Genomic DNA, 170,578 nt, shown 5'->3' with positions numbered 1-170,578 from the left:
GAATCGATTCCTAAATCCAAGATTTTGACTTATTTTTACTTGGAGATATGACGAAAATTCCACCAAACTGCATGAAACAACTCGGGGTGCCTTTAGCGTCGAAATTTGAGGTTGGTGTGCGGCGCAACATGACGGACCAGCGGGCAAATTTCGCGATCTTCGATTAGTTGGATTAATTTCTCGTAATGGTTGTTTTTGCAATGCAAAATCACCTTGACACTTATTGTGCAGTGCATTACGACGAGTTCCCGTAGGTAACGCGATGCGCGCGCCGGCAGCCTTATTGGGCCGAAGATGCAGGCTCTAGGACCCGGTCCGCCGGATAAGGGCAGTGAAATGATGAACAACTTTGAAGATCTCCAGAAGCTGAGCAAAGACAACATGGACATGGCCATGGAATCGTTCGGCTCCATGAGCAAGGGCTTCCAGGCGATTGCCGCTGAAGTCGCTGACTATCAGAAGAAGTCCTTCGAAGAAGGCACGGCAGCTGTAGAGAAGCTGGTCGCTTCCAAGTCTCTCGACAAAGCTTTCGAAGCACAGGCTGACTACGTCAAAAACACTTACGAAGGTTTCGTTGGCGAAATGACCAAGCTCGGTGAAATGGTCACCGACATGTCCAAAGACGCCTACAAGCCTTACGAAGGCGTTCTTGGCAAAATGGCTAAGTAACCCGAAACAATCCCGCAGTTTGCCTGCGATTGTTCAAAACCCGGCTCCATTGAGCCGGGTTTTTTCGTATATACACAGAAATGCTCGGAAATTGGCCGTGTGGAAGGGATCACTTCGTTCGCACACGGAATTGCGTTCCGTCCGCATCTTTTAATCATAATTCAGGCACCTACATTCCCGTGTAACGGTCACGCTTGTGTCACAAGCAGGACGTTCACCTGAAACTTGATGAAATCGACCATTGCGCGAGCGCGGCTTGCGCGGCAGGATTACCAGTGAAGATGAGAAACCCGCAGGGGTCGATCCTGCGGTTCCAATAAGCGGAATGGCCGGCATGTGCTGGCCGCTCCGGAAAATGAAGACCGGCGTGAGCCGGAGTGTTAGAGGCGATAGTTACGGCAATGTCGGCGGGCTCAGATTATGACAATGACGGTGGTGACGCCGGAACGGTTGTCGCTACCCGGACAAAAACGGTCACCAAACGGCCGAATCTTTACCGCGTGCTGCTGTTGAACGATGACTACACGCCGATGGAGTTTGTCATTCACGTCGTCGAAAACTTCTTCCAGAAGAATCGGGAAGAGGCGACGCGCATCATGCTCCATGTTCATCATCACGGTGTCGGGGAATGCGGAGTGTATTCCTACGAAGTCGCGGAAACAAAAGTCACTCAAGTTATGGACTTTGCGCGCAAGCACCAGCATCCTCTGCAATGCGTCATGGAAAAAAAGTGAGGACCAACGCACGTGCCTTCCTTCTCACGCAGTCTAGAAAAAGCCCTTCACCAGGCACTGGCATTCGCAAATGAGCGCCAGCAGGAATACGCCACGCTAGAACATCTCTTGCTGGCGCTGCTGGACGATCAGGATGCCGCCGCCGTCATGAGGGCCTGCAACGTGGACCTGGATACGATCCGGCGCAATCTGCTCGAGTATATCGAGACTGAGCTGGACAACCTTGTCACGGACAGTGATGACGATTCAAAACCAACGGCAGGATTCCAGCGGGTCATCCAGCGCGCGGTAATCCATGTTCAATCCTCCGGGCGGGAAGAGGTGACCGGGGCCAACGTGCTCGTGGCGATCTTTGCCGAGCGCGAAAGCCATGCCGCCTATTTCCTGCAAGATCAGGACATGACGCGCTACGACGCGGTCAACTACATTTCCCACGGCATTGCGAAGCGGCCCGGCATGTCCGAGGCGCGGCCGGTCGAGGGAGCAGACGAAGAGGACATTCTTCCAGGCTCGGAAGGAGACAAGAAGTCCAACCAGAAAACAGACGCGCTTGAAGCTTATTGTGTCAACCTCAACGAAAAGGCTGAGGGGGGCAAGATCGACCCGCTTATCGGGCGCGACAGCGAGATCCAGCGCACAATCCAGATCCTGTGCCGCCGGTCCAAGAACAACCCGCTCTTCGTTGGCGATCCGGGTGTCGGCAAAACCGCAATTGCGGAAGGTCTTGCCCATCGCATCGTCAACGGCGATGTGCCGGATGTCCTGAAAGACGCAACAATCTTCTCCCTCGACATGGGATCGCTTCTTGCCGGTACGCGCTACCGGGGCGATTTCGAAGAACGGCTGAAGCAAGTGGTCAAGGAAATCGAGGACTATCCCGGAGCGGTGATGTTCATCGATGAGATCCACACCGTGATTGGCGCCGGAGCGACTTCCGGCGGGGCGATGGATGCGTCAAACCTTCTCAAGCCGGCTCTTGCGTCGGGTGCAATCCGGTGCATCGGGTCGACAACTTACAAGGAATACCGGCAGTTCTTCGAAAAGGACCGGGCGCTCGTCCGCCGTTTCCAGAAGATCGACGTCAACGAGCCGACGATCCCGGATGCGATCGATATCCTGAAGGGTCTGAAGCCCTATTTCGAAGACTTCCATAAGGTCCGCTATACCAATGACGCCATCAAGACGGCTGTGGAGCTGTCGGCGAAATACATTTCCGACCGGAAGCTTCCGGACAAGGCTATCGACGTTCTGGACGAAACCGGCGCATCGCAGATGCTGGTGCCGGAAGCGCGTCGCCGGAAAACGATCGGTGTGAAAGAAATCGAGAACACCATCGCGACCATGGCGCGGATTCCGCCGAAGTCTGTGTCCAAGGATGACGCTGAGGTTCTGGAAAATCTTGGTAAGGACCTGAAGCGGGTCGTCTACGGTCAGGACTCGGCCATCGAAACCCTGGCATCAGCGATCAAGCTTGCGAGAGCCGGTCTGCGCGAGCCGGACAAGCCGATCGGCAGCTATTTGTTCTCAGGACCGACGGGCGTCGGTAAAACCGAGGTTGCGCGCCAGCTGGCATCGTCGCTCGGTGTTGAGCTGATCCGGTTCGACATGTCTGAATATATGGAGCGGCACACTGTGTCCCGCCTGATCGGCGCGCCTCCAGGTTATGTCGGCTTTGACCAGGGCGGCTTGTTGACGGACGGCGTCGACCAGCACCCCCATTGCGTACTGTTGCTTGATGAAATTGAAAAGGCCCATCCGGATCTCTTCAATATTCTGCTGCAGGTGATGGACCACGGCAAGCTGACCGACCACAACGGCAAGCAGGTCGACTTCCGCAATGTCATCCTGATCATGACGACCAATGCGGGTGCGTCCGATATGGCCAAGATGCCGGTCGGCTTTAACCGCGTGAAGCGGGAAGGGGACGACACCGAGGCGATCAACAAGCTGTTCACGCCGGAGTTCCGCAACCGCCTCGATGCCATCATTCCGTTCGGCAACCTGCCGATGGAAGTGGTCTACAAGGTGGTCGAGAAGTTCGTCATGCAGCTTGAGGTTCAGCTGGCGGACCGGAACGTCACTTTTGAGCTGACCGATGATGCGGTGAAGTGGCTGGCGACCAAGGGTTACGACAGCCGAATGGGTGCCCGGCCGCTTGGCCGGATCATTCAGGAACATATCAAACGGCCGCTTGCGGACGAAGTTCTGTTCGGCAAGCTCAAAAAAGGTGGAATGGTCAAGGTGTCGGTCTCAGAGGACGGCAATGGCCTGTTGCTCGAAAGTGTCGAGGAGCGGGCAACGCCACCCAAACCCAAGGCGAAGACCGAAGCCAAACCCAAGCCGAAGCGCCGCCGCAAGCCCGCTGCCAAGGCAGCGGCAAAGCCGACAAAGTCGTCCGGTGGCAACAAGGGTGGATCTTCCAAGAAGAGTCTTGTTCCGAAGGTGCCGCTGGCGGATTGATCCGACCCACCCGGCAAACAAAAGAACCCCGGACCACGGTCCGGGGTTTTTTGTTGCCGTGTATTGCCCCAAGCATTCAAGCCATTCATCAAATCCATTCGACAAATTTGTTTGTTACGCGGTTCGCGTGTTCCTAATTTCAGAGCAACACAGAAGGAGCCAAAAAATGTCGGAACAGAAAGTCGCAATGATCACCGCAGGCGGATCCGGAATGGGCGCGGATGCTGCCCGTCGTCTTGCCGCCGATGGCATGAAGGTCGCGATCCTGTCTTCCTCCGGCAAAGGAGAGGTGTTGGCAGAAGAGCTCGGCGGTTTCGGGTTCACCGGGTCGAACCTGGAACCATCTGACTTGAAGTCATTTGTTGATAAAACCATGCAGGCCTATGGTAGAATTGATGTTCTGGTGAACTCTGCGGGCCACGGACCCAAGGGTGACATTCTGGAAATATCGGACGAAGACTGGCATCGCGGCATGGACTTTTATCTGATGAACGTCATCCGTCCGAGCCGCCTCGTCGCGCCGGTGATGGCCGATCAGGGTGGTGGCACGATCATCAATTTATCCACCTTCGCCACGTTCGAGCCGGACCCCATGTTTCCAACCTCTGGGGTTTTCCGCGCCGGACTGGCCAGTTTCACGAAGCTTTTTTCAGACAAATTTGCGGCAGCCAACGTGCGCATGAACAACGTCTTGCCGGGGTTCATTGACAGCCTTCCGGAAAAGGAAGACCGGCGCGAACGCATCCCCATGGGACGCTATGGTCGCTCCGATGAAGTCTCCGGTCTGATCTCCTATCTGGCAAGCGGCGCAGCCGCCTATGTTACAGGACAGAACATCCGGATAGATGGCGGGCTGACGCGATCGGTTTGACACTTGAGCGTACTGGACAGAAACTCCGGAAAAATGTAAGGCTGCCTTATTATCTGACGTCTTGAGTCCAGTTCAAATGACCGTTCCCAAAGGGACCGCGCAAACGAATGCGCCTGAAGATCCGCCAAAGAGTGACCGCGAGTGGTTCCTACTGGGAGCGCGCGCGGCCATCTCAATCCCGGCGTTGATCCTGACGGCCGCCTTTGTCGGTTTCGCCGGACTGGCGCGGGAAACGGGCCTGACGCTTGCGGAAACGCTATTGATGACCGGCTTCATCTGGGCGTTGCCGTCTATTGTTGTTCTGACCGGTGCATTGTCGTCCGGCATGGGACTGATCCCGGCCGCCATTGCCGTTGCGCTCGCTTCCGTTCGCCTGATGCCGATGACAATGGCGCTGATGCCCATGGTCAAGATTCCCGGGAGAACAAAGAACTGGCATCTGCTGGTCGCCTCCCATTTTGTGGCCGTGACCGCGTGGGTGTTTGCCATGCGCAATCTGCCCGATCTGCCGCGAGAAGCCCGTCTTCCCTTCTTCACAGGCTTTGGTGCCTCGGTGACGACGTTCGTGTTCTGCATGACGGGGATTGCCTACCTGATCGTAGAGCGAATGCCGGATGTGGTTGCAGGGGCTTTGGTACTTCTGACCCCGGTCTACTTTCTGTGCTCACTTTGGGGGGCTGCGCGCCTTAACGTCGACAAGGCTGCCATGGTGGTCGGACTGGCGCTTGGGCCTGTCTTCTTTTTGTATCTGCCCGGACTTGATCTGTTGTGGACTGGCCTGATTGGCGGCACCGTTGCTTACCTGGGTATGCGCGTGCTGCGCGGAGGCCTGTCATGACGGATGGCCTTCTGTACGAAACCTGGTGGTGGCCCTATGTCATGATCCTCGTCGCCGGTTGGCTTGCCACCGATGTGTGGCGCTGGATCGGGGTATTTGCTAGCGGCAGGTTGCGGGAAGACAGTGAGTTGCTGATATGGGTGCGCTGCGTTGCAACTGCGCTCGTTGCCGGACTCATATCCAAGCTGATCCTGTTTCCTCAAGGGATCCTCGGCGACACACCGATGTGGCTGCGGATCGCTGCAACATGTGCCGGTTTTGCCGCATTCTTCCTGTCTCGCCAGAAAGTCATTGTTGGCGTGCTGGCTGCCGAAGCTTTTCTGATCGGCGGCTGGATGTTGCTTGACGTGCTCTGAAGGTCTGCTCGGCGTTCCGCGTGCGAACCGGTCTCAGCGCAAAGCTTCTAGCCAGATGTTCTGCCAAGTCCTGTGACCTACCAGGCCCATTTAACGCTTGAACAATACTCTTTTGCGAGGATCCCGGGAAGTTTTGCAGTTTTTGTCACCTTCACGGGAAGGCGAATATCCATAATGTTCCCGCCGCGATCTGTCAGCTCCGACGACGAACTCCTTGCCGGTTCACAAACCACACGGACTTCGGCCTATGACGGTACGTTTGAGAAAAGCCTCGTCTACGTCCTGATTGCAGCAATTGCGGTGACGCTCGGGCTGCAGTTCCTGTTTGTTTTCAGGACCGACATGAACTGGGACGAGTTTTATTATCTTTCTCAGGTTTACGAGTACAAGGCAGGCAACCTGAGCAGATCCTTTCAAACCTTCCACGTGCACCTGTTTGGTTGGCTTACATCATTGGATGCGCTGGAGCCGACGCAGATATTGCTGGGGCGGCTGGTCACCTATCTGCTGCATTGCTTCAATCTGTATTTCATTTTTGCCATAAGCAGGAAGTACACGCACACCATACCCGCGCTTGCTGCTGTTGCCTGCTACTGTGCCTTCAGCTTTGTAATGGATCATTCCGCGAGCTTTCGCTCCGATCCATTCGCAACCTTCACGCTGATGGCCGCGCTTTACATCGCGATTTGCTTTCAATGGCGCATGGCGTGGTTTCTTTTGGCCGGCGTCCTGATTGGCGTTGCGGGGCTGATCACAATCAAGTCGATTTTTCTGGCGCTGATGATCGGGGCGGTCATGCTTGTCGAAAGCATCCGATCCGATCAGCGGGGCAGGTCGCTTATCGCAATTGCGGTCGCGGTCGCAGGTGCCCTGGCAACGTTCGGAGCCCTCTATTTGTGGCACAAGTCGCTTCTTGCGCCTGGCACGAGCGTGAATGGTGGGGCGATGTTAAAGCAGAGTTTCCAGAAAACGATTCTGGACTCGGAGTTTTTTCCAAGATCGTTCTCGTTTTTGCGAGCCGTTCTGGAGAACATTGTGATTGTGATGGCGGTCGCTTTCGGCCTGGCTCTGGCTCTTCGAAACACCTTTGCCGGGCCTGCTGGCGAGCGAAAAAAATGGCTGGCGTTGGTCCTGTTCGCCAGTCCTCTTCTGACCTTGCTCTTCTATAGGAACGCCTTTCCTTACTACTACGCCTTTATGCTGGCGCCTGTCGCGGTATTGGCCTCCGTTTCGGTTAGTTTCGTCCTTTCAAGTGCTTTTGACAGAGATCGCTTCGGGCGTATTATCACGATCCTTCTTGTCTTTTTTTCCGTGCAAGTCGCACAAAACGTCTGGCGAAATTGGGACCGCACGCCAGCAACGCAGATTGCGACCATTGAAACCATTCACAAGATGTTCGACGAACCGGTTGGTTATTTAGACCGGAACTCGATGATCGCTTCTTTTCCGAAGCACGGGTTCTTCATGAGCAGTTGGGGATTTGAAAATTATCACGCCAAAGGTGTTCCGGTCATGGGTGACATTATCCGGAACGAACAACCCAAGTTCCTGATCGCGAACACGACCGCCTTGGACCTTGAGGGGAAACGCAGCGCATTTGACAGCTCGTCAAACTCAAGTTTGTTGCCGCAGGATATCGAGGCCCTGAAATCCAATTATGTCCATCACTGGGGCAACATCTACGTGGCGGGGAAACAGCTCCTGTTCCCCGGCGGCGAGCCGGTTATCAAATTGGATTTGCTGATTGAAGGCACGTATACGCTGGAAGCAAATGGTCCTGTCACGATCGACGGCGTCCTCTTGCGGCCCGGCAATCAAATTTTTCTTAACCGGGGCGAGCATATAGTCCGTAGCACCGATCAGACGAATGAAGCGGTTCTGCGCTGGGGCAAGCACCTTTACATGCCTGACTATCCGGCTCCGACAACACCAATCTTCTTCGGGTTTTGAACGGATTGACGCCAGGCGAATGCAAAGGCAGCTCTATGAAGCTCATCATACAGATCCCGTGTTTCAACGAAGAAGAAAACCTGGCAGCCACGATCCGGGACATCCCTCGGGAATTCGACGGCATTGATGACGTTGAGATAATGATCATCGACGATGGGTCCTCAGACCGTACTGTCGAACTGGCACGAGAGCTGGGTGTCGACCACATCGTGACCCACACCGGCAACAAGGGCTTGGCGCGTACCTTTAGGACTGGCATGGAAGCCTCGCTGAAGCGTGGGGCGGACATCATCGTCAACACTGACGGCGACAATCAGTATTTCGGTGGTGACATTGCAAAGCTGATCCGTCCGATTATCGATGGCGAAGCGGAAATTGTTGTCGGAGACCGCGGAGGTATGACCAATCCGCATTTTTCGATATTCAAGCGTCGGCTTCAGGTGTTGGGCAGTTTCCTGATCCGCAAGATAACCGGACTTGATATAACCGATGCCGTGAGCGGTTTTCGTGCCATTTCGAGGCATGCTGCAATCCAGATCAATATCGTGACCGATTTCAGCTACACGATCGAGATGCTGGTGCAGGCAAGCTCCAAGCGTTTGAAGGTTGTTTCGGCACCAATTCGTACAAACGCCAAGACGCGCGAATCCCGATTGTTCAAGAGCATTCCGCAATTTCTGAGAATGTCGGGAGCAACGCTCGTGCGCTCCTATACGATGTACAAGCCTTTGCGCGTCTTCTCGGTGATAGGCTTGCTCTTGCTGGTTGCCGGCGCCGTTCCGATCGGGCGCTTTCTCTATTTCTATCTGTCAGGGGACGGTGCGGGCCATATTCAGTCGATTGTCCTGGGCGCAAGTCTGGTGATCATGGGCGGCGCGACCATCCTTATCGGCATGGTTGCCGATCTGATCAACTTCAACAGAAAGCTCATTGAGATCCTGTTGGTCAAGGTTACCCATATTGAAGGTGAGCTCGACAAGATGTCCCACAAGGAGCAGAAGGTCGATCGGCAGAAGATCTTGAACGAGCTGAATGAAATCAATGCAAATGTCGGTCGAAAACTGCCAATGGCCTGAAGTGCCGGCAAATTAAGGTTTCGCGGGCATGGATGGACGGCCGTTCGGATGGAGCAGGGCGCTAACGATGAATTCGCTGCTTGAAAGCTCTTTGGCGTCAATTCGAGCCTATGCGCCCTCGCGAAAATGGCGCCTGCCTTTGCTGGCATTCGGTGCCATTTTGTTCGTGGGCGGAGGGATCTATTCCCTCAGCCGGCTGGATATCGGTTTTGCGGACATCGAGTTCGGTCCTTTTGCAGCGCTGCTTTTCCTCATGGGTCCTTTGAGCCTTGTCTACGGCGCCGTCAGCATGATGCTGACTGCGCGTGCAGCAGGTGTGCCGATGCCTTTTGGGAAGAGCTTTCGTGTGTCGTGTATTGCACAGACAGCCGAAATCCTCCCACTTCCGGGCGGTGCAATGGTCCGAGGCGCTGCGTTGGTCAATGAAGGCGCGACAGTTGCCCGTTCCACCGGAATTGTCCTTGCCAATGCCCTGTTGTGGATTTCCTGCGCCGCATTTGCAGCCGGGCTCAGCATTCCAAGCAATGGTCCGATCGGATGGTTGTTCGCCGCCGGCGGTTTCGTCATGGCAACGCTGTCGGTCAGCTGGCTGACCTATGTATCGGGCCCAAGAATTGCGTTCCTAAGCCTGGCGCTCAGGTTTGCAGGATTGGGACTGATGGCTGTCCGGATGTTTTTTGCCTTTGCAGTCCTGTCGCTGCCGGTCGCCTTTGTGGAAAGCTTTGTATTTTCATTCGCAATTATTGCCGGATCAGCATCTTCGATTGCGCCAGGTGGTCTCGGCATTAGTGAGAGCATCGCAGCCCTCATGGCCACGACGACACAGACCTTGCCCGCTGCGGCTTTTGTTGCGGTAGCGCTAAACCGGATTGTCGCTCTGTTTCTCAACGCGTCGGTGACTTATGCGCTGCTCTTTTCGTTTCAAGGCAGAGACGCTCAGAATGTCTAGCGTCAGGGCATTGTCGCGTCCGGTGGTCGAACCGGAACCAAAACTGGGCGCAGAATGAGAATACTGTTTCTGACATCAACTTTGCCGCGTTTTTCAGGTGACCAGCAGGCGCCTTTTGTTCTGGAACAAGCCAGTGCCTGGAAAAAGGCCCGACCATCGGACGATGTCTTTGTCCTTGCGCCGCACGATAAGCAGGCTGCCAAGGAGGAGAAAACTGATGACATCAACATCTTTCGTTTTAAGTACATGTGGCCTGAGGGCTATCAGACACTTGCTTATCCGGCCATTTTGCCAAACCTGCGCGAGAAGCCTACGAGGGCTCTGCAAATCCCTTCTTTTGTTGCTGCGCAGTACTTTGCCGCAAAACGCCTGATCAAAATGCACGACATTGATCTGGTCTACGCGCACTGGATCATGCCGCAGGGTCTGGTGGCGTACCGATTGCACCAGTCCATGAATGTGCCTTACATCCTTCAGAACCATTCATCGGACCTTGCCGTCTTTGAGAAATTCGGCGGGATGGGCCATCGCCTGGCCCGTACCGTGTTGCGCAAGGCAACGGCATTCTTTTGCGTCAACAGCAATCAGCAGGCGTACGCCCAGTCAATTTTGCCTGACATCGACAGCCATGTCTTGCCGATGGGGCTGGCATTGGACCCGGACGAGGCCAAGTCGTCTTACTCCGTCGAAGAGTGCGCCTATGCCTTCGGGACGATTTCGCGCTTGTCGCGTAAGAAGGGGCTGCATCACCTGATTGCCGCGGCTGAGAGGCTGGCCGAGGAAGGCAAGACCTTCCCGATTGCGATTGCCGGTGACGGTGAAGAGGCCGAAACACTCGCCCGGATCCCGGATCGGGCGAACATTCAATTTCCAGGGTTTTTGTCCGGACGTCAGAAGCAGGAGTTTTTCGCCAAATGCTTCGCCATGGCCTTTCCCTCAGTCTCTGACAAAGGGGACAGCGAGGGGCTTCCCGTCGCATTGCTTGAGGCATTGGCAAGCGGCAAGCCGGTGATTGCCTCACCAGACACGAATATCACTTTGCTGCCCGAATGGACTGCAATCCGCGAATGTGTGACGTTCCTGGAAGAGCCGGCAGATGTGAACGCGTTTGCCGACGCCCTGAAATCGACCCTGGCGCTTACGCCCGAAGACGTAGCAACCCGCGCCAAGCTTTTGCGGGAGACGATCGGACGTTACCGATGGGACAGGTTGATTGAAGAATACCTCGAAATCATCGAAAGCCGGCTCACTCGGGGACCAGCAGTGAACGCATCTCGGTGACCATCTCCTGATACTGCTCCTTCGAGGAAGGCGCCGCGGACCGTATGCGCTCCCAGAACTCTGCCGGATCGGCCTGCAATGCTTTGACCTGCTGCAAGACCCTATCAACGTCGAAAGATCTTGCATCGTGGACGTATTCTGCAATCCCAAGATCTTCGTAGGCTCCCCAACCCTTGCGCTCATAGGACAGATGAATGGCCGGGCGACCAGCAAGCAGGGCTGCAATCGCTCCATGCAATCGAACGGACACAACAACCCCCGGCACACCTGCCTCAAGCAGCGTGCCAAACGGCTCTGCATCTTTGTAGCCGCGCCGTTCGTAGAACGCCTTGTCGCTGCGGGGGCCACGCGTGTCGGCTTGCACTGCCCATCTTGGCGCTTCGAGTCTTTCGGCAAGCTGGTCAAGATTTTCGAGATACATGTCGGGGTTTGGCAGATCCCGCCCAACGAGAATGGTTTGATCCTGCGGATCGACGGGAGAAATTTCTTCAATTTGTCTGGCCAGCTTCAACACCGCCAAGTCGCCGATACGTCTGGTGTTCGGCAGGTTTAGCTCCGCCATGGTTTTGTCGTCGCGCACGAACACGCGGTCCATGCCTGCGAGATGGTTGCGTGCCATTCTTCCGGCAATGCCGTCCAGCGGGCCGATGCTTTGCGGAAGATAAACCGTTGGAACATCCGAACGAGACGCCGAAGATAGTTGTGTCATGTGATTAAGCAAAACGCCGGCTTGCCGGACCAGGCTGTCGGCAACCAGATACCCACCACCCACGGCAATCAGGCCTTTGGATCTGCGCACCAGGGCAGGGACGGAACCGACCGTTCCTCCGCTCACCAAATCGACGCCCAAATTCAGTCCGGCCTGGAAGAGCTTCCAAGATACTCTGGCTGAGGGTTCTCCCGGTGCCCGGAAGACGGTTCCAAAGTCCGGAAAACTCTCCGGGTCGAGCGCCAACAAGGCACATTCCGACCGCGCGACGCCCGCAGCTTCCAGTGCCTCCAGTGTCAGATCCACAAGCAACCCGTCTCCCGCGTTCCGGCGACTGAAAGCGTGAAGGATCAGGTACATCTAGGTTGGTTCCCGGTTCATAACGATCATCTAGACTGGATGTTCGTAAAACAAAAGAGTCTCATGGCAGAACACGCTCAAATTCCCAATTAGATGACTCGCTCCATGTCGTAAACCGGCGCTGAAACTCGCGTCTTCCAGCTATCGTCTGGTATCGCCAAAATCGATGATCAACGAGAGATCGCGTCAGACACCGATCACCACTGCGAGTACCCGCAAATTCCGTCATCAGCGACAAACAACGCAAGGTCTGCCATGCAGCGTTTGCGCAGAAGAGTGGTGCGCGAAGCGTGCTTCCGTCTCGACCGGTGAATTCGATAATGTTAGCGTTTGTTTTGCGGCGCGCTCTGGAATTGTTGACTGGCGTTTTGAAAGGCCCGATTCAGCAAGCTCAACCGCATTATTCCGGATCTCCCAAACACCCGATGCATCCTTTGCACACTTTTGGACCCAATTGGATTGGACACGACCATGGCAGAGCAGGTGGAACTCTTTTACGCCCCTCAGTCCCGCGCAACAGGTGTGCGCGTTCTTCTTGAGGAACTTGGCGCGCCCTATACCCTGAACGTCCTCAACGTGAAACTCGGAGAAAACCGGCAACCGAGTTTTCTGGCGATAAATCCGGCTGGCAAGGTGCCGACTGTTCGATGTGGCAATGCCGTCATTACCGAGCAGGTCGCAATCTACATTTTTCTCGCTGATCTCTTTCCGGAAAAGGGATTGACGCCGGCTCTCGATGACCCGCGCCGTGGACCCTATCTGCGCTGGTTTGTGTATATGGCATCGTGTTTCGAACCGGCGCTGGTCGACAGGGCTCTGAAACGAGAAGAGGCGCCCCAGATAATGTCGCCCTACGGGAGCTACGACACCGTCATGGAAAACATGCGCACACAGCTAGCGTCGGGCCCCTTTGTTCTGGGCGAGCAGATGACGGCTTTGGACATCTTGTGGGCGATGGGCTTGCGCTGGGGCATGGTCTTTGGGCTCGTTCCCGAGTTTGAAGAGTTCAAAGCCTACACCCAGCGTTTTTTCGAGCGCCCGGCGGCTGTCAAAGTCCTTCAGGAAGACCAGAATCTTGCCAAAGAGCAGGAAGACGCTGCCAATCAGGCCGGTGTGAATTAGCCCAATACCGCCCGTATTTTTTCCGCGTGGCCGGCAAGCACTTCGTTGTCTGCCATTTGGCCGGTATGCGGCTTCAGAGAAACGCCGTCAAAGCGCGGAATGACGTGAACATGGGTGTGAAACACCACCTGTCCACCGGCGGGCTCTGAAAACTGCTGAATGGTTGTTCCGTCCGCGCCGAAGGCCTTGATCACCGTCCGGGCCATTTTCTGAACCGTTGCCATTACCGCATTCAGATCGTCCGTTTCGATATCAAGGATGTTCCGGGACGGTGCCTTGGGAATCACCAGGATGTGTCCGTCGCCGCGTGGCATGATGTCCATGATCACAAGGGTCTTGTCGTCCTCGTAAATCTTGTGGCTCGGCAGTTCACCGCGCAGGATTTTTGCAAAAACGTTCTGATCGTCATAGGCGGGCGCGGTCATGCGAAGCTCTTCCTGTTATCGGGCAATCCATGGCGTGCAACAGCACGGTTGCCGGAGACTATTCGCACATCGCCACGTGGAGCAAGAGGGAAGTGGCCCGGTTAGACCGGGCCACTCGGTCGTTCAGATTTATGCCGCGTTTTGAAACCCGGCCGCATCAGACACCATCTTCGTAACCCCCGCGAAGTCGATTTTGCCAGAGCCGAGGACCGGAACACTTTCCACGACCCGCACTTCTGCCGGGATCATGAGATCCTGGGCGCCGCGTGCCTTGGCAGCTTCGATGAAGTCCGATCTGGTGGCTTCGGCACATTCCGTGATCAGGATCAGTTTCTCGCCTTTCTTGGGATCCTTGACGGCCGTGACCGCCGAAAGATGTTCCGGCCAGATCTCACCGGCAATTGCCTCGACCGCAGCCAGCGACACCATCTCGCCGCCGATCTTGGCAAAACGCTTAGCCCGTCCCTTGATCGTGATGAAGCCATCTTCATCGATCTCGACGATATCACCCGTGTCGTGCCAGCCGTCGACAAGAGGCTCGACCACACCTGGATTGTCCGATTTCAGGTACCCGACCATGATGTTGGGGCCTGAGACATAAAGGCGACCACCGTTTTCCACGCCGGGGACAGGTTCCAGCTCCGCAGACATGCCTGGCATAAGCTGGCCAACCGTACCCGGTTTGTTGAACATCGGGGTGTTGATGGCAATGACCGGCGCGGCTTCCGTGACACCGTAACCCTCCAGAACGCGCAGACCGAATTTTTCCATGTAAGTCTCGCGGGTAGACGGTTTGACCGGTTCCGCGCCTGCAAAGCAATAACGCAGCGAGCGGAAATCATATGCATGGGCTACGCGCGCATAACCATTCAGGAACGTATCCGTGCCGAACAGGATCGTTGCATTGGACCCGTAGATCAGCTCCGGAATGATCCGGTAGTGGAGCGGTGAGGGATACAGGAAGGTCGGGACACCCGAAATCAGCGGCAGGATCGTTCCCGCCGTCAGGCCGAAGGAATGGAACATCGGCAGGACGTTGAACACCTTGTCGGACGGTGAGAAGTCGATCCTTGCGGCCGCTTGGGTCGCATTTGCCAGGATGTTCTTGTGCGTCAGCACAACGCCTTTCGGTGTGCCTTCAGACCCGGAGGTGAACAGGACGACCGCTGTGTCGTTGCCGGTGCGCCGGACAAGAGGCCGCTTGCGCCTTGCCATCCCTTTGATCTTATCGAGCAAGGTGATTTCCTTGCGCAATTCGTCCAACCAGACGAATTTGACGTGTGGTTCCATTCCCTCGACAAGCGCTTCCAGCTTGGCCTGGCGAATGAACGCGCGCGAAGACAAAACCGTATCCACTTTCGCGGTCCGGCAAGCCGAGAGGACATTTTCCAAGCCGGCTGTGAAGTTCAGCATCGCTGGAACCTTGCCTGCCGACATTGCTGCCAGAAAGGTGACCGCCGAGCCGGTTGCGTTCGGCAACATGATGCCGATCGTTTTGCTATCTGTGGCGAGGGTCATGATCTTGTGACCGAGGACGGAGACGCCTGTGAGCAGCTTGCCGTAGTTCAGTTTGCCGGACACCGGATCTTCCAGTGCCAGTTCTGAATATCCACGCTCTTTCGCGGTCTCTATCACCTGCTCAAGAATGGTCTTGTCGGCCAGGCTCGATTCAAACATCAGGTCGGACATGATCTGGTATAGCTCGCTTCCCGCAGCAGCGCGACGCTTTTGGCCTTTCAGGTTTTCCGGCAATTCCAGGCGTTTCGGTTCCATGATCGTAACTCTCACTTTCGGAAACAGACGTTTGCGGATCTGGTTCGGGTTCAAAAAGGAAAACGGCGTTTTTTCAAGGCCCTCGATGCGGATCGGCACGATTTTGGCCTTGGTTTTGTCGGCAACCATTGCAGCGCCATCATAAACCTTCATCAGCGATCCTGTGACTGTGAGGCGGCCTTCCGGGAAGATCACCATCGGTTCTCCCGACTTCACGACATTGATCAGCGATCGTGTTGCCATTGGTTTGGCCGGGTTGATGGGCAGGGCATTGGCCAACGTCAAAAAGGGACGCACCCACCAGCGCTTTGCAATGTTGAAATCAATTGCAAATGTCGGATCGCGGTCCAGCAGGGTGAGGGCGAGGCTCGCGTCCAGGTAGGACACGTGGTTCAACGCCAGGATCGGGGCTTCACCTGCCTTTTCAAGGTTCTCCAACCCCTTGATTTCCACCCGGAAGATCGCGCGATAGAGGATCGAAACCACATCCCGCATCGGATTGGTTGGCAGGTACTTCAACATGAAGCCGGCGGCCCCGAGATTGAGGGCGGCAAGTGTGGCCATGACCGCCGGCACAGAAGCGCCGGCTTTTTGCGCAGCCGCTAGAACGAGACCACCGAGTGTCATCAAGGCAGCACCGAGCGCATTGGTGCCCGCGATGCGCCGTGCGCGCTCTTTCGGGGCGGACCAGAGCTGAAGCGCAGTAAAGGTCGGGACCACCAGGAGCGCACCTGAAATCGCCAGTCCGGCCATATCGATCGTCAACCGCATGACGCCGTCACCCTGCAAGAAGCTGGCGAGGTCCGGCGCCGGTGTTACCGGTGGCAGGTTGGCAAGTGTTAAAGCAGCATCGAGAGAGAAAAACGCCAAAAGAAGTGTTCCAACAGGCGCGGGGAGGAGGATAACGCGTCCTGCAGACAACCAGGCGGCCAGCGCTGACCCGATGCCGATTGAAACCGCAAAGACAGTCAGGAAATAGGTCACAGCTGTTTCATCGCCGCCAAGGGTGTCCTTGACTATGAGCGGCAAGAGCGCAAGCACCATGGCGCCGATCAGCCAAAACCACGCATTCATCAGGGCGACGCGGAACAAACGCTTGTCTTTCTTCAGATCGGACAAGATGCGCCAGGTGGAGGTCAGGACGTTCCAATCGACCTTCAAGTCCGGCGACGCCGGCTTTGATTTCGGGATTTGCCGGCTCATTGCGTAGCAGGCAAGGGCAAGACCGATCATGACCGGCGCAAAGACGGTGACCGGTGCTGCGGAAGAAAAAACCAGCCCGGCTGAAATCGTACCGCCCAATATGGCAAGGAAAGTACCCGCCTCGACCCATGCATTTGCGCGCGGCAAGTGGGAAGGAGACAGATGTTCCGGCAGCAGTCCGTATTTCACGGGGCTGAAGGTTGCCGACATGGCGCCGAACAAGAAGAGCGCAGCAAAGAGAATGTGCAGGGAAGAGAGCACCATTCCGACCGCCGCCAGGAGTGCTCCTGCAACCTCAATACCCTTGGTCATCCGGGCCATTCTTGACTTGTCGAACTTATCTGCAAGCTCACCACCAAGGGCTGACAGAAACAGATAGGGTGCTACGAACACGGCGCCTGCCAGCGCAATCAATCCGCCTGCCTCGCCAATGTCGGCACCAGAATTGGTGATCTGGAACAACACCAGAAAGACGAGGGTGTTTTTCAGGAAATTGTCGTTGAATGCCGACAGAAACTGGGTCCAGAACAGCGGCGCGAACCGCTTTGATGTCATCAGCGTTTTGCTCAATTCCATCTCCCTTCGAGTGGCCTCAGACCCCGGATGCTGCATGGTGTGCAGTTCAAGGGCGAAGGCGGGCACAAAACCTTTGAACAACGGCACTTTTCAAAAAGTGAACAATGTTCATTTATTGACAAAGCCACACGAAATAAGGTATGTCAAGAAAAAAATGAACTAAGTTCACTTTTAAGTGTGAGAGCTGGTGATGGCTGGAATTCAAAAGGCAAAAAGCGAAGAAACCCAACGCCGGGTTCTGGAGGCTGCCGTCAGGGCGGTCGAACAGGGCGGCATGGAAGCGGTTCAGATCCGCAAGATTGCAAGCGAGGCCGGCTATTCAGTCGGTTCGGTCTACAAACACTACGAAGATCAGGATGCGCTTTTAGTTGCTGTAAACACCGTAACGCTTGAGCGTATCAGGTCCGCCGTCTCTGATGCCGTCGTCGGTAAAAGCGATCCTCTGGATCTGTTGAAGACCCTGGCACGCACATACCGTGATTTTGCCCAAGACAACACGAATCTCTGGACGACGTTGTTCTCCCACCATCTGCCGGAAGGAACGCCTGCACCTGAAAGCCACATTCAGGGCAATATTGCGTTGCTCGCCTTCATCGCAGCGCCGCTTCGCCAACTTGCGCCAGAGCTGTCAGACGAGGATCTGGCGGCCCGCACACGAACGTGCTTTGCCGCTGTTCATGGGCTTGTCGCCATAAGCCTTGAGGATCGCTTCATCGGGCTTTCAGACGAAGTGATGGATCGCGAGTTGATGTTTCTGGTGGAACGGCTGGCAGGATCCTGAATTGACCCCGCCAGCCTGACATCAGGTCCCGCAGAACGTCCGGTAAGGCCCGAACTCACTTGGCGCGGGTGTCGCGTAGTCTTCCAGCCCGGGCCGTTCCTCATAGGGTGATGCAAGAACATCCAGAAGTTTTTTGACGGGCTCATGATCTCCGGATTCAGCAGCCTCCAGGACTTCTTCCACCTTGTGGTTGCGCGGGATGTAGACGGGGTTCGTCCTGTCCATACGCGTGCTGACAACTTGCAGGTCCGCACCTTCCTGATTGAGCCTGTCTCGCCATCGCGCAGCCCAGTCATCGAATGCCGGCCCTTCGGCAAACAGCTCACGGGCCTCGTCCGGCGACCCGGTTGCAGCGTTCGAGAGTGTGCGAAACAGCATCGTGTAATCGACGCGCTGTTCCTGCATCAGCGCCAAAAGATCTTCGGCAAGCTGAAGATCGCCTTCGTCTTTGTGTTCCAGGCCGAGTTTTGCACGCATGCCATCCAGCCAGGCGGACTTGTAAAGATCCGGAAAACGGCCGAGTTCTGCGCTGACGACTTCAACTGCCTTGTCGAGATCGTCGGGGTTGATAAGTGCCAGCAGGGCCTCGGCAAGACGCGCCAGGTTCCACTGCGCGATGACGGGCTGTCGCCCGAACGCGTAACGTCCACCATGGTCGATAGAGCTGAAGACGGCTGCTGTGTCGTAGGTGTCGAGAAAGGCACACGGTCCGTAGTCGATTGTTTCGCCAGAGATCGTGGTGTTGTCGGTGTTCATGACCCCATGTACGAACCCGACAAGAACCCATTGCGCGATCAGGTTTGCCTGCCGTTCCATGACCCGGCCGAACAGTTTCAGATAGCGATCATCGGCGTCTTTCAGGTCTGGATCGTGTCGCGAGATCGCGTAGTCGGCGAGCTGACGCACCTTGTCTGTCTCCCCGCGCGCGGCAAAAAACTGGAACGTCCCGACGCGCAGGTGGCTGCTGGCAACGCGGGTCAGGACAGCACCGGGTTTCGGGCCTTCGCGGTAGATAACTTCGCCCGTTGTTACCGCTGCCAACGCCCGGGTCGTGGGAATGCTAAGAGCGTTCATGGCCTCGCCGATAATGTATTCCCGCAGGACCGGCCCGATGACCGCCTTGCCGTCGCCGCCGCGCGAAAAAGGTGTCGGGCCGGAGCCCTTGAGCTGAATGTCGCGCCGTTTGCCTGTCTGGTCGATGACCTCTCCAAGCAAGAGCGCGCGCCCGTCTCCGAGCTGCGGCGAAAATCCGCCGAACTGGTGTCCGGCATAGACCTGTGCAAGCGGGGACGCACCGTCGGGGCGCTTCACACCGGCAAAGATTGCGGCACCGTCCGGCGTTTCCAGAGCGACTGCGTCCAGGCCAAGTTCCCCGGCAAGCTTCCGGTTGAAAAGCACAAGTTCAGGTGAGGGAACCTTGGCGCCCTCCCAGTCTACGTAAAATCCGGGCAGTTCCCGGGCGTAGGAATTGTCGAATTGGAACAGCGGAGGATTTGCAGTCATGGGTCGGTTCCGGCAAGAGCTAGGCGAATGCGCTTGATGCTGGAACCATATATAGGCAAGCCGCTCCCGGTTTCCGAGAGCGGCTTTTCACTGAATGTGCGTTTTGACGAGCAAGCGGTTTACTGCACCAGGCTTGCCACATTCTCCCGTAATTTTGCGAGCATGTCCGGGTTCGAAGCGTAATGCTCCTGCGCCCGGGCGTAGGCGGCATCAGCCTTCGCTTTTTCCCCGAGATGGCTGTAGGAACGAACGAGCATCACCCAGCCGTCCGGATTGTCCGGGTTTTCCTCCAGTTTGGCCGCAAGACCGGCAACCATGCCCTGGATCATCTCGGCCTGTTCATCTGCCGACAGGCTTTGGGCGGCTGCAATTTCTTCCTCTGTTGGATCTCTCGGTGCGGTTGAAGCAACCAGATCGAGCCCGAGATCGGCAGCCGTTGCATCGAGTTTTGACAGGATGAACGGCGCCGCCGAGAATTGCTTGCGGGCAGACTCGATTGCAAACTTGGCCTTTTCCGCATCGCCGAGTGCGGCCCGTATCTGCGCGAGTTCCTGCCAACCCTTGTAGTCCGCCGGATCGTTTTCAAGCTTTTCGTCCAACGCGCTTGCTCTGCGCAGAAGGGCGAACTGATCCTCGTCTGTCTGTTTGCCGGCAGACTTGTTCAGTTCTGCGCGGCTCGCGTCCGGCAAATACTGCGATACATCGCTTTCCGTAAAGCGCGCCATGTTGACGATGTCGCGTCGTACGAGCGGCATCCAGGGCGCGTTCGGCTCCGAGTCGGCGGCAAGCGCCGCCCAATCGTCAAGAGCGCCCTTGAAGTCCTGCGATTGTGCTTTCGCCAGCGCCAGATAATAGCGTGCACGCGGATCTCCGGTCTCGGCACGGATTTGTTGGAAGAGGATCTTTGCCGCTTGCGGGACCTTGTTGCCATTGGCAAGCGTCATGGCCTCAGCATAGGCGGACAGAACACCGGGATCGTTGTCGGACAGTTCCGCTGCCCGGCGGTAGGCATCCGCTGCAGAGGCGTTATCGCCCGTCGCCGCGTAGCTTCTGGCCAGCAACCACCAGTCCTCGAATGAGTCCGGGTTTTTCTCGACGGTCTCCACCAGAAGCTGGATCCGGCTGCCAATGTCACCGGCCTGTGCTTTTTGAACGAGCGCTTCTGTTTTGCGTGCAGCAAGCGGTTGGTCTTCTGCACCTGCGGTGCCGAGCCACGCGTATCCGGCAACCGAACCGGCGGCGAGGGCACCTGCAACGACCATTGCTGCAACAGGCGATTTGCGCGAGATCGACATGCCGCCAGCCGAATGCCGGGCCGCTTTCAAGGCACGAGCCTCGATTTCCCTTTGAGCTGCTTCGGATTCGGACTTTGAAATGAGGCCGGATTTAAGGTCGCGGCGCACTTCATCGGCCTGATCCCTGTAGATCGAAAGGGCTGCGTCGGTTTCATCGCGTTCGATTTCCGTCCGCCGCAGAAAGGGATAGGCGAGCCAGAGAGCGCAGAGCGCAAGGGCGGGAATTGAGAGGAACCAGAACATTGTCATGACCGTCCTTCCTGAAGCAGTTTGCGTGCGGCTTCCCGCTCGTCTTCAGTCAGTGTAATTTCCGTGCGCTGTGGTCCGCGTGAGCGCAGATAGAGCAGCATCATTGCCAGTCCGAGAAGAAGCGCGACAATTGGCGCTGCCCACAAAACGGCGTTCTTGGCGGAAAGGCGCGGTTGAAGCAGTACATAGTCACCATAGCGATCGGCGATGTAGGACAGGATTTCGCTGTCCGTGTCGCCCTCATCCATCCGCGTCCTGACGAGCACGCGCAGGTCCTTGGCAAGACCGGAGTTTGAATCGAAGATCGACTGGTTCTGGCAGACAAGGCATCTGAGCTGGCGGCCAACATCACGGGCCCGCGCTTCCCTTGCCGGATCTGCAAACATCTCGTCGCCATCGACTGCGGCTGCCGGGCCGCTGAGCATCATCAGCGTCGCGAGCGTAAGCAACAGTCCGGAGAGGAGATGACCGAAGGATTTACGCATCATGTCCTCCTATTCTGCAGGTTGAGGGAGTGGCGCTGCGGCGCGCGACGGGGTTGGGACACCGACGCGCAAGCGTCTGTCGGCGAGCGAAACAAGGCCGGATATCGAGATCAGGAAGGCGCCCAGCCACATCCATGGAACCCCCGGATTGTAATAGAAACGGGTAACGAACTGGCCGTTTGAGGCTGGATCGCCGAGGACAGCGTAGAAGTCACCGTGCCATCGTGTTTCGATACCGGCTTCCGTCGTCGGTTTCTGCTCGACCGGGTACCAGCGCCGTTCTGGGTGCAGCGTTGTGACTTCATTGCCGTCTCTGCTGACAGAAACCGTTGCAACGGACGTGCGGTAGTTCGGTCCCATGCCGTTTTTCACGTCGACCAGCGTGTACTCGTAGGGGCCGACGCTCACAGGATTTCCGGGCGTGACGGTCTGGATCTCTTCGACGGTCCAAAGGGACGCTGCAACAACGCCGGCCGAAGCGACCGCAAGTCCGAAATGACCGAGGCACAGACCCCAGGCCGAAAGAGGCAGTCCGGCGAGGCGGCGCGGGATGCTGCTCCAATTTGTCGTCCCGATGCCTGCGCGGCGTGCAAGGTCCAAAATCGTGGCAACGCCCAGGAAGATGGCAATACCAACACCAAAAATACTGACCGAATCAGGCCGACCGAATAGCACAAGCAGTCCGATGCCGATAAGCGCTGTGATCATGCATGTGATCAGCACGTCCTTGCGCAGGCGGCGGACATTTGCCCTTTTCCAGGAGAGGAATGGACCGATGGCGGCCAGCACGACAACGCCGGCAAATATCGGCAGGAATGTCCGGTTGAAGTAAGGCGCGCCGACAGTGATCTTTTCGCCGGACGCTATGTCGAGAAACAGCGGGAAAAGGGTGCCGACGAAAACAGTCGCCGTGCAAGCGCTCAAGAGCACGTTGTTCATCAACAGACCCGTTTCGCGCGAAACGGTTGCGAATGTGCCGCCTTCACGGATTTCCGATGCTCTGGCCGCAAAGAGCGTCAGAGCGCCGCCGATTGCCAGCACGAGCAGGAACAGGATGAAGACACCGCGTTCCGGATCGTTGGCAAAAGCATGGACCGAGGAAAGAATGCCAGAGCGGACCAGGAACGTCCCGATCAGGCTGAGGGCGAATGTCAGGATCGCCAGCAGTATCGTCCAGTTCAAAAGAGCTGCGCGCTTTTCGACGACAATCGCCGAATGCAGGAGAGCTGTGCCCAGGAGCCACGGCATGAAGGAAGCATTTTCAACCGGATCCCAGAACCAGAAACCGCCCCAGCCGAGCTCGTAGTAAGCCCACCAGCTGCCAAGTGCGATACCCGCGGTCAATCCCGACCATGCAAGCAGGATCCACGGCCGCATCCACCGCGCCCAACTTGGATCGACCTGACCGCGCACCAATGCAGCGATGGCAAAGGAGAAGGCCGTCGAAAAACCGACATAGCCGAGATAGAGCAGGGGCGGGTGAAATGCGACACCTGGATCCTGCAGCAACGGGTTCATGCCCTGGCCGTCCAGCGGCGGGACGGGGATCCGTTCGAACGGATTGGACGTGAGCAGGATGAATGCCAGGAAGCCGACGCCAATCATGGCCTGGACGGCCAGAACGACGGCGCGCATGCTGACCGGAATGGCCTTGCCGAAAAACGCAATCAGCACGCTGAACAGCGTCAGGATCAGGACCCAGAGAAGCATGGATCCTTCATGATTTGCCCAGACGCCGGTCACCTTATAGAGCATCGGCTTGGCGGAGTGGCTGTTCAGCGCAACGTTGAGGACTGAAAAGTCAGAAACGACGTAGGCATAGGTCAGGACACCAAAAGCGGTTGCTGTTGCCAGAAACTGGATTTCGGCGGCGTGGTCGCCAAAGCGCATGGCAGCTGCATTGTCCGTTCGCACACCCCACAGCGGGACAACGGATTGCAGGACAGCCACGACCAGGGCGAGAATCAGACAAAAGTGGCCGAATTCAATGATCATGAGTGTGCTCCATCGCGCACGAGAGAGGGTGCGTTAACAGCTGTCAGAAAATTGCTGACGTGGCTTGTTGAGGAAAAATCCGGAATGCCGATTGGCAACCTGCGTGCCAATGCGTCCGGATCCGGAATGGCAAAGGCGTTGCGGGACGGAAACTGAACCAGTCTGCTTTTCTTCAGCCGTGAGAAGACGCGGCTGATTGTTTCGGTGTTGAGACCCAGGTAGTCCGCAATGTCTTCGCGGGTCATCGGCACTTCGACGTAAAGCGATTCTCCAACGGACCGCCCGAGTCGATAAGCCATATCGGCCAGAAACAGGGTCACGCGTTCGGTGCTGTCGAGCCGGCCTAGGGTGACGAGATGTGCGGAGCAGGCTTCGAGCCGCTGGTGAATGACGGTGAAGAGTTCGGTGACCAACCTTTGACCGTTGGTTTGGGCCCCGTTGAAAGCCACCGGTGCTTCCAGCGAAGACAGGTCGATCTCACACAGGACAGTTTCAGAAAGAGCTTCAATCCAGGACCCGGTCTGGCGGCTGTTGTTCATGCCACACATGATGTGACCGCTTGTCTCAAGGCCGAGAATCTGGCGACGCCCATCCGAGAGACCCACGCAGATGGCCGCCATTCCATAGATGATGATCCAGACTTTCCGGCAAGCACCGCCAGCAAGATCCAGCCGGTCGCCGCGTTGCAGGACTTTGTGTCTCTTCTGAAGACGGCCGCCTATGACGAGCTGGCAAAGCCTTGTTTTGCACATGGCTTCGCTGCACTCCAATTTGCCGCCCAGGGGAATATCGTAGTTGTCCATCCGCGCCCCATTTGTGAATTAGGCGCGGTCTCTCCTACCGGCCTGTCACCCAGCTTGCCGAAGGGTAAGAAGACGTAGAACTGGGGGCCATGACCTAGATCATTTCTAAGAACTGAATATTCAAAAGTGATGTTCGGGACCGGCTAATCGAACTTTCCTGCGAATTGTCAGAGAACCGAATCCGGGACCCGTCCTAGGGTTTCAGGGCTACGACTATGCTTTAAAGGAGTCGGGTCCGTGAGATCACTATTGCTAGCCATAGGAATTCTGCTGTGCGGAACGGCCTATGCTCAAGAGGTCCCTGAAACGGTCGATCAGGCCGTTGCGGATGAGAAGGGCTGTTTGTCCTGTCACGAAGGGATCGAGAAATTCACCTCCGGCGTGATGATGGAGACAATTGAAGCTATGGGGCCCGATCTGGGCGACCCAGCGGGCTGCGTTGTCTGTCACGGCGGTAACCCCCAAGGCCTGACGGCCGAGGAAGCACACAAGGGGACACCTGCTGATCTTGCTGATGCAGGCGGCCCGCACACGTTCTATCCCGACCCAGGCGCCTTGTGGATCGCAGACAAGTCCTGCGGCCAGTGCCACGAGGGATATGCGGAGCGCTTGACCAAATCGCTCATGAACACGGAAGCCGGCAAGCTGCAGGGCAATCTGTGGTCCTGGGGTGTCATCGACACGCATCGCTCGGTCTACGGCAACTACGATCTGGTCGATGAAGACGGCAATGTCCCGACTGTCGGCACCGATGCCTACAAGGACTATATGGTCGCTTTCATCGAAGCTCATCCGGATCAGATGCCAAGTTCAATGGAACAGGTGCCTGAAGTCGATGTGGATGCGATTTCCGAACATCCGAACATGGCCGGTATCACCTACTCACGCCAGCAGTGTCAGCGCTGCCACGTCGGTGTGACGGGCCGTGAAAAACGCGGTGACTTCCGCGGCGCCGGCTGTTCGTCCTGCCATGTTCCTTATTCGAACGACGGCTTCTACGAGGGCGGAGATCCGACCATCGCCAAGGACCAGCCTGGCAAACTGCTTACCCACCAGATGCAGGGGTCGCGCAAGTCCAAGGTCACGGTCGGTGAGGTTGAATATTCCGGTATTCCTTCCGAGACCTGTAACTCGTGCCACAACCGCGGCAAGCGTATCGGCGTGAGCTACCAGGGCATCATGGAATTCCCGTACGGTTCGCCTTACGACGAAAAAGGCGGAAAACAGCCGAAACTTCACACCAAGAACTATGTCTATGTGAAGGACGATCTTCACCATTCCATCGAATCGCGTGACGGCAACCCGGCCGGCGGCATGCTCTGCCAGGATTGCCATACCTCGATCGACATGCATGGCGATGGCAACCTGCCCGGGACGACCCTGGCTCAGGTGGAAATCGAGTGCGAAGACTGTCACGGCACGGTTTCCAAATTCCCGTGGGAGCTGCCGCTCGGCTATGGTGAAGAACATGATGCCGATATCGGTGATACCGCACGCGGTCTGGCCGACGACGTCACTGCAGAGCAATATTTCGCTGAAGTCTATGACGCGGAAGACGGCTATCTGCTGAGCGCGCGCGGCAACCCGCTGGGGAACGTGATCCGCCGTGGTGACAAGGTCATCCTGCACTCTGCTTCGGGTCTTGATTTCGAAGTCCCGGTCCTGCGTCAGCTGGCGCTTGACGGCAACTGGAAATCGCCGAACGCGGAAGTCGCCATGATGAGTGTCGGCAAACACATGGAAAGCATGGAATGCTATGCCTGCCATGCGGACTGGGCACCTCAGTGCTACGGCTGTCACATCACCGTCGATTACTCTGAAGGCAAGACTGACGTCGACTGGATCAACAACGCCAACTCGCGTGGCGAAGATGGTCTGACGGCTGACAACGCCATGGGTACCAACGGTCTGACCAGCCCGGGTAAAGTTGCCGAGACGCGCTCCTACCTGCGCTGGGAAGAGCCGACCCTTGGTATCAACGGTGAAGGCCGCGTCAGCCCGCTGATGCCTGGTTGTCAGGTGATCACGACGGTCATCGACAAGGATGGCAATACGGTTGCGCACAATGAAACCTGGATGACGCCGGATGCCGGTGGAACGAAGGGTCTCGACCATGCTGCCGTTCAGCCGCACACCGCCGGTCGTGAAGCCCGCACTTGCGAGAGCTGCCACAACAACCCGAAAGCCTTGGGTTACGGCATCTCAGGTGGCCGCTTCATGCAAGGGTACGACAAGGGCTTCGTGGTCGATCTGGAAACGGCAACGGGTGAAATCATCCCGAACCAGACCCAGATGCAGTCGCAGGCTGTTCCAAGCCTCGATCATGACCTTAGCCGGATCGTGACCGAAGACGGCAAGCAGTTGGTAACCGTCGGGTCACACTGGCCGCTGACCGGTCCTCTGCCGCAGGACATGCGCGAAAAAATGGAGCGCACCGGCCTGTGCATGGGTTGCCACCAGAACATGACGGACGAAGACTTGTGGGACAAAGTCAACAGCCCGGCATTCCTCAGCAACGAGGAACACCAGGACGTCATGGACCAGGCAGTCCACGCCCTTGCTGAAAAGAAAAGCGCGCAATAATGCGCAAAGGTCCCCCGCGCCCAAGCGCGGGGGACATCCTGGTTTACCCTTGGAGCAAACCAATGCGTTTCAGCCTAATTTCCCTGATTGCGGCGTCCCTGATCGCCGCACCGGCAGCGGCAGCCCCCGGGTCTGTGCTGCTGATTCATTCAAATTACACAGCCGAAGAACTCCTGTCTCCGTGTCAGGAAGCCGACAATGATGCCCGTTGGGGCCAGGCGGCAGAGATTGAGTGTGAGCAGTACATCATCGGATTTGTGGATGCGCTTGAAGTGACGGGCGCAGTCGGCGAAGGCAAGGACATCTGCCTTCCGGAGCAGAACATTCCGGACGAAGTCCGTTGGGCTTTCATGCGCTGGGTTCACGCCGACTTCACCGATCGCAAAGCCATGATGGCCGGCGAGGCCCTGATGGAGACGATGAAGCAGGATTTTCCCTGTAAGCAGTAAGTTCCAGTGCTTTGAATGAAGGCGCGGCTCGAAATTCACATCGGGCCGCGCTTTCTTTTTTTTTGTCAGGTCGGCCGTTTGCGCAAATGCTCGATGAAGAGCCTCAGCGGGACCATATTTCGGTATTCGCACGGGTAATAAAGAAAGAACCCGGGCATGTCGGGCATAAAGTCTTCCAGGACAGGGACCAGATTGCCTGCTGCAACCTCGTCCGCGGCAAATGCCTCCAGGACAAAAATAAGACCTTCCCCCCGGCGAGCGGAGTCAACGACTACAGGCAGCGTGTTGACGATCAGATTGCCGTTGACCTGCACTTCCGTCTCGCCGCCGTCCTCCAAGCATATCCACGGCGCCAATTTGCCGGAACTGTGGAAGCGGTACCTTATGCATTCATGATCCAGAAGATCCTGAGGCCGCTCGGGAGTTCCGAATGTCTCAAGGTAGGATGGTGCTCCCAAGACTGACAGGCGCAACGGCGGGGTCAGGCGAATCGCGATCATATCTTGCGCGATGTAATCGCCTAGTCGAATTCCGGCGTGAAGTCCGGCACCAAGAATGTCTTCAAATGCGTCGGTCAGCGAAAGCTCCATCTCAATATCCGGGTACGACGCGCGGAACCCGGGGAGGCCTTCTGCCACGACAAGACGATAGGCGAGTTCCGGCATGGCAAGTTTCAAGACGCCTCTTGCCGCATGTCCTGTGGTGCGTGCGCTTTCCAAAGCATCCGCGATTTGCCGGAACGCCGGAGACGTTCCGCGCAGCAACGCACGGCCTGCTTCTGTCAGGCTCAAGGATCGTGTGGTCCGGATGAAAAGTGCTGTACCGATGCGGTCCTCGAGATTCTTCAGTTGATGGCTGACAGTCGAGGGCTTGATTCCGAGCGCATTCGCTGCGGCACGAAAGCTGCCGTGCTCGGCGATAGCGGTGAATATTTCAAGTGTTGCAAGCGGTAATCGCATTTCAAGTCCGATGATACCCTTATTGTTCGATCTTATACATGAAAGAATTGAAAAGTTAGCGAATTATCTTTTCTTGTGCACCTATCTACATTGCCGGTGTCGCCCGACAGCGCATTCAGACAGAAGAATCCAGAGCGAAGGCGACGTGGAGGCGAGCGCACCGTGTCCAAAGAGCGACTTGCGATCTGAAGATCGTGTCGAGCATGGGCGGTCGGGCTTGCGATAGAGAGGAGTTTACCGATGAAGACCTTTGTTAAAGCGGCAGTTATGGCCGCTTCAATCCTGACAGGAGCGAACGCTATGGCCGCGTCCCCCGAAGAAAATATCAAGGTGGTTCAGGACTTCTTTGCAGCCTATGGCGCCGGCGATCTGGACGGCATAGCAGCAGTTATGGATGCCGACGTGAAATGGCACATTCCCGGTCGTCACCCGTTGTCCGGAACCAAGAATGGTCGTGATGAAGTCCTGGCCTTTTTCGAACAGTTGGGCGTTGCCGGTTTCAAGGCGGAGCCAATCTATTTCGGGGCCGATGAAACGCACGTTGTCGATATTCATCGCGGCTGGTCCAATGCGGACGGCAAACCAAATGTGGATACCACTTGGGCGCTTGTTTATCGGATCGAAGACGGCAAGATTGTAGAAGCAACCAATCTGAGCGCTGATCAGGACGCGGCCAATACCTTCTTTTGGTCTCAGTATGAATTGGCGCCGGTCCCGGAGCGATTGGCACGATGAACAAGAAACGCGCACTGGTCACCGGAGGCAACCGTGGCATTGGTCTCGCGATCGCACATAGCCTCGTCGACAAGGGGTGTGATGTTGTGCTGGGCGTGCGCGATTTAAACTCAGGAAAGAGTATCGCACACGATATCAAGGCAACGGCAGTTGAACTTGACGTTTCAAGCCGCGACAGCATTCGTCGCGCTGTCGGCGAGCTCGGGCCTGTCGACATACTTGTCAACAACGCTGGCGTTCTCGGCTCTGGCCGGCTGCTCGACGATCCTCAGGACTTTGAAACGTCGATGTCCGTGATGGTGCATGGGCCATACCTGCTGATGCACCTGCTCACGCCATCAATGGTGCGCAACAGTTACGGCAGAATTGTCAATGTGTCGTCTGGCTGGGGCGCCTTTTCGGACGGTGTCGCAGGCCCGGCGGCTTATGGGGTCGCCAAGGCAGCTTTGAATGCCTTGACCGTCGCGTCGGTCAGAACGTTGCCGCGCAATGTCAAAGTGAACGCAATGTGTCCTGGCTGGGTGCGCACACGCATGGGCGGGTCGGCCGCTTCGAGATCTCCCGAAGAAGGTGCGGACACAGCCATTTGGCTTGCGACACTTGAAGAGAACGGACCGACGGGCGGGTTCTTTCGCGATCGCAAGCAGATCGATTGGTGAGGTCGGGTTCCTTCCGGCGGGCCCGCCAAAAGCTGCGTTGCCGACGGTTTGAAAAGCCTTTCAAGGAACGAAACTCCGAAGCGGTTCCAAGCAAGCTTCAATTTGTCCTGCACAAAGTCTCCACGCCCCTTCGTGTTTCACGGCATGGCGACAGCGGATGTCCAGAAGATCGCCGAGATCATTCCAGCGATATTGCAGTCCATGCAAAATCAGGAGTAGGACCCCAGGATGCGTCAGGCGGGGCTCCTGATAAGGATTGGCGCAGACCCCCGGAAAGCGGCGGCGGTCAGATGACGCAGCGTACGCGCGCGAGTACGAAAATATCGGTCTATTGGATTGGAAATAATAAAAATCGACTTTTTCCAAACTTGTAAGATCTGTACCAGTCAATGCGGCGTAGTGTCCCTGTAATCATTCGACACTTGGAGTAGATGTCATGAAAAAGAGCCTTTTGGGTCTTGCGGGAGCAGTGTGTCTTTTTGCCGGTCAGGCAAACGCAAATACGATTGTTGATATTGCTGCGGGCGATGAACGCTTCAGCACCCTTGTTGCCGCCGTACAGGCAGCAGGTCTTGCCGATGCTTTGCAGGGCCCTGGCCCGTTCACCGTGTTCGCACCTGTAAATGATGCGTTTGCCGCGCTGCCGGAAGGTACCGTGGAAACCCTGCTGAAACCGGAAAACAAGGACCAGCTCACCAACGTGCTCCTCTATCATGTTGATGACCGTGAGCTGACCTCTAACAAAATCCCGGTCGGTTCCAACTACTTCAAGCCGCTTTTGACCAGCGAACGTACCTGCATCACGCGCTCCAGCGGTGGTGTGGACATTGCTGACGGCACTGGTTCCAGCGCCAACGTGATCATCGCGGACATCAAGGCAGACAACGGTGTGATCCATGTGATCGACAAGGTCCTTCTGCCTGGAGAGCGTCCGGATTGTCACTAACAGGCAGGGGCAACGCCCCTGACCGTTTTAGAAGACGTCTCTGAAAGCATTGACTTTCCGAAGCACTCGCTGGTCTTGCCAGCGGGTGCTTTTTGTTGTTGCGGAACATCCATAACACTGTAGCGGCAGAATAGAGGTTCAGGCCAACAGATCCCGCAACGCACCTTTCAGCGTTTTTGCGATCGCGTCCTTTCTCTTGTCGCTTCCATGAAGGCTCAATGTTGCCTCGGGCAACGTCCCGAGGTCCTGCATGGCTTGTGCTATCCGCAAGCCTTCGCCGAGACACGACTTTCCAAGAACGCTTTTGCCAAGGCCGGAGATTACCCCGCTTCGAACGGATTGGATGCTGCTGCAGGTAAGCACCTCGCGGTGCGATAGTCGCGCATCCGTGAGTGATTGAAGGGCTGCGCTGCGATAGATGCAGGGTGCCTGCATGAGACACAAGGACCGCGTCCCGTCTGGCTCCGATCCATCCTTTTCAGCTGATTCAATCCAGACCAGTGGATCTTGGGCGATTGGCACGGACGTTTTGCTGTTTGGATCGTGCAGGGCCAATGCAAGATCAAGCTCGCCGGCTTTGAGCAAAGCCAGAAGAGTCTGGCTCAAGCCGACCCGGAAGGAAAGATCGGCGTCAGGAAGCTGGCGTTGCACCGAAGACAGCAACTCCGGAATTCTATGGGGCGATATATACTCCAGAATGCCTATTCTGAGACGCCCGGAAACGACCGGCTCTGTCATTTCGGCCAGCAGGCTTTCGCTGTCATTCAGGATCTGTCTGGCTCTTGGGTAAAGAGACTTTCCCTTTTCTGTCAGAACGACGCCCTGATTGTTGCGCAAGAGAAGTTGAGACCCAATCAGCTCTTCCAGCTTTTTGATCCGGACGCTGACGGCGGATTGGCTTCTGCCCAATCGGGAGCCGGCAGTTGTGAAGTTGCGGTCATCCGCCACGGTCACAAAACAGCGCAGCAGGTCGAGATCCAGATCGTGCATGTGAATTAGAATATCGCATCCATTTGATTAATTAAATTCGTTTTTCAGATGAACGAAAGCGTTGCATAGTTCTGCACGAACATAGGAGTTATGCCATGCGCGCCATCACTTACGATCGATTTGGATCTGCGGCCGACGTCTTGCGTCTTGAAGACCTGCCGGTTCCCTCAGCTGAACCCGGCGAGGTGGTCGTCCGGCTGGAAACGTCAGGCGTTAATCCTTCAGACATTCGCGCACGGGCAGGAGGCCGTCCGGGTGTAACCGAACCGCCATTCCCGAAAATCATTCCGCACAGTGATGGTGCCGGCGTGATTGAAGCAGTGGGTGAGGGCGTTGCCGGGAGCCGAGTTGGTGAACGGGTCTGGATCTGGAACGGCCAGTGGCAGCGAGCCTTCGGAACTGCGGCCGGGTACATTGCGCTTCCAGAAGAGCAAGCTGTGGCGCTGCCGGACCACATTAGCTTTGAAGAAGGAGCCGTGCTTGGCATCCCGGGTCTGACCGCCTGCCACGCAGTGTTGGGCGGTGGTTCTGTCGAGGGACAAACCGTATTGGTCAGCGGCGGCGCAGGAACGGTAGGGCGGCTTGCCATCCAAGTCGCCGCTGCCTCCGGAGCCAGAGTTCTCGCCACGGCGCGGGGCGAGCAGGGGATGGGCGCGGCCCTGAGCGCTGGCGCGCAGCATGTGTTTGACTATTCGAGCGATCACCTTGCAGAAGAGATCCTCGAGGCGAACGGCGGTGCGGCTGTGAACCGGATCGTTGAAGTTGAGTTCGGTAAGAACGTTGAAACAAATACAAAAATCATTGCAGAGCGTGGAACCATTGCCGCATTCGGGTCGGCGAAGGAAATGACGCCGGTGCTTCCCTTCTACCCGCTCATGTTCAAGGCCGTGACGATCGATTTGGTGCTTGTCTACTTGCTGTCGCAATCGGAAAGGGCGGCCACAGTCGATAACCTTACCAAGCTTCTGGAACTGGGCGCGCTTGATATCAGGATCTCGAAGACATTGCCTTTGGAAGACTGTGCGACCGCGCATGAAATGATTGCCGCTGGAGATCGTGCTGGTTCAGTGGTGCTGAAGGTGTGATGCGGGCTGCCTGAGACCAAGGTCGGATGACCTTTTGGGCAAATTGCATGTGCTTGCCGTCCGGGGCAATCTGTTGTTGAGAAGGGGCTTGTTGGATGGAAACGACCCGAAAATCACGCAACCGGACCGCGATGCGGAGGGATTGAACCTATGAAAGAGATTGTGATTGCAAGTGCTGCAAGAACGGCCGTTGGCAGCTTCGGCGGTGCGCTCAAGGACACACCGCCCTGTGAGCTGGCAACAACAGTAGCCAAGGCAGCGATCGAGCGGGCCGGGATTCAGGCGGATCAGATCGACCAGGCCTTTTTCGGCAACGTGATCCATACCGAACCACGGGACATGTATATTTCACGCGTGGCATCTCGCCAGGCTGGGGTTCCCGATCATGCTCCGGCTCTGACCATGAACCGTCTGTGCGGCAGTGGCCTTCAGGCCGTCGTCTCGGCAGTCCAGGCAATCTCCATGGGCGACGGCGACACGGCGCTTGTGGGCGGCGCGGAAAACATGAGCCGCGCAGGCTATCAACTTCCGGGCGCGCGTTGGGGCCAAAAGATGGGCGATTCGGGTATCGTCGACATGATGATCGGTGCGCTGCATGACCCGTTCGGGATTGGTCATATGGGCGTTACTGCGGAAAACGTTGCGGAGCGATACGACATTCCGCGTGACCGGCAGGACGCATTTGCCGTTGAAAGCCATCGACGTGCAAGCGAAGCAATCCGGGAGGGGCGCTTCAAGGATCAGATCGTCCCGCTTACCGTTGGACGCCGCGGTAAGGAAAAGGTTTTCGATACCGATGAACATGTCCGCCACGAGGCGAAAATCGAAGACATGTCAGGTCTGCGCCCGGTCTTCAAAAAGGACGGTATGGTCACGGCGGGCAATGCGTCCGGTCTCAATGACGGTGCCGCAGCGGTCATTCTTCTGACTGCTGAAAAGGCCGCTGAGCTGGGCCTCAAACCGCTTGCCCGCATCCGTTCTTATGGTGTTGCGGGGGTGGACCCCGCAGTCATGGGCATTGGTCCTGTACCGGCCATGCAGATTGCCATGAAACGCGCAGGTATCAGCGCGGATGATCTGGATGTGGTTGAATCGAATGAAGCCTTTGCCGCGCAGGCTTGTGCGGTCAATGACCAGCTCGGTTTGCCGTCGGAAAAGGTGAACCCCAACGGTGGTGCGGTCGCTCTCGGCCATCCGATCGGAGCAACAGGTGCAATCCTTATGACCAAGCTCGTTCATGAACTCGGCCGTACAGGAAAAAGCCTCGGAGCTGCAACGATGTGCATCGGTGGTGGCCAGGGTATTGCCGTGATCGTGGAGAACATGGCGAACTGATCGTGTTTGCCTGAATGCTAAAACCGTCCGGGAAATCCGGGCGGTTTTGTTTTGTCTGGTCCTTTCAGCGATGCAACGGGTCTTCTCAGACCACGTTCACGTGCAGATCTCCAACCCCGGCCACATGACCGTGCATGACGTCGCCGCGCTGTACAGGTCCGACGCCGGACGGTGTGCCCGTCAGGATGATGTCGCCTGCGTGGAGCTCGAATAACTCCGAGAGATAGGAAATCATTTCTGGGATCTTCCAGATCAACTGGTTCAGATCGCCTTCCTGGCGAGTTTCGCCATTGATTTTCAGCCAGACAGCTCCTGCGCTCGGATGGCCTATTTCAGATGCCGGGGAGATTGCCGTGCAAGGTGCTGAATGTTCGAAAGCTTTGCCGATTTCCCAGGGACGGCCAAGTTTCTTCATTTGTCCCTGCAGATCGCGGCGTGTCATGTCAAGAGATACTGCATAGCCGAAGATGCAGTCTGTCGCGTCTTCCACGGCGATATTCGTGCCGCCGGATTTCAACGCCACGGCCAGTTCGATTTCGTGATGAACGTCGCCGGTCATCGGCGGATAGGGAAAAGCCTGTCCTTCCAGCAGCAGGTTGTCCGGGTTCTTCTGAAAGAAAAACGGGGGCTCCTTGTCAGGGTCATGGCCCATTTCAATGGCATGGGCCGCGTAGTTGCGCCCCACGCAGTAGACACGGTTCACTGGAAAAAGCGCATCCGACCCCTTGATCGGGAGCGTCACCTGTTGTTGCGGCGGGAAAACGTAACTCATGATCTCATTTCGTCCTGATCGAAATATCTTCGTATTGGTTTCGTTGGAACACTGGGCCTAACTAGCCCTTAGTTCGGGGATGTCCAGTTCCCCGGCGATCTCGCCGAGAACCTTTACAAGATTGGGATGCAGCGGGATGCCGCCGGAACGTCTCTTTTCAAGAATGTCAGGGCGCTCCTGACCTGGAATGCGGACAGGATCAAAACCGGGCAGGGGCTCTGCACCGCGCATTTCGTCGAAGACCCGATCTGCCGCCGCCTTGAAGCTTTCAACATCACCAAATGCTGAGATGGAAATGGCGGCGATGAATTGCCCGGTATTGGTTGGTGTTGCGGTTTCTTTGGTGAAATTCACCACATCCTTGCCAAAGGCCGCGCCGTTCAACGTTCCTGCGAGCAAACCGATTGCCATGGCAAGCCCGTATCCCTTCGCGCCGCCAATCGGAAGCAGAAGGCCTTCAGACTGGCGGGTTGGATCGGTCAGGGGTTTGCCCTGCCGATCCACCATCCAGCCCTCAGGCATAGGTTCCCCCCGTTGGGCGAGCACCTTGATCTTGCCGGCCGCGGCAGTGGTCGTGGCCATATCGAGAACGAATGGCGGTGATTGCGCTGCCGGAACGGCGATCGCCAGCGGGTTCGTGCCAAGCAGCAGATCGAGACCGCCGAAAGGTGCGACGTGGTTTGCGCTCCCAACGGCGGCCATCAAGCCGATCATGTCGGCTTCGGCAACCATGTTGACATAAAGCGATGCCGGCCCGGCATGGTTGCCGTTGCGTATGCCGACCCATCCAATGCCGCTTTGCCTCGCCTTTTCAACGGCAAGGTCCGCCGCCCGGTTCATCGCGAGATGACCCAGGCCATTATCGCCGTCAAGTATGGCTGTCGCGGCATTATCCGAGACGATCTTTATGTCCGGGCGGGGATTGTTGCCGCCGTCACGCAAGCGGTTCACGTATTGCCGCAGGCGAAAAGAACCATGCGTGTCGTAGCCCAACAGGTCCGCCTGGGTCATCAGGCGCGCAACGATGTCGGCGTCTGCCTCCGGCACCTCAAGCGCCTGCAGGGCAGAGGAAAGGAACGCCGCAAGGTCGCGCGCCTGATAAGTGATTTCCGGTCCGGTCACGGGCGCCAGCCTCCCCTGGAAGCGTCAGGTCCGGGTGCCTGCATAGTACTCAACCCTTTTTTCAAGCAAGCCGACCAGAGTGGAAAACAGCAAGGCGAAGACGAATAGGATCAGCGTCAGCGCCCAGAATTCCGTGAACTGGAAATTGTCTGAAAATGTCCGGAACATCCGGCCGAGCGCGACAACAGACAAAAGCAGCTGACCGATGACGATCCCTTTCACCGCGCGGATAAGCCCGAGCCGGATTCCGGCCAGGATTTCCGGCAATGCCGACCAGAACACGATCTTGGAGATCAGCTGCCACTTACTGGCGCCGAAAGAGCGGCCCATTTCTTTCAGAGAATTCTGTGTGTGCAGCACACCGGCATAGGTATCGAGCGTGATGATCCAGATGGAAAACAGCGCGACGATGATGATGACCGTCAGCTGACCCAGACCAAACAGCAGCATCAGCACGGGGACAAGCGACGACAGCGGTGCGCTGGCCAGGATGTTCACCCACATGCCGAGAATGCTGTTGGCGGTCTTGTTGGTTCCCATGACGAAGCCCAGAAACACACCGCCGGTGATCGCGAAGAACATGCCGATGGCAAACGCCTTGAACGTCATCCAGGCTGCTGCGAGAAAGTCGGGCCGTACGATCAGCACCGTCAATTCGCTGATCACAGCGGTGAACGGCGGCAGGATGAAGGCCAGATCCATTCGGCCAACAACTTCCCACAAACCGATCCAGATCAGGAGCGAGAACACGGGAGGGATATTTATACCTTTGATTTCCATGATTTGGCTCTCACTCAAGATATTTGCGGATGTTGCCCCAGATCTCCTCAACCGTATCGAGGTAGATCTTGTCACGGCGAATGTCGTCAGGACTTTCGGAACGGTCCAACTCCGGGCGGATGATGGAGTGAATGCGTCCGGGTCTTGGCGACAACAGGACGATCTGGTCCGAGACGTAGACCGCTTCCTCGATCGAATGGGTGACAAAGAGCACGGTCTTGTTTTCAACGGACAGCAGACGCAGAAGGTCTTCCTGAAACTTGCGCCGGTTCTGTTCATCGACCGCTGAAAACGGCTCGTCCATCAAGAGCACGTCAGCATCAACCGCGAGCGCTCTTGCCAGACCGACACGTTGGCGCATGCCGCCTGAAAGTTCGTGAGGATATTTTTCCTCAAAACCGGCAAGACCGACCTTGTCGATGAAACTGCGGGCAATGTCCTCGCGTTCCTTTTTGGGAGCGCCAGTCAACTCCAGTCCGAACGCGACGTTGCGCGTCACCGTCGCCCAGGGGAGCAGGGCAAAATCCTGGAAGACGAATGCCCGCTCAGGACCAGGTCCTGTAACCGGCTTTCCCTTGACGAAGACTTCACCGCTTGTGGCTTCGAGCAAACCGGCGACGATCTTGAGAAGTGTCGTCTTTCCGCAACCCGACGGTCCGAGCAGGGTCGTCATCTGTCCGGTCGGAAAATCCAGATTGATGTTTTCCAGAGCATGGACGTCCGTGCCGTAGTATTTCGTGATGCCCCGCACGGCCACGATGTTGCTCGTCGGGTCGGCAGGAGTTGCTTCGTCCAGAAGCGGCAGGTGAACAGCCTGGTTCATCAGTTGCCTCGTTTCTTTTCAGGGCGGAAGTACCTGACTTCAGCCTTTTCCAGCAGACCTACCATCACGGCCGAAAAGACGATGATTGACAGAACGGCTGCATACATGTGCGGGTAATTCGCGATCGACCGGTTGTAGGAGATGATGTCACCGATCCCGGTCGGCGTGATCAGAAGTTCGGCCAGAATGACGCCGATGAAGCCGGCTGCCACGCCAAGCCGAAGGCCCGCAAAAATCACCGGTGCAGCGTTCGGAATGATGACTTTCCAGATCTGCTGCAGACGCGTTCCCTGAAAGGAGCAGCACATCTGGATCAGAACCGGGCTGGCATTGCCGACGGCCTTATAGGTGTTCAGAACGATGATCGGCGACGCCAGAATGATCACAGCGATCGTCTTGGCCGTCAGACCGATACCGTAGGCATAGGTGATCAACGGGATCAGCGCTGCGACCGGCGAAGCCTGTAGAACGACGAAGATCGGCTCGAAGAGCCACCGTGACCCCTTGTAAAGCCCCATGGAAACACCGATTGCAACGCCAAAGGTGGCAGAGATGCCGACGCCGAGCGCAAGCGGTTTCAGAGTTTCGATGTAGGCGGCAATCATGGTGCCGTCGAACGTCATCTCGAACATTGAGGCCATGGTCGCCGTAAAGGTCGGGAAGGCCGGACTGATCGGAATGAGGCCGGCTATCTGCCAGGCGGTGAAGAAAACAATGACCGAGATCAGCCTGAGCTGAAAACCGGTCAACCGAACCCGGAAGCCGGAGACTTCCAGGCTGGAGCCGGGGAGCGCGGTGGCCGCACTGTTGGTGGAGTCGGGACTCGCGTTCATGACCGTCGAGAGACCTCGCGTGTGAACTGTGGAAACTGGCGGGCGCCGGAATTTGGCCGGCGCACCGCCTGATGGGCTTTTGCCCTGGCTGCCCTACTGGCTGTCGAGTTTCGCTGTCGCGGCCGTCACCGGGCCGAGATACCAGAAGTCGTCGACTTTCAACTCATCCGGATTGCCATCAAGGGAACCGGACGTTGTGAAGAACACGAAGTCTTCAGCAACAGAGTCGGCGGTGCCGCCATTGTTGGGATAAAGATCGATCGAAACGCCCTGCTCGAATGCAGGCAACATCTCGTCAACCTCGACCTGCTCGATGTCGGGCAGAACATTGTACTGTTCACGCAGGGTGACCACGGCTGACGGGTCGTCATTGATTTCACGCCACGTTTTGATCAGCTCTTCAACAAGGATGGCAACGGCTTCTTCTTCTTGCTCAAGCCAGTTGGTGTTCGCGTAAAGGGCCTCGTCAGTCGCCTTGATTTCGGGCAACGGCAGGAAAACGAATTTGCCGGGCGCTTCGCGTTCGAGAAGACGCTTGCGCTCATAGTCGACGATCGACAAGTCGATGCGGCCCTGAAGGAGTGCACCGGCACGCACACCGGAGCCCGGAACGTAGCTTACGTTGCCATACTCAACGCCGTTTTCCTTGGCCATCCATTGCATGATCGCTTCCGTACCAGATCCACGGCCGTGAACGGCAACGTTGGCACCGTCAAGGTCGGACCATTTCTGGTACTTTTCACCGTTTGCAACTGGATAAAAGCGCAGCATGGAAAGCTGGTAGAACATGCGGATCGGCGCGTTGACGCGCTGGATCAAGCCATAGGGCGTGCCAACGCCGATATCCGCGTCGCCGCTCACAACAGCCTGTGCAGCAAGATCTTCAGATTTAAGGAAGAGAGTTTCGACGTTGACGCCGCGCTCCTTGGCGCGTTCAACAGCGATCATGAAGTTTGTCATTTCACCGCCGGGAACGTCGCCGAATGCAACTTTCATGGAACCCTTGTCCTGAGCCATGGCGCTCACGCTCAAGCCAACCGCCAGTCCGGACAGCAATGCCATCTGTTTGATTAGTCGCAGTTTCATGACTTTTTCCTCCCTAAGTCATTCACTCCAGAGTTAAATGGCTGATATTTCTATGTTTTACGCTGCGGCAGCCTCCGTTGCAGCTTTGCGGACGAAGTTGGTCAGCTTGCCGACGTCTTCGATCTCACACGTTATTTCGTCACCGTCCTTGAGGAACTGAGGCGGGTCCATCGCATAGCCGACACCCGACGGGGTGCCGGTTGCAAGAACATCGCCGGGTTCCAGCGTGAGACCCTCTGACAGGGACTCAAGAAGGCGCGGAATAGGGAAAATCATGTTGCCGGTGTTGCCATCCTGGCGAAGCTCGCCGTTGACACGCAGGGCGATGCGCAGGTTTTCAAAATGTGGCAACTCGTCAATCGTCACGATGCACGGGCCCATGGGGCAGGTGGTGTCCAGTCCCTTGCCTTTCAGGTACTGGCCGCCATGCGCCCGCTGTAAGTCCCGCGCCGTCACGTCATTGATGATCGTGAACCCGAAAATATGATCGACCGCATCGGCAAGCTTTATGTTGCGGCCCGCCTTGCCGATCACGACGCCGAGCTCAACTTCGTAGTCCATTTTTTCAGAGACCGCCGGGTCGAGACGGATTGAAGCATGGGGTCCTACAACCGCGGTTGGCGGCTTTGTGAAGAACACGGGCAGTTTTGGTGCTTCGTCCTTTTTGGCTTGCGCGCGGTTGGCTTCCGTCACATGAGCCCGGTAGTTGCTTCCCACGCAAAAGACATTTTTCAAGGGGCGGGGAATTGGTGCGAGGAGTTCGACGCTCGACAGGTTCAGCACAGCTTGCGCGACAGAAGGATCACCGATCAGCGAGCGGCAGGCGGCCAGAAAGTCAGGGCCTGCAGCGATCAGGTCGACCATTGTCCAAGGAGCGGACATGTCCGCGCTGATCTTGCCTGAACCGCGCGCCAATTCGACCGCTACTGTCAGGTCGAGCAACGTGTTCTGATCGATGATGGCGCCTACGTGGCTGCCCTGGTCGCAGTTGAAACTTGCCAGACGCATACAACACCTCCCATAAGCTGATTATTGGTCCGCAGCGGCGAACCTCTTGTCTTTCCGTTCCGTTTTGTTCAGTTGGTCAAACCATTTTGATATTGGTCTGTTTGGCACTAGAACTACTTGGAACGTTGCTCAATCAGTGCTTATGTGTTGATGAAAACATGAACGTCGGGGCGAAAGAAGCCTGTTTTTCAACCCAATTATCAAAATGGTTCAGAATGGTTCGCAGTGCTCAAGACGCAACGAAAGACGTGGAATTGCTCAGAAATTTCCTGAACGATCGGGAAATGGCGCTTAACGGCAGACTTCCTCCGGAACGCAGTCTCTGCGAGGAGCTTGGAATTTCGCGTGGCAAGTTGCGCAACGCGCTAGCACAGCTCGAGGCGGAGGGGCAAATCTGGCGTCACGTCGGGCGTGGAACCTTTTTCGGGCCTCGGCCAGTCCTTAATTTGAGCGAGGTTGAGTACCTTAGTGAACAGTGCAGGCCGACCGAAGTCATCGAAGCGCGGATGGCCATTGAGCCGCAGATGGCGAAACTGGCCGCGCTTCACGGAACAGCTTCCAACTTTGCCGAGATGCGGCGCTGCGTGCGGCTCTGCAAGTCTGCAAAAGACTGGCGCGTCTACGAGTCCTGGGACAACAACTTCCACCAGGCGATTGCCGCTGCGACCTGCAACAAATTGCTGATCAGCCTGTTTGACACGCTCAACATCGTGCGACGGTCGACGGTCTGGGGGCAAATGCGGGCGACCAGACTTCCCCCGAAGGATCACAAGAGCTTTGCCGAACACGACGCGATTTATGATGCAATTGTCGACCGGGATCCGGAGCGGGCAGCCGAAGCGATGAGAACGCATCTGCGGTCGGTTCGCGACAGGTCCTACAAGCCGTTTGACGACTAGACAGTGGTCACTTGAGCTGGTTCATGGCCGTCTGAACGCCACCTTCGTTGTGCGGGACACCAGCCCGGGCAAGGCTCATTTCCACACCTGCCAGTGTCGCTGACAGCATGAGGTCGTTGAAATCGCCGAGATGACCAATGCGGAAAACGCGATCGGCGACTTTCGACAATCCGTTTCCGAGCGAGATGTCGAACGATTGAAGCGCGGTGTTTCGGAAAGCGTCCGCGCTGTGACCATCCGGCATAACGACCGCAGTCAGGACGCCGCTCTCCTGTCCTTGCCGCGCACAGAGGACATCCAGCCCCCAGGTTTTCACCGCTGAGCGGGTCGCTGCGCCATGACGGGCGTGGCGTGCAAACACGTTGTCGAGCCCTTCTTCCTCAAGCATTTCGATGGCTTCGTTCAGACCGTAGAGAAGATTGGTTGCGGGCGTGTACGGGAAAAAACCTTTGGAATTGGGTCCAAGCATGTCGGACCAGTCCCAATAGGAGCGTTGCAGCGATGCCGATTTGTGGGCAGCCAGAGCCTTTTCGCTGATCGCGTTGAAAGACAGGCCCGGCGGCAGCATCAATCCTTTTTGTGAGCCGGCTATGCAAACGTCTATGCCCCACGCATCGAAGCACAAATCGATCGAGGCAAGGCCTGATATTGTATCGACAAGAAACAGGGCCGGGTGGTTGGCCTCGTCGATGGCCTTTCGAATTTCAGCAATTGGCGAGACCGAACCTGTCGAGGTTTCGTTGTGTACCACGCAAACTGCTCTGATCTCGTGACCTGAGTCCTGTTTGAGCCGCTCGCAAATCAGGTCCGGGTCGGCACCTGCGCGCCAGTCTCCGCCAATGACTTCAGCATCCAGACCGATCTTTTTTGCAAGGCTGCTCCACGTCGCAGCAAAATGACCGGTCTCATACATGAGCACTTTGTCGCCCGGAGAAAGCGTGTTGACGAGAGCAGCTTCCCAGGCACCTGTACCGGAGCTCGGGTAGATGATCACGGACGACTCGGTCTTGAAGATCCGCTTCATGCCCTCAAGCGCAGTGCGCCCGACTTCGGCAAAGTCAGGACCCCGGTGGTCGATTGTCTGTCTGCTGATGGCCTGAAGGATCCTGTCCGGCACGGCGCTCGGTCCTGGAATCTGAAGGAAATGGCGGCCGGCTTTTCTCATGACTGATCCCCTTGAGGACATTTCTGCAAGGACGGTGCTTGCTGATAATGAATTATGAATTCATAATTCAGTCAACCTAATCCTGAACGGGAGACGAGAATGGAGGCTGCCGGAGGTCCATTTGCAGCGCTGGCGCAACATGTTGAGGGTGAAGTCTTCACTGATGCGTTTTCACGCGGCCGGTATGCAACGGACGCTTCGATTTATCAGGTCATGCCGGAAGGTATCCTGATCCCGAAATCCGTCGAGGATGTTCATTCGGCTTTGGAATTTGCGAAGAGCGAAGGCCACTCCATTCTTGCGCGTGGCGGGGGAACCTCCCAATGCGGTCAGACCGTCAACTCCTCCCTGGTCATCGACAACAGCAAGTATCTGAACAAGATACTTAATCTTGATACTGACGGACTGACTTGCACCGTGCAGCCAGGCCTCGTTTTGGACGAACTCAACCGTGTTCTCAAACCACATGGGCTCTGGTTCCCTGTCGACGTTTCGACATCGTCCCGGGCAACGATCGGTGGCATGGCGGCCAACAACTCGTGCGGCGGTCAGTCGCTCAAATACGGCACGATGCGACACAACGTTCTGGCGATCAAAAGCATCTTGTCCGACGGGTCGGAGCTGCACTTTCAGAATGGCGGCATCGAAGGAGACAAGGTTGGCCTCCAGCAGTTTCTGCAAGATCTCGGGGCAAGAGAAGCTGCGGAAATCAAAGACAGGTTTCCGAGTGTTCTAAGGCGTGTGGGCGGCTACAACATTGACGCCCTGGTCCCAGCCGACGACCCCATAAACTATTCGCATTTGCTTGTCGGCTCGGAAGGAACGCTCGCCTATTTTTCAGAAATAGACCTCAAGCTATCGCGCTTGCCGGGTGAGAAGGTGCTTGGGATCTGTCATTTTCCGACTTTTTCCGATGCCATGCGTGCGGCCAAGGATCTCGTCGAACTGAAACCGCAGTCGGTCGAGTTGGTTGACGACACCATGATAGAGCTCGCGCGGGGCATCCCGGTGTTTCGGGAAACGGTAGATGCCTTTGTCAGGGGCGCGCCTGCTGCCCTGTTGCTGGTCGAATTCGCTGAGGGCGACGCCGCGCTCAACCAGAAGCGCTTAAAGGCTCTTGAGGACCTGATGGGTGACCTCGGTTACGCATTCGGAAAGCCAGGGGCCAAGGACGGTGGATGCGTTGCCGTCACCGATGCTATCGCTCAGGCAAAGATTTCCGAGTTCCGCAAGGCAGGCCTCAACATCATGATGTCGATGAAGGAGGCCGGAAAACCGGTTTCCTTCGTTGAAGATTGCGCCGTTGGGCTGGATGACCTTGATGCCTATACATCTGGTCTCACGCAGATTTTCACGCGTCATGGGACGCGTGGAACGTGGTATGCGCACGCCTCGGTCGGGTGCTTGCACGTGCGGCCCGTCCTAAATCTCAAGCTCGACCAGGATGTTCACGCGATGCGATCCATCGCGGAAGAGTGTTTTGAGCTGGTGAAGAAGTACAAGGGATCTCACTCTGGAGAACATGGCGATGGCATCGTCCGTTCCGAATTTCACGAGATGATGTTTGGTCAGCGCATGGTGAAAAGCTTCGAGGAGGTCAAAACCCGATTCGATCCTCAGAACATGTTCAATCCCAACCGGATTGTTTCGCCGCCGAAAATGGATGACCGCAGCTTGTTTCGATACGGGCCCAATTACACCGACGCTGCACCTGAAACTGCCTTCGACTGGTCCGCCTGGCCCGGAAAGGGAGGGCTTCAGGGCGCAGTCGAGATGTGCAACAACAATGGTGCGTGCCGGAAGCTCCAGGCAGGTGTCATGTGCCCCTCGTTCCGCGTGACAAGAGATGAGAAGCATGTTGTCAGAGGCCGTGCCAATTCTCTGCGGCTTGCCCTGTCAGGTCAGCTTGGCGCCGACGCGTTGACCTCAGACGAAATGCTGGAAAGTCTCAAGCTCTGTGTGTCCTGCAAGGCTTGCAAGCGCGAGTGCCCGACAGGCGTCGACATGGCCAGAATGAAAGCTGAGGTCCTGGCAGCGCGGCGAAAGAAGAAGGGCATGAGGATTACCGACAGATTGATTGGTTATTTGCCGCGCTATGCGCCTTACGCGTCAAAGGCCCGTTGGTCAGCGCGATTGCCGCGGACTGTTCCGGGAGGCGGCGCTCTTTTCGAGGCGATGACCGGTTTCAGCCGGGCACGGCCTTTGCCCGACTGGTCGAAGTCACCGTTCAAAACGTCTGAGTACCAGGACGAGAACCCGGACGTTGTTTTGTTCGCCGACGTCTTCAACCGGTATTTTGAACCGGAAAACCTGCGCGCCGCCTGTCGGCTCGTGAGGTCTGCCGGACTGAAGGTCCAGGTGGCTCGTCCGCTTGAGGGCAGGCGCGATCTTGATTGCGGCAGAAGCCTGATCGCCGTGGGTGCCCTCGATGAAGCGAGACTGGAAGCAGAGCGGGTGCTTGCAGCGCTGCTGCCGCATGTTGAAGCCGGGCGGCCGATCATAGGTCTGGAACCGTCGTCGCTCCTGACGCTGCGCGATGAATTTCCGGCGCTCTTGCCTGGGGAAGCAAGTGCGAGGGTTGCCGGTGCGGCGCAGATGTTCGAGGCGTTTTTCTTGTCCAGTCCTGCCATGCTGGAGCTTCGATTTCGTCCAGCACACTCCGCGATTCTCATACACGGGCATTGTCATCAGAAGGCTCACGCCGAAATGCCGGCGGTGCTGGATGTCCTGTCGCGTATCCCCGGCACGGATGTTTCACAAATTGAAACAAGCTGTTGCGGAATGGCAGGCGCGTTTGGCTATCAAAAGGAAACTGCGGAAATGTCCCTGAAGATGGGGGAACTCAGCCTCTTTCCCGCAATCCGAGAAGCGCCTGATTGTATCCTCGTGGCTGATGGATTTTCGTGCCGTCACCAGATTTTTCATGGAACGAAAAGAGATGCCGTCCATGTCGCCCGGCTTCTTGAGACCCTTGGGAGCGACTGAGATGAAATCAAAGACCGGTGTCACTCCAATCGACCGTCCGTCTCTTCATGCGCAACTGGTCGATCGATTGCGCGAGCTCCTTCTGGAAGATGCGTTTCCGCCTGGAAGCAAAATTCCCGAAGCAGACCTTTGCCAAAGTTTTGCAGTCTCACGGACGCCCATGCGTGAGGCCCTCAAGGTTCTGGCATCCGAAGGCGTCGTGCAGCTTGTGCCTAATCGTGGTGCCTGGGTCGCGGATATTGACATTGAAGAATTGGAAGCCGGATTTCCGGTTCTGGCGGCATTGGAAGCGCTCGCTGGCAAACTGGCCTGCGCAAGGATAACCGACACTGAAATTGCAAAGGCTGAAAAACACACCAAGGCGATGGCAGCTTTCTTCAAATCGGGTGACAGGAGAGCCTACTTCCGTGAAAACGAAGCGATCCACAGGCTGATCCTGGAGGCGGCTGCAAATCCGATCCTGTCACAACAGCACGAGGCTCTGGCAGTCCGTCTGCGAACGGGGCGGTTCAAGGCGAATGAAGACCAGGCCCGATGGGCACAAGCGGTTGAAGAACATGAGGCTATCGTCTCTGCGCTTCGAGAACGGAATGCTGACTTGTTGTCGAAATTGCTTGAAACGCATATCGAAAACAAGTTTCAGGCTTTGATCAGGATGGTGCGCCAGGGGTAAGGCAATTTGCTCTGAGCTCAAATCAGTACGAGGTCAGACCTCCGGAGCGCAGAGACAGGATCAGCGCGCGTTCGGGCCAGGTCTCCCGCCCGCCGCGGGCTCGAATTTCGACCAACTGAAGACGGGCGGCATCGAAGTCGCCTTTTTCCGCAAGTCCCATTCCGAAATAGGACCGGGCAAGGAGGTTGTCTGGGTTCGCGGTAAGGGCCGCCTGGTAGTAACGCGCTGCTGACGTCCAGTCTCCTGATTTTCTGGCGAGAAAACCGCGATACGTCAAAACCCGGGACCCCATCTGATCCGCCATCGTATCGAGTGCACGGCCCGCAGCTTGCAGTCTACCGGCATACGCCAGTTCGCGTGCTGCAAGGAACCGGTCTTCATCTCGGAACAGATGAGACTCCAGTTTTACGCAGCGCTCGGTTTCCTTGTCCCATGCCGTCCCATCCGGGCATTCGGTTGACGTTTGTGTCGGCTTGGGCGGCGTTTCGTATTCGTCGGGATCGACTGCACCGGCGGCTGTACTGATCAGGACTGCAATCAGGCCAACAAATAATCGCTTCATGGAAACAGTCTCCTGGCTGTGCAAATCAGGATATGATCGAGGTGCGTCATCGCGGCAATCAAAAAGCTTGGTAGCATTGCTTTGGGGAAATTTTACTAAGACCCACTACCATTGCGTGCGATTGACCATTTCGACTCGAGCTTCGGCACACATTCAAGACATTCAATAGATTGAATCAAGGCCTATGACATTACCGCCAAAAACGCTGCATTTTATCAAGAAGCTCAAGGCAAACACGGATCCGGTTGAAATTGCTGCACGCCTGACACCGCGTGACGGGGTTCCGGCTCCCTTGATGACCTTGCCGAAAACAAGTGCTTCGGTGATTTCCAGGATCTGGTCACGCTTGACGGAGACAGGCGTTCCCGAAACTGCAAAGTCGGAATTGGCCGACGACCGCACAGTGGAGACAGCAGAAGCCTACACAGGCAGCATCGAGAATATGATCGGCACGGTCAAAGTCCCGGTCGGCGCGGTCGGGCCGCTGCGGATCAATGGGGTCTTTGCGCATGGTGATTTTTTCGTGCCACTCGCAACGACGGAAGCCGCGCTGGTGGCGTCCTATGCACGTGGTGCGAAAGCCGTCGGCAGTGCGGGCGGCGTCAGCGTTGCGACACTCGGCGAGGGTGTTTTGCGGACACCAGCTTTCCGGTTTTCCTCGATTGGGGAAGCGGGCCTTTTCGTCGATTGGGCTATGTCGTCGTCAGAGGCACTGACTGCGGCAGCAGAAGCGACCACGCAACATGGCAAGCTGCTTTCCATCGACCCGGTAATTGACGGTGAAATCGTGTTTTTGATGTGCTGGTACGAGACGGGTGACGCCGCTGGCCAGAACATGGTCACCTTCGCGACAGAAGCCCTTTGTGCGCACGCACTGGAAGCGTCGACAGTAAAGCCCCGGTCCTGGTTCCTGGAAGCCAACTTGTCGGGTGACAAGAAGGCGAGTTTTCTCGGCACGATGCTGGGACGCGGGCGCCGTGTGACTGCACAGGTTGATCTTCCCCGTGACATCGTTGAAACGACACTTGGTGCGACAATCGATCAGATCCTTGAATATGGCCGGATCGCAAATCTCGGCGCGCTAATGACGGGCCAGGTCGGCGCACAGGCTCACTTCGCGAACGGGCTTGCTGCCCTTTACCTTGCTACCGGGCAGGACGTTGCCTGCGTCGCGGAATCCGCCGTCGGCTTTACACGGATGGAAGCAAGCGAGAAAGGCCTGCTTGTCACAGTCACGCTTCCTAACCTGATGCTCGGCACGGTGGGCGGCGGCACAAGTTTACCGTCTCAGTCTGCCAGTCTTGATGTCATGGGCCTGAAAGGTGCAGGGAAAGCCTCGGCTCTAGCCGAAGTGGCCGCCGCGCTCTGCCTGTGTGGTGAGTTGTCACTAACCGCAGCCGTCGCAAGCGGTCAATTTGGCAGTGCGCATAAGCGCCTTGCACGGGACAGCAAGACATGAACGAACGGGCAGAGCAGGGTGCTTCGCTCCTGGCAAGGCTGTGGATTTATCAAGCCGAGCGCTTTCCGCTTGTGCAGACCGTTCCTCTTTTGGGCGTGTTTTCAGCAGCCTCCGTGACAGCATCCGCCCGGCTTGCCGAGCGTCCTCTCCCCGGAATTTCCGTTTATCTGGTGGCCTTTCTGATCGCGATGGTTTTCTTCTGGCAGATGCGTGCGCTGGATGAGGTCAAGGATGCGGATATAGATCGGAAATACCGGCCAGAGCGTCCTGTCCCACGCGGCCTGGTCTCACTCAAGTTGATTGTCTGGCTTGCAGCGATTGCGGCTCTGCCGGCGGTTCTGGCGGCGTATGCGCTGTCTCCCGGCCTGGTACTGCTGGTTGGCCTGGTATGGGTTTGGCTTGGTCTGATGACGGCCGAGTTTTTCATTCCTGAGGTGCTGCGCAGCTCGCCCGCTCTCTACCTCCTGTCGCATATGGCGATCATGCCGCTGATCGATCTTGTTTTGACCGGCTGCGAGTGGCTTCCTTACGGTTCGATGCCTGCCGGCATCTGGACGTTTCTCTTGATGAGTCTTTGCAACGGCTGTGTCATGGAGTTCGGACGCAAGATCTGGGCACCTGCGCAGGAGCGCGAAGGCGTTGAAACCTACAGCTCTTCCTGGGGCATACCCACCTCGCTGAAAGCACTTTCGATCTCGGTCTTGGCGGCGTTCTTTGCGCTTGTTGTGTGTGGCGTCTATTTGGAACGACCGATCATCACGGCCGTATGTGGTCTTGCCGTGTTGGTGCCTTTCGGCATGGTTCTCGTCAAATTCGCGCGCAATCCGGACAAGGCGCAGCAGAAGCGTCTTGAAAACATGTCGGGACTTTGGGTTCTGGTCTGTTATCTCGCAGCTGCATTTGCACCGGCACTTGGAGATGTCCTGTGAGCGCGCTTTTTCGCTCCGATAACGCACACGCGGCATCGACCGAAGTCGTGGGCGGAAAAGCTTTTGTTCTTGCTGAACTGATGCAAGCCGGGTTCCAGGTTCCTGCATTCCTTGTGATCGCACCCGAAGGCTTCACCGACGAACGTCTCAGCGCAAACATCCAAGAGGACCTTCAGGCGGCGTTGAGCGGACTATCCGGAACCGGGTACGCGGTCCGCTCATCGGGCCGTGCCGAAGACGGTGCAGCGGACTCTCATGCAGGGCAATATCTGACACTTCTGGATGTTCCCGCTGAAGAGGTTCCGGCTGCTGCGGAACGGGTGTTTGCGTCCGGTCTTGACGATAGCGTTGCCGCCTACCGGGCCGCTCGTGGCCGCGATGGGTCGGACCTGCCGTCCGTGATTGTCCAGCAAATGGTCAAGGCGCGCGCAGCTGGTGTTGCTTTTGCCGCCGAGCCGGTGTCCGGAAGGCGCGACCAGATCGTGATCAGCGCAACAGCCGGTCTTGGCGACAAGCTGGTCTCCGGTGAAGTCAGCGGTGAAACCTGGCGATTTTCGATCCCGGAACTTGAGATCCTCGAGCGGCCATCCAATGATCCGGTCCTGAGCCGGGAGGATGCGACAGCGGTCGCCAATCTGTGCGCAGACGTCAGTAAGACCAAGCAGGCGCCACAGGACATTGAATGGGCTTTGGCATCGGGAACAGACGACCTTTTCCTGTTGCAGGCGAGACCGATCACGTCGCACTTGTTGCCGGAAGGGGCCGCCGAAACGCGGCTTTTGGTTTTCGACAACTCCAATATCGTTGAAAGCTATCCCGGTCTTGTCTCGCCGTTGACCTACAGCTTTGCCGTGACGGCCTACGCGCGGGTCTATCGGACGTTCCTTGGCATAATCGGCATTCCGGAGCGCGTTATCCAATCCCATCAGCCGGATCTTGCCAACATGCTCGCGCGCATCGACGGCCGGATGTACTACAACCTTGGAAACTGGTACCGGCTGTTGTCTTTGTTGCCGTTCTTTTCCAGTAATCGGCAGCACATGGAAACGATGATGGGTGTGTCAGAGCCTCTTCCGGAAGAGGTGATGGCCGGGATTGCACCGTCCAAGAGTTTCTTCTCTGCGATCAAAATGGTCACCAAACTCGGAATTGCTGCGCTGCGCCTGAACACGACCAGGACGGGGTTCATGAACAGGATAGCTGCAACTGTGCCACCACGCGCTGAATGGGAGAGTTTGTCCAAGCGCCCTCTGTCGGAGCTTGCTGCAGAGTATCGCCGCGTCGAAACTGCGCTGCTCGACGACTGGGACGCACCGATTGTGAACGACTTTCTTTGCATGATGGCGTTTGGAGGCTCGCGCTCGATGCTGGAGAACTGGGCGGGCAGAGAAGGACTGACGCTGCACAATGATGTGCTGATCGGGCAGGGCGACATCGTGTCGGCTGAACCGGCAAGATTGATCCAGAAGATGGGAGAGGTCGTGCGCCAGACTCCAGAGGGCGAAAACATTCTGGCATCAGAAGACCGCGAAGCAATCTTCGCCCTGCCAGAACTCGCACCGTTGCTGGATGACTATCTGGAGCGCTTTGGCGACCGGCGCATTGGAGAGCTGAAGCTTGAGGAGCCGACACTCGACGAAGAGCCCGGCGCCTTGTTCCGTGCGGTGCTGGCATCGGCCTCTCGTGCAAGGGCAAAGACCGAGAGGGTGGCGCCAGAGTCGGGTCTACATCGGCTTTTTCATCGCCGGCCTTTCAAACGCCTTCTTGCCGGATGGGCGTTATCCTACGCAAAGGCTCGCGTTCGCGACCGTGAAAACCTTCGTTTTGAGCGGACGCGGATCTTCGGCTATGCCCGCCGGGTGTTTCGCGCGATGGGAACCTCGCTGACGGCAACAGGTCACCTTGAAACGCGAGACGACGTGTTCTTTCTGACGCTAGATGAATTGCTTGCGATTGCCGAAGGCGCGGCTGCGGACAGTAATTTGAAGGCTCTCGTAGCCATTCGGCGGAACGAACAGGAAGAAGCGGCCAGATTGCCCGAACCGCCCGAGAGGATCCTGGTTCGTGGGTCCGTCGTCGATCGGTCGAGACGGCAAGATCGCATGCGCGTGTCGGTAGCGAATGACGATGAGCTCAGAAGAACCGGTACGGCCTGCGGAGGCGGTGTTGTTGAAGGCATTGCACGGGTCATTCGTGACCCGGCAGAAGAACAGGTTCAGGCGGGCGAAATCCTCGTGGCCCGTCATACGGATCCGGGTTGGATTTCGCACTTTGCCAACGCGGCCGCGGTGATCGGCGAGCGTGGCAGCGTTCTATCCCATTCCGCCATTGTCTCGCGTGAACTTGGTATCCCCTGTGTCGTTGCCGTAAAGGATGCGTGCAGCTGGATCGAGACAGGCGACAGGTTGGAGGTCGACGGCTCCAACGGATGGGTCAGGAAACTGCCGTGAGCGCATCAATCGACCAGCGAGCAAGCTTTGAAGCCATCCGCTATGCAAGGGCATGGGAAGATGCCGACATTCTGCTTGCCGGTATGAACCAGTCCGCCGGGCAACGGTTCCTGTCGATCTGTGCCGCAGGTGACAACGTGCTCGCACTGCTTTTGCTGGATCCAGAAGAAGTTGTTGCCGCAGACCTGTCGGAGGCACAAATCGCCTGCCTCCGGTTGCGGATCGCCGCGTTTCAAACGCTTGCGCATGACGAGTTCCTGGAACTTTTCGGCGCCGTACCGTCGTCACGCCGGGAGCATTTGTTTGAACGTGTTCTAAGCGCCTGCGGCGACGGAACGAAGGATTTCTGGAAGAACCTGACACCGATTGTGGTGGAACGAGGTGCTGGAAGCGTCGGTAAATTCGAAAACTATTTTCTTTTGTTTCGGCGCTACGTGCTGCCTTTGATCCACTCCCGAAAAACTGTTGAAGATGTTTTTGTGAAACGCGACTACGACGAACGGGTTCGGTTTTTCGAGCGACGCTGGAACAACAGCCGCTGGAAACTGGCAACCAGCTTCTTTTTTTCCCGCAGACTGATGGGGTGGCTCGGACGTGATCCTGCGTTTTTCGATCACGTGGAAGGAAGTGCCGGCGCTCATGTTCGGCGAAAGGTCCGTTTTGCTGCAGTGGAGCAGGACCCAAGCGAAAACCCGTATATGCGGGAAATCCTGACCGGGCAGACCGGTGCGGCGTTGCCGACGGCCTGGCGTGCTGAGAACTACGCACTGATCGCAGAGCGCCTCGATCGGCTAACCCTTAGGCATGGGGCCATCGATGCCATCTTGGACGGACCGTATGACGGTTTCAATCTGTCCGATATTTTCGAATACATGTCGATGGACGTGACCGCTGAGATCTACGGCAAATTGCTTGCAAAAGCTGCTCCCGGAGCCAGGCTGGTCTACTGGAACATGATGGCGCCAAGACAGGCACCAGCCGCCTTCGGCGATCGGGTAAAACGTCTCTCCGAACTCGAAGCGCGGCTGAAACGGGAAGACAAAGCGTTTTTTTATTCTGACCTCGTCATCGAGGAGGTCGCCGCTTGATCTTGCAGATCCTTGTCGCCGTTGCCTCTGTGATGGCGCTATTTGCGCTTGCTGCCCTTATTCGCAAGCTTTCCGGCCGCTTTGTGATCGGCGCGGAAAGCCAGCGCAAAGCGGTTCACGTCGGCGTCGGGCTGCATGCCATGGTGTTGCCGTTGATCCTCCACAGAGAAGGGTTTCTCGTTTTTGCTGTCCTTGCCGCTGCTGCACTCCTGGTGCTCCGGCTGCCCGGGATCGCCGCCAAGGGTCTTGGTGCATCGCTCCATTCGGTGGAGCGCCAGTCCTGGGGCGACTTTCTGTTTCTGATTGCGATCACGGTGCTTTTTGTGCTCTCGCCCGGCGACCCGGCGCTTTACGTTTTGCCGATCGCGGTGCTGACGTTGTCCGATGCCGCCGCGGCGCTTGTGGGCACAAGTTATGGACGCCTGCGCTTCGGGGAGGGTGACCGCGTCAAGAGCGCCGAGGGCAGCATCGCGTTCTTTGTGGTGACCTGGATGACCGTGGTGATCATTCTCTTGTCCGCGACGGAGATTCCGCGGCAGAACGTGATCTGGCTGGCCACGATGGTCTCCCTGTTTGCCACCTATGTCGAAGCCGACAGTTGGCGGGGCCTCGACAATCTTTTCGTACCCGTTGGAATTCATATCCTTCTTGTCATCTGGGCAGAGTCGCCACCGCTGATCCTGGGCGCGATAACAACCGGCTGGCTTATCGTGCTCCTGGCGGCCCGATATGCTGCACCTCTTGTCGGCATGACGCCCCATGCTGCCCGCGCTGCGTCAGTCGCCCTCATCCTGTCGGTGATCGTGGCAAATCCGATAAACGCCATACTCCCGGTCCTGGCATTTTTCGCCGCTCTCGTTGCGCGGCCTGCAGCGGAGGGCGTGGATGCCGTGCTCGACTATGTCAGCACACTGGTCTTGACCGGCATGATCTGGATCATCACAGGAACGGTCTTCGGCACGAATGCCATTGCCTACTACTCGGCAACCTTCGCTGCCATTGGGGCCGGATACGCCGCATTTGCCATGCGACAGTCCAGGTTCCGAATTCCGGCCGGCGTGGCCGCGGCCATTTTGGCGACCGGTATCTACTGGCTGCTGTTTCCGGCAGTCATCCGCCACATGGGCTGGGTACCTGCCTTGCCTCTAGGTGCTGTGGTCGCGGCGGCCACTCTGTTGACCGTGATGACGGAAACACTTCGTCCCAAAACCTGGGGGGAGCGTGGTCCGGGTCTGCGCTTTGCAGCAACGGCCCTGCTGTTGCTGCTCCCTGCCTATTTCCATGAGGCCCTGTAATGACGACACGTCTTGAGATTTATCGGGAGGCACCGTCCTGGAATGGTCTGCGCACCGCTGCGATCGGCACAGGCTTGTGTGCAGATGCAGAGAGCGGTGCTGCCTTCCTCAATGAAGCCTGCGAAACGCTTCGAAAGAAAGGGATCCAGGCGGTTGTCGGACCGATGGACGGGTCTACGTGGGGAAAATACCGCTTGCCTGTCTGGACGGACGGAAGTCCCGGTTTCCTGATGGAGCCGGACGCCGGACCCGATGATCTCGCAGCTTACGAGAAGGCAGGCTTCGAGATCGCCGAGCTGCATGCCTCTGCAACAGCAAAACCCGGCTCACGCGGATATGCTGAGGCGGTCAAAGGAATTGTGGTGGAAGCCTGGAATGGCGAGGACGCGGAGGCTCTCCTTGCAAGTGCCCACGAACTCGTCATGGACGGGTTTCGAACAACACCTTTCTTCACACCGGTTCCATTAGAGATTTTTCTTCAGCGATACATGCCGCTCCTGGCACATGCCGATCCCAGATTTATCCTTCGCGCGCTCGACAGTGACAGTAAGGCGAGGGGATTGACCCTGGCTTTCCCCGATCCTTTGCGCAAGGGTGCGGTGGTGCTGAAGACTTATGTTGGCGCCGTTCCCGGTGCCGGGCGCGCCATGGCGGACCGCGTGCACGGTCTTGCTGAGGAACACGGTTTCAGTGAAGTCATTCACGCGCTCATGCGAGCAGGCATCGCTTCGGAGGCGCAAAGCCGCAAGTTCGGTGGGACGGTCTTTCGCCGCTATGCCTTGATGGGGCGGCTGCTTTGAACCTGATTGACGACTTCCTGTTAAAGGCCCAACGGCAAGGTGAGCGCACCGCGATCATCGACCGGTCGGGCACAGTGGTGAGTTATGGCGAGCTCGAACGCCGGTCTGCCAGGCTCGCCGCCGCGTTTGCGTCAAAAGGGATCGGAAAGCGTGACCGGGTGCTCGTAGGGGTCTTTCCCGGCATTGATCTTTACGCAGGCCTCGCTGCGCTTTGGCGCTTGGGTGCGGTCGCCGTCTTTCCTGAACCTGCAATGGGTCTTGCCGGGTTTCGGCATGCGGCTTCGGTGACCAGACCTAAGGCTCTCCTGGCATCGCCTGCCATCAGGGCACTGGCTTTTTTCCTGCCGGAGACGCGGTCCATTCCCATTCGGCTTTCTGCTGCGATGGAAGGCAGCGCGATAAATGATCAGTGTGAGAGCCTCGGGCGCGGTGACCCGGCGTTGATTTCCTTTACGAGTGGAAGTACGGGCGAACCGAAGGCAATCGAACGGTCACACGGGCTTATGAAGGCGCAGCATAGCGCCTTGGCGCCACTGATTGCGTCTGATCGCGATGAAACGGATATTGTCGCTTTTCCCGCCTTCGTCCTGACCTGCATCGGCCACGGGTCGACGGCCGTGATGCCGAATTGGAACCTGCGCCGGCATGATCGCACCGGTGCAGACCGCATTCGTCGTCTTGCGCAAAGTGTTGCCGCAACCCGCCTTCTGGTGCCGCCGGTGATTGTTGATCGGCTTGCCGGCGCTCCACTCGGCAGTGGTCTTCAAAGGGTGATGACCGGAGGTGGGCCGCTTTATCCCGACGTCGCGCGCCGGTTTATCGAACACAACCCAACGATAGGATTGACCGTTGTCTATGGATCGACGGAAGCAGAGCCCGTTGCCCATGCGCATCTGGAGAGCTTAAGCGAAGCAGACTGGGATGCGGCCGGCTCCGGACAGGGACTTCCGGTCGGAACGCCCGTCAAAGAAGTCGCGCTAAAGTTTGCCGATGACGAAATCCTGGTCTCCGGGCCACACGTCAATCGCGGTTATCTTGACGCCTCCCGGGATCTTGAAACCAAACTTGTTGAAGGCGAAACCGTCTGGCATCGCACCGGCGATGCGGGTCGGTTGGACGGCGAAGGCCGGCTCTGGCTTCTTGGCCGGCATGCTGCTTCGACGAAAGGTCTTTATGCATTTTCTGTCGAGACAGCGGCGCGCCTTTGGCCTGGGGTGGCGGGAGCTGCCTTTGCGGTCGACAGCGAAGGCCGGCCGGTCTTGTTCGTTTCGGGCGATGCCGGCAGTCTCTCTGATTGGCACGATCGTGCAAGCCGCATCGGAACGTTTGAAATTGAACACGTCGCACAGATCCCCATGGATCGCCGGCACCGGTCCAAGCCGGACGTTCGTGCTCTCTTTGCGAAATCTCGCCGTCATTCGGCCTGAGTTCAAGCAAGCTGGCATCTTGTTTAAAACCTGTTTTTGTCAGTTGTTTGCCACCTGAAGTTCAGCGCAGGCGTTATGACGAGCGGGTTGGTGTTCACCCAACAGACGACCCGAACTGAGCGCCGAAACTGCGACCATCAAGCTGGTTGGTCGATCGTTGCAAGTATTGTTACTGGTTTGAACGGTTTGCCTGCTGTGGTATCCAACCCTCACAAACGACATCGAAAAACAGGTTGAGGACATTCGGGTACATGACTTCGGATGCACAGTTCACTGACGCACTGGTCGAGATCGTCGGTGCTTCTTTTGTACGGACCAGTTCCGCGGGCACGAAGCGCTTCCGGACAGGATTTCGCTCAGGAGAGGGTGAAGCCGAAGTTGTCGTTATTCCCGGCACACTTCTCGAAATGTGGCGCGTGCTGAAAGCCTGTGTTGCCGCTGACCGGATCGTCATCATGCAAGCCGCTAACACCGGATTGACGGAAGGATCGACCCCGAGTGGCGATTATGACCGCGATGTCGTGATCATCAACACGCTGCGTCTCGACAATATCCATGTGCTGAAAGACGGGCATCAGATCATCGGTCTGCCGGGGAGCACGCTCTACAAGCTGGAGAGGTTGCTGAAGCCACTCGGCAGAGAACCTCATTCGATCATTGGATCCTCCAACATCGGCGCATCGATCGTTGGGGGCGTCTGCAACAACTCCGGGGGCGCTCTAACCCAACGCGGACCCGCTTATACGGAGCTTGCTCTCTACGCTCAAATCGGCAGCGACGGTGTGCTGCGCCTGGTAAATCATCTCGGGATTGACCTTGGCGACACGCCGGAGGAGATCCTGGAAAGGCTCGAGCAAGGCCGGTTTACAGAAGTTGACATCAAGGAGGGTGTCGGACGCGCGTCGGATGATGGCTACACTGATAAGGTTCGGGATGTCACCGCTTCAACACCCTCACGCTACAATGCCGATCCGGACAGATTGTTCGAGGCGTCGGGCTCTGCTGGCAAGTTGGCGGTTTTCGCGGTCCGGCTCGATACCTATCCGGCGATCGGCGAAGAGCGCGTCTACTATATCGGCACCAATGATCCGGCGGACTTGAAAGTTCTGCGTCGCCGCATTTTGACCGAGTGTGACGAACTGCCGATCTGTGGCGAGTACGTCCACCGCGAACTCTTTGACGTCGCACGAAAATACGGCAAAGACACACTGATGATGATCCACTGGTTCGGTACGGATCGTCTGCCGATGTTCTTCGCAATCAAGGGCGCCATGGATGCGCGTCTGAACAAAATTCCATTCCTGCCGAGCAATCTGGTCGATCGTGCGATGCAGGTATTCAGTCGCTTGGTTCCAGAACCTCTGCCGAAGCGCATGCTGGACTGGCGCGCTCGCTACGAACATCACCTAATCTTGAAGGTTGGCCCGCAAATAGCAGAGGCGGTTGAAGCAATCCTCACGGAAACGCTTGGAAAGGACGCCTGGTTTGCCTGCAACGAGGCAGAGGCCAAGAAGGCGATGCTGCATCGATTTGCTGCGGCAGGCGCAGGGGTGCGATATCACGCGGTCCACTCGAACGAGGTCGAAGATGTCATCGCACTCGACATCGCCCTGGCGCGCAACGAGGAAGACTGGTTTGAAACGCTCCCGGAAGACATCGAGAAAGACCTGATTTCAAAGCTCTATTATGGCCACTTCTTTTGCCACGTTTTTCACCAGGATTACGTGGTGCGCAAGGGAGCCGACCCCAAGGCGATCAAGCAGAAAATGCTAGCGCTATTGGACAAGCGCGGCGCCGAATACCCGGCCGAGCACAATGTCGGCCACCTCTATACTGCAAAGCCTGCGCTCGCCGCGTTTTATGAAGACCTCGACCCGACCAACAGCTTCAATCCCGGCATTGGAAAAACATCCAAACAAAAGCGACACCCGGCGCACGAACCGGCAAACTGACACGGCTCTGGTCTGCTGTTCTCTTTGATGTTGTGTTTGCGAAGCACTAAGCTCCACCGGCTCTGTTTGGTCACACTTTGCAACCGTTCATCGACACTCCACAGAGCCTTGGTGACGGAATAATCTGATCGTCTCCGCACAAGTGGCCCCCCAAAATTTCAAACTTTGGATCTTTCCGGGCAACCACTTTTGATGCATGGGAACGCGAGTGAACAGGAGAACAAGCTTCATGCCGAGTGACCGGGACAACACCAACCCTCTGATTCTTCCCGATGATCTGCCACAGCCGGTCGATGATGGCGAGGCTGATCATCTGACCGGGATGACGTTCTCCGCTGTGCCGCTTCCTGCCACGACCGGCACGTTGGTTGATCTTTCCAAGGTGCCTGGCCGGGTTATTGTCTATGCCTATCCGATGACGGGTGTCCCGGGTGTCGAGCTGCCACCGGGCTGGAACGATATTCCCGGCGCACGGGGATGCACGCCGCAGACATTGTCGTTTCAAGCCGAAACGGACGTATTCTCGGCTTTGGGGGTCACTGTCTTTGGTTTGAGCACACAGACTGCGGATTATCAGAAGGAACTCTCCGACCGTCTGGGCCTGACTTTTCCAATCCTGAGCGATGCCCGGTTCGAACTGACCGATGCGATGCGCCTTCCGACCATGATTGTGGAGGGGATGCGGTTGATGAAGCGCTTGACCCTCATTCTCAAGGACGGGGTTGTCGAAAAGGTTTTCTATCCCGTGTTTCCGCCGAACAGGGCGGCTGCCGAGGTCATCGCCTGGCTTCAGGACAACACGGTGCAGGCGAACGGTTCCGGTGTGCTGATCTATACCACGCCGGAATGTCCCCATTGCCAGGCTGCCAAGGCTCTCCTCCAGAACAAAGGAACGCCCTTTATCGAGGTGGATGTCGAGCGCGATCCCGAGGCTGCAAATGTCATGGTTGCGCGCAGTGGCGGCCGGCGAACCGTCCCGCAAATCTTCGTTGGATCGACGCATGTCGGCGGCGGCGATGATCTTGCCTCCCTTGAGCAGTCGGGGCGTCTGGATGCGCTGCTTGAAGGAGCACTGAATTAGCAGAGGATCTCTCCAGTTCGGCAGTCGACTCGGGACAGGCGAATTTGAGGCAATCGCGAAAACGGGCGCGGACTTAAAGGTCCAGGCTCTGCATTTGATTGCTGCATTTCATGCTGTGACCGGCTGACGCAGGACGTGTGGCCGCAGGCCGGCGATTTCATATTGAGTAGGTAAATTCCCTGACCCATATGCCAGGCAAGTGACCAACCAACGAGGCATGCTTGCCAGGCAGGACCGATGGAAGAACTCCTTCTCAGCCGCATTCAGTTTGCGGCGAACATCTCATTTCACATTCTTTTTCCGACAATTACGATCGCGCTCGGGTGGGTGCTGCTGTTCTTCAAGATGCGCTTCAACGCCACCGGGGACGACCGCTGGATGGCCGCCTACATGTTCTGGGTGAAGATCTTTGCCCTGTCCTTCGGTCTCGGCGTGGTCAGCGGAATCACCATGAGCTTCCAGTTCGGCACAAACTGGCCGGGCTTCATGGAAACAGTCGGCAACGTGGCCGGACCTCTCCTGGCCTATGAAGTTCTGACGGCCTTCTTTCTGGAAGCGGCCTTCCTCGGCATCATGTTGTTCGGTGCATCGCGGGTTCCCAATTGGCTGCACACGCTGGCAACATTCCTGGTTGCTTTCGGCACCACCATGAGCGCTTTCTGGATCCTTGTTCTAAATTCCTGGATGCACACGCCAACCGGGTTTGAATTGCGCGACGGAATTGTACACGCAACCGATTGGTGGGCGATCGTCTTCAATCCGTCCATGCCGTATCGCCTCGTTCACATGCTGCTTGCGAGCGGACTGACCGTTGCCTTCCTGATTGTCGGCATCTCGGCTTACCGCCGCCTGATTGGCGACCGGTCAAAAGGCGTGCGGCTGACGCTCAAGACAGGTGCGTGGCTGGCCGCGATCCTGATCCCCTTGCAGATCTGGGCAGGCGATATGCACGGCCTCAACACGCTGGAGCACCAGCCGCAGAAAGTGGCGGCAATGGAAGGTAACTGGAACACGTCTACTCACGTTCCGCTGCTCCTGTTCGCCATTCCCAATGAGGAAAAGCGTCAAAACGATTTCGAAATCGGTGTCCCGAACGGCGCATCCCTCATTCTCAAACACGACCCGGCGGGAGTGGTCCCGGGCCTCAATGACTTTTACGCCGATGATGGAACGGCCCTGCATCCGCCGGTGACGCCTGTGTTCTGGTCATTCCGTGTGATGGTCGGGACCGGGGTCCTGATGCTGGCAATGAGTTGGGCGACCGTCCTCATGATGCGCCGAAGCGGCGGGGTCGATGGCTTGAACCCGTGGCTTCTGCGCGGCCTCGTGGCGATGACATTTTCCGGTTGGGTGGCCACGCTTGCCGGCTGGTACACCACGGAAATCGGCCGCCAGCCGTGGCTGGTTCAAGGTGTCCTGACCACCGAAGCGGCGGTTGCCGATGTTCCGGCTCCCATGGTGGCGACAACGCTTGTTGCCTATCTGGCCGTCTATGCCGTGCTGCTCGTGGCCTATATCACGGTCATTTTCCGGTTGGCCCGCAAGGCGAGCGATGCGGAAGAGAACCGGCCACATTCAGGTGCGGCCCAAGTGGCCCTGGTTCCGGCGGAGTAAACCGACATGACCCTTTTTGGAGACCCCACCGTCTGGTTGCCGCTGGCCTTTGCCGCACTCATGGGCATCTCGATCCTCGTCTATGTCGTGCTGGATGGTTTCGATCTCGGTGTCGGCATCCTGCTGCCGCTTGGTGATGAAGATGAAAAGGACCGCATGATTGCTGCGATCGGTCCGTTCTGGGATGCAAACGAAACCTGGCTGGTATTGGCGGTCGGGCTGTTGCTCGTCGCCTTTCCCGTTGCGCACGGCGTCATCCTGACGGCGCTCTACTTGCCCGTCGCGGTCATGCTGATCGGCCTGATCCTACGCGGTGTCGCCTTTGAATTCCGTGCCAAAACGAGCGGCACTCAAAAACGCCGCTGGAACCAGGCCTTTTTCGCAGGCTCGGTGTCCGCATCGCTCGCGCAAGGTTACATGCTCGGGCTTTACATCATGGGCCTTCAACACACACCGGCATCGATCGCATTCGGCGTTCTGACGGCCCTTTGCCTGACGGCCGGATATGGCTTCATCGGCGCGACCTGGCTGATCATCAAGTCCGAAGGGGTGCTGCAACGAAAGGCGATCCGGTGGGCACGCAGGCGGCTTTGGGGCGTGATGCTCGGACTTGGCGCGATTTCGCTCGCAAGCCCGTTGGTGAGCGAACGGATTTTCGAGAAGTGGTTCTCGTTTCCCTCGATGATCCTCCTGGCACCGCTGCCGCTGATGTCGGGCTTGCTGGTGTTCATCATTTACACCGCGTTGAAGCATCTGCCTGCCAGGGATGACAAATGGGCCTGGGTTCCGTTTACCGCAACAGCTTGCCTGTTTTTCCTGGCCTTTGTCGGTCTGGCCTATTCCTTCTACCCTTATGTGGTGCCGGAGAAGCTGACCCTTTATGAAAGTGCCAGCGCACCGGAGAGCCTGTTCATCATTTTGCTCGGCGCACTTTTCGTGCTGCCGGTGATCATCGGCTACACGATCCTCGCCTATACGGTTTTCCGCGGCAAAGCGACCGAACTGCGCTACGACTGACCGAACAAAATGGCGAACGGTGGCTGAATATGTTGCCCGTGGTGACCCGGAACAGATCTTCGAGCCTGATGACAAGCGAAGTGCTCGCATTCGAAACGAAAACCCGCCCGTCAGATCAACGGGCGGGTTTTTGTTGTCTGGGCGCCGGGAGCCGCGCTGTGGCAGGTGGTGAGCCCGCCTTGGCGGACTCCCGACTAAGCCGTGCGCGTCAGGAGCAGCCGCTCGTTGCGCCGCAGGTGTCGCATTTGAGGCAGGTGCCGTTGCGGACCATGGTGAAGTTGCCGCATTCGGAGCAGCTTTCGCCTTCATAGCCCTTCATGCGTGCCTGGGCGATCTGCTGGGCTGCCGACGAGACCTGCGGGGCAGGGACGCTGACTTCGACCGCTGCAGCGGTGCTTTCCGAGCCGCGGGCAAAGGCCGTGGCGACCGCGGAGACCTGCGCAGCTGGGGTGTTTGCCGTCTGCACGGATATCGCCTCGGTGGTTTCACCAGCTGGTTCGCTTGCACCGGCGACCAGCCGGAAACGCTCGGTCTGGCCACGAACGAGGCCGTGCGAAACGATCTGGCCACCCTGACCGCGATCATCGCTGGACGAAGTGCCTTCGCCTGTGTTGCCGAAGACTTCCGGCGGCACATGGGCCAGGTCGTGACGTCCGAGATAGGACACGGCCAACTCGCGGAAGACGTAATCGAGGATCGAGGTTGCGTTCTTGATCGCGTCGTTGCCCTGCACCATGCCGGCCGGCTCAAACTTGGTGAAGGTGAACGCATCGACATATTCTTCGAGCGGCACACCGTATTGCAGACCAAGCGAGACGGAGATGGCGAAGTTGTTGATGAAGGCGCGCAGGGCAGAGCCTTCCTTGTTCATATCAAGGAAGATTTCGCCAAGACGGCCGTCGTGGTACTCGCCGGTCCGCAAGAACACCGTGTGTCCACCGATTTTTGCCTTCTGGGTATAACCCTTGCGGCGGGCCGGCAGTTTTTCCTGCTCGCGAACAACCCGTTCGACAATGCGCTCGACGATCCGTTCCGCCACGACCTCGGCCTTGGCTGCCTGTGGCTTGGCTGCGATCTCCTCGAGTGCATCCTCCTGCTCGTCGTCCTCATCGGCCAGAAGCTGGGCGTTGAGAGGTTGAGACAGCTTGGACCCGTCGCGATAAAGCGCATTTGCCTTCAACGCGAGCTTCCAGGACAGCATATAGGCTTCCTTGCAGTCCTCGACCGTCGCATCGTTCGGCATGTTGATGGTCTTGGAGATCGCACCGGAGATAAACGGCTGGGCTGCCGCCATCATGCGGATGTGGCTTTCCACAGAGAGGAAGCGCTTGCCGATACGGCCGCACGGGTTGGCGCAGTCAAAGACCGGATAGTGCTCTTCCTTGAGGAACGGCGCACCTTCAAGGGTCATCGCGCCACAGACATGCGTGTTGGCTGCTTCGATATCGGCTTTGGAAAAGCCGAGGAACGACAGGAGGTTGAATTCCTGATCCTCGAGCTGTTCGTCCGAGACGCCAAGTGACTTCAGTTGGTCATCTCCGAGTGTCCAGCGATTGAACACGAACTTGATGTCGAAGGCCGACTTCATGCCGTCCTTGAGCTTGCCGAGGCTTTCTTCCGAAAATCCTTTCGCCGCAAGGCTGGCAGGATTGATGGCCGGTGCCTGGTCCAGCGAGCCGTGACCGACTGCGTAGGCTTCGATCTCGCCGATCTCGCTTTCCGCGTAGCCGAGAACACGCAGGGCTTCCGGAACGGCGCGGTTGATGATCTTGAAGTAGCCGCCACCGGCGAGTTTCTTGAACTTCACAAGGGCAAAGTCCGGCTCGATCCCGGTGGTGTCGCAGTCCATGACGAGACCGATCGTGCCGGTCGGAGCAATCACGGTCGACTGCGCATTGCGGAAGCCGTTCTTTTCGCCAAGTTCCAGAGCACGGTCCCAAGCCTTCCTGGCCCGCTCCACGATCACCTGATCCGGGCAGGAGGCGTGATCCAGGGGCACCGGATTGGTGTTGAGGCCTTCATAGCCGTCCTCCTCGCCATAGGCAGCGCGGCGGTGGTTGCGGATGACCTTCAGCATATGCTTGGCGTTTTTCTTGTAGCCCGGGAAAGACCCGAGTTCACCGGCCATTTCTGCAGATGTGGCATAGGCAACACCGGTCATGACCGCAGTCAGGGCACCGCAAAGGGCGCGGCCCTCATCGGAGTCGTAGGAAATGCCGGAGGTCATCAGAAGTCCGCCAATGTTGGCGTATCCGAGGCCAAGCGTGCGGAACTTGTAGGACAGTTCAGCGATTTCCTTGGACGGGAACTGCGCCATCAGCACCGAGACTTCAAGCACGATGGTCCACAGACGCACTGCGTGCTCGTAGCTTTCGATGTCGAAGGACCGGTCGTCCCTGCGGAACTGCATCAGGTTCAGCGACGCCAGGTTACAGGCCGTGTCGTCCAGGAACATGTACTCCGAGCACGGATTGGACGCGCGGATTTCACCATCGGCAAGGCACGTATGCCAGTCGTTGATCGTGGTGTGGTACTGAAGGCCCGGATCGGCGGATGCCCAAGCGGCATAACCGATTTGTTCCCAGAGTTCCTTCGCCTTGACGGATTTCAGCGTTTCACCGGTTCGGCGCGACGTCAGGTCCCACTCGCTGTCGGACATGACGGCGTCGAGAAAGCCGTCAGTGACACGCACGGAGTTGTTCGAGTTCTGTCCGGCTACGGTCAGGTAGGCTTCTGAGTCCCAATCCGTGTTGTAGGTCGGAAATTCGATCTTGGTGAAACCCTGCTTTGCAAACTGGATGACACGCTGGATGTAGTTTTCCGGCACCATCATTTTCTTGGCAGCGCGGATTTCGCGCTTGAGGGCAGGGTTCTTCGCCGGATCGAAACAATCGCCGTGATCCGCCTCGCAGTTGACGCAGGCGCGCATGATGGCCGAGAGGTGCTTCTGGCAGATCTTGGAGCCTGTGACGAGGGCCGCCACCTTCTGCTCTTCCTTGACCTTCCAGTTGACGTATTCCTCAATGTCGGGGTGATCGACGTCCACGACAACCATTTTGGCTGCGCGGCGCGTCGTGCCGCCGGACTTGATGGCGCCCGCGGCCCGGTCGCCAATCTTCAGGAAGCTCATCAGACCGGAAGACTTGCCGCCGCCGGACAGTTTTTCGCCTTCGGAGCGCACATGTGAGAAGTTTGAGCCGGTGCCCGAACCGTATTTGAAGAGCCGGGCTTCACGCACCCAAAGGTCCATGATGCCGCCGTCATTCACAAGATCGTCCTGAACAGACTGAATGAAGCAGGCATGCGGCTGCGGGTGCTCATAGGCCGTTTTTGACTTGGTCAGCTTGCCGGTCTGGAAATCGACATACATGTGACCCTGGCTGGGACCGTCGATCCCGTAAGCCCAGTGCAGACCGGTGTTGAACCATTGCGGTGAGTTCGGAGCAACCTTTTGCGTCGCCAGCATGTAGCGCAGCTCGTCATAAAAGGCCTGGGCATCCGACTCCTGATCGAAATATCCGCCTTTCCAGCCCCAGTACGTCCACGTGCCTGCAAGGCGGTCGAAAACCTGACGTCCGTCGATCTCCGATCCGTAGCGCTCGTCTTCCGGCAGATCGCTCATGGCGTCTTCGTCGGCTTCATGACGCCACAGGAAGGAGGGAACCGTGTTTTCTTCAACAGCCCTCAATTTGGCTGGGACACCTGCCTTGCGGAAATACTTTTGTGCCAGGATGTCAGAGGCGACCTGAGAGAACTGGGCCGGGACCTGGATGTTCTCCAGGCGAAACACAATCGATCCGTCAGGATTGCGGATTTCACTTGTTGCAGTCCGAAATTCGATGCCGGCGTAAGGCGATTTGCCTTCTTCGGTGTAGCGCCGCTCTATCCGCATTCTAAAAGTCCCCTTATGTCCCCAGCCGGTTCGCCCCGAACCGGTCCAATTCCACCATGCGCCCGGCGAGACGATCCCGTCTGCCTCTCCGCCGGATGCTGTTGCACTTCGACAGGTGTAACCCTGTATGTAGCCTGCTCTGTATCTGGGTCTACTATATATAGTAGTCATCAACAGGTTTGTCACGATGTGCGCCCTGAAAAAGGCGCGCAAAAACCCGTCTTCCGATTTTGGTCGAAAGCTCGGAAACGGAACGCTTTTACTTTAGTGTTTCGGATGACCGGAGCGTCCGGAAGGGCGCCCGACTACTCACATCGCAATAATAAGAAACGTAATGTAAATGAATTCTTAAGGTCAAGGCATGACCGACAACAGCTTGTGTCGTCGCTGTGGGCAAACGCAAAATATTGTGTGCCTGTGTGGATTGTGGGGAGCGCGTGAACCAAGGGAATTTGGCACTTGCTTTCCTGGCAAACGAGTGACGCGCATGGAAAGTCAACTTCGCTGTGGATGACTATAGCCCTGCTTTTATGAAAATTTGAAGAAAATGGCGCTCGAGCGTTTCAACCGGGTTTAAGCCGGGTCTGGTTAAGTGCGGGAAATCTAGGGAAAGGGACCCGCATTTAATGAAGCATCACGCAGCCTTTGGCCTTGCGATGGAGGATATCGACGCTGTCGTCGTAGAGGACAGCAAGCCGATGCAAACGATTCTCCGGTCGATTCTCCTGAGCTTCAAGGTGGCGCGGGTGCGAGTCTTTGATTCGGTCGATGACGCTCTGGAAGCAAGTCTCGCAGAACCGCCGAACGTGATTCTGACCGACTGGCGCATGGAGCCAACGTCCGGCTATCAGTTTCTGCGGCTGGTGCGGCATCGGCATATGGAGCCGCTCTGCTATGTTCCGATTCTCTTCGTCACCGCCCATGGAACACGTCCGCTTGTCGACAAGGCATTGAGGGCTGGTGCGCATCATGTCCTGGTCAAGCCGCTGTCGCCTTCAACGCTCTACAAGCGGCTGAGGTGGCTGATGACCGATGACAGGCCGATGATCCTGGAGAATTCCGGCTTCTACAACATCTATGGCATTCAACGATCAATGGACGAGCAGGCGGAAAAAATGCAGTCGCTCGCCGGCGCGCGCCTTCACCACAAGATCGCAGTTCAAAAGCGTGCCGAAGTCGATAGTGTTGTTGAAGAGGAATTTGACAACAGCAAGAAGCAACAACCCGTCTTTGCCGGTGTGAAAAAGGGCGGCGTGAAAAAGAACAGCGATGAGGCGCCTGCGGAAAAGAAGCAGCACTCGGCGGCATCCAAACACATCCGCAATGCCGATTATGTGAAGTCAAAAGACTTGAAGCTTCACTGACGAGAAACGCGATTTCTACCGCGTGCAAAAAAGGCACGTCACTTGTCGCGCGCCTCCTGCGCGATGTCAGTCAAAATCTCATCCCCTGCGGCAGTGCAGCACTGGACAGAAACCGATCTTGGCGCCATAGTCCGCCAAGTTTGGAAAGCTGGTCTTTTAGATCCGGCTCTCGCTCTGTGAAATCTGAGGACCTTTTGAGGGCCATGAAAACTCTGCTGCTTGAAATCTTCACCTGGTGGAACAGCCAGACGATGGGCACCCGCTTCTTCACCTGGCGCAAGGGTGAATTTGTTGGTGAGGACGAGGCCGGCAACAAGTACTACAAAGAGCGCGGCGGCAAGAAGCGCTGGGTCATCTACAATGGCCTCGCCGAAGCCTCCGCGATTCCTCCGGGCTGGCACGGCTGGATGCATCACCGGGTCGATACGCCGCCTTCAGATGAGACCTATCATCCGAAACACTGGCAGAAGCCGCACGAAAAGAACCACACGGGGACCCCGGGAGCGTACCGTCCGCATGGGTCTATCCTGACGCCTGAAAAACGTCCTGAAGTCACCGGCGACTATGAAGCCTGGACACCGGGCAACTGACGACAGCGAGCCATCAGCGACCTGACGATTGAAACCCCGCTCGTGCGGGGTTTTCCATTTCTAAGATCAAGACGTGTCCCGAGGGGCGGCAGCTTTGGGCTTCACGGCCGCTTCACCGGCGCCGAACAAGGTGCTTGCCGACGATATCATCCGGTTCAGGATCAGGATCACCAGCGACGTGCTGTAGCCAAGCACGAAGGGCATGATCAGCAAGAGGGACTGATTGGTGAAGGCAAGCTCGGACTGCGTGGGGACGGTCGCCCTGTTCAGCGCAGCCGTGCTCAGACTTTTCGCAAAACTCAGGAATTCATGAAAACCGAAGGGCAGAGTGAAGAAAAGGGCGAACAGGGCACCAAGAACGATCCGCTGCACGATGAAACGGGAATCGGAGATATCGAAGGTGATGTCGCTGCTGACGGAAATGGCGTTGAACCCGATAAAGGCTGCGGACCCGATCGCTCCCAGCGACATCAGCCAAAGCAGGAAAAAGAACACCATAAAGGCGCCGTTGACGCCGACACCGAAGAGAGGCAACTCGGCCATCACAACCGACATGATCATCGACCCGATCGAAATCGCGACCAGCCAGACGGCGATCTTGGGCAAAAAGTTCGGCATCTGAGAGGCCAGAAAACGCTTGCGATCGGCGTCGGTCAGCTGGGCGAACAAAACTTGCGTTTTCTTCTCAATCGCCTGCCACTCTTCGGCTGTCGGAGATCGTCCCTTGTCTCCGGGGCCTCCTGTTTTCAGTGTGTTCAACATGCCGAGCGAAAAATTTTCCGGCAATGATTTGGCTTCGCGGATCAAGAAGGAGTGCAAACTGCGCAGCGTTTCCAGATCCTTGTTGAACTTGGCATCAACGATCGTGTTTTCCGGATCGCTTTGCCGGACCGATGAGGTGACATAATCAGCGACGGATTTCGTCGCCTTTTTCAAATCTGCTGTCAGACCGGACGAGGCCGCTTGTGATTTCGGCTCTGAACCATGCGGGGCAAGACCTGTTCGCGGTTCCGATGGACCCGTACCACCATGCACGCGGGCGTCTTCCCGGCGCATGGCTGTCGGCGTCTTTCCAAGGCCGTTGTTGTTACCCGCGTCCTTGATTTCCCCTGCCATGTAATGCCCCGACGCTGTACTTTACCTTGCGGAACACTATCAAAAATAGGTTTAGTCAACAACTGCAACCAATGGTTCGCGTTCTGGTTGATTGATTGCGAGGGTGGGACAGAGAGCTGATGGAGACCGTTTCACGCTTCAAAAAGCGCTTATTTGGCATGCAAGCTGTCGAGCACGTTCAGAACGTCTTGTCCTGAGGCCTGGGACGGAAAGGCGTAATAGTCCGTTTCCAATTTCAGCGCTTCGCCGAGCCGCTTGTTGTAGTCGGCCTGGGAAACTTCAAGCGTGCCGAATTTGCTGAGATGATCGGTAACGAACTGGGTATCGAGCAGCGAGTAGCCACCGACAATCAGCCGCGCAACCAGATGCGCAAGGCACACTTTGGAGGCGTCCGTCCTGAAGGTGAACATGCTTTCGCCGAAGAAGGCGCCGTTGAGGCTAACACCATACAAACCACCGACAAGTTCACCCTCCTGCCACGCCTCAACTGTGTGGCAGTAGCCCATATCGAAGAGTTCGCCGTAAAGCCTGCGGATTTCCCGGTTGATCCAGGTTTTCTGGCGACCAGGCATAGGTTCGGCGCAGCCGTCGATAATGCCCTGGAAGTCTGTGCTTACGCGGATTTCGAAGACATCGCTACGAATGGTGCGCCTGAGCCGGCGCGGCAAATGAAAATTGTTGAACGGAAGGATGCCGCGATGTTCAGGCTCCAGCCAGAACAAACCTGGATCGTCCGCCGACTCAGCCATAGGAAAAAGGCCGCAGGCATAGGCTTTGAGCAGCACCTGCGGCGTGATTTCCATTACGATGTCATCTTTGTAACCAGCCATGAGGCCTCGCTTCCCGGCGGCAGGGGGGTCCCTTTGCCGCAGCCCGGTCAGTTCGACTTGTCAGCCAGGTATTTCTCAAGCCAGTGAATGTCGTACTGACCGTTTGCTATTGCCTGATTGTCCACCAAATCGCGGAAAAGCGGAATAGTCGACTTGATTTCGTCAACGACAAATTCGTCAAGACAACGGCGCAAACGCATCATGCACTCCACGCGATTGCGGCCATGGACGATGAGTTTGCCGATCAGACTGTCGTAGTAGGGCGGGATCTTGTACCCCTGATAGACGCCTGAATCGACGCGCACGCCCAGACCGCCCGGCGGATGATAATAGGTGATCGTTCCAGGGGACGGGGCGAAGGTAACCGGGTCCTCGGCGTTGATGCGGCATTCGATGGCGTGGCCGTCGAATTTTATGTCGTCCTGCGTCATGTCCAGATCGCCGCCGGCGGCGATGCGGATCTGCTCATTGACCAGATCGATGCCCGTGATCATTTCCGTGACCGGATGTTCGACCTGAAGTCGGGTGTTCATCTCAATGAAATAGAACTCCCCGTTCTCGTAGAGAAACTCCACTGTCCCGACGCCCCGGTATTTCAGCTTGCGCATGGCGTTGGCAACAATTTCACCGATCGCATCACGCTGTTCGGCGTTGAGGCTCGGCGAGGGGGCTTCTTCAAGTACCTTCTGGTGGCGACGCTGCAACGAACAATCGCGTTCGCCGAGATGAACGGCGTTGCCCTTGCCGTCACCGAGAACCTGGATTTCGATGTGGCGCGGCTTGCCGAGGTACTTTTCCATGTAAAGCGCATCGTCGCCGAACGCGGCCTTGGCTTCAGCGCGTGCCGTTGAGAGCGCGGTGTCGAGATCTGCTTCGGTCTGGGCCACCTTCATACCGCGGCCGCCGCCGCCGGACGCGGCCTTCACCAACACGGGATAGCCGATTTCACGTGCGATGGCGTGGGCGTCATCACTTGTCGTGACTTCGCCGTCAGAACCTGGAACCACGGGTATTCCAAGGTCCTTGGCCGTTTGCTTGGCCTGGATCTTGTCACCCATGACACGAATATGTTCTGCCGTCGGACCGATAAACTCAATGTTGTGCGCTTCCAGTATTTCGGCGAAGCGGGCGTTTTCCGACAGGAACCCGTATCCAGGGTGGACAGCATCAGCTCCGGTGATCTCGCAAGCGGCAAGCAGTTGCGGAATGTTCAAATAGCTGTCGCGTGCTGCAGGCGGTCCGATGCAGACACTTTCATCCGCCAGGCGTACGTGCATCGCGTCGGCATCAGCGGTCGAATGCACGGCGACCGTCGGAATACCGAGCTCTTTACAGGCGCGCAAAATGCGCAGCGCGATTTCGCCTCGGTTGGCGATGAGGATTTTGGAGAACATGGCCGTGGCGGCTCCTTACTCGACGATAATGAGCGGTTCGCCGAATTCCACCGGCTGGGCGTCATCCACGAGGATCTGCTTCACGGTGCCCGATTTTGTGGACGGTATGCTGTTCATGGTTTTCATGGCTTCGATGATCAGGATCGACTGGCCTTCGGTGACCTTGTCACCGACCTGAATGAAAGGTGCCGCTCCAGGCTCCGGAGCAAGATAGGCGGTTCCGACCATCGGAGAGGTCACTGTTGCGCCGGATTGTGTAGGCGTCTCGGCAACCGGAGCTGCCGCAGCCGCAACTGGTTCGGCTGCCGCAGGCGCAACCGCAACAGCAGGTGCTGGCGCGGCAACGTTGACGGGAGCGTTGATCGACATCTGGCGCGCGACGCGAATGCGCGTGTCGCCCTGTTCAAGCTCTATTTCAGAAAGGTTTGTTTCATCCAACAGGACAGCGAGATCCCGGATCAGGGCCGTGTCGAACTTTTTGTTATCGTTACGCATCATCTCGTTTGGCTCTCGTACTCGCTCCACAAACACCCGTGCACCACGTCGGCCGGTTGCGAGGGTTACCTGGGAAGCGGCGCTTTCTCGGAAAACTCCGGAATTTCACCAGCTGTGTCCAGGTATTTACCGGTTCTGTGGTTGCTTCTCGTGCCGCCGAGAATGCGGCGGCTATTGTTCTAAGACCCGCACTCGGTCGAATGCGGGTCAAGCCTCTTATAGGGATTCAATTGTGTCAGGAAAACCCCCGATTTCTCTTTGATATCGGGAGCAACAGGTTTCCAACAATCTTGAGCCGGCGAACCTCAGCAGGTTGTCTGGCCACAGTTTTTCAGGGCATCGAGTTTTGAACTCAACTGATCGTAGCCAACCGCACCCATGACGACTTCGTTGCCAACGACATAGGAAGGTGTCCCGGTAAGTCCCAGTCGATTGGCAAGAGTATAAACTTCTTCAATGGTCTGGCCTGCCTCGTCTGTCGACATTGCGGCCTGCAGTTCCTCCTCGGAGATCCCCAGATCGGTTGCTGCGGCAACTGCGCTTGCAAGGTTTGCCTGACCACGGCTCAGCAGAAGCGCTTCGTGAAAGTCAGGGTATTTTTCCGGCGCGATGGAATTGACCGCAACGGCGACTTGCGCGGCCTCGACAGAGCCCTGGCCGAGAACCGGAAACTCCTTCAGGACAACTTTAAGGTCGGGGTTTTCCTCAATCAGCCTGACCATGTCGCCATAAGCGCGTTTGCAGTAGCCGCAGTTGTAGTCGAAGAACTCAACGAGTGTCACCGAACCTTGCGGATTTCCGAGAACAACCTGGCGTGTCGAGTTGAACAGTATGTCGGCGCTGTCATTGAGCGCCTGGAGACGTGCAGCCTCCTCGGCCTCCTGTTCGCGGCGTTGCAGCTCATTAAACGCCTCGGCGATGATTTCCGGATTTTCCAACAGGTACTCGCGAACGATTTTCTCAACGTCATCGCGGCTGAGGTCCTGTGCAACGGCCGATGCAGCAAACAACGGAACTATCAGCATCGCGGAGAACAGGATGCGCAGATGAGCGGCCGGTCGCATGCGATGCAGGAATGCAAATAGAGCGGGCATTTAGAACTCCTTCGGCGACGGCTTTGGATAGATACGCCGCCTTGCGTGTTTCTCGATCACCGGCGATTCGGCAATTTAGGTGGTTTGTACGACACAATATCGTCGGCTTGAACCCACGCGGGCGATCCACGCTTCAAACTTTTTTGAGCACGCGCCGCATAACGCCTTGCTGCTTCGAATTGGCCGCTGACCATCAGGCCCTTTGCTGTCGCCAAATCCGCTTCCGGGCGTTCGCCCTGGCGGCCATGGGCGATGGCAAGCTGGCTGTAAGCAACCCCGGAATTGGGGTCCCGTTGTATTGCCTGTTTCAACACTCTTTCCGCCTCAGGCAAATAGGCGGGATTGTTGGCTCCAACGAGGGCATAGCCCAGCCAGACCTGAAACTGCGGTTCGTTCGGCTTGAAAGAGAGCGCCTTGCGGAATGGTGCGATCGCGGCCTTCGGATCTCCACCTTCCAGAAGCGCCTGTCCCTTTAACTCATAGTAATAGGGGTTGTTGGGCTGCGAGCGGATCAGCGCGTCGATCTCTTTGACGGCCGCTTTGCCGCGGCTTTTCATGGCGGCAATGGCTCTGGCATATTGTGCCGCGGGGCTTTTGTCGCTGCGCGGATAAGCCCGCAGTGTCGCGGACGGGTGGCTGGTGAAAGCGTAAAGTTTTGCGCGGACCAGATCGTGCCGGTACTGAAGCACATAGTCTTCCGGTTCATTGAAATACTTGGATTTTTGCGCCTCATTCAAAAGCCCATTGTAGCGCTCCTGCGCCATGGGGTGGCTTTGCGCATATGGGTCCGCATACTGCCTTGCAAACAACTGTTGCTCGGACATGCGCTGGAACGTCTTGAGCATTCCCCGGGCGCTTTGGCCGGTCGCATTCAGATATTTGAGCGCAGCGCGGTCAGCCGCCGCTTCTTCGCCCCGCTGATAGGCAAGCAACGTTCTTTGACCGACGGATCCGGCCCCGAGCGCTGCGGCTGCGCCTCCAGAAGCGGCCTGGGTGGAGCCTGCGGCTGCACCTGCTGCCACTGCGCCCGCGCCCAGAAGCGCGCCGATGACCGAGACAATCTGCGCGTTCGAGGCGGCTGCCCGCAATCTTACGAGGTGCCGGCCCGCGATATGTCCGGTCTCGTGGGCGATCACACCGATGACTTCACTTGGTGTCTCTGCCTCCATCAGAACGCCAACGTTGATGAACATGCGTCTAGAGTCGGGCACGAAGGCGTTGAAACTCTTGTCGTTGACCAGAATGATTTGCGGCTCGGAACTGGCGATGCCGGCCACTTTGAAAATCGGCTTGGCGTAGTCCTTCAGGAGCGATTCCGTTTCTGCGTCCCGAACCAGAGGCAACCTTCCGCGCTGAGCGTTTGACGGCGCCGAGACGAGGGGCAGAACGATCGCTGCGCAACAAAAAACGGAAACTGTATTGCGAACCCTGCGAAACAAGGCTCGCTTCGTGGGCAAGGCCACAACAGGTCTAAAGCGCGGCAAGTCTGAACTCCTGTCCGGTACCGGGATAGTATCCACGCGCATGAATGTGTGGCGAAGGTATGGAGGTGTCCGTTTCCGGTCAAGAAAACCAGCATGACAATTCGGTAAGGTTTATCGCCCCAATGGAACAAAGGGCAATGATCCAAACGCAGATACATTGCAACGCGACATAAAATCCGCAATACGAGTTCGAAACAAAGTCAATGCCGAGAGTGCAGCACCGATATGAGCTCTGTCAGTCTAAAGCCGTCCCAGCGCAGCGATGTTGCTCCGTTCATAGCAATGGACGTTCTTGCTGAAGCTGCGAGACTTGAAGCGGAAGGTCGCTCCATCATTCATATGGAGGTCGGCCAACCCTCAGCACCTGCGCCGAAGGCAGCGCTTGATGCGGCAAGAAAAGCTCTTGGTCACGGCCGCCTTGGATATACCGAAGCGCTTGGCATCCTGCCGCTGCGACAAGCGCTGACCAACCACTACAAACGGGAATATGGCGTGGACGCGCCGACAGACCGGATCATGGTGACCACGGGTTCTTCAGCGGGGTTCAATCTGGCTTTCCTGGCCGCGTTCGACCCGGGCGATCGCATCGTTCTCACAGCTCCAGGTTACCCTGCATACCGCAACATATTGAAATCACTTGGTCTTGTGCCCGTGGAAGTAAAGGTGGGGGCCGAAACCCGTTGGAGCCTGACGCCAGCGCATCTGGAGGAGGCTCGCAAGGAAGGTCCCGTGAAAGGCGTTCTGGTTGCAAGCCCGGCCAATCCGACCGGAACCATGATGAGCGCAGAAGCGCTGAGCGAATTGATCGCCTATTGTGAAGCGGAACATATCTGGTTCATCTCGGACGAAATCTATCACGGCCTTGACTATGCAGCCGATCAGAAGACCGCGCTCGAGTATTCCGACAATGCGATCATCATAAACAGTTTTTCCAAATACTATTGCATGACGGGTTGGCGAATAGGGTGGATGGTTCTGCCTCAGCAGCTGGTTCGACCGGCGGAACGCATAGCGCAGAACCTCTATATTTCTGCGCCCGAAATTTCACAGATTGCGGCGACAGCTGCCTTGGGATCCGTGCAGGAACTTGAGGCGGTCAAGGCCGGTTATATTGCAAATCGTGAGTTGCTTCTGGACGGACTGCCCAAGGTGGGACTGGACCAATTGCTTCCCGTTGACGGCGCTTTCTACATCTACGCCGACATCAGCCGCTTTAGTGACGACAGTCTGGGGTTTGCGCGAAAGATGCTGCATGAAGCCGGTGTCGCAGCAACGCCGGGCGTCGATTTCGATCCGGTGCATGGCCACGAGTTCCTGCGCTTTTCCTTTGCAGGTGCTCATGAGCATATGAAAGAAGCGCTTGTCAGAATGGCCGGTTTTTTGTCCTGAGCCACTCGATATTCGGCCAGCCGGCCGGAGAAAATGACTTTCTGCAAACGTAAAAAAGGCGGCCATGGGCCGCCCCTTTCTTAATTCCGGATCTAGCGATCAGAAAAACGACCGCCCGCGTTGCCACCAACCGACGCGCTTTGGTTTGCTTTCCTTGTCCTCGCCGGACGTTTCGCTCGTCACGACCGGTTCAGCAGGCGCAGACGGGACTGCTTCTTCCTCTTCGACGGCCGTTTCATTCGGAACAGGCTGTTCGGAGGTCGGTGTCTCAACCACAATGCCTTGCTGCGGCTCGGCTTCTTCCGGCGCGGCTGAGGCCTCTGGTTCTTCGGCTTGCACCTCGACGGCATCGTCTACTTGATCGTCTGTCGTCTGGGGCTCTGCTACCGGATCGGAAGTTTTAACAACTTCAAGCGCGACCTCGGCTTCTTCAGCGCTGGCGGAAACGCCCTGATCGTCGTCAGAGACGCTGTCCTGCTCGCCTGCGACGGCATCGGTGCTGGCTTCCAACTCCGCCTCGGATTCGCTTTCTGTCTCTTCGCCCGGCTCTGTTTCGCTGCCGGCTTCAGCGGTTTGCGGCGCGTCACCGTCAAGCGCTTCTTCGCCCTGGAAGTCTCCGCCGTCACCGTTACGACGCCCGCGGCGGCCACCTCGACGGCCGCGGCGGCGCTTGCGGCGCGGCTCATCGCTTCCGCGGTCATCTTCGGCGGACTGGGCTTCCTGCGCGAAGCCGTCTTCGCTGTCAGGATCCTCGGCATCTGACGAGGCCTGACGGCTTTCGGCGCCGTCCTGGGCGCTATCTGAGTTGCCCTTGCGGCGTTTCCGGCGCCGTCTGCGGCGGCGGTCGCCACCTTCTTCGTCTTGCGCCTGTTCTTCGATCACAGGCTGCTCCGTCATATCGTCAATGATCTCAACCGTATCCGGCTGAATGATCGGCGCCGGCGCCGGGATGCGATCCCGGTCGATCGGGCTGCCGCGCTCAAGCACATAGAGCTGGCCATTGACCATCTCGTCGGCATTGACTTCGATCTCGACGGCGAAGCGTGCTTCCAGGTCGGACAAGTTCGAGCGCTTCTGATTCAAGATATAGAGCGCAACCTGCGTCGTCGTCCGGATGATCAGATTGTGCGTCGCACCTTTCAAAAGGTTGTCTTCCATCGACCGCAGCACGTGAAGCGCAACCGATTCAACAGAGCGGATCATGCCGGTGCCGCCGCAATGCGGGCAGGGGGTTGTTGAGCTTTCAAGAACGCCTGTGCGGATCCGCTGGCGGGACATTTCCAGCAGACCGAAATGGGAAATCCGGCCGACCTGTATGCGCGCACGGTCGTTTTTCAGGCAATCCTTGAGTTTGCGTTCGACCGCTCGGTTGTTTTTCGACTCCTCCATGTCGATGAAGTCGATGACAACCAGACCGGCGAGATCGCGCAGTCGAAGCTGGCGTGTGACTTCTTCCGCAGCCTCCAGATTGGTCTGCAAGGCCGTGTCTTCGATGTTGTGCTCGCGCGTCGACTTGCCCGAGTTCACGTCGATCGAGACCAGGGCTTCCGTCTGGTTTATGACGATGTAGCCACCCGACTTCAGCGTCACCTGGGGCGAGAACATGGCATCAAGTTGCGGCTCGACACCGTAGCGGATGAACAGCGGGGAGGGGTCCCTGTAAGGCTGTACGTTCTTGGCATGGCTCGGCATGAGCATGCGCATGAAGTCCTTCGCCTCGCGATAACCGTCGTCACCGGAAACAAGGACCTCGTTTATGTCCTTGTTGTAAAGATCACGGATCGATCGCTTGACCAGACTGCCTTCTTCATAGACGAGGCTTGGGGCACTCGATTTGAGGGTCAGCTCGCGGACGTTTTCCCATAGCCGCATCAGGTATTCGAAATCGCGCTTGATTTCGGCCTTCGTCCTGCTTGCTCCCGCGGTCCGTAAAATGACACCCATGCCCTCCGGCACATCAAGCTCAGAGGCGATTTTCTTCAGGCGCTTGCGGTCTGTCGGTTGCGTGATCTTGCGGGAGATGCCTCCGCCGCGCGCCGTGTTCGGCATCAAAACGGAATAACGGCCAGCGAGCGAAAGGTAGGTCGTAAGGGCGGCGCCCTTGTTCCCACGTTCTTCCTTGACGACCTGAACAAGAATGATCTGGCGACGCTTGATGACTTCCTGGATCTTGTACTGTTTGCGCAGAGGCACCACACGCTCGGGCACTTCCTCCATCGCATCCTCGGCGCCGACGGATTCGACCGCGTCTTCATCCGTGTCATCGTCGTCATCGTCGCGGCTTCTGCGACGGCGGCGGCTGCGTGCCTTGACTGGTGCTTCGTCGTCGTCTTCGGCAGCCTCGACAGTGGCGCCATCTGCGTCATCAGCGACGGCTTCAGTTTCTTCGCCGCCATTTTCTGAAGATTCGTCTTCGTCGTCGATTTGCGAGGCAGCATCAACGGAGGAAGCTTCTTCGGTCGGCGACTCCGATGCTTCTGCGGCAACTTGCTCGTCACCGCCAGCATCCGGCTGGTCTGCACCTTCTTGTGCATCTCCCGAGGGCTCTGCGTCCGCTTCTGCTTCTGCGCTCAGCTCCTGGTTTTCTTCTCCCGGCGCGTCAGCCTGGTCGGCATCTGCCCCGTCGTCAGCAGCGGTCGCTTCACCGTCGCCGGACGCATCCGAAGCCTCTTCCGGATCTACCTTTTCGCTGGCAACGGTCTCTGTGGACTCGTTTTTGGCCGCGCGCGAGCGACGCCTGCGCTTCGGTTTTTCCTCCGATTCGGCATCGTCGCCCTGTCTTTCAGCCGCTTCAGCAGCGAGCAGGGCTTCTCTGTCGGCAACGGGGATCTGATAATAGTCCGGATGAATTTCGCTGAATGCCAGGAAACCGTGCCGGTTTCCACCATATTCAACGAAAGCCGCCTGAAGTGAGGGTTCGACCCTTGTTACTTTCGCGAGATAAATATTGCCACGAAGCTGTTTTCTGTTTGCTGCTTCAAAGTCGAATTCTTCAACACGATTGCCACGTACGACGACGACCCGGGTCTCCTCCGGGTGGCCCGCGTCGATCAGCATTTTGTTTGCCATTATTAAACTTCTCCACGGCAGCGGTGCTGGGCGCGTATCGATGACGCGCATCGCCCGAAAGGAGAATCGCTACCGTTTTCATTTTGCTAAGATTGGGAAGGGCGTCTGCGCCCGGCGCGGCTGTCTGATCAATGCAAGCGGCCGCTGAAGCGGTTCCTTGCATTTTGTTGATCGCCATTTGCATCGCGCGGGTCCTTCGGGGCAACGCAGGCCCTTGAGTTAAGTCGTTGTACCTTTCGCCGACGTTGCAGTGAGGGCCAAGCCGCTTCATCTGCTGCCGGTTCCGGAAAAGTTCGTCTTTGTTTTCCGTTGGTTGTCTCGCACGGTAGGCTGCTTCCAGGGCAGGTTACTCGACAGCGAGACAGCGGCGTCCCAAAGAAATGCCAATACCTTATCCGCTAGAATTCCAGGCGCTTCTTGAAACGGCAGAACGGCCTCTGTTCCGTCGCTTGAAGGCCTTGGAGTGAGATGACGTTGTGGATATGTACCCCAGTCCGCCATCCGGGAAGGTATCGGTCTCGAACCGAAATCCGTAAGGTACTTTTACGATCCGCTGACCCGCTTTGCAAGCAATGTGAAGTGCATAAGGCATTTTCCTCTACACGCGGATAGCGTATGACGGGTATACAACGGCTCAGTGCTGACGGTGTGCGAGCAACATGACCGGAGAAATTGTGCAGAAAGTCGGAGCAAAACCTCAGGTGGCTGACGTTTTTGGCGTGCCCGGTCGATCCGCCGTGCGGTTCATGGCGGTGATCATGCTGTTTTTCTTCGCCTTTCCAGGTATCCACATTGTCCGCGCTGCGGAGAGCGCAAAACCGCAAGTCATTGGTGCGCGAGTCGCGGGGGATGCCGACAGAACCCGATTCGTTCTGGATATGGATTCGCAGGTGACACCGTCGATATCGGGTCTGGCAAACCCCTATCGGCTGGTAATTGACCTTCCGGAAGTGGATTTCACACTGTCTCCTGATGCCGGAAAGACCGGCCGCGGGATGGTTGCCGATTGGCGCTTCGGTCTGTTTGCGGCCGGAAAATCTCGCATCGTGATGGATTTGACCGGACCCGCGCAGGTCGACAAAACCTTCTTTCTGCCGGCCGTTGACGATCAGCCGGCGCGATTGGTGGTTGATCTTGTCCGCGCAAGTCCCAAGGAATTCGATGCTTTCGTGCAGGAATCACGGGCGCGCAATCAGGGCAAAGTCAAAAAGACAACGCCAAAAACCAACCGATTGGCTGCATCCAAATCGAGAGACAAGCCGTTGATTGTTCTCGACCCTGGCCATGGGGGGATCGACAACGGCGCAACAGGTGTCGGCGGAACGCTTGAAAAGGCGATCGTCCTCGACTTCGCCAATCTGCTGAAGAAAAAACTCGAGGAATCAGATCTTTATGTTGTCCATCTGACCCGAGACGACGATACCTTCATTTCGTTGTCACGCCGTGTCGAGATCGGTCATGAGCTAGCGGCAGATCTTTTCATTTCGATTCACGCCGATTCTGTTCGCAGAGGTCGGAAACTCGCCCGTGGCGCAACAGTCTACACGCTGTCGGACCGCGCTTCGGACCAGCTGTCGGCGGAGTTGGCCGAAGTGGAAAACATGTCTGATGTCATTGCGGGCGTGGAACTGGAAGAGGAACCCACCGAAGTAACGGACATTCTGTTGGATCTTGCCAAGCGGGAAACGAGATCGTTTTCCAACTATTTCGCAAAAACGCTTGTAACCGAGCTCCAAAGCGCCGTTAGACTCATCAAGAATCCGCATCGTTCAGCCGGTTTTCGTGTCCTCAAGGCCCATGACGTGCCTTCGGTTCTGGTTGAACTCGGGTATCTTTCCAATGAGCATGATGAAAAGCTGCTGATCTCCGAGGAATGGCGAGAGCGCATGGCGAATGCCATGAGCGAGGCGATTCACGGTTTCTTTCGGCCGAGGCTCGCGCGGAAGCAACAGGCTCCTTCTCAATAAATGCAACGAATTATGTCGTGAATTGAACGTCTTGTTCGGCATTTGCCTCAGCATCGCCATATTGGTGCACGAGGAAACAAACAGGTTATTGTGATAATCAGGACCTGATGGTGCTGTATTAAAATATCCGTGCTAGAACTAGACGTGCATCGATGACGGGGAAAGACGAGCCCGCGGTATGAAATTTTTAGTGAAATTCTTCGGCTATCTTTTCGGAATAGGGGCAGCGGTCGCCTTGCTGATCGCAGCCGGCGTCTGGATGTATCTGCAGCATCTCGATGAAGATCTTCCGGACTACACTGCCCTCAAGAACTATGAGCCGCCTGTGATGACGCGAGTGCACGCGTCCGATGGCAGCCTTATGGCCGAATACGCGACAGAGCGGCGTATGTTTCTGCCGATCCAGGCCATTCCTGACAGGGTGAAGCAGGCCTTCATCGCTGCGGAAGACAAGAATTTCTACTCTCACATTGGTGTGGACCCGGAAGGCATCGCCCGTGCGGCGGTCCGGTTTGTCCAGAATTACGGTTCCGGACGACGCCCGGAAGGTGCGTCCACGATCACGCAACAGGTTGCCAAGAACTTCTTGCTGACAAACGACCTTTCGATCGTTCGTAAGATCAAGGAAGCCATCCTGTCTCTTCGAATTGAACAGGCTTACACCAAGGATGAGATACTTGAGCTTTACGTCAACGAAATCTACTTCGGCCTGGGCGCGCACGGGATTGCTGCCGCTGCCCTGATTTATTTCGACAAGTCGGTACATGAGCTGAACCTGGACGAAATGGCCTACTTGGCCGCGCTTCCGAAGGCGCCGAACAACTATCATCCCTTCCGGCATACTGACCGCGCCGTGTCGCGCCGCAATTACGTAATCGATCGCATGATCGAAGACGGTTATGTCAGCGACGAAGAGGGTGCGGAGGCCAAGGCGAAGCCAATTGTCGTCAATCCGCGCGAAAGCGGATCACGCCTTTTCGCAGCAGAATACTTCACCGAGGAAGTCCGGCGGGAGGTTGCCGACATCTTTGGTGACAAGCGGCTCTACGAAGGTGGCCTCTCCGTCAGGTCCACACTTGACCCGGAACTCCAGAAGATGGCGCGCCAGTCGCTCATGGAAGGTCTGATCGATTTCGACCACAAGCGGGGCAGCTGGAACGGGCCCGTCGAAAAAATTGCATTGGGCGCTGACTGGGGCGTCGATCTCGCGAAGATCGAGGCACTCAGCGATATTCCGGAGTGGCAGCTCGCTGTCGTTCTCGACAGTGGTGGAGACCAGGCAACCGTCGGTCTTCAGCCCGAAACACTTGTCAGCGGTAAGCTCTCAGACGAGCGCAAGAGCGGGGCGCTGTTCCTGGAAACCATGAAATGGGCCAGGGTCAACGGCCGCGCCCCGGGCTCCGTGTCGGATGTCCTGACACCGGGCGACGTCGTCTACGTTCAGGAAAGCCCTGTTGCTCCGGGCACGTTTGAATTGCGCCAAATCCCGAAAGTGTCGGGGGCGCTTGTCGCCATGGATCCCTATACCGGCCGCGTCCTGGCACTGGTCGGTGGTTTCAGCTTTGCCCAGAGCGAGTTCAACCGTGCGACTCAGGCTTATCGGCAGCCGGGATCGTCCTTCAAACCGTTCCTTTATGCCGCAGCACTCGACAATGGCTACACGCCGTCTTCGGTGATCATGGATGCGCCTCTTGAAATCAGCCAGGGGCCCGGCCTCGGAACATGGCGCCCACAGAACTACGGCGGCAAATTCTACGGCCCGTCGACCTTGCGCACCGGGATTGAGCGGTCGCGAAACGTGATGACGGTTCGCCTTGCGCAAGACATGGGCATGCCGCTCGTGGCGCAATATGCCAAGCGCTTCGGCATCTATGACAACATGCTTCCGGTTCTGTCGATGTCGCTCGGAGCAGGTGAAACCACCGTTCTTCGCCTGACCACCGCCTATGCAACGATCGCCAACGGCGGGCGGAAAGTTCGCCCGACCCTGATCGACCGAATTCAGGACCGGTACGGGCGCACGATCTACAAGCACGATAGCCGCATCTGTGACGGATGCACCCAGAACATCTGGGAAGGGCAGCAGGAACCGACACTGATCGATGACCGCGAACAGGTGCTTGATCCGATGACCGCCTACCAGATCACGTCCATGATGGAAGGTGTGGTTCAACGCGGCACGGCAACGTCCGTACGCGCGGTGGAAAGACCTGTGGCAGGCAAGACGGGCACCACCAATGATGAAAAGGACGCCTGGTTCATGGGCTTTACGCCGGATCTCGCGGTCGGCGTCTTTGTCGGATACGACAATCCCAAGCCGATGGGCCGGGGTGCGACGGGCGGTCAGGTGGCAGCTCCGATCTTTACCGATTTCGTCAAGAAGGCGCTTGCCAACAAGCCGCCGGTGGAGTTCCGCGTGCCACGCGGTCTGCAGCTCATCGCCATCAACCGCAGTACCGGCGGAAGAGCCTCTCCGGGCGCACCGGGCGCGATCCTTGAGGCGTTCAAGCCGGGAATGGCGCCTAATGACAGCTATGCCGTGATCGACTTCCAGGGGTCCATGGGCGTTCCAACTTCGGTTTCTCCGGAAGCGGCAGGCGCTGTTCTCTCTGGCACCGGCGGTCTCTACTAAGCCTGAACAATATCGGAAGGGCATTGCCGGAAAGCTGCCGAACCGGGATGGTTTACAGCGGCATCCGGCAAGGGTAATCTCCCGCTCCAATTCTCGGCCCGGCGCTCCTTCCTGGAAGCCGGGCCGCTTCACAAAAATCACGAGAGGTATCCGATGCGCGCCGAAATGGAAGCGATCGTCGATGAAATCAAGCAGGCCATAAGCCTGCTGAGGAGGCATCTTTGACTGGGATCAGGCTCTTGTCAGACTGGAAGAACTGAACGCCCTGTCCGAAGATCCGGAACTTTGGAACGAACCCAGCAAGGCTCAGAAACTGATGCGCGAGCGTCAGCAGCTCGATGATGGTATCTCCGGCGTCAAGGGGCTGGAGCAGGACCTTGCCGACAATGTCGAGTTCATCGAACTGGGTGAAATGGAAGACGACGCATCGGTTGTCGAGGAAGCCGAGGAGGCTTTGCGAGGCCTGAAGAAAAAGGTCGATCAGCTTCAGCTCAATTCACTGCTGTCCGGTGAGGCCGACGGCAATGACACTTATATTGAAATCAATTCCGGAGCCGGTGGTACCGAGAGCCAGGACTGGGCTTCCATGTTGCTGCGCATGTACCGCAGATGGGCGGAGAAGCATGGTTTCAAGGTCGAAGTGCTGGAGTATCACGACGGTGAAGAGGCCGGGATCAAGTCGGCGACGCTGTTGATCAAGGGCGAGAATGCTTATGGCTGGCTGAAAACGGAGTCTGGTGTTCACCGTCTTGTGCGCATATCGCCTTATGACAGCAACGCACGTCGCCACACGAGTTTCTCAAGCGCCTGGGTCTATCCGGTCATCGACGATTCGATTGAGATTGACGTCAACGAAAGCGATTGCCGCATCGACACCTACCGGGCCTCCGGCGCTGGTGGCCAGCACGTCAACACCACCGATTCTGCCGTTCGCATCACGCACCAGCCGACTGGTATCGTTGTGCAATGTCAGTCAGAGCGCTCGCAGCATAAGAACAGGGCGACAGCCTGGGGCATGCTGAAGGCACGCCTATACGAGGCGGAGTTGAAAAAGCGCGAGGAAGCCGCAAACGCGGAAGCCGCGTCGAAGACTGATATCGGCTGGGGTCACCAGATTCGATCTTATGTCCTTCAACCCTACCAACTCGTCAAGGACCTTCGAACAGGGGTTGAGAGCACGTCTCCCGGCGATGTGCTGGACGGTGATCTCGACAAGTTCATGGAGGCCGCGTTGGCTCAACGCGTCTTTGGCGGCGAAGTCGAGGTTGAGGATATCGACTGACCTGAAGGCGTGACGATCTGCTTCAGGAGACGGGGCCGTGAGGCCCCGTTTTCGTTGGTTACAACGACAGTTTGGAGAGTTTCTCGCCTGCACTCAAAAACTTGGCTGGATTGTGCGGTTTGTCGTGCCGTCGGACTTCATAGTGAAGATGGGGCCCGGTGGACCTTCCGGTAGAACCGATATTCCCGATTAGATCACCAGCAAGGACATGATCGCCTGCCTTGACGTGCATCCGGCTCAAGTGCGCATAGCGCGTGACAAATCCGTTCGCATGCCGGATCTCCACCATCTTGCCGTAGCCGCCTTTCCACTTCGCGGCCAAGACCGTTCCTGGCGCCGTCGAATAGACCCTGGAACCATATGGGGCCTTGAAATCGATGCCGGTGTGCATCGCGAGCCGCTTCAGGAAAGGGTCGACTCTCGGTCCATAATTGCTGGAAACGGAACCGTTCTTGACGGGTCTCTTGACCGGCAGCCGCAAAGTGGTGAATTTCACTTTTCGCAGTGCCTTCAGAGCTGCATCTGCGCGCTTTATGCGATCTGGAAAGGTATTCTCAGAGATTGGCATGAACGGGCCGCCGATGGCCGTGTCCTTGCGCAGGGCAGTGTTTATCGACGGGGTGATTTGGCGCGTTATGGAGAGAATGTCTTCTATCCGGCTTTCCGTCGCCACCGTAATCGCATCGACGGCGGCCGTGCTCTCAACGTCCATCTCGGTAATATCGGCCTTTACTGCGTCGAGAGTGGCCTGTTTTTCAGAGTTTTTTTTTACCTCGACAGGTTCCGGCTCGGCAGTCGCTGCCGGTTGCTGCAGAATGGCAAGCGGATCGACTGTCCGGGAGGTGCTTTCGCGCAAGCCCAGCGCTTTCACCGGTTCCGCGATCAGTTCACTTTCACCGCCGATCGCAGATTTGTCGTCCGTTCCGATAGATGCGAGGCTGCGCGCGTCAAGTGCCGGTTTTTGTCTCGGTAGCGGCTTGTCGCTGCTGAGGTAAATTCCTGCATTTTCTGCGCGTGCGACGAGATCGGCGACAATGGCATGACGCTGATTGAGGCTCTGCTGACGCCGAAGGACGTCCATAACCTGGATCTCGACCGTTTCCCGATCCACCATCTGACGGCTGGTCAACTTGTGAATTTCCGCTCTGAGCCGGTCGATATGATCCTGGTATTCAAGAACCAGCTCGGTCTTTTCGGCGCTGGCCTCAGCCATCATGTCGCTACGGACAAGGTAATAGCCGACGCTGCCGCTCACTCCGAGCGTTGCCGCCACGCAGGCAAGGGCCCCGAAGATAAGGTGGACCGGCCGAACACTATAGGTGGTCGATTTCGCACCCCGCGCCAATGTCGGATGGTGCTGCGCTTTCCGTTGCGCTTGGTGTGTCTGCGTTGCTTTCTGGCGCTGTTGCATTGATCACTCAGTCACTGGCTGCATTCTGCAAAAGAACTGAGTCTGATTAGAATTTGGTAAGGTTAATAATTCGTCTTCAACATAATTAAAATTAACCAGTGAGTGGAGCGAGAGGCTTGTAAAAACCGGGGGTTAGCCCGGCTTCTGAACGTGCCCGGTCGTTAAAAGGTGGTTTAAGCGCACCGCGAAAATGACGGCGAACGAAATCATGAAAGGCCGGTTCCGGCCTGATTCCCTGTCGGTCGCACAAGAATCGGAACCATTTTGCGCCGAAGGCGACGTGATTCTTTTCATCGCGATAAATGACGTCGAGGCACTTTGCAGTGTCCTCATCACCAATTGTGCGGGCCTTTTCGATCATGGGTGGGGTTATGTCGAGACCGCGCGCTTCCAGGACCAGAGGAATGATCGCAAGTCGTGCGGCGAGGTCATGTCCGGTATCTTGGGCAGCCTGCCAAAGCCCGTCATGAGCGGGTATGTCTCCATAGGCGGCACCCAGTTTCGCAAGCCGGTCTTCGAGCATCGAAAAATGCTTGGCTTCCTCAAGGCCAACCCGAACCCAGTCGTCATAGTAGGATCTTGGCAAACGCACATCGGCAAAACGTCCGACGAGATCCCAGGTCAGATCGACGGCATTCAATTCGATATGTGCGAGGGAATGAATCAGCGCCAGCCGGCCTGCCTGTCCTGTCAGACTTCGTTTGGGCATGTCGCGCGGTGCCAAAAGGATCGGCGCATCGGGCCGGCCGGGCCGGTCCGGCATGGATCCGTCCCGCGAGGGTGTGCCGAGCGCAAGATCCCGTTGAAACCAGGCTTTGGAGACGGCGTAGGCCAGCCGGACCTTCTCCGAAGTGTCCGGGTTAGACACAATGGCCCGTGCGCCGGCCACCAGGGTCGGTGGCAAGGCGCGATCCGTTGACTGGTGCATATTGGTGCCGGCGCTTAAAGGACTGAGAGGAGTTAGAGGGCTTTTGCCGCTTCAAGAACGGCTTCGGCATGTCCAGGGACTTTTACCTTGCGCCAGACTTGAGCGATTTTCCCGTCTGCGTCTACCAGAAACGTGGAGCGTTCCACGCCCATGTACTTTTTTCCGTACATGGATTTTTCCACCCATACACCATAAGCCTCCGCTGTTTTGGTTTCAGTGTCGGCTCCGAGCCTCACAGCGAGATTGTGTTTGGCGATAAAATTGTCGTGTTTCTTGGCAGAGTCGGGCGATAGGCCGACGATCGTCACGCCCAGCTTCTTGAACTCATCCATCAGCTCGGAAAAGGCAATTGCTTCCTTTGTGCACCCTGGTGTGTTGTCTTTTGGGTAGAAATAAACCACCACCGGTTTTCCCTTGAGCCCGCTCAAGGAAACGCGATCACCACCATCGCCGTCCAAATCGAATACCGGGGCCAAATCGCCAGCCGTTAATTCCGTCATTCTGCCATCCTTCTGTCAAAGTTTGTGCGTTTCTGCCGAAACCGATATCCGGCGTAGACGCGGTAGTCGCTTTTGTTACGCGTTTCGAAGTATCATAGGTCACGCGATGACTCGATCAATGCGCGACAAGAGGTTCCATAACCGGCTAACCCCCAACCGCCTGTCATAGTTGTACAGGCAGGAGAACAGACTGAACTTATTTCGAAAAGCCGGCGGTAAAAATGAACCGGCGAAAGCACTGCCCCGGACCACCTCCCGAAAACGCCTGCGGTACGCAGTTGCGGCAGTCTTCGTCTGTCTTGTTGCCGGTCTTGTTTATCTGTTCTCGTCCGGCCCGGTCCGAATTCCGTTTCTGGGCGCTCTCTTGGCCTCACAAGGTACGCGCGGGCCGGTCACGCTTTCCATTGCAGAAGGGCGGATTGATTTCACTGCACCGGATGGAATTGAAATTCTCCTGAGCAGTGCAACAGTCGATATTGCCGGGCCAACCCCGGTTCAGATCAACTTGCCGAAACTGACCGTGCCACTCGACCCGGAGGAACTGATCTCCGGCAAATTGCGTTTTTCCTCCCTTCAGCTCGACAGGCCGCATGTCAAGGTTGAGCTCGCGGGAGGCCCGGCCAAGGTCCCGGAAATCGGACCACTTATGGAAGCGATCGACCGGGTAAGCGATGTTGTCGATGACCAGTTTGCGCGCCGCGGCCTGCGGTTCGTCAAAATAAGAGACGGAACTTTTGAACTTAAGGGAGCGACGCCGCGCCGGTTTGAAGGCATCGGTGCTGATGTCGTGCGCAGCGAAGAACGGGTTATTCGGGCTTTTGCAAGGGTCACCGGCAATGTGTCCACCTGGCATCTGGAACTGGCCCGAAGTGCGCCGGAGGACGGCACCAGGAAGAATATCGGCGTTGTTGTGAACGGTATAACACTTGCGGAACTTCTCGGCCCGGACGCGCCCGACAAACAAGGCAAGGGCCTCGGATTGCCCGCATCAGCCAAAGTCGAGACCCGATTGGACGGCGACGGCAACTTCATTTCAGCAAATGCAGTTGCACGCGTCAGGGACGGTTGGTTCCAACTCGGCAAAACAATTGTCGCCTTCGATGATGCTGCCCTGTCTTTGTTGTTCTCGGCAAACAAAGAAGCGATTGAAGTCACCAGGTCGCACGTGATCAGGGGAAACACCCGGATTTTCTTCAAGGGCCTTGTCGAACCGGGGGCGGAAGGAACGAACGAGTGGAATATCAGCCTTGATGCCGATCATCCCCAGTTCGGGTCATCAGACATACCGGAGCCGCCATTCATGATTGATGGCGTGAAAGTCAGAGCGCGGTTCGATCCGGCGCGTAGGCTTATCTCCGTTGATCAGTTTGTCGCCAAATCTGGCAAGGCTCTCGTACAGGGTGTTGCCAGTATAGAAGTCACGCCGCAGGGGCCGTATCTCGCGCTTGCAGCCGAGGGCGAGAACATCCCGATTGCCGTTGCCAAGCAGGCCTGGCCAATCACACTGATACCGCCCGCACGCAGTTGGGTGATCAAGAATATCAAGGCTGGAACGGTCGACACAATTTCCTATGTCGCGTCGATCAGGCCGCCGGCGTTCAACCATCGCGATCCGGATCCGGGCTGGTCAGGTGACGACATGCGTGCGGAAATGACCTTTTCTGGCGGCGCGGTGACACCATTTGGCGACTTGCCTGAAATAACAGGCATTGAGGGCACCCTCACGGTCGAGAACGAAGTCCTGACCGTTTCGGCGGTCAATGGCGTTGCGACGTCTGCCAATGGCGGCGAGGTAACGCTTCCCGAAGGTACTTTCCAAATCTACGAACTGACGCGCCGCGACGGAAAAACAGCCACGGTAACAGCGACGGTGGAAGGTGAGGCAGAAGACCTGGGTGCTGTCGCGAATGCCGAACCCTTGAGTGTGATTGACCGGGCAGGTCTGAAACAGGGAGGCGCAAGCGGTACAGGAAGCCTGGATGTTATCGCTTCTTTCCCGCTCGCTGATGGCGTCAATCTCGAGGACGTCGACTGGCGTGCAACCGGGGAACTCAACGAATTTACCGACGCCAACCCGATTATGGGTCACACGATTGAGAACGCCGATCTCCAGATCGATGCGGATCCCGAGCAGGTGACCATCACAGGAAACGGCACTCTTGATGGACTGCGGGCCGACATTGACCTTCTTGTGCCTCTCGGCGAGTCAGGTGTCGCCGGCAAGCAGGACGTTGTCGTCTCGGTCACCGCGGAGCAGCTCAAGGAAAAGGGCATCGATCTGACAGCCTTTCTGAGCGGACCTTTGACGCTGGATGTGACCGGGGTCAGCGACGGTCAGAAGTTTTCCGTCGATCTCAGACAAGCAAGGCTCCAGCTACAGGCGCTTGGTTGGGAAAAGGCAAAGGGCGTTCCGGCAAAAGCCACCTTCAAGCTCGTTGAAACGGAGGACCAGCAGCAGATACGCGACTTCCAGCTTGAAACGGAAGGAGCAACGGTTGCCGGATCCATGCGGTTGTCGAAGGCCGGCGAACTCGTCGACGCTGTTTTCAATACTTTCAGGCTCCGGCCGGGGGACGACGCAGACGTTGAAATGCATCGTGCCGCAGATGGTCGGTACGATATCGTGTTTACCGGGGCTTCGTTTGACGGCAGAGGGTTGATTCAAAGCCTCACCAGTCCAGGAGGGAGCCAGGGGGCAGGAGACTTTGCCGAGGGCGCGAGGATTGCAGCCACGATCGATCGGGTGACCGGGTTCAACAACCAGACGCTCCAGGGTTTTTCGGGAAAAATAGAAACCGGACGCGAGGGGCTTCGAACCGCAGACATCAGCGGTTTGATGAACGGACGGTCGGAATTTGAGTTCAAGGTGACAGAGCAGGGCGGAAGCCAGCTCGCGAACGGGCAGTTTGCCGATACCGGTGCGACCTTGAAATTTCTTGATTTCTACGAACGTATGCAAGGCGGGCGGGGTGTTATCAACGTAGCCATGGCTGATGAGGACAGCTGGGCCGGTAACTTCCAGGTCAGATCCCTTCGGATCACCGAAGATCCGGCGATCAAGCGAATCCGCGAGCGTGAGCGGTCAAATCCGGACCCGGACCAACCTATCCTGGCCACCCGTGAGACGGATGGGTCCGCGAACTTTGATACGCTGGACATCAACTTCACCCGCGAAGGCGACACACTGACGATCATCCGAGGGGCGTTGCAGGGGAATGTTCTGGGCGGAACCGTTGCCGGGACTGTCAATCTTGCCGAACAGACTCTCAGCCTCAGCGGTACATTTGTGCCGATTTATGCGCTCAACAACTTCTTCGCCAAAATCCCGATCCTCGGGTTTGCGCTTGGAGGCAACTCCGGCGAAGGCCTTATCGGCGTAACCTATCGCCTGTCCGGGTCGCTTTCCGATCCGGTTCTGACGGTCAATCCCGTCTCCGCAATCGCTCCCGGTATCTTCAGGAAGATGTTTGAGTTCCAACCGAATTAGGGTCCAGCCCTAAAAATCAGGCCGATTTGGCGACAAGCCGTCAGGCAGGCTTCAACAGCACATGTTTTTTCTTGCCCAGCGACAGCTTGATTACGCCGTCTTCGGTAATGTCGCTCGCTGAAAGCACACGTTTGTCGTTCTGTTCGCCCTTGTCGTTGATTTTTACAGCGCCGCCTTTGATGTTCCGCCGGACTTCGCCGTTGGATGCGCAAAGACCTGCGGCTACGAAGGCCGACAAGACACCAAGGCCTGATTCGATATCAGCCTTCGGGATTTCAACCGTCGGAAGGCCTTCCGCGGCCTGGCCTTCTTCAAAGGCCCTGCGTGCGGTTTCGGCGGCCTCGTCTGCCTTGTCGCGGCCATGGATCAAAGCCGTTGCTTCTGTTGCAAGAATCTTCTTGGCCTCGTTGATCTCCGACCCTTCCAGCGCTGCCAGGCGTGCAATTTCATCCATAGGCAGGACGGTAAACAGTTTGAAGAACCTTTCGACGTCGGCGTCCTCAGTGTTGCGCCAGTATTGCCAGTAGTCATAGGCGGACAATTGTTCTTCGTTCAGCCAGACCGCGCCTGCAGCCGTTTTGCCCATTTTCGCGCCGGACGCAGTGGTCAGAAGCGGTGAGGTGAGGGCAAAGGCCTCGGTATCTGTGAGACGGCGCACAAGGTCGGTGCCCGACAGGATGTTGCCCCACTGGTCCGATCCGCCCATCTGAAGCCGGCAGCCCGTTCGCCGATAGAGCTCCAGATAGTCGTACCCCTGCAGCAGCATGTAGTTGAACTCGAGGAAAGACAGATGCTGCTCACGCTCTAGACGGAGACGAACCGAATCCCGCTGGATCATCTGATTGACCGAAAAGTGCCGCCCGATCTCCCTCAGGAAGTCGACATAGTTCAGTTTCAGCAACCAATCCGCATTGTCGACCATGATGGCCTCGGTCGGACCGTCGCCGAAGGTCAGGAGCTTTTCAAAGACCTTACGGATACCTGCCTTGTTCTCCTCGATCACGTCTTCGGTGAGGATCTTGCGGCTTTCGTCCTTTCCGGACGGATCGCCGACGCGCGTCGTTCCGCCGCCCATCAATGCAATGGGCCGGTGTCCGGTCTGCTGGAACCAGTGCAGCATCATGATCGGGACGAGCGAGCCCGCGTGAAGGCTCGGGGCCGTGCAGTCGAAACCGATATAGGCGGTGACTGTTTCGCGCGCACAAAGCTCATCGAGACCTTGAGGGTCGGAAATCTGATGAATGAAACCGCGTTCCGAAAGAACGTTCAGGAAGTCCGATTTAAACTCGCTCATGTTTTCGTCCGTGCCTGTTCTTATTCTGGCTGCCCATTGGCTTTCGTGCGGACGTGCTCTAGCGCGTGAGGGATGAGATGTAAATTGTAGTCAGTGGGAAATCGGGGCGTGTTTCTGCAAGTCGAGGTAAATCGTCCATCCCCGAGCCGTAAGCCAGCCATGCAGTGAAGCAGATGCCTGCCGCGCGATTGTCCGGAGGGTCGGGCTGGTTCGGCCCGTCAGCAGCTGAATGGAAACAGCCAGTGTCGTCCACATTTTGGTTACCCTGATTCAAGGCGCTGCGGGAGACATTAACAACTTGTTTGGCTCGATGATGTGAATGTGACTTTACGTGATAGCGATCACAGAGGCGTGAGACGGTCCATCGTAAGTTTAACCCATCAGCGGGTGAGAGAAACGCTGAGGATCATTTGAGAGGAGCCGTTATGTTTCGTAAATTTGCAATCGCCGCCGTAACCGTTGCGACAGTCGCGACCGCCGCAGTGGCCATCACTCCGACCGAAGCCCATGCCAAGAACCGTGCAGGCGCAGTTGCCGCCGGTGCCATTATCGGGCTCGCAGCAGGTGCCATCATCGCTTCACAGGCTCAGCCGCGTTATTATCAGCCGGTGCGCTGCCACAACGAACCGATCCGTCGCTGGAGCCCTTACTATCGTCAGTATGTCGTCGTCGGCTACCGTCAGGTCTGCTACTGATAAGCAAGACGTTTGGGCGCTTGCCCCAAATTCGTTGCTAACGAAGAGCCTCCTCCGGGAGGCTTTTTCGTGTTGAGTGTGATGGTTACTTCTTTTTCAATATCACACACACGAATCTCCTGACCGGTGTCCCATGTCTTCTCAGCCGTATTCTTCCGCCCGTTCCCACGGTCTTTTATGTGGGGACATGCAACCGGGCCCCAACAACACGATTACGGACGTTGCCGGTTTGACGGTTGGCCACAGGACGGTGATCAACGGAGACCTCAGGACCGGGTTCACAGCGATTGTTCCCCATCAGGGAAACATATTTCTTGAAAAACTCCCTGCTGCCGTCGATGTGATCAATGGCTTTGGAAAAAGCGCCGGAATTGTTCAGGTCGAGGAGCTCGGTACGCTCGAAACACCGATTCTGCTTACCAACACGTTCGGTGTCGGCACCGGGATCGACGCGCTGGTTCGCCGTGAGCTCTCGATAAATCCCTCGATCGATCGCGCCCTGGGGACGGTCAATCCAGTGGTGATGGAATGCAATGACGGCTATCTGAGCGACATCAACGCACTTGCACTGACTGAGGCAGACGCCTTTGCCGCACTTGAGGCTACTTCAACCACATTCGAACAGGGAAGCGTCGGCGCCGGAACGGGGATTAGTGCCTTCGGTTTCAAGGGTGGTATCGGATCGTCTTCTCGCGTGATCCAGCTGGCAGGGAAAACTTTCACGCTTGGAACGTTGGTCCAGGCAAATTTCGGGAGGGCCGGCGATCTGATTTTGCCGGACGGCCGGAAACCTGACCCGAAGGACGCACGACCAACGGAAGAGCGTGGCTCGGTGATCATCGTGATCGCTACGGACGTACCGCTGGAAAGCCGACAGCTCAAGCGGGTCGCACGACGGGCGGCTGCGGGTCTCGGACGACTCGGCGCTTTTTACGGCAATGGCAGCGGCGACATTTCGTTTGCCTTTTCGACAGCTCAGCGACTGCCTCATTACTCAGAAAGTGATTTTGTCGCGCGCGATGTGCTGCAGGAAGACAGGATCGATCTTTTGTTCAAGGCCGCAGCGGAGACAACCCAGGAAGCCGTGCTGAATGCGATGATCGCATCGCCGGCGATGCGCGGCTACAAAGGGCACGCGCGCTCTTCGCTGGCGGATTGGCTGTCGACGCAAGACTGAACGGTTCAAACAAAGAAAAACCCCGGCCTCCCGGCCGGGGTTGTCCTGTCTGATCGAGCGGTGGCTCTTAGACGGAGTAGTACATGTCGAACTCGACCGGGTGCGGCGTCATTTCGAAACGTTCGACTTCTTCCATCTTCAGATCGATGTATGCGTCAAGCTGGTCGTCGTCGAAGACGCCGCCGGCTTTCAGGAAGTCGCGGTCGGCATCGACAGCTTCCAAAGCTTCGCGCAAGGAGCCGCAAACCGTCGGGATCTCGGCCAGTTCTTCAGCCGGCAGATCGTAGAGGTTCTTGTCCATTGCGTCGCCCGGGTGGATCTTGTTCTTGATACCGTCAAGACCAGCCATCAGAAGGGCGGAGAAGCACAGGTACGGGTTGGCTGTCGGATCCGGGAAGCGAACCTCAACACGTTTCGCCTTCGGAGAAGCCGTGAACGGAATACGGCAGGAGGCAGACCGGTTACGCGAGGAGTAAGCCAGCAGAACCGGAGCTTCGTAACCCGGAACCAGACGCTTGTAGGAGTTGGTGGACGGGTTGGTGAAAGCGTTGAGGGCTTTCGCGTGCTTCAAGATGCCGCCGATGAAGTAAAGGCAGGTCTCAGAGAGATCCGCGTACTGGTTGCCGGCAAAGACAGGGTCACCGTCGTTCCAGATAGAGAGGTGGCAGTGCATGCCCGTGCCGTTGTCGCCGAAAACGGGTTTCGGCATGAAGGTGGACGTCTTGCCATAGGCATGTGCGACCTGGTGAACAACATACTTGTAGATCTGCATGTTGTCGGCGCAGCTGGTCAGCTTTTCGAACTTCATGCCGAGTTCGTGCTGTGCAGCGGCCACTTCGTGGTGGTGCTTCTCGGTCGGAACACCCATTTCGTTCATCACGGACAGCATCTCGGAGCGGATGTCCTGTGCGCTATCGACCGGAGGAACCGGGAAGTAACCGCCCTTGGTGCGCGGACGGTGACCCAGGTTGCCGGTTTCGTATTCGGAACCCATGTTGGACGGCAGTTCGGAGCTGTCGAGGATGAAACCTGTGTTGTACGGGTCGGCATTGAAGCGAACATCGTCGAACATGAAGAATTCAGCTTCGGGACCAACGTAAACGGTGTCACCGAATCCACCAGACTTGACGTAGGCTTCTGCCTTCTTGGCCGTCATGCGCGGGTCGCGGTTGTAGCCTTCGCCGGTGATCGGGTCGACGATGTCGCAGAAGATTGCCATGGTGGACTGAGCAAAGAACGGGTCCATGTGAGCGGATTCCGGATCTAGGATCAGCATCATGTCGGACTCGTTGATGGCCTTCCAGCCGGCAATGGACGAGCCGTCGAAAGCAACGCCTTCAGCGAACATGTCTTCGTCAACAAGTGCAGCGTCCATGGTGACGTGCTGCATCTTACCGCGCGGGTCGGTAAAGCGCAGGTCGACGAATTTAACGTCCTTTTCCTGAATTTCCTTCAGGACGTCAGCGGCAGTGGTCATTATGTCCATCCCTTGATTATCTTGTGAACGGTTGGGGTTAGGGTCCGGGCCTTCAGAGGCTTTTGTTTTCTCTGTTTGACAAGGCCAGGGTTTGGATCACCGGCGGGTGCCGGAATTGGGTGGGTCAGATGGCGTCGATACCGGATTCACCGGTCCGGATGCGGACAGCTTCCTCGATATTTGAAACGAAGATCTTGCCGTCGCCAATGCGGCCTGTTTGCGCAGCTGAGCGGATCGCGTCAACTGCTTTTTCGACCATGTCGTCGCCGAGAACGATTTCGACTTTCACCTTCGGCAGAAAATCGACAACGTATTCAGCGCCGCGATAAAGTTCGGTATGGCCCTTCTGGCGGCCGAAGCCCTTTGCTTCTGTCACGGTGATGCCCTGAAGGCCGACTTCCTGCAAAGCCTCTTTGACCTCATCCAGTTTGAAGGGCTTGATGATCGCTTCGATCTTTTTCATCACCTGATTCTCTCTCCACGTAAAAGGCCGGATAAGTCGGCGGGCTCACTCCTGGCCGGCAAGGTCGGGGCGAGCGTTCCCGATCACCGGCGGAAACCGATAAACTCCCGTTAGCACGATACGTGCCAATCTCCGGCGCTCGCGTGCAAAAGTCTCCAAAACAGAGAAATCCGCCAAGAAAAGCGGCACATACACCGGCCCAAGCTTGATCGAGACAGCCACCTCGCCAAAGGTTTGCGCAAAAACTATGCAAAATGCATAAAAAATAGGCGAAAAAGGTGATCGGGTTGTCACCATTGGCATCACGGCAAATAAATCGCATTACTGGAGGATGCGTTGTTTGGAGCGCAGGAGTGCAAGTTGTGACCGTAAACGACACTGGAAATTCGATTGCTGCGCTTTTGACCCCTGAAGAAATGGGGCAGGCCGACAGGCTGACAATCGAAGGGGGCGTGCCCGGCATCGTGCTGATGGAGCGGGCAGGGCAGGCCGTTGCGCGCAAGGCCCGGGAACTGTGCATGTCTGGCGGTCACGTCCTGGTTCTGTGCGGTCCGGGGAACAATGGTGGCGATGGCTTTATTGCCGCCAGATGCCTTGAAGCCGAAGGACATGTGGTCAGCATGTTCCTCATCAAGGATCCCGCCGGATTGACGGGAGACGCACGCGAAGCCTTTGAGCGTCTTGCGCCAGGCTTGCGCAGCCGATGCGCCTTCGCGATTGAGGGAAACAGAATTGCCGTGGAGTTTCTTGACGCTTTGTCCGCGGCGGATCTTGTTATTGATGCGCTGTTTGGCGCCGGACTGGACCGACCCTTGGCAGCGCCTGTGTCGCACGTTGTCGGCGCGATCAACCGTTCGAGTGCACCCGTTCTTGCTGTCGATCTGCCTTCCGGTCTCAATGGAGCCAGCGGACAGATCCAGGGGGATGCGATCAAAGCGCGTGCGACGGTCACTTTCTTTCGGAAAAAGCCCGGACACCTGCTATTCCCCGGACGGGGGCTGTGTGGCGACACGCACGTTGCCGATATAGGCATCTTGCCCGAAACACTCAATCGGATCGCACCGGCGACGCACGAGAACCGGCCAGAGCTCTGGAAGGAGGCCTGGCCAATACCAGCTCAAGACGGCCACAAATACGCCAAAGGCCATGCTGTCGCCTTTGGGGGACCCATGTCGTCGACCGGAGCTTCTCGCCTATCGGCCGAAGCCGCGCTGCGTGCTGGTGCAGGCCTTGTGACCCTGGCCTCGCCGCCTGATGCGATGATGGTGAATGCCTGTCATCTGACAGCTGTGATGCTCAAGAAAGTAACTGACACCGATTCGATTTCGGATCTTCTTGGCGATGAGCGTTTCAACGCCTTGTTGATCGGGCCTGGCTATGGCGTCGGTGACAGAACCCGGGACGCGGTGTTGGCCATTCTAGACGCGGAGCGGGCGACCGTTCTGGACGCGGATGCTTTGACAAGTTTCGCAGATACTCCAGAAGCTTTGTTCGATCGTATCTCGCACTCTTCCAGTCCCGTGGTTATGACGCCGCACGAAGGGGAGTTCATGCGGCTCTTTCCGGATCTTGACGGTGACAAACTGCAACGCGCCCGGGCGGCTGCCGACCGCTCCGGGGCGATCGTCATCCTGAAAGGCGCCGATACGGTGATTGCCGCTCCGGACGGGCGGGCAGCCATCAACCGGAATGCCCCGCCCTGGCTCGCGACCGCCGGGTCGGGAGATGTTCTTGCCGGGATTGCAACCGGTCTATTTGCGCAGGGTGTTCCGGGCTTTGAAGCTGCCTGCCAGGCGGTCTGGCTGCATGGCGAGGCGGGCAGGGAAGCCGGACCCGGGCTCACGGCAGAAGATCTTGCTCCCGCGCTGAAACCAGTGATCTGTGCCCTTGTGGACAATTGAAAGTGGCACGCGGGGCTTTACAGCTTTTTCCTTTGACGGGAAAATCTGTGGTGTTATAGAAGCCCCGCTTTGAACGCGGGGTGTTTCGGCCCGACGCGACGCGGATGTGGTGAAATTGGCAGACACGCCAGATTTAGGTTCTGGTGCCGCAAGGCGTGGGGGTTCAAGTCCCTCCATCCGCACCATCTTCAAGACACTTGGTTTTTGTTGCTTCCGATGAATAGGCGAATGCCTTCTTCAAGGAGTGCAAGCACCGTCAGCAATACCGCTCCGGCCCGATCCATTGCTGCGCCGAGTACCGGTCGCCGTGAGCCCAGCCGACCGGGAGCACGGCTTCAATACGCTCAAGGTCTGTTTCTGTCAGGCTCAGACTTGCTCCGGAAATGCACTCACGAAGGTGCTGGACAGACCGCGTGCCGGGGATCGGAATAACATGCGGCCCGCGCGACAACAGCCAGGCATTCGCAAGCCCTGCCGATGTCGTTCCCATCTCGGAGGCGAGCTTGCGGAAACTTTCCATGATGCGGATGTTTTCCGAATAATTGGGCTCCATAAAACGCGGGTTGCCGGCAAGGAAGGGGATATCGCTGATCCGTTCCACCGGTATTGGGTGGTCGGTCAGCAGAGAGCGCCCAACCGGAGAGAATGCCACCATTGCAACGCCAAGCTCGGCACAGGTTTGAACAAGTCCAAGTTCGGGCGCGCGTGTGGACAGTGAATATTCGGATTGAACGGCGGTGATCGGAAATTCCGTCATGGCGCGCCGAAGCGTTGAGGGGGCAATTTCTGAAAGGCCGATCGCGCGTGTTTTGCCCTTTTCGACCAGGCGGCCAAGGTTGGCGGCTGTTTCTTCCGGTGTGAAACGCGTATCGCGGCGATGGGCGTAAAAGAGGTCGACACACTCCAGACCAAGGCGCAGCAGTGACTTGTCGAGTTCGGCTTCCAGGTGCTCAGCGGAGTTGTCGAAGATCCGATTGCCTTCCGGATCTCGGGTAATCGTTGCCTTGGTCGCGATGATGAACTCGTCCCGCGCTTTCGGATTTTCCTTCAGATAGCTGCCGATAGCGTTTTCAGATTTCCCCATGCCGTAGATATTCGCTGTGTCCAGATGCGTAACACCAAGATCGCGGCAGGCGTTGAGGACAGCGTGGCTCTCCGCCTCGTTGGTTGGGCCATAAAGGTCAGAAAAAGACATGGCCCCGTATCCGATCGCGCTAACTTCAGGTCCATTTGCACCCAATCTGCGTGTATCCATTTTTGCCTCTTAGCGCTGGAAAATTTGAAGAATTCTTGATGAGCCGATCGCTCGTTTTTGCGGGATAGAGAAGTTGCGAGCACCATTGGCTGGATCCATCTGAACGAAGAGTGCCGCAGCTAGATGTTCTAAGCGAAAGAACGTGGACTTCAAACCCGGCGTTACAAAGTCCGTTCTTTGAACGTGGTTGAGTTGGTGGACATCCGGAGCCTTTTGCCAGTCTTTTGGGTAGGCTGGAATCGGCAGCGCAGATGGGCAATTTCCATCGTCTGCCCTTGACACTTTAACCCCCAAGCAGTATCGCGCTCCCATCGTGCGCCCCGGAGTCCGTTTCGGGGCGAGGTGCTGCTATTGAACGCTCCCGGAAAAAGGGGAGCGCGAGCAGCGCGGCACACGGGATTTTAAAACAACATCTCCGGGGCGAATTGACGCTCGGGACTGAGGACGACAAAACCCATGCAGGTAACTGAAACCCTCTCCGAGGGCCTCAAGCGAGAGCTCAAAATCGATATTCCGGCCGGCGATCTTGCCAGCAAGCTCGAAAATTACATGGCCGACCTGAAATCCAAGGCCAACATCAAGGGCTTCCGTCCGGGCAAAGTGCCGGTCGCGCACCTGAAGAAGATGTATGGCCGTCAGGCGATGGCGGAGATCCTGTCGAACACGATCCAGGAAACAACGCAGAAAGCTGTTGAGGAGCGCTCGGAGCGCCCGGCTCTCACCCCCGAAATCGATCTGCCGGAAGAAGACGCCGAAAAGATCATGTCGGGCGATGCGGATCTGTCCTTCAAGATGACCTATGACGTTCTGCCCGAGTTCGAGATCGTCGATTTCGCCGGTTTTGAGATCGAGCGTCCGATGGTCGAGATCGCCGACGAGGAAGTCGACACCCAGGTCGCCGACATCGCCAAGAACAACACGCCGTTCGACACCAAAGACGGCGCGGCTGAAGATGGCGATCGCGTGACCATGTCTTATCTCGGCAAGGTTGATGGTGAGCCTTTCGAAGGCGGTGCCGATGAAAACGGCCAACTCGTTCTCGGCTCCGGACAGTTCATTCCCGGCTTTGAAGACCAGCTTATCGGCACCAAGGCAGGCGACGAGAAAGTTGTTGAAGTGTCCTTCCCGGAAGACTATCCGGCTGCCCATCTGGCAGGCAAGGCAGCAACCTTCGATGTTGTGGTCAAGGAAATTGCGTCGCCCGGCGAAGTCACCATCGACGACGAGTTTGCCAAAGGTCTTGGTCTTGAGTCGCTCGACAAGTTGAAGGAAATCGTGCGCGGCCAGATCGAAAGCCAATTCGGTGCAATGACACGTCAGCGCGTCAAGCGCCAGCTTCTCGACAAGCTCGACGAGCACTATTCCTTCGAACTTCCGGAAAAGCTGCTTGAGTCGGAGTTCGAGATCGTCTGGCGCCAGGTCGAAGAAGACATGAAGCGCAACGAAAAGACCTTCGAGGACGAGGACACGACCGAAGAGGAAGCGAAAGCGGAATACCGCAAAATCGCGGAGCGTCGTGTTCGCCTTGGTCTGGTTCTCTCCGAGATTGGCGAGAAGAACGACATCCAGGTGACCGACGAAGAACTGCAGCGCGCGCTTTACGACCGCGTTCGTCAGTTCCCGGGTCAGGAGCAGCAGGTGTTCGAATACTACAAGAACAACCAGCAGGCTCTCGCGTCCCTGCGCGCACCGATCTACGAGGAAAAGGTCGTCGACTTCATGCTCGAGCTCGCCAAGGTGACCGACAAGACGGTGACCAAGGAAGAGCTGGAGAAACTTGTTGCGGAAGACGAAGACGACGCCTGATCGGACCGTCTGTTATCCCCAGATGCGGCCCGGCTTTAACCTTGCCTTCATGCCGCATCTGTCATGAGTTTGCGTTAAGGGCGACATCCCATATATACGGGATGTCGCTTTTTTCGAGTCAGGCCCTTGATCGATGCGCTTTAAGGGTCTGTGTCCTGCCCGGGGTCTTCCGGGCAACATCTCAAGTAAATGGATGAGGTATGAAGGATCCTGTCGATATCTACATGAACACTCTCGTGCCGATGGTTGTCGAGCAGACAAACCGGGGCGAGCGGGCCTTCGATATCTACTCGCGCTTGCTGAAGGAGCGCATCATTTTCCTCACCGGACCGGTTGAGGATCACGTGGCGACCCTGATAAGCGCGCAGCTGCTTTATCTGGAGGCGGAGAACCCGAGCAAGGAAATCGCGATCTACATCAACTCACCGGGTGGTCTCGTTACCTCCGGTCTCGCGATTTACGACACAATGCAGTTTATCCGTCCGGCGGTCTCCACGCTTTGCATCGGCCAGGCCGCGTCCATGGGCTCGCTTCTGCTCGCAGCCGGTCACAAGGACATGCGTTTCATTCTGCCGAACGCGCGAGTCATGGTGCACCAGCCTTCCGGAGGCTTCCGCGGGCAGGCCGCGGACATCATGCTTCATGCACAGGAAATCCTGGCAATGAAGCGCCGGCTCAATGAAATCTACGTGAAGCACACCGGCCAAAGTCTCGATCAGGTCGAAGAGGCACTGGAGCGAGACAACTTCATGACTGCTGAAAAGGCTAAGGAATTCGGGATCGTAGACAATGTGATCACCGATCGAACCAGCCTTGGCGGCGAAAGTGAGGACTAAGAGATTTAGCCGGTCTTAAGGATGGCTTGAAATTCTGTCCTAAAGGCCGGAAATTCCCTGTTTGATGCCGGGTTTTCATCTTCGCCTTAAACCTATATTGATTTTTAGTGGTGAAGCATGATGACATCATAGCTTGAAGCGGCGTCTTAAGGCGTTTCTTCAAAACCGGTTCAGCCTTAATTTAGGCTCCAACCGGAAAGATAAGGGGTGAAGACCCCACAAACGCGAGGTTGACTACATGACCAAGGCCAGCGGCAGCGATTCCAAGAATACGCTCTACTGCTCCTTTTGCGGCAAGAGCCAGCACGAGGTTCGCAAGCTGATCGCCGGCCCGACTGTTTTCATTTGCGATGAATGTGTCGAGCTGTGCATGGATATCATTCGCGAGGAGAACAAGTCCTCGCTGGTGAAGTCGCGGGACGGTATCCCGACCCCTCAGGAAATTCGCGACGTTCTCGATGACTATGTGATCGGGCAGGGCAGTGCGAAGAAAGTTCTGTCGGTCGCCGTTCACAACCATTACAAACGCCTCAACCACGCGTCGAAGAACAACGATGTGGAACTGGCGAAATCCAACATCCTCCTGGTGGGGCCGACCGGTTGCGGCAAGACGCTGCTGGCGCAGACGCTCGCCAGGATCCTGGATGTGCCGTTCACGATGGCCGATGCCACGACCCTGACCGAGGCCGGTTACGTTGGTGAAGATGTTGAGAACATCATCCTGAAGCTGCTTCAGTCGGCTGACTACAACGTCGAACGTGCGCAGCGCGGCATCGTCTATATTGATGAGGTCGACAAGATCAGCCGCAAGGCGGACAATCCGTCGATCACCCGTGATGTCTCGGGTGAGGGCGTTCAGCAGGCGCTTTTGAAGATCATGGAAGGCACTGTTGCCTCGGTTCCGCCGCAAGGCGGCCGCAAGCACCCGCAGCAGGAGTTCCTGCAAGTGGACACGACCAACATCCTGTTCATTTGCGGTGGTGCATTTGCTGGCCTGGACAAGATCATTTCTGATCGCGGCACGCAGACCTCCATCGGTTTCCAGGCCAGGGTCGAGGCGCCTGAAGACCGGCGTGTCGGCGAACTGTTTGCCGAGCTGGAGCCGGAAGATCTTCTGAAATTCGGTCTCATTCCGGAATTCGTCGGCCGTCTGCCGGTTATTGCAACGCTTGAAGACCTTGATGAAGATGCCCTTGTGACGATCCTGACGGAGCCGAAGAACGCTCTGGTCAAGCAGTATCAGCGTCTCTTCGAAATGGAACAGGTTGAACTGTCGTTCCATGACGAAGCGCTCAAGGCCATCGCGCGCAAGGCAATCGAGCGCAAGACCGGTGCCCGTGGTCTGCGGTCCATTCTGGAATCGATCCTGCTCGATACCATGTATGAACTGCCGGGTCTCAAAGGTGTGAAGGAAGTCGTGATTTCGCCAGAAGTTGTCAAAGGCGAGGCACGTCCGCTTTACATCTACGAAGACCGCGAGGAAACGTCTGCAACGAGTGCCTAGAGCGAACGGTTGCACTTTTTGAAATAAGTGAATAAATGCCGCTCAATACGAGCGGCATTTTGTGTTTTGGGTTTGCTTGTCAAGGGGAGCCGGTGTTTTCCACCGGCGTTGTGAGTCGTCAACAGACTAGTCCTATTTGACGTGTCGGCTCGCCTTGACACCGGCATGCCAGGTGTCCACCTAATAGGCCTAAAGGACGGCTTGTGCGAACTGCCAGCACGCCCAGTTGGGGTGCTGCGGTCCGGCCAGTCGGGGATTTAACCCGAAAGCCGTTTTCCAGTGTTCTGGTTGCCTTTTCATCGATGGGGCTGGAACACGCTGAGAAAGGATAAAAAATGAGCGACGCAGAAATCCGCGCCACCGATCCGGACAGTACTGCTGTCTATCCCGTCCTGCCGCTTCGCGACATTGTCGTCTTCCCCCACATGATCGTTCCGCTTTTCGTCGGGCGCGAGAAGTCGATCAAGGCTCTGGAAGAGGTGATGACAACCGACAAGCACATTCTTCTGGCCACCCAGATGAATGCGGCTGACGACGATCCGAATCCCGACCAGATCTACAATGTCGGCACGCTGGCCACGGTGCTTCAGCTGCTCAAGCTGCCGGACAATACCGTCAAGGTGCTGGTCGAGGGGGGCGCACGCGCGCAGATCGGTCATTATTCCGACCGGACAGATTATTTTGAAGCCTCGGCGACAGTGCTCCCGGAACGCGATGGCGAGAACATCGAAGTGGAAGCCCTGGCGCGTTCGGTTGTCTCCGAGTTTGAGAACTACGTGAAACTGAACAAGAAGGTTTCACCTGAGGTCCTCGGTGCGGTCAATCAGATCGATGACTATTCAAAGCTGGCCGACACGATCGCGTCGCATCTTGCGATCAAGATTCCGGAAAAGCAGGAGATTCTGGGCGTCGTTTCGGTCGCCGAGCGCCTTGAGCGCGTTCTCGGCATGATGGAGAGTGAAATCTCCGTCCTGCAGGTTGAAAAGCGCATCCGCTCGCGCGTCAAGCGCCAGATGGAGAAGACGCAGCGCGAGTACTATCTGAATGAGCAGATGAAGGCCATTCAGAAGGAACTCGGCGACAGCGAGGACGGCCGCGACGAGATTGCCGAGCTTGAGGAAAAGATCAAGAAAACCAAGCTGACCAAGGAAGCGCGCGAACGTGCTGCCGCGGAGATCAAGAAGCTCAAGCAGATGAGCCCGATGTCGGCGGAAGCGACCGTTGTCCGCAACTATCTGGATTGGCTGATCGGCATCCCGTGGAACAAGAAGTCCAAGGTCAAGCATGACCTGGCGCTTGCCGAGAAGGTGCTCGACACCGATCACTACGGCCTCGACAAGGTCAAGGAACGTATCGTCGAATATCTGGCAGTTCAGAGCCGGGCAAACAAGTTGCGCGGTCCGATCCTCTGTCTGGTCGGTCCTCCGGGTGTCGGTAAAACGTCGCTCGGCAAGTCGATCGCCAAGGCGACCGGGCGTGAATTCGTTCGGATGTCCCTTGGCGGCGTACGCGACGAAGCGGAAATCCGCGGACACCGCCGTACCTATATCGGCTCGATGCCCGGCAAGGTCATCCAGTCGATGAAGAAGGCCAAAAAGTCCAATCCTCTTTTCTTGCTCGATGAGATCGACAAAATGGGCATGGACTTCAGGGGTGATCCGTCCTCGGCACTTCTTGAAGTGCTCGATCCGGAACAGAACTCCACGTTCATGGATCATTACCTGGAGGTCGAATATGACCTTTCAGACGTAATGTTCGTGACGACGGCTAATACGCTGAACATCCCCGGGCCACTGATGGACCGCATGGAGATCATCCGGATTGCCGGCTACACGGAAGAGGAAAAGGTGGAAATCTGCCGCCGTCACCTCATCCCCAAGGCTGAGAAGGACCACGGTCTGCGCGAAGGCGAATTCAAGATCGAAGACGACGCGCTTCAATTTGTCGTTCGCCGTTATACCCGCGAAGCCGGTGTGCGTAACCTTGAACGTGAAATGGCGACCCTTGCCCGCAAATCGGTCAAGGAGATCCTCATGAGCGACAAGGAAAGCATTACCGTGACGCAGGAAGTTGTTGAGGATTACCTCGGCGTTCCGCGTTATCGCTACGGCGAAGCCGAGCTGGAAGACCAGATCGGTGTTGTGACCGGTCTTGCCTGGACGGAAGTCGGCGGTGAGCTGCTCACGATCGAAGGCGTTATGATGCCGGGCAAAGGCAAGATGACCGTGACCGGCAACCTGAAGGACGTGATGAAGGAGTCGATTTCCGCGGCTGCCTCCTACGTGCGTTCGCGTGCTGTCGACTATGGCATCGAGCCGCCGAAGTTCGACAAGACCGACATTCACGTGCACGTTCCGGAAGGCGCAACGCCGAAGGACGGCCCGTCGGCCGGTATAGCGATGGCAACTGCGGTGATCTCGACCATGACCGGTATACCCGTTCGCCGGGATGTGGCCATGACCGGAGAGATCACGCTGCGTGGCCGGGTGCTACCGATCGGTGGTCTGAAGGAGAAACTGCTGGCAGCGCTCAGAGGCGGTATCAAGCTGGTGATGATACCTGAAGACAACGCCAAGGACCTTGCAGACATTCCGGACTCGGTGAAAAATTCACTCGAGATCATTCCGGTCTCCGGCATGGAAGAGGTCCTCAAGCACGCTCTCGTGCGTCAGCCGGAAGCGATTGAGTGGGACGAAAGTGCCGCTGAAGCCGCCGCAAAAGCAAGTGAGTCGGACAAGGAAAAATCCGGCGTTTTGGCCCACTAAACCGACTTTTGCACTGCACAAAAAGACGAGCCCCGGGGATTCCGGGGCTTTTCTTTTGAATAATCGTTCAAAATGGCGGTTTTCTGCGAAAAAACCACTTGCGTTTCGTTTCAATTCGCCCGAATTTCGCGCAACGGCGCTGACAAGAATCGTTGGCACTCTGCCGTTTCTTAGAAAGGTATCTGCTATGAATAAGAACGATCTGATCGCAAGTGTTGCAGAAAAGACCGGCCTCACCAAAGCGCAGGCAGGCGAAGCAGTTGACGCAACTTTCGATGCAGTCACGGAAACGCTGAAAGGCGGCGACGAAGTCCGCATCATCGGTTTTGGTAACTTCACGGTTTCTGAACGTGCAGCAACCGAAGGCCGGAACCCGCGGACTGGCGAAACGATCCAGATCCCGGCTTCTAAGACGCCGAAGTTCAAGGCCGGCAAAGGCCTGAAAGACGCTGTGAACGCCTAAGCGTTTTCAAACGTCAAATCAAAGCGCCCCGTATCTGAGTTATCGGATACGGGGTTATTTTGTTTGCGGTGCCACGTTGCTCGCGCCCAGGACGATTTGCGTGCTGGGGCAGGGCTGAGGCGTGCTGTGGACCGCTTGTCTGATCGTTCTCAGCCTTCGTCGTCCACAGGGTCTGTGGCGGTGCAGCTTTTTTCCAGTTAGCTCTTGCCAAGGCTAGTAGGACCACCTAAAAGGCGTCTCACCTTGATTGGGGCGATTAGCTCAGTTGGTAGAGCGCTTCGTTTACACCGAAGATGTCGGGAGTTCGAGTCTCTCATCGCCCACCATTCTCCCAAACAAGACCTGAAGCGTGAACAACGCCTGCCAACGGCCTTTTCTGTGTTGTGTGCCTCATTCTCAGTTCTTTGAGGGCGCGCGATAGCCTGCTTTTCTCGTTGTCGCCGCAACCAGTAACCTTCTGAAAAAGAACATCTAACTGCAAAATCAATGATCAAGGCCCGCTGATCCGGAGCGCCCCTTATCTGACAATTATCCACAAGCACCATGACAAACGAGGCATCATAGAACGGCGCATTTGTCTGTGTTTTAAAAAAACGACATGTTAGGTCGGTCTCTGTGCTTGACTTCCCCTCGCAGCCGCCGTACATCAGCGCCACTTCACGGCGACGAAACGTCGTCGGACGAAGCGGGTGTAGCTCAGTTGGTTAGAGTGCCGGCCTGTCACGCCGGAGGTCGCGGGTTCGAGCCCCGTCACTCGCGCCACTCACGGTTTTCTCTTCTGCTTCAAGCAGTTCTTCCCAAGATTTAAAGCGATTGTTTTAAAGCCGGCGATCGGTGCGGCTGATTTGCGCCTGTCTTTGCTTCTCCGCGCGGTGTCGATTTCAGCTTACTGATGCCTGCAGCATATTCAAATTGTTGCTTTTTTACGCTTAGATGCGACTCGGGAAGAATTTCCGCTGTTGCGACGGCGGTTCAACGCAGGTGCGGCAAATTTGCAATCCACTTGTGAAGACATTTTAGGTTGGTGCAAACTGGCTGAAATAGGGGAGTTGGAGAGGCTCGGTTGGAATTTGGTTCGAGTGTGGCAAGAGTTTGACCACACAGGGGTCTTGCGTTGCACCAAGTCGTAAGCTAAGCGTGCGCTCGCATGTTGGTTTCACTGGCCGACGGGCTCTGCACGATCTGCCGAACGGGAGAGGCGACGAGCACCAAGCCCAGGCTCCGGGTCGTCTCCCGATCCACCTCCAAATGCAAGGACGCGAAAGACATGGAAGAACTTTTACGGGAATATGTCCCGATCGTCGTGTTCGTCGGCATTGCGCTGGTGATCGGACTCGCGCTGCTGATCTCTCCATTCGTTCTGGCCTACAAGAACCCGGACCCCGAAAAACTGTCGGCGTATGAGTGTGGTTTCAACGCCTTCGACGACGCGCGCATGAAATTCGATGTGCGGTTTTATCTGGTCGCGATCCTGTTCATCATTTTCGATCTGGAAGTTGCCTTCCTGTTCCCCTGGTCGGCGGTGTTCGGTGAACTCGGCTGGTACGGCTTCTGGTCAATGATGGTATTCCTCGGTGTCCTGACCGTCGGCTTTATCTATGAGTGGAAAAAGGGAGCGCTGGAATGGGATTGACCACGACAGAGCCGCTCGTTGCTCCGCAGTCCAAAGGCATTATCGATCCGAATACCGGCAGACCGGTTGGGGAAGATGACGCCTTTTTCCTGGAAGTGAACAACGAGCTGGCCGACAAGGGTTTTCTCGTCACCTCCACTGACAACATCATCCAATGGGCACGCACCGGGTCGTTGATGTGGATGACTTTCGGGCTGGCATGCTGCGCCGTTGAAATGATGCAGATGTCCATGCCCCGCTATGACGCCGAGCGTTTCGGGTTTGCGCCGCGCGCATCGCCAAGACAATCTGATGTGATGATTGTCGCGGGAACGCTGACCAACAAGATGGCTCCGGCCCTGCGCAAGGTCTATGACCAGATGCCGGAGCCGCGCTACGTCATCTCCATGGGATCGTGCGCCAATGGTGGTGGTTACTACCACTATTCCTATTCTGTCGTGCGCGGATGCGACCGGGTTGTTCCCGTCGACATCTATGTGCCGGGATGCCCACCGACGGCCGAGGCCCTTCTGTATGGTGTCCTGCTGCTGCAGAAGAAAATCCGGCGTACGGGAACGATCGAAAGATAAGCGGTTCGCCGTCAAGTGGCGGCGGGTCTTCAACAATACGGTTCCCCAGGCCAGCGCGTGCAGGCTCCAGGGGGTGAGGTCAGACACGATGGATGAGACGCTAAAGGAACTCGCTGAGCACATCGAGCTCGGCCTCGGTGAGTCTCTTGTTTCGTGGAAGATCGAATATGGCGAGCTGACGCTGACCGTAACTGCCACCGGTATTCTCGACGTCGTGCGGTTTTTGCGCGACAACAGTTCCTGCAAGTTCGTCAATCTGACGGACATATGCGGCGTTGATTATCCTGCCCGTGAGAAGCGGTTTGACGTTGTCTACCACTTCCTGTCACCGGTGCAGAACGAGCGCATCCGCATCAAACTCGAAACGGATGAAACAACGCCTGTGGCGTCGCTCACGCCTTTGTTTCCAGGTGCTGAATGGTTCGAGCGCGAAGCCTACGATATGTATGGCATCCTGTTCACCGGTCATCCGGATCTGCGCCGGATCTTGACTGACTACGGGTTTGACGGTCACCCGCTGCGCAAGGATTTTCCGGTCACGGGCTTCGTTGAAGTTCGTTACGACGATGAGCGGAAACGGGTCGTCTACGAACCTGTGCGCCTGAACCAGGAAATGCGGAACTTCGATTTCCTCTCGCCATGGGAAGGCACGGATTACGTGCTGCCCGGCGATGAAAAAGCAACCACGAACTAGGGCGAGAGCGGGATGGGCGAGCAACTGAAGGGTGGTTGTCTTTGCGGCGCGGTAAGATTTACTGCGGTCCCGGCGAAAATGGAAATGGGTGTTTGTCATTGCTCGATGTGCCGCCGCTGGAGTGGGGGCGCGTTCATGGAAGTGAATTGCGACAGCGTCGAAGTGGAAGACAAAACTGACCTTGCAACGTTCGAATCGTCGGATTGGGGCATCCGCCAGTTCTGCCGGAAGTGCGGTTCGACGCTCTTTTGGATGATGAAGGACGGCAGTCACGCAGGCGTAGCTGTTGGGGCGTTCGATGACCCCGAAGCGTTCAAGTTCACGACCGAAATCTTTGTCGACGAGAAGCCGAGCAATTTCGACTTCGCCAATCCGACCAGAAAACTCACGGGTGCACAGGTCATGGAGCTCTTTGCATCCCAACAGGGGCCTCAACATGGCTGAAGCTCAGGTTAGAAACTTCAATATCAACTTCGGACCGCAGCACCCGGCTGCGCACGGGGTTCTTCGGCTCGTGCTCGAACTGGATGGCGAAGTGGTGACACGCGTCGATCCGCATATCGGCCTGCTTCACCGCGGTACCGAAAAGCTGATTGAGCAGAAAACCTACCTGCAGGCTGTTCCGTATTTTGACCGCCTCGACTACGTGGCTCCGATGAACCAGGAACATGCGTTCGCGCTCGGCGTCGAACGTTTGCTGGGCATCGAAGTGCCCAAGCGTGGTCAGCTTGTTCGGGTGCTTTATTCTGAGATTGGCCGCCTGCTATCGCATCTTTTGAATGTGACCACACAGGCCATGGATGTTGGTGCTCTGACGCCGCCGCTCTGGGGCTTTGAGCCGCGCGAAGAGCTTATGGTGTTTTATGAGCGCGCTTGCGGCGCGCGCATGCATGCCGCTTATGTCCGGCCAGGCGGTGTGCACCAGGACCTGCCGCGCGACCTTCTGGACGACATTTGGGATTTCTGCGACCCATTCCTGCAGACATGCGACGATATTGAAGGTCTGCTGACGGACAACAGGATCTTCAAACAGCGGAACGTGGACATCGGTGTCGTCGATCTGGACGACGCGTGGGCCTGGGGCTTTTCAGGTGTGATGGTCCGCGGTTCGGGAGCAGCCTGGGACCTGCGTAAATCACAACCCTATGAGTGCTATTCGGAACTCGATTTCGATATCCCCATCGGAAAGAACGGCGACTGCTACGACCGTTATCTGATCCGGATGGAGGAAATGCGTCAGTCTGTGCGCATCATGAAGCAGTGCCTTGAAAAACTCACCGTTGAAACCGGGCCGGTTTCATCCGTTGACGGCAAGATCGTGCCGCCGAATCGCGGCGAGATGAAGCGTTCCATGGAAGCGCTGATCCATCACTTCAAACTTTACACCGAGGGCTATCACGTGCCAGCCGGGGAGGTGTATGCAGCCGTTGAAGCGCCGAAAGGCGAGTTCGGCGTCTATCTTGTCTCAGACGGCACGAACAAGCCGTATCGTTGCAAGATCAAGGCACCAGGCTATGCCCACTTGCAGGCAATGGACTTCCTGTGCAACGGCCACATGCTTGCCGACGTTTCGGCGGTGCTGGGGTCAATGGATATCGTTTTCGGTGAGGTCGACCGCTGATGCGGCGGGTTTGCCACCAGTTTACGACCCTGGCAGCCGCCTTTTCGGCTCCGGTCAAAGTGACAGAACGGGGATAACACCATGGCAGTTCGCCGACTTGCCGCGGACCAACCAGAAAGCTTCGCCTTCACCGAGCAAAACCTCGCGTGGGCGAAAAAGCTGATCGATCGTTATCCGGCAGGCCGCCAGGCCTCGGCGGTCATTCCGCTTTTGTGGCGCGCCCAGGAGCAAAATGACGGCTGGGTCAGCGAGCCCTCCATCCGCTACATCGCGGAACTGCTGGACATGCCGAATATCCGTGTTCTGGAGGTAGCGACCTTCTACACCATGTTCCAGCTGCAGCCGGTCGGGAAAAAGGCGCATATTCAGGTCTGCGGCACGACGCCGTGCCAGTTGCGCGGCTCCGAAGACCTGATCAAGATCTGCAAGAGCCGGATCGCGAAGCACATGCACGACATTTCCGAGGACGGCATGTTCTCCTGGGAAGAGGTCGAGTGCCTTGGTGCTTGCGTCAATGCGCCGATGGTGCAGATCTACAAGGACACCTACGAAGACCTCACTCCGGAGAGCTTCGAGAAGCTGCTGGATGACATTGCAGCCGGCAATGAAGTTACGCCTGGGCCCCAGAACGGCCGCAGGTTCGCCATGGCTGAAGGGGGGCTTACCAGTCTCACCGAAATAGACGACAGCTCGCAGGGTACGCTGCCTGTCCCGCATGTGGTGGACGGTGCGGAAAAAGCATCTCACGCCTTTGCAGGTGCCGCAATCAATGCCGGTGGCAATGACTATGACGGCGTTCCCACGTCGGCGGAAGACGCAGTTGCCAAGGTGATTGCCGCGCATGCCGCAAAGGTAGCGGAAAAGGCAGAGGCACCGGCTCCTGCACCTGCACCTGCAGCCAAGAAGGAAGAGACGCCCGCTCCGAAGGCGGAGAAGCCAAAGAAGGCACCAGCTGCGAAAAAGAAGGCTGCCCCGGCAAAGCCTGAGAAAGCTGCCCCGGCTGCTGCACCTGAGCCAGCTTCCGAAGCGGCCACGGCCGTTGAGGAGAAAGCGCCAGAAACGCTCAAAGAAGCTCGCGGTGGCAAACCGGACGATTTGAAAAAGCTCAAAGGTGTCGGACCCAAGCTTGAAGCCACGCTTCATGAGCTGGGGTTCTTCCACTTCGACCAGGTCGCTGCGTGGGGGCCGGAAGAGGTTGCCTGGGTGGACAGCCGGCTGAAATTCAAGGGCCGGATCGAACGGGACGGCTGGATCGAGCAGGCCAAAACCTTGGCTGCCGGTGAAGACACTGAATTTTCCAAGCGCGTGGATGCCGGAGAAGTGGCTTCCTCGAAGAGCGAAGACTAGGGGGAAGAGATGCTGAAGGATCAGGATCGGATCTTCACCAATATCTACGGTCTGCACGACTGGGGCCTCGAAGGCGCAAAAAAGCGCGGCCAGTGGGACAATACCAAGGCGCTGCTCGACAAGGGCCGGGACTGGATTGTCCAGGAAATGAAGGATTCCGGTCTGCGCGGACGAGGCGGAGCAGGTTTCCCGACAGGCCTGAAATGGTCCTTCATGCCGAAGGAATCCGACGGCCGGCCGGCTTATCTCGTCGTCAACGCCGATGAATCCGAGCCGGGTACCTGCAAGGATCGCGAGATCCTGCGCCACGATCCGCACACGCTGGTCGAAGGATGCCTCGTGGCCGGTTTCGCAATGGGTGCAGTTGCCGCTTATATCTACGTTCGCGGCGAGTTTATCCGGGAACGCGAACGCCTGCAGGCGGCAATCGATCAGGCCTACGACGCGGGTCTGATCGGCAAGAACAACAAGAACGGCTACGATTTCGACATTTACATCCACCACGGTGCCGGCGCTTACATTTGCGGCGAAGAAACTGCTCTGCTGGAGAGCCTGGAAGGCAAGAAGGGGCAGCCGCGCCTGAAACCGCCGTTCCCGGCCAATGTCGGCCTCTATGGCTGTCCGACGACGGTGAACAACGTTGAATCGATCGCGGTTGCTCCGACGATCCTGCGCCGCGGAGCCGCATGGTTTTCCGCGCTCGGTCGCCCGAACAACACCGGCACGAAGCTTTTCTGTGTTTCAGGCCACGTCAATCAGCCGGCAACCTTCGAAGAAGAGCTCGGCATTCCGTTTTCTGAGATGATCGACAAGCACTGCGGTGGCATCCGGGGCGGGTGGGACAACCTGCTGGCGGTGATCCCGGGCGGATCTTCGGTTCCGTGCTGCACCTCAGAGCAAATCAAAGACGCACCGATGGATTTCGACACGTTGCGTGGCCTGGGCTCGGGTCTCGGGACGGCCGCGGTCATCGTGATGGACAAGTCCACCGACATCATCAAGGCGATTGCCCGTCTGAGTTACTTCTACAAGCACGAAAGCTGCGGCCAGTGCACGCCGTGCCGTGAAGGTACCGGCTGGATGTGGCGCGTGATGGAACGCATGGTCAAGGGTGAGTCCTCCTATGAGGAGATCGACATGCTGTTCAAGGTGACCAAGCAGGTCGAGGGCCATACGATTTGTGCGCTTGGAGATGCGGCTGCCTGGCCGATCCAGGGACTGATCAAGAATTTCAGACCTGTCATCGAACAACGTATCGACGACTATGTCGCCAAGTCGAAATCGTCTTCGACCATGCTGGCGGCTGAATAAGCGGAACGGGATTTGGAGAGCAACGGATGACGAAGCTCATCATCGACGGCAAGGAAGTGGACGTCCCGGCGGATTATACGCTGCTTCAGGCTTGTGAAGAAGCGGGCGCCGAAGTTCCGCGGTTTTGTTACCACGACCGGCTGTCGATTGCCGGCAACTGCCGCATGTGCCTTGTGGAGGTGAAAGGCGGTCCGCCCAAGCCGACAGCTTCCTGCGCCATGGGTGTGAAAGATCTGCGCCCCGGACCGAACGGGGAACCGCCCGTTGTCGAAACCAAGTCCGAAATGGTCAAGAGCGCGCGCGAAGGGGTGATGGAGTTCCTGCTCATCAATCACCCGCTTGATTGCCCAATCTGTGATCAGGGCGGCGAATGCGACCTTCAGGATCAGGCGATGGCTTATGGCGTCGACGGATCACGGTTCCATGAGAACAAGCGCGCGGTCGACAACAAGGAAATCGGTCCGCTCATCAAGACGATCATGACACGCTGCATTCACTGCACGCGCTGTGTCCGCTTTACGACCGAAGTGTGCGGTGTGACCGACATGGGGCTGGTCGGACGTGGAGAAAATGCGGAAATCACGACCTATCTCGAAGCCGCGCTGTCTTCCGAGATGCAGGGGAACGTGGCGGACCTTTGCCCGGTCGGTGCGTTGACGCATAAACCCTACGAATTTCATGCGCGCCCCTGGGAACTGACGAAGACGGAAAGCGTCGACGTGATGGACGCGGTCGGCTCCTCGATCCGTGTGGATTCCAGAGGCAAGGAAGTCATGCGCGTCATGCCGCGGCTCAACGAAGAGGTCAACGAAGAGTGGATCTCGGACAAGTCGCGCTACATTTGGGACGGTCTGAAAACCCAGCGGCTCGATAGGCCCTACGCCAAGAAAGACGGCAAGCTGCAACCGGTGTCGTGGATCGAAGCGTTCCAGATCATTGCCGACAAAGTGAAGGCATCTTCTTCGGACAAGATCGGAGCACTTGCCGGGCAATTGGCCGGTGTTGAGGATATGTTCGCGCTGAAGAGCCTCATGGACAAACTTGGCGTTGCGAATATCGATAGCCGTTTTCCCGGTTCTCCTCTTCATCCGAAAAACGGGCGTGCAAGTTATCTCTTCAATTCCACGATCCAGGGCATTGAAGACGCCGACGCGATCATGCTGATCGGCACCAATCCGCGCAAGGAAGCCGCTGTGCTGAACGCGCGTATCCGCAAGCGCTGGACCCACGGCGACCTCCATATTGGACTGATTGGCGAAAATGCCGACCTGACTTATCCGGTAACCTATCTCGGTGCCGGTCCGGAGAGCCTGAAACAGTTTGTCGACCATGCGCCTGCAAAGGCGGAGCGCCCAATGTTCATCATCGGGCAGGGAGCTCTGAACCGGCCAGATGGCGCCGCTGTTCTGGCAAATCTGGCGGCTGCTGCAAAGTCGCTCGGTGTCATCAAGGATGGTTGGAACGGCTTTAACATCCTGCATTCCGAAGCTTCGCAAGTCGGTGCGCTCGATATCGGCTTTGTTCCGGGTGAGGGCGGCAAAGACACCGGAGGCATGCTCGAGCCAGGCGCGCTTGACGTTCTGTTCCTGCTCGGCGTCGATGAGATCGAAGTGCCGGAAGGCGCATTTGTGGTTTACCAGGGTACACATGGCGACCGGGGCGCGCATCGCGCCGACGTGATCCTGCCTGGTGCCGCTTACACGGAAAAGTCCGCAATCTACGTCAATACGGAAGGCCGCGTTCAGATGGCCGACCGGGCTGCGTTCCCACCGGGTGACGCACGTGAGGACTGGGCGATCTTGCGGGCCCTTTCGGCGAACCTGGGTCAGACACTTGAGTTTGATTCCCTGTCCGAACTGCGTGCAAAGCTATTCGAAGCGTATCCGCACATGACCGGCATCGACGCAATCGAGCCCGGCGAAGGTGCAGATATCGAGAAGCTTGCCGACGCGTCTGCAAAAATGGACAGTGCCGGGTTTGCAAACGTGATCCATGACTTTTTCCTGACCAACCCGATCGCACGCGCCTCGAAGACGATGGCCGAGTGTTCGGCGCTCGCGCGCTCGCGGGCGGCAGAAGCGGCTGAATAAGGGGTAGGGGTCGAAATGGTTGAGTTCTTTACGACGACCTACTTGGGGCAATTTCTGCTGATTGCGTTGCAGAGCATCGTCTTGATGGTCGTGCTTCTGGTGATCGTCGCGTACATTCTTTACGCAGACCGCAAGATCTGGGCAGCAGTCCAGATCCGCCGGGGCCCGAACGTTGTCGGACCCTGGGGGCTTCTGCAGAGTTTTGCCGATCTCCTGAAATTCGTTCTGAAAGAGCCGGTCATTCCGGATGGATCCAACAAGGTTCTGTTCCTGCTGGCGCCGTTGATTTCCGTGCTCCTGGCTCTTTCGGCCTGGGCCGTCATTCCGGTTGCGGACGGCTGGGTGATCGCAAATATCAACGTCGGTGTTCTCTTCGTGTTTGCCGTCTCCTCGCTTGAGGTCTATGGCGTGATCATCGGCGGTTGGGCATCCAACTCGAAATACCCTTTTCTGTCGGCACTTCGGTCCGCAGCGCAAATGGTGTCTTACGAAGTTTCCATCGGTTTCGTGATTGTCACCGTGCTGCTGTGCGCCGGAACCTTGAACCTCACCGGTATTGTTGAGGCGCAGCAGACCGGTCTTGCGACGCTCCTGGGCGTTCCGTGGCTGTCCTTCCTGAACTGGTACTGGCTGCCGCTCTTCCCGATGTTTGTGGTGTTTTTCGTCTCCGCGCTTGCAGAGACCAACCGGCCTCCGTTCGATCTTGCCGAAGCGGAATCAGAACTGGTTGCCGGTTTCATGGTGGAATATGGATCAACCCCGTACATGATGTTCATGCTCGGCGAGTATGTCGCCATCTGCCTGATGTGCGCGCTGATGACCATTTTCTTCATGGGAGGATGGCTACCGCCGTTCGACTTTGCACCCTTTACCTGGGTTCCGGGCGTCGTCTGGTTCATTTTGAAGTGTCTGCTGTGCTTCTTCATGTTCGCCATGGTCAAGGCGATGGTCCCACGCTACCGCTATGACCAGCTGATGCGCCTTGGCTGGAAAGTGTTCCTGCCGCTGTCACTGGCGATGGTCGTGGTTGTTGCCGCAGTGCTGATGGCAACCGGTTGGGCACCGGGCGCAGCGTGACGGTGTCCCTTGCCGGGGTAATCGGCGGATTGGTCGGACTTTACGTCGGCTGGCTCGATTACAAGATCCTGAAGGGTATGCTTCAGGCGGCAGAGATGAAGAACAGGCAGGCCGGTGGCGACGGGGGCGCCGCGGCAAAGTACAAGGCGCCATTGAGTGCGCTGATTTTTGGAGTTCCGGTGATCGGTTTCCCGATTATCGGGTATTGGGCAGCCAGCCTGCTGGCTGGTTGAGGAAAGAGAGGCAAGACGCGATGGGACTTAATCAAGCCGTCAAATCGCTGTTTCTGCAGGAGTTCGTGTCGGCATTCTTTCTGGCGATGCGTTACTTCTTCAAGCCGAAGCCGACCGTGAACTACCCGTTCGAAAAGGGACCGGTTAGTCCGCGCTTCCGGGGCGAACATGCATTGCGCCGCTATCCGAACGGTGAAGAACGCTGCATCGCCTGCAAATTGTGCGAGGCAATTTGCCCCGCACAGGCAATCACGATTGAAGCGGGACCGCGTCGTAACGATGGTACGCGCCGGACCACCCGCTATGACATCGACATGGTCAAATGCATCTACTGCGGTTTCTGCCAGGAAGCCTGTCCGGTGGATGCGATCGTTGAAGGGCCGAATTTCGAGTTCGCCACGGAAACCCGCGAAGAGCTTTACTACGACAAGGAAAAGCTGCTTGCGAACGGTGACCGGTGGGAACGCGAAATCGCCCGGAACATTGAAATGGATGCTCCTTACCGTTAGGAGCTAACCGAACAGTCAACCTTCAGCCTGGCAATCCGGCCGGGCCCCGCATTTCCGGCCCGCGAGGGCCACACGACAGGCAGGTCTTAATATGATCCTGAAAGCCCTTTTCTTCTACCTTTTCGCCGGTATCACGCTGGCGTCGGGTTTTATGGTGATCGCGGCCCGCAATCCGGTGACATCGGTGCTGTTTCTGATCCTGGCCTTCGTGAACTCGGCTGGTCTGTTCGTTTTGCTTGGCGCTGAATATCTGGCGATGCTTCTCGTGGTGGTCTATGTCGGTGCTGTCGCTGTGCTTTTCCTGTTCGTCGTCATGATGCTGGACGTTGATTTCGTCGAACTTCGTCAGGGCTTCCTGCAGTACCTTCCGATTGGCAGCCTTGTCGGCTTTATTCTGATGATCGAGCTTCTGATGGGCCTGGGGGCGTGGATCCTGGTGCCGGAGTTGATTGGTCAAGGAGCCGAACCAACACCGGATCTGGCGCAGACGAGCAATATCGAAGCCATCGGTTCGGTGCTCTACACGAAATACATCTACTTCTTCCAGGTCGCGGGCCTGGTGCTTCTGGTGGCGATGATCGGCGCCATCGTATTGACGCTTCGCCACAAGCCGAACGTCAAACGGCAAAGCATTCCGGAACAGGTCGGGCGGACAAGAGAAGCCGCCATCGAGGTCCGGAAAGTCGAGTCGGGCAAGGGGATCTGACGCAGCCTGACTGCGTCACATTGAGAAAGTCCGGGAACCAGCACGCTCCTCAGTGCGGTTTCCGGTTGGGGTAAACGAGGGGAGCACGGCGAGGCGCCCATGGAAATCGGTCTGTCGCACTATCTGTCGGTCGCGGCGATCCTGTTCACGATCGGGATTTTCGGGATCTTCCTGAACAGGAAAAACGTGATTGTCATTTTGATGTCGATCGAGCTTCTTCTGCTTTCGGTGAACATCAATTTCGTCGCCTTTTCGTCGTTCCTCGGCGACCTGATGGGGCAGATCTTTACGATGCTGGTACTCACCGTGGCGGCTGCCGAAGCGGCAATCGGCCTGGCAATTCTGGTGGTGTTCCACCGGAACCGCGGCTCCATTGCCGTTGAAGACGTCAACGTGATGAAAGGGTAGGGGCCGATGTATTCAGCAATCCTGTTCCTGCCGCTCATCGGCTTCCTGATCGCAGGCCTGTTCGGCCGCACCATCGGCGACAAAGCCTGTGAATATGTAACCAGTGGCCTCGTCATTGTGGCTGCACTGTTCTCGTGGATCGCGTTTTTCGGTTTCTGGCTCGGCGGATCCGAACTTCAGATTGTCGAACTGTTCCGCTGGATCGACGCCGGTGACCTGAAAGTGTCCTGGTCGATCCGCGTGGATACGCTGACGGCAGTCATGCTGGTGGTCGTGAACACGGTCTCTGCGCTGGTGCATGTCTATTCCATCGGATACATGCACCACGATCCGCACCGGGCCCGTTTCTTCGCCTATCTGTCGCTGTTCACCTTCGCCATGCTGTCGCTCGTCACGGCAGACAACCTGCTTCAGATGTTCTTCGGCTGGGAAGGCGTTGGCCTTGCCTCCTACCTCCTGATCGGCTTCTGGTACAAGAAACCTTCCGCGAACGCTGCGGCGATCAAGGCTTTCGTCGTCAACCGTGTAGGCGATTTCGGCTTTGCGCTCGGTATTTTCGGCGTCTTCTTCGTCTTCCAAAGCATCGACTTCACGACGATCTTCAACGATGCGCCGTCCTTCATCGAAGGGCAGGAAGAGGCGATGACCTTCCTCGGCTATCACCTCGATCCGCAGGCAACCATGACCGTGATCTGCCTCCTGCTCTTCATGGGTGCAATGGGCAAGTCGGCGCAGTTCCTGCTGCATACCTGGTTGCCGGATGCGATGGAGGGCCCGACGCCGGTCTCCGCGCTCATTCATGCGGCGACCATGGTGACGGCCGGTGTGTTCATGGTGGCGCGCCTGTCACCGCTGATGGAGTTGTCGCACACGGCGCTCGCGGTAATCGTGTTCTTCGGCGCAACGACAGCCTTTTTCGCGGCGACGGTCGGTCTGGTTCAAAACGACATCAAACGTGTGATTGCCTATTCGACCTGTTCCCAGCTCGGCTACATGTTCGTGGCGCTCGGGGTCGGAGCCTATTCAATCGGTATCTTCCACCTGTTCACGCATGCCTTCTTCAAGGCGCTCCTGTTCCTGTGTGCCGGTTCGGTGATCCATGCCGTGTCCGACGAACAGGACATGCGCAAGATGGGCGGCCTGAGGAAACACATCCCGATCACCTACTGGACAATGATGATAGGTACGCTGGCTCTTACCGGCGTCGGCATTCCGTTTACGCATATCGGGTTCGCCGGCTTTGTCTCCAAAGACGGTATCATCGAGGCAGCCTTCGCCGGCGCTGGCGGTGATCATGCAAACCCGATGGCTCTTTACGGCTTCTGGCTAACGGTGATCGCGGCGGCGCTGACCTCGTTCTACTCCTGGCGCCTGACCTTCATGACCTTCCACGGCAAGCCGCGCGCTCCAGTAGATGTCATGAAACACGTGCATGAATCGCCGTTGGTTATGACCGTCCCCTTGATCATTCTCTCGGTCGGGGCCGTTTTTGCCGGCATGGTGTTCTACAACTCGTTCTTCTATTCCGAAGAGGCCTACAATGCCTTCTGGAACGGTGCGTTGCCGGCGTTTGGTGACCTGCACGTTCTGCATGCCATGCACGAGGTGCCGGCCTGGGTTAGGGTATCGCCCTTCGTCATGATGGTGCTTGGCTTCCTGGTTGCGTATTGGTTCTACATTCGCTCGCCGGAAATGCCCAAGCAGCTCGCGGAACGGCACCAGGGGCTCTATCAGTTCCTGCTGAACAAGTGGTATTTCGACGAGATCTACGACTTCCTGTTTGTCCGTCCCGCCATGTGGCTCGGACGTTTCCTCTGGAAAAAGGGCGATGGCACCGTCATCGACGGGTTCGGGCCTGACGGTATTTCCGCCCGCGTCCAGAACGTCACGTCCTGGGTCGTGAGGCTGCAGACCGGATACCTTTATCACTATGCATTTGCGATGCTGATCGGTGTGGCCGCACTAATCACCTGGTCAATGTTTACCGGTGGCAGCACCGGCGGGGGTGCACACTAATGATTGCCTGGCCAATTCTGTCAGTCACAACGTTCTTGCCGCTGCTCGGCGTGCTCTTCATCCTGCTGGTGTCGGGAGACGATGAGGGCAGCAAGAAAAACATCCGGATGGTCGCCCTGGTGACCACCGGCGTGACCTTCCTGCTGTCCCTGTTCATCTGGGGTAATTTTGACTACTCGAACCCGGGCTTCCAATTCGTGGAAGAGCGCGCCTGGCTTGGCGGCGGTCTTGCCGAGCGGCTGGGTGTTGAGGACATCAAGTATCGCATGGGTGTCGACGGGATCTCGGTCCTGTTCGTAATCCTGACCACGTTCCTGATGCCGTTCTGCATCCTGGCGTCCTGGGAAAGCATCCAGAACCGCGTGAAAGAATACATGATCGCGTTCCTGGTTCTGGAAACGCTGATGATCGGCGTGTTCTGCGCGCTTGATCTGGTGGTCTTCTACGTGTTCTTCGAGGCCGGCCTCATTCCGATGTTCCTGATCATCGGTGTTTGGGGCGGCAAGCGCCGTGTATACGCCTCCTACAAGTTCTTCCTCTACACGCTGCTCGGATCGGTACTGATGCTGATCGCGATCATGGCGATGTACTGGACTGCGGAGACCTCAAACATCGCGGAGCTGGTGTCCTCCAACGCGTTCCCGGCTCATATGCAGACATGGCTCTGGCTAGCGTTCTTTGCCTCCTTTGCGGTGAAAATGCCGATGTGGCCGGTGCATACCTGGTTGCCTGACGCCCACGTCGAAGCGCCGACTGCCGGGTCGGTGATCCTGGCAGGCATCCTCCTGAAGCTTGGCGGCTACGGTTTCCTGCGTTTCTCACTGCCGATGTTCCCGATCGCATCCGACATGTTCGCACCGCTGGTCTATACGCTGTCGGTGGTGGCGATCATCTACACATCGCTTGTGGCGCTCGCCCAGGAGGACATCAAGAAGCTGATCGCCTATTCGTCCGTTGCTCACATGGGCTACGTGACCATGGGCATCTTCACGATGACCGAGCAGGGCGTGCAGGGCGGTATCTTCCAGATGCTGTCGCACGGGATTGTGTCCGGGGCGCTCTTCTTGTGTGTCGGCGTCATCTATGACCGGATGCACACGCGCGAGATTTCGGCCTATGGCGGTCTTGTCAACCTGATGCCGAAATATGCCGTGGTGTTCCTGATCTTCACGATGGCCAATGTCGGTCTGCCGGGAACGTCCGGTTTTGTCGGCGAGATCCTGACGCTGATGGGGATCTTCCAGGTGAATACCTGGGTCGCGGTCTTTGCGACGACCGGCGTGATCCTTTCGGCAGCCTATGCGCTTTATCTCTATCGACGGGTCATATTCGGCGCGCTCGAAAAAGAAAGCCTGAAGTCGATGCTGGATCTGAACCTTCGCGAAAAGGTGATCCTGTTCCCGATGGTCGTGCTGACGATCTTCTTCGGGTTCTACCCGATGGCGATCCTGGATGTGACGCAGGGATCCGTCGACAATCTCATCAACCATTACACTGCAGCGCTTGAGGCCGCCGGGGTAACCCAGCATGCGGCAGCAGCAGCAGCGGCGCACTAAGGCTTCAAGGACGAGACAGAGCCATGTCAGATGTGACTCAATTGCCAGATCTCATGCCGGTTCTTCCGGAGATCATCCTTGCCGTCGGCGCGATGGTGCTTTTGATGATCGGAGCCTTCGGCGGAAAGGGCGTGAGCTACGCGGTCTTTGGCGGCGCGATGGGACTGCTCGGTGCGACGTTCCTGATCCTGATGCTGGTCCCGAGTTTCGGCGAGACGTTCGGCGGTTCATTCGTGCTCGATGACTTCGCCTATCTGCTCAAACTCCTGGTGCTGGCAGGATCGTTCTTTGCCATTGCCATGTCGTGGGCCTATGCCAAGAGCCAGTCCTTCGACCATTTCGAATATCCAATCCTGATCGTCCTGGCGACGCTCGGCATGATGCTGATGCTGTCGGCGAATGACATGATCGCGCTTTATATGGGTCTGGAGCTTCAGAGCCTGTCGCTCTATGTGGTGGCGGCGATCAACAGGGACAGTGTCAGATCCACGGAAGCGGGCCTCAAGTATTTCGTGCTGGGCGCGCTGTCGTCGGGCATGCTGCTCTACGGCATGTCACTGGTCTACGGTTTCACCGGCCAGATTTCCTTTGCCGGCATTGCAGAAGCCCTGACGCATGATGGTGCTTCGATCGGACTGGTTATCGGCCTGACGTTCATTCTCGCAGGTCTTGCCTTCAAGATTTCGGCCGTGCCGTTCCACATGTGGACGCCCGATGTCTATGAGGGGGCGCCGACACCCGTGACCGCGTTTCTGGCCGCTGCACCGAAAGTGGCGGCAATGGGCATGATGGTGCGGATCGTGATTGAGGCGTTCCAGCCGGTCACAAGCGACTGGCAGCAGATTGTGGTGTTCGTCTCCATAGCCTCGATGGCGCTTGGCGCGTTTGCGGCTATCGGTCAGCGTAACCTAAAGCGGCTGATGGCCTATTCCTCGATTGGACACATGGGATATGCGCTGGTTGGCCTGGCGGCCGGCACCCAGACCGGTGTCGAAGGGGTGATCTTCTACATGATCGCCTATCTCGGCATGACGCTTGGTGTTTTTGCCTGCATTTTGTCCATGCGCCGCAAGGATGGCATGGTTGAAGAGATCGACGATCTGTCAGGTCTTTCACAAACCAACCTGCCGATGGCCATTCTTCTGGGGCTGCTCATGTTCTCGCTTGCAGGTATCCCGCCGTTGGTGGGCTTCTTCGGCAAGTGGTATGTCTTCGTGGCTGCAGTTGAGGCCGGGCTCTATCCACTTGCGATCATCGGCGTGGTTATGTCCGTTGTGGGTGCCTATTACTACCTCCGGATCGTGAAGGTGATGTTCTTCGACGAGCCGGTGGAAGGCTTTGAGGCCATGCCGATGGAGCTCCGGGTCGTTCTCGGACTGTCGAGCGTGTTCGTGGTTCTTTTCTGGCTGGCGCCTGGCCAGGTCGTCAATGCGGCAAGCGCTGCGGCGCAGTCACTTTTCTGACGGGCACATGATACCGAATACTCAGGAAAGTCCGGTGCCTGGCGTGCCGGATTTTCTTTTTGAACACCATGAAAGTGTTGGCTCGACCAACGCCTTGTGTTTCGAGCGGGCTCGTGAGGGGCATTCGGGCAAGCTCTGGATCCGCGCGGGTGAGCAAACGCAGGGGCGGGGCCGGCGGGGCCGGGATTGGTCTTCGCCAACTGGAAACCTGTTCGCAAGCTTGTTGCTGATTGATCCGCAACCTGCCGCCAGGATCGGCGAACTTCCGCTGGTTGCGGCGGTCGCCCTTGCCGACGCTGTTGACAAAGCCGCCGGGACGCTCCATCTGGTGGAGCTGAAATGGCCCAATGACCTTCTGGTCAACGGGGCAAAGCTTTCCGGCATTTTGCTTGAAGCTGAAATTCTGGCCGATGGACGGCAAGCGGTCGTCATCGGCTTTGGGGTCAATTGCATTTCCCACCCGCCACTTTCCCTGTACCAGGCGACCGATCTGCGCAGTCTCGGGTACCAGGTGACGGCCGATCGTTTGTTCGAGACGCTGGCGTCGGCATTTGCCGCGCAGCTCGGCAATTGGACGAAACCTGGCGGTTTTGGCGCAATTCGGAGCAGCTGGCTGAAACGGGCAGCGCATCTGGGCAAGGAAATCACCGTGAAGACGGCCCAGGAAGACATTAGCGGCATTTTTGCCGATCTGGACACACAGGGTCACCTTGTTCTCAAACAGGACGATGGCCGTGTGCGTACCATCTATGCAGGCGACGTTTTCTTTGGCGAAGGCTAGCGAAGGAAACCGGCCTGCAAAGAGGTTCTAAGGAGTAATTCATGGCTTCGGCCAACAACGAAAACAAAAACGATATCGTGTTCTTGCCCTTGGGGGGCGTTGGGGAAATCGGTATGAATCTCGGGCTTTACGGATACGGGCCCGAAGACGACCGCACTTGGCTGATCGTCGATTGTGGCGTCAGTTTTGCCGGGCCTGAGCTGCCCGGCATCGACGTTGTCGTTCCTGATATCAAGTTCCTTGAAGACGAAGTCGACAATATTGCGGGCATGGTCATCACCCACGCTCACGAAGATCACTATGGCGGCATCCTTCACCTTTGGCCCTACCTGAAAGTTCCCGTCTATGCGACTGCATTCACGGCAGGGCTGCTGGCTGCAAAGGCGGAAAGCGAGCCCGGTGCAGAAGAGGTTCCGCTGACAATCGTGAAGCAGGGCGAGCGGCACAAGATCGGACCGTTCGATGTCGAATTCGTTGCCATGGCCCATTCCATCCCGGAGCCGTGCGCCCTGGCGATCCGGACACCCGCGGGCCTGGTTCTGCATACAGGTGACTGGAAGATAGACCCGACGCCGGGCGTCGGTTTGCCGATTGATATGGACCGGTTGGCGGAACTTGGCCGCGAAGGCGTGATGGCACTCGTCTGTGACAGTACCAACGCGGTGAGGGACGGCGTCAGCCCAAGTGAAGCTGATGTTGCTGACGAACTCAAAAAAGTAATCGGCGGGGCAAAGCGCCGGGTCGCGGTGACAACCTTTGCGTCGAATGTCGCCCGCATCCGTGCCGTTGCAGAAGCTGCTGCTTCCTGCGGCCGGGATGTCGTGATTGTCGGTCGTTCGATGCATCGCGTCATCAGCGTTGCCGGTGAGCTCGGATATCTGGATGGGCTGCCGACATTTCATGACGAAGAAGCCTTCGGGTACCTGCCTCGCGAAAAGGCCGTGCTCTTGTGCACAGGCTCTCAAGGCGAGAGTCGGGCGGCGTTGGCACGCATTGCAGCCGGAGATCACCGCAACATAGCGCTGTCCAAGGGGGATATGGTGATCTTCTCGTCCCGCACGATCCCGGGAAACGAGAAAGCCGTTGCAGAGGTGTTGAACAATCTTGCCGACAGCGATGTTGACATCGTGACGGACAAGGACGCGCTGGTTCACGTATCCGGCCATCCGCGCCGTGGTGAGCTGGAACAGCTATACAAAGTGATCAAGCCGAAAGTCGTGCTTCCCGTCCATGGCGAACCGTTGCATCTTGCCGCTCATGCTGCGTTTGCGAAGGAGCAGGGCGTTCCGGAAGTGGTGCGCGGCAAGAACGGGGACATCATTTGCCTGACCGCCGGCAGGGCTCGGATCATCGACGAAGCACCGTCGGGTATTCTGGTCAAGGACGGCGCCATCCTTGATGATCCGGAAGTCACCGGTGTGAAGGAAAGACGGAAGTTGTCCTACGCCGGGGCTGCCGTCGTTGCGCTTGTGGTGAACCGGGCAGGGGAGCTATTGACCGATCCGGATGTCACGCTGCTCGGATTGCCGGACACCGACGATGACGGTGAACCTATGGAAGATATCGTTGTGAAAGCGGTGATTGGCGCCGTGACGAGCATTCCTAAATCTCGGCGCAAGGACAAGGATCTGGTCGGTGAAGCAGCCCGCAAGGCGGCGCGCTCGGAAATCCTTGATGTGTGGGGCAAAAAGACGCTCTGCAAGGTGATGGTGACCCAACTATAGTCCATCCGGTGACCGGCAGCGGTTGCCCACGCGGAGGTAGGGAAATGATTGGAAGGCTTAATCATGTCGCTATTGCAGTCTCGGACATTGAGGCGGCAACGGCTGTTTACCGGGATACGCTCGGTGCGGAAGTCTCCGCCAAGGAAGAGCAACCCGACCACGGCGTAAGCACCGTATTCATCAATCTGCCCAACACGAAAATCGAATTGCTTGAGCCGCTGGGAGACAATTCCCCGATTGCCAAGTTCTTGGAAAAGAACCCGTCGGGCGGCATACATCATGTCTGTTATGAAGTTGATGACATTCTTGTTGCGCGGGACAAGCTTGTTGCCGATGGTGCCCGCGTCCTGGGTGACGGAGAACCCAAGATCGGTGCCCACGGAAAACCGGTCCTGTTTCTGCACCCCAAGGACTTCCTGGGCACGCTTACCGAACTGGAAGAGGCCTGATTGATGTCAGTGGCGTTCGGTCTTGCCATCTTTTTCATGCTCTGGTGGATCATCCTGTTTGCGATCTTGCCCTTTGGCCTTGATCGCACGCAGGAAGAAGCCGGTGACGTTGTGCCTGGCTCCGAACCAAGCGCCCCGCAAAAACCGAGATTTCTGAAAGTGGTCATTTTGACGACGGTTGTGACAACCATTGTGTTCGGAAGCTATCTCGCACTGAGGCAATCTGGCTTCGGACTTGATGATATTCCGTTCCTGCAGCCACCCGTCAGCAGTTCGGGTCAGGTGCTGGACAGTCGCTTCGGTTGAGAATCGACCACTGAAAGATGTTTGCCGGCAAAAGAAAAAGGCAGAGCTGGGCTCTGCCTTCTTTAAGTTCCGCGTCTAAATTTACCCTCACCCCTTACCGGCTGTGAAACAACCTGGTCGGGCGGCTGCGAATCGAAAGATGCGCCAGAGGGTCTTCCTCCCAAGACTCAGACCGCGATGTCCTTGAGCATCTAGGCATTTCTGCCGAGGCATCTTTTTGTTATGGGAAGGGAACCTAGCGGATTGATCTAGGCTTGTCACCTGTTTGTCGTAGTGAGCCTATTTTTTATGCTTGCCTAATAATTCTGCAAACAAATTGGTCGCAGGATGCGATACTTCGGGGGTGACAAATGAGGTGGAAAAGGTGCCGTAAGTGCCTGAGTTTCGACCGTTTGCGCGGCTAATTCGGCAAAACCAGACACGCCGACCTCAAAGGACTTGTTTTTAAGCGCAGCATGCGGTTTGACTGCGCACAAATCAGGCTCTGCCCAAATTGAGAGAACTTTTATGCGTCTTTCCCGATACTTCCTGCCCATCTTGAAAGAGACCCCCAAGGAGGCTGAAATTGTTTCTCACCGGTTGATGCTGCGCGCCGGCATGGTTCGCCAGCAATCGGCCGGTATCTACTCCTGGCTGCCGCTGGGTCACAAGGTGCTGCGCAAGATCGAGCGAATCGTGGAAGAAGAGCAAGCGCGTGCAGGGGCCGTGCAACTGCTGATGCCAACAATTCAATCCGCAGATCTGTGGCGTGAAAGCGGGCGCTATGATGCCTATGGCAAGGAAATGCTGCGCATCACCGACAGGCATGAGCGAGACATGCTTTACGGTCCGACCAACGAGGAGATGATCACCGACATCTTCCGGGGCTATGTCCGCTCCTACAAGGATCTGCCGCTGAACCTTTATCACATCCAGTGGAAATTCCGGGACGAAGTCCGTCCGCGCTTCGGCGTGATGCGCGGGCGTGAGTTCCTGATGAAGGACGCCTATTCCTTCGACATCGACAAGGAAGCAGCCCGTCATGCCTATAACCGGATGTTTGTTGCTTACCTGAGAACCTTCGATCGCATGGGACTCAAGGCGATTCCGATGAAGGCGGATACCGGCCCCATCGGCGGAGACATGAGCCACGAGTTCATCATTCTGGCCGATACGGGAGAGAGCGAGGTCTTTTGCGACAAGTCTCTGCTCGAAATGTCAATTCCGGCCGAAGATACGGATTTCTTCTCGGATCTCACTCCGCTCGTCACGCAATGGACAACGCCTTATGCGGCAACGGACGAGATGCATGACGCAAGCGCGTTCGAAGCCTTGCCTGAAGCGGACCGCGTCTCGGCGCGTGGCATCGAGGTCGGTCATATCTTCTATTTCGGGACCAAATACTCCGACGCAATGGGTGCAAAGGTTGCGACGAGCGAAGGCAAGGAAGTTCCGGTGCACATGGGCTCTTACGGCGTCGGTGTCTCTCGCCTTCTTGGCGCCTTGATCGAAGCAAATCATGACGAAAATGGAATCATCTGGCCAAAGTCGGTTGCGCCGTTCCACGTGGGGCTGGTCAATCTGAAGCCGGGTGACGCGCTGACAGACAGCACCTCAGAGGATCTTTATGCCAAACTGGAAGCAGCCGGCATCGAGGTTCTCTACGATGATACGGACACACGCGCCGGCGCGAAATTCGCCACGATGGATCTGATTGGCCTGCCTTACCAGGTCGTTGCGGGTCCAAGGGGACTGAAAGACGGTCAGCTTGAGGTCAAGAACCGCTCAACTGGGGAAAAGGAAATGCTCACCCCGGATGCGACCTTGAACAAACTGACGGCAGCATTGACGGACTGATCCGGTCCGGTGATGCTCTAAACGGGGATTCGGCCGCTGGATCATGCGGTCGCTTGGGCATTGCTGAAGTGGATTTACGATGACGGCAACAGACACGTTGGATGTCGGAGACAGCCAGAAAAGCGCGGCACCCACACGCCCCTTTTCCGCCTTCGAATGGATGATCGCCGGACGGTATCTGCGGTCGAGACGCCGCGAGACCTTCATTTCGGTCATTGCCGGGTTTTCCTTTGCCGGGATCATGCTGGGTGTCGCAACGCTTATCATCGTCATGGCGGTCATGAACGGGTTTCGGTCCGAGCTTCTCGGCAAGATCCTCGGGATCAACGGACATATGCTCGTTCAGCCGATCGACCTGCCGCTGAATGACTACGACGCGGTGTCGGCGCGTCTTGAAGGTGTGCCGGATGTCGTGGCCGCTTTTCCGTTCACCGAAGGGCAGGCGCTTGTCTCGGGACCTGCCGGCAATCTGGGAGCGCTCGTTCGAGGACTTTACGAAAGCGATTTGCGCCGGGTTCCTCTTGTTGCCGAAAACATCAGAGCGGGATCACTTGACGGGTTCGATGCGGGCGAAGGTGTCGCGATCGGCTCGCGCATGGCGCAGCAACTTGGGCTGACCGTAGGCGACAACATCACCATCATATCTCCGCGCGGTTCAGTAACACCGATGGGCGTGACGCCGCGTCTTAAGGCCTATCCGGTGTCGGCAATCTTTGAAATCGGCATGAGCGAGTACGACGCAACCTTCCTGTTCATGCCCTTGGAAGAAGCGCAGGCCTACTTCAACATGGGCGACCGGGCGACCGGAATTGAGATCTACGTGGTCGATCCGGACGACGTCGGCGTGATGCTCACCGCGATCGAGGACGCGGCTGAACGCCCAGCTTTCGTGACGGACTGGCGACAGCGAAATGTGACCTTCTTTTCAGCTCTCGAGGTTGAACGAAATGTCATGTTCATCATCCTCACGCTGATCGTCCTGGTGGCGGCGCTCAACATCATTTCCGGCATGATCATGCTGGTGAAGGACAAGGGCAGGGACATTGCCATTCTGCGCACCATGGGGGCAACCCGCGGTGCGATCATGCGGGTCTTTCTGATCACGGGCGCGAGCATCGGCTGCGTCGGAACCATTGCCGGGTTCATACTTGGCCTGATTATCTGCCTCAATATTGAGAGCATCCGCCAATTTGTCTCGTGGCTGACGAGTACAGACGTCTTTTCAAAGGAGCTGTACTTCCTTTCGAAGCTCCCGGCGGATATCGACAGCGGCGAAACAATGACCGTTTTGATCATGGCATTAGTGCTGTCCCTGTTGGCGACGGTTTATCCGGCGTGGCGTGCGGCGCGGCTCGACCCCGTCGAAGCTCTCAGGTACGAGTAGGGAGGCGAAGATGGATATGGCCGTTGATCCGCAGCGCGCGCCCGGTGTTTCTCCTGCAGCGCTGGAGCTTTCCGGTATCACCAGAAGTTTCGACGAAGGTGAGCGCAAACTCCATATCCTGAAAGGGGCGGACCTGAAGATCGAAGCAGGTGAAATGGTTGCGCTTGTGGCTCCGTCCGGGACGGGGAAGTCGACGCTCCTGCACATTGCCGGCCTTTTGGAACGCCCCGACGATGGCGACGTTTTTCTCGGGCCTGTCAATTGCGCAGATTTGTCCGATGACGAGAGGACCGCCATTCGCCGGAACGATATCGGCTTCGTCTATCAGTTTCACCATCTGTTGCCTGAATTCACTGCCCAGGAAAACGTCATGATGCCGCAGATGATCCGCGGGCTGCCGCGCAAGGTCGCGGCTGACCGTGCAGATGAGCTGTTGAAATACATGCGCCTTGGCGAACGCGGCAGCCATCGGCCTTCAGAGCTCTCCGGCGGTGAGCAGCAGCGGGTTGCGGTTGCCCGCGCGGTTGCCAATGCACCGCGCATTCTGCTTCTCGACGAACCTACCGGGAACCTCGATCCAAGCACGGCAAATTACGTCTTCGAAGCTCTGTCTGCACTTGTGCGGGCATCTGGAGTGGCGACCTTGTTTGCGACTCACAACATGGAACTTGCCGGCCGCATGGATCGGGCAATCACGCTTGAAGACGGCAAGGTTCAAGACCTGCAAATTTCCGCATAGACTGAAAACCGGATTTCGTCGCTGGATCCGACCCGCGGCGCGGGGTGCGGAACAAACAGAAAACACAGCATTTTAAACGAAGTTGATCTGTCTTAAAGCAAGAGGAACAAAAAGTGCTTGCATAAAGAACAAAAATGGAACATTCTCCGTTTCTAGCAAGTTTCAAATGTTGGAGGGTGACATGTTCCATATCGCTCGTGATTTCGCCGCACTGGCTTCTCTGGTTTTCTTTTGTACGACAATTGCCGTTTGGGGCGATGTACTGTTTGCTGCAAGCTAATCCCGAAATTCCGTTCGAACCGCGTAGATCTTGAGGGATTGTACGTGGCGTAGCACGCGAAAGAGCGTCTGGTATACGCAGCGGGCGGTCGACATCTGAAAGAACAGCGGGCACAACTGGCAGCGAGGGTCGACAGGACTTTTGAGAGGCGCTTCACTTGAGCGCTGATTCTGAAAGTTGCAGTGAGTCCCCTCATGTCCGGTGCCGACACCTTATCTCAATTTTCCAAGGGCGCTCCCGATCCCGGGAGCATCTCTGAAGGCGGACCCGGATTTGTTCATCTCAGGGTTCATTCAGCACTGTCGTTGCTGGAAGGCGCCTTGCCGATCAAAAAACTTCTTGATCTGGCGAAGGAAGACGGTCAGCCCGCACTGGCGATTGCCGACACCAACAATCTGTTTGGTGCACAGGAGTTTTCCGGAAAGGCTTGGGGAGCCGGGATCCAGCCAATCACAGCCTGTCAGCTTTCCGTTCATTTCAATGATGGCCTAGAAAGCGGACGGCGAGGGGAACCTGCGCTTTCCGATGTCGTTCTTATTGCCATGACAGAGAATGGCTATGCCAATCTCATGGAATTGACGTCGAGAGCCTTCCTCGACACGGAAACTGGCCTGAAGCCGCACGTTTCGGCAGAATATCTTCTGTCGAAGTCGGACGATGTGATCGTTCTGACCGGAGGTCCGTTCGGTGCGATCGGTACTGCGCTGCTCTCCGGTCGCAAGGACCTTGCCAAAGACCGGCTGCAATTGCTTGCCGACGGGTTTCAAGGACGGTGCTATGTCGAACTGCAACGGCATGGCATGGAAGCGGAACGCAAGACGGAAGATGCCTTTTTGGATCTTGCCTATGCATTCGGACTACCGATCGTTGCCACAAACGAAGCCTTTTTTCCCAAGCGGGAAGACTATGAAGCCCACGATGCGCTGATCTGCATCTCTGAAGGCAGGGTTTTGATTGAAGACGACCGACGCCGTCTGACACCTGAGCACTACTTCAAGAGCCGTACAGAAATGTGTGAGCTTTTTGCAGATCTGCCTGAAGCGTTGGCATCGACGGTCGAAATCGCGAGAAGGTGCAGTTTCAGGCCGCTCAAGCGTGACCCGATTCTACCCAGGTTCGCCGGAGCGGACGCAAATCCGGAAGAAGCCGAGCGCGCTGAGTCAGAAGAACTGAAGCGCCAGGCGCGCGAGGGCCTTCAGGCACGCCTCGATGCGCACGGACTGGCACCGGGTCTTGAGGAAAAGGACTATTGGGACCGGCTTGACTACGAGACCGGCATCATCGAGAGGATGAAGTTTCCCGGCTACTTTCTGATCGTTGCCGATTTTATCAAGTGGGCCAAGGCAGAGGACATTCCTGTTGGTCCGGGACGCGGCTCCGGTGCTGGGTCTCTTGTTGCCTGGTCGCTCACGATCACCGATCTCGACCCGATGCGGTTTTCACTGCTGTTTGAACGCTTTCTCAATCCGGAACGCGTGTCGATGCCGGATTTCGACATCGATTTCTGCCAGAGCCGCCGTGAAGAGGTCATCCGGTACGTTCAGGAGAAGTATGGCCGCCAGCAGGTGGCACAGATCATCACGTTCGGTTCGTTGCAGGCGCGCGCCGTTTTGCGCGATGTCGGCAGGGTTCTTCAAATGCCTTATGGGCAGGTCGACAGGCTTTGCAAACTGGTGCCCGCCAACCCGGCCAACCCGGTCACGCTGGCACAAGCGATCGAGGACGAACCGCGCCTGAGAGAGGCGGCCAAGGAAGAAGAGATCGTTGAACGTCTTTTGTCCATGGCGCAAAAGCTGGAGGGACTTTACAGACACGCGTCCACCCATGCTGCGGGTGTGGTGATTGGCGACCGCCCCCTGGAACAACTCGTTCCGCTTTACCGCGACCCGCGCTCCGATATGCCGGTTGCGCAGTTCAATATGAAGATGGTCGAGGATGCCGGCCTCGTTAAATTCGACTTCCTTGGCCTGAAGACGCTGACCGTGATCGACACTGCTGTCGACCTGATCGAACGGCGCGGGATCGAAATAGACGTTGCTGGCCTGCCCATTGATGACGAAAAGACGTACGAGCTCCTGGCGCGCGGCGAGACATTCGGCGTGTTCCAGCTGGAAAGCCAGGGCATGCGCCGGGCCATTGCAGGCATGAAACCGGACCGGTTCGAAGACATCATCGCGCTGGTTGCGCTCTACCGTCCTGGGCCGATGGAAAACATCCCGGTCTATAACGCGGTTAAGCACGGCGAACAGGACCCGGATTGCCTGCATCCGCTGCTCGAATCGATCCTGATGGAAACCAACGGCATCATCGTCTACCAGGAGCAGGTGATGCAGATCGCCCAGGTGCTTTCTGGCTATTCGCTCGGTGAAGCAGACCTGTTGCGCCGGGCAATGGGCAAGAAAATCGCCTCCGAGATGGAAGTTCAGCGGGCCCGGTTTGTCGACGGGGCTGTCGAGCGCGGCATCAACAAGACCCAGGCCGGAACAATTTTCGACCTCGTTGCGAAGTTTGCCAATTACGGTTTCAACAAGTCACACGCGGCTGCCTACGCGCTGGTTTCCTATCATACGGCCTGGCTGAAGGCGAACCATCCGGTTGAATTCATGGCGGCGTCGATGACGCTTGATCTTGGCAACACGGACAAGCTCGGTGACTTCCGGCAGGAGGCCCGGCGGATGAAGATCGATATCGTACCGCCCTCGATCAACCGAAGTCAGGTCCATTTTGATGTTTCGGGCGGCAAGATCCTCTATGCCATGGGGGCGATCAAAGGCGTCGGCGAGCAGGCGGTTGAACACATCGTCGCCGTTCGCGGGGAGACGCCGTTTAAAAGTCTGGGTGATTTTGCCCGGCGCATTTCGCCAAAGGCGCTGAACAAGCGCACTCTTGAAAACCTGGTGGCGGCCGGTGCGTTTGACGAGCTTGAACCGAACCGGGCTCGGGTCTTCGAAGGCCTTGACCGCATCATGGGGCTGGCGCAGCGCACTGAAGAAAACAAGGCTCTCGGACAGGATGAGCTCTTCGGCGGCAGTGACAGCGAAGAGCCGCTGCAGCTGGATGAGGTCAACGGGTGGACCAACGAGGAAAAGCTTCAGCGCGAGCATGCTGCAATCGGTTTTTATCTGTCTGCGCATCCTATTGACGAATACGCGCGCGTTCTGGAAAAGATGCGCGCCCAGCCCTGGACGCAGTTTGCCGAGGCGATCAAGCATGGCGCCTCACACGGACGTTTGGCTGGCACTGTGGTTTCCATGCAAGAACGCAAGACCAGAACCGGAACGCGCATGGGTATCGCGCGGCTTTCGGACGCAACGGGCCAGTACGAGGCGCTGCTGTTTCGTGAAAAACTCGAGCAGTACCGGGACTTGCTTCAGACCGGGCGGTCTGTGGTGATCCTCGTCGGCGCTGATATGCGTGATGAAGAACCCTCGTTGCGTATCGAACAGGTCGACCCGATCGACAAGGTTGCTGCGCGGCTTCAAAAGAGCATGCGGGTGTTCGTGCGCGATGAGCGTCCGATCGCAAGCCTGGCCAAACAGCTTCAGGTCAGGGGCGAGGGGGACGTAACTGTCATCGTGCTCCTGGAAAACGGTGCCCGCGAAGTCGAGGTGAAGCTGCCGGGACGGTTCCGGTTGTCGCCGGAGATCGCTGGTGCACTGAAGGCCGTCCCCGGTGTCACCGATGTCCAACTCGCTTGATGTCGCCCGTTTGGCCGGAATTGTGTTGCTAAACAGCCCGCTCAATTGAGTGTCGTTCAGTGTACCTAGCCGGTTCGTGAGCAAGGCTGAAAGAAAAAGCAGAAAAATTGATGTAATTTCTTCTGTCACGTTACACAAGCGGTATGCAATTTCCCTGTATTGTCAAAATGAAAAAGCAAATGTGCTAGGGAAATGCAAATTGTGGACTAATCTCGCTAGGGTTTTTGTGCTGCTCGTGTCCCTCGGAGCAGGGTATCAGGCCTTTCATTTTGTAATGGATTCTGGTGAAACGGAAGCGCCGCCACCGCCGAAGCCCGTGGTTGTCAGCACGAAGGTTTTGGTTGCTGCCAAGGATATTCTCCAGGGCGGAAAGATAACCGAAGAAGACTTTACCTGGGCAGAATGGCCGAAAAACGCCGTGCCGCAAGGCGCCTTGACCAAAAAGGACGGTGAGTTTGCCGCTGACAGCGTGCTTGGCAGCATTGCCCGGGCAGCGATCTATTCCGGCGAACCGATCCGCAACGAACGCCTGATACAAACCGACAAAGGTTACATGGCGACCATCCTTCCGAAAGGAAAGCGCGCTATCGCGGTCCGCGTCGAGCAGGAGACCTCTGCCGGCGGCTTCATCCTGCCGGGCGACAAGGTTGATCTCATTCTCACCAGGCAGATTGACGGCGTTGGTGTGACAAGCGAGACGATACTGGAAAACATCCGCGTCCTGGCCATCGACAGCACCACAGCGGGCGAGCAGGAAGAAAAGAACCTCTCGCCGAAAAGGACGGCAACGCTTGAGCTTACGCTGTTTCAGTCGGAAATTGTCGTGCAAGCACAGCAGGTAGGATCAATCGCGCTGGCGTTGCGCAGTGCCGAGGATTCAGCAGACGGGGCCGAAGTTGCAGAGCGCAATCGCCCGCAGGTGTTTGTGCGCATCCAGCCTCAACACTGGTCCGTCGGTACGAGCCAGAATTCGAGCCCTGTCGACTAAGCTTTGCTTCGAGGTCTTTCCGGTAGCGAACGTACTTTTCAGCCGTTCACACGAAAGCCGGCTCTGGACAGATCTTGGCTCTGGCCACAAAGCCATCGCGCACAGGAATGCCTTACCTGTTTTTTCGGCAACCTGAACCCCAAAACGCTGTAAGAAATCCGTGCATTGGGTCTTGAAATAAAATTCCGCCCCAACTATAAGGCGCCCATTCCACACGCAAGGGGCGGAACCTGAGCTTATCGGGGTCCATCCGGTGGCCGACTGGAGCGATCCAGCGGCACATACTCCTCTTGCGGAGGTTAAACCGGAAAACTCAGGAGATTAAGGGCCATGGCATTGCCCGATTTCACCATGCGTCAGCTGCTCGAAGCCGGCGTTCACTTTGGTCACCAGAAACACCGTTGGAACCCGCGCATGGGTCAGTACATCTTTGGTGTGCGCAATGATGTTCACATCATGGATCTGTCTCAGACCGTTCCGCTGCTTCATCAGGCTCTTAAAGCGGTTTCCGACACCGTTGCCGGTGGCGGCCGCGTTCTGATCGTCGGTACCAAGCGTCAGGCGCAGGAAGCTGTTGCGTCTTCTGCACGCAATTCGGCCCAGTATTTTGTCAATGCACGCTGGCTCGGTGGCATGCTGACCAACTGGAAGACGATTTCCCAGTCGATCCAACGCCTGCGCAAGCTGGAAGAAACCCTTTCTTCCGATGCGGCCAACGCTCTGACGAAAAAAGAGCGCCTGTTCATGGACCGTGAGCGCGAGAAACTCGAGCGCAACCTCGGCGGTATCAAGGATATGGGTGGCATCCCGGACCTGATCTTCGTGATCGATACCAACCGTGAAGCCATTGCCATTCAGGAAGCGCGCCGTCTGGGTATCCCGGTCGCTGCCATCCTCGATTCCAACTCCAATCCGGATGGCATCACCTATCCGGTGCCGGGTAACGACGATGCGGGCCGCGCGATTTCGCTATACTGCGACCTGATCGCCCGTTCTGCCATTGACGGCATTTCCCGTGCTCAGGGTGCTGCCGGCATGGACATTGGCGAATCTGAGGAAGCTCCGGTCGAGGAAGCTTTGGTTGAAGCTGCCGCTGAAGAAGCGCCGGCCGCTGAAGAAGCACCGGTTGCCGAGGAAGCTCCTGCTGAAGAGGCACCTGCTGAAGAGGCTCCGGCTGCTGAAGAAGCTGCAGCCAAAACTGAGCCGGTCGCGGCTGAAGCCTAAAAACAGCTGCCGCGTCTTCTTGCGGCAGTTTTATGTTGAATTCGCACGACGGGCTGCAATTTGTTGCAGTCCCGTCATAAAGGCGCGGATAGCCATCGGCTAAACCGTGTCTCATCTGAAACCCCCATCCACGAGGCAATCGATGAGCATTACCGCTGCGATGGTAAAAGAGCTCCGCGAGAAATCCGGCGCTGGCATGATGGACTGCAAAACCGCCCTGAACGAATCCGGCGGTGATATGGAAGCAGCAGTTGACTGGCTGCGCACCAAAGGTTTGGCGAAAGCCGCCAAGAAGGCTGGCCGCGTTGCGGCTGAAGGCCTGGTTGGTGTGGCATCCGACGGTAGCAAGGCTGCCGTGATCGAGCTGAACTCCGAAACTGATTTTGTCGCCAGAAACGAAGGCTTCCAGGAACTGGTTGCGAAAATCGCCAATGCCGCAATCGGAACCGACGGTTCCGTTGAAGCCGTGGCCGCAGCCGATCTTGGCGGCAAGCCGGTTTCCGACGCCATTACCGACGCGATCGCCACGATCGGTGAGAACATGACGCTGCGCCGTTCCGCGCTTCTGGCTGCGGATAACGGTGTTGTTGCCACCTATGTTCACGGTGCCGTTTCTGATGGTCTTGGCAAAATCGGTGTTCTCGTTGCGCTGGAATCGTCCGGCGACAAGGACAAGCTGAACGCTCTGGGCCGCCAGATTGCGATGCATGTTGCTGCAACCAGCCCGCTTGCGCTGAACGTCGCTGAGCTGGATCAGGCTGTTGTTGAACGCGAAAAGGCTGTGTTCTCCGAGCAGGCGCGTGAATCCGGCAAGCCGGAGAACATCATTGAGAAAATGGTGGAAGGCCGTTTGCGCAAATTCTACGAGGAAGTTACCCTCGAGAAACAAGCCTTCGTGATCAACCCGGACCAGACGGTTGAGCAGGCTGTAGAGGCGCTTGCAAAGGACCTCGGTACCGAAGTCAAGCTTTCCGGTTTCGTCCGCTTCGCACTAGGCGAGGGGGTCGAGAAAGAAGAGCAGGACTTCGCCGCGGAAGTGGCGGCAGCCACGGGCCAGTAAGCTCAAAGAAAGCGCCGGTAAGTCCGGCGCTTTTTTTTTAGAAAGACAATTCTAAAACGGGTGTACACATGACGAATTCTTTGCGTTGGAAACGGATCCTTCTGAAACTGTCCGGCGAGGCCCTGATGGGCTCCCAGGCTTTTGGAATCGACCCGGCCATTGTGCAAAGGATCGCAAAGGAAATCGCTGACGCTGTGGCACTCGGTGCCCAGGTCGGCGTCGTCGTTGGGGGCGGTAACATTTTCCGCGGCGTTGCCGTTGCTGCCAAAGGTGGGAACCGCGTCACCGGCGACCACATGGGCATGCTGGCGACGATCATGAACAGCCTGACGCTTGCCGATGCCTTGCGCCGGCTAAAGGTCAATGCACGTGTCTTGTCGGCCGTCGCCGTACCCTCGATATGCGAAACATTCTCGCAGCGTGTTGCAGACCGCTATATGGAAGACGGCGACGTCATCATTTTCGCCGGTGGTACCGGTAATCCGTTCTTCACGACAGACAGCGGAGCAGCCTTGCGTGCTGCTGAAATGAAGTGTGATGCGTTTCTGAAAGGAACGCAGGTTGATGGCGTTTATTCGGAAGATCCCAAGGTGAACCCCGAAGCGGAGCGCTACCAGATGCTGGGCTATGAGGAAGTCATCACCCGCAATCTGAAAGTCATGGACACGACTGCGATCGCCCTTGCACGGGACAACTCCATTCCCGTTATTGTATTTTCAATTCATACTCCGGGTGCTTTGGTGAGTGTGCTTCAGGAAACAGGAACTTACACAGTCGTGGGTGACTGAAACTTTTAAGTCCGATCTTATTTACAGCCCTTGTGTTTCAGCGTGTTTGTGCCATGTTTGCGCCCGCTGAGACTCTTTTTAGCCAAGCACAAAACAAGAGTGAGGATGAAATGTCGGTAGAAGGTGTCGATCTGGACGATTTAAAGCGCCGAATGCAGGGAGCTCTTTCGGTTCTGAAAACCGACTTTGCCGGTCTGCGGACTGGCCGCGCGTCCGCGTCTATGCTGGACCCGATTTCCGTGGATGCCTATGGACAGGCAATGCCGATCAACCAGGTCGGTACGGTTTCGGTTCCTGAACCGCGCATGGTCGCGGTGCAGGTCTGGGACAAGTCCATGGTTGCCGCTGTTGAAAAAGCAATTCGCGAATCAAACCTGGGCCTCAATCCGGTTGTTGACGGACAGCTTCTGCGCCTTCCCATTCCTGAGTTGAATCAGGAGCGCCGCCAGGAACTGATCAAGGTTGCGCACAAATATGCCGAACAGGCAAAGGTGGCGATCCGTCATGTGCGCAGGGACGGCATGGATGATGCCAAGAAAGCCGAAAAAGACGGCGAGATCTCCCAGGATGACAGCCGCCTGGCCTCCGACGAAGTGCAGAAACTGACCGATCAGATGATTGGTGAAGTTGACAGCATGCTTGAAAAGAAAGAGCAAGAGATTTCACAGGTCTGAACCGGTACCGGACCAGTGCGTTGGGGGAATATATGAGTGTCAGCCCGAACCCGAATCCGCAAACGACTGCCGAGGAAGGTTCCAGCACCAGGTTGCCACGCCACGTTGCCTTGATCATGGACGGCAATGGGCGTTGGGCGACCGCGCGCGGCCTGCCCAGAACAGAAGGGCACCGACAAGGCCTGGAGGCACTTCGCAAGATCATCCGCCATGCCGGCAAGGTCGGCATAGAAGTCATAACGATCTATAGTTTTTCTTCTGAAAACTGGAATCGTCCGGAAACAGAAGTCTCGTTTCTGATGGGGCTCCTCCGGCGTTTTGTACAGCGTGATCTCAGCGAACTTCACGAAGCCAACATTCGTATTCGCATCGTCGGCGGCAGAAGCGATCTTGAGCCGGGTATCTTGAAGCTGCTTGAGGAAGCAGAGGATCTGACCCGGCACAACACCGGGTTGGACCTCGTCGTTGCTTTCAACTATGGCGCCCGCGCGGAAATTGTTCGCGCCGCCCAGCATCTCGCCCAAAGTGTTCTTGAAGGCGACATGCGTCTTGAGGAGATCTCCGAAACGGCCTTTTCGCAGTCGCTTGATACAGGCGGGCTTCCGGATCCGGATCTGATCATCCGCACAAGTGGAGAATTGCGCTTGTCCAATTTTCTGCTGTGGCAGGCCGCCTATTCGGAGTTCTACTTCTGCGATGTGAATTGGCCCGATTTTGATGAAGCTGCCTTCGACAAGGCGCTGCTCGACTACGAAAACAGACAACGGCGATACGGCGGGCTCGATGCCAACGCTCTTTGAGGCCCGATCCTCGTAATGGCAGATACCGGACCGACCAGCAAAAAGACGACCAATCTCGGCCTGAGGCTGATCTCCGCAGTGATCCTCGGACCGATTGTCTTGTTGATCACCTATTTGGGCGGCACAGGTTACGCACTGCTTATGCTGGTGGCGGCGACGCTTTTCCTCTGGGAGTGGCTCACCATTACCGGGACCCGCGAGGCGCTGGTTCCGACTTTGATAAGCTTGGCAACGCTTGTCGTCCTCGCGGTTCTTGAATTTGCCGAGCTGCCGCTTGCCGGTTTGCTTGCCCTTTTTGCAGGTGCATTGGCCACGCTTGTGTTCAGCGGTCTCAGTCGGGCAGGGCGCTGGGGCGCGGAGGGGGTGCTTTACAGCGGACTTGCGCTTTTTGCGCTCCTTGCCGTGCGAGACGGTACAAACGGACTGCTGTTCACTTTCTTTCTTATCTTCGTGGTCTGGGCGACTGATATTTTTGCTTATTTTGTCGGCCGCGCACTGGGTGGACCGAAGCTATGGCAGCGCGTCTCCCCCAAAAAAACCTGGTCAGGTGCCATTGGCGGTCTGGTATGTGCGACGCTGTGTGGCGCAGCGGTCGTTGTCTTGGGCGGCGCAACGGACATCTTTGCCTGGGTCGTTCTGGCCATTGTCCTGTCAATCGTGTCTCAGGCGGGGGACCTGTTGGAATCGGCGATAAAGCGCAGGTTCGATGTAAAGGATTCTAGTCGCCTCATTCCCGGGCACGGAGGCATCATGGACCGTGTGGACGGATTGGTCGCTGCAGCCATTTTTGCTGTTTGTGTTGGCCTGATACTCGGCGGTCCGCTCGAGGACCCGATTGCCGGCTTGGGACTGAACTAAATCTGGAGAGCTACCAATGGCGGCTGCGGCCGATTTTGCAGATGTGCAGACTCCAATCAGGATAACCGTTCTGGGCGCAACCGGATCGATTGGACAAAGCCTGGCCGATTTGATCGAGCGTCATCCGGAGCGTTTCGAAGTCGTTGCCCTGGTGGCCAATCAGAACGCGGACGCGCTGGCGGACATGGCCAGGCGATTGAATGCGTCAACTGCCGTCTTGGCTCAAGAAGACCGGCATCAGGAGCTTAGGGACCGTCTGAGTGGAGCGGACATCGAAGCGGCGTCCGGTCACAATGCGGTGATGGATGCGGTTGAACGGGACTCAGATCTCGTTGTCGGCGCGATTGTTGGTGCTGCCGGCCTGAGACCGACCTTCAATGCTCTCAAGGCGGGCAGACGTCTTGCGCTTGCCAATAAGGAGTGCTTGGTCTGTGCCGGTGATCTCTTCATGGCGAAGGTTGATGAAACAGGAACCGAGCTTCTTCCGGTCGACAGCGAACACAACGCCATCTTTCAGGTGTTCGAAACGTCCCAGGCTGATCAGATTGAGAAAGTCATCCTGACGGCATCCGGCGGCCCCTTCAGAACCATGAGCAAGACGGACATGGCTGAAGTCACTCCAGAGCAGGCTTTGAAGCATCCGAACTGGGACATGGGCGCCCGCATTACAATCGATAGTGCAACCATGATGAACAAAGGCTTTGAAGTCATTGAAGCTTCTCACCTTTTTCCGGTTTCACATGATCAACTGGACGTTCTTGTTCATCCGCAATCAGTGGTCCACGGTCTGGTGCAGTATAAAGACGGCTCGGTACTGGCGCAGCTTGGCAGTCCGGATATGCGGACACCGATCGCCCATTGTCTTGCTTATCCAAGGCGGATGGAAGCACCCGTCAAGAAGTTGAACCTTGCTGAAATCGGAACCTTGTCCTTCGATGCGCCCGATCTAGACCGCTTCAAGGCGCTTCGGCTCGCACTCGACGCGATGAAGGCGGGCGGTGCCGCACCGGCGGCCCTGAATGCGGCCGATGAGATCGCGGTTCAGGCGTTTCTTTCCAAGCAAATTGGATTCCTGGATATCCCCGCCGCAATTGAGGCGGTTCTGGACCATCTTTCATCCGCGAACCGTCTTGGATCGCTGAAAAGTGTTGATGACGTGGTCGCCCTGGATATGGAAGCCAGGGAAAAGACACTAGAATGGATTAAGTCTCACCGGTCATGACCTTGAAGCCGTTGGAAAAAATGTCATCGACCATTAACGCGCCGTAATTCTTCTATTAATAGAGTTCTGCGATAAGTCCCCAAGTTGCGTCAGATCGGGCCCCTCAATGGAATTACTCGTTTCCGCTTATTCCCTCATTGTTGGAACCATTATTCCGTTCCTGTTTGTTCTGACAGTGGTGGTGTTCTTCCATGAGCTCGGTCACTTTGCAGTTGCGCGCTGGTGTAATGTCAAAGTGGATGCGTTTGCGGTCGGGTTCGGCCGCGAAATTTTCGGGTGGTACGACAAGAGGGGCACCCGCTGGAAGCTTTGCATGATCCCGCTCGGCGGATATGTAAAATTCGCCGGCGATGAAAATGCTGCCAGCGTTCCAAGCCGCGAACTGATCGCCCAAATGAGTGAAGAAGAGCGCAAGACTGCCTTCATTGCCAAGCCTGTCTGGCAGCGCGCTGCAATCGTTGCGGCAGGGCCGATTGCCAACTTTCTTCTCGCCATCGTCATTTTCGCAGCGCTTTTTGGCTCAGCCGGCAAGCAGGGACTTCTTCCCGTTGTCGAAGAGGTGTTTCCCGGCGGTGCGGCGGACCGTGGCGGAATTGTTGCCGGTGACCTGATCAAGGAAATTGATGGCCGCGAAATTCACACTTTCGGTGAGCTTCGCCAAATCGTTTTGATGAACGGAAATGTGCCTCTGGTGTTTGAAGTCGAGCGCGGCGGCGACCTTGTCACCCTGGACGTGACGCCGGACTACAAGAAGAAGGAAGTCTTCTTCGGAGAACAGCAGATGGCGGGCGACATCGGATTGCGCGGAAGCGCGGATCCGGCAAACATCGTCCGTATCAAATATGGTCCGATCGATGCCATCGGGGAGGGCGTCAAGGAAACCTATCGGATCATGGACGGCACGGTCAGCTACATCTGGGGGATCATCACCCAGCGCCAATCGGCCGATCAGCTCGGGGGACCGATCCGCGTTGCTGAAATCTCAGGAAAGGTTGCCGAGCACGGTATCATTCCGCTGATTTCGCTTGCAGCGGTGCTTTCTGTCAGCATCGGGCTGATCAATCTGGCTCCGATTCCAATTCTTGATGGCGGACATCTGGTGTTTTTTGCCGCAGAGGCGTTGCGTGGCAAGCCCTTGAGCGAGCGCGTTCAGGACGTCGGTTTTCGCATCGGGTTGGGCTTGGTACTTATGCTGATGGTTTTCGTAACTTGGAGGGATATCTTGCGATTAGTGACCAACGATTCCTGACAGCCGTGACATAGACGCAACGTCTTCAGACTAAATCGCTTTCGGCCTCGAAGTGCAGTTGCGTTATCGGCAAAAACCTATAAAACGTTCGTCGGTTCCGAGAATCTGCCTGGGGTGACTGCTGATTTTCGGATGGGGTATTAAAAAAAGGCATAGCGCGATAATGCAGCGATTGCAGAAACTTACACGAGTCGTGTTTTTGGCGGCTTTCCTACTTTCCCTCGGATCGGCAGTGCCGCAATCCCTAGGGCTTTCGTCCTTGGTGAGTGTTGCTGAAGCGGCAGTTGCCAGAAGCATTCAGGTGCAGGGGAACACCAGGATTGAGGATGAAACCGTCATTAGTTACATGACGATCGTCCCGGGCCGTTCCTACACCGCTTTCGATGTTGATGAATCGCTCAAAGCTCTCTATGCGACGGGCCTGTTTGCCACTGTTGAAATCACCCCGCGTGGCAACACTGTCGTCGTAACGGTCTCCGAGAACCCGATCATCAACCGGGTGTCTTTCGAAGGCAATCGCAAGATCAAGGACAACGCGCTGGAAACAGCTGTCCGGTCTCAGCCGCGGTCAACGCTTTCTCGCGCGAAAGTGCAGTCCGACGTTCAGAACATTCTTGAAGCCTATCGCCGCTCCGGACGCTTTGGCGCGTCCGTCGAGCCGAAGATCATTGATCGCGGGCAGAACCGCGTCGATCTGGTTTTCGAAATCAATGAAGGTGCCAAGACCGGTGTCGAACGTATCAGTTTCATCGGCAACAGTGCATTCAGCGACGGGCGTTTGCGTGACGTGATCCGGACCCGCGAAAGCGGCCTGCTCAGCTTTATCCGGAGCACCGATACCTACGATCCGGACCGTCTTGCAGCCGACGAAGAGCTTCTGCGCCAGTACTACAACAGAAAAGGCTATGCGGATTTCCGCATTGTCTCTGTGAGTGCAGATCTGGACCGTGAGCAGAACATCTTCTACGTGACCTTCACGGTTGATGAGGGTGAGAAATACGAAATCAGCGACGTGGAAGTCGTCTCCACAATCGCCGAGGTCGATCCGAATGATCTGCAACGGCTGGTACGTACCCGCAGCGGCCAGACATTCAATGCGCTCCGTATCGAGCAAACGGTCGAGGACATTACCCTGCGCGTGTCGGAGGAAGGTTATGCCTTTGCCCGTGTTCGCCCGCGTGGAGCCCGGAACTACGACGACAACACGATTTCGCTGATCTACTACATTGAAGAAGGTCCGCGGGCCTATATCGAACGCATCAATGTGATCGGCAACGACCGGACACGTGAATACGTTATCCGGCGTGAGTTCGACATCGTTGAAGGGGATGCCTTCAACCGCGCGCTGGTCGACAAGGCAGAGCGCCGTATCCGCAATCTCGGATTTTTCGAGAAGGTTTCTGTCACGACCCAGCAGGGTAGTGCACCTGATCGTGTGATCGTGAATGTTCGCGTTGAAGAAAGACCGACCGGTGAAATCTCCTTCGGTGTCGGTTACTCGACCGTGGACGGTATCATCGGCGATATCTCTCTTACCGAGAAAAACTTCCTCGGCCGCGGACAGTTTGTCCGGATTGCAGTCGGTGGCGGTGCAGACACTCAGTCTTATGAGTTCCGGTTCGTTGAGCCATTCTTCATGGGCCGCCGCGTTGCGCTGGATCTTGATGTCTATCGCCGGATTGAAAATGCCAATGACTACCGGTCCTTCGACCAGGACAAGACGGGTGGTGGCATCGGTTTCATTCTTCCGCTGAGGGAAGACGAGCTGACATTGCGTCTGTTCTACAACATCTTCTCGGAAGACAACTCCGACCCGGATGATCAGTCGACAGGCATCAACAACTGTAACACCTCAAACCTTTCGCTCGCGATCTGTGACTCGCTTGGCACGTATCTGACATCGCTTGTTGGTTATGACCTGCGCTACAACACGCTTGATCGGAACAACAATCCTACTGACGGTATCTTTGCCTCGTTCGGCCAGGAATTTGCCGGCCTGGGTGGTGACAGCTACTACATCAAGACCGAAGCACAGGCGCGGGCCTACAAGGAAATCCTCGCCGACTATGGTGTGGTTGGCGCGCTTGAACTCCGCGGTGGTAACATCACTGCAATCGGTGACGAGCGCCTGAGGGTGTCCGAACAATTCATGCTCGGCGGCACGCTTGTCCGCGGCTTTGAGAACCAGGGTATTGGTCCGCGCGACGCTGCGACCGAAGATGCCATCGGCGGTCGGTTCTACTTCGCAGCAACGGCCGAAACACGCTTCCCGTTCCCGATCATTCCGAAAGAGTTCGGTCTGGGCGCGGCTGTGTTTGCTGATGCCGGTTCGCTCTGGGACGCCGACAGTGATCTGGTAAACCTCGTGGAAAACAACGGCGGGTCGATCGACTCCAACGAGTTCTCCGTTCGTGCCTCCGTTGGTGCAGGGATCCGCTGGCAATCGCCGTTCGGTCCAATTCGCGCAGATGTTGCCTATCCGATCGTGAAGGATGACTCTGACAAGACCCAGATCTTCCGGTTGAGTGGCGGTACCCGCTTCTGATTAGCGGTCATTTGAGATAGAAAACGGCCGCCGGTCTCCACGGCGGCCTTTTTTGTTGGCTGGCAAGAAGGAAGACGTCATGTCCGAGCCAAAGTTTTTCGGAAATCCCACCGCGGTTTCCTTGCAGCAGATTGCATCCTGGGCGGATGCCGAAATCGTTCGCGGCGATGAAGACCTGGAAATCACGGCGGTCGCGCCCCTTGAGGAAGCTGGCGCCGGAGCGTTGGTTTTTTTCGATAACACAGCCTATCTGTCGCAGCTTGAAGCGACTGGTGCTGCAGCCTGTCTGGTCGGCAAGAGACACCAGAAGAAGGTGCCTGACAACGTCGCTGTCCTTGTTTGTAGCGATGCTTATCGTTCCTGGGCGAAGGTACTTGCGAAACTCTATCCCGAAGCGATGGCGCCCAAAGATCCTTTGGTGAGTGGTGTTTCCGAGCGTGCCAGCGTGGATCCAGCCGCGTCGCTGGAAGACAACGTGACGGTTGAACCCGGTGCCGTGATAGGTGCGGATGCAGAGATTGGATCCGGCACCGTCATAAGAGCAAATGCCGTAATCGGCAGAGGCGTCAAAATCGGCCGGGACTGCGTCATCGGTCAGAATTGCACTGTGCAGCACTCCATCCTTGGCAACAGGGTGGCATTACACCCAGGTGTTTGTTGTGGTCAGGACGGCTTCGGCTATGCCATGGGTCCCGAAGGGCATCTGAAAGTTCCGCAGGTCGGGCGTGTTGTGATTCAGGATGACGTGGAGATCGGCGCCAATACGACAATCGATCGTGGCGCAAATCGCGATACGGTTATCGGCGAAGGCACCAAGATCGACAATCAGGTACAGATTGGCCACAACGTGGTCATTGGGAGGCACTGTGTTCTGGTGTCTCAAGTCGGCTTGTCGGGAAGCTGTACGCTGGAAGACTTTGTAGCGATCGGGGGGCAAACGGGTGTGCGCGGTCATGTCACGATCGGCATGGGTGCACAGGTTGCCGCTGTCAGCGTTGTCGGCACAGACCTGGAGCCGGGAGGCCGGTATGGAGGCGCACCGGCGAAGCCGGTGAAGCAGTGGTTTAGGGAAGTCGCCGCGGTCAGAAAACTTGCAGAACGGGGCAACGACACGTAAACGGGTCGCTGAATTTGAACTTTACGGAGCCAATCCGCCGAGGGGCACTTCATGGAAGAAGCAGAGAACAAGACACTCGCAAGCGCAGACATCATGAAAATCATGAAGCTTCTGCCGCACCGGTATCCTTTTTTGCTTATCGACAAAATCATCGAGATGGACGGAGATAACAGCTGTATCGGTATCAAAAACGTCACCGTCAATGAGCCACATTTTCAGGGCCATTTTCCTGAAAGACCGATTTTTCCGGGGGTGCTGCTCATTGAGGCCATGGCACAGACCGCCGGTGCGTTGTGCGTTCATGCCAGAGGTGATGATGCTCCACCGCAGCTCGTCTATTTCATGACAATCGACAAGGCAAAGTTCCGGAAACCTGTGGAGCCCGGTGATCAAGTCCATTTTCACGTCAAGAAAATCAAGCAGCGTGCAAATATATGGAAATTCGACGCTGTTGCATTGGTTGACGGTTCCAAGGTTGCGGAAGCGGAAGTCAGTGCCATGCTGGTAGATGCGTGAGGGCAAATGACAGACATTCATCCAACGGCCATCGTTGAAAACGGGGCCGTTATCGGCGAAGGCACACGTGTCGGTCCGTATTCAATCGTGGGACCGAACGTTACTCTCGCCGACGGGGTAACTCTCGAGGCGCATGTCGTTGTCGCCGGTCACACAAGTATCGGGCCTGGAACGCATATCTTTCCCTTCGCCAGCATCGGGCACAAGCCGCAAGATCTGAAATTTGCCGGTGAATTGACGCGGCTGGAAGTTGGCGCCAACAATCAAATCCGCGAACATGTCACCATGAATCCAGGGACAGAAGGCGGCGGCGGTGTAACGCGCGTCGGCGACAACTGCCTGTTCATGATGGGCTCCCACGTCGGGCACGATTGCCAGGTTGGAAACAACGCGATTCTGGCGAACAACGCGACGCTTGCCGGGCATGTGGAGCTGGATGACTTTGTCATTCTGGGCGGTTTGAGCGCCGTGCGGCAATGGTCACGCATTGGAACCGGCGCAATTGTCGGCGGAATGACCGGAGTGGAGTTTGACGTCATTCCCTTTGGATCGGTGATCGGTGACAGGGCCCGACTGGCTGGGCTCAATCTCGTCGGGTTGAAACGCAAGGGACTGCCTCGGGAACAGATCCATGCTTTGCGGGCGGCCTACCGCGAACTGTTTGAAAGTGAAGACGGGACGCTGCGTAGCAGGGCGGAAGCTGTTGCCGCCGCCAACACGGACCAGCCCCTCGTGAAGACCGTCACCGATTTCATTCTTGAAAAGGAAGACCGGCGCTTCTGTACCCCATGACAAGACGAATGAAGCCATGAGCAGTGCGGTTGGTCCAAATGCCCGGCGTCTTGCGTTGATCGCAGGAAACGGCAGCTTGCCGGGTCAGATCGCCGATGCGCTTGCCGGTGCAGGACGTGACTTCAAGATCGTGGCCATCAAGGGCGAAGCGGAGGCTGCCACCAGACAACGGGCAAGCGCGGAGTTAGGCTGGGGCGAGATCGGCCGGCTGTATGGTTTCTTGAAAAAAACCGGATGCAAGGATGTGCTCCTGATCGGTGGCGTGTCCCGGCGGCCGGATTTCGCGTCGTTCTTTTCAGACTTTGGTACATTGAAGCGGCTACCGACCATCATTCGGGCGCTCGCGGGTGGTGACGACAGCCTGCTGACCAAGGTCATCCGGCTTTTTGAAGACGAGGGGTTTCGCGTCGTGGGTATCAAAGACGTGGCGCCGCAATTGCTGGCATCGAGCGGCGTTTTGGGCCGGGTTCAGCCCAAGAAGAACGATTGGCGTGACCTTGAGCTTGCCCTCAAGGCAACAGAAAAACTCGGCGAACTGGATATCGGACAAGCCGCCGTCGCCGTGGGAGGCCGCGTTGTCGCTCTGGAAGGCGCGGAGGGAACAGATGCGATGCTGGAGCGATGCGCCGAGTTGAAGCGGATCGGCCGCGTCAGAGCCAAGGGCCGGGCGGGCGTCCTGGTGAAAACTGCAAAGCCGACCCAGGACCTGCGTGTTGACCTGCCGACTGTGGGGCCGAAAACGATTGAACTGGCCGTTTCTGCAGGTCTTTCCGGGATTGCTGTTGAGGCCCATGGCGCGTTGATTGCCGACAAGGATGGCACGCTTCGAAAAGCCGATGAGGCTGGTCTTTACGTTATCGGAATTGATCGCACCAAGATGTCTGGAGCCTTCGAAGAATGAGCGGCGAAATGCCGACCATCTGTCTGGTCGCTGGCGAAGAGTCCGGGGATCTGCTGGGTTCAGAGCTGATGAAGGCCCTGAATGCAAGACTGGGTGAAGGGGTGCGATACTGCGGTGTTGGCGGAGAGAGGATGACGTCTCTTGGTCTCACCAGTTTCTTTGAAATGTCGGATGTATCCGTCATGGGGATCAGTGCTGTTCTGGCCCGCTTGCCGCTGATTGTCCGGCGTGTCTACCAGACAGTTGACGCAACTGTCGCCGCCAATCCGGCCGTTCTGGTCATCATCGACAGCCCCGATTTCACACACAATGTTGCCAAGCGGGTCCGCAAGCGCGCTCCTCACATTCCGATTGTCGGCTATGTCTCACCTTCCGTTTGGGCATGGCGGCCGGGCAGGGCGCGGAAAATGAGTGCCTATGTCGATGAGTTGCTTGCGCTTTTGCCATTTGAACCGGATGTGCATCGGAAGCTTGGCGGGCCAACAACGCATTATGTGGGTCACCCTCTGAGTGAGAACGCCGACGCATTACGCCCGGTGGCGGGCGAGCGCAAGCCTGTCGATGAAGACGACAAGGTACTGCTCGTTTTGCCGGGCAGCCGGCGGAGCGAAATCGACCGACTGTTGGACGTGTTCGGCGAGACGATAGCTCAAGTCAAAAAGGATTTGCCCGAAATCAGGGTCGTTCTGCCAGCCGTCAGCCATCTGGAAGGCCGGATCCGGGACGGGGTCGCCACTTGGCCGGGCGAGACAGAGATTGTCACGGGACTTGACGCCAAGCATGCCGCGTTTCGCAAGGCGCACGCGGCACTTGCCGCATCGGGGACCGTTTCACTTGAGCTCTCCCTGTCCGGAGTTCCGATGGTCGTCGCCTACAAGGTCGACTGGTTTTTCCGGAGGATCAAGGAACTCAATCGCGTTTTCAAATTTGCGAGCGTGGACTCTTTTGTCTTGCCGAATATCATTCTTGGCAAGAAAGCAATTCCGGAGTTTCTGGATGATGAGGTTCAGCCGGACGTTCTTGCAGGACACCTCGTCAATCTCTTGTCTGACAGCGAGGAACGGCGGCTTCAGCTTTCTGATTTGTCGCGCCTCGACGATGTCATGCGCTTGCCGGATGGACACAGCCAAAGAGATGCTGCTGCGGATGTCGTCCTGAAAGTCCTCAAGACTGCAGACACTTAGTTTGTCACAGGTCCGACAAGACCGTCGCAAGGTTGCTCGTCTTCCGAAGCTGACCCTTCCAGCAGATTGACTTTAATTCGATCGTGAAGACCAAAAAAATGCTCCCGTTTTCACGGGAGCATCGTCACTCTTTGAACAGTCTTGAAATCTCTCAGCGAACCGTTAGCGGCGCTGATCGATCGGAATGTAATCCCGCTTGGTCGAGCCCGTATAAAGCTGACGCGGACGTCCGATCCGCTGGGACGGATCTTCGACCATTTCCTTCCACTGCGCGATCCAGCCAACCGTCCGCGCGAGCGCGAACAGAACGGTGAACATCGTGGTCGGGAACCCAAGTGCGCGCAGCGTGATACCGGAATAGAAGTCGATATTCGGATAGAGCTTCTTGTCGACGAAGTACTCATCGTTCAGCGCAATTTTTTCCAGCTCGATTGCGACGTCAAGAAGCGGATCGTCCTTGATACCGAGTTCGCCCAGAACTTCGTGGGTTGTCTTCTGCATGATGCGCGCACGCGGGTCGTAGTTCTTGTAAACCCGGTGCCCGAAGCCCATCAGCCGGAACGGGTCATCCTTGTCCTTGGCGCGCTCGATGTATTCCGGAATGTTGTCCACGGAGCCGATCTCGGAGAGCATATTCAGCGCCGCTTCGTTCGCGCCGCCATGTGCTGGACCCCAAAGACATGCAATACCGGCAGCGATACAGGCGAAGGGGTTTGCGCCGGACGAGCCGGCAAGACGCACCGTGGATGTGGAAGCGTTTTGCTCGTGATCGGCATGCAAAATGAAAATCCGGTCCATGGCGCGTGCCAGAACCGGATTGACCTTGTACTCCTCGCAGGGAACAGCAAAGCACATATGCAGGAAGTTGGCCGCATATCCGAGGTCGTTGCGCGGATAAACAAAGGGCTGGCCGACGTGATACTTGTAGGCCATTGCCGCGATGGTCGGCATTTTCGCGATCATGCGCAGCGAAGCCACCATACGCTGGTGGGGATCGGTGATGTCCGTGGAGTCGTGGTAAAAAGCCGACAGTGCGCCGACGGTTCCGACCATGATCGCCATCGGGTGTGCATCACGACGGAAACCGGAGAAAAAGCGGTTCATCTGCTCGTGGATCATCGTGTGATACGTCACACGCTGAACGAAATCATCTTTCTGAGCCTTTGTCGGCAGTTCGCCGTAAAGAAGCAGGTAGCAGGACTCGAGAAAGTCTCCGTGGTCGGCGAGCTGCTCGATCGGATAGCCGCGATAAAGCAGAGTGCCCTCGTCACCGTCGATATAGGTGATCTTGGATTCGCAGGAAGCAGTGGACGTGAAGCCCGGATCATAGGTGAACATGCCGGTGTCCTTGTATAAGGACGAGATGTTCACGACCGACGGTCCGATGGACCCGTCAAGAACGTCGAAATCGTGGTCGGCGCCACCGACGTTGAGATTGGCGTTGTTGTCGGCCATACAGAAACCCCTTTGTTTTATCCTGATGCGCCGTCCGCTGCAGACCTCGCAATTCCACCAGCGGAGCCTGGGCCGGACGGCACGTGAGAAATTTTCGGGTCTTGCGTAGCCCATTTATTGCAGTGCCGCAAGCTGGCGGGCCTAACGCTTTGGTCAAAGGCTGGCCGCACCTGGGAGGGCATGCTCCTTTTCAATCCTTTTAATGGAAACAGGAGCTCCGCAAGAAACCCTTATTTTGCCTGATCTTGAATGCGCGCGAGAGACTCGTCACCGCCAAGAGCAATCAAAACATCATAAATTCCAGGCGAAGTGCCACGTCCCGTTAGGGCAGCCCGGAGCGGTTGAGCGACCTTTCCGAGCTTCAGTTCTCTTTCCTCAGCGTAAGATTTGACGGCCGATTCCAAGGTCTCGGACGACCAATCCGGTGCTGAGGCGAGAACACTGTGAAGATCGTTCAGGATTGTTCTGGCTTCTTCGTTGAGGATCTTTTGAGCCTTCTCGTCAAGGTCCAGAGGCCGTGATCTCCAGAGATAAGAGGCGCTTTCCGTCAGCTCGACCAGGGTCTTGGCGCGCTCCTTAAGTCCGGGAAGAGCCGTCAACGCGGTTTGCTCATTGTGAGCTTCCGACATCCAGGCCAGAACCGGCTCGCCGCCATCTGCATGCCGAAGATAGACTTTCCAGTGCTCCAGCAGCTCATCGTCTCCGGTTGCACGCATGTAGTGCCCGTTGAGGTTTTCCAATTTCTTGAAATCAAATCGGGCGGCAGACTGACCGACTGCATCCATGCCGAACCATTTGATCATGTCGTCCAGGGACATGATCTCTTCATCGCCATGGCTCCAACCGAGACGGGCGAGGTAGTTGCGCATTGCCTGCGGCAAATACCCCAACTCGCGATAGGCCTCCGCGCCGGTAGCCCCATGACGCTTGGACAGTTTGGCGCCATCCGGGCCGTGTATCAGCGGGATGTGGGCCATCTCGGGGACTGTCCATCCGAGAGCCTGGAAAATGAGGGTTTGTCTTGCGGCATTGGTCAGATGATCGACGCCACGAATAATGTGAGTGACACCCATGTCGTGATCGTCAACGACGACGGCCAGCATATAAGTCGGCGTGCCGTCTGAGCGAAGAAGCACAAGATCATCAAGATCTTTGTTGGGAATGACCACGCGCCCCTGGACCATGTCATCGACAACGGTTTCGCCTTCTTGCGGTGCCCTGAGCCTGACGACCGGCGTCACGCCTTCAGGCGCTTCTGAAGGGTCCCGGTCGCGCCACGTGCCGTCATAGCGGGGCGGACGTCCTTCGGCACGCGCTTTTTCACGCATCGCGTCGACTTCTTCCGGTGTGCAGTAGCATCGGTAAGCCGTACCGCTGGCCAGCATCTGCTCAACGGCTTCCCTGTGCCTGTCAACGCGGGAAAACTGCGAAATCGGCTCACCATCCCAATCAAGTCCCAGCCAGGTGAGGCCGTCTATCAACGCGTCGACAGCCTCCTGCGTGGACCGGGCACGGTCGGTGTCTTCGATACGAAGCAGCATTTTCCCGTTGTTGTGCTTGGCAAACAGCCAGTTGAACAGCGCCGTTCGAGCGCCTCCGATATGCAGGAATCCCGTAGGCGAGGGGGCGAAGCGCGTGACGATCTCTTGTGTCATGGTGCTTTATTTGAAAGTCTCTTTTGGATTGGAGGCGCGGGCTGCGCCCATGTGTGGCGCGGTCTTAGCACAGGCACGGTCGGGGCAAAATAGGATCAGCTCCGTTTCTTGTGACAGCATGAAAGGGCAACGTTTGGCGGCCGGGCAGGACCCGTTGCAAAAAGATAAAAACCGCCAAATTGCGGTGGCCAACACCGATTCCGAAAAAGGAATAATAGAACCGCCCCGAACTTGGAGTGAACAGACGGGCAGATCGTACCGTTCCACCTGGCAAGCGATCTTGCAGTCCGGAAAAAAGTCGCAGACCTCGGACAATGTCTCGGTCTGGGAGCATCAGGCTCTTCTGTGGGTCAGCTTTTTGTTCGCCTCCGGAATTGCGGTTTACTTCACGTTGCCGGCTGAACCTTACTGGCCGCTTCTCGTCGCCGTGCTTACTTTTGCAGTCCTGTGCGCGTTTTTTGCAAGAAACCGTGCCGGACTTGGCCGGTTTGCTCTGCTGGCCTTGTCTTTTTGGGCGGGCCTTACCTGTGCGGCTCTGCGCACTGCCTTTGTCGATGCGCCCCGTATCTCGGAAGAAATCAATGTGAACCTCAGCGGGTATGTCATCGAACGGTCGGATCGCGTCGGCCGGACGCGCCTTGTCCTGAAGGTTGATACCGTGAACGATGGTCCCCTGAGCGAAACACGATTTCCCAAGAAGGTGCGTGTTTCGGTACCACAGACGACAGACGCGCGCGTGGGAGACGAGGTTCAGCTTCGTGCGCGCCTGTTCCCGCCTGCCGGACCTGTTGTGCCTGGAGGGTACGATTACTCCCTTCGTGCTTATTTCTCGCAGGTCGGTGCAACCGGCTTCAGTTTCGGTCAGCCACAAATTGTTCCTCAAAGCGAAGTCCCGCTTCAGATACGCGGCAGTGCATTGCTCCAGTCGCTCCGGTCACATCTCAAGGAAAAAATTACAAGAAGTTTGCCAGAAGGGCAGGAAGCAGGGCTGATCGTTGCACTCCTTGTCGGAGACCGGAGCGGGATCAGCGAGACACAGGAAGAAAATCTCAGAGCTGCTGGACTTGCCCATATCCTGGCGATATCGGGTTTGCACATGGCGCTCTTTGCCGGCGGCGCTTACGCAGCAGCTCTGTTTCTGATGGCCCTCTTTCCATCCTTGTCCCTAAACTGGCCTATCCACAAATTTGCGGCCGTCGCGGCCCTTTTTGCTGCTGTTTTCTACCTTCTTGTTTCTGGAGCTTCGGTCGCAACCCAGCGGTCGTTCCTGATGATTGCGCTTGTGTTTCTCGCAATATTGGTCGGGCGTCGGGGATTGACGCTTAGAAGCGTCGCTCTTGCGGGTCTCGTACTGTTGGTGCTCGCTCCTGAAAGGCTGTTTTTCCCAGGGTTTCAGATGTCCTTTGCCGCGGTCATCTGTCTGGTCGCTGTCTATGAAACCTGGCGGAACCGGCTGGATCCGTTTGCGCGACTGAAGCGGCCAAGCGCTCGAATGAGCAACCGGATAGCCTTGTCGGCTTTTCAATGGGCAGCCGGGATCTTGATTACGGCTTTGATCGCAGGGCTGGCGACCGGCATCATCGCTGCTCATCACTTTGGCCGCGTCGCTCCTTTCGGACTTCTGGGCAATTTTCTCGGCATGCCCATTTTCAGTTTGCTGGTCATGCCGATGGGCGTTCTTGCCATGATCCTGATGCCATTCGGCTTGGCTGCCCTGCCGCTGACCGTCATGAAATACGGAATTGACCTGCTGCTCTGGATCGCTGCTTTTGTCGCCGGACTGGACGACGGAGTTGGTGCAATCGGCCGGGTGACGGTCTTTGAAATGGTTGCATTTTCCGCGGCACTGCTCGCCTTGCTGCTGTTGCGTGGCTGGTGGCGTTTAAGCGCGACTGGACCGATGCTGATCGGGGTATTGCTCCTTCTGAACTCGCCGCCACCGGATATTCAGATCGCCGCCTCAGGGAACCGGATTGCCGCTCGAGACGACAATGGAACGTTGCGGTGGGTCGGTCAACGCAGATCATTCGTTTCGGATATCTGGTATCAGACGGAGGGTGTTGAAGAAGGTGCGATCAGATCGCACAAGATGAAATCGCCTCAAGTGAGGTGTGACGAAACGGGGTGTGTTGTCCGGGCTTATGCCTTCCGCGAAGGTGGCGTCGCACAGAATGCGGTCACTGTACCCTACTTCATAGCGTTGCCGAGATCGCAGGATGCCCTGCGGATGGACTGCAGGTATGCCGATTTGATCGTGAGCGATTTAGTCGTATTTGAAAGTTGCGATGCCGACCTCGTCATTGACCGGACAACGCGTCGAAAAAGGGGCGCAGTCTCGATCTGGCTGTCACAAGAAAGACAGGCTGGAGGAAGTGTGGCCTCAGACGGGATCTACCTGCGAAACGGCACTGAGATGCCAAGGGCGATCAAAGTGGATGACATACGCTTCGCCGTCAGTGCCAATCCCCGCCCTTGGCACAAAAAGGGCGAGGTCGCTCGCGTAAATCTAAGGTAATTCACCTGCTGGACATTAAAGAGCTTCCGCCGTGTTTATAGTCGCGCACACCCCCTCAGCGGAAGATGGAAACACTTCGGCTCGGTGATCGATCAGTACTGACGGAAGAGAGCGACAAGACGACCCTGCACGCGCACCCGCCCGGGTCCGAAGATCCTTGTTTCGTAAGCAGGGTTGGCAGCCTCGAGTGCGATGGAGGCTCCCTTCTTGCGAAGGCGTTTTAGAGTTGCCTCTTCCTCGTCGACGAGCGCAACGACAATATCGCCGCTATCTGCGCTGTCCGTGCGCCGAATGAGAACGGTGTCCCCATCCAGGATGCCTGCGTCGATCATGGAATCGCCGCGCACTTCAAGCGCGTAGTGTTCGCCTTTCCCGAGCAATTCCTGCGGTACAGTAATGGAATGGCTATGGGTTTGAATGGCTTCGATCGGAACACCTGCCGCAATACGGCCCATCACCGGAATTTCGGTTCCCGCTGCTGTGGGGACAGGATCAGGACGCGCCGGTTCCGGTCTTCCAAGCGACCCTTCGATCACTTCGGGCGAGAAGCTTCCGCGCGGCCGCGGGGATCCAAGTCCGGGTGCGATCGACTCAGGAAGCCTGACAACTTCCATTGCCCGGGCACGATTGGGAAGACGTCTTATGAAGCCGCGCTCTTCCAGTGCCGTAATCAGTCTGTGAATGCCGGATTTGGAGCGCAAATCCAAGGCATCCTTCATTTCATCGAATGATGGTGGAACACCAGTTTCCTTCAGTCTTTCGTGAATGAACATGAGCAGTTCATACTGCTTGCGCGTAAGCATATCGGCTTCCCCTGACCGCGAATCTAGACGGGTACAAATCGAGAACAATTTACCTGTTCCCATTGTGTTCTGCAAGGGTAAATGTTCTCTTACTGTTCTATGCTTTGGTTTCGGGAATGCCCCAGGCACAAGGAAATATTACGAGAACATCAGTCGAGTTTTTTGATCAGAAGCTCGCAGGTCACTAGAGTTGGTGCCGTGTTTGGCTTGACGGTGCCGCGAAACAGGTTTCCTTCAAGATCAACGCATCGAACCGGCAAAGACAATTGATTGTCGTCATGACACCCGGCCTCCGGCAGCAGAAGAATTTCAGAGATGAGGCCCGTCATGGGAGAGCTGTCCAGAAATTCGGTCCCGGCAAGACTACCGAGGCCGTGAACGCCATATCGCCGCGCTGTCAGCTTCTCAGCGAGCTTTTCAACGCCTGCAGAAAGGTCCTCAAAGGGTGCCAAAGTCGCAATCAGGGCGTTCACTGGTTCTTGCGTGGAGGTCTCGGGATGTTCTTTGACACGAAACAGGGTGAATTCGGTTTCCGGATCTTCCGCCGCCTCAAACATCGCTCCCTTGAGACCCCAGCCGGTTATTTGCGAACGATCGCTTGTCTCAATGGTGTGCGGAAGCAGGTGCCCGAGGTGGTTTGCACCTTGCTCGGACCAATAGGCATGCACATGGGCAAACCAGTTCCCGTCTCTCCGGCCGAGCACCGCAACAGAATCGTCAAGATAGGCACCGGCGGAGCGTCTGGTCTCGCTGTACCAGGCCACATGGCGGTCATCCGCCGCACGATCCGGCATGACGTAGTCGAAGGACTTCAGCCTGAGAGACTTGAAATTCAGTATCGCCGAAGCGAAACCGGATTCTTCTGCCCAGGTTCCCAGAAAGCTCTGGAGTTGTACGCCCGCCGGCAAGTCGATTTTGACCGGCGTCGCATTGCAAAGGACAAACGGATGCCGATCGGTCGATTTCGGCCCTGGATGCCGGATTTGCGAAAGCGACAATGGGGCAGGGCGTCTCATATCAGTCCCCGCTCGGTCAGATGCTCGCGAACAAGTTTCTTTGTAATCTTTCCGTAAGCGCTGGTCGGCATTGCTTCGATGAAAAGGTATCGCGCTGGCATCTTGTACCGAGCGATCTTGCCGCTCAAAAACTCCGACAATTCAGCTTCGACAACGGGCCTGTCCTTGTGAAGCACACAGACGGCCAGTCCAATTTCACCCCAGTGCGGGTCCGGGATCCCGAGGATGGCAACTTCCGAAACATCGGGATGTGCCAGCAGCACTTCCTCGATTTCCTTCGGATAGACATTAGACCCTCCGGATATGTACATGTCCGATGCGCGTCCTGTGAGATAGAGAAACCGCTGGTCGTCCATGTGCCCGATGTCCCCGGTTCGGAACCAGCCGTTTCTGAAGGACTTGGTGTTGGCAGCATCGTCCTCCAGATATCCGGCGCAAACAGCGGGTCCGATGACGCAAACCTCGCCGGTTTGTCCTGCGGGCAAAAGGTTGCCTTCATCGTCCTGAATGCTGACTTCAATCCCGGTTCGCTCGGTGCCGCACGTGCCGATCCTTGCGTCAGGTCCATCGTCTATTTGGTGATCCTGAGGGCGCAGAACCGTGATGTTCCCGGTCACTTCTCCAAGGCCGTAATACTGAACCAGAACAGAGCCGAGTTTTTCAAGCGCGTGCTTCTGGTCTTCCCGATACATGGGAGCACCGGCATAGATAACGTTGCGCAGACTGGAGTGATCAAACCGGTCCACGGCAGGATCTTCGACGAGGCGCTTTACGATTGTGGGGACAGTGAACAAGTTGCTGACCCGATGTTTTTCGATCAGTTCGAATGCAGCAGCAGGACTGAAACCGCCGCCCGGCATGAGGACATGTGCTGCGCCCACGGGGAGTTGGGCGATCAACTGTAAACCAGCGCCGTGGGAGAGGGGCGCAATCACGAGCGATGCGTCCAGTTCGCTGGTTCCTGGCAGGAGATCCGCCAGATAGTTCACGGTGACAAAGCCAATCTGGCCGTGTGTGAGCACGACCGCTTTCGGCCGTCCCGTGGATCCGGAGGTGAAAAACAGCCAGCAGGGATCATCGTAGTCGACTGCCGCATTCTCGAACGGCAATCCGTCAAAGCGGGCGATCAGCTCTTCATAGTTTTCGCCGCAACGGCTCGCCCCGATGCAGATTGTTCCAACCAGATCCGGTTGACCGTTCTGGACAGCGTCGGCTTGATCTTCGAATTCCGCGTCGCAAATGAAGAGTTTCGCTTTGGCTTTTTGTCCGGCGTAGGCCGTTTCGGCCGGTGCCTGCCGGAAATTGCAGGGGACCCAAACCGCTCCGAGCCGAAACGCAGCCAGCATGATTTCGATCATCTGGTTGGAATTCTGCGCCTGAACGAGAATACAGTCGCCCTTCTTGATCCCGAACTCGGTCGTTAGCGCATTGCCAAGTGCCGAAACACGCCGGTCGAGCTCGCCCCATGTCCAGGTCCGCCCCTCCCAGACCACTGACTGGCGCTGCGGCCAGCGCATCGCATTTCTGGTCAGATAATGCGCCAGGTTGGTTACGCGATTAGAACAGCGCTCCATCATTGACCGATCATTCCCTTTTCCCGGTAGCGTTGTGCGCGACGTTAGGATGCTCAGGTGCGATTTGACAAGGCGCGCCGTTTGCGTCTCATTCCAAGCTGCCAACACCCTTGCTCCGAAAGCCGCGTTCCACTCGGGAGACAGCTCATGACAGACATCTGTATTACCGACTGGGACGATGCCTATGCCAACGCCGCGCACATCCAGGGAGCTGAACACTATCCGGACAGATGGGCTGCGGACGCAAAGGCGTTCAGAACCGACTGGACCGGCAAGGAACTTGACATTGTTTATGGGAACAAGGAGCGGCTGCGTCTTGACCTCTTTTATCCCGAAGTAACGTCCAAGGGACTGGTGGTTTTCGTTCACGGCGGTTACTGGCTGCGGTTCGACAAGAGCTATTGGTCCCATTTTGCCCATGGGGCGCTGAAACATGGCTGGACGGTTTGTCTGCCGAGTTACGAATTGTCGCCGGCGGCAGACATCGCGGAAATCACAAAACAGATAGGCGTTGCGATTGGTGTCGCCGGTGAACGTGTCAGGGGGCCGATCCGTTTGTCGGGTCATTCTGCCGGCGGCCACCTGGTCACCCGCATGCTGTGTGCGGACACGCCACTGGTTACAAGTCTTGTTGAACGGCTGGAAAAGACTGTGTCGATCAGCGGACTGCATGACCTGCGGCCGCTGCGAAACACCCGAATGAACGAACACTTCAAGCTTACGGAGACGGGGGCAACATCCGAAAGTGCCGCCTTGCAGAAGCCGATTTCCACTTGCCCCGTTACGGCTTGGGTTGGGGCCGAAGAGCGTCCGGAATTTATTCGCCAGTCCCGATTGCTGGCGGAGGCCTGGGCAAATGCGACCGTTCACATCGACCCGGAAAAGCACCATTTCGACGTTATCGACGGGTTGCTTGACGCAAACAGCGATCTGACGCGTACGCTGGTTTCCGGCTAAGCGCATTGATGGCACTTATGCTGAGCTTAAGTCTTGGTGATGCGCTCTGCGATTTCCTGGTTGAGCATCAGCATTTCGATCATGCGGCTGCGGGCCTGCTCGCCATTCCCTGCCTGGATGGCTTCCGCGACCTTGATGTGATTGCTTCTTGAGAGGCGTTCTTCAGGAACACCGTCCCGCCCGGCAGCGTAGGAACTGACGAGGACCGCGTGAATCAGGTTCTGGAACTGGGCGAGCATGAGATTCCCGCTCGCCTGCAGGATCGTGGAGTGAAATGCATAGTCGGCGCCGATCATTGCCTTTTCACCGAGATCGGATCGAATGGATTTTGCTGCCGACAGGATTGTTTCGCGCTGTCTCTGGCTTGCGTTTGCCGCAGCCAGGGATGCGGCTTCCGGTTCGAAGATGAACCGAAGTTGCGTGGCCTCTGCATAGATCCTGGCCGTCATTGGGCATTCGGGCGTGTGCCAGCGGATCACATCGGGATCCAGCAGGTTCCATTCATTGAAATGGCAAACCTTTGACCCGTAGCGGCGCGCGGTTCTCACAAGTCCCTTTCCACACAGGACCTTGATTGCCTCACGTATCACCGTTCTGGACACGCCAATGGCTTCCACGAGCTCACCTTCCTTGGGAAGCGTCGAGCCAGTCGCGTAGTCTCCGCGGGCAATGCGATGCCCCAGATGTTCGACCGTGTCCTTGACGGCTCCTGTGGGGAGTGACGTCAGGATTTTTTCCGGCAGTTCGAATAATGAGCGGTTTGGTTCTGTCATTTTACCGGCTCGGTTGCGCGAACTAATGTGCGTCTAAGCTGAGTGGAATAGATCCACTACTATTATTAATACGAGAAAATGTACGGAAATGCTACGCAAAGCTTTTGCAAATTCACTCTGGAAGCGCAATCAGAGGCTGTATTTGCTTAGCTTGTCTGGTGAATACTGAGAGTGTCGCCGAGTAATCCTGATTGCTTTGTGCGTAATTTACTATCGATTGAAAACAAGATTTTCGAGGCTTCCGAATTGAAAAACATGCAACGGATCACATCGTTTCGGTCCAGGCGGCGCGGTTAGGCACGCGCTCTTTTGGCGAAGCGCGGTTTGACGCCTCGTGAGCAGGGAGAGGTCAGGGAAGATGTGCCATTCAGGTCGTGGTCATCAGTGCGGTGGACCGTGTGCCAGGAGGTCATATGGCCCGGGTTTCGCCAGTCCCGTAACGGTATGTCCTTATTTGGAACCTGAACTCAGCAAAGCACCGGCAATCGCAAAAAGCGCTCCAACAACCACGGCTATGCCGACCTGTCCGAGCCCAAAAGCAGCGAGCAAACCCATAGCGACCAGAGGCGTTAGAAAGGCAAGGCTGGAGATCGTTGCCGTGGAGCCGGCACGTGTTGCCCTGTCCCACAACACGTTCGCGACCGTGAAAGGCCCGATTCCCATAAGTGCAATCACGAACCATTCCTTGGCGGATGGCCAATAGATAGGTTCAAGCAAGACATGTGCGCCCAAGGCACACACCCCGGCAAGCCCGAGTGACGGGCCGACAACATCCGTTTCAACTTTCGCAAGCGAACGGCCGACCGAATAGGCTGCGAAAGTCAAGGCGCCGCAGACACCAAGCAAGGCGCCAAAAACGTCCAGGTTTCCGGCCATCTTTGGGGACAGGGCAATTGCAACGCCCAAAAAACCACAGGCTATTCCGAGCGTTTGCAACAAGGAAGGCATGCGCCGATGTAACAGAGAGGCCAGCAGGACAAACAAAACCGGCCAGAGATAATGGACGACATTCGCTTCAGCTGGTCCTATTCGCGCTATGGCCGCGAGATAGAAGGCGTTGTTGCCCATCAATCCGATCGCCACGAAGACCAGTGTTTTCAGCGGCACGTACACAAAGGCTTGAGACCTGCCTTGTTGAACCGCCAGAAAGCAAGAAAGCACAGAGCCGATCAAGGCCGAGGCACCCAGAACCAGGAGCGGTGGTGCAGGGCTTACCGCCGTTGCAAGCGCTGGCCAGCTCGCCCACAAAACGACAGCTCCAGCGACGAGGGCATAGGACCTTGCGTTTGGGCCACTAGATTTGATTGTACTCCACCTTGCTCGCAGCCGTTTCAGCAAATGGCAAAGCATGTGGCGGAAGGGCTGCGCAGGGTTTGCGAGGATCATCGTCATTTCAATTCAACCGGTGCCGCACACACAAAGAAAATATTTTCTTAGTTAGACAAGATGTCGAACAGATTGCCAAGTTCAGTGCGCAGGTCTTCAGGGTCCTCTAGACCAATACTAATCCGCAGGATTGTTCTTTGATGTTGAGCATTTGCAAATTTACGGCCTTGCCCGATGGTCACCGGTGCAACAAGGCTCCGCGTTCCGCCCCAGCTTGCACCGATTGCCATGAGTTTCAGCCGGTTCAGGCCATCGTCCAGATTGGCTTCCTGTTTCGCACTCAGCACAACACTGAAGACGCCGCTTGACCCGGAGAAATCGCGTTTCCAGAGCTCATGCTGCGGGAAATCCGGTAGGGCAGGGTGCAAAACCAGATCAACATTTTCGCGTGCGGACAATTCTTCAGCGAGGCTCAACGCGACCTTGCCCGCATGCTGAAGCCGAACGCCCATCGTCTCGATCCCCCTTAAAGCAAGGGCGACTTCATCCGGACCAACGCCGATGCCCAGCATGCGCATTGTGTCACGCAATTTCCTGCGCAGTTCCAGGTCGTTTACGCAAACGGACCCGAGCAACAGATCCGAGTGTCCTCCAACATATTTGGAAAGCGCCTGCATCGAAAAATCGATGCCGAGATCTAGCGGCTTCAAGTAAAGAGGGGTCGCCCAAGTGTTGTCGGCCCCGGTCAAAATGCCGTGCTTCTTTCCAAGCGCCGCAATTGCGCGCAAATCCTGCATCTCCATTGTGGTTGATCCCGGGGTTTCTGCCCAGATCAGTTTCACCGAAGGGTCGATCAGCTCTTCGATCGTTTTGCCGTCGGGCCGGTAGATTTTGTGGTGGATGCCCCGCGGCTGCAGGTAGTCGAGGCAAAACTCAAGAACGGGCGGGTAGACATTGTCGGGGATCAAGACCGTATCGCCCGGCAAAAGAACGCTCAGGAAAACAAGCGTCGCTGCGGACTGACCGGACGACACGATGACTGTGCGCAGCCCGTTTTCAAGGCTTGTAAGCTGTGCCTCAAGCGTTCTCGTGGTTGGTGTTCCGTGCAGGCCGTAGAAATAGCTGTCGAGATCGCGCTCAAGACGCGTTGCAAAAGCCTGAGCGTCATCGAACACGATTGTCGATGCGCGATAGGTCGGGACCGTCAGACTTGAAAATTCAGATTGGTCGACATTGGGATGTATCGTGCACTTTGTAGCGTCGCGCATGGTTTTTCCTCTCAAAACTCGGCGAACTACAGCAGAATTCTCTTTGGCAAACAATTTATAGTTAGGCATAATTCTATGCTTAAATTTTATATCCTGTGAGACGTGAGCATGAAGTTCAGGCAGCTTGAAGCCTTCCACAATCTGATGATCTCGGGATCGACGGTTCGCGCAGCTGAGTTGATGCAAATTACGCAGCCGGCGATCAGCAGAAGCATTGCCGAACTTGAGGCATCCCTTGGTTTCTCACTCTTTGACCGAGTGCGCGGACGGATGGTTCCAACCACCGAAGGTCAATTGTTTTTCCGGGAGGTGTCAGAGAGTTTCAAAGGCATGGATCGGTTGAGGTCCGTCGCCGCGGCGATCCGGGATTACGGCTCGGGGCATTTGAAAATTGCCTCGCTTTCAGCCCTCGGAGCGGAGCTGGTGCCGCGGGCAATTCAGGACTTCAGATTGAAGAACCCGCGCGTCCGGATAACGCTTCACATCCTGCCTTCGGCGCAGGTTCGCAACCAGGTTGTGGATGGTAACTTCGATGTCGGTTTGGCAGCTGATGAAATAGATCGCTCCGGACTGGACACGACCCACTTTGGCGGGTTTTCCGGCGTCATTGCCATGGCTCCCAATCATCCCTTGGTAAAACTGGACACGCTCGCCCAAGAAGACCTGGTTGGCCAGCCAATGATTGGGTTGGCACCGGAAGATAGGGCACGCCACCGGTTTGATGCGATCTTGAATGATGCAGGCGTTACGCCCGACTATGTGGTGGAAACACCTTCTTCGACGACGGCGTGTGCCTTGGCGCTTTCAGGTGATGCGATAGCGCTGGTCAATCCGCTGGTAGTTGACGGTTTTGTTGCCAGAGGGCTGGTGGTGCGCCCGTTCACACCTGCGGTCAATTTTCGCTCGTTCCTGCTGTTCCGGCCTGATGCGCAAAAATCGAAGCTGGTGAGGGACTTCACCACGTGTCTCTTCAACCTCAGGAACACTGCGGGCTGACCGCGGACGAAAGGGAATGTCAGGCTTTCGTTTAGCGATGCCCCTCCAAATTTCGCGTCTCCAAAAGGAATATGCCAAACCGTTTGTCGCTCTGCGCACAAGTAAACACGCTCAAGCCGGGCGAATTTACAAGCATTGCCGGTTTGCCGTAAAAATCCGGAGGACACGCAAACAAGTTCCAAAATGTTTCAAGAATTTCGAGCGCAAATTCGACGTCGAACTGAGTTTATTTACAATTGATTTTTATGGAAAATTTAGAAAACCTGCGCACACTACGCAGTTGAGGGAAAGACTGAGTAATACGGACTTACTGTCTTGAGTATCAGCACCAGTGCGTCGTTGCCATACGCTCCAAAAGAAGTGGGTCATGCCAGTCTGTCGCGGACCTTCATTCTTTATACTCTTGGCTTGTTCGCTTTGCTTGGGCTCGTCTTTATCGGGATATTGACGAAGATCACCTGGGACGATGCGCACGCGCGTGCGATCCGTGTGACCGAAGCCTTCTTTCAGGCGACAAAGCGTCCGTTCGAAAGAGCAATTTGGACGGTCAATGCCGATGCTACGCTCCAGCTAATTCGCGGTCTTGAGAGTCTTGAGGTCGTGGAACGTGTCTGGGTGGAAACGCCTGACACGGGGGACTTCGGGGAACCGGTCGAGGGCCTTCGCCGGGGCGATGCGCTGAGCTACACATTGAATTCTCCCAGCACGATCTTGCACAAGGATGCGATCGGGCAGGTTTTCATCCTTCTCGACCGAAATATGATTTCTCGTGAAATCGTTTCGACCGTTGGTTACATCGTTGCAGCGATCATTGTCTATCTGCTCCTGCTTGCGGTCGTCATCCGGATGGTGTTCCGGCGCCTGATCGGGCTGCCTTTGTCGGCCATTGTCGATTATCTGTCGACACCAAGGCTTATCGAGGACCCGCCGACGTCTCAGCTGATGCCCGGTCGAGACGATGAAATCGGGATCCTTGCGGAAAGTCTTCAGTCCATGGTGCAGCGCAGGCATTTGGACCTACAGAAAATTCAGGAATACCAGACCAATCTTGAAGATCTCGTCGCACATCGCACGGAACAGCTCAAGCTGGTGCAGGAGGAGCTTATCCAAGCGGACAACCTGGCAGCGCTCGGAGCGCTTGTGGCCGGAGTATCGCATGAGTTGAACACGCCGCTCGGAAACGCCCTGATGGCGGCAACAACAATCCAGGATTCCACAAGTTTGCTCAAAACCGAGCTTGAGCAGCAGCGTCTCAGCAAGGAAATGCTGGAGAGCGAAGTGCAGCGCATATCAGACACTGCGGGCATTATCGACAAGACGCTCGGACGGGCGAGAGAGCTTGTCGGTAATTTCCGGCAGGTCGCGGTTGACCGCCAAAGCGAGAAAATGCGTTCGTTCAATTTCGATCACATTATCCGCGAGACGATTGCGACCCTTCTGCCGACGTTGAAAAAGACCTCGTTCAAGGTCGAGTTGAAGCTGAATGCCGAAGAAGTCGTTGAAAGTTACCCCGGCGCGGTGAGCCAGCTCGTTTCCAATCTTGTCGAGAATGCCATGAAGCATGCTTACGAGGGACGCAGCGAAGGGACGATCGAGTTGTCGTCAAGGGTCGTGTCGCCGTCGGAGTACAGCGGGAACGATGCAAAACCCAAAAGGATTGTCCTGACGTGCAAGGATTATGGCGTTGGAATTCCTGAAAAAAACCTGAAGAAGGTGTTTGAGCCATTCTTCACGACCAAGTTCGGCAAGGGTGGTTCTGGTTTGGGAATGGCGATTTGTTATCAGCTGGTGACCGAAGCACTGAACGGGACGATAAATGTGTCGTCCAAAGTGGGCGCCGGAACCGAATTCACAATTGAACTCCCTGTCAAAGCGTCTTCTGAAACAAAAACAGAAGCAGGAAAGAAGGTGTATTGATGGCGATGGATTTTCTTGCATCTTCAGAACCTGACATCCGGCAGAGCACAAAGTCTCCCTGGAAGATCCTCATTGTCGACGATGACCCCGACGTGCATGAAGTAACCCGGATTGCAGTCGACGGCTGTCTGTTCGAGGGCCGGGCATTTGAGTTGCTGCATGCGTTATCGGCGCAGGAGGCGCGGCAGTGCCTTATCGAACGTGACGATATTGCCGTCGCGCTGATCGACGTCGTCATGGAAAGCGATACCGCCGGATTGGGATTGGTGAGCTGGATCAGATCGGAGCTCGGCAACAACTTCACACGGCTTATTTTGCGGACGGGACAGCCGGGCTACGCGCCCCAGACTGACGTCATCATGAAGTTCGACATCGATGGCTATGCCGAAAAGGCCGAGCTCTCGCGGACGAAACTGATTACGGCAATTGTCACCGCGCTGCGTGGCTACAAGCTCGTGATGTCCCTTGAAACCAACCGGAAGAAACTGGGTCAGCTGAACGCGCATTTTACTGCGATTGTGGAAAAGAACGCCCTCAGCGAATTCGCCGCCGCGGTCTTGGAGCATCTTGCCGACCTGGTCGGGCAGCCGCTCGATGCCATGTTGTGCGGTCTGGAAGCGCTTCCGGATTATGGCGGTGCCGATCTTTCGACAGTAAGGGTTCTATCAGCGACAGGTGCTTTCGAAGACAAGATTGATCTACCGATCGAGGTTATCGGCGACGACCTGATCCGCAAGAACGTCACGGAATGCACAGAAAGCAAGGCAACGGTGTCAACGCCCCACGGCGTCGCGCTGCCACTGATCACCAGAAACGGATTGGCCGGTGCACTTTTCGTCGGCTTGTCTGAAAGCGTGCTTGAAGAGCTTGTCGGATCTGAAGTCGTTCAGCTCTTTGTTTCGAATGTTGCCCTTGGTTACGAGAAAACGGGCCTTCTTGAGCACATTCGCAACCTTGCCTATGTTGATCGGGTTACCGGTCTTTCGACGTTTTCCGGTTTCCTTGAGACCTTTCAACGATGTTCGGCCAAGCATGGGCCGCTCTTGGTCGTACACTCCGACATTCAACGGTTTCGGGTCATCGTGGATGGCATCGGCGATGAACGCGCCGGGGCCGTTTTGAAGCGAACCGGTCACAGGCTTTCGCAGACATTTCCGGACGCGCTTACGATCGCCCGCAAAGAAAAGGACGAGTTCCTTATTCTTCTCAAAGGCGGCGAAGAGAACAAGATCCAGGATGTTGTCGCGCGTATCGAGGACGCCTTCCAGGAACCGATCACGCTGGATGAAAACCAGATTACGTTGCGGTTGAGGCTGGGATTTGCAGCCGCTGACGGCGAGATCAGAGGTGCTGAGGAGACCGTTCGGTATGCGTCGATTGCCCTGAACGATGTCAGGCAAAAAGGACTCACCAATCACGCGGTCTTTCATCCGCTGATGCAGGAGGCCGCATTCGAGAGACTAAGGCTTGCATCTCTTTTGACCGGATCGGGCAACCAAACGGAATTCTCGCTCAACTACCAACCGATCATGCATGCCAGCGATGAGAGCATTGCCGCTTTCGAAGCGCTGATGCGGTTCAGAACTCCGTCCGGAAACTTCCTGAATACGGCCCGCATGATTGAAGCGGCCGAGGCGAGCGGATTGATCACCGAGATCGGTGCCTGGATGTTCAAGTCCGCATTTTCCGAATTCAGCCGGCTACACGGTTTGTCGAGACATGTCAGGCTGAACGTGAACCTTTCTCCGAGGCAGGTTCAGGCCAACCGGATTTACAAGGACATTGAAGATGCGGCTTCCGCTGCCGATCTGAGCCTCGACAGGCTGGTTTTTGAAGTGACCGAGGGTTTGTTCATCAGCAATGACCAAGTGACGATGTCGCTGCTGACCTGGCTTCGCAACAAAGGCGCGAAGGTGGTGATCGACGATTTCGGGACAGGCTATTCCTCGTTCAGCTATCTTCGGAAGCTGCCGGTTGACGGCATCAAGATCGACCGCAGCTTCATCATGAACATGGACCAGGATACCGATGCGCTCGCGGTGGTGAAGTCGATCATCGCTGTCGCGCAGGCGCTCGATCTAAGCGTGACGGCGGAAGGCGTCGAGACGGCAGAGCAACGAGAGATCATGCGCGACCTTCAGTGTGACTATTTGCAAGGGTATCTGTATGCAAAGCCACTCACTAACGCCGAGTTGAATGCCTTCATCCAGGACTCACGCGTTCCAAACCTCGCAGTCGGATAAAGCCCTTCCAACCAGACGTCAGACATGACCGTTGCGCAGGAGGCCGTCATGAGTCCTCGCGCATGGGACTGAGTTATGCCCGGTGCGGGACCGCGGCACCCGTAAAATCTTTTGCCCGCGATACATAAGTTATTGAATTTCGGAACGAAGCACGCTCTCATAGGTCTGCATCGCACGCGCATTGACGGTGGTTTTCCCCTTCAATGTCCACCAAGCTACTGACAAAATTAGACAAGGTGCAAAAAGAGGGAGAACAAAATGGACATGAACGGCTCCCACCGGATACCGGCAAAAAGAGAGGCTGTCTGGGAAGCCCTCAATGATCCGGAGATCCTCAAAGCCTGTATTCCAGGCTGTGAAAGTCTCGAAAAGACGTCGGATACGGAAATGAATGCCCAGGTCACGACCAAGATCGGACCGGTCAAGGCGAAGTTCAAAGGCGCCGTTACGCTCGAAAACCTTAAACCGCCGGAAAGCTACACGATCACCGGAGAAGGCAAGGGTGGTGTCGCCGGATTTGCGAAAGGCTCCGCTGACATCAGTCTGGCCGAAGAGGGCGATGAAACCGTTTTAACATATGAGGCAATGGCCCAGGTGGGGGGCAAACTTGCCCAGTTGGGAAGCCGTCTGATTGACTCCACCGCAAAAAAGATGGCGGGAGAGTTTTTTGACAAGTTTGCCGAACTGGTACCGGCTGGGTCCAAACAGCCCGAAAGTGCTCCGGTAACGGAGGAAGATATCGATCCCGGTGTCGCCGAAGAGGCCAAACGGATCGCGATTGAAGAAACGCCTGGCGAAGTCATGCACGCAATCGAGGAAGCCGAGCATGCGGTTGAGGAGACCTTCCACAAGGCGGAGGAGAACCTTGAAGCTGCCGCAGGCCGGAATGCATTTGGTGGTCCTGTGGTCTGGGGCCTGGCCCTGTTGGGCGTGCTGATCCTGGTGCTGGCGCTTGCCAGTTGACCTGGTCACCCTGCATTTGGTTTGATGATGTTTTGAAAGTACCGGCAAGGCAAAAACAGGATTATGACGCGTAATCAATAAGTTGTTCCTTGCAAGAGAGCCTTTACGAGGGAGAGGAATTTATGTCGAAGGTATCGATGGTTTTGAACGGGAAGTCTGTTTCGGCGGATGTTGAGGACCGTACG

The 170,578-nt window shown here is 56.9% G+C and carries 135 protein-coding genes and 3 tRNA genes; 96 read left to right on the top strand and 42 right to left on the bottom strand.

Features of this window, described 5'->3' with window-relative positions; all coding sequences use genetic code 11:
- Nucleotides 1-336: 336 nt before the first annotated feature.
- From RBB47_RS19370 to RBB47_RS19325, 10 genes are all read left to right on the top strand, one after another.
- On the top strand, nt 337-669 hold the full coding sequence (locus RBB47_RS19370) for a phasin family protein (protein ID WP_305987518.1): 333 nt from the start codon (nt 337-339) through the stop codon (nt 667-669).
- A gap of 401 nt (nt 670-1,070) precedes the next feature.
- A complete protein-coding gene (gene clpS / locus RBB47_RS19365) occupies nt 1,071-1,403 on the top strand; it encodes an ATP-dependent Clp protease adapter ClpS (protein WP_305987517.1) in 333 nt (110 codons plus the stop codon).
- Between the two features lie 12 nt (nt 1,404-1,415).
- Entirely contained in the window at nt 1,416-3,863 is a 2,448-nt protein-coding gene (gene clpA, locus RBB47_RS19360) for an ATP-dependent Clp protease ATP-binding subunit ClpA (RefSeq protein ID WP_305987516.1), read from the top strand.
- A gap of 166 nt (nt 3,864-4,029) precedes the next feature.
- Nucleotides 4,030-4,734 (top strand): SDR family oxidoreductase, encoded by a 705-nt coding sequence (locus tag RBB47_RS19355; RefSeq protein WP_305987515.1) that lies wholly within the window; start codon nt 4,030-4,032, stop codon nt 4,732-4,734.
- Between the two features lie 76 nt (nt 4,735-4,810).
- Entirely contained in the window at nt 4,811-5,572 is a 762-nt protein-coding gene (locus RBB47_RS19350) for an AzlC family ABC transporter permease (RefSeq protein ID WP_305987514.1), read from the top strand.
- Nucleotides 5,569-5,928 carry an AzlD domain-containing protein gene (locus RBB47_RS19345; protein ID WP_305987513.1) on the top strand — a complete coding sequence of 120 codons (360 nt, stop codon included), beginning with the start codon at nt 5,569-5,571 and terminating at the stop codon, nt 5,926-5,928. The genes RBB47_RS19350 and RBB47_RS19345 overlap by 4 nt, the downstream gene beginning before the upstream one ends.
- 174 nt (nt 5,929-6,102) lie before the next feature.
- Nucleotides 6,103-7,878 (top strand): glycosyltransferase family 39 protein, encoded by a 1,776-nt coding sequence (locus RBB47_RS19340; RefSeq protein ID WP_305987512.1) that lies wholly within the window; start codon nt 6,103-6,105, stop codon nt 7,876-7,878.
- A 35-nt stretch (nt 7,879-7,913) separates the two neighbouring features.
- A complete protein-coding gene (locus tag RBB47_RS19335; protein ID WP_305987511.1) occupies nt 7,914-8,954 on the top strand; it encodes a glycosyltransferase family 2 protein in 1,041 nt (346 codons plus the stop codon).
- Nucleotides 8,955-9,021: 67 nt separating this feature from the next.
- A complete protein-coding gene (locus RBB47_RS19330; protein ID WP_305987510.1) occupies nt 9,022-9,903 on the top strand; it encodes a hypothetical protein in 882 nt (293 codons plus the stop codon).
- A 54-nt stretch (nt 9,904-9,957) separates the two neighbouring features.
- Nucleotides 9,958-11,184 (top strand): glycosyltransferase, encoded by a 1,227-nt coding sequence (locus RBB47_RS19325; protein WP_305987509.1) that lies wholly within the window; start codon nt 9,958-9,960, stop codon nt 11,182-11,184.
- Here the strand turns inward: RBB47_RS19325 and RBB47_RS19320 are convergent.
- Nucleotides 11,150-12,253, bottom strand: a complete 1,104-nt coding sequence (locus RBB47_RS19320; protein WP_305987508.1) for a polysaccharide pyruvyl transferase family protein — start codon at nt 12,251-12,253, stop codon at nt 11,150-11,152. The two genes, RBB47_RS19325 and RBB47_RS19320, sit on opposite strands and share 35 nt — an antisense overlap.
- Before the next feature lie 471 nt (nt 12,254-12,724).
- Between RBB47_RS19320 and RBB47_RS19315 the strand changes: the two genes are divergently transcribed.
- Nucleotides 12,725-13,375: a glutathione S-transferase family protein gene (locus tag RBB47_RS19315; protein ID WP_305987507.1), complete on the top strand. Its 651-nt coding sequence runs from the start codon at nt 12,725-12,727 to the stop codon at nt 13,373-13,375.
- Here the strand turns inward: RBB47_RS19315 and RBB47_RS19310 are convergent.
- Both RBB47_RS19310 and RBB47_RS19305 read right to left on the bottom strand, forming a co-directional pair.
- The gene (locus tag RBB47_RS19310) at nt 13,372-13,800 is read right to left on the bottom strand and encodes an HIT family protein (RefSeq protein WP_305987506.1); all 429 of its coding nucleotides are present in this window, start codon (nt 13,798-13,800) and stop codon (nt 13,372-13,374) included. The two genes, RBB47_RS19315 and RBB47_RS19310, sit on opposite strands and share 4 nt — an antisense overlap.
- Nucleotides 13,801-13,929: 129 nt before the next feature.
- The gene (locus RBB47_RS19305; protein ID WP_305987524.1) at nt 13,930-17,331 is read right to left on the bottom strand and encodes an acyl-[ACP]--phospholipid O-acyltransferase; all 3,402 of its coding nucleotides are present in this window, start codon (nt 17,329-17,331) and stop codon (nt 13,930-13,932) included.
- Between the two features lie 211 nt (nt 17,332-17,542).
- Here RBB47_RS19305 and RBB47_RS19300 point away from each other — a divergent pair, with 211 nt between their 5' ends.
- The gene (locus tag RBB47_RS19300) at nt 17,543-18,133 is read left to right on the top strand and encodes a TetR/AcrR family transcriptional regulator (RefSeq protein WP_305987505.1); all 591 of its coding nucleotides are present in this window, start codon (nt 17,543-17,545) and stop codon (nt 18,131-18,133) included.
- A gap of 21 nt (nt 18,134-18,154) precedes the next feature.
- On the opposite strand, the gene RBB47_RS19295 is transcribed toward RBB47_RS19300, so the two are convergent.
- The 5 genes from RBB47_RS19295 to RBB47_RS19275 all read right to left on the bottom strand — a co-directional run bounded on the left by RBB47_RS19295 (nt 18,155) and on the right by RBB47_RS19275 (nt 24,463).
- A complete protein-coding gene (locus RBB47_RS19295) occupies nt 18,155-19,636 on the bottom strand; it encodes a YdiU family protein (RefSeq protein WP_305987504.1) in 1,482 nt (493 codons plus the stop codon).
- Nucleotides 19,637-19,755: 119 nt separating this feature from the next.
- Nucleotides 19,756-21,180, bottom strand: a complete 1,425-nt coding sequence (ccmI, locus tag RBB47_RS19290; RefSeq protein ID WP_305987503.1) for a c-type cytochrome biogenesis protein CcmI — start codon at nt 21,178-21,180, stop codon at nt 19,756-19,758.
- A complete protein-coding gene (locus RBB47_RS19285; RefSeq protein ID WP_305987502.1) occupies nt 21,177-21,665 on the bottom strand; it encodes a cytochrome c-type biogenesis protein in 489 nt (162 codons plus the stop codon). The genes ccmI and RBB47_RS19285 overlap by 4 nt, the downstream gene beginning before the upstream one ends.
- A gap of 9 nt (nt 21,666-21,674) precedes the next feature.
- The gene (locus RBB47_RS19280) at nt 21,675-23,660 is read right to left on the bottom strand and encodes a heme lyase CcmF/NrfE family subunit (protein ID WP_305987501.1); all 1,986 of its coding nucleotides are present in this window, start codon (nt 23,658-23,660) and stop codon (nt 21,675-21,677) included.
- The gene (locus RBB47_RS19275; RefSeq protein ID WP_305987500.1) at nt 23,657-24,463 is read right to left on the bottom strand and encodes a Crp/Fnr family transcriptional regulator; all 807 of its coding nucleotides are present in this window, start codon (nt 24,461-24,463) and stop codon (nt 23,657-23,659) included. Before RBB47_RS19275 ends, RBB47_RS19280 begins: the two co-directional genes overlap by 4 nt.
- 237 nt (nt 24,464-24,700) lie before the next feature.
- Between RBB47_RS19275 and RBB47_RS19270 the strand changes: the two genes are divergently transcribed.
- A complete protein-coding gene (locus RBB47_RS19270) occupies nt 24,701-27,046 on the top strand; it encodes a hypothetical protein (protein ID WP_305987499.1) in 2,346 nt (781 codons plus the stop codon).
- Nucleotides 27,047-27,108: 62 nt separating this feature from the next.
- Nucleotides 27,109-27,495 (top strand): Rap1a/Tai family immunity protein, encoded by a 387-nt coding sequence (locus RBB47_RS19265; RefSeq protein ID WP_305987498.1) that lies wholly within the window; start codon nt 27,109-27,111, stop codon nt 27,493-27,495.
- Nucleotides 27,496-27,560: 65 nt separating this feature from the next.
- On the opposite strand, the gene RBB47_RS19260 is transcribed toward RBB47_RS19265, so the two are convergent.
- Nucleotides 27,561-28,454 (bottom strand): LysR family transcriptional regulator, encoded by an 894-nt coding sequence (locus RBB47_RS19260; protein WP_305987497.1) that lies wholly within the window; start codon nt 28,452-28,454, stop codon nt 27,561-27,563.
- Nucleotides 28,455-28,694: 240 nt separating this feature from the next.
- On the opposite strand from RBB47_RS19260, the gene RBB47_RS19255 reads away from it, so the two are divergent.
- The 3 genes from RBB47_RS19255 (at nt 28,695) to RBB47_RS19245 (ending at nt 30,794) form a co-directional block, all read left to right on the top strand.
- Entirely contained in the window at nt 28,695-29,189 is a 495-nt protein-coding gene (locus RBB47_RS19255) for a nuclear transport factor 2 family protein (protein ID WP_305987496.1), read from the top strand.
- Entirely contained in the window at nt 29,186-29,848 is a 663-nt protein-coding gene (locus tag RBB47_RS19250; RefSeq protein WP_305987495.1) for an SDR family NAD(P)-dependent oxidoreductase, read from the top strand. Before RBB47_RS19255 ends, RBB47_RS19250 begins: the two co-directional genes overlap by 4 nt.
- A gap of 436 nt (nt 29,849-30,284) precedes the next feature.
- Nucleotides 30,285-30,794: a fasciclin domain-containing protein gene (locus RBB47_RS19245; protein ID WP_305987494.1), complete on the top strand. Its 510-nt coding sequence runs from the start codon at nt 30,285-30,287 to the stop codon at nt 30,792-30,794.
- Between the two features lie 138 nt (nt 30,795-30,932).
- Here RBB47_RS19245 and RBB47_RS19240 read toward each other — a convergent pair whose 3' ends face one another.
- Nucleotides 30,933-31,784 carry a LysR family transcriptional regulator gene (locus RBB47_RS19240; protein WP_305987493.1) on the bottom strand — a complete coding sequence of 284 codons (852 nt, stop codon included), beginning with the start codon at nt 31,782-31,784 and terminating at the stop codon, nt 30,933-30,935.
- A 95-nt stretch (nt 31,785-31,879) separates the two neighbouring features.
- On the opposite strand from RBB47_RS19240, the gene RBB47_RS19235 reads away from it, so the two are divergent.
- A complete protein-coding gene (locus RBB47_RS19235) occupies nt 31,880-32,869 on the top strand; it encodes an NADPH:quinone reductase (protein WP_305987492.1) in 990 nt (329 codons plus the stop codon).
- Between the two features lie 150 nt (nt 32,870-33,019).
- On the top strand, nt 33,020-34,204 hold the full coding sequence (gene bktB, locus RBB47_RS19230; protein WP_305987491.1) for a beta-ketothiolase BktB: 1,185 nt from the start codon (nt 33,020-33,022) through the stop codon (nt 34,202-34,204).
- A gap of 85 nt (nt 34,205-34,289) precedes the next feature.
- Here the strand turns inward: bktB and RBB47_RS19225 are convergent, their stop codons facing one another.
- The 7 genes from RBB47_RS19225 to RBB47_RS19195 all read right to left on the bottom strand — a co-directional run bounded on the left by RBB47_RS19225 (nt 34,290) and on the right by RBB47_RS19195 (nt 40,628).
- Nucleotides 34,290-34,976, bottom strand: coding sequence for a fumarylacetoacetate hydrolase family protein (locus RBB47_RS19225; protein ID WP_305987490.1), 687 nt, complete (start codon nt 34,974-34,976; stop codon nt 34,290-34,292).
- A 57-nt stretch (nt 34,977-35,033) separates the two neighbouring features.
- Nucleotides 35,034-36,098 carry an Ldh family oxidoreductase gene (locus RBB47_RS19220; RefSeq protein WP_305987489.1) on the bottom strand — a complete coding sequence of 355 codons (1,065 nt, stop codon included), beginning with the start codon at nt 36,096-36,098 and terminating at the stop codon, nt 35,034-35,036.
- 24 nt (nt 36,099-36,122) lie between these two features.
- Nucleotides 36,123-36,878 (bottom strand): ABC transporter permease, encoded by a 756-nt coding sequence (locus tag RBB47_RS19215; protein ID WP_305987488.1) that lies wholly within the window; start codon nt 36,876-36,878, stop codon nt 36,123-36,125.
- Nucleotides 36,879-36,888: 10 nt separating this feature from the next.
- Entirely contained in the window at nt 36,889-37,701 is an 813-nt protein-coding gene (locus tag RBB47_RS19210) for an ABC transporter ATP-binding protein (RefSeq protein WP_305987487.1), read from the bottom strand.
- Complete coding sequence (locus tag RBB47_RS19205; RefSeq protein WP_305987486.1) at nt 37,701-38,534, bottom strand: ABC transporter permease; 834 nt, start codon at nt 38,532-38,534, stop codon at nt 37,701-37,703. Before RBB47_RS19205 ends, RBB47_RS19210 begins: the two co-directional genes overlap by 1 nt.
- Before the next feature lie 93 nt (nt 38,535-38,627).
- Nucleotides 38,628-39,620 carry an ABC transporter substrate-binding protein gene (locus tag RBB47_RS19200; RefSeq protein ID WP_305987485.1) on the bottom strand — a complete coding sequence of 331 codons (993 nt, stop codon included), beginning with the start codon at nt 39,618-39,620 and terminating at the stop codon, nt 38,628-38,630.
- A 57-nt stretch (nt 39,621-39,677) separates the two neighbouring features.
- Nucleotides 39,678-40,628 carry a fumarylacetoacetate hydrolase family protein gene (locus tag RBB47_RS19195; RefSeq protein WP_305987484.1) on the bottom strand — a complete coding sequence of 317 codons (951 nt, stop codon included), beginning with the start codon at nt 40,626-40,628 and terminating at the stop codon, nt 39,678-39,680.
- Between the two features lie 215 nt (nt 40,629-40,843).
- Here RBB47_RS19195 and RBB47_RS19190 point away from each other — a divergent pair, with 215 nt between their 5' ends.
- Nucleotides 40,844-41,527: a FadR/GntR family transcriptional regulator gene (locus RBB47_RS19190; protein WP_305987483.1), complete on the top strand. Its 684-nt coding sequence runs from the start codon at nt 40,844-40,846 to the stop codon at nt 41,525-41,527.
- Between the two features lie 7 nt (nt 41,528-41,534).
- Here the strand turns inward: RBB47_RS19190 and RBB47_RS19185 are convergent, their stop codons facing one another.
- On the bottom strand, nt 41,535-42,692 hold the full coding sequence (locus RBB47_RS19185) for an alanine--glyoxylate aminotransferase family protein (RefSeq protein ID WP_305987482.1): 1,158 nt from the start codon (nt 42,690-42,692) through the stop codon (nt 41,535-41,537).
- Between the two features lie 99 nt (nt 42,693-42,791).
- Between RBB47_RS19185 and RBB47_RS19180 the strand changes: the two genes are divergently transcribed.
- Together RBB47_RS19180 and RBB47_RS19175 are read left to right on the top strand one after the other, a co-directional pair.
- Nucleotides 42,792-45,677, top strand: coding sequence for an FAD-binding and (Fe-S)-binding domain-containing protein (locus RBB47_RS19180; protein ID WP_305987481.1), 2,886 nt, complete (start codon nt 42,792-42,794; stop codon nt 45,675-45,677).
- A gap of 1 nt (nt 45,678) precedes the next feature.
- Nucleotides 45,679-46,350: a GntR family transcriptional regulator gene (locus RBB47_RS19175; protein WP_305987480.1), complete on the top strand. Its 672-nt coding sequence runs from the start codon at nt 45,679-45,681 to the stop codon at nt 46,348-46,350.
- 22 nt (nt 46,351-46,372) lie between these two features.
- On the opposite strand, the gene RBB47_RS19170 is transcribed toward RBB47_RS19175, so the two are convergent.
- The gene (locus tag RBB47_RS19170) at nt 46,373-46,912 is read right to left on the bottom strand and encodes a tetratricopeptide repeat protein (RefSeq protein ID WP_305987479.1); all 540 of its coding nucleotides are present in this window, start codon (nt 46,910-46,912) and stop codon (nt 46,373-46,375) included.
- 184 nt (nt 46,913-47,096) lie between these two features.
- On the opposite strand from RBB47_RS19170, the gene RBB47_RS19165 reads away from it, so the two are divergent.
- From RBB47_RS19165 to RBB47_RS19110, 11 genes are all read left to right on the top strand, one after another.
- Nucleotides 47,097-48,371: a hypothetical protein gene (locus RBB47_RS19165; RefSeq protein WP_305987478.1), complete on the top strand. Its 1,275-nt coding sequence runs from the start codon at nt 47,097-47,099 to the stop codon at nt 48,369-48,371.
- On the top strand, nt 48,368-49,300 hold the full coding sequence (locus RBB47_RS19160; RefSeq protein ID WP_305987477.1) for a UbiA family prenyltransferase: 933 nt from the start codon (nt 48,368-48,370) through the stop codon (nt 49,298-49,300). Before RBB47_RS19165 ends, RBB47_RS19160 begins: the two co-directional genes overlap by 4 nt.
- Nucleotides 49,297-51,750, top strand: a complete 2,454-nt coding sequence (locus RBB47_RS19155) for a PEP/pyruvate-binding domain-containing protein (protein ID WP_305987476.1) — start codon at nt 49,297-49,299, stop codon at nt 51,748-51,750. The genes RBB47_RS19160 and RBB47_RS19155 overlap by 4 nt, the downstream gene beginning before the upstream one ends.
- Nucleotides 51,747-52,838, top strand: coding sequence for a DUF3419 family protein (locus tag RBB47_RS19150; RefSeq protein ID WP_305987475.1), 1,092 nt, complete (start codon nt 51,747-51,749; stop codon nt 52,836-52,838). The genes RBB47_RS19155 and RBB47_RS19150 overlap by 4 nt, the downstream gene beginning before the upstream one ends.
- Nucleotides 52,835-54,133 carry a hypothetical protein gene (locus RBB47_RS19145; protein ID WP_305987474.1) on the top strand — a complete coding sequence of 433 codons (1,299 nt, stop codon included), beginning with the start codon at nt 52,835-52,837 and terminating at the stop codon, nt 54,131-54,133. Before RBB47_RS19150 ends, RBB47_RS19145 begins: the two co-directional genes overlap by 4 nt.
- Nucleotides 54,133-54,933, top strand: coding sequence for a hypothetical protein (locus RBB47_RS19140; RefSeq protein WP_305987473.1), 801 nt, complete (start codon nt 54,133-54,135; stop codon nt 54,931-54,933). Before RBB47_RS19145 ends, RBB47_RS19140 begins: the two co-directional genes overlap by 1 nt.
- The gene (locus tag RBB47_RS19135) at nt 54,930-56,360 is read left to right on the top strand and encodes an AMP-binding protein (protein ID WP_305987472.1); all 1,431 of its coding nucleotides are present in this window, start codon (nt 54,930-54,932) and stop codon (nt 56,358-56,360) included. The genes RBB47_RS19140 and RBB47_RS19135 overlap by 4 nt, the downstream gene beginning before the upstream one ends.
- Nucleotides 56,361-56,611: 251 nt before the next feature.
- The gene (dld, locus tag RBB47_RS19130; protein WP_305987471.1) at nt 56,612-58,312 is read left to right on the top strand and encodes a D-lactate dehydrogenase; all 1,701 of its coding nucleotides are present in this window, start codon (nt 56,612-56,614) and stop codon (nt 58,310-58,312) included.
- Nucleotides 58,313-58,541: 229 nt separating this feature from the next.
- Nucleotides 58,542-59,393 (top strand): glutaredoxin 3, encoded by an 852-nt coding sequence (gene grxC / locus RBB47_RS19125; RefSeq protein ID WP_371932817.1) that lies wholly within the window; start codon nt 58,542-58,544, stop codon nt 59,391-59,393.
- Between the two features lie 237 nt (nt 59,394-59,630).
- Complete coding sequence (locus RBB47_RS19115; RefSeq protein ID WP_305987470.1) at nt 59,631-61,007, top strand: cytochrome ubiquinol oxidase subunit I; 1,377 nt, start codon at nt 59,631-59,633, stop codon at nt 61,005-61,007.
- Between the two features lie 6 nt (nt 61,008-61,013).
- The gene (locus tag RBB47_RS19110; RefSeq protein WP_305987469.1) at nt 61,014-62,024 is read left to right on the top strand and encodes a cytochrome d ubiquinol oxidase subunit II; all 1,011 of its coding nucleotides are present in this window, start codon (nt 61,014-61,016) and stop codon (nt 62,022-62,024) included.
- 208 nt (nt 62,025-62,232) lie between these two features.
- Here the strand turns inward: RBB47_RS19110 and RBB47_RS19105 are convergent, their stop codons facing one another.
- Complete coding sequence (locus RBB47_RS19105) at nt 62,233-65,916, bottom strand: vitamin B12-dependent ribonucleotide reductase (RefSeq protein WP_305987468.1); 3,684 nt, start codon at nt 65,914-65,916, stop codon at nt 62,233-62,235.
- Nucleotides 65,917-66,542: 626 nt separating this feature from the next.
- Here RBB47_RS19105 and RBB47_RS19100 point away from each other — a divergent pair.
- Both RBB47_RS19100 and RBB47_RS19095 read left to right on the top strand, forming a co-directional pair.
- Nucleotides 66,543-67,280: a response regulator gene (locus RBB47_RS19100; RefSeq protein ID WP_305987467.1), complete on the top strand. Its 738-nt coding sequence runs from the start codon at nt 66,543-66,545 to the stop codon at nt 67,278-67,280.
- A gap of 203 nt (nt 67,281-67,483) precedes the next feature.
- Nucleotides 67,484-67,870 carry an NADH:ubiquinone oxidoreductase subunit NDUFA12 gene (locus tag RBB47_RS19095; RefSeq protein WP_305987466.1) on the top strand — a complete coding sequence of 129 codons (387 nt, stop codon included), beginning with the start codon at nt 67,484-67,486 and terminating at the stop codon, nt 67,868-67,870.
- A 66-nt stretch (nt 67,871-67,936) separates the two neighbouring features.
- Here the strand turns inward: RBB47_RS19095 and RBB47_RS19090 are convergent, their stop codons facing one another.
- The 6 genes from RBB47_RS19090 to RBB47_RS19065 form a co-directional block, all read right to left on the bottom strand.
- Nucleotides 67,937-68,986 (bottom strand): hypothetical protein, encoded by a 1,050-nt coding sequence (locus RBB47_RS19090; protein WP_305987465.1) that lies wholly within the window; start codon nt 68,984-68,986, stop codon nt 67,937-67,939.
- 149 nt (nt 68,987-69,135) lie between these two features.
- Nucleotides 69,136-69,816, bottom strand: a complete 681-nt coding sequence (gene aat, locus RBB47_RS19085; RefSeq protein ID WP_305987464.1) for a leucyl/phenylalanyl-tRNA--protein transferase — start codon at nt 69,814-69,816, stop codon at nt 69,136-69,138.
- Between the two features lie 47 nt (nt 69,817-69,863).
- Nucleotides 69,864-71,210, bottom strand: coding sequence for an acetyl-CoA carboxylase biotin carboxylase subunit (gene accC, locus RBB47_RS19080; RefSeq protein ID WP_305987463.1), 1,347 nt, complete (start codon nt 71,208-71,210; stop codon nt 69,864-69,866).
- A 15-nt stretch (nt 71,211-71,225) separates the two neighbouring features.
- Nucleotides 71,226-71,705, bottom strand: coding sequence for an acetyl-CoA carboxylase biotin carboxyl carrier protein (gene accB, locus RBB47_RS19075; RefSeq protein ID WP_305987522.1), 480 nt, complete (start codon nt 71,703-71,705; stop codon nt 71,226-71,228).
- Nucleotides 71,706-72,010: 305 nt separating this feature from the next.
- On the bottom strand, nt 72,011-72,799 hold the full coding sequence (locus tag RBB47_RS19070; protein WP_305987462.1) for a DsbA family protein: 789 nt from the start codon (nt 72,797-72,799) through the stop codon (nt 72,011-72,013).
- Between the two features lie 56 nt (nt 72,800-72,855).
- Nucleotides 72,856-74,142, bottom strand: coding sequence for a M48 family metalloprotease (locus tag RBB47_RS19065; protein ID WP_305987461.1), 1,287 nt, complete (start codon nt 74,140-74,142; stop codon nt 72,856-72,858).
- Nucleotides 74,143-74,508: 366 nt separating this feature from the next.
- On the opposite strand from RBB47_RS19065, the gene RBB47_RS19060 reads away from it, so the two are divergent.
- Nucleotides 74,509-75,672 (top strand): pyridoxal phosphate-dependent aminotransferase, encoded by a 1,164-nt coding sequence (locus RBB47_RS19060; protein WP_305987460.1) that lies wholly within the window; start codon nt 74,509-74,511, stop codon nt 75,670-75,672.
- A 99-nt stretch (nt 75,673-75,771) separates the two neighbouring features.
- On the opposite strand, the gene RBB47_RS19055 is transcribed toward RBB47_RS19060, so the two are convergent.
- Nucleotides 75,772-78,741 (bottom strand): Rne/Rng family ribonuclease, encoded by a 2,970-nt coding sequence (locus RBB47_RS19055; RefSeq protein WP_305987459.1) that lies wholly within the window; start codon nt 78,739-78,741, stop codon nt 75,772-75,774.
- 701 nt (nt 78,742-79,442) lie between these two features.
- Here RBB47_RS19055 and RBB47_RS19050 point away from each other — a divergent pair.
- The 3 genes from RBB47_RS19050 to prfB all read left to right on the top strand — a co-directional run bounded on the left by RBB47_RS19050 (nt 79,443) and on the right by prfB (nt 84,622).
- Nucleotides 79,443-80,708, top strand: a complete 1,266-nt coding sequence (locus RBB47_RS19050; protein WP_305987458.1) for an N-acetylmuramoyl-L-alanine amidase — start codon at nt 79,443-79,445, stop codon at nt 80,706-80,708.
- 178 nt (nt 80,709-80,886) lie between these two features.
- Nucleotides 80,887-83,340 carry a penicillin-binding protein 1A gene (locus RBB47_RS19045; protein WP_305987457.1) on the top strand — a complete coding sequence of 818 codons (2,454 nt, stop codon included), beginning with the start codon at nt 80,887-80,889 and terminating at the stop codon, nt 83,338-83,340.
- 153 nt (nt 83,341-83,493) lie between these two features.
- Nucleotides 83,494-84,622, top strand: a protein-coding gene (gene prfB, locus RBB47_RS19040; RefSeq protein ID WP_305987456.1) for a peptide chain release factor 2 whose coding sequence is annotated in 2 segments (ribosomal slippage) — nt 83,494-83,562 and nt 83,564-84,622 — 1,128 coding nt in all. Because the reading frame shifts where the segments join, the coding sequence is not laid out codon by codon here.
- A 58-nt stretch (nt 84,623-84,680) separates the two neighbouring features.
- Here the strand turns inward: prfB and RBB47_RS19035 are convergent.
- The 3 genes from RBB47_RS19035 to bcp form a co-directional block, all read right to left on the bottom strand.
- A complete protein-coding gene (locus RBB47_RS19035; RefSeq protein ID WP_305987455.1) occupies nt 84,681-86,033 on the bottom strand; it encodes a M23 family metallopeptidase in 1,353 nt (450 codons plus the stop codon).
- Nucleotides 86,034-86,124: 91 nt separating this feature from the next.
- Nucleotides 86,125-86,961: a ferritin-like domain-containing protein gene (locus RBB47_RS19030; protein WP_305987454.1), complete on the bottom strand. Its 837-nt coding sequence runs from the start codon at nt 86,959-86,961 to the stop codon at nt 86,125-86,127.
- Nucleotides 86,962-86,993: 32 nt separating this feature from the next.
- Nucleotides 86,994-87,461: a thioredoxin-dependent thiol peroxidase gene (gene bcp / locus RBB47_RS19025; RefSeq protein WP_305987453.1), complete on the bottom strand. Its 468-nt coding sequence runs from the start codon at nt 87,459-87,461 to the stop codon at nt 86,994-86,996.
- Between the two features lie 364 nt (nt 87,462-87,825).
- Between bcp and RBB47_RS19020 the strand changes: the two genes are divergently transcribed.
- On the top strand, nt 87,826-90,948 hold the full coding sequence (locus RBB47_RS19020; protein WP_305987452.1) for an AsmA-like C-terminal domain-containing protein: 3,123 nt from the start codon (nt 87,826-87,828) through the stop codon (nt 90,946-90,948).
- A 40-nt stretch (nt 90,949-90,988) separates the two neighbouring features.
- Here the strand turns inward: RBB47_RS19020 and tyrS are convergent, their stop codons facing one another.
- Nucleotides 90,989-92,242, bottom strand: coding sequence for a tyrosine--tRNA ligase (tyrS, locus tag RBB47_RS19015; protein WP_305987451.1), 1,254 nt, complete (start codon nt 92,240-92,242; stop codon nt 90,989-90,991).
- A gap of 425 nt (nt 92,243-92,667) precedes the next feature.
- On the opposite strand from tyrS, the gene RBB47_RS19010 reads away from it, so the two are divergent.
- Both RBB47_RS19010 and RBB47_RS19005 read left to right on the top strand, forming a co-directional pair.
- The gene (locus RBB47_RS19010) at nt 92,668-92,937 is read left to right on the top strand and encodes a tyrosyl-tRNA synthetase (RefSeq protein ID WP_305987450.1); all 270 of its coding nucleotides are present in this window, start codon (nt 92,668-92,670) and stop codon (nt 92,935-92,937) included.
- Between the two features lie 133 nt (nt 92,938-93,070).
- A complete protein-coding gene (locus RBB47_RS19005; RefSeq protein ID WP_305987449.1) occupies nt 93,071-94,114 on the top strand; it encodes a P1 family peptidase in 1,044 nt (347 codons plus the stop codon).
- Between the two features lie 67 nt (nt 94,115-94,181).
- Here RBB47_RS19005 and glnA read toward each other — a convergent pair whose 3' ends face one another.
- Both glnA and RBB47_RS18995 read right to left on the bottom strand, forming a co-directional pair.
- Complete coding sequence (gene glnA, locus RBB47_RS19000) at nt 94,182-95,591, bottom strand: type I glutamate--ammonia ligase (RefSeq protein ID WP_305987448.1); 1,410 nt, start codon at nt 95,589-95,591, stop codon at nt 94,182-94,184.
- 124 nt (nt 95,592-95,715) lie between these two features.
- Nucleotides 95,716-96,054: a P-II family nitrogen regulator gene (locus RBB47_RS18995; protein ID WP_006934743.1), complete on the bottom strand. Its 339-nt coding sequence runs from the start codon at nt 96,052-96,054 to the stop codon at nt 95,716-95,718.
- 362 nt (nt 96,055-96,416) lie between these two features.
- On the opposite strand from RBB47_RS18995, the gene RBB47_RS18990 reads away from it, so the two are divergent.
- Together RBB47_RS18990 and RBB47_RS18985 are read left to right on the top strand one after the other, a co-directional pair.
- Nucleotides 96,417-97,955 (top strand): NAD(P)H-hydrate dehydratase, encoded by a 1,539-nt coding sequence (locus RBB47_RS18990; RefSeq protein ID WP_305987447.1) that lies wholly within the window; start codon nt 96,417-96,419, stop codon nt 97,953-97,955.
- Nucleotides 97,956-98,055: 100 nt separating this feature from the next.
- Nucleotides 98,056-98,140 (top strand) — tRNA-Leu (locus RBB47_RS18985).
- A 71-nt stretch (nt 98,141-98,211) separates the two neighbouring features.
- Here the strand turns inward: RBB47_RS18985 and RBB47_RS18980 are convergent.
- Entirely contained in the window at nt 98,212-99,210 is a 999-nt protein-coding gene (locus RBB47_RS18980; RefSeq protein WP_305987446.1) for an aldo/keto reductase, read from the bottom strand.
- A 456-nt stretch (nt 99,211-99,666) separates the two neighbouring features.
- Between RBB47_RS18980 and tig the strand changes: the two genes are divergently transcribed.
- The 46 genes from tig to lpxB all read left to right on the top strand — a co-directional run bounded on the left by tig (nt 99,667) and on the right by lpxB (nt 150,932).
- The gene (tig, locus tag RBB47_RS18975) at nt 99,667-101,016 is read left to right on the top strand and encodes a trigger factor (protein ID WP_305987445.1); all 1,350 of its coding nucleotides are present in this window, start codon (nt 99,667-99,669) and stop codon (nt 101,014-101,016) included.
- A gap of 200 nt (nt 101,017-101,216) precedes the next feature.
- On the top strand, nt 101,217-101,852 hold the full coding sequence (locus RBB47_RS18970) for an ATP-dependent Clp protease proteolytic subunit (protein WP_305987444.1): 636 nt from the start codon (nt 101,217-101,219) through the stop codon (nt 101,850-101,852).
- A gap of 238 nt (nt 101,853-102,090) precedes the next feature.
- On the top strand, nt 102,091-103,356 hold the full coding sequence (gene clpX, locus RBB47_RS18965; RefSeq protein WP_305987443.1) for an ATP-dependent Clp protease ATP-binding subunit ClpX: 1,266 nt from the start codon (nt 102,091-102,093) through the stop codon (nt 103,354-103,356).
- A 335-nt stretch (nt 103,357-103,691) separates the two neighbouring features.
- Nucleotides 103,692-106,121 carry an endopeptidase La gene (lon, locus tag RBB47_RS18960; protein ID WP_305987442.1) on the top strand — a complete coding sequence of 810 codons (2,430 nt, stop codon included), beginning with the start codon at nt 103,692-103,694 and terminating at the stop codon, nt 106,119-106,121.
- 187 nt (nt 106,122-106,308) lie between these two features.
- Nucleotides 106,309-106,584 carry an HU family DNA-binding protein gene (locus RBB47_RS18955; RefSeq protein ID WP_305987521.1) on the top strand — a complete coding sequence of 92 codons (276 nt, stop codon included), beginning with the start codon at nt 106,309-106,311 and terminating at the stop codon, nt 106,582-106,584.
- A gap of 250 nt (nt 106,585-106,834) precedes the next feature.
- A tRNA-Val gene (locus RBB47_RS18950) sits at nt 106,835-106,910 on the top strand.
- Between the two features lie 359 nt (nt 106,911-107,269).
- Nucleotides 107,270-107,346: transfer RNA gene (locus RBB47_RS18945), tRNA-Asp, on the top strand.
- A 505-nt stretch (nt 107,347-107,851) separates the two neighbouring features.
- Nucleotides 107,852-108,217, top strand: coding sequence for an NADH-quinone oxidoreductase subunit A (locus tag RBB47_RS18940; protein ID WP_305987441.1), 366 nt, complete (start codon nt 107,852-107,854; stop codon nt 108,215-108,217).
- Nucleotides 108,208-108,786 carry an NADH-quinone oxidoreductase subunit B family protein gene (locus RBB47_RS18935; protein ID WP_305987440.1) on the top strand — a complete coding sequence of 193 codons (579 nt, stop codon included), beginning with the start codon at nt 108,208-108,210 and terminating at the stop codon, nt 108,784-108,786. Before RBB47_RS18940 ends, RBB47_RS18935 begins: the two co-directional genes overlap by 10 nt.
- A gap of 88 nt (nt 108,787-108,874) precedes the next feature.
- Nucleotides 108,875-109,480: an NADH-quinone oxidoreductase subunit C gene (locus tag RBB47_RS18930; protein ID WP_305987439.1), complete on the top strand. Its 606-nt coding sequence runs from the start codon at nt 108,875-108,877 to the stop codon at nt 109,478-109,480.
- Nucleotides 109,481-109,492: 12 nt separating this feature from the next.
- Nucleotides 109,493-109,924, top strand: coding sequence for a GFA family protein (locus RBB47_RS18925; protein ID WP_371932816.1), 432 nt, complete (start codon nt 109,493-109,495; stop codon nt 109,922-109,924).
- Nucleotides 109,917-111,101, top strand: coding sequence for an NADH-quinone oxidoreductase subunit D (locus RBB47_RS18920; RefSeq protein WP_305987438.1), 1,185 nt, complete (start codon nt 109,917-109,919; stop codon nt 111,099-111,101). Before RBB47_RS18925 ends, RBB47_RS18920 begins: the two co-directional genes overlap by 8 nt.
- Before the next feature lie 81 nt (nt 111,102-111,182).
- Nucleotides 111,183-112,448, top strand: coding sequence for an NADH-quinone oxidoreductase subunit E (locus tag RBB47_RS18915; RefSeq protein ID WP_305987437.1), 1,266 nt, complete (start codon nt 111,183-111,185; stop codon nt 112,446-112,448).
- A 9-nt stretch (nt 112,449-112,457) separates the two neighbouring features.
- Complete coding sequence (gene nuoF / locus RBB47_RS18910; protein ID WP_305987436.1) at nt 112,458-113,759, top strand: NADH-quinone oxidoreductase subunit NuoF; 1,302 nt, start codon at nt 112,458-112,460, stop codon at nt 113,757-113,759.
- A gap of 26 nt (nt 113,760-113,785) precedes the next feature.
- The gene (nuoG, locus tag RBB47_RS18905; protein ID WP_305987435.1) at nt 113,786-115,849 is read left to right on the top strand and encodes an NADH-quinone oxidoreductase subunit NuoG; all 2,064 of its coding nucleotides are present in this window, start codon (nt 113,786-113,788) and stop codon (nt 115,847-115,849) included.
- A 15-nt stretch (nt 115,850-115,864) separates the two neighbouring features.
- Nucleotides 115,865-116,926, top strand: coding sequence for an NADH-quinone oxidoreductase subunit NuoH (nuoH, locus tag RBB47_RS18900; RefSeq protein WP_305987434.1), 1,062 nt, complete (start codon nt 115,865-115,867; stop codon nt 116,924-116,926).
- On the top strand, nt 116,923-117,159 hold the full coding sequence (locus tag RBB47_RS18895) for a hypothetical protein (RefSeq protein ID WP_305987433.1): 237 nt from the start codon (nt 116,923-116,925) through the stop codon (nt 117,157-117,159). The genes nuoH and RBB47_RS18895 overlap by 4 nt, the downstream gene beginning before the upstream one ends.
- 20 nt (nt 117,160-117,179) lie before the next feature.
- Nucleotides 117,180-117,668 (top strand): NADH-quinone oxidoreductase subunit NuoI, encoded by a 489-nt coding sequence (nuoI, locus tag RBB47_RS18890; RefSeq protein WP_305987432.1) that lies wholly within the window; start codon nt 117,180-117,182, stop codon nt 117,666-117,668.
- 91 nt (nt 117,669-117,759) lie between these two features.
- A complete protein-coding gene (locus tag RBB47_RS18885) occupies nt 117,760-118,374 on the top strand; it encodes an NADH-quinone oxidoreductase subunit J (RefSeq protein WP_305987431.1) in 615 nt (204 codons plus the stop codon).
- Between the two features lie 99 nt (nt 118,375-118,473).
- Nucleotides 118,474-118,782, top strand: a complete 309-nt coding sequence (gene nuoK / locus RBB47_RS18880; protein WP_029063407.1) for an NADH-quinone oxidoreductase subunit NuoK — start codon at nt 118,474-118,476, stop codon at nt 118,780-118,782.
- Between the two features lie 6 nt (nt 118,783-118,788).
- The gene (gene nuoL, locus RBB47_RS18875) at nt 118,789-120,798 is read left to right on the top strand and encodes an NADH-quinone oxidoreductase subunit L (RefSeq protein WP_305987430.1); all 2,010 of its coding nucleotides are present in this window, start codon (nt 118,789-118,791) and stop codon (nt 120,796-120,798) included.
- Complete coding sequence (locus RBB47_RS18870; RefSeq protein ID WP_305987429.1) at nt 120,798-122,354, top strand: NADH-quinone oxidoreductase subunit M; 1,557 nt, start codon at nt 120,798-120,800, stop codon at nt 122,352-122,354. Before nuoL ends, RBB47_RS18870 begins: the two co-directional genes overlap by 1 nt.
- Nucleotides 122,355-122,377: 23 nt before the next feature.
- Nucleotides 122,378-123,817, top strand: a complete 1,440-nt coding sequence (nuoN, locus tag RBB47_RS18865) for an NADH-quinone oxidoreductase subunit NuoN (RefSeq protein ID WP_305987428.1) — start codon at nt 122,378-122,380, stop codon at nt 123,815-123,817.
- Between the two features lie 7 nt (nt 123,818-123,824).
- Nucleotides 123,825-124,598: a biotin--[acetyl-CoA-carboxylase] ligase gene (locus RBB47_RS18860; RefSeq protein WP_305987427.1), complete on the top strand. Its 774-nt coding sequence runs from the start codon at nt 123,825-123,827 to the stop codon at nt 124,596-124,598.
- 41 nt (nt 124,599-124,639) lie between these two features.
- Nucleotides 124,640-126,322 (top strand): ribonuclease J, encoded by a 1,683-nt coding sequence (locus tag RBB47_RS18855; protein WP_305987426.1) that lies wholly within the window; start codon nt 124,640-124,642, stop codon nt 126,320-126,322.
- 44 nt (nt 126,323-126,366) lie between these two features.
- Nucleotides 126,367-126,771, top strand: a complete 405-nt coding sequence (gene mce / locus RBB47_RS18850) for a methylmalonyl-CoA epimerase (protein ID WP_305987425.1) — start codon at nt 126,367-126,369, stop codon at nt 126,769-126,771.
- A 3-nt stretch (nt 126,772-126,774) separates the two neighbouring features.
- Nucleotides 126,775-127,077: a DUF1467 family protein gene (locus RBB47_RS18845; protein WP_305987424.1), complete on the top strand. Its 303-nt coding sequence runs from the start codon at nt 126,775-126,777 to the stop codon at nt 127,075-127,077.
- Nucleotides 127,078-127,584: 507 nt separating this feature from the next.
- Nucleotides 127,585-128,913, top strand: a complete 1,329-nt coding sequence (gene proS, locus RBB47_RS18840; RefSeq protein ID WP_305987423.1) for a proline--tRNA ligase — start codon at nt 127,585-127,587, stop codon at nt 128,911-128,913.
- Between the two features lie 160 nt (nt 128,914-129,073).
- Entirely contained in the window at nt 129,074-130,297 is a 1,224-nt protein-coding gene (locus RBB47_RS18835) for a lipoprotein-releasing ABC transporter permease subunit (protein ID WP_371932818.1), read from the top strand.
- 10 nt (nt 130,298-130,307) lie between these two features.
- Nucleotides 130,308-131,036 (top strand): ABC transporter ATP-binding protein, encoded by a 729-nt coding sequence (locus RBB47_RS18830; RefSeq protein ID WP_305987421.1) that lies wholly within the window; start codon nt 130,308-130,310, stop codon nt 131,034-131,036.
- A 474-nt stretch (nt 131,037-131,510) separates the two neighbouring features.
- Nucleotides 131,511-135,014, top strand: coding sequence for a DNA polymerase III subunit alpha (gene dnaE / locus RBB47_RS18825; RefSeq protein ID WP_305987420.1), 3,504 nt, complete (start codon nt 131,511-131,513; stop codon nt 135,012-135,014).
- A 76-nt stretch (nt 135,015-135,090) separates the two neighbouring features.
- On the top strand, nt 135,091-136,002 hold the full coding sequence (cpaB, locus tag RBB47_RS18820; RefSeq protein ID WP_305987419.1) for a Flp pilus assembly protein CpaB: 912 nt from the start codon (nt 135,091-135,093) through the stop codon (nt 136,000-136,002).
- 330 nt (nt 136,003-136,332) lie between these two features.
- Complete coding sequence (gene rpsB, locus RBB47_RS18815; RefSeq protein ID WP_305987418.1) at nt 136,333-137,226, top strand: 30S ribosomal protein S2; 894 nt, start codon at nt 136,333-136,335, stop codon at nt 137,224-137,226.
- 142 nt (nt 137,227-137,368) lie between these two features.
- A complete protein-coding gene (gene tsf / locus RBB47_RS18810; RefSeq protein ID WP_305987417.1) occupies nt 137,369-138,286 on the top strand; it encodes a translation elongation factor Ts in 918 nt (305 codons plus the stop codon).
- 68 nt (nt 138,287-138,354) lie between these two features.
- Nucleotides 138,355-139,074, top strand: coding sequence for a UMP kinase (pyrH, locus tag RBB47_RS18805; RefSeq protein ID WP_305987416.1), 720 nt, complete (start codon nt 138,355-138,357; stop codon nt 139,072-139,074).
- Between the two features lie 110 nt (nt 139,075-139,184).
- The gene (gene frr, locus RBB47_RS18800) at nt 139,185-139,748 is read left to right on the top strand and encodes a ribosome recycling factor (protein WP_305987415.1); all 564 of its coding nucleotides are present in this window, start codon (nt 139,185-139,187) and stop codon (nt 139,746-139,748) included.
- Nucleotides 139,749-139,780: 32 nt separating this feature from the next.
- Nucleotides 139,781-140,548 carry an isoprenyl transferase gene (locus tag RBB47_RS18795; RefSeq protein ID WP_305987414.1) on the top strand — a complete coding sequence of 256 codons (768 nt, stop codon included), beginning with the start codon at nt 139,781-139,783 and terminating at the stop codon, nt 140,546-140,548.
- A gap of 15 nt (nt 140,549-140,563) precedes the next feature.
- Complete coding sequence (locus RBB47_RS18790; RefSeq protein ID WP_305987413.1) at nt 140,564-141,406, top strand: phosphatidate cytidylyltransferase; 843 nt, start codon at nt 140,564-140,566, stop codon at nt 141,404-141,406.
- A 16-nt stretch (nt 141,407-141,422) separates the two neighbouring features.
- A complete protein-coding gene (locus RBB47_RS18785; protein WP_305987412.1) occupies nt 141,423-142,628 on the top strand; it encodes a 1-deoxy-D-xylulose-5-phosphate reductoisomerase in 1,206 nt (401 codons plus the stop codon).
- 106 nt (nt 142,629-142,734) lie between these two features.
- The gene (rseP, locus tag RBB47_RS18780; RefSeq protein ID WP_305987411.1) at nt 142,735-143,877 is read left to right on the top strand and encodes an RIP metalloprotease RseP; all 1,143 of its coding nucleotides are present in this window, start codon (nt 142,735-142,737) and stop codon (nt 143,875-143,877) included.
- Between the two features lie 163 nt (nt 143,878-144,040).
- Nucleotides 144,041-146,422, top strand: coding sequence for an outer membrane protein assembly factor BamA (bamA, locus tag RBB47_RS18775; RefSeq protein ID WP_305987410.1), 2,382 nt, complete (start codon nt 144,041-144,043; stop codon nt 146,420-146,422).
- A gap of 79 nt (nt 146,423-146,501) precedes the next feature.
- Entirely contained in the window at nt 146,502-147,539 is a 1,038-nt protein-coding gene (gene lpxD, locus RBB47_RS18770) for a UDP-3-O-(3-hydroxymyristoyl)glucosamine N-acyltransferase (RefSeq protein ID WP_305987409.1), read from the top strand.
- 51 nt (nt 147,540-147,590) lie between these two features.
- On the top strand, nt 147,591-148,055 hold the full coding sequence (gene fabZ, locus RBB47_RS18765) for a 3-hydroxyacyl-ACP dehydratase FabZ (RefSeq protein WP_305987408.1): 465 nt from the start codon (nt 147,591-147,593) through the stop codon (nt 148,053-148,055).
- Between the two features lie 6 nt (nt 148,056-148,061).
- A complete protein-coding gene (gene lpxA / locus RBB47_RS18760) occupies nt 148,062-148,847 on the top strand; it encodes an acyl-ACP--UDP-N-acetylglucosamine O-acyltransferase (protein WP_305987407.1) in 786 nt (261 codons plus the stop codon).
- 16 nt (nt 148,848-148,863) lie between these two features.
- Nucleotides 148,864-149,748: an LpxI family protein gene (locus RBB47_RS18755; protein ID WP_305987406.1), complete on the top strand. Its 885-nt coding sequence runs from the start codon at nt 148,864-148,866 to the stop codon at nt 149,746-149,748.
- A complete protein-coding gene (lpxB, locus tag RBB47_RS18750) occupies nt 149,745-150,932 on the top strand; it encodes a lipid-A-disaccharide synthase (RefSeq protein WP_305987405.1) in 1,188 nt (395 codons plus the stop codon). Before RBB47_RS18755 ends, lpxB begins: the two co-directional genes overlap by 4 nt.
- 162 nt (nt 150,933-151,094) lie before the next feature.
- Here the strand turns inward: lpxB and gltA are convergent, their stop codons facing one another.
- Nucleotides 151,095-152,387, bottom strand: coding sequence for a citrate synthase (gene gltA / locus RBB47_RS18745; RefSeq protein WP_305987404.1), 1,293 nt, complete (start codon nt 152,385-152,387; stop codon nt 151,095-151,097).
- Nucleotides 152,388-152,617: 230 nt separating this feature from the next.
- Nucleotides 152,618-154,042, bottom strand: coding sequence for a glutamate--tRNA ligase (gene gltX / locus RBB47_RS18740; RefSeq protein ID WP_305987403.1), 1,425 nt, complete (start codon nt 154,040-154,042; stop codon nt 152,618-152,620).
- Nucleotides 154,043-154,322: 280 nt separating this feature from the next.
- Here gltX and RBB47_RS18735 point away from each other — a divergent pair, with 280 nt between their 5' ends.
- Complete coding sequence (locus RBB47_RS18735) at nt 154,323-156,557, top strand: ComEC/Rec2 family competence protein (RefSeq protein ID WP_305987402.1); 2,235 nt, start codon at nt 154,323-154,325, stop codon at nt 156,555-156,557.
- A gap of 92 nt (nt 156,558-156,649) precedes the next feature.
- On the opposite strand, the gene lexA is transcribed toward RBB47_RS18735, so the two are convergent.
- The 3 genes from lexA to RBB47_RS18720 all read right to left on the bottom strand — a co-directional run bounded on the left by lexA (nt 156,650) and on the right by RBB47_RS18720 (nt 159,953).
- The gene (gene lexA / locus RBB47_RS18730; protein ID WP_305987401.1) at nt 156,650-157,360 is read right to left on the bottom strand and encodes a transcriptional repressor LexA; all 711 of its coding nucleotides are present in this window, start codon (nt 157,358-157,360) and stop codon (nt 156,650-156,652) included.
- Between the two features lie 149 nt (nt 157,361-157,509).
- On the bottom strand, nt 157,510-158,376 hold the full coding sequence (locus tag RBB47_RS18725; RefSeq protein WP_305987400.1) for a hypothetical protein: 867 nt from the start codon (nt 158,374-158,376) through the stop codon (nt 157,510-157,512).
- Entirely contained in the window at nt 158,373-159,953 is a 1,581-nt protein-coding gene (locus RBB47_RS18720) for an acyl-CoA synthetase (protein ID WP_305987399.1), read from the bottom strand. Before RBB47_RS18720 ends, RBB47_RS18725 begins: the two co-directional genes overlap by 4 nt.
- Before the next feature lie 144 nt (nt 159,954-160,097).
- Here RBB47_RS18720 and RBB47_RS18715 point away from each other — a divergent pair, with 144 nt between their 5' ends.
- Complete coding sequence (locus RBB47_RS18715) at nt 160,098-160,907, top strand: alpha/beta hydrolase (protein ID WP_305987398.1); 810 nt, start codon at nt 160,098-160,100, stop codon at nt 160,905-160,907.
- Between the two features lie 26 nt (nt 160,908-160,933).
- Here the strand turns inward: RBB47_RS18715 and RBB47_RS18710 are convergent, their stop codons facing one another.
- The 3 genes from RBB47_RS18710 to RBB47_RS18700 form a co-directional block, all read right to left on the bottom strand.
- Nucleotides 160,934-161,680: a FadR/GntR family transcriptional regulator gene (locus RBB47_RS18710; RefSeq protein ID WP_305987397.1), complete on the bottom strand. Its 747-nt coding sequence runs from the start codon at nt 161,678-161,680 to the stop codon at nt 160,934-160,936.
- A gap of 450 nt (nt 161,681-162,130) precedes the next feature.
- On the bottom strand, nt 162,131-163,030 hold the full coding sequence (locus tag RBB47_RS18705) for a DMT family transporter (protein WP_305987519.1): 900 nt from the start codon (nt 163,028-163,030) through the stop codon (nt 162,131-162,133).
- Nucleotides 163,031-163,113: 83 nt separating this feature from the next.
- Nucleotides 163,114-164,274 carry a PLP-dependent aspartate aminotransferase family protein gene (locus RBB47_RS18700; protein WP_305987396.1) on the bottom strand — a complete coding sequence of 387 codons (1,161 nt, stop codon included), beginning with the start codon at nt 164,272-164,274 and terminating at the stop codon, nt 163,114-163,116.
- Between the two features lie 108 nt (nt 164,275-164,382).
- Here RBB47_RS18700 and RBB47_RS18695 point away from each other — a divergent pair, with 108 nt between their 5' ends.
- From RBB47_RS18695 to RBB47_RS18680, 4 genes are all read left to right on the top strand, one after another.
- Nucleotides 164,383-165,270, top strand: a complete 888-nt coding sequence (locus tag RBB47_RS18695; protein WP_305987395.1) for a LysR substrate-binding domain-containing protein — start codon at nt 164,383-164,385, stop codon at nt 165,268-165,270.
- Between the two features lie 315 nt (nt 165,271-165,585).
- Nucleotides 165,586-167,187 carry a sensor histidine kinase gene (locus tag RBB47_RS18690; protein WP_305987394.1) on the top strand — a complete coding sequence of 534 codons (1,602 nt, stop codon included), beginning with the start codon at nt 165,586-165,588 and terminating at the stop codon, nt 167,185-167,187.
- Nucleotides 167,187-169,430 carry an EAL domain-containing protein gene (locus RBB47_RS18685; RefSeq protein WP_305987393.1) on the top strand — a complete coding sequence of 748 codons (2,244 nt, stop codon included), beginning with the start codon at nt 167,187-167,189 and terminating at the stop codon, nt 169,428-169,430. Before RBB47_RS18690 ends, RBB47_RS18685 begins: the two co-directional genes overlap by 1 nt.
- 258 nt (nt 169,431-169,688) lie before the next feature.
- A complete protein-coding gene (locus RBB47_RS18680; RefSeq protein ID WP_305987392.1) occupies nt 169,689-170,393 on the top strand; it encodes a carbon monoxide dehydrogenase subunit G in 705 nt (234 codons plus the stop codon).
- Nucleotides 170,394-170,578: the final 185 nt, after the last annotated feature.

Source organism: Roseibium sp. MMSF_3544 (genome assembly GCF_030732845.1).
GTDB lineage: Bacteria > Pseudomonadota > Alphaproteobacteria > Rhizobiales > Stappiaceae > Roseibium.
The sequence above is the reverse complement of the archived record's forward strand: the minus strand, read 5'-3'. Positions and strand labels throughout refer to the sequence as shown.

Excerpts from the sequence above, each read along its gene's own strand:
- RBB47_RS19370 (WP_305987518.1), top strand. The coding sequence starts at position 337 with ATGATGAACAACTTTGAAGATCTCCAGAAGCTGAGCAAAGACAACATG.
- clpS (WP_305987517.1), top strand. The coding sequence starts at position 1,071 with ATGTCGGCGGGCTCAGATTATGACAATGACGGTGGTGACGCCGGAACG.
- RBB47_RS19355 (WP_305987515.1), top strand. The coding sequence starts at position 4,030 with ATGTCGGAACAGAAAGTCGCAATGATCACCGCAGGCGGATCCGGAATG.
- RBB47_RS19350 (WP_305987514.1), top strand. The coding sequence starts at position 4,811 with ATGACCGTTCCCAAAGGGACCGCGCAAACGAATGCGCCTGAAGATCCG.
- RBB47_RS19345 (WP_305987513.1), top strand. The coding sequence starts at position 5,569 with ATGACGGATGGCCTTCTGTACGAAACCTGGTGGTGGCCCTATGTCATG.
- RBB47_RS19340 (WP_305987512.1), top strand. The coding sequence starts at position 6,103 with ATGTTCCCGCCGCGATCTGTCAGCTCCGACGACGAACTCCTTGCCGGT.
- RBB47_RS19335 (WP_305987511.1), top strand. The coding sequence starts at position 7,914 with ATGAAGCTCATCATACAGATCCCGTGTTTCAACGAAGAAGAAAACCTG.
- RBB47_RS19330 (WP_305987510.1), top strand. The coding sequence starts at position 9,022 with ATGAATTCGCTGCTTGAAAGCTCTTTGGCGTCAATTCGAGCCTATGCG.
- RBB47_RS19325 (WP_305987509.1), top strand. The coding sequence starts at position 9,958 with ATGAGAATACTGTTTCTGACATCAACTTTGCCGCGTTTTTCAGGTGAC.
- RBB47_RS19320 (WP_305987508.1), bottom strand. The coding sequence starts at position 12,253 with ATGTACCTGATCCTTCACGCTTTCAGTCGCCGGAACGCGGGAGACGGG.
- RBB47_RS19315 (WP_305987507.1), top strand. The coding sequence starts at position 12,725 with ATGGCAGAGCAGGTGGAACTCTTTTACGCCCCTCAGTCCCGCGCAACA.
- RBB47_RS19310 (WP_305987506.1), bottom strand. The coding sequence starts at position 13,800 with ATGACCGCGCCCGCCTATGACGATCAGAACGTTTTTGCAAAAATCCTG.
- RBB47_RS19305 (WP_305987524.1), bottom strand. The coding sequence starts at position 17,331 with ATGACATCAAAGCGGTTCGCGCCGCTGTTCTGGACCCAGTTTCTGTCG.
- RBB47_RS19300 (WP_305987505.1), top strand. The coding sequence starts at position 17,543 with ATGGCTGGAATTCAAAAGGCAAAAAGCGAAGAAACCCAACGCCGGGTT.
- RBB47_RS19295 (WP_305987504.1), bottom strand. The coding sequence starts at position 19,636 with ATGACTGCAAATCCTCCGCTGTTCCAATTCGACAATTCCTACGCCCGG.
- ccmI (WP_305987503.1), bottom strand. The coding sequence starts at position 21,180 with ATGACAATGTTCTGGTTCCTCTCAATTCCCGCCCTTGCGCTCTGCGCT.
- RBB47_RS19285 (WP_305987502.1), bottom strand. The coding sequence starts at position 21,665 with ATGCGTAAATCCTTCGGTCATCTCCTCTCCGGACTGTTGCTTACGCTC.
- RBB47_RS19280 (WP_305987501.1), bottom strand. The coding sequence starts at position 23,660 with ATGATCATTGAATTCGGCCACTTTTGTCTGATTCTCGCCCTGGTCGTG.
- RBB47_RS19275 (WP_305987500.1), bottom strand. The coding sequence starts at position 24,463 with ATGGACAACTACGATATTCCCCTGGGCGGCAAATTGGAGTGCAGCGAA.
- RBB47_RS19265 (WP_305987498.1), top strand. The coding sequence starts at position 27,109 with ATGCGTTTCAGCCTAATTTCCCTGATTGCGGCGTCCCTGATCGCCGCA.
- RBB47_RS19260 (WP_305987497.1), bottom strand. The coding sequence starts at position 28,454 with ATGCGATTACCGCTTGCAACACTTGAAATATTCACCGCTATCGCCGAG.
- RBB47_RS19255 (WP_305987496.1), top strand. The coding sequence starts at position 28,695 with ATGAAGACCTTTGTTAAAGCGGCAGTTATGGCCGCTTCAATCCTGACA.
- RBB47_RS19250 (WP_305987495.1), top strand. The coding sequence starts at position 29,186 with ATGAACAAGAAACGCGCACTGGTCACCGGAGGCAACCGTGGCATTGGT.
- RBB47_RS19245 (WP_305987494.1), top strand. The coding sequence starts at position 30,285 with ATGAAAAAGAGCCTTTTGGGTCTTGCGGGAGCAGTGTGTCTTTTTGCC.
- RBB47_RS19240 (WP_305987493.1), bottom strand. The coding sequence starts at position 31,784 with ATGCACGATCTGGATCTCGACCTGCTGCGCTGTTTTGTGACCGTGGCG.
- RBB47_RS19235 (WP_305987492.1), top strand. The coding sequence starts at position 31,880 with ATGCGCGCCATCACTTACGATCGATTTGGATCTGCGGCCGACGTCTTG.
- bktB (WP_305987491.1), top strand. The coding sequence starts at position 33,020 with ATGAAAGAGATTGTGATTGCAAGTGCTGCAAGAACGGCCGTTGGCAGC.
- RBB47_RS19225 (WP_305987490.1), bottom strand. The coding sequence starts at position 34,976 with ATGAGTTACGTTTTCCCGCCGCAACAACAGGTGACGCTCCCGATCAAG.
- RBB47_RS19215 (WP_305987488.1), bottom strand. The coding sequence starts at position 36,878 with ATGGAAATCAAAGGTATAAATATCCCTCCCGTGTTCTCGCTCCTGATC.
- RBB47_RS19210 (WP_305987487.1), bottom strand. The coding sequence starts at position 37,701 with ATGAACCAGGCTGTTCACCTGCCGCTTCTGGACGAAGCAACTCCTGCC.
- RBB47_RS19205 (WP_305987486.1), bottom strand. The coding sequence starts at position 38,534 with ATGAACGCGAGTCCCGACTCCACCAACAGTGCGGCCACCGCGCTCCCC.
- RBB47_RS19200 (WP_305987485.1), bottom strand. The coding sequence starts at position 39,620 with ATGAAACTGCGACTAATCAAACAGATGGCATTGCTGTCCGGACTGGCG.
- RBB47_RS19195 (WP_305987484.1), bottom strand. The coding sequence starts at position 40,628 with ATGCGTCTGGCAAGTTTCAACTGCGACCAGGGCAGCCACGTAGGCGCC.
- RBB47_RS19190 (WP_305987483.1), top strand. The coding sequence starts at position 40,844 with ATGGTTCGCAGTGCTCAAGACGCAACGAAAGACGTGGAATTGCTCAGA.
- RBB47_RS19185 (WP_305987482.1), bottom strand. The coding sequence starts at position 42,692 with ATGAGAAAAGCCGGCCGCCATTTCCTTCAGATTCCAGGACCGAGCGCC.
- RBB47_RS19180 (WP_305987481.1), top strand. The coding sequence starts at position 42,792 with ATGGAGGCTGCCGGAGGTCCATTTGCAGCGCTGGCGCAACATGTTGAG.
- RBB47_RS19175 (WP_305987480.1), top strand. The coding sequence starts at position 45,679 with ATGAAATCAAAGACCGGTGTCACTCCAATCGACCGTCCGTCTCTTCAT.
- RBB47_RS19170 (WP_305987479.1), bottom strand. The coding sequence starts at position 46,912 with ATGAAGCGATTATTTGTTGGCCTGATTGCAGTCCTGATCAGTACAGCC.
- RBB47_RS19165 (WP_305987478.1), top strand. The coding sequence starts at position 47,097 with ATGACATTACCGCCAAAAACGCTGCATTTTATCAAGAAGCTCAAGGCA.
- RBB47_RS19160 (WP_305987477.1), top strand. The coding sequence starts at position 48,368 with ATGAACGAACGGGCAGAGCAGGGTGCTTCGCTCCTGGCAAGGCTGTGG.
- RBB47_RS19140 (WP_305987473.1), top strand. The coding sequence starts at position 54,133 with ATGACGACACGTCTTGAGATTTATCGGGAGGCACCGTCCTGGAATGGT.
- dld (WP_305987471.1), top strand. The coding sequence starts at position 56,612 with ATGACTTCGGATGCACAGTTCACTGACGCACTGGTCGAGATCGTCGGT.
- grxC (WP_371932817.1), top strand. The coding sequence starts at position 58,542 with ATGCCGAGTGACCGGGACAACACCAACCCTCTGATTCTTCCCGATGAT.
- RBB47_RS19115 (WP_305987470.1), top strand. The coding sequence starts at position 59,631 with ATGGAAGAACTCCTTCTCAGCCGCATTCAGTTTGCGGCGAACATCTCA.
- RBB47_RS19110 (WP_305987469.1), top strand. The coding sequence starts at position 61,014 with ATGACCCTTTTTGGAGACCCCACCGTCTGGTTGCCGCTGGCCTTTGCC.
- RBB47_RS19105 (WP_305987468.1), bottom strand. The coding sequence starts at position 65,916 with ATGCGGATAGAGCGGCGCTACACCGAAGAAGGCAAATCGCCTTACGCC.
- RBB47_RS19100 (WP_305987467.1), top strand. The coding sequence starts at position 66,543 with ATGAAGCATCACGCAGCCTTTGGCCTTGCGATGGAGGATATCGACGCT.
- RBB47_RS19095 (WP_305987466.1), top strand. The coding sequence starts at position 67,484 with ATGAAAACTCTGCTGCTTGAAATCTTCACCTGGTGGAACAGCCAGACG.
- RBB47_RS19090 (WP_305987465.1), bottom strand. The coding sequence starts at position 68,986 with ATGGCAGGGGAAATCAAGGACGCGGGTAACAACAACGGCCTTGGAAAG.
- aat (WP_305987464.1), bottom strand. The coding sequence starts at position 69,816 with ATGGCTGGTTACAAAGATGACATCGTAATGGAAATCACGCCGCAGGTG.
- accC (WP_305987463.1), bottom strand. The coding sequence starts at position 71,210 with ATGTTCTCCAAAATCCTCATCGCCAACCGAGGCGAAATCGCGCTGCGC.
- accB (WP_305987522.1), bottom strand. The coding sequence starts at position 71,705 with ATGCGTAACGATAACAAAAAGTTCGACACGGCCCTGATCCGGGATCTC.
- RBB47_RS19070 (WP_305987462.1), bottom strand. The coding sequence starts at position 72,799 with ATGCCCGCTCTATTTGCATTCCTGCATCGCATGCGACCGGCCGCTCAT.
- RBB47_RS19060 (WP_305987460.1), top strand. The coding sequence starts at position 74,509 with ATGAGCTCTGTCAGTCTAAAGCCGTCCCAGCGCAGCGATGTTGCTCCG.
- RBB47_RS19055 (WP_305987459.1), bottom strand. The coding sequence starts at position 78,741 with ATGGCAAACAAAATGCTGATCGACGCGGGCCACCCGGAGGAGACCCGG.
- RBB47_RS19045 (WP_305987457.1), top strand. The coding sequence starts at position 80,887 with ATGAAATTTTTAGTGAAATTCTTCGGCTATCTTTTCGGAATAGGGGCA.
- RBB47_RS19035 (WP_305987455.1), bottom strand. The coding sequence starts at position 86,033 with ATGCAACAGCGCCAGAAAGCAACGCAGACACACCAAGCGCAACGGAAA.
- RBB47_RS19030 (WP_305987454.1), bottom strand. The coding sequence starts at position 86,961 with ATGCACCAGTCAACGGATCGCGCCTTGCCACCGACCCTGGTGGCCGGC.
- bcp (WP_305987453.1), bottom strand. The coding sequence starts at position 87,461 with ATGACGGAATTAACGGCTGGCGATTTGGCCCCGGTATTCGATTTGGAC.
- tyrS (WP_305987451.1), bottom strand. The coding sequence starts at position 92,242 with ATGAGCGAGTTTAAATCGGACTTCCTGAACGTTCTTTCGGAACGCGGT.
- RBB47_RS19010 (WP_305987450.1), top strand. The coding sequence starts at position 92,668 with ATGTTTCGTAAATTTGCAATCGCCGCCGTAACCGTTGCGACAGTCGCG.
- RBB47_RS19005 (WP_305987449.1), top strand. The coding sequence starts at position 93,071 with ATGTCTTCTCAGCCGTATTCTTCCGCCCGTTCCCACGGTCTTTTATGT.
- glnA (WP_305987448.1), bottom strand. The coding sequence starts at position 95,591 with ATGACCACTGCCGCTGACGTCCTGAAGGAAATTCAGGAAAAGGACGTT.
- RBB47_RS18995 (WP_006934743.1), bottom strand. The coding sequence starts at position 96,054 with ATGAAAAAGATCGAAGCGATCATCAAGCCCTTCAAACTGGATGAGGTC.
- RBB47_RS18980 (WP_305987446.1), bottom strand. The coding sequence starts at position 99,210 with ATGGATACACGCAGATTGGGTGCAAATGGACCTGAAGTTAGCGCGATC.
- tig (WP_305987445.1), top strand. The coding sequence starts at position 99,667 with ATGCAGGTAACTGAAACCCTCTCCGAGGGCCTCAAGCGAGAGCTCAAA.
- RBB47_RS18970 (WP_305987444.1), top strand. The coding sequence starts at position 101,217 with ATGAAGGATCCTGTCGATATCTACATGAACACTCTCGTGCCGATGGTT.
- clpX (WP_305987443.1), top strand. The coding sequence starts at position 102,091 with ATGACCAAGGCCAGCGGCAGCGATTCCAAGAATACGCTCTACTGCTCC.
- lon (WP_305987442.1), top strand. The coding sequence starts at position 103,692 with ATGAGCGACGCAGAAATCCGCGCCACCGATCCGGACAGTACTGCTGTC.
- RBB47_RS18955 (WP_305987521.1), top strand. The coding sequence starts at position 106,309 with ATGAATAAGAACGATCTGATCGCAAGTGTTGCAGAAAAGACCGGCCTC.
- RBB47_RS18940 (WP_305987441.1), top strand. The coding sequence starts at position 107,852 with ATGGAAGAACTTTTACGGGAATATGTCCCGATCGTCGTGTTCGTCGGC.
- RBB47_RS18935 (WP_305987440.1), top strand. The coding sequence starts at position 108,208 with ATGGGATTGACCACGACAGAGCCGCTCGTTGCTCCGCAGTCCAAAGGC.
- RBB47_RS18930 (WP_305987439.1), top strand. The coding sequence starts at position 108,875 with ATGGATGAGACGCTAAAGGAACTCGCTGAGCACATCGAGCTCGGCCTC.
- RBB47_RS18925 (WP_371932816.1), top strand. The coding sequence starts at position 109,493 with ATGGGCGAGCAACTGAAGGGTGGTTGTCTTTGCGGCGCGGTAAGATTT.
- RBB47_RS18920 (WP_305987438.1), top strand. The coding sequence starts at position 109,917 with ATGGCTGAAGCTCAGGTTAGAAACTTCAATATCAACTTCGGACCGCAG.
- RBB47_RS18915 (WP_305987437.1), top strand. The coding sequence starts at position 111,183 with ATGGCAGTTCGCCGACTTGCCGCGGACCAACCAGAAAGCTTCGCCTTC.
- nuoF (WP_305987436.1), top strand. The coding sequence starts at position 112,458 with ATGCTGAAGGATCAGGATCGGATCTTCACCAATATCTACGGTCTGCAC.
- nuoG (WP_305987435.1), top strand. The coding sequence starts at position 113,786 with ATGACGAAGCTCATCATCGACGGCAAGGAAGTGGACGTCCCGGCGGAT.
- nuoH (WP_305987434.1), top strand. The coding sequence starts at position 115,865 with ATGGTTGAGTTCTTTACGACGACCTACTTGGGGCAATTTCTGCTGATT.
- nuoI (WP_305987432.1), top strand. The coding sequence starts at position 117,180 with ATGGGACTTAATCAAGCCGTCAAATCGCTGTTTCTGCAGGAGTTCGTG.
- RBB47_RS18885 (WP_305987431.1), top strand. The coding sequence starts at position 117,760 with ATGATCCTGAAAGCCCTTTTCTTCTACCTTTTCGCCGGTATCACGCTG.
- nuoK (WP_029063407.1), top strand. The coding sequence starts at position 118,474 with ATGGAAATCGGTCTGTCGCACTATCTGTCGGTCGCGGCGATCCTGTTC.
- nuoL (WP_305987430.1), top strand. The coding sequence starts at position 118,789 with ATGTATTCAGCAATCCTGTTCCTGCCGCTCATCGGCTTCCTGATCGCA.
- RBB47_RS18870 (WP_305987429.1), top strand. The coding sequence starts at position 120,798 with ATGATTGCCTGGCCAATTCTGTCAGTCACAACGTTCTTGCCGCTGCTC.
- nuoN (WP_305987428.1), top strand. The coding sequence starts at position 122,378 with ATGTCAGATGTGACTCAATTGCCAGATCTCATGCCGGTTCTTCCGGAG.
- RBB47_RS18860 (WP_305987427.1), top strand. The coding sequence starts at position 123,825 with ATGATACCGAATACTCAGGAAAGTCCGGTGCCTGGCGTGCCGGATTTT.
- RBB47_RS18855 (WP_305987426.1), top strand. The coding sequence starts at position 124,640 with ATGGCTTCGGCCAACAACGAAAACAAAAACGATATCGTGTTCTTGCCC.
- mce (WP_305987425.1), top strand. The coding sequence starts at position 126,367 with ATGATTGGAAGGCTTAATCATGTCGCTATTGCAGTCTCGGACATTGAG.
- RBB47_RS18845 (WP_305987424.1), top strand. The coding sequence starts at position 126,775 with ATGTCAGTGGCGTTCGGTCTTGCCATCTTTTTCATGCTCTGGTGGATC.
- proS (WP_305987423.1), top strand. The coding sequence starts at position 127,585 with ATGCGTCTTTCCCGATACTTCCTGCCCATCTTGAAAGAGACCCCCAAG.
- RBB47_RS18835 (WP_371932818.1), top strand. The coding sequence starts at position 129,074 with ATGATCGCCGGACGGTATCTGCGGTCGAGACGCCGCGAGACCTTCATT.
- RBB47_RS18830 (WP_305987421.1), top strand. The coding sequence starts at position 130,308 with ATGGATATGGCCGTTGATCCGCAGCGCGCGCCCGGTGTTTCTCCTGCA.
- dnaE (WP_305987420.1), top strand. The coding sequence starts at position 131,511 with ATGTCCGGTGCCGACACCTTATCTCAATTTTCCAAGGGCGCTCCCGAT.
- rpsB (WP_305987418.1), top strand. The coding sequence starts at position 136,333 with ATGGCATTGCCCGATTTCACCATGCGTCAGCTGCTCGAAGCCGGCGTT.
- tsf (WP_305987417.1), top strand. The coding sequence starts at position 137,369 with ATGAGCATTACCGCTGCGATGGTAAAAGAGCTCCGCGAGAAATCCGGC.
- pyrH (WP_305987416.1), top strand. The coding sequence starts at position 138,355 with ATGACGAATTCTTTGCGTTGGAAACGGATCCTTCTGAAACTGTCCGGC.
- frr (WP_305987415.1), top strand. The coding sequence starts at position 139,185 with ATGTCGGTAGAAGGTGTCGATCTGGACGATTTAAAGCGCCGAATGCAG.
- RBB47_RS18795 (WP_305987414.1), top strand. The coding sequence starts at position 139,781 with ATGAGTGTCAGCCCGAACCCGAATCCGCAAACGACTGCCGAGGAAGGT.
- RBB47_RS18790 (WP_305987413.1), top strand. The coding sequence starts at position 140,564 with ATGGCAGATACCGGACCGACCAGCAAAAAGACGACCAATCTCGGCCTG.
- RBB47_RS18785 (WP_305987412.1), top strand. The coding sequence starts at position 141,423 with ATGGCGGCTGCGGCCGATTTTGCAGATGTGCAGACTCCAATCAGGATA.
- rseP (WP_305987411.1), top strand. The coding sequence starts at position 142,735 with ATGGAATTACTCGTTTCCGCTTATTCCCTCATTGTTGGAACCATTATT.
- bamA (WP_305987410.1), top strand. The coding sequence starts at position 144,041 with ATGCAGCGATTGCAGAAACTTACACGAGTCGTGTTTTTGGCGGCTTTC.
- lpxD (WP_305987409.1), top strand. The coding sequence starts at position 146,502 with ATGTCCGAGCCAAAGTTTTTCGGAAATCCCACCGCGGTTTCCTTGCAG.
- fabZ (WP_305987408.1), top strand. The coding sequence starts at position 147,591 with ATGGAAGAAGCAGAGAACAAGACACTCGCAAGCGCAGACATCATGAAA.
- lpxA (WP_305987407.1), top strand. The coding sequence starts at position 148,062 with ATGACAGACATTCATCCAACGGCCATCGTTGAAAACGGGGCCGTTATC.
- RBB47_RS18755 (WP_305987406.1), top strand. The coding sequence starts at position 148,864 with ATGAGCAGTGCGGTTGGTCCAAATGCCCGGCGTCTTGCGTTGATCGCA.
- lpxB (WP_305987405.1), top strand. The coding sequence starts at position 149,745 with ATGAGCGGCGAAATGCCGACCATCTGTCTGGTCGCTGGCGAAGAGTCC.
- gltA (WP_305987404.1), bottom strand. The coding sequence starts at position 152,387 with ATGGCCGACAACAACGCCAATCTCAACGTCGGTGGCGCCGACCACGAT.
- gltX (WP_305987403.1), bottom strand. The coding sequence starts at position 154,042 with ATGACACAAGAGATCGTCACGCGCTTCGCCCCCTCGCCTACGGGATTC.
- lexA (WP_305987401.1), bottom strand. The coding sequence starts at position 157,360 with ATGCTTACGCGCAAGCAGTATGAACTGCTCATGTTCATTCACGAAAGA.
- RBB47_RS18725 (WP_305987400.1), bottom strand. The coding sequence starts at position 158,376 with ATGAGACGCCCTGCCCCATTGTCGCTTTCGCAAATCCGGCATCCAGGG.
- RBB47_RS18720 (WP_305987399.1), bottom strand. The coding sequence starts at position 159,953 with ATGATGGAGCGCTGTTCTAATCGCGTAACCAACCTGGCGCATTATCTG.
- RBB47_RS18715 (WP_305987398.1), top strand. The coding sequence starts at position 160,098 with ATGACAGACATCTGTATTACCGACTGGGACGATGCCTATGCCAACGCC.
- RBB47_RS18710 (WP_305987397.1), bottom strand. The coding sequence starts at position 161,680 with ATGACAGAACCAAACCGCTCATTATTCGAACTGCCGGAAAAAATCCTG.
- RBB47_RS18705 (WP_305987519.1), bottom strand. The coding sequence starts at position 163,030 with ATGCTTTGCCATTTGCTGAAACGGCTGCGAGCAAGGTGGAGTACAATC.
- RBB47_RS18700 (WP_305987396.1), bottom strand. The coding sequence starts at position 164,274 with ATGCGCGACGCTACAAAGTGCACGATACATCCCAATGTCGACCAATCT.
- RBB47_RS18695 (WP_305987395.1), top strand. The coding sequence starts at position 164,383 with ATGAAGTTCAGGCAGCTTGAAGCCTTCCACAATCTGATGATCTCGGGA.
- RBB47_RS18685 (WP_305987393.1), top strand. The coding sequence starts at position 167,187 with ATGGCGATGGATTTTCTTGCATCTTCAGAACCTGACATCCGGCAGAGC.
- RBB47_RS18680 (WP_305987392.1), top strand. The coding sequence starts at position 169,689 with ATGGACATGAACGGCTCCCACCGGATACCGGCAAAAAGAGAGGCTGTC.